This window comes from Epibacterium sp. MM17-32 (assembly GCF_022348205.1).
In the GTDB taxonomy this organism is placed as follows: Bacteria; Pseudomonadota; Alphaproteobacteria; order Rhodobacterales; family Rhodobacteraceae; genus Epibacterium.
Genome location: NZ_JAKRFC010000001.1, coordinates 449856 through 614469, shown reverse-complemented (window position 1 = coordinate 614469; position 164614 = coordinate 449856). Strand labels below are relative to the sequence as shown.

Here is a 164614-nt window from a genome sequence, read left to right as displayed (position 1 = left end):
GTCCTCGGGCTTCTCTCGTTTGCCTGCCATCTCGTCGTCCTCCTGAAAACGGGATATTCCTATCCCAAAAGGTGGACCACTTCAGTGGGGGCACCCCAGGATGATATCTGACCAGCCTTGGTACTTTCGCAGCTGGTGGTTCGATCCAACGATTCGGGCTGTATTATCAATGTTAGACCGGATGCACGAGGTCTTCCAGAAAACCTCAGGCCTTTATGCCAGATTGATCGACGAAACGGCCCCGGCAATCACATTCCAACTTCTTGATCTTGAGCAGTTTGATCTCTCGGATGACCTATACATCAAAATGAATGCGCGTGGGAAACCGCTAACTCCATTCGAGACATTCAAGGCACGTTTCGAGAGGCATCTGGAAAACCAGTTCAAGGGCGCTCCGCCTGATCTCTGCAGCGGGACGGCGATTGCAGACTTTTTCTCTCGTCGGATCGATACCCGATGGTCCGATTTTTTCTGGCCGTTCCGTGATAAGAAAACTGCCACATTCGACGACGCCATGATGAACCTACTTCGGACCGTGATCATGGTGACTCGGGATCCCGAAGCTGCTGCAACTTCGACTGATTTGGCCGACCTTCGCTCAATGACTCGAGCTAGCAGCTATACGTGGTTTCACGACAGGGGTTGGCTGGATGAGGAAATGGTCCTGTCGCTGATCACGCTTCTTGAGCGGTGGAGCGCGGGACCCGAAACGTTGCGCTGCTATCTTCCCGACACGCGGCATCTCGATGAACGGGCTCTTTTTCAGGACATACTGACTAAGCCGACCAGCCTTACCTTCCAACAGCTTGCTCAGCTTGCTGGATATGCCCAGTTCCTCGTCCATTCGACCGGAGAGATTGATCCCACTACTTTCAATGCATGGATGCGGGTAGTCTCCAACCTCGCGACCAACACCGATTACAATCGGCCCGATGACCTGCGTCGGAGCTATGCTGCTCTTAGAGACCTCAAGCCGTGGATGGACGATATCCTCAAGCACCTCGCAAGTGCAGATGGTCACGTGGGTGCTTTCGCAGTAGTTCAGGTCGCGGAAGAACGAATTAAGGCTCGTCTCATCCTCCTCGGTGACGGCTGGCCTGAACGGCTTGATCGGGCAGAGCAGCATACCTACTTTCGGGGGCAGATTGGGTTCCTGCTACGCTGCTGCGGCTTGAATCTCGGTGAGGTTGATGCCGAGCTCGAGCGTCTTGATACAGCTACCGCGAGCAAACTTGTCGAGCCATTTGAACATTATCTCGCATGTGCCTTGCAGATGTTCGACGACCTTGTGAAACACCCGAAGGGATCTGGTCGACTCTGGGAGCGCGCGCTTCTCGCGGTGGGAGATTTCTTGCCGAATGTCGGCAGAAATAGATCGTTGCTCACCACATCATACGACGAAGCATGGGGATGGAAGAGACTACTGCGGAATGCAGCTACTGTTGATCGGCCAAGCGTGATCCTAAAGGCCCTTTGGGACCGCCTCGAAGACCCGGATTCATATGCCGCTGATCTTGACGGAGTGATCGAGACTGCATCGAAAATTGAACCGTGGCGTAAGGCGATCCTCGAAACTCCGTCCGTCTACGACTACGGCACTTATAGAATGATGCGTGGCTCAGACGGTGAAGGAAACTACCTTCTTAGAAAGACGCAGATGAATGGAAGACATGCGGAACTGTTTACCTACTGCCTATACGACAGCCTCTCGTCTGACATGAAGCCAGACGGTTTTTCGACGAGTTATTATGAGTCTACGTCCACGGATGACGAGCCTGGCCTCTGCATAACAAGAGACTTCAAGGGCACGGAAATTACTTTCTACCTGACGCTGTACCAGGCACCCAAACAATACCAATTCTACTTATATGAGCCCAAGACGCCAGAAGGTGACCTACAGGAGGCTCTTGAGGAATTAGGATTTGAAGAGGATGAAGATGGCTATTGGAAGATGCTTGGGAAGCTGAAACATCTGAGGTCAAAAGTTGGCGAGTTGGCCGAAGCACTTAAAGAAAAAGACCAAAAGGCATGAACTCCTGTGAGAAGGATTTAAAAATGAGCGGCTTTCACGCGGAGTCTCTCGCGTATCGCTCGTAAAAACGGCTGGAACCCCGGTCATCCGCCGCGCCTGGTACGAAGGGCCGCTATGGGCCGCTAGTTCCTGGCGCAGGTAAGCGCGCTTATCGATATACGCGGTCTTCTGGGTCAGAAATGCTTGACGTTTGGGTCAGAATTGAAAGACGCGGCTCTGCTGTTTCCTCAGAATTTGGCCGTTGATTGGGTCAAAGGTGTTCGACGTTCCACACAAATTGTAGAACGTCGGACGAAATTGACCTAGGCGTCATAAACTGATCCAATCCACTGTTTTTACCGTGTGGCTTGTTGCGTTGATCTGACCTTCCTTTGGGAAAATCAGGGCTGTTTTGCAGGTTCAGTCTTTGAGCCCGCCTTTTACTGCTGATCTGCAGCAAGTTTCAAAAGGCGGGCGAACGCGGGAGGCGGCGAGGCAATGCTATTCGACCGGGTTGGTGCGGCCCGCAGGCGCAGCCGAGGACACGGCCCGGTCTAATAGAATTGCCCGAGGGGGAGGGCAGCACCCTCTTCTTGACGGCCAGGGGCGTTTGGCTCGTCCAAATCCCGCTGGCCCACAACACAGAAGCGCCGGGGCCATCAGCCCCGGCTCAGTGATGCGGTCATACAATATTGAAAACTCAGTTCACAGGATACGGGACTGAACCTCTAGAGCTGATACCTGCATCGATGGCCGTAGCCAGCCCGAACACGGCTTTCATGCATGGAGCCGCGATACCTTTGCTGCAAGCACGAACGGTCTCCCGAGAGCGGACCTTCGAACGGCTCCGAAGATCAGGGCGATACTGCGCTCAGGCGTTGTTGCGCAAATCCATGGGGATTCATCTTGTGAATCCAATATGCTAGCTGTGCAACATGAGCAGACCTCCGAAGACGACATACAAGACGACCAACTGGAATAGCTACAATCATGCACTTAGGCAGCGCGGATCGCTGACCGTCTGGTTCAATCCCTCGATGCAATGGGAGGCGGTACCGTCCGGGCGTCGCGGTCGCCAGCAGTCCTATAGCGACGCCGCGATCCAGGCCTGCCTGACCCTCAAGGTCCTCCTCGGGCTGACACTCCGCCAGACGACAGGGTTCGTTGCGAGCCTGCTGGAACTGTCCGGCCTTGGCTGGTCCGTGCCTGACTTCAGCACCCTGTCGCGTCGCCAAAAGGCCTTGGACGTCACCATCCCGTATCGGGGCTCCAAGGGCGCGCTTCACCTGCTCGTCGACAGTACCGGCATCAAGGTGGAAGGTGAAGGCGAGTGGCACACGCGCAAGCATCCCTCTCACACATGCAAGCATATGTTGCCGGGCAATGGGTGGCTCGCGACGCAGGGTTTGGCGCAAGATCCACCTCGGGATCGATGAGGAAACATTGGAGATCCGGGCGGTCGAGGTCACCTCCAGCAATGTCGGCGACGCGCCGATGCTGCCGGACCTGCTTGCACAGCTCCCGGCGGAGGAGGAGATCGCCACCGTCACCGCCGACGGTGCCTATGACACCCGCGCTTGCCATGATGCCATCGCGGCCCGCGGCGCGGCGGCGATCATTCCGCCGAGGAGGACTGTGAGGCCTTGGAAGCCGGACACGGCCGGAACCCGGGCGCGAAACGGGATCCTGCGAGCATCGAAGCACTTGGGTCGGGCGCTGTGGCGAAACTGGAGCGGGTATCACCGCCGCAGCAGGGTGGAGACGAAAATGAACTGCGTGAAGCGGCTCGGCCAGAGGTTAATGTCACGGGACTTCGACCGCCAGGTCGCCGAAGTTCAGATCCGTGCGGCGGTCATGAACCGCTTCACCGCCCTCGGCATCCCTGTCACCGTGGCCCTAGGATGAGTGTGTCCGGGGAAAGGGGAACTCTGGCTGTTAGTTGATTTGTACAACAGCGCCGTAGCACCCTCTCCCTGACGGCCAGGGGCGTTTGGCTTGTCCACATCCCACTGGCCCACAACACAGAAGCGCCGGGGCCTTCAGCCCTGTCTTCGTGTTGCGGTCAATCAATTTTGAAAACTGAGTTCACAGGTTGCGGGACTGAACCGCTAGTGCTGATACTTGCATCGATGGCCGTAGCCAGCCCGAAGGAGACATCAACGCAAGGCGCAGCGAGGGCGCTTCTGCAAGCGCGAAAGTCTATCCGCGAGCTGACATTCAACTCGGCCTCAGCGACGTAGGACAATCACTCGAGCGTGATTGCACCGTCGTTATTTTCCCCACAGATAGAGATTTTCCACCCTTGATCCTAAAGGCGAGGCAGATATGCTCTCGCTCAACTTCAAGGGTTGTGTTTTATGAATGTATTTACTCAGGATGCCCGGCTTGGGCGTCTGACGACTGTGCTGGGATCCGACGCGCTTGTGCTTTTGCGGATGGATGGCACGGAGGAGCTTTCGGGAGAGTTCGAGTGGCGCGTTGAAGCGCTTTCAACCCAGAACACCCTCGACCTCAGCGCTCTCCTTGGAACTCATGCCACCATTGAAATCAATCACGCTCAGGGTGCGCGCGCCTTTGACGGGATCGTCTGCGAAGCCGAGCAACGCGGGGCCTTCGAGAACGGGTTTCGCTATGACCTGACATTGCGTCCGTGGCTGCATGTGGCCAGCCTGCGGCGCAATATGCGGATCTTCCACGATAAAACCGTCATCGAGATCGTACAAGAGGTGCTCCGCTCTTACGCCGCACTGGGCAACCCTCACCTTGAGCTGCGGGTGATGGATGACTACCCGGTGCTGGAATACACCGTTCAATATGGCGAAAGCGACGCCGATTTCATCCGCCGCCAGCTGGAGCGCTTTGGCATAACATGGTCGTGGCGACATGAAGCGGGATCACACACGCTTCTGCTCACCGATGCGGCGATCAGCCTGCCCGAGGTTCCGGGATCCTCGCGCCCGTATTTTGGTGTCGCCGGCTATCACCGGCACGAGGAGGAGCATTTCCGCCATTGGTCCGCGACCGAGCGGATCACCACCGGCGCAGTGCGGCTGACGGAGTATAACTTCAAGATACCCACATCGGCGCAGGAAGTGGACCAGCTCTCCGATGCGTCTCATCCAAGCGGCGATATCGAAAGTTATGACTGGCCCGGCGATTACCTCAACCAAGGCGAAGGCCGGGGTGTGGTGTCGCGCCGTCTGGAAGCTGAGCGCGGTCAGGCCCCGCGCCACCGGGCTGAGGGCGATGTGGTCTCCCTCGGCGCGGGCTGGCGCGTCACACTGGCGGGAGATGATGTTCCCAAAGTGACGGGGCGCACATTCGTATGCCTCAAGGCCACCCATCGGTTCCGGGCGCAGGCCTATGGGTCTGGGAGTGCGGGAGCGGATGACGCGCCCTATGACGGAGCCTATGTGCTGACCCCTGATGATGCGCCATTTCGCCCGGAGCGCCGCACAGCAGGACCGCGCGTAGAGGGACCAGAAACCGCGGTTGTCGTCGGTGAAGGCGAGATCGATTGTGACGAACACGGTCGCATTTTATGCCGCTTTCACTGGGATCTCGATGGCGCGCACACCATGCGGGTTCGGGTGAGCCAGAACTGGGCCAGTCAGGGCTGGGGAGGAATCGTGATTCCTCGTATTGGCATGGAGGTCATCGTCGAGCATCTTCGTGGGGACCCCGACAAGCCCATCGTCACTGGCTGCGTCTTTAACGGTAAGAACCGACCACCTTACGAGTTGCCCAAGCACAAGACGAAATCCGTTTTCCGCAGCGACAGTCACAAGAGCTCTGGCTTCAACGAGCTGACATTCGAAGACGCCACGGACAACGAAAAGATCTACCTGCATGCAGAAAAAGATCACGAACTGCATATCGAGAACAACCGCGCCAAACGGGTGGACCGCAACCAGTCCGAGTCTGTCGGGAACAACAAATCCATCGAGGTCGGGAACAACCATCACGAGGTAATCGGCGGCAACATGACTCTGATGGTGGGGCCGAACAAGCTGCAGTCGGCGGTAACCTCTGCCTTCAAGAAATTTACCAGTGCGATCGGCGACATGACCAGCAAGCTTGGCCTGCCGGATGCGCTCAACATGGGTGAAGGTAATCTGATCATCGGCGTTGCCAAGAACAAGGCGGAAACAGTGATGGTCAGTTCGACTGAAATCGTAGGTGCCGCAAAAGCCGTCACCGTTGGGGGCGGCATGCAGGTTACTGTTGGTGGAGTGAAGAACGAGAGTGTCGCCGTCGGGTCCTGGGAGGAAGTCGGAAACAACAAGGTGACCCATGTCGGTGAGAAATACGAAATCGTTGTCGGCAAGTCCAAAATTACTCTGGACCGGGAAGGCAATATCGCGCTGGACGGTGTGAACATCACCATCAACGGACAATCCGCGGTCACGGTGACCGGCGGGCGCATTGACCTGAACTGAGTGAGCAGATGGCCCTGAAAGTCACTTCCGGCGCCTGGAGCGATGCCGCAAAAGAGAACCAGCAGCAGCGTGATGCGCTGCGGCGAGCGTTTTTTGCTCAGGCTGGCGTTCCTGTTGCGGGCTCTTTGCGGGATGTGTTCCTGTCCCCTGCTAACCGCATCACCAACGTGGCCAGCTTGGTGCAGCACGTGCTGTCCCCCCGGATCGACGACGCCAATCTGACCGCAGCCGCTAAGGCTTCTCTTCAGGCAGCTGAAGCCATCGGCCTGGCAGTACCGGCGCTGCCGCAGCACTTTGACAGCCGCCCGCACAGTATCGCTGCACATTCGCCTGAGGTCCTGCGCAGTTTCTTCGTTGACGACGAGGAAACCGGTCTCGAAATGGCGATGTTTTGAGGGGGCACCGTGGCTGAAACCGCTCAAGAGAAATTCCTTCGCGAGAAACAGGAATATGAGGACGCGCTTGCGGCCTATCGCAACGTTCTGGGCCGCGCAGCTGGCACGGTGCAGATCCCTTATGCCATGCAATCCAGCTATGCCGTAGAACACCAGGGCTACGAGCGGGCAGCCACCGACCCCTGGATAACTGAACGCTTTCCAGACCTGCAAGCTGCCGCTGAACGGGTTCAGGCCGAAGAGCAGCAATTCCTGGCTCTTGACGATCCCTTCCCATCGCATGCCAACAGCCAGTGCTCGATCGCCAACTATACCGCTCTGAAAGTCTATGAGTACTATGCGCTTTTCGAAACGATTTACCTATTGGCAACCGACGCGGCGTTTCGCGACCAAGTCGTTGCGCAAATAGAAGCGTTTCTGACTGGCAGTGGCTTGGACCACTACATGGCAGCGAACTACCTGCAAAATCAGGCTGACACTCTGATGCTGCGGAAGCCTGATCTCTTGGATTACTGGCTGTCAGACGACGCTGGCGACGAAGTATTGCGTCAGCGCGAGCAGGAGATCGACCGGCAACTGGAAGCGATCGGTCGGCAGACAGCCTTTCACAAATCCGTTGTCGAAAGCAAGATTGCTGAGTTTTTCACAGCGGTCTGGCAGGATCTGAAGCAGAAGTATTATGATTGCGGCATTCTCTATGCCGTATCCACAGTTGGTGTTGACGGCATCTTCCTTGCCGCTGAAATTTACTCAGGGCTTGCGTTTCTCCGCTTCTTGAAATTCGGTCTCCGGGCATTACCCAATACCGGACAGATTACGGTGGATATACTGGACGGGAACGGCCGGAAGATCGTCGACAGAACCCATAGTCAGGCCGCCCTAGCAGCCAAGTACGGCAAACCGCAGGAGAACGGTGTCGGCGGATTTGCACCGGACACCAACCGCAACATCCCCGACAGCCCGGCTGAAAAGGTGCTGGAACAGCCGCCGAGGGATCGGGAGCAAGGTACGGGCCGGTCAGATCAGCAGGTCGCGCCTGAGGACGTCGGTCCTGATCCCAAGGTCACCCCCCTCGACAAAGGGCAGACCCGCCACCAGCGCGGGACTAATGAGCAGATCATTAGCCATGATCCTGCGACCGGTCGGCCAACGGGGGCTTCGGGAACGATCCGACAGGATTTCGGCTCGACAAAACGCGGCGATAACGCGACGGCCATTGGCAAGCTGGGTGATGACGGCGATCAAGGCGGCCATCTGGCGGCCCACCGCTTCTTCGGCGACACGCCAGACGAAGGTATTGCTCCACAGGCGGGGAACCTCAATATGGGCGCCTGGAAAACTATGGAGAACGAGTGGGCCGACTGGACTAAAATGGGATATGAGGTTGATTTCAAAGTCGATCCGTATCCGCCAGGGGCGGTGAGGCCGGATGAATTTGATGTTCGGTACGTGGTGCGTGACCCAAAGACAGGAAAGATTATGTACGAAGTCGAAAGAGAATTCGATAACGAAGCAGGACAGAGTTTTAAGCGGGTGACTTGGCGCGACATGAATGAAAACTACGCGAGGAAATAATGAACGCAATTGAAGAAATGGTCAAAGCTACTGTCGGCTACCACGAAGCTTTTGGGCAAGATTGGGTGTCGTTTGGTCTAGTGGTCGAAGTCAAAGAGGACGGAAGGCCCCACGGAACGAACGGCTACCTTTTCAAATCCGATGGTGACTTCGAAGCTATTTCCGTGAAACCCCGCCTTCTTCGCCCATCAATCGCGGCTTATCTCCAGGAGGTATACGGCGATACCCAACCGCCGATCAAAATGCTTCTGCAATTTGATCGCGCATCTGGTCGGTTCAATGTCCAGTTCGAGGATAAGGACGAAAGCCGCTGGCAGGTTCGCCCGGCAGACATTCACGGATATATCGAAGAACTTCGCCCCAAGTTTGACCAATGACACCTGCCGAAGAGGTCCAGGCCAGAAAGCTGGCCAATCTGATCCTGCCCTCCATTCCCGGTGACTACGCTGAGGATGCGGTGGCGGTTTCGGCTTGGTTGTGGCTGTCACCAAACGGAAAGGGCGCGGGCGGTGGCGCGCGAGCCTACGATCCGCTCGGTCATTCCAGCGGCTTCAGTTTCCCGATTAAGCCTTTGTTACCAGTGCTGAACACGCTCCGCGCGGTTCATCCGGACTATGAAACGCGGCACTGGAAGACCGCGCTGCTGCAATTCGGGCGCAAACCGCATGAACTTCATCTGAGTTATGAATACGAAGATCCCTATCGATGGATGATCACTGAGGAGAACTTCAAAGCCGTTCTCCCGACGCTTCGGCCAGGTTTTCTGCCGCCAGCCTGATCGCAATGCCCATCGCCATAATCCGCAGGTCGGACGCTGGGGCGAAGTCGAAGCTGACCGATATGCCGCCAGCCAGGGGTGGGAAAGATTATTTGCCCCAACACTACGATGGACAGTCCCTTTCCCGGCCCAGGTAAGATCGACGCGATACATCGCGATCCGGGCCCGCCGCCGCGCTACATTGTTTCTGACGCCAAGGCGCTGGGGTCACAGCAGGGAACCACAAAACGAGGGGTTCTGCAGATGTCTGACGAATGGATCCGAGGAAGACTTGCCAAGGCAGGCCTTTCGCGTATGCACGCCCGCGAAATGGGCGAAGTATATGATCGGGTGCTATTACGCGTAGACAAAAGTGGAACCGTAACTGAGGAATGGCTCGATAAATTCGGCAAACCTGTTGCTGGGCCGGCATGGAGAATTCAAGAATGAGAGACCGCATTGCAAACGCGTCTTTTTGGAAACAGGCACTTGCATTCCAGGAAGAAGATATCGTCTTTTTTGAAGAAAGCTATCGCAAACAAGATCCTGCTAAAGCTGGCGGTCGAGGAAATTCAGGTGAAGCACTCAGAGACAGTCTTTTCGAGATGTCGCTTCTCCTCTATTCAGCCGGTGCGCCTATGGAAGAAGTTGTGGCCCCAGGCTTCAGGGCGGTGGCGCAGCACTTTCCGGAGATCGTCTCACGTTTCGGAACCAAGATGCCCAATGGCATTGCGCGAGTCGGATATGATAACTACCTGCGGGACATGTCATTCCTGGTTTTGGCCCGGGCAGAATCTACTGAGGCAGAAGCCTTCTTCAGAACACTTGATCAATTCGATCTGCAAATGGACGGCTATGGCGGCTACGATCGGATCTGGGCGGCCTACCGACAGCATTTCGGCCTGCCGGAGGTTCCCGTCACGAGTGATGTGCATTGGCCCGAGGCCTATCAGAACCTGTGGTTGGCCATCGATCCCGCAGAGCCGGAATTTGCCCGCCCCCATCATTTGAAAAAATTTGTGGATGGCTGGTATGATGAAATGGCCTCTGAGTTGGCAGCCCAGACGACCCGCGGTGAGAACCTGGGAGAAAACAGTACCTACGTTGGCTACTGGTGCTTGGAGGCAGCTGCGGCCTCCGTCGCGTTTGGGATTGATGATAGGGAATTACGCGACCATCCCCATTACCCCGCTGAATGGGCCGATTGGGCGCGGTCGTAGCTTCGAGGCCGCACCGTTGTGATGAGTAGGCCGTTTTTGCAATCAACTTAATCTTGGGAGTGAGTGTCACGCCTGCTGCGGGACGAAAAGAGGATATCGGGTCGGGCAACGATGGCTTCCCACCCACACCAGCGAGTTCAGGAAGCGGTGATGTCGGTATCAATGGGAAGCCGGCGTTGCGTGAGGGGGATGCTTTTGCGCCGCACGCAAAGCCTAAACACCCGCCGCACGCGCGAGCTCTGTGGGCTGGATCGAGTAGCGTTTTTATCAACGGAAAGCCCGCTGGCCGTGTTGGGGATTCTATCGATTGCGGCGGGGCTGTCGAAAGCGGCTCTGACGATGTGTTTTGGCGGATGATCATTCAACGAGACTATTTCCGCCGGATAACTTGAACACTGATCGCCCCTCTGCGGCTGCGGCACGGTTCCGGCCCAGCCAAAGCAGTCACTGGTATGTGTACGATGAATTGGCGCTTTATCCTGCGACCCGTGAGTTCGATGAAAATAGGCGATTGCACTTGCGGCGAAGGTCAGCTCTTCCTAGTGCGCCTGCGGCATGGATCGCTCACCATGCCTCTAAATCCCACTACTTTGCAAATAGCGCTCTCTGCGCTTTCCTGTCATTCGACTAGGACGCAGCATTTGGTACAGTGGGACTCTGCATCCCCGTCTTTTAGATCCGCATGAATGGCAGCTGTCGTATTGAGTCAGAAATGCTTGACGTTTGGGTCAGAATTGGATGAGGCGGCCGTTCCGTTCCCTCGGGTTTTGGCCGTGGATTGGGTCAAAGGTGTTAAACGTTCCACACAAGTTGTTGAAAGCCAGACGAAATTGACCACCTAGGCGTCATAAACTGACCCAATCCACATGATGTGATTGCAGCGGTCGCTCTCCGGAGGCGAACGAGGTCCGGTGTGTCGACCTCATGGAAAATTGCCGTGAGGAGAACGACCTATGAAACATTATGCCGGTTTGGGCGTGTCGCTGAACGAGATTTCGATCTGCGTCGTGGATGAGGATGGCAGGACGGTCGCGCGGGGAATATGCCCTGCTGACCCTGAAGGCGTTGCGGGCTGTTTTCGCAACCGCGATCTCAAGCCCCGCCGGATCGTGCACCAGAGCGGGATGCTATGGATCTGGCTGCAACGCGGGATGGCCCGGCTGGGATTGCCCGCAACCTGCATTGATGCCCGCAAGGCGCACAAGAGCCTCTCGGCGCGGCCGAACAAGTCAGACGCCGCCGATGCTGAGGGGCTGGCGTAGCTCGCGCGAACCGGTTGGTTCACTGCGGTGCACATCCGAAGCGAAGAGGAGTATCAGCTGCGCAATCTGGTTGGAGCCCGCGAGCGTTTGATCCGCCTGCGCAAAGATCTTGAAGGTCACATCAGGGGCGTGCTGAAGACCTTCGGCATCCGCATGACGGGCATTGGCCAGGGACAGCAAAGGCAAGCGTTCCGGGACCAGCTGGCCGCGGCCGGCGAGACCGATCCGGTCTCCGAGTTATTGCGGATGGCTTCATCGCCGCCCATACCACGTTGTGCCAGGCGGTGGAGGATCTCGACAAAGCGGTGAGGAGAAAAGCCAAATCCCATCCTGTGGCACTTCGTCTGATGTCGATCCCAGGGGGCGGGCCGGTTAACGCGCTCAGCTTCATCGCGCTGGTCGATGATCCGGGCCGGTTCAACCGGGCCTCCGACGTCGGTGCGTTTCTCGGGTTCACGCCGAAGCGGCATCAATCCGGCGAGGTGGATTGGTCAGGGCGCGTGTCGAAATGCGGTGACGGCGCTATGCGCGGCTCGCTGCTTGAGGCGGCATCTTGCCTGATCCGCCAGGTCAAACGGTTCTCGCCACTCAAGAGCTGGGCCGTGCGACTGGCCGGACGGCGCGGGTTCCGCAAGGCGGCGGTCTCGACCGCCCGCAAGCTCGCCGTTCTGATGCTGACGCTTTGGAAAAACGAAACCGACTATCTATTGACGAAGGAGGCCACCACCTGATCTGAGTTACCGCCCCCGCGGCGGGGAGCGAAGTCCCAACGGGACGGAGGTAGATCGATCTCGTAAAAACGGTTGGGATGCAGGCTCACCTGCTCACCCTGCAATCCACATTGGAGACGATCCACCACCGAACACCATCGTGAGGCGCGTGAGCCGCTACCTCGAAGAGAACCATGACTCCGGACGGACAGATCGCTCGCCGTTTGACAATGTCGCAATCAGAGAGTTGTTTTTGCCGTGTGGCTTGTTGCGTTGGTCTGACCTTCCATTCGGAAAATCAGGGCTGATTTGCAGGTTCAGACTTTGATTTCGCCTGTTCCTGCTGATCTGCCCCAGGTTTCAAAAGGCGGGCGAACGCGGGAGGGGGCGAGGCCATGCTATTCGACTGGGTTGGCGCAGCCGGGGACGGCCCGGTCTAATAGAATTGCCCGAGGAGGAGGGTAGCACCCTCTCCCTGACGGCCAGGGGCGTTTGGCTCGTCCAAATCCCGCTGGCCCAAAAACAGAAGCAGCGGGGTCATCAGCTCCGCCTCCGTGTTGCGGTCATTCAATTTTGAAAACTGAGTTCACAGGTTGCAGAACCTTCCTGCCGTTGACTGCGACATCCTGACTATCTTCTTTCCTGCCCAACTCGGGAATAACTCGGGGTCGCCGAACGTTTCGGCTACAACGCGGGTCTGCGGCTGACCTAACATCGGAAGCACGACCGTTTTACCAAAATAGAAATCCTCATCAATCAAGCGAATGCCTAGCAGTATGCTGAAGAAGTCGGTTCTCGACGCAGCTTTGGGAACATGATTCTCCCTCTGCACGACTGTGGCGGGGGGGGGGGGGGCGCGGGACGAAGCGAGCGGGTCGTTATTCAGCTATGCCGATCTTGAAGAGCGCATCCCAGCACGGCACCCGTTGCGAAAGATCAGGCAGGTGGTCAACGACGCGCTGGCCAGTCTGGATGCCGATTTCGAGGCGGGCTACACTGATTTCGGTCGCCCCTCGATCCCGCCGGAACGGTTGATCCGGGCCAGCCTGATCCAAATCCTGTTCTCAATTCGCTCCGAGTGGCCGTTGATGGAAAAGATGCAGTATAATCTGCTGTTTCGCTGGTTCGTGGGCCTCGGGATCGACGATCCGGTATGGGTGCCGACGGTGGTCACCAAGAACCGCGACCGGCTGCTGACAGCCGATATATCGCGCAAGGTGATGGCGGCCATCCTGGCGCATCGAGAGGTCGCGCCACTCCTGTCGGACGACCACTTCTCGGTCGATGGCACGCTCGTAAAGGCTTGGGCGACGATAAAGAGTTTCCAGCCAAAGTCAGCGGGCACGCCGCCCAGCGATGATAGGCCGGATGACCCGCCCGCTACATCCATTGGCCCTGTCGCACACCCCGCCCAGACCGAACCCGAAACCGCTCCAATGCCTCGCTACAGCCGCCGTACCCGAAATCCCGAGGTCAACTCCAAGGGCGAGAAGCGTTCGAATGCGACCCATGCTTCGGCCACCGACCCGGACGCACGGCTCTATAAGAAATCCCCTGGCACAGGTGCGGTCACGCTTTATCCTGACGCTCGCAGCCGGAAATCTTGCCCGGCTGCCCCGGTTGCTGGCGGATGGAGGCTCGTGGGGGGAACCAGGCCTGCTTCCAGCCACCCAATCCGGAAGACCGATGAGAGAACTCATTCCACCACGGAGAACAGCTGCCTCTGGCCTGACTAATTCAGCGAACTGTTAAAGACTTGCCGCACCTCTAACGCCCTGCGCGGCCATTCGTTCCTTCGCAAGTCCCGCAGCGCGGCTCAGATCGGCGGCCAGTTCGGCGCGCATCTCCGCGCCACGTGATCGCGCGCGCAGGATTGCTGCGGGATGCCAGGTGATGAGGACGTCACCGCCTCGGATTGCAGGTTCCAGCGTGCCACGTCGCGATGTTAGCGCCGCGCGACGCCCGGTCAGCGCAAATGCGGCGCTCGCGCCGAGTGCGACGGTAAGCCGGGGCCGGATCAGCCGTCGTTCCTGGTCCAGCCACCAGCGGCAATGGTCTATCTCGCCGCGCGTCGGGCTTTGGTGCAGTCGCTGCTTGCCCCGCTGCGTAAACTTGAAGTGTTTCACGGCGTTGGTCAGATAAGAGGGCGGGCATCCGGCCGCTGCCATCGCGGCGCGCAATAGCTGGCCAGCCGGGCCGACAAAAGGCCGGGCTTGCTGGTCCTCGTGATCGCCGGGTGCTTCGCCGACGATCATCAGGGGCGCGTCGGCGGGCCCTTCACCCCAGACCATACGTCGCGGAGCGCAGAGGTCACAGCGCGTACACGTCTCGGCCCCCGCGCGCGCCTGATCTAGCGTGGCAGGCATTGCTGCGATCCGCGCGGCGCGTTTGGGGGGCTCTGTCGGCAGCGCGTCGCGCATCCGCTGCACGCGCGCTTCGGCGTCTTGCAGCATGGCCGGGATCGCGCGGGTTTCGGGGAGGTTTTTCCAGTACTTCACCGGCATTTCGGATTTCATTGCCCCGACCTTTACCCGCGCCGGATTGAATATATGGGTGAAATAGGTGGTCCAAAGCGCCTCTGATGCATCCTCCGGCAGGTCTGGGCGCGGCCCCGGCAGATCAAAATCAAGTTGGCCGTCCGAAAACCGCGCGGTGCCGAACGGCGTCGCAATCAGCCAGTCCATATCGGCGAAGCGGCGGGCGAAGAAGGGCGCGGCGGCCTCCACAATGCGGTGGTCCGGCTCAAACCACGCGGCAAAGCGGCGGCGCGCGCCGTCCGTGGGCAATTCGCGAAACCGGACGAAGGCATGCATCTTGTGAATATCGCGCCCCACGGCCTTTGCCAGCCGGTCGAGCCGGCGGGTCAGAGGATCGGCGGGATTTCCGAGCGAACGCCGGTCATTCTGATGCCGCCAAAGCGCCTGATACAGCAGAGCAGGCACCTCCGGGTCGGTATGGCAGATGACGCTGCCCGACAGCTGAACAAAGCTCTTGGGCACACGAAGATCGCGCGGGCCGTCCGCAGCGGGCATGGGGTCACCGCCAAAGAGCGTGCCGCCCTGCCAGTCGACCTCCTCCGGCGCAATCCCGTGGCTGGCGAGACGCCGCGCGGCCTCACGCCACGCCTTTGCGCGCCCCAGAATGGGCAGGTCGACCTGGATCATGCGAACAGGCTGAGTTGCTCGGGCGGTGGGGCGTAGCGTGCGCGCAGTCCGGCGCTGTCGATCAAAGCGCCAGGCGACCAGTCGGGCAGCGTGATGAACGGTTCGGCCTGTTTCACCCGCGCGCCGATGCGGATCAGATCCGCGTAGCGCAGCGGCCCGGAACGCCGCGCGGCAAGGATACGTTGCACGGTGCGCGTTCCAAACCCCGGAACGCGCAGTAGCAATTCGCGCGGCGCGCGGGCCACATCCACGGGAAACTGTGCGCGATGCGCCAGCGCCCAGGCGAGCTTTGGGTCGATCTCCAGATCCAGATTACCGCCCTTGGCGGAGGATGTGATCTCCGCCGCATCAAAGCCGTAAAACCGCATCAGCCAATCGGCCTGATACAGCCGGTGTTCCCGGATCAGCGGCGGCCGGATCAGCGGCAGCATCGCGGAGCTGTCGGGGATCGGCGAAAAGGCCGAATAATAGACCCGCTTCAGCTTGTAACCCTGATAAAGCCGTGTGGACGTGCCCAGAATATCGCGGTCCGACGTGCCATCGGCCCCAACGATCATCTGGGTCGACTGCCCGGCAGGGGCAAAGCGCGCCGGGCGCTTGCCGCGATGGCTGGCCACTTTGCTGGCGGAGCGTGTTTCACGCACGTGGCTCATGGCGGCGCGGATGCCTTTGGGCTGTTTCTGTGGCGCAAGCCTGGCGACACTGTCGTCTTTGGGAAGTTCCACGTTGATCGACAAACGATCAGCATAGCGTCCGGCCTCGGTGATCAACTCGGGCGACGCCTCGGGGATCGTCTTGAGGTGGATATAGCCCTTAAAGCCATGCGCCTCGCGCAGCATTCGCGCGATGCGGACCATATCCGCCATTGTGTCGTCCGGGCTGCGAATGATGCCCGACGACAGAAACAGCCCCTCGATGTAATTGCGCCGGTAGAATTCCAACGTCAGCGTCACGACCTCTTCGGGGGTGAAGCGCGCCCGTTCCACCCTGCTCGAGACGCGGTTGACGCAATAGACGCAGTCGTAGATGCAGAAGTTGGTCATCAGGATCTTCAGCAGGCTGATGCAGCGCCCATCGGGCGTGTAGGCGTGGCAAATTCCGCTGCCCCCGGCACTGCCAATCCCGCCCCCGCGGGAATCGCGCCGCGTGGTCCCGGAACTCGCGCAGGAGGCATCGTATTTGGCAGCATCCGACAGGATTGCGAGCTTATCTTGGAGTGTGCGCTTCATGAGAACATATGTAGAACACAAGTGCGCGCCGTGCAAGGTTTGTAGCTGTCAGCTCAGCAGATCGGTCTTGTTTGAGTCTTTGATCGACACCTGCACTGGCTTGTCAGGATCGTCCTCGGCGCTGAGGTCGTCGTCGATCTTTGACCAGCCCTCCCTGGGCGCTGGTCCGGATCAGGCTCGGTTTGCCGTGCTTTGATGTTCTGTGGCTGCTTATCTTGAGCCATGGAGGTTCAAACCCCGTCTGAGCCACCGAAAGACTGTCTGGCCCATCCCGCCGTCACATCGCCAAAACAGTCGAGGAGCGAATCCGTTGCCCACCTCTGACCTTCGGTCGTTCGGCCGAGCACGCAGAGCCCATCCGTCACCGGTTTCAATCCGCAGTCGACTTTTAGGTGTCCCGCGCGGATCAGGCCGCGCACCAGGGGATCGGTGAGAGCGTCGGGCGAGGGGCCGGGAAGAACGCAATCGATCATCGCATCGGCAAGGATCTTGTCATCCAGCCGCCACCCACCACGCTCCAGTAAGATCGCCGGGTCCTCTGCAACGGTCAGACGGACCAGACCCGTGTTGATCAGGGCCCGAAGCAGGCGGGCGCTGCGCACGGGCGGGCCGTAGGAGTAGCGCTTCAGACCGTTTTCAAACGCGACCAGCGCGGAGCGGGTCTCGCAACTGCCGTCACAGGCCGCAAAAGGTCCCCGCACATCCTGTTGCAGTTTTCGCCAAACCTGCCCGACAGCATAGCCAACTGAGGGCGCGCGCTGCACGTCCGCCATCGCGAGCCCGTTGTCGAGCGCAGACACCGGGTCATCGCCTTCTTGCGTACCGGGCGCGTCGCGCTCCGCGGCGAGCCAGGGCTCGGGGTCGGTATTGGTGATGCGCGCGATGATCGGCGCAAGGGCGTCGGTCAGGCACCGGACCGCGGCATCCGGCGAAAGCGTCAGTGCCCGCGTCACCGCGCTGATCACCGCGCGTCGCTCGGTTGGGAGCGGATCAAAGAGGGCGTCGATACCGGCATTGGCCGGCTTCGGCATCGGAGGCATCCCGTCAAGCGAGAACGGCACGATCAAATCCGGTTCCCGCCCCGAGGCGCGATAGCTGTCGCCATCCATCCTGCCGCCTTGCCCAAGCGTGAGCAGGGCGATCACATCCAGCGCCGAGAGTGCAAGCCCACGCAGCGCCGCGACCCGCCCACGCCAATCCACGGAGCGGATCGCCGTTGTCGGGTAGGCGTCGATAAAGGTCAGCTTTTGCGCACCGGCATGTGCGCTCCAGCGGGCGGCCTGCGCATCTTGCGTCACCGGGGGCTGGCCTTGCGTCAGAAGCAGGTTGTCAAACGGCCCGCGGCCATCGACGATCCAGCCGCGATCATAATGCGCCGACACGGCGGTGGCGGGGACATGTTCGACGTGGGGTTGCAGTCTCTGCCAGCGCTCTGTCAGGTAGCGGCCTACTTCAGCCCTTGGCGGGTAGGCCTCGGGCGCGCCTCCCAGCCAGTCGGCAAAGCGCGGCGCACCAAGATCAAGCTCGCGAACCGGCAGGTTCAACAGGCACTCGGGCGCTTCATCCGGACGAAAGTTTGGTCCGACGCCCGGGTAAGGGCCTGGTTCAAAGATGCAGATGTGCAGGTCTGGTGCAACCGCCAGCGCCGCCTCGGCGGCGGCCAGCCCCCTGGGGCCGAACCCGATGATTGCTAGCTTTTTCACTGACACGAGAGGCGGCGTAGCTCAGCCGTAGTGGAAAGTAAAGCGCGCGGCGCGCTGGACTTGCGTCGAAAAATCGCCGGGGTGGGCAGAGCGTAGATTTCGAGCCTGTGAAGGCCCGCCATGGTGGTGGCGGGCCGTTGCCAATCGATGACAGGCTCAGGTCGGGACGATGATCCCGGGCAGGTCGTTGACCAGCATGGTGTCGGACGGCTGGAAATGGATCACGGACCGGATCGACTTGCCCGCGTGCAACAGGTCAAAGGCCGTGTTGATCTGGTCGTGCGTCATGTTGTGCGTGATGTAGGGATCGACGTCAAAATCCCCTCGCAGCCATTCATCCACCATGCCCGGCAGCTGGCTGCGCCCCAGAACACCACCAAAGGCCGATCCGCGCCAGACCCGTCCGGTCACCAGTTGGAAGGGGCGCGTGGCGATCTCTTCACCGGCACCCGCAACACCGATGACCGTGCATTCGCCCCAGCCCTTGTGGCAGCACTCCAGGGCCGCGCGCATGACATTGACGTTGCCGATGCACTCAAAGGAGTAATCGACGCCGCCGCCCGTCATCTCGACGATCACGTCCTGAATGGGCTGTGAGAAATCCGCCGGGTTGATGCAGTCATGCGCACCGAGGCTGCGGGCCAGCTCGAACTTGTTCGGGTTGGTGTCGATGCCGATGATACGAGAGGCACCTTGCATTTTAGCGCCCTGGATGACGGCCATCCCGACCGCCCCGAGACCAAAGACCGCAACCGTTGCACCGGCTTCGACTTTGGCCGTGTTGCGCACCGCGCCCATGCCGGTGGGAATGGCGCAGCCCATAACGGAGGCTTTGGCCAGCGGGGCCTCCTTTGAGATCTTGGCCACCGCGATTTCCGGCAGGACCGTGTATTCGCTGAAGGTGGATGTGCCCATGTAGTGATGGATCATCTTGCCCTTGTAGCTGAACCGCGAGGTGCCGTCGGGCATCACGCCCTGGCCTTGGGTCTTGCGGATGGTCTGGCAGAGGTTGGTCTTGCCCGACTTGATATAGGGGCAGTTCGGATCCTCGGGCGTATAAAGCGGGATGACATGGTCGCCGGGCTTGAGCGAGGTCACGCCCTTGCCCAGTTCCTCGACGATGCCGACGGCCTCATGGCCCAGAACGGCCGGGAACAGGCCTTCGGGATCCGCGCCGGAGAGGGTGAACATATCGGTATGGCACAGGCTGGTTGTGACGATGCGGATAAGGACCTCGCCCTCCTTTGGCCCCTCGAGATCGATCTCTTCGATTTCAAGCGGACGGTTGGGCTCCCAGGCGATGGCGGCACGGGTCTTCATGGCATTTCCCTCTGTTGTGGAGTGATTGCCTGATGTTACATTATCACATCGTGAGGGCGAGGCGTTCGACCCCTCGGATCTGGCCAATCAACGGGCCGTATCGGCCACAACAGGGATCAGGCATGTCAGAAAATCAGCACCTAGCCCGCGGGATGGACCAGCGGCGGCACGTCGCCTTGGTGATCTATCCGGGCTTCAAGACATTGGAGGCGACGGGGCCGCTCAGTGTTCTGGGCTATGCCACGCGGCATCTGGCCGAGGCAGGGCACGCCGGGGGCTATGACGTCACCATCGCAGCGCCCGAGGTGGGTCACATCCCCTCGGATACGGCAGTGTCGCTGGAGGCAACGGTCGCGCTGAAGGAGCTCGGCGCGCCGGATACGGTCCTGATCGCCGGCGCCGCCCGGATCGAAGAGGTGCTCTCTGGACAGCACGCGCTGGTGGACTGGTGTCGCGAGAACGGACCGCGGGTTCGGCGTTGCGCCGCGCTTTGTACCGGGTCGTTCTTTCTGGCGGAGGCCGGTCTGCTGGCGGGGCAGCGCGCGGCGACACATTGGAATTACGCCGAACGGCTGCGCCAGCGCTATCCGGAGATTGATGTGGATGCCGATGCGATCTTTGTACAGGCGGGCCGTTTCTGGACCTCTGCGGGCGTTACGGCGGCGATCGACCTGACGCTGGCCTTTGTCGAACAGGATTACGGTCGTGACATTGCGCTCGGGGTGGCGCGCGACATGGTGATGTACCTCAAACGCCCAGGCGGGCAATCACAATTCAGCACCTTGCTGACGGGGCAGATGGCGGGCGCAACCAGCATGACCAAGGTGCTGACCTGGATGAGCGACCGGCTGGATCAACCGCTGAGCCTGAGTGACATCGCCGCCGCGCATGGGATGAGCGTGCGCAGCCTCACCCGCGCCTTCACGGCCGAGTTTGCGGTCGCCCCGATGACCATGCTCGAAGCGCTGCGATGTGACCGGGCCAAGGCATTGCTGCTCGATACGGACCTGCCACTAAAGACCCTGGCCTATCGCGCCGGGTTTCAGTCGGACGAGCAAATGCGCAAGGCCTTTCGCCGCCGCTTTTCCCTGTCGCCGCGCGACTACCGGGCGCGGTTTGCGACCTCCGGCACACCGCCTGGCTAGCGCCCCCGCAGTGCAAACCCCCGGGGCGCGTTGAGCTCAGTGCTTGTAGGCCGCCGCAGCTTCTTCCGCCGGATCGTCGATCGGGTCGAGCACCAGCAGCAGCCGTGTTTCACCGGTGCCCGCGATGGGCGGCGAGCGGTGCAGCACCCCCGAGACCGGCGTTTCCGGCCACCGCGTGCCGCGCAGGATGATCGGCGCGCCCGTGGGGACGGTCAGGATCTGCGCGGGGTCGTGGCCATTTTCGGACAGGCCATACTGCGTGCCGGTGCCGCGATAGGTGCAGACCAGACGGGCCTTTACGGCATCGATATGAAACTTGCGACACGCATTGGTGTCGACGACATCAAAGCGCAGCCGGACGTAGGCACTGTCCATGATATCGGCAAAAATCGACGCCAGCGCCGAGGCGTCTTCGATCAGCATGTTGCGCTCCTCACATGTCGGCGTACCGCATTGATCGGCAATATTGATCAGCGCGTCACAGACCGCATCCGGCCGCAGGATCAGCCGCGCCTTTGGCAATTGTTCGGGCGGCAGCGCATCGATCCAGCGCTGGAACCGCGGCAGCGGATCGCGCTGCCAGATCGTCGCCGCGCAGGCGGGCTGGTGAATGGCCGTCAGTCCACTTGGTGCGGTGACCGATGTCGTGCAGTCGTCGAGCGCGGGGGGCGTGTCGAGGATCATCTGGCGAACTCCTGTTTCTGGCAGAGATGTCAGGGTTGGTAGGGCAGGGAGGAATGGTGCAGGACAATGCGCAGGGTGCCTGTTTCGTCCTTCTTGTAGCCAAAGCTCTTGTCCACCGTGGTGACGGAACCGTCCTTGTTGGTCAGCTTGACCCAGCCCATCCACATGGCGACATCGCCCTGGATGAAGCGCGCCGAGGGGATGCTCTCCATGGCGCGCCAGCCCATGATCGCAAACCCATTGTCGAGGGGGTAGTCATCGGAATGGCCGCAGAAATAGGCCAAGGCCCCGGCTTTGGTCGGGCGAAAGGTCTGCGCGCCGCTGGCCATGGTCGGTTTGAACAACACGGGCCCTAGGTCATAGCCGTAGTAGGCGTCGATATTGGCCGAGGCGACCGCGCGGGCCGCCTCGATGCCGCCGTCCTCAAAGGCCTTTGAGATGGCGATTTTCCCATTGCCCCAGATGGTCAGGGCGTTCTGGATGTCGTCTTCGGTGATCTGCAAGGAACAGTCCTTTGTTTGATGGGGTCACAAGGGGGCCGGTAGCCCCTTCTGGCAGCGGCGGCAGGGCCTTAGGCGCCGCGGGGCGGACGCGCCTCTGTCACCAGCAGGCGGACCGCCTCTGCCAGTGTCAGGGTCTCGGTCTTGTCAGCTCCGTGGCGCCGGATGGTCACGCTGCGCGCGTCGGCTTCTCGTCCGCCGAGTGCGATCTGGACGGGGATCTTTTGCAGCGCGTGTTCGCGCACCTTATAGCCGATCTTCTCATTGCGCAGGTCGGTCTCGGCCCGCAGCCCCGCCGCCTTCAGCGCCTGTGCAACCTCGGTGGCCCAGTCATCGGCGGCCCCGGTCACCGTGGCGACAACCACCTGCATCGGCGCCAGCCACAGCGGCAAATGCCCGGCGTGGTGTTCGATCAGAATGCCGGTGAACCGCTCCAGCGAGCCAAACAGCGCGCGGTGCAGCATCACCGGTGCCAGCTTGTCGCCCGACGGGGCCACATAGGTGGTGCCAAACCGTTCCGGCAGGTTGAAATCCACCTGAAGCGTGCCGCATTGCCAGTCCCGGCCGATGGCGTCGCGCAGGACATACTCCAGCTTTGGCCCGTAGAACGCGCCTTCGCCTTCAAAGATCGTATAGGGATGACCGGCCTGATTCAGCGCCTGACGCAGCGCATCCTCGGAGCGGTCCCAGCTGTCATCGCTGCCGATGCGGTTTTCCGGGCGGGTCGAGAGCTTGATGCGCACATCGTCAAAACCAAAGTCGCGATAGATCGACATCACCAGATCATTGACCTTCAGGCATTCCTCGGTCAGCTGCTCGGGCGTGCAATAGATATGGGCGTCATCCTGGGTGAAGCTGCGCACGCGCAAAAGCCCGTGCAAGGCACCTGACGGCTCGTAGCGATGCACCTTGCCAAATTCGGCGATCTTCAGCGGCAGGTCGCGATAGCTCTTGGTGCCTTGCCCGTAGATCAGCATATGGCCGGGGCAGTTCATCGGTTTCAGCGCATAGTCGCGATCGTCCTCGGTCTTGGCAAGAAACATGTTCTGGCGGTAGTTCTGCCAGTGGCCCGAGGTCTCCCACAGGGCGCGGTCCATGATGTCGGGAGAGTTGACCTCGATATAGCCCGCCTCTTCCTGGCGTTCGCGCATGTAGCCGATCAGCGTCTGGAACAGGCGCCAGCCCTTTGCATGCCAGAAGACAGACCCGGGCGCGACCTCCTCAAAGTGGAACAGGTTCATCTCGCGTCCCAGTCGGCGGTGATCGCGTTTCTCGGCCTCGGCCATCATCGTCATATGCGCATCGAGTGCGGCTTTGTCGGCAAAGGCGACCCCATAGATGCGGCTGAGCATCGGGTTGTTGCTGTCCCCACGCCAATAAGCGCCCGCCACGCGGGTCAGTTTGAACGCGCTGCCGGCATCCGCGGTACTGCGCATATGCGGCCCCCGGCAGAGGTCGAGCCAGTTCCCCTGGCGATAGATCGTGACGGTCTCGCCCTCGGGGATCGCATCAAGCAATGCGAGCTTGTATCCTTCGCCGGCGGTCTCAAAATGCTGTCGGGCCTCTTCGCGGGTCCATTCCTCGCGGGTGAAGGGGGTCCTGGCGGCGATGATCTGGCGCATCTTTTTCTCGATCACCGGCAGATCCTCGGGGGTGAACGGCGTGTCCCGCTCGAAATCATAGTAGAACCCGTGTTCGATGGCCGGTCCGATGGCGGTTCTGGTGCCGGGCCACAGCGTCTGAACCGCTTCGGCCAACACATGCGCGAGGTCGTGGCGGATCAGTTCCAGCGCCCGCGGGTCATCCCGGGTCACCAGTTCCACGGCGGCGCCGTCGGGCAGGGGGCGGGACAGATCCGTGACCTCTCCGTCAACAACCGCAGCGACCGTACGCTTGGCAAGGCTCGGGCTGATGGCGGCGGCAAGATCGGCGGCGGTGCTGGCAGGCTCAAGCGCGCGGCTGGCGCCATCGGGCAGGCGGATATGGATCATTTCGGGGTCTTTCTGTCAGGGAGGGGAGGCACCGGGCAGCAAGCCAGTGGCATCGCGGCGGTTTCTCTGGTGTGGGGGCAACAGGCCGGCATGGCTCAGAACGGCAATTCCAGGGTGTCGACCATCATCCCGCCGGGCAGGTCCGGCGGTGCGGCCTCGGCCTTGGGTTTCATCAGGAGCATGTCGAGGCTGGCCTTGAGGTCGGCCTCGTCCATGTCGCGCGCGATGACAACGACGCGGCTGGTGGTCTCCGCGCCCGACCAGCTTTTGAGCGGCACAGGGGCGTCAAAAATATGCTGCACCCCGTGAAAGACAAACGGGTATTGCAGGCCCTCGACGTGCAGGATGCCTTTCATGCGCAGGATGTTCTGTCCCTTAAGTGCAATCAGCGAGTCGAGCCAGAAATCAAAGACATTTGCGGCAATGGGATCTGTCACTGCGATCGAGGCGGAGATGATCCGATGGTCATGAGTGGCGGGCGCCGATGGGCTGAAGGCCAGCGGGGCCGGGGGCGTCGCCGCGGCGGCAAAGCCGGAGACCCCAGCCAGCGGATCGGGCTGTGCGATCTCTTGCGACAGTCCCAGCCAGCGGTCCACCTCCGGCGCGGCTACGCCGTCGCGCAGGGCGGAGAGGCCAAACAATGTGCCCACCGGCACGCGCCCATGGTCAGCCCGGACACGCGGGGCGGTGGCGTTCAGACCCTCCAGGCGTTTTTCGAGCCGGGACAGGTCAAACCCGTCGATCAGATCCGCCTTCGACAGGATCAGCGTATCGGCCATGGCGACCTGCTGCACCGCCTCGAACTGCCGGTCGAGCGTGCCCATGCCCGTCGCCGCATCCACCAGGGTCACCACCCCATCCAGCCGGAAGGCCTGCGCAATCTGGTAATCGGTCGTCAGCGTGTGCACGATCGGTGCCGGATCGGCGATGCCGCTGGTTTCAATCACCACCCGGTCAAAATGCACCTGACCCGCGTCCTGCTTTGCGATCAGGTCCTCGAACGTCTTGGCCAGATCGCCCAGGATCGCACAGCACAGGCAGCCCGACGGCAACAGGACGGTCTCCTCGGTGGCTTCTTCGATCAGGTCATGGTCCAGGCCGATATCGCCGAACTCATTCATGATGACGGCAATCCGCCCCGCGTCGGGGTCGCGGATCAGGTGGTTCAACAGCGTGGTTTTCCCGGCCCCCAGAAACCCGGTCAGCAAGGTCACGGGAATGCGTTTGTCCTGCTCGGTCATCACCATGCTGGCCTCTTTACAGTGTGTTGCCTTTCGTTCAGGACTGTTACGTTATAACACTACGTTTTACAAGAAGCCGGAGAAGGCGATATGACACAACTGCACTTCCAGCCCCGCACCACCGTGGAACAGGTCGAGGAAAGCACCGACCTTGCGCCCAAATTCGGCGAGGATGGTCTGATGCCCTGCATCACCACGGACGCAACCACGGGCGAGGTGCTGATGCTGGGTTGGATGAATGCCGAGGCTTTTCGCCTGACGATCCAAACCGGCGAGGCGCATTATTTCAGCCGCGCCCGGCAGGTGCTGTGGCACAAGGGGGCGACCTCCGGCCTGGTTCAGACCGTGGTCGAGGCGCGCATCGACGACGATCAGGACGCCCTGTGGCTGCGTGTCGATGTGACCGGCTCCGGCGCATCCTGCCACGTGGGCTATCGGTCCTGTTTCTACCGCGCCGTGCCACATGGCGCAGAGGCCGGGACGCCGCTGACCTTTGTTGAGGCGCGCAAGACCTTCGACCCGGTGGCGGTCTATGGCGATGCGCCGAACCCGACCCAACTCTGACCCTGCGGCGTCGGGGCAGGGCATTTGTACGCCGCTGCCGGGGCAACACCGTCGCCGCACCGGGCTTTGGCGCTTGACAGGATCACGTCACTTTGCCTAAGTCCCGGCCATTCTGGTCCGGCTGGGAGACCACCCGGTTAAAAGGGAACACGGTGAGGTGTAGCCAACAGGCGCCGAATCCGTGACTGCCCCCGCAACTGTGAGCGGAGAGCAATGCTACGATATGCCACTGCCCGGAAAGGGTGGGAAGGTGCGGCAAAGCTTCGACCCGCGAGTCAGGAGACCTGCCAGGAGGATCACCCTGTCCGGGTGCGGGGCGCGCCAAGGACAACGGACTTCCGTAGTGGTGGCAGTTCTCACCGTCTGCGGGGGCAAAGCCTTCCAAAGACCCGAAATTTGGACCCGCTGCCCGGTATGGGCAGTGTGCCTGGCGTGTGTATTGCGCGCGGGCTGGGAGGAATGGAATATGGACAAGGCAAGCCTGTCACTGGCCGCCGCACTGGTGGTCGCCCCCGCAATCGCAACCGCTCAGGAGGGCGGTGTCATCGATCTCGGCGAGATCATCGTCTCCGGCGGCCTGACCCCGATCGAGGCGGACAACTATGGTCGCTCGGTCTCGGTCATTACCGCGCAAGAGCTTGAAACACGCGGAGTTACCACCCTGCAAGATGCCCTGCGCGGCGTCCCCAGCGTGGCGGTGAACTCGACCGGCAGCGGCTTTACCCAAGTGCGGATCCGCGGCGGCGAAGGCAACCACGTGCTGGTGCTGATCGACGGGGTCGAAGCCAATACCGGGTCGGGCGGCGAGTACATCCTCAGCGGCCTGACCGTCAGCGATATCGAACGCATCGAAGTGCTGCGCGGCCCGCAATCGGCGCTGTATGGCGCCAATGCCGTCTCTGGCGTGATCTCGATCACCACCAAGCGGGCGGAAAAGCCGGGTACTTCTTATGGCGGCGGGGTTGAATTCGGCTCCAACAGCACCCGTGCTGCCAATGCCTATGTGCGGCAGCGGTTCGAGCGCGGCGAGCTGAACTTCTCCGTCGACACGCGCCAGACCGATGGCGAGGACGGTTCGCGGCTGGATGGCGGCGACACCGAGTTCAACGACCGGGAAACAGTGAACCTGACCGGTCGGTATGAGATTACGGATCAGATCACCACCGGTTTCACCCTGCGGCGCACGTGGCAGCACTATGGCAGCGAGGACACGCTCCCCTTTGGCTCCACGTCTCCGACCTCTGAAGGCTATCTGGTGGAAAGCCCGGCAAACACCGACCGCGACGAAGTGTTCGGCTCGTTGTGGCTGGAGGCCGACAGCGCCTCCGGGCGCAGCAGGCACCGGTTTTCCATCAGCGGCACCGACCAGGAGAACCAGTCCCGGGATGGCGCCTTTGGCCCGTCCTCCAGCGAGTCGACGCACCGCGCGTTCAAATACCTGGGCAACTTTGCACTGGATGGGGCGGGGCTGGATCAGTCCGCACACCGCCTGAACCTGCTGCTGGAGGCCGAAGAACAGACCTACACGGCGTCCTTCACCGGCAGCACCGCGTTCGAGCGCAACAGCGAGGCCGTCGCACTGGAGTATCAGGGGGAACTGGCCAATGGTCTCGACCTTCAGGCCGGGCTGCGCCACGACTTTAACGACACCTTCGAGAATGCAACCACCTGGAACCTGTCGGTGTCCTATCAACTGCCCGGCCGCGACATCCGCGTGCGCGGTGCCGCCGGGCGGGCCTTTGTGAACCCGACGATGTTCGAGCAATTCGGCTTTGTTCCCGGTTCCTTTGCCGGCAATCCGAACCTGAAGCCGGAGGAAAGCACCAGCTACGAACTGGGCGCGGACTTCGGTCTTGGCGATCGCGGTGAGCTGGCGGTGACACTCTATCGGAATGACGTCGACAATCTGATCCAGGGCTCGGGCATGACAGCTGTCAACATCCCGGGCACCAGCAAGTCGCGTGGGTTTGAGCTGGAAACCTCCTTTGCCGTGCTGGACTGGCTGGATCTGAGCGGCGCCTATTCCTACACGGATGCCGAAACCGCGACCGGTGCGGTGCAGGTGCGCCGGCCAGAACACGAGCTACGCCTGTCGGTGGCGGCGCAGGCCTATGCCGGGCGCGGCACGGTCAACCTGGATGTGCGTCACGTCTCCGGCAATCACGGCCGCCAGTTCTTCGCGACCGGCACCCCGACGGCAGAGCTTCCGTCCTTCACTGTCGTGGATCTGGCCACCACCTATGACCTGACGGCCAATGCACAGCTGACCGCGCGGGTGACGAACCTGCTGGATGAAGACTATCAGGAATCCTGGGGGTATTTTGCAAATGGCCGCGAGGTCTTTGTCGGCGTCCGGGCATCGTTCTGATCCATGCGCAGGCTGCCCGGCATAGCCCTGGCCCTTCTGTGGGCCGCCACCGGTGCCTTTGCCGGGCCGTCGCGCGTGGTGTCGATGAACCTGTGTACGGACCAGCTGGCGATGCTGCTTGCGGCGCCGGGCCAGCTGGCGTCGGTCTCCTACATCGCGCGGGACACCCGCGCCTCGGCCATGGCTGACGTGGCCATGGCGTATCCCGTCAATCACGGTCTGGCCGAAGAGATCTATCTCCTGCAGCCCGATCTGGTGATTGCCGGTGCCTATTCGACCCGGGCCACCACCGATATGCTGCGGCGCCTCGGGGTGCCGGTGGTGGTGTTCCAACCTGCCAACGCGCTTGAGGATGTGCGCGACCGCATCCTGCGGATGGGAGAGGTTCTGGACCGCGAAGAGGCCGCCCGGGCCCTGCTGGCCGACTACGACAGACGCCTGGAAAGACTGGAGCACGCCGCGCCGGATGCGCCGCGCGCCGCGCTCTATGCCGCCAATGGGTTTACCTCCGGCAGCCGCACCCTCGCAGGCCAGATCCTGCGGGCAGCGGGGCTGCGCAATATCGCGGATGAGCAGGGCTTTGGTGGCTCCGGCCACATGCCGCTGGAAGTGCTGGCCCTGTCGGCGCCGGACCTGCTGGTGGCAACATCCCCCTATCCGCGCGCCTCGCGCAGCGAGGAAAACCTCGCGCATCCGGTGGTGCGCCATCTGGCCGCCCGCAGCGGTGCCGGTCAGATCCGCGACGCGGATTGGGTCTGCGGCACCCCGTATGTCTTGCGCGCGGTCGAGGCCCTGGCCGCAGAGCGCCGCCTGTTTGTGGCGCAGGAGGACCGCAAATGACCCGTCTGATGATCGCCCTCAGCGCCATGGTGGTGGTGCTGTTCCTGCTGTCGCTTACGGTGGGACCGGCCGATGTGCGCCCGACCGAGAGCCTGGCGGCGCTGTTTGACGACGGCTATGGCCCGCTGACCCTGGTGATGCGGGAAATCCGGCTGCCGCGCGCTTTGCTGGCGGTGATCATCGGCGGCGGGCTTGGGCTGGCGGGGGCGGCCATGCAGGGCTATCTGCGCAACCCGCTGGCAGAGCCGGGACTGATCGGCGTGTCCTCCTCGGCAGCGCTCGGGGCGGTGCTGGCGATCAATACCGGGCTGGCGGCCAGCCTCACCCTGGGGCTGCCGCTGGCGGCGCTTGCCGGGGCTTTGGCGGGGGTGTTTCTGGTGATGGCGCTGGCCGGACCGCAGGGCGGATCGCTGACGCTGATCCTGGCGGGGATCGCGATCTCGGCGATGGCGGCGGCGCTCACGTCGCTGGTGCTGAACCTGTCGCCCAATCCCTTTGCCGCCAATGAGATCGTGTTCTGGATGATGGGCTCGCTGGCGGATCGTTCGATGCTGCATGTCTGGCTGGTGCTGCCCTTTGCGCTGACGGGGGCGGCAATCCTGCTGACGCTTGGGCGGGGCCTTGATGCGCTGACCCTGGGCGAGGACGCGGCGCAGACCATGGGGATGAACCTGAACCGGATGCGCCTGCTGCTGGTGATCGGCACCGCCGGTATCGTCGGCGGTGCCACCGCCGTGGCGGGGGCGATCGGCTTCATCGGCCTGGTGGTGCCGCATATTCTGCGCCCGCTGGTGGGCGGCCAACCGTCGCGGCTGTTGTGGGCCTCGGCGCTTGGCGGTGCCATCATGCTGCAACTGGCCGATATTGCCGTGCGGGTCATCCTGCCGTCGCGCGACCTGAAACTGGGCGTGGTCACCGCCCTGGTGGGCGCGCCGCTGTTCCTGCATCTGATCTACAAGACCCGAAAGGGGCTGGCATGAGCGTGCTTTCGGTCCGGACCCTCTCCGTCACCTTGCGCAACCGCCCGGTGCTGCGCGATGTGTCCTTCACCATCCGTGAAGGGGAGTTCGTCGGCCTGCTGGGGCCGAACGGCGCGGGCAAAAGCAGCCTGATGCGCGCGGCGCTGGGGCTGATCCCGGCGCAGGGGCACAGCTCGCTGGCACAGATGAGCGCGGCAGAGCGCGCCCGCACGGTCGCCTGGATGCCGCAATCGCGCGAAATCGCCTGGCCGATCCCGGTGGAGCGGCTGGTGGCATTGGGCCGCCTGCCGCATCTGCCGCAGGGGCTGCGCCTGCCGCCCCGCGATCAGGCGCTGGTGGATCAGGCCATCGCCCGCATGGGGCTGGAGATGTTTCGCGAGCGGGCGGCCTCGCGCCTGTCGGGCGGCGAGCAGGCCCGCGCGCTGATTGCCCGCGCCCTGGCGCAGGACACGCCGCTGCTGATGGCCGATGAACCCGCCGCCGGGCTGGACCCGGCACATCAGATCTCCACCATGGAGGTCTTTGCCGCCCTCGCAGCCGAAGGCCGTACCGCGCTGGTCTCGCTGCATGACCTGGGGCTGGCCGCGCGCCACTGCACCCGGCTGATCCTGCTGGCCGAGGGGGGCGTCCTGGCCGACGGGCCGCCCGCCGAAGTCTTGACGCCCGACCTTATGGCCCGCGCCTTTGGCATCTCGGTCTGGCATGAGCACACGGTGCAAGGGCCGGTGTTCCAGCCGCTGCGGGTGCTGTGATGGGATCTGTCACCCTGGACCGCCCCTGGATCGCGTTCGACCTCGGCGCCGAGATGCAGGTGCTGAGCTGGGCTGTGAACCGCCCTGGCCTTGTCACCGCGCGCCGCATCCTGTGGCGCGAAGTCCGCAACAGCGACCTGCCGCCGGGGCTGGATGTCACCGCGTGGTTTGCGGGTGAACTGGCGCAGAGAGGCTGCGAGGACGCCGTGGCCTTCCTGACGTCCCGCGATGTGCGCGCGTATCGTGAGGCCACGGCCACGGTTGAGGGCATCAGCGCCCATGCGGTGGCCACCGTCGGCCTGTCCAACGCCGAACGGGCCGGCAGCCGAATGGACTATGCCAGCCGCAACTGGGGCACCATCAATGTGGCCCTGCACCTGTCCGAAGGGCTGACCCAGGCCGGGCTGATCGAGGCGATGAGCATCGCGGTCCAGGCCCGCACCACCGCGGTGATGGAGGCGGGCCTCACCTTGCCAAGCGGAACCGCGACCGGCACCGGCACCGACTGTGTCGCGGTGGCTGCGCCCCTCGGCGACACGCCCTATGCCGGGCTGCACACCGCCACCGGCGAGGCCATCGGCAAAGCCGTTTACCAGGCCGTCCACAGCGGCGCCCTGGACTGGAAAACAACCAACAGGAGGGCAGCAGATGCCTGAGCTTCAACAGGTGCTGAAAGACGCGCTGATGCAAGAAGACTGCGGCTGGAACATGGGCTCGTTTGGCGCCATTGCCGAGTTCCACCACGTCGAGGGCGACCCGGCCCCGCAGGAACACGCCGGGCTGATGCAGGTCACCCCGCGCGGCGGCCTGCGCATCGACACGCTCGAAGGCGTGCGCCCGGTCGCCTATGAGACCCTCAGCCCCAAGCCGCACCGCTGGACGCAGGCGGTGTCGCTGTGCCTGCCGCATGCAGATGCGGCGATGAACCAGCGCGATGTGCTGACCGCGCTCGGCCCGGACCACGACGCCCTGCGCGACGAAGATCGCGGTGCGCAGCTGTTCGACATGGGGCTGGGCCAGTATCAGGCGGATTTCTGCATCCGCACTGCCGACCCCGACCTGCTGGCGGTGCTGAATGAAAACGCCGGCCGGTCGCTGTTTGAACAGGACAACCCGGCGATGGGCGCGATCCTGAAGGCACATCCGCATCGGGTACTGCTGACCCGTCTTGGCCGGGTCGAGGTCTATCAGATGATCGGCGGTCCGGACACCGGCGGTAAATCCCCCGAAGGCCCGCACACCCATGTGCTGCCGAAACTTCTGCGTGCCGAGCGCACCCATTCTGCCAATACGCCGATCCCCGAAGGCTGGGTGCCCTGTTGCGGTGTGCATCCCGAGAACCCTGTCATTGGCCGTCTGGGCGAGGACAAGCGCTTCAACCGCGCTGCCTTTGACGCCTTTCAGGATCTCCTCGGTGCCTGGGGCGCTGACGCCTATTGCGACGGCAAACAGGCCGTCTGGCAGCACCTGAAGGACGGGACCCCAGCCCGGAAGACCCAAGAGCCCGATACCCGCGAGGGCCGCGCGGGCTGGCGCAACGGTATCCGGCAATGGCGGGTGCTGCATGGGTCCGACCCGTTGACGGAGACCTACGCAGAGCGCTTTGATCGTGGCGCCGAGCAAACCGAACCGGAAAATCCGGGCCACTGATACCTGTCCCGCAGGCAGCGGCGCGGCGCAGGCAATGGCACCGCTGTCGCTGACTGCGGCCCGGGTACTGCGGGGGCTGCGCGGCTGGCCGGAAGCGGAGCGCCCCAGGGCAATGCAGGTCAGAATCACGCTTGATCTTGCAGGCTGATGTCTTTAGCTGGTTTCCGACTAAAGTGCTCAAGAATGGAAATCTGCCGATGTCTCGCAATTCGATCCTCACCCTGGGAACCGTGGCGCTGCTGTTGTCCAGCATGTCCCTGCGGGCCGACACGCACTATCCCCTGACGATCGAGAACTGCGGTCAGTCGGTGACCTTTGACAACGCGCCGGAAAATGCCGTCGCGCTGGGACAGAACAGCGCCGAGATCATGCTGCTTCTGGGGCTTGAGGACCGTATGGCGGCCACCGCGTTCTGGCCCAACGCCGTCTTGCCCGAAGTGGCAGAGGCCAACAGCGGTGTCGAAAGGCTCACCGTTGAATTTCCGACGCTGGAATCCGTGCTTGCCACCCAGCCCGATTTTGTCGCCGCCATGCTGACCACGCTGCTGGGGCCGGACAGCAAGGTCGCCAAACGGTCCGATTTCGAAGGCCTCGGCATCCCGACCTATCTGTCGCCCAGCGCCTGTTCGACGACGCTCGACGCAGGCGACGCCTATGGCTCGCGCGGGGAGCTCTGGAACATGGACCTGCTGTACAAGGAGATCGAGGACCTGTCCCGGATCTTTGACGTGGCAGAGCGCGGGCAGGCGTTGATCGCCGATTTCAAGGCCCGTGAGGCCGCCCTGCGAGCGCAGTTTTCCGAAACCGAGGATCTGAGCTTCCTGTTCTGGTTCTCCAGCCCGTCCCCGGCGGATGACGCCTATCTGGGCGGGGGCAACGGGCCATCGGGCTATATCGCCGATGTTCTGGGCGGCACCAATGCGATCAAGACCGAAGCGGACTGGCCCGCCGTCGGCTGGGAAGGCATCATGGCAGCCGACCCGACGGTGTTTGTGGTGGCGCAGGTCGATCGGGAGCGCTGGAACCTGGACACGGCGGACAACAAGATCGCGTTTCTGACCTCCGATCCGACCGTCAGCCAGATGGAGGCGGTGCGCAACGGGCGCATTGTCGTGATGAGCGGCGCCGCCATGAACCCCAGCATCCGCACGCTCTATGGTGCGGAGCAGGTGGCCGAACAACTGAAGGCGATTGATCTTCCGTGATGGTATCGGATGCTTCTGAAGGCGAGGCGGCGCGCCTCACGCTCTTCCTCTGTCTGTCGCTGGTTGTGCTGGTCTTTGCCGTCGCGGCGGCGGCGGCGATCGGCGACTACAATATCGGTCTGGACACGGTGTTTCTGTCGGTCACCAATGAACTGGGGCTGACCGGGGCGGATATTGCACAGATCGAACAGAGCGTGGTCTGGAACCTGCGCCTGAGCCGCGCGCTGGTGGCCGCGCTGGCCGGGGCCGGGCTGGCCATCTGTGGCGCGATCCTTCAGGCGCTGCTGCGCAATGCCCTGGCCGAACCCTTTGTCCTGGGGGTGTCGGCGGGGGCCTCGACCGGCGCGGTCTGCGTGATCGTGCTGGGGCTGGGGGCCGGCAGCCTGTCCTTGTCGCTGGGGGCGTTTTCCGGGGCCTTCGCGGCGTTTGCCCTGGTGGCGCTGCTGTCCAACGGGGCCACCAGCGGGCCGAACCACACGATCCTGGCCGGGGTGGCGGCGTCGCAGCTGTTCAACGCGCTGACCTCCTATATTGTCACCACCTCCGGCAATGCGCAGCAGGCCAGGGACGTGATGTTCTGGCTTCTGGGCAGCTTTGGCGGCGTGCGCTGGCCGGATTTCCAGCTGCTGCTGGGGGTGGTGGTCATCAGCCTCGCGATCTGTATCGTGATGGCGCGCTCGCTCGATGCCTTTACCTTTGGGGACGAGGATGCCGCTGCGCTCGGGGTGCCGGTTGCGCGCATCCGACTGCTGTTGTTTGGGGTGACGGCCCTGCTCACGGCCACCATCGTCAGCATGGTGGGGGCGATCGGGTTTGTCGGTCTGGTGGTGCCCCATGCGGCGCGCTACGTGGTGGGGCCGCTGCACCTGCGGCTGTTGCCCGCCTGCGCCGTGGTCGGCGCCGTGTTCATGGTGGTGGCCGACATCGTATCCCGGGTGATCGCGCCGCAGCAGACGGTGCCCATCGGCGTTGTCACGGCGCTTGTCGGGGTGCCCTTCTTTGCCATCATCCTCTACCGGGCGAGGCCGCAGTCATGAGTGTGGTTGCCGACAGCCTGCGTTGGGGCGTCAAACGCCGGACCATTGTGTCCGACGTGTCGCTGAGGGTCGCGCCCGGCGAGACAATGGGCCTGATTGGCCCCAACGGGTCGGGGAAGTCGTCTCTGCTGCGGCTGCTGGCAGGGTTGCGCAAGCCGGCGTCCGGGCGGGTCGCGATCAACGGCGAGAACATCGCGCAGGTGCCGCGCAAGGCGCTGTCGCGGCAGGTGGCCTTTGTCCAGCAAAGTGCCGCGACCGACACCAATGTCACGGTGGCAGATGTCGTCCGCCTCGGGCGCACCCCGCATCGCTCGGCGCTTGCGGGCTGGTCGGAGGCCGACGAGGCCGCAGTCACCCATGCGCTGGAGCGGGTCGACATGGCCTCTCGCAGGCGTCAGGCATGGCAGACCCTGTCCGGCGGAGAACGCCAGCGCGTGCATATCGCGCGGGCACTGGCCCAGGCGCCGCAGGTGATGTTCCTCGACGAGCCGACCAACCACCTCGATATTCACCACCAGATCGAGATCCTGCGCATGGTGCGTGATCTGGACCTGACCAGCATCATCGCGCTGCATGACCTCAATCTCGCGGCGATGTTCTGTGACCGGATCGTGGTTCTGGACGCCGGAACCGTCCGCGCCTGCGGCACCCCTGATGCGGTGCTGACCCAGGATCTGCTGCGCGATGTGTTCCGGGTCACCGCCCAGATCAGCGGCCCCGCGGTGGGCGACAGGCCGCATATCCGCTTCAGCGCCGAGTAACCGTCCCAGCGCCCCGGGGCGCTGGCCGCGCCTGCACGGTCGCACAAAACCAGCGCAGCACACCAGGTGGGGCAGGGCGCCCGGGCGGGCAGTACGGCTGCCGGTACAGGTGTCCGGGACCCGCTTGCGCCTTGAGAAGAGTGACAAAACGCCCGCGTTACACGCTGGACGTGCACCGGTCCCGTCGTTAGTCTCTCAGGCAAAGCTGTGGGAGGCCGGGCCGTGTCATGGGCGCCATGATCGCACCCGCCCCCCGGCATCCCGCCCAGAGGGCCGCTGTGCTTGCAGGTCTGGCCGGCGACGTGATCGATCAGGTTTCAAGCGAGGCGATTTAGCAGAACATGACGGAGGACAACATTCAGCCCGAAGAGACCACCCCGCAGTCCGTCTCGGCCACAGAGATCACCGGCGGGCCCCGTCCGATGGGATCGGTTGACCAGCGGTTCTATATCATCGGCGTTGGCGCGTCGGCGGGGGGGCTGGATGCGATCAAGCAATTGCTGACCCGGGTGCCCGAGGATTTCCCGCACAGTTTTGTCATCATCCAGCACCTGTCGCCGGACTACAAATCGCTGATGACCGAGATCCTCGGCCGCGAAACCCAGCACCAGGTGGTGGAGGTCGAGGACGACATGCCGGTGGAACCGCACCACATCTATGTCATCCCCCCCGGCGCGCATATCGTCATTCAGGGCACCCGGGGTGACAGCAACAGGGGGCGAGCGCATCAGGCGAGCGATCCGGATGCCTCGGACAACGCCAATGCGCCACGGGGGGCGGGATTGCGGTTCTCGCTGGTCGCGCCGCAGCCGCGCCCGGCGCTCAACCTGCCGATCGATGTGTTCTTCCTCTCCCTTGCCGAGGCGGCGGGCGAGCGGGCGATCGGGGTGGTGCTGTCCGGCACCGGGTCCGACGGCAGCCGCGGGCTGCGGGCGATCAAGGACTGCGAGGGGCTGGTGATCGCGCAGGACCCGGAAACCTGCGGCTTTGACGGCATGCCGCGTCAGGCCATTGCCACCGGGCTGGTGGATCAGGTGCTTCAGCCCGACGACATCGTCGAGGAAATCGATCGCTTCATCGCGCTGCGCCAAAGCGGCATTGCCGATGTGGATGAGGTGTTTTCCGGCGCGCAGGATATATTCCGGCAGATCCTGGAGCGGGTCAGCACGCGGGCGGAAATCGACTTTGCGCTCTACAAGGAGCCCACCCTGAAACGCCGGATCGCGCGGCGCATGGGCTTTCTCGGCCTGACCCGGGCGGAGGAGTATCTCCGCTATCTTGAGGAGAACAGCGGCGAGGCGGAGCTGCTCTATCGCGAGTTTCTGGTCGGGGTGACCAACTTCTTTCGCGATCTGCATGTCTGGCGCACGATGGAGGCCCGGGTGCTGCGACGGCTGTTCGAAGAGGGCGACACCAGCGCGCCCCTGCGGATCTGGTCGGTCGGCTGCTCCACCGGCGAGGAAGCCTATACGCTGGCGATGCTGTTGCAGAAATTTCGCGACGACAACCAGATCGAGCGCGACTTTCGCGTCTATGCCACCGATGTGAACGAAAACGCGGTCAATACCGCCAAGCAGGGGATCTATCCGGATCACACGCTGGAGGAAATCCCGGTGGAATACCGCGAGGCGGGCTATATCACCCACCACCCCGGCACCTTTGCGATTGCGCCCAAGATCCGCGCCCAGATCGTCTTTGCGGTGCATGACATCACTCTCGATCCGCCCTACACGCGGACCGACCTGATCGTCTGCCGCAACCTGCTGATCTATCTCAGCCCGGATGTGCAGGCGCGGGTGATGGTGAACTTCTCCATGTCGCTGCGCATGGACGGGTATCTGCTTCTTGGGGCGGCGGAAACGCCGGGGCCGGATGGTGTCCGGTTCAGCTTCTTCATGGGCAAGGAGCGGATCTACAAGAACATGCGCGTGGCGCAATCCAGGCCCGGGCGCGGATCGCTGACCGCACAGCTGCCGGCCCTGGGCATGCTGCCGCGGGCGCGGCGCATGCTCTCGAGCACCCACACCGCGCAGGACGACCTGCATTCGCTGTTCCAGTTCTCGCTGGAGGCAAGCCAGACCGGCGTGTGCATCGTGGACCCCAGTGCCACCCTGCTGAAAACCTTCGGCAACATGAAGTCGATCCTGCAAATCCCGGACAGCGGCTTTTCCACCAATATCTTTGAACTCTGCGACGATCGTCTGCGCAGCGCCGTGGCGCTGGTCATGCGCGGCGCCGAGGACAATACCTCGGCCCAGGCCTCCGACATCCGGCTGATCGAGGAAGACGAGGTGCGCACGATATCGGTGTCCGGGCGCAAGATCATGTGGGAAGGGCACACCACGGCCATTGCCCTGTTCATCCGCCAGTCGACCCAGGCGCTGCCGCGCAGCCAGCCGGGCACCGCAGACGGAGAGGAGCCGGCAGCCCAGACCAGGGCCTATATCCAGCATCTGGAGGGCGAGGTGCGCTCGCTTCAGGAAATGCTCGGGGTGACGGCGCAGGACCTCGGTGCCTCCAACGAGGAGCTGCAAACCGCCAACGAGGAGCTGATTGCCGCCAACGAGGAATTGCAGGCCAACAACGAAGAGACCCAGAGCATCAACGAGGAGCTGCACACGGTCAACACCGAGAACATCGAGCGGATTTCCGAACTGGAGCAGGTGAACGCCGATGTCGACAACCTGCTGGAAACCGCGGCCCTGGGCATCCTGCTGTTGGACAACGACATGTGCATCCGCCGCTTCAGCGCCGGGGTGACCCGCTATCTGGACCTCCAGCACAGCGATGTGGGCCGCCCGCTGCAGAGCTTTGCCACGGCGCTGCTGCCGGAGGCGGTCACCCTGCTGCTGGAGGACGCCACGCTGGCGCGCGATCAGGGCGAGGAAACCGAACGCGAACTGCGCCGCCAGGACGGCGGCTTTGTGCAGACCCGCGTGCGCCAGTTCACCCGTCCGCGTGGCAGCCCCGACGGGGTGGTCATCACCCTGCTGGACATCACCGACAGCAAGCTTCTGGAGCAGGAGGCACGGCGGCAGAGCGAAATTCTGGCCAGCGTGCTGGAGAGCGAGGAAGCGGGCTATTGGGACTGGAACATCCCCAGCGATCAGCTCTATATCAGCCGTCGCTTCCTGGAGTTGCTGGGCTTTGCCACCGGCGAACTGGCCCCCACGCCGGAAACCTGGTTTGCCCTCATCCACGAGGAAGACCGCCCGCGGTTCCACCAGGCCTATGATGCCCATGTCGAGAGCCGCGGCACAAAACCCTTTGCGGTCGAGGTGCGCTATCTGCGCAAGGATGGCACGGTGATCTGGGTCAAGAGCCGCGGGCAGGTCACCGACTGGAGCGTGGATCACCGTCCGATGCGGATGATCGGCGTACATCAGAACGTCACCGACCTGCGCGAGCGGGAGGACGAGATCCAGCGCCGCGCCAATGAAATCCGCCGCTTTGCCTTCATTTCCGCCCATGACCTGAAACAGCCGCTCAATACCATCGAAAGCAGTATCGAGGCGCTGTTGGAGGAACTGCCGGACCAGCTCGACGAGGAGGCCCGGGAGGTGGTGGACTATCTGACCCGCGGCACCAACCGCCTGAAACGGCGGGTGGATGCGATCCTCGATTTTGCCCGCTTGCAGGACAAGGACGTCACCCTGGAATCGCTGGATCTGAACCGGATCGCCCGGGCTTCGGTGCAGGATCTGAAGGTGCCGATCGAACAGGCCGGGGCCGAGGTGATCGTCGAACCGCTGCCGCAGGCGCTGGGGGTGCCGGATCTGATCGCGCGGGTGTTGCAGAACCTGCTGAGCAACGCGCTCAAGTATCGCCACCCCGACCGGCCCTGCCGCATCACCATCGCACCGCTGGCAACCGTCGATGGACGGGTCGGCGTGCGCGTGGATGACACCGGCATCGGCATCGCGGAGAAGGATCGCGACAGCGTTTTTGAACTGTTTACCCGCTTGCATGTAGAATCCGAGGTCGAAGGCAGCGGCCTCGGCCTTGCCATGTGTGAAAAGATCATCTCGATGCACGGCGGCACCATCGAGGTGGTGGAGGCAGAGGGCGGCGGCTCCAGCTTCCGCTTCACGTTGGGAGAGGGATGACACCATGACAGCGCGCCCCAAGGTCCTTCTGGTCGATGACTGCGATGCGGATCGGTATTTCTTCAAACGCAGCCTGCGCAAGGTCGCGCCGGAGGCCGAAGTGGTGGAATTCACCTATGCCGAGGATGCGCTGACCTATCTCAAGACACCGGGGCGGGGGCAGGTGGATCTGGTGTTTGTCGACATCAACATGCCACGGCTGAACGGGTTTGAATTCGCCGATCACTATCATGCGCTCTATCCCGAACTGCGCGGCCATGCGCGGCTGTTTGTCTGTTCCTCCTCGATCAACCCGGCCGACCGGCAACGCAGCGAGGACCATCCGGTGATCGACGGGTTCTACGAAAAACCGGTTGGCAAGGCGCAACTGGGGGACTTGTTGTAACATGGGACCGGCGCGCGCCCTGCCTCTGCTGCATTGGCGGCGCATCGTCCGGGGGCTTGTCGCCGCGCTGGCGCTGAGCACCGGCGCAGCCGTCGCGGCGGAGGACGCACCGCGCTACGACAAGGTGGTGATGCCCTGGGGCAATGTGCCGCCACTTCTGATGCGCGGCGAAGATGGCGCGCCGACCGGGTTTGCGGTCGAACTGGCCCGGCTGGTCGCCGATGAGGTCGGGTTTGAACTGGAACTGAAATACTACGGCCCGATCCCCGAGATTGCCGCCGCGCAGGCAAGTGGCGAGACCGACATGCTGGTGGCGGTGGGGATGGGGCCGGTGTTCCAGCCCACCAATGTGGCCTCGCGCCCGATTTCCGAGGTGCAGGTCAGGCTGGCGATTCCGGTTGAACGGGCCGACAGCTTTGATCCCGACAACCTCGCCGGGCTGCGCATCGGGGCGGTGCCGCCGACCATCGCGGCAGATCCCGCCCTGTTTCCCGCCGCCACCCTGGTGGAGCAACCGGGGCCGGAGGAGGCGCTGATCTCGCTCCTCAGCGGCGATGTCGACGCGGTCTCCTATCCGGTCAACGTGCTGTTTGCGATGACCCGCGCCACCCGGCTGGACGGGCGGATCGCCTTTGTCGGTGATCCCCTGAAGACGATCCAACGCGTCATCGTGCTGCACGAAAGCCGCGCCGAGCTGCTCGACCCCGTCAACGCCGCGCTTGAAAAATTCGAAGCCGACGGCACTCTGGAGCAGCTGCGCGCCAAATATCTGATCTCCAACCCGGCGCCGGTGCCCGACGTGCTGACCGTGGGGGTGCACCACGTGCCGCCCTTTGTCGATATGGCGGCGGATGGCACCGCCACCGGGTTCGGGGTGGAGGTGCTCGAAGATCTGATGGATCTGGCCGGCCTGCGGTTTCGGTATCAGCCCATCACCGACGAGGAATTTGGTCAGGGCCCCCGCGACGGCGTTGCCGATATCGTGCCGATGATGGCCTGGAACGCAGCGCGCGAGACGCGGATGGATTTCACCTTTCCCACCCACCGGGTGCCGTTCTCGATCTTCACCCTTGCCGACGCACCACAGCGGCCGCAGTCCCTAGATGACCTAGCCGGGCTGCGAGTGGCGGTGGAAACCGGCAAGAACACGGCGCTTCTGGCCGAGAGCCACGGCGGGCTGGACCTGATCTATGTCGACGGCAAGGACGGCACCATGACCGCGCTGCTCGATGGCCGGGCAGAGGCCACCCTGTCGCCGACCAACGCTTTCTGGAGCCATGTCACGCAGCGCGGCAACCGCGACCTGTTCCGCGCCAGCGCGCAGCCCTTCTATGTCAGTGAGTCGGGGCCCGCCCTGCGTCTCGGGCTTGGCGAGGTGCGGGAACGGCTGAATGCGGTGATCCCCGGCTATCTGATCTCCGACACCTATGCCGACCGGCAGGCCAAGTGGTTCGGCACCCCGGTGTTCTGGACGCCGCTGCGGCTGCGGCTGCTGATGGGCGGCATCGCTGCGCTGCTGGTGGCCTTGCTGGGGGTGGCGATCTGGCAGCAGGTGCAGCGCAGCCGGACCCAGGAACGCCAGGCCCGCCTGCTGCAACATTCGCGCCAGCTCGAAGGGCTGGTGGAGGAGCTGGAACGCTCCAACCGCGAACTGGACAGCTTTGCCGATATTGCCTCCCATGACCTCAAGGAACCGCTGCGGGCCATCCACTGGCAGATCCGCCAGCTGCAAGAGCAGAGCGAGACGCCGCCCGCCGCCGAAATCCGCCGCATCGAGGACCTCTGCGCCCAGATGGAGGCGACGATTTCGGCGCTCCTCAGTTCCTCGCAGCATCGCGGCCGGGGCAGCGCCCGGGTCGATATCGACGTCGAGGCGCTGGTGGAGGAAATCCGCGGCGAGCTGTCGGAACTGGCGCTGGCGACGGGCGGGCGCATCGTGGTGGAAACCCCCTTGCCACGGGTGAACGCCAGCCGCGCCAAGGCCAAGGTGGTGTTCCAGAACCTGATGGCGAACGGGCTGATCTACAACCGCGCCGCCACGCCGGAGGTGCGGCTGGGCTATCTGACGCCGGACAGCCAGGACCACAGCGGGCTGGTGCATGTGTTCTATGTCCGCGACAATGGCATCGGCATCGCGCCCGAGAATCGGATGCGCTTGTTCGAACCCGGGGCGCGCGGCCAGTCGCCCCATGACCAGACGCTCCCCGGCGCAACCGGAAGTGGTCTGGGGCTTTCCTTTGCCAAGGAAATCGTGGAAAGCTATGGCCAGCTTATTACACTGGACAGCACAGTCGGCAGCGGCACCACCTTCTACTTCTCCTTGCCCAACGCGCGGGAGCAGGACGCTGGTGCTGCGGCGACGGCGACATTGGCGGACGCAGTATGACCAAGATCCTTGTTATCGACGACAGCCCGGAGGACACCCAGATCCTGTGTCAGCTCTGCGAACAGATCCCGGGCACCGTGACCACGACCGAAGCCACCGGCAGCGACGGCGTGGCGCGGTTTGCCAAATGGCGCGCGGATTGCGTGCTGCTGGACTATCACCTGGCGGATAACAATGGCCTGTCGGTGCTGGCGGCCCTGAAGGCGCGCGACCCGTTTGTGCCGGTGATCGTGCTCTCGGGACGCGGCAGCGAGGAGCTGGCCGCCGCCGCGATGAAGGCCGGGGCGACCCGCTATCTGACCAAACGCGGCCTGTCGCTGGACATGCTGCGCACGGCGGTGGAGGCGTCAATCCGCTGGATGCAGCATGCGGCGATGATGCGTCAGGGATAACGCCCGTCGCAAACGGGCGCCTGATCCCGGCGCGTCCCACTTGGGCGCAGGACAGAGTGGTTCGAAATCAACGGAGTGCGATCTTTGCGGATCAAACCCGGCCCTCTGGGACAAAAAAAACGGGGCGCAGAACGCCCCGTTTGTGTTCCAGGTCCGCATGTCATCACCGAATAGGGACGCCCACCGACCGGATCCGCGCGACCCGTGAGCGCCAGCGTGCAGCGCTGACGGACCGGGGGATCAGCTGCCGAGACCGGCTGCAGAACTCAGCTCGGCGCGGCTCTCGTCCAGAGCGCCGGAGGCCTGCATCTCGTCATAGGCCGCCTGCAACCGTTTGGCGAGCGCGGCACCGCCCTCCGCTTCGAGCGAGATCTGGAGGAAGCCGCCAACGCCCATGATGGCGCTTTCGGTGGAGGCAAGTTGCGCCCGCTCTTCGGCAGAGAATTCCTGCTCCAGCAGATACTGTCCGACATATTCATCGACGATAAAGGCATCGATGCGCCCGCCCAGCAGCTTGCGGAAGTTGGAGGCATCATCCTTGGCGGTCTGGGTCTCGATCGACCCGTTTTCCACATTGGCCCAGAACACCGGCGTGTAGGAATAGCCGTGGGTGACACCGATCACCACGTCCTCCAGTTCGGTGACATCCTCGAATTCCGGTACCGGATTGTCGGTGCGATAGTAGAGCACGTTGCGGTCCAGCGTGAAGGGGCCGACCATCGCCAGACCGGTCTGGTCGGGGCGCTCGCCCCAGTAGCTCGACGCCTGCACCTGGCCATTGCGGGCCATCTCCAGCGCGCGTTTCCAGGGCATGTATTCGAATTCGACATCGAGGCCGGCGTGCTCGGCCACGCGGGTCACCAGCCCGTTGACGACACCGTTGTTGGGCAGCGACTCCCCGGTGAAGGGCGCGTATTCACCGGTGGAGATCGTGATGGTTTCGGCATGGGCCGCCGTGGACAGCGCCACCAGCGCGCCGGTCAGGGTCGCAAGGATATGTTTCATGAGAGGTCTTTCGTTCACAGGATGGGGGATGGCGCCGCACCAGGTCAGATGCGGCGCCGGGAGGAGAGGCCGATGGCCCGTCAGCTGGACGGGATGCCAGAGGCCGCATTCAGTTCGGTTTTCACCGCGTCGAGTTCGCCGGATTCGGCCAGCGCGTCATAGGCGGCTTGCAGGCGTGCCGCGATGTCGGCGCCGCCTTCGGCTTCGGTCGAGATCTGAAGATAGCCAAGCGCCTCGGCAACCGGCGTTTCCGAGGCTGCGAACTGAGCCACTTCCTCGGGGCTGAAGTTCTGGTTCAGGAGGTCCCAGCCCACCAGCTCATTGATGATGAAGGCGTCGATGCGCCCCTTTTGCAGCTTCTTGAAGTTGGACAGGTCGTTTGACGCGGTCTGGATCTCGTAGGTGCCATCCTCGCCATGCGCCCAGAACGCCTCGGTGTAGGGGTAGCCCAGCGTGGCGCCAAAGGTGGTTCCGGCCAGATCGTCCAGCTCGGACCACTCCGGCAGCGGCGCATCGGCGCGGTGGAAAAAGACGATGCGGCCGTTGGACACCGGGCCCACTTCGATCAGGCCGCTCTGATCGGTCAGATCGTTCCAGTAGCTGGCACCGTGCATCTGACCCTGACGGGTGAGTTCAAGCCCGCGGTTCCACGGCATGTATTCAAAGCTGATCTCGACCCCGGCATCGGCTGCCAGACGTGAAACAAGGCCGTTGACCACACCGCCATTGGGCAGCGCTTCGCCGGTCATCGGGGCGTATTCGCCGGTGGCAATGCGCAGCGGCTCCGCCATCAGCGGCGCGGTCATGGTGGCGAGGGCAAGGCCGAGGGCGCTCAGGGTTGTCTTCATGTCGTCTACTCCGGAGGTGGATTGTCGCGATAACGGTTTGGCGAAAGTCTCCCCCCAGATCCCTAACCGGCGGTTACCGGGGCAGGGGGGCAGCCGGGGATTTTTGTGCGGATTTGATTCGAGTGGCGCGCCGCTTTGATGCCGGGACAGCGCCGGAGGGTTGCACGCAGCGAATGGCTGCCTATTCAATAATGCAAACTTGGGTGGTTGAAATTGATCGAGCCAAACCCCAGTGGCACGATGTGCTAGGCGGAAAAGTGCCATAATTACAGCGCTCTCCACGATGTGAACTGACCCGTTCAGTTGGGTCGACTTTCAAGTCCTGTTCCCGAAATTCTTACATGATAGCTCAGGGTCCAGTCGGATCCGGGGATGGAGGATGGCCGACTGCGAATCGACTTTAGGAGACTCAGATCATGAGCACCAAAACCCTTGCGGCGGGCTCCAGCGCGCTCGCGCTGACAGCCCTCCTCGCCGCTCCTGCCGTTGCGGGCCCCACCTACACCTCGGACAATGGTGGCACCTTCCGCTGGTACGGCCAGCTCAACCTGACCTATCAGGGCTATGACGATGGCCAGGAGGACTACAACCGCTTCCTCGACAACGGCAACTCCGGGTCCCGCGTCGGCTTCTGGCTGGAGCAGCCCTTTGGCGAGAATACCCTGAAATTCCGCTTTGAAACCTCGCTGTCGCTGCGCTCGACAGATGGGGTGGACCAGAATGGTCAGGGCGACATCACCGACTGGACCCGCAGCGACCTGCGCCATGTCGACCTGCAATGGCACACCCCGCGTTACGGCACCTTCTCCATCGGTCAGGGCTCCATGGCGGCGGATGGCGCCACCGGGATCGACCTCTCCGGCACCGGTGTGGCGGCGAATACCTCCGTGGCGGATGCCGCCGGTGGTTACTTCCTGCGCAGCAGCACCGGCGCGCTGACCGGGATCGAGATCGGCGATGTCTTTGCGACCTTTGACGGCTCCCGCCGGGGCCGGGTGCGCTATGACTCGCCCGAATTCGCCGGGTTCACCGTCTCTGCGTCCTATGGTGAGGACATCCTGACCGAGGATGCCGACACCGAGCAGTATGACATCGCCCTGAACTACGAAAACGAGGATCTTGGCGATTTCACAGTGGCCGGTGCCCTGGCCGTGAGCTGGACCGACAAGGGCGGCTCCGACACGCGGGACACCATCGCCTCCGCCGCGGTTCTGCACGAGCCGACCGGCCTGTCGCTGAGCGCGGCCACCGGCGACCGCGACACCGGCGGCAACTATGGCTACGTCAAGCTGGGCTACACCGCGAACCTGGTCTCCGTCGGCGCCACCTCCTTCTCGGTGGACTATTATGACGGCTCCGATCTGGTCTCTGTCAACGACAGCGCGGAATCCTTCGGGATCGCGGCGGTGCAGAAATTCGACCGCCAGAACATCGAAGCCTATGTCGCCTACCGCGAGTATTCCTACGATGACACCTCGGCGACCACCTATCAGGACGGGTCTGCCGTTCTGGCCGGTGCCCGCTGGAAGTTCTGAGCAGAACATGTCAAGAGCGGTGCTCTGAATACGGGTTTCCGGGCCGGGTGAGGGTTTTTACCTCGTGACCCGTGACTGGTTCGGTTGTCCGCATCACGCTGCGCCCCCCGGCTCCTCCCGGGGGGCGTTTGCATGTGGTCTGCGGCTTTCACGGCGTAAAAACGGGGGGAAAGCGCCGGTTTGGGGCGCTTCATGGGCGGATCGGGGCGGATGCCTCTTGCACCGCGCCGCGCGGGCCAATAGAAGGCCACAAATTGTCTGGGGGCGGAGCCTGCGCGCGCGCCCCGAATCTCTATGGGGAATATGATGCAGGTCACTGAAACTCTGAACGAAGGTCTGAAGCGCGGCTACGCGATCACCATTCCGGCAACCGAGCTGGAAGAAAAGGTCAACGCGAAACTGGCCGAAGCGCAACCCGAGATCGAGATGAAGGGATTCCGCAAGGGCAAGGTTCCGATGCCGCTTCTGAAAAAGCAATTCGGTCCGCGCCTGATGGGCGAAGTCATGCAGGAAGCTGTCGATGGTGCGATGAACAAGCACTTCGAAGATTCCGGCGATCGTCCGGCGCTGCAGCCCGACGTCAAGATGACCAACGAAGACTGGAAAGAGGGCGACGACGTCAACGTCGAGATGTCCTATGAGGCGCTGCCCGAGATCCCCGAGGTCGACGTGTCCGGCGTCGAGCTGGAAAAGCTGGTCGTCAAAGCCGAAGACGAAGCCGTGACCGAGGCGCTGGAAAACCTCGCGTCCTCCGCACAGGAATTCGAAGCCCGCGAAGAGGGTGCCGCATCCGAGGATGGCGATCAGGTTGTGATCGACTTTGTCGGCAAGGTTGACGGCGAAGCGTTCGAAGGCGGTTCCGCCGAGGATTACCCGCTGACGCTGGGCTCCAACTCCTTCATCCCCGGCTTCGAAGAGCAGCTGGTCGGCGTGAAGTCCGGTGAGGAAAAAGACGTCACCGTGACCTTTCCCGAAGAGTATGGCGCAGAGCACCTCGCGGGCAAGGAAGCCACCTTCTCCTGCACCATCAAAGAGGTCAAAGCCCCGAAAGCGGCCGAGATCAACGACGAGCTGGCCAAGAAATTCGGTGCCGAGGATCTGGACCAGCTGAAAGGTCAGATCTCCGAGCGTCTCGAAGCAGAATATGCCGGTGCCGCGCGTCAGGTGATGAAGCGCGCAGCCCTCGACGCGCTGGCCGATCTGGTCTCCTTCGACCTGCCGCCGAGCCTGGTTGAGGCCGAAGCCAAGCAGATCGCACACCAGCTGTGGCACGAGGAAAACCCGGACGTGCAGGGCCACGACCACCCGGAAATCGAGCCCACCGAAGAGCACAACAAGCTGGCCGAGCGCCGCGTGCGCCTGGGTCTGCTCCTCGCCGAAATGGGTCAGAAAGCCGAAGTCGAAGTGACCGACCAGGAAATGACCCAGGCGATCATGCAGCAGGCACGCCAGTACCCGGGCCAGGAACGTCAGTTCTTTGAGTTCATCCAGCAGAACGCCCAGATGCAGCAGCAGCTGCGCGCGCCGATCTTCGAAGACAAGGTTATCGACCTGGTGTTCGATCAGGCGAAGGTTTCCGAGAAGGAAGTCTCCAAGGAAGACCTGCAAAAAGCCGTCGAGGCGCTGGAAGAAGAATAATCTCTTCCTCTTTGAGTTTTTGGAAAGAGCCGTCCGGTCCGGGCGGCTCTTTTTCTTTGGGTGACGGGCGCGTTGGCGCGGATTTTAGCGCGCGCGACCTTTGCCGCGGAGGCTGCGAATCATCTGGTCGCGCAGTTCGGCGCGGCTGCGGTTTTGGGCCAGGTATCTGCAACTGAGACCTTTCATGCTTGAAAATATTCAGTTGCTTCAACCATTTGGTGCGATTTCGTCTAATTCATTCAATTTTTTAGAGAAACCGCCCCAAACGGTGGGGGGCATCAATTTGCAGGTCGTGCCATTGCGGGGAAGGCACTGTTTTTTTCCCCTCATCGCCTGTCGGATTGGGGCTTTTCCTTTGCCCGCGAAAAAATCAAAAGTCGTCGATATAAAAAAATTTCAAGGCAGCGCCTTCAAACGCATAAATCGTATCGGGACAGATCCATGCCAACGACCAGGATTCAGCGCCGCGTGAATATCCTTCTTGGGGCCAGCGTTGCCCTTATTTGTGCGGGCATGGTTGTGGTCAACCTGTCGCGCGGGACCTACCCGATGGCGGCCATTCTGGCGCTTGTGGTGCTGATCCTGGTGCTCGACCTCGTTGCGGCGCTGCGCCTGCAACGGCTGCCGGTCTCGATCAACCTTGTGCTCTGCCTGATCGGGGCGGCGATCGTGCTGGGGATCTGGCTGATCGGGCCGGAGACCGGTTTCTATGCCTTCCCGGCCGTGATCGGTGCCTTCCTGGTGTCGCGTGGCCTGTTCCCGCTGGTGTTCTCGCTGATCTTTTGCGGCGGGGTTGTTTCCATGACGCTGTTCTCTGGTGGCGATTGGCCCTTTGCCATGCGGCTCTTCTTTGCGCTCAGCCTGTGCCTTGCCTTCCTGTGGTATGCCGCAATCCGCATCGACGAAGCGCAGAATCAGCTGGTCAGCGGCTGTATCCGCGATCCGCTGACCGGATGTTTCAACCGGCGCCACCTGGAGGCGGTGACCGAAATCGAGGATCTGTCCGACGCAGCCCTGATCCTGTTTGACCTCGACGATTTCAAGAGCGTCAACGACAACCTCGGACACCCCACCGGCGACTATGTGCTGAAGGCGGTGACGATGCTGGTGCAGCAGGAACTGGGCCCCGGTGATCTCCTGTTCCGGCTGGGCGGCGAGGAGTTTCTGGTGTTGCGGCCGTGCGGGGATCTGGCATCGGCACGCGCGCTTGCCGAACAATGCCGCGCACAGCTCGAAGGCTCCGGAATTCTGAAGATGCGCAAGATCACTGCCACGTTCAGCTGCGCCGCCATCACGGGGCAGGCAGATCTGATGCCAGCGCTGTGCCGGGCGGATGTGATGCTGCTCAGAGCCAAGCGCGACGGCCGCAATCGGGTCGCCTGACGCAAAAGGGCCGCCCCGATGTGCGCCGGGGCGGCCCATTTGACCTGTCAGCCGCGGTGTCTGGCCGCGATCAGAGTTCGATCTTGAAGCGGGCAAACCCGTCCGGGCCATCGCCGGCCGGTGTGATCGACACGCCGGGAACCGCATCCGCATAGTCCGCCGCCTTGGGGCCGGTGTCGAACAGCACCGAGGTGCCGGGCAGGGGTGCAAACCGCCAGTTGCCGTCTGCCTTGGGGCTGATGGTGCCCTGTTCCACGATATAGCGCACGATCACATCGCGGTTGGTGTCTGGGCCTTCGAACACAACGGTATCGCCCATCGCCCCGGGGAAGCTGCCACCGCCGCCAGCGCGATAGTTGTTGGTGGCGATGATGAACTCCTGCGCGGGATCAATCGGCGCGCCGTTGAATTCGAGGTTCACGATCCGGTTGGTGTCCGGGTTGATGACCTCGCCCTTGGAAGTGAACATCGGCGGCTGGCTCAGGTCGATCTGATAGGTCACCCCGTCGATCACATCAAAGTTGTAGCTGGGGAACTCCGGGTTCAGCAGCACCTGATCCGCCTTGCCTTGCTCAATCTGATTGAACATCCCCGCCGAGCGCTCCAGCCAGTCCTTGACCTGCTGGCCGGTGACCTTCACCGCGCGCACGGTGTTGGGATAGAGGTAGAGATCGGCGACATTCTTGATCGCCACATCGCCCACGGGTACATCGGTGTAATACTCCGGCCCGCCCCGGCCGCCAGCCTTGAACGGCGCTGCGGCGGAGAGGATCGGCAGCCCCTCATATTCCGTGCCCTTGAGCATCTGAGAGATATACCAGGTCTGCGCGATCGAGACGATCTGCACCGACGGATCATCCGCCACCAGCGCAAAATAGCTGTGCAGCGGCGCGTCCGTCTTGCCCACCGCGCGGCGCACATAGGCCAGCGTGGCATCATGGTCTGCCTGCACCGCGTCGATCACAGATCGGTCGCTTTCCACCAGCGCGGTGACGCTGCGGTCTTCGTTGCGCTTGGAAATCGGGCGCGCCTCGGAGGCATGGCCCACCACACGCCAGCCCTTGCCATCGCGCTCCAGCATCAGGTCGATCAGCCCCATATGGCTGCCCCAATAGCCGCCCATGACGGCGGGGGTGCCGTGGATGGTGCCCTTGTCGGCGTCAACACCCGCAAAATCCGCATAGGTGGAGGAGGGGAACACCAGGTGGCTGTGTCCGGTCATGATGGCATCAATGCCCTCAACCGCCGCCAGCGGCACCGAGGCGTTCTCCATCCCGTCGCTGTGATCGGCCGCGCCGATGCCGGAGTGGGACAGCGCGATAATGATGTCTGCGCCTTTCTCCTTCATCTCGGGCACATAGGCGCGGGCGCAGTCGACGATGTCACGCGCCTGCACGTTGCCCTCCAGATGCTTGCGGTCCCAGTTCATCACCTGCGGCGGCACAAAGCCGATCAGGCCGATCTTGATCGGATGGGTGTTGCCCGCACCATCGGTCAGCGTGCGCTCCAGCATCACATAGGGCGGCAGCAGCGTCTCATCCTCGCGCGGGGAGGCGCCCATCTTCTTGGCGACATTGGCACAGACCACCGGGAATCCGGCCCCGGCCAGCGCTTTCATCAAAAAGGAAATGCCGTAGTTGAATTCGTGATTGCCCAGGGTGGAGGCATCATAGCCCACGGTGTTCATCGCCGTGATCACCGGGTGCTGGTCGCCGTCCTTCATGCCACGCTCATAGGCGATGTAATCGCCCATCGGGTTGCCTTGCAGGAAGTCACCATTGTCCAGCAGCAGCGTGTTGGTGGCCTCGGCGCGGATATCGTTGATCAGGGCCGCGGTCCGGGCGAGGCCGACCGTGTCCACGGGTTTGTCGCCGTAATAGTCATAAGGAAACACATGCACGTGCAGGTCGGTGGTCTCCATCAGGCGCAGGTGCACCTGCCCGGCGGCCGCCTGAACGGAAAACGGATGCAGGGCAATCAGCCCGGCGCCGGCGCTGCCGGCAAGAAAGGACCGGCGATCAAGTTGAAGCGGCATGTTCTACTCCTTGAAATCAAATCAACCCCCGGGGGTGGGGGCCTGTGCAATGTCGTAGCCAAGTCATGTGACGGCTATATTGCAGCAGGCCAGATTTTGACCTTGTGGTCAAAGAATTTGACATCCGGGAGCGCGTTTCGCGGGAGCGCGATGGCGGAACCGGCTCAGCGCAGGCCCGTTTCGCGCAGCATGCCACGCCGCTTCGCCTCATAGTAGTAGCCGCGCGAATAGTGTTTGACCGCCGTGTCCTGGCTGCCGTCAGAGATCAGCCAGGCGCCGCGCAGATATCGCACTGCGTATTTCAGGTTGGTATCGGCATCCAGCAGGTCCTTCGGCTGCCCCCGGAACCCCATGGAGCGCGCAGTGGCGGGCAGGATCTGCAACAGCCCGTAATAGGGCCGGTTGGTGGCCCAGGGGCGATGGGTGCTCTCGCGCACTGCCAGCCGGTGGACCAGGCTGCGCGGCACCTCATAGTGGTCGGCCCAGTAGTTGATCTTTTGCCGCAGCTCCGGGGTTTCATTCGGATAGAGGGGCGGGCTGTAGGCGCGCGTTGCCGTTTCGGTGCGTGCGCAGCCCGCCGCGGAGCTGAGGGAAAAGGCCGCCAAAGTCCAAAGCAGGTGACGACGATGCATGGGGGGCTCTTTCGGTTGTTGCTGCGGCGCCAGATTAGCCGGGATTTCAGCTGCAGCAAGACCCGCGCCGGCAGCAGGGCGGAGCTTTGCCGATCCCGGGGATGGCATGGCATCCTGCGTACTGTCGTCCGCGGTACACGGGCTCAGGGGACAGTGGTCCCGAGGCGGGACTGGGCTGAAACCGGGGGCGGAACTCTGTTTAATTTTCAGCAATAGCACGATGAAATTGCATCTCTTTTTCGTCGATTAGGAGATCATTCAGCTGTGTTAAAATTGTAGGAATGAGGGTGGGCGGCATTAATCTCTCGGTAAGATGATTTATGCCAGTGTAACGGTGCATCTGGTGACAGGTGGCGCTGACGCCGCGAGGCGTAAGGCAGGTTTAGGACGGGACCACTCGCCCCCGTGTAACGGGAAAACCTGAATAAGGGACAGATAACAAATCACTGTCCTGCCATTGAATAAGGTGCTCTATGTCCAGCATTCTGACCAACAACGGCGCAATGGTTGCGCTGCAAACCCTGAAGTCCGTCAACGACGACCTCAACGAAACCCAGACCAGCATCTCCACCGGTAAAGAGGTGGGCACTGCCAAGGATAACTCCGCAGTCTGGGCGATCTCCAAGACCATGGAATCCGACGTCGCCGGTTTCGAAGCGATCGAAGAAGGCCTCGCCGTGGGCGAAGCCACCGTTGCGGTTGCCTCTGCCGGTGCCGAGCAGATCGTGGAAAAACTGACCGAGATGAAGGAACTGATCGTCTCCGCTCAGTCCGAGAACGTGGATCACGCCACCATCCAGACTGACATCGACTCCAAGGTTGAGCAGGTCAACGCGATCATCTCTGCGGCCCAGTTCAACGGTGCAAACCTGCTGGCCTCCGATATCGACGGCAACACCACCACGCAGATGGGCGTTCTTGCATCGCTTGACCGCGTTGGCGCTGGCGGCACCGTGTCTGCCGTGGAAATCACCATCGACACCGTCGACTTTGAATCCAGCCTCGACCTGGCGTCCATGACCCAGATCACCGATTCCGCCTCCGCGGCCTCCGCTCTGGGTGAGATCGAAGCCTATCTGCAAACCGCCATCACCGGCGCTGCGGCTCTGGGTGCGGATGCGGCCCGTCTGGAAGACCAGTCCGAGTTCGTGGGCAACCTGGTCGACTCCATGACCCAGGGTGTGTCGACCATGACCGACACCAACATGGAAGAGGCGTCCGCCCGACTGTCGGCCCTGCAGACGCAGCAAGACCTGGCCACGCAATCGCTGACGATCGCGAATGAAGCGCCAAGTTCGCTCTTGCAGCTGTTCCGATAAGTCTCGCTGAGACACGGTAAAACAGCCGCCGGTCCCCCAGGGGGGCGGCGGTTTTTGCGTGTGATCGCGATGCCTCGGGCGATCATCGTAAAGATCCTGCAAACAGCAGTTTTTGGCGTTAACTCCGCAGTAAGGCTTTGAGCGTATAGTTAACGCGCATCGCGGCAGGCAGCTGCGCGGATGGCGCCGCACCCGGCAACGGGCGGCAGTGTCGGAATGGGCACGGAGCGATCCCTGAAGCGGGGTCTACACCTGCGGGACCAAAACTGTCCCATGCGATGGAACCCCATCATGTCCAGTATCCTGACGAATTCCGGGGCGATGATTGCCCTGCGCACCCTGAAAACCATCAATGGCGATCTGACCGATGTGCAGACCTCCATTTCCACCGGCAAGCGGATCGGATCGGCGAAGGACAATGCCGCCGTCTGGGCCATTGCCAAGACGATGGAATCCGATATTGCCGGTTTCCGCTCGATCGAGGAGGGGCTCGCACTGGGCGAGGCCACCGTGGCCGTTGCCTCTGCCGGAGCCGAACAAATCGTTGAAAAACTCACCGAAATCAAGGAACTGATCGTCTCTGCCCAGTCGGAGAACGTGGATCACGACACCATTCAGACCGACATCGCCTCCAAGGTGGAGCAGGTCGAAGCGATCATTTCCGCAGCCCAGTTCAATGGCGCCAACCTGCTGGCGGCGGATCTGGATGGCAGCGGTGGCACCCAGTTGGGGGTGCTGGCCTCGCTCAACCGGGTGGGGCCGGGCGGCGCGGTGACGGCTCAGGAAATCACCATCGACTCGGTGAATTTCACCTCCAACCTCGATCTCGCCAGCAGCCTGACCACGATCACCGACACCGCCTCTGCCGCCTCGGCGCTGAGCGAAATCGAAAGCTTCCTGCAGACTGCGATCAACGGCGCCGCCGCTCTTGGGTCCTCTGCCGCGCGGCTGGAAGACCAGTCCGAATTTGTCGGCCGTCTGGTGGATTCGATGGTGCAGGGCGTCTCTGCCATGACCGATACCGATATGGAGGAAGCCTCGGCCCGGCTGGCCGCGTTGCAGACCCAGCAGGAGCTGGCGATCCAGGCGCTCACCATTGCCAATCAGGCGCCGCGCCTGTTGTTGCAGCTGTTCCGGCAATAGAGGCGGATCCGCGCGGGTCTGATCCTGCCCCCCCCGTGAACCCAAACAAGAAAAGGGCCGCCCGGATTACCGGGCGGCCCTGAATTCAGGTCACAACATCTGATCGCGTGGATCAGGCGTTGGTTTCGTCCTCTGCGGCCGGAGCCGGTGCATCGCCTTCGTCGTCGTCGGAAGCGGCGCTGCCGATGTCGTCGAAAAGTTCGGAGATTTCGAACTCTGCTGCGGCTTCTTCTTCAGCGGCCAGTTCCTGGATCGACTTGCCGGAGGCCTGCAGTTCCGCTTCCTCGGGGGAGCGCGCAACGTTCAGCTCGACGGTCACCATGACCTCGGGGTGCAGGTGCACTTCTGCGATGTGCAGGCCCAGGGTCTTGATCGGCTCACGGATGATGACCTGCTTGCGGTCGACCGAGAAGCCTTCTTCGGTTGCAACATCAGCCGCGTCACGGGTGGTGACGGAGCCATAGAGGTTGCCACCATCGGAGGCCTGACGAATCACGACGAACTGCTGGCCGTCGAGTTTCTCGCCGAGGGCTTCTGCTTCTTTCTTGGTCTCCAGGTTGCGCGCTTCGAGCTGCGCTTTCTGGGCTTCAAAAGCTGCGATGTTGGTGTCAGACGCGGTCTGCGCCTTGCCCTGCGGCAGCAGGTAGTTGCGGGCAAAGCCGGGCTTTACGTCAACGACGTCGCCCATCTGGCCGAGCTTCGCAACACGTTCAAGAAGGATAACTTGCATGGATCAGGTCTCCTTACTTCACGGCGTAGGGCAGCAGGGCGAGGAAGCGGGCGCGCTTGATAGCACGGGCCAGTTCACGCTGCTTCTTTGCCGAAACGGCGGTGATACGGGAGGGCACGATCTTGCCACGCTCAGAGATGTAGCGTTGCAGCAGACGAGTGTCCTTGTAATCGATCTTGGGCGCGTTCTCACCAGAGAACGGGCACACTTTCCGGCGGCGGAAAAATGGTTTGGCTGCCATGGTTTAGCGTCCTTTTCTCAAGCGTTAGATCAGCGGCGCTCGCGACGGTTGTCGCGTTCGTCACGTTTCTGCATCTGGACCGAGGGGCCTTCGGCGTGCTCGTCGACCTTGATGGTCAGAACGCGCATCACGTCGTCATGCAGGCGCATCAGGCGTTCCATTTCCTGAACAGCCGCTGCCGGAGCATCGGAGCGCAGGAAGGCATAGTGGCCCTTGCGGTTTTTGTTGATCTTGTAGGCCATCGTCTTGACGCCCCAGTACTCGTTGTCGACCAGCTTGCCGCCGTTGTCGGACAGAACAGCACCGAAGTGTTCGATGAGGCCTTCAGCTTGCGAGTTGGACAGGTCCTGACGCGCAATCATGACATGCTCATAGAGTGGCATGCGAACTCCTGTTTGTGTCTGGGCGCATTTCATAGGCAGGGCATAATCGCCTTCCGCTGCCCCACCACGAGAGTCTGCGCGGATCCAAAGATACGGAAGGAGGCTTCCCCTTAGACGTCTTTGTTCCCAAGCGCAAGCGGCCTGTTGCAACGGCGCCGCCGCATGGGCCGGGGGCGGGCGCGAGAATTCCCAAAGCCTGCCACACTGCCGCCCCAATCCGGCGCGAGAAATTGGTTAACAGAGTGTTAACGGCGGGTCTCACACCTGCCGGAGCTGGAAAGGATAACCGCCATGACCGCGATTGACCAGAATGTGCTCGACTTCAGCCGCGTAGCGCCCTTGGACCATGTTCCCGGCGTGCAGGCGACCGCGCCGACACAGGTCAATATCCGGCCCGGCGGGTCCGTATCTGCCATGGTGCTGCGCCTGCTCGGCGGCTGCATGGTGTTGGCCTCCACCGGTCTCTGGCTGGTGCCCGAGGCCGGTGCGGACCCGCAGATGGCGCTGATCCGGGTCGGGATTTCGGTGTTCCTGCTGTTCTTCGGTCTGTGCCTCTTGCTGCTGCGGGAACAGACGCCGCAGCCGGAGTTCCAGTTCGACGCCCAGCGCGGCGAGATGCGGATCGAGGAGGTCCGCGCCGATGGCCGGGCGCGGGTGCTGGTGCGGCGCAGCTACGACAGTCTTGGCGCGGCGCGGTTCACCAGCAAGAGCGTGCAGCTGCTGGAGGCCGACGGCACTCTGTTGATCGAACTGCCGCTGGAAGGGCGCGGCACACGCAAGCTGTTGTTGACGCAGCTGCGGCCGCATCTACGGGTGATCGGTTAAGCCCGGTTCCCCGCCGCTGCTGCCATTTTGCGGCCCCACATTCTCTGACATTCGCGTGAGCCGCCCGCTTTCCCACAGGAAATTGCGGGCGATGTCATATAGATCTGCGGCGACTGCGAATAAATCCGCAGGGTCGGGTGTTCATTTTCCAACACCCGATGTTGGGTTTTGCGGACTAGCTGACGCCACCCGCATGGCCGACATTACGACCATCAAACCATGACACTGGAGCCCAGACCCATGAAAAAGATCCTGCTTGCCGCTGCATTGATCGGCACCACCGCCGCCACCTCCGCCTTTGCCGCGCCGGAAAAATACACGCTTGATGCAAGCCACAGCCAGATCCTGTTCAGCTACAACCACCTCGGCTATTCCACCACCTACGGCCTGTTTTCCGGTTTCGAAGGCGACATCATGTTCGACCAGGAAGATCCCGCGAATTCGTCGGTTTCCGTGTCGATGCCGGTGAAATCCATGCTGACCGGCTGGGAAGCCCGCTTCAACCACTTCATGTCCGATGATTTCTTCGGCGCCACCGATGACGAGATGGTGACCTTCACCTCCACCGGCATCGAAGTGACCGGCGAAGACACCGCCAAGATCACCGGCGACCTGACCCTGAACGGTGTGACCAAATCGGTGGTGCTGGATGCCAAGCTGAACCAGGCGGGCGAGCACCCGATGGCGAAAAAGCCCTGGGCCGGTTTCGACGCTACCACCACCCTGGTGCGCTCCGAATATGAGCTGGGCCAGTTCGCGCCCTTCGTCAGCGACGAGGTCGAAGTGAAGATCTCCGTCGAGGCGATGAAAGCGGAATAATCCCGCCCATCGTTGTGATGTTTTTGACCACCGGTCCTGATCTCAGGGCCGGTGGTTTTCATTGTGCCCGGGCGCTGCGGATCGCGCGGACAGTGGGGGGATCGCGCCGGTCGCCTGCCGTAGCATCGGACGGGCGCCGGGGAGCAGCAGCAACTTGATACAAATGCCCTGCGTATCGCGCATAGTTCAGGCGCGTGCGTTAAGTGATCGTTAGCCGCCGTTGGACAAGGCTCTGGGGCAGTCATTCGACCGTAGCCATCGACTCAGGAGTCTGCCCCATGTTCAATGCCCGCCCCATCCTTGCTGCCCTGACGCTTGCCGCGACCCAGATCCCGGCCTTTGCCCATGCCGAGGACCTGACCATTCTGGCCGGGGACCTGCCGCCGATGTTCAACGCGGATGGCACCGGGCGCGAGGCCGAGGTGATCACCACCGTGATGGAGCGCTGCGGTCACAGCGTCACCTTCGAGATCCAGCCCTTTACCCGGCACTGGAAAACCTATGCCAACGGCAAGGGCGACGGGGTCGCCACCGTTCCTCTTGGCATGCCGCTCGACGGGGTCCAGTCCGACGCCTACATCCAGTATCAGAACGGCGTGTCCTCGCTGTCGGCGGCGGGCGCCGGCTATGCGGATCTTTCGGCGCTGTCGGGCCAGTCGGTGATTGCCTTCATGGGCGCGTCGGAGATCATCCCGGGGCTGAAGGACGCGGTGCCGAGCTTCAAGAGCTACAAGGAAATCGCTGACCAGATCGGCCAGAGTCGGATGATCTTTGGTCATCGCGTGGATGCGGTGATCGGCGACGGCATGATCTTTGCCGAATACAACCGGCAACTGCGCGAACAGGCGGACCTGATGTTCGATCCCAATCAGGACGTGACCTTCCAGGCGATCTTTGCGCCGTCCGACTACGGCATGAACTTCCGCACCGAAGCGCTGACGGAGGATTTCAACCGCTGCTATGGCGAGGCCAAGGCCGACGGCACGCTGGATGCGATCAATCAGAAATGGGCCGAACGCTATCGCGACACCCTCGGCACCCAGTATCTGGGCTACTGAGCGCGCGCATCAAGACTGATTTCACCGCCGCACCCGATCCGGGGCGGCGGTGTTTGCGTGTTTGCGGGCCGGGTCAGTCTGCGCGCGTCGCCGTCAGATCGACCGTGATCTCCACGCCAAAGCCCAGCGTTGCCTCATCCTGCGTGCCGGTTCCGATGTTGAAATCCAGCCGGTTCACCTCCGTGCGTCCGGACATGGTGGCCGTGTCGCCCTCCAGCGTGAGGGTGAAGGGCATGGTGGTGGGCACCGACTGGTCGCGGATGGTCAGCGTGCCCTGGGCCTCATACTGATCACCCTCAATCTGGACGATCTCGGCGATAAAGGTCGCGGTGGGATAGGTGTCCGCGTCGAAGTAATCCGCCCCCATCGCCTGATCGGTCACCGACCCCAGTGTCAGCGAGGGGATCGTGATCGTGACCTCCACATCGCCGGCCGGGCCGGGGGCGGCGGGCTCTTCGAAATTGATGTTGGCGCTCCAGTCCGCAAACGTGCCGCTGACGGTGCTGCCCATCTGCACGACCTCGATCCCGAGGCTGCCGTCCTGAACCGCCCAGCCCGAGCCCTCTGCCGTCTGGCGCGCGGTCTCGGTCCCCGTGGTCCCAGTGGCCGAGACCGGGTGAGACTGCATGAACAGCGCGGTGCTGCCGCCGATCACCCCGATCCAGACCAGCAGCGCGGTCAGAAACGGCAGCGCGGAATGCGACTGCGCCGGCGGTTCCGGCAGCGCACGGGTGCCGGGTGCCATCCGCAGCAGGGTGCTGTCCTGGTCGATCACATGGTGCTTCAACGCCCCACCCACATGCGCCAGCAGCGTCGCCCCGAGCAGCAGCATGGTGTAATAATGCACGGTTGCCGAAAGCTCAGAGACCAGCTCTGATTTCGGCACCAGCGGCAGGTTCTGCCCGAAGGGCCACCAGATCGGCGCAAACCCGTCGGTGGCGGCGTGGTGGATCCAGCCCGACAGCGGCACGATCACCATGGCACCATAGAGCACCCAATGCGCGGTCTCCGCGGCCCAGGTCTCCAGTTTGCGATCCGGATGCATCAGGCCCGGCTTTTCCTGCGTCAGCGCCCAGAGAATGCGCAGCAGCGCGGTAAAGAACACCGCAACCCCGACGGTCTTGTGCAGCGAAAACAGCAATGTGGCGCGCGCGATCGTGGCCTGCGCGCCGTCGAACTCCGGGCTCTGGATCTGATGGGCCAGCTCATTGGCGAAATAGCCCAGCGGAAAGGCCGAGAGGATCAGCAGGGCGGTCAACCAGTGAAAACTCTTGGTGATCGCGCCGTAGCTGTTGGACGTATTGCTGCGGGACATGGGACTTGGGTCCTTGTTTTGGGATCAGGTGTTGGCTCAAAGGTAACAACACCGCAGGCGGGTTCAATATTCACCAACCTTCACGGATGCACATCCCCCCTGCGTGCGCGCGAATGACGGATTTCGCGGCACCGAATGCTTGTACGCAACGTCAGCCCCGTCTAAACCACCGGGAACGACAGTTTCATGAATGAGGACAGCCATGTCGATCGCATTCGTTTTCCCGGGCCAGGGCGCCCAAACCATCGGAATGGGCAAGGCGCTGGCCGAGGCCTACCCGGCGGCACAGGCCGTCTTTGAAGAGGTGGACGCAGCCCTGGGCGAAAGCCTGAGCAGCCTGATCTGGGAGGGTGACATCGAGACGCTGACCCTGACGCAGAACGCCCAGCCTGCGCTGATGGCGACCTCCATGGCCGCGATGCGCGCGCTGGAGGCCGAGGGGGTCAGCATCGACACGGCGGCTTTTGTGGCCGGTCACTCCTTGGGCGAATACTCCGCGCTGGCCGCCTCCGGCGCGCTCAGCCTAGCCGACACCGCGCGCCTGTTGCGCACCCGAGGCCAGGCGATGCAAAGCGCCGTGCCGGTCGGTGTTGGCGCGATGGCGGCGCTGCTGGGGCTGGATTTCGAGACGGTGAAAGCCGTCGCCGCCGAGGCCGCCGCCGAGGGCGAGGTGGTGCAGGCCGCCAATGACAATGATCCCACGCAGGTGGTGGTCTCCGGCCACAAGGCCGCGGTGGAGCGTGCCGCCGAGATCGCCAAGGAGAAAGGCGCCAAACGCGCGGTGATGCTGCCAGTCTCCGCCCCGTTCCACTGCGCCCTGATGCAGCCCGCTGCCGATGTCATGGCCGAGGCACTTGCAGGCGTGGAAATCAAGGCGCCTGCGGTGCCGCTGATCGCCAATGTGCGCGCTGACGCGGTCACAGACCCCGATACCATCCGCCAGCTTCTGGTGGAGCAGGTCACCGGCTCGGTACGTTGGCGCGAGAGCGTCGAGGCCATGGCCGCCAAGGGCGTCACCGAATTCTGGGAAATCGGCGCGGGCAAGGCGCTTTCGGGTATGATCCGCAAGATCGACCGCGCCCTGGTCTCCAAACAGGTCGGCACCGACGCCGACGTCAAGGCCGTGAGCGGCGCATAATCCATAAGGAAGAGACAGACATGTTTGATCTGACAGGTAAGAACGCGCTGATCACAGGCGCATCCGGTGGCATCGGTGGCGACATTGCGCGCGCTCTCCACGCAGCGGGGGCGACTGTTGCGCTGTCCGGCACCCGGCCCGACCCGCTGCACGCGCTGGCCGAGGAGCTTGGCGAACGGGCGCATGTGGTGACCTGCAACCTCTCCGATGCCGAGGCGGTCGAGGCGCTGCCCAAGCAGGCCGCCGAAGTCATGGGCTCCGTTGACATCCTGATCAACAACGCCGGCATCACCAAGGACAACCTCTTCATGCGGATGAAGGACGAGGAATGGCAGAGCGTCTTGGACGTGAACCTCACCTCCACCATGCGCCTGTGCCGGGGCGTGCTGCGCGGCATGATGAAGGCGCGCTGGGGCCGGATCGTCAATATCTCCTCCATCGTTGGCGCCACGGGTAACCCCGGTCAGGGCAACTATGCCGCCTCCAAGGCCGGTATGATCGGCATGTCCAAATCGCTGGCCTATGAGGTCGCAAACCGCGGCATCACCGTGAACGCGGTTGCGCCCGGGTTCATTGCCACTGCGATGACCGACAAGCTCAACGACAGCCAGAAAGACGCGATCCTGACCCAGATCCCGGCAGGCCGTATGGGGGATTCGAAAGAAATCGCCGCCGCCGTGCTCTATCTGGCATCTGACGAGGCCGCCTATGTGACCGGCACCACGCTGCACGTCAACGGCGGCATGGCAATGCTCTGATCTCCACGACGGGTGATCGGGAACAGGCCGCGCCGGAAACGGCGCGGTCTTTTTTCATGTTTTCAAACCCTTGGCTGACGTCGGGGCACGGGGCGCTGCATTGCGGCGACACTCGGGGGTTGTTCGCCCAGCGTGCAGGGGACAGTGTGACCGCAGGGGGCAACGGCCACGCAGGCACCGCGCTTTAACGCAACCGAAATGATTTGCGTCGGCTTGTGTCTGTGCTATAGGCCCCCCATCTTTCGTCTTGGCAGGCTGCTCGCCTCGCCAGCACGACCCGTTTCCGGACGGGACCCCACCGCCCGCTTGGGCAACAACCAACCCTCCCGAGTGGGCAAGGGCAGAACCGGGCTCTTGTGGCCCTGAAAAAAACGAGGAATAGACATGAGCGACGTCGCAGATCGCGTGAAAAAGATCGTTGTAGAGCACCTGGGTGTGGAAGAAGACAAGGTGACCGAAAGCGCCTCCTTCATCGACGACCTCGGCGCAGACAGCCTCGACACCGTTGAGCTGGTCATGGCGTTCGAAGAAGAGTTCGGCATCGAGATCCCGGACGACGCAGCCGAGACCATCCAGACCTTCGGCGACGCCGTGAAGTTCATCTCCGAAGCGTCCTGATCGGGCCTTTTCGAGAGACCTCACGATTTCGTGATTAAAGAGGCGGCGCTTTCCTGCGGAAAAGCGCCGCTTTTTGTTTGCTGGTGCAGAATTTGACGTTCGTCTCACGCAGACAAGCGATCACAAACGCGCCGCATCATGCTATGCTCATAATCATTATGAGAACAATCGGAGACGACGGAGCATGATGATTTATCCCACAATGGAACTGCTGGATGGCCGCTGCGTGACCCTGGACAAGGGGAACCTCGACGCGCCGATGATCTGGCATGTTGATCCGGTCGAAACGGCAAAGGGATTTGCCGAGGCCGGGGCCGAGTGGATGCATCTGACCGATTTCAATGCGCTGCAAGGCGACACCTCCAATGACGAGCTGGTGGCGGAAATCATCCGCACGGCGGGGGTTCCGGTCCAGCTGGGCGGCGGTATCCGCTCGCGCGAGCGGGCGGAATACTGGATCGAGAAGGGCGCCGGGCGCGTCGTCATCGGCACCATGGCCGCCTATGATCCCGCCGCGGTTGCGGAACTGGCCAAATACCACCCGGATCAGGTCGTGCTGGCGCTGGACGTCTGGCAGGGTCAGGTGATGACCGAAGGCTGGCGGAAATCCGGCGCCTGGACGCCCGAAGCCTTTGTCGATGCCTTCGAGAATGTGCCCTTCGCCGGGATCCTGGTCACCGACATCGACAGCGACATGAGCGATCTGGACGCCCAGCTGGGTCTGATCTCCAGCCTTGCCGCGAAGGCCAAATCGCCGGTCATCGCCAGCGGCGTGGTGCGCACGGCGGATGATATCGCGCGGCTCAAATATGTGCAGAACATCGCAGGCGCGCTGGTGGGCCGGGCCCTGTTCAACAAGACCGTCTCGCTCGAAGAGGCGCTGGCCACGGCACAGCCCGAAGCTGAACCGGTGGCGGAGTTCCTCTGATCCCCGGGCTGATCATGTCGATCAGGGGCTGAGAACGCCGGCGGGTCTGGCCTAACGGCGAATGTTTGGGGGCGGAGGCGCGACAGGCATCCGGCCCCTCTCAACCGGCGCGGCCCGATACACGTGTCGGGGTGGCACTTCTGGTGGCGCTCTTGTCTGTGGTAAGGCGGACGACCAAACGCCCAAAGCCCACCGACCAGACAGCCCCATCCCAAACAAAACACAGGCCGCAGGCGATTTTTCACCTACGGCCTGTTTTGATGAAAGAGCCTCATGTGGGGGAACCCTGGTTCTTTGCTTCGTCCAAGGACCACTGTCCGACATCAAGCTTACCAAAGCCTTACACCCTGTGGAAAACTCGCCGAGATTTTACGCAAATCTGCCCGAAAGGCGCGGCGGGCTTCCCGCTCTTGCACATTTTGGCCATTCCAAGGTAATTGGATGGACGAATTGCTGAAGCGCTAAGGAGAGCAAGGAATGCGTCGAGTAGTTGTTACCGGACTGGGCCTGGTGACCCCCCTGGCATCCGGGGTCGAGGAAACCTGGGCGCGGCTCCTGGACGGGCAGTCCGGCGCCGGTCCGATCACCCTCTTTGATGCAGAGGCCAGCGGTGTCACCACCACCTACGCCTGCGAGGTGCCGCGCGGTGATGGCACCGAGGGCACCTTCAACCCCGATGACTGGGTGGTGAAGAAAGACCAGAAGAAGATCGACGACTTCATCCTCTATGGCATTGCTGCCGCGGAAATGGCGGTCAAGGATGCGGGCTGGACCCCCGAGGACGAGGAAAGCCTCCTGCGCACCGGCGTGATGATCGGCTCCGGCATCGGTGGCCTGTCGTCGATCGCCGACACCGCCGTGATGATCAAGGAAAAGGGCCCGCGTCGCGTGTCTCCGTTCTTTATTCCCGGCGCGCTGATCAACCTGATCTCCGGCCAGGTCTCCATCCGCCACGGCTTTAAAGGGCCGAACCACTCGGTTGTGACCGCCTGTTCCACCGGCGCGCATGCCATTGGCGACGCCTCCCGCCTGATCAAATCCGGCGACGCAGACGTGATGATCGCAGGCGGTGCCGAGGCGGCGATCTGCGAGATCGGCATCGCGGGCTTCAACGCCTGCAAGGCACTTTCGACCAAATATGCCGATGACCCGACCAAGGCCTCGCGCCCCTATGATGCGGACCGTGACGGGTTCGTCATGGGCGAGGGCGCCGGCATCGTGGTGCTGGAGGAATACGAACACGCCAAGGCACGCGGTGCCAAGATTTACGGCGAGGTTCTGGGCTACGGTCTGTCTGGCGATGCCTACCACATCACCGCCCCCTCCGAGGACGGCGAGGGCGGCGAGCGCTCCATGCGGGCAGCCCTTGCCAACGCGGGGCTGAGCGCGGCGGACATCGACTATATCAACGCGCATGGCACCTCCACCATGGCGGATACCATCGAGCTGGGCGCGGTCGAGCGTCTGCTGGGCGATCACGCGCAGAACGCCACCATGTCCTCGACCAAATCCGCCACCGGCCACCTCCTGGGCGCGGCGGGCGCGATCGAGGCGATTTTCTCCATCCTCGCGATCCGCGATCAGGTGGCGCCGCCGACCATCAACCTCGACACACCCGCGGTGGAGACCCCGGTCGACCTGGCCCCCAATGCAAAACGCGAACGCGAGATCAATGTGGCGCTGTCGAACTCCTTCGGCTTTGGCGGCACCAATGCCTCGGTGATCTTCGGGAAAGTGAGCGACTGACATGTGGCGCAGCCTGGCCTCGAACATGCTGACGATCCTGATCGTCGGCCTGTTCCTCTTCGCGGGTGTGATCCTGTGGGGCAAGAATGAATACACCTCCGATGGACCGCTGGCGGAGGCCATCTGCCTGCGCGTGCAGCCCGGTTCGAACATGTCGCGCGTCAGCCGCAATCTGGAAGAGCAGGGTGCGGTGACCTCCGGCGCGATTTTCCGTATCGGCGTCAAATACTCCGACAAGGCGCAGGACCTGAAAGCGGGCAGCTTTCTGGTCGAACCCGGCGCCTCGATGGAGGGGATCGTCGATCAGATCACCCGCGGCGGCGCTTCTACCTGCGGCACCGAGATCGTCTATCGCGTCGGCGTGACCCGCGTGTTGGCCGAGGTGCGCGAACTGGACCCCGCCACCAACGCCTTTGTGGAGCGGGCGGAGTTTGTGCCCGGCGTCGATGAGACCCCGGCGGTTTATACCGAGAAGAAGGCCGAGGCCGACACCCGCTACCGCATTGCGCTGGCCGAAGGTGTGACCAGCTGGCAGGTGGTGGAATCGCTCAAGGCTATGGACATCCTCGAAGGCGATCCCGGTCGCCGCCCGGAGGAAGGCAGCCTGGCGCCGGACAGCTATGAAATCCGCCCCGGCACCCGGCGCGAAGCGATCCTGACGGAGATGAAAGCCCGCCAGAACCAGCGGATCGCCGACGCATGGGAGGCACGCAGCCCCGATGCGGCCGTCGAAACGCCTGAGGAGATGCTGATCCTGGCCTCGATCATCGAGAAGGAAACCGGCATCGCCGAGGAGCGCGGCGTGGTGGCCTCGGTCTTCACCAACCGCCTGAAGCGCGGGATGCGCCTGCAAACCGACCCCACGGTGATCTATGGCGTCACCAAGGGCGAGGGCGTGCTGGGCCGGGGTCTGCGCCAGAGCGAGCTGCGCGGTGTCACCCCCTGGAACACCTATGTGATCGAAGGCCTGCCGCCGACGCCGATCGCCAATCCGGGGCTTGAGAGCCTGGTGGCGGCGGTGAACCCGGAGCAGACCGACTATGTGTTCTTTGTCGCCGATGGCACCGGTGGGCACGCCTTTGCGGAAACGCTCGAAGAGCACAACCGCAACGTGGCCAAGTGGCGCGAGATCGAAGCGCAACGCAACAACAACTGAGACGACATCAAAGGGGGGCACGGCCCCCCTTTTTCTTTGCCAGCGCTTGGTTTGTGCAGGGGGCGCCTAAGCACAAGCCGTGGCCGTTGCGCCCCGGCCGCCCGCAGGTCTGACGTGATGTTCATCCGTCTGCGCTAAAACCTTCCCCGGCAGCTGGAAAACGTGGGGGCAAGGATCGGCGGACCTGGACGGGTCTCTGATCCTGGCCTCCCGTTTCTCCCAACGGATCGTTCTGAGACGAGGCCGTACCCCCCATGACATCACAGACGCCCGAAGAGCTGATGGAGATCAGCTCTGACCTCTTGCGCTCTCTGCACGACAGCCTCCGGCGTGCGCGCCGGATCAGCGAGGATTACCTCGCCCAGTTCGAGGCGGAACAGGACATCAACCCCGACACCGCGCAGCTCAAGCCGCAGATTGCCAAGCTCGATGGCCTGATCCGTGACATCCAGAAAGTGGAGAAAACCCTTGTCGACCGCAAAGACGCCCCTGGTGCCGCCCGCATGGTGGCTTTCGACCTCTGTGCCGCCCGCGATGAGATCGAGCGCCGCCTGGCTGGCCTCTGTTCCGCGCTTCATGACGCAGATCTGGCTGGAGGAGATGGATGAGCACACCCTGGCGGCGATGCCCTATGTGTTCGACCTCTGGGCGTTGCCGCATCAATGCGCGCCTGCGGGCGAGTGGCGCGCCTGGGTGATCCTGGGCGGACGCGGGGCGGGCAAGACCCGCGCCGGCGCGGAATGGGTGCGGTCCGAGGTCGAGGGGCAGAGCCTTTTGGCATCGGTCGCGCGCGTCGCGTGGCGCTGGTGGGCGAGACCTACGATCAGGTGCGCGACGTGATGATCCATGGCGACAGCGGCATCCTTGCCTGCTCGCCGCCGGACCGCCGCCCGGAGTGGCGCGCGGGCGAACGCAGGCTGGTCTGGCCCAACGGGGCCACCGCGCAGGCGTTTTCGGCCTCTGACCCCGAGGCCCTGCGCGGACCGCAGTTTGACGCCGCCTGGGTGGACGAGCTGGCGAAATGGCGCCGCGCTCAGGATGCCTGGGACATGCTGCAATTCGCCCTGCGTCTGGGCGCGGCCCCACGCGTCTGTGTGACCACCACCCCGCGCAATGTGCCGCTGCTGAAACAGCTGCTGGAGAGCCCTTCGACCGTCACCACCCATGCGCCCACCGAGGCCAACCGCGCCAACCTCGCGCCCGGTTTCCTGACGGAAGTCCGGGCGCGCTACGGCGGATCGCGACTGGCACGGCAAGAGCTGGACGGCGTGATGCTGGCGGATGTGGATGGCGCACTCTGGACCTCTGGCATGCTGGAGCAGCTCCAGCGTCGCGACAGACCGCCCCTCGACCGGATCGTGGTGGCGGTGGACCCGTCGGTAAGTGCGCATAAGGGCTCGGATGCTTGCGGCATCATTGTTGCCGGGGCACAGACACAGGGGCCGATTTCCGAGTGGCGCGCCTATGTGCTCGCCGATCACACGGTGCAGGGGCTGGGGCCAACCGGCTGGGCGCGCGCCGCCATTGCCGCGCGGGACGCCTATCGGGCTGAGCGGCTGGTGGCCGAGGTCAATCAGGGCGGCGCATTGGTGGGCACCGTGTTGCGGCAGGTTGATCCCTTGGTGCCCTTTACGCCGGTTCACGCCAGCACAGGCAAGGCTGCGCGTGCCGAACCCGTGGCGGCGCTCTATGAACAGGGGCGCGTGCATCATGCACCGGGCCTGCAAGAGCTGGAGGAGCAGATGTGCCTGATGACGGCGCAGGGCTATCGCGGCGATGGCTCCCCCGACCGTGTGGATGCGCTGGTCTGGGCGCTGCATGCACTGATTATCGGCCCGGCAGAGCAGCATCGCTGCCCCAAGATCCGCCGCCTGTAATCCGAACGCCAGCGCGATCCGTCCGGCCGTCAGGTCGGACAGCCCCCGACCCTCCCCACGGGAGGGGGCTTTACCCCCACCCAGGGTCAGGGGCAGTCCCTTGAAAACTCTAGTGAAACGCCCGCCTCGCGCGGGCGTTTTGCTTTTCTATCAGAGACTTATCGCAAGGTGTTGCGCCCCCAGCGTGCGCCCTGCTGGCGGGATGTTCAAACCCCTGTGGCAGATTGTTTTCCAACACGACGGGCATCGGCCCAAGGCGAAACCGGAACGGCAAAGGAGTGCACCATGGTCTTTGACCTGCTGCGACGCAAGACGGGGCGAGTGGATCAGACGGCGGCTGCGGCCCCGTTGCAAAAGGCCAGCGCTGCGGCGCGGGTGCTGCCCATGGGCAATGGCACGCAGGCCGCCTGGGGGCCGCGCGACACGGTCTCTCTGACCCGCGCAGGGTTTCTGGGCAACCCGGTTGGCCACCGCGCGGTGAAACTTATCGCCGAGGCCGCCGCCGCGCTGCCTTTGGTGCTCCAGAGCACGGATGCGCGGTATGACAGTCACCCGCTGCTCTCGCTGCTGTCGCGCCCCAATGCGGCGCAGGCGCGGGCAGAAATGCTGGAGGCGCTCTATGCCAATCTGCTCCTGTCGGGTAATGCCTATATCGAGGCAGTCGCCTCTGATGCGGGCTGGCCGGTGGAACTGCACATTCTGCGCCCGGATCGGATGCGGGTGGTGCCGGGGGGCGATGGTTGGCCGGTGGGCTATGATTATGCGGTGGGCGGCAAGACGCATCGCTTTGCGATAGACCCCGCGCGCCCGGCGATCTGCCACCTCAAGAGCTTTCATCCATTGGACGATCACTACGGTCTGGCGCCGCTGCAGGCTGCGGCCACCGCGGTCGAGGTGCATGGCGCTGCCGCGCGTTGGTCGAAATCGCTGCTGGACAATGCCGCGCAACCCTCCGGTGCGCTGGTCTGGACCGGCTCTGACGGGTTGGGGCAGATGGGCGATGACCAGTTCCGCCGCCTCACCGAGGAGATTGAGGCCAATTTTCAGGGTGCGCGCAATGCCGGGCGGCCCATGGTGCTGGAGGGCGGTCTGGACTGGAAGCAAATGGGCTTCAGCCCCTCCGATATGGAATTCCACCGCACCAAGGACAGCGCCGCGCGCGAAATTGCGCAGGCCTTCGGGGTGCCGCCGATGCTCCTCGGCATTCCGGGCGATGCCACCTATGCCAACTATCAAGAGGCCAACCGGGCGTTCTATCGCCTGACGGTGCTGCCCTTGGCGATGCGGGTGGCGGCGAAACTCTCTGACTGGCTGATGCGCTTTGGCACCGAGGTCCTGGAGCTGAAACCGGATCTCGATCAGGTGCAGGCCCTCAGCACCGAACGCGAGGCGCAGTGGCGGCGCGTCACACAGGCGGATTTTCTGACCGAGTCTGAGAAGCGCCAGATGCTGGGCCTGCCGCCGCGCAGCGTGGAGGGGCCGGATGACTGACGACCCGTTGCCGCCCTTTGACTGCGCTCCAAGCCAGCGACTGAGTGCCCATGAACGCGTGAGCGAAATTCGTCAGGAGGCGCTGAACCGGCGACTGGATCGGATGGAACGGATGATGGAGCGGCTGGAAAAACGGCTCTGGATCACCGTCTACGGCGTTGCTGCCGTGATCCTTGCGCAGGCCTTTCAGGGCTTCCTGTCGGTGCAGTTACCCTGAGCGATAATCAAGACATTTCAGAAAGGTAGAGCGTGATGCTGACAGATCATGAGCCCCGGCTCGAGACCAAATTCGCCCGCTTTGGCGAGGCGCTGTCCCTAAGCGCCGGAGAGGTGATCGAAGGCTATGCGAGCCTCTTTGGTACCCCCGATCAGGGCAAGGATATCGTCACCCGTGGCGCCTATGCGGCCTCACTCGCGGCGCATCACTCGCGCGGCAGCAAGGTCAAGATGCTCTGGCAGCATGACCCGAGCCACCCCATCGGCGTCTGGGACGAGATCCTTGAGGACGACACCGGCCTGCGCGTCAAAGGGCGTATCCTCACGGAAACCCAGAAAGGCGCAGAGGCCGCCGCCCTTGTGCGCGCCGGGGCCATCGAGGGGCTGTTGATCGGCTATCGCACCGTGAAGGCGACCCGCGACAAGGAAGGCCACCGGCGGCTGGAGGAACTGCAGCTCTGGGAGGTGTCGCTGGTGACATTCCCGATGCTGCCCTCGGCCCGACTGTCGCGGCTTGCCCGGCGCGAGGCGGAGGCGGCGAAATCCGACGCCTCCGATGCGGGCCTGCGCGCCCTCGCTGACGCCCTGCGCGCGGCCACCAGACCCTAACCCCTGAAAGAGGATCAGAGATGACAGATCATCCATTCACGGGCCACGCGCCCGAGGATGCGGCGACCCCGCCGCAGAATGTGGCCACGGAAGTGAAACAGGCCGTTTCGCAATTCGTGCAGCATTTCAAGGGGTTCCAAGACGACGTGACCGAGAAACTCAAACAGACGGAAGAGCGTATGACCATGTTGGATCGTAAAACCCAAACCGCGGCCCGGCCGCATCTGGCGGCGGCGGAGGTCGATGGCGCGCCGCATCAAAAGGCCATGCAAGCCTATCTGCGCCATGGCGACGAGGAGGGCTTTCGCGGCCTCGACATGGGCACCAAGGCCATGTCGACGGCGGTGAATTCCGATGGCGGTTTCCTTGTCGACCCGCAGACCTCGGATGTGGTGAAATCGGTGCTGCAATCCACCGCCTCGATCCGTGCGGTGGCCTCGGTGGTCAATGTGGAGGCGACGTCCTTTGACGTGCTGATCGACCATTCCGATGTCGGCGCGGGCTGGGCCACCGAGACCGGCTCGGTCACGGAAACCGGCACGCCGTCCATTGACCGCATCGTGATCCCGCTGCACGAGCTTTCGGCCCTGCCCAAGGCGTCGCAACGACTGCTTGATGACAGCGCCTTTGACATCGAGGGCTGGCTGGCGGGCCGGATCGCCGACAAATTCGCCCGCGCTGAAGCGCAGAGCTTTATTTCGGGGGATGGCGTGGACAAGCCCACCGGCATCCTGACTCATCCTACGGTCGACAATGACAGCTGGAGCTGGGGCAATATCGGCTATGTGGCGACCGGCAGCGACGGCGATATCGGCTCGGCGGATGCGATCATCGACCTGGTCTATGCGCTGGACGCGCGCTACCGCGCCGGAGCGAGCTTTGTCATGAACTCCAAAACCGCCGGTCTGATCCGCAAGCTGAAGGACGCTGATGGCCGCTTCCTGTGGTCCGATGGTCTTGCGGCGGGCGAGCCTGCGCGGCTGATGGGCTATCCGGTGCTGGTGGCAGAGGACATGCCGGATGTGGCCTCTGACAGCCTGTCGATCGCCTTTGGCGACTTTGGCGCAGGCTACACCATCGCCGAGCGTCCGGACCTGCGCGTCCTGCGCGACCCGTTCTCCGCCAAGCCGCATGTGCTGTTTTACGCCACCAAGCGCGTGGGCGGCGACGTCAGCGACTTTGCTGCGATCAAGCTGATGAAATTCGGGCTGAGCTGAGCGCTTAGGCCCGGATGACGGGGCCGGCAGCCCGGCTCCGTCGGCGGGTGCGTGCCTCATGGGTTTGTCGTCCAGCTGCTCCCTCCGTCCGAGCGGCAGACCCGGTGCGCACCCGTCCAATGGACGGCGCGGCAAAGACCGCGCGAGGGAGACAGATTTTCAGCGGAGAGAGCCGATGATTTTGCACGAACTGACCCCGCTGCCCGACAGCATTTTGCCGCTTGCGGCCTTCAAGGCGCATCTGCGTATGGGCACCGGCTTTGGCGAGGAGGCCTTGCAGGACGCGGTGCTTCTGGCCTTCTTGCGCGCCAGCCTTGCGGCGATCGAGGCGCGCACCAGCAAGGCGCTCTTGACGCGCGACTATGAGTGGCGGCTGAACGTCTGGCCCCGCGTGGTGGAGTTGCCAGTGGCGCCGGTCTCGACCGTCTCGCAGGTGGCGCTGGTGGATCAGACCGGCGCGGAGACGGAGGTGCCCGTGGCGGCCTATGCGCTGGCGCCCGACGCCCATGCTCCGCGCCTGACGCCGAGCGCGGCAGTCTGGCCGATGATGCCCTCGGGGGGCGGCGCGGTGATCCGCTTTACCGCCGGGATGGCCGCCACATGGGACGCGCTTCCCGCAGATCTGGCGCAGGCGGTGATGCTGCTGGCGGCGCATTATTACGAGTATCGTGATGACACCTCGCTGCATGCAGGCTGCATGCCCTTTGGCGTGGCGAGCCTCTTGGACCGTCACCGGATGCCACACCTGAGCCTAGCCCGGAGCGGGGTGCAATTATGAGCGCGCCGCGATTGAACCGCCCGTTGCGTCTGGAAGATCCGCAAGCGACCAGCGATGGCGCCGGAGGATTTGACATCACCTGGGTCGAGCTGGGCCAGCACTGGGCCGAGGTTGACGCGCTGACGGGGCGAGAGAGTGGCCGACGCGGCACCTCCGTGTCGCTGCAGCGCTATCGGATCACCCTGCGTGCCGCCCCGGTGGGGTCAAACGCGCGCCCCAAGCCGGACCAGCGGTTTCGCGAGGGCAGCCGCATCTACAAGATCGACGCCGTGGCAGAGCGCGACATGGACGGGCGTTACCTCATTTGTTTCGCAACAGAGGAGCTGGCCACATGACCTATGCGCTGTCTCACAGCCTGCAAACCGCCGTCTACCAGCACCTGATCAGCGATGCCACGCTGGCGGCAGAGGTGGGCACGGCGATCTACGACATGCTGCCTGCGGGCACACTGCCGGGGCTCTATGTGACCCTCGGCGCGGAGAGCGTGCGGGACCGATCCGATGTCACAGGCGGCGGCGCGCTGCATCGCTTTACCGTGACCGTGGTCGCCAATGCGGCCGGGTTCAGTGCCGCCAAACGCGCGGCGGCAGCGATCTCTGACGCTCTGGTGGATGCGCCGCTGACCCTCGCACGCGGGCACCTGGTGGGGCTGTGGTTCGACCGCGCCAACGCCAAACGGCTGAGCAACGGGGATCGCTCCATCGCGCTGCGGTTTTCCGCGCGCCTCGAAGACTCCTGACTGAAATTCAACGCATTAACAGAAGGACCTCACCCATGAGTGCTCAAAACGGCAAGGATCTCCTGATCAAGGTGGACATGACCGGCACCGGCAGTTTCACCACCATCGCAGGCCTGCGGGCCACCCGTATCAGCTTCAACGCCGAGAGCGTTGATGTGACCAGCCTCGACAGTGCGGGCGGCTGGCGCGAGCTTCTGGGCGGTGCGGGCGTGCGGTCGGCCAACCTCTCCGGCTCGGGCGTGTTTCGCGATGCCGACACCGACGAGCGCGCGCGGCAGCTGTTCTTTGACGGCGAGACCCCGGCGTTCCAGGTGGTAATCCCGGACTTTGGCACCGTCGAAGGGCCGTTCCAGGTCACGGCACTGGAGTACGCGGGCAGCCACAATGGCGAGGCCACCTATGAGCTGTCGCTGGCCTCCGCCGGTGCGCTGACCTTTACGGCGGCCTGAGCCATGGCGAACCCCTATGCAGGCGAAGTGACACTGGTGCTCAACGGTCAGCCGCACATGCTGAAGCTAACGCTCGGCGCGCTGGCGGAACTGGAGGCGAAGCAGGGCGAGGGCGACTTGATCTCTCTGGTGCAACGCTTTGAAACAGGACGGTTTTCCTCGCGCGATATGCTGGCGCTTCTGGCGGCGGGGCTACGGGGTGGCGGGTCTGAGATCAGCCGCGCAGATCTGGCGCAGGCCGAGATCAAGGGCGGCGTGATGCAGGCCACCAAGGTTGCGGCGCAATTGCTGGCGCTGAGTTTCGCGCTGCCCTCGGGGGATGCATGAGCCGTGCGGCGATGCTGGACTGGCCCGCTCTGATGCGGGCCGGGATGCTGGGGCTGCGGCTGACCCCGCGTGAGTTCTGGCGGCTGACCCCGGCAGAGCTGCGGCTGATGCTGAACCTTGAGGCCAGCACACCGCCCATGGACCGCGACCGCCTGAGCCATCTGATGACGCAGTTCCCGGATCAGATCAACGACGTGAACCAACCGGAGTAACCCATGGCAAACACGACAGATTCCGACTTTGAATCCCAGGCGGGGCCGCTGGAGGACAGCCTTGGCGATGCTGCCGGAATGGCGGCACAATTCACCGCCGAGATGGACCGGGTGCGCGCGGCCTTTGCGGCGACCCAAGCCGATGCGGCGGATTTTGAAACCGGCCTCAGCCGGGGTTTGCGGCGCGCGATGAAGGATCTGGTGGTGGGGGGCGACAGTCTGAGCGATGCGCTGGAAAGCCTCGCCAAGACGATGATCAACACCACCTTCAACTCCGCCATGCGCCCGGTGACGGATCACCTTGGCGGGTTGGTGAGCGACGGGATCGGCGCGCTGGTCGGTGGCATCCTGCCCTTTGCCGATGGTGCGGCCTTCAGTCAGGGCAAGGTCACGCCCTTTGCGCGCGGTGGCGTGGTGTCTTCGCCGACGCATTTCCCGATGCGCGGCGGGCTGGGGCTGATGGGCGAAGCGGGGCCGGAGGCGATCCTGCCGCTGGCGCGGGGCCAGGACGGCAGCCTTGGGGTGAAGACGCAAGGCGGCGGCAAATCTCCGACCGTGGTGATGAATGTCACCACCCCCGATGTGGCCGGGTTTCAGCGTTCGCGCGGGCAGATTGCAGCCCAGATGAGCCGCATGCTCGCACGCGGAAACCGCAATAGGTAAGGAGGGTAAGCCCATGAGTTTTCACGAAGTTCGTTTCCCGGAGACGCTCTCTTTCGGCTCTGTTGGCGGGCCGGAGCGGCGCACGGATGTGGTGACGCTGGCCAATGGTCACGAGGAACGCAACACGCCCTGGGCGCATGCGCGGCGGCGTTATGATGCGGGGCTTGGCCTGCGCGGTCTTGAGGATATTGCCGCGCTGATTGCGTTCTTTGAGGCCCGTCAGGGCCAGCTCCATGGGTTTCGCTGGAAGGACTGGACCGACTATGCGTCATCGCTGCCGGGGCAGGATGTGACGTTCGGGGATCAGCTGATCGCTTTGGGCGATGGCGACACCAACAGGTTTAAGCTGGCCAAGCGCTACCGCTCTGGCCCGCATGAATACCTCCGCCCAATCAGCAAACCCGTGGCGGGCACCGTGCGCCTTGGGATCGACAATGAGGCGCTGGTGGAGGGTGTGGATTATGACCTTGACCTGACCACGGGCGAGGTGACGCTGGCCTATGTGCCGGAAATTGGCCGTGAAATCCGCGCCGGGTTCGAGTTTGACGTGCCGGTGCGCTTTGACACCGATCGCATCCAGACCTCGGTCGCCTCGTTTCAGGCGGGCGAGGCCCCGAATGTGCCAGTGGTGGAGGTGCGGGTGTGATGGATCGCGCAGGCTTGAACACACATCTCAAATCCGGGGCCACCACAGTGTGCCGCGCCTGGGCCGTCAGTCGCGCCGATGGCGTAACGCTGGGGTTCACCGATCATGACCGGGATCTGAGCTTTGACGGCGTGACATTCCGCGCCGGAACCGGCCTCACCGCGCGCAGCCTGATGCAGAGCACCGGGCTTGCGGTCGACAACAGCGAAGCATTCGGCGCGCTCAGCTCCGATGCGGTGCGCGAGGCGGATATTGAATCCGGGCGCTATGACGGGGCCGAGGTCCGGGCGTGGTTGGTGAACTGGGCCGACACCACTCAGCGCGCCTTGCAATTTCGCGGCTCCCTGGGCGAGATCCGCCGTGCAGGCGGCGCGTTTGAGGCGGAGCTGCGTGGCCTGACCGAAGGGTTGAACCAGCCGCTGGGGCGGGTGTTTCAGACGCCCTGTAGCGCGGTTCTGGGGGACGCGGCGTGCAAATTCGACCTCAACACTGCGGGTTATGTCACTGAGGTATCAGTGGAAAACATCGACGAGGGGCAGCATTTCACATGGGGTGCGCTCGATGGGTTTGCGCCGGAGTGGTTCACCGGCGGGCGGCTCACCGTGCTGAGTGGCGCAGGCGCAGGTCTGTGGGCACCGATCCGGTCGGATAGCACGCGCGAGGGCCGTGAAATCACTCTCTGGCAGCCGATCCGCGCCGATATTCAGCCGGGCGATATGGTGCGTCTGACTGCAGGCTGTGACAAACGCATGAGCACCTGTCGGCTGAAGTTCGACAATCTGGTGAACTATCAGGGCTTTCCCGATATCCCCGGCGAGGACTGGATGGTCGCGGTGCCCAAGCGCAATGGCCAGAACACCGGCGGCAGCCGTCGATGAGCCGCGACATCAATACAGAGGCGCTATGGGTCGCGCGGCAGTGGCTGGGCACGCCCTATCGGCATCAGGGGGCCACGCGGGGCGCGGGCTGCGATTGTCTTGGGCTGATCCGGGGCATCTGGCGCAGCCTTTATGGCACCGAACCCGAACCCGTGCCGCCCTATACCCGCGACTGGGCCGAACGCGGCACCGAGGAACGCCTGTGGCGGGCGGCGCTGCGGCATCTGCAGCCCGTCCAACACGCCGCGCCGGGGCAGGTAATCCTGTTTCGCATGCATGGGGGCGCTGTGGCCAAACACCTTGGCCTGCAAAGCGACGATACGCATTTCATCCATGCCTACAGCGGTCATGGCGTGGTCGAAAGCGCGCTGACGCCCGCGTGGCAGCGGCGCATCGTGGCGCGCTTTGCGTTTCCCGCAGACTGATCCCGAGGGCGAAGGCCCGGACTTTCTCCACCCCAACGATCCCTGAGGAGGACATATCATGGCGACATTGGTACTGGCAGCGGCAGGGTCCGCCGTGGGCGGGGCAATTGGCGGCTCTGTGGCGGGGCTGTCGACGGCGATCATTGGCCGCGCGGTTGGCGCAACCCTGGGCCGGGTCATTGACGAGCGCCTCTTGGGCAGTGGCAGTGCGGCGGTGGAAACCGGCAAGGTCGACCGCTTTCGCATCACCACCGGCAGCGATGGTGAACCGATGGCGCAGGTCTTTGGCCGCATGCGGTTGGGCGGGCAGGTGATCTGGGCGACGGAGTTTGTCGAGACCGCAACCACCACCTCCTCGGGCGGCAAGGGCTCTGCGCCCAAACGCACCACCACCAGCTATTCCTACAGCCTGTCGATGGCGGTGGCGATCTGCGCGGGCGAGATCAGCCGGGTGTCGCGGGTCTGGGCCGATGGCGAGGAGGTGGCGCTGCGTGACCTCAATATGACCGTCTACCGGGGCAGCAAGGACCAGCAGCCCGACCCCCTGATGGAGGCGGTGGAGGGCGCGGGCCAGGTGCCCGCCTATCGCGGCACCGCCTATGTGGTGTTTGAAAACCTCGATCTGGAGCGGTTCGGCAACCGGGTGCCGCAATTCTCGTTTGAGGTACTGCGCGCGGAACAGCCCTCGGGCGAGACCTACGAACAGGATCTGGCGCAAATCGTGCCCGGCGTGGCGCTGATCCCCGGCACGGGCGAATACAGTCTGGCCAGCCAGCCGGTCTATATGCAGCACGGGCCGGGCGCGCAGAAAGCTGCCAATATCAATCAGATCTCGGGCGAGACCGATCTGGTGGCCTCGGTCGATGCACTCTCTGAGGAACTGCCGCAGGCCGAGGCGGTGTCCATGGTGGTGTGCTGGTTTGGCGACGATCTGCGCTGTGGTGACTGCACCCTCGCGCCCAAGGTGGAACAAAAGCTCGCCGATGGCTCGATGCCGTGGCAGGTGGCGGGGCTCAACCGGGCCAGCGCGGATGAGGTGATCAAGGACGCGGGCGCAGCCGTGTATGGTGGCACCCCGGCGGATCAGGCGGTGGTTCAGGGCATCCAGCATCTGAACGACCAAGGCAAGCGGGTCATGTTTTATCCCTTTATCCTGATGGAGCAGCAGGCGGGCAATGATCTGCCCGATCCCTACAGCAACGCTGATGGCCAGCCAGTGTTGCCATGGCGGGGGCGGATCACGCTCTCGACCGCGCCGGGTCTGGCGGGCAGCCCGGATGGAACTGCGCTCGCGGATGCGGAGGTCGCAGGTTTTCTCGGCACCGCACAGGCCAGCGATTTCACCATATCGGGCGGGCAGGTGGGCTATCACGGCCCCAATGAGTGGAGCTTTCGCCGATTTATCCTGCATTACGCAGCGCTTTGCGCGGCAGCGGGCGGCGTCGAGGCGTTCTGTATCGGCTCGGAACTGCGCGGGTTGACGCAGATCCGGGGGGCGAGCGGCTTTCCCTTTGTGCAGGGGCTGAAGGATCTGGTGTCTGAGGTGCGCGCGCTCTTGGGGGCGGAGGTCAAACTGGGCTATGCGGCGGATTGGTCGGAGTATTTCGGCTATCAGACGCCGGAGGGCGACCATATCTTTCACCTCGATCCGCTGTGGTCCGACCCGCAGATCGACTTTATCGGCATCGACAATTACATGCCGCTCAGCGACTGGCGCGAGGGGGAGGATCACCTCGATGCCCAGGAGTGGCCCGCGATCTATGATCTCGACTACCTCAAGGCCAATATCGAGGGCGGCGAGGGCTATGACTGGTATTACCATTCCCCCGAGGCCGAGGCAGCGCAGATCCGCACGCCGATCACGGATGGTGCTTATGATGAGCCGTGGATCTATCGCAACAAGGACATCCGCAACTGGTGGTCGCTGCCGCATCACGACCGGATTGGTGGCGTGCGGTCCGAGACCGCGACCGATTGGGTGCCACAATCCAAACCGATCTGGTTCACGGAACTGGGCTGTGCGGCCATCGACAAGGGCACCAATGAGCCGAACAAATTCCTTGACCCGAAAAGCTCTGAATCAAAATTACCGCGTGCCTCCAATGGCTTGCGCGACGATCTGATCCAGCAGCAATATCTGCGTGCGCAGCTGACCTATTGGCAGGAGGCGGCGCATAACCCGACCTCCAGCGCCTATGGCGGTGCGATGGTGGACCTGAGCCATGCCTATGTCTGGGCTTGGGACGCGCGGCCCTTTCCGGCCTTTCCCAACCGGGTGGAGGTCTGGGACGATGGCGAGAATTACGCGCGTGGGCACTGGCTCAATGGGCGCGCGGGGCAGCGCACGCTGGCCTCTGTGGTGACGGAGATCTGCCGGGAGGCGGGTGTGACGGAAATCGACGTCAGCCAGCTCTGGGGGATCGTGCGCGGCTATGCGGTCTATGACGTGGCGGAGGCGCGCAGTGCCTTGCAACCCCTGATGCTGCGCCACGGGTTTGACGCGATCGAGCGCGATGGCACGCTGATCTTTCGCCTGCGTGACGGGCTGAACGCATTGGATCTTGAGCCGGACACACTGGCGGTGCTGCCAGAGATGGACGGCGATCAGGAACAAAGCCGTATGCCCGAGGCGGAGCTGATGGGCCGGGTGCGCCTGCGCTTTGTCGAATGGGGCGGCAGCCATGACACCGTGGCCGAAGAAGCGGTGCTGCCGGATGAGGCCACCCATGCGGTGAGCCAGAACGACCTCCCCATGGCGCTGACACGGGCCGAAGGGCGGCAGGTGGTGCAGCGCTGGCTGGCGGAGGCGCGGATTTCGCGCGACACTGCGCGCTTTGCCCTGCCGCCCTCGCGCGCGCTGGAGGTTGCGGCGGGCGATGTGGTGCGCCTGCCGGGGCAGGACGGTGAGGGCGCGGCGCGCTACCGGGTGGACCGGGTGGAGCAGGCCGAGGCGCAGATCCTTGAGGCAGTGCGCATTGAACCCGTGGTCTATCAGCCGCTGGCCACGCCGGAGGATCTGCCGCGCGATGATGCCTTTGCCGCGCCGGTGCCGGTGTTGCCGCTGTTCCTCGATCTGCCCTTGATGCGCGGGGATGAGGTGCCGCATGCGCCGCATGTCTGTGCCACGGCGCAGGACTGGCCGGGCGCGGTTGCGCTCTATGCTGCGGATCTGGGCGGGGACTTCATGCTCGAAGAATTGCTGCCCGCCCGTGCCACGGTTGGGGTGACCACAACGGACCTGCTGGCCGGGCCGGTGGGGCGCTGGGATCGCGGCGCGGATCTGGAGGTGGAGCTGATCGCGGGCACGCTGGAGAGCCGGGAGGCTCTGTCGGTGCTGGGGGGCGCGAACAGGCTGGTGATCGGCGATGGCAGCCCGGAGAACTGGGAAGTGATCCAGTTCACCGACGCCGAGTTGATCGCACCAAACCGCTACCTGATCCGGGACCGTCTGCGGGGGCAATACGGCAGCGATGGTGTGATGCCGGACCTGTGGCCAGCGGGGTCCTTTGTGGTTCTGATGGATGCAGCGGTCGAGCAGCTGGATCTGGCGCTGACGGATCGGCGGATCGCGCGCGACTACCGCTTTGGCCCGGCGCGGCGCGCTTATGATGATCCGTCCTATGTGGCGCTCTCGGCGGCCTTTGACGGCAATGGTTTGCGTCCCTATGCGCCGGTGCATCTGCGCACCTCAGACGCGTTGGGCGCGGATATGGCGTTTCACTGGATCAGGCGCACCCGTATCGAGGGCGACAGCTGGGATCTGGAGGAGGTGCCGCTGGGCGAAGAGGACGAGGTCTATCGCGTGCAGGTGCGCGCGGGCAGCACGGTGCTGCGCGATCTGCGTGTCACCACGCCCGACTGGACCTATAGCGCGGCAGATCAGGCCAGCGATGGCGCAAGCGCTGGCGATGTGGTGCAGGTGGCGCAGGTCTCGGCGCGCTATGGGGCCGGTCCGGTGGCGGAATGGGTCCTGGCGTAATCGCGCATCGCAGAATGTGTCGCGATTATCCAAAGCCGCGGCAGCCGATCCTGTGGGAAGACCTGCGCAGCCTGGCGCGGGCCCTGCTGGCGCATCCAGCGCCGCGCCGGGCGGCCTTGTGTCGGCAGATTCTTCTGGGAGCCAGCCGGGCGCGACGTCAGGCCGCGGCCACCGGCTGCTGTCACCCGCGCTGGGGCGATGGGTCACTGGATCGGGCGGCGCGCTGTTTTCCGCTGGCGGCGGAACCCTTTCCCGGCGATCCCGATTATGCGCGCTGCCTGCACATCGCCCTGAATGCGGTGGCCGCGATGACGGGCGACAGATGAAAAACGCCCCGGCGCCAAGGGCAGCCGGGGCGTTTTCTAGGATTGATCCGTGCTGGGGAGGCCTAAGCTCTCCCACACCGCACCAGACCGGCCCGAAGGCCGGTGGTCGATCAGGCCAGGGCCAGATCGGTTGCGGATTCGCGACCGTCACGGCCGGACTGGATCTCGAAGGTCACCGCCTGGCCGTCGGCCAGACCGGTCAGACCGGAGCGTTCCACTGCGGAGATGTGCACGAACACGTCGTTGGAGCGGCCTTCAACCGCGATAAAGCCGTAACCTTTGGTGGAGTTGAACCACTTCACGGTACCGTTTGCCATTTTCAAAGTTCCTTTTGGTCTTTGTCGCCCGCAACGTGCGGCGACCCGGCAGCTTAACGTCGAAAGCGGTCGGGTAGACGAAACTTCGATGGTATAAGGTTGCAGGTCCTTTTTGCCGTGGATTCTCGTTTTTTGCAAGTAGGATAATCGGCCATTGCGCCGGCGGTCGCGGCGTAAAAGGACGCGAAATCATAGGTTTTTGCGGGGTTTTCATATTTCCGCCGGTGATCGGGGCGATCACGGGATTGCGCTTGGCATTTGAGAGGTTAGATCTCTAGTGTGGACGGGACTGGACCCGGAATAAGCCGGGGCCGCGAGTTTCACTGGAGCCAGATCCGCCGGGACCCCCGCCGGAGAGGATCAAGACACGGATGCCCCGCGCGAGAAGGACCACGCCGATGTTGGACACGCACAAGGCCGTCAGGCAGATCGACCCCGTCTGGGGCCGCATCACCGAGGAAGCCGAAACAGCCGTCGCTGAGCAGCCCCTGATGGGCGGTCTCATTCATGCCTGCATCCTGCACCACAAGACCCTCGACAAGGCGCTGAGCTACCGGATCGCGGCCAAGTTGAATTCCAACGAGATGTCGATGGTGATCCTGCGCGAGATCGTCGATGGCGCCTATGAGGCGGAACCGGCGCTGGTCGAGGCGGCCCGGGCCGACCTGATGGCGATCTATGACCGCGACCCGGCCTGCCACCGGCTGTTGCAGCCGATCCTCTACTTCAAGGGCTATCAGGCGGTGCAGGCCTATCGTGTCGGCCATTGGCTGTGGCAGCAGGGCGACTGGGATCTGGCCTATTTCTTCCAGATGCGGATTTCCGAGATCTTTGGCGTCGACATTCACCCGGCGGCCAAGATCGGCAAGGGCATCATGATCGACCACGCCCATTCCATCGTCATCGGCGAAACCGCCGTGGTGGGGGACAACGTGTCGATGCTGCATTCGGTGACGCTGGGCGGCACCGGCAAAGAAGAAGAGGACCGCCACCCCAAGATCGAGGATGGCGTGCTGATCGGTGCCGGGGCCAAGGTGCTGGGCAATATCCGCGTTGGGCATTGCTCGCGGATTGCGGCCGGGTCCGTGGTGCTGCAGGAGGTGCCGCCCTGCAAGACGGTGGCCGGGGTTCCGGCCAAGATCGTTGGCGAAGCAGGCTGCGATCAACCCTCGGTCAGCATGAATCAGGTGCTTGCCGGGAAGTGAGTTCGCGGTCCCGTTTTGTGGATGCAACTGTTATTAAACGGAAAAAGGGCACCTGCGCGGTGCCCTTTTGCAGGTTTGTTGGCTGGATCAGGCCGCAGCCCGGGGGACCTCCGGCGCGCGCGGAGCGGTGTCTGCAGCGGCTGGGGCGAGGTCGAAGGCGTTGACGAGCCTGTCCAGATGACCGGCATCGCCGCGCAGGGATTGTACATCGCTCACCTGTCCGGCCAGGATTTGCGCATTGTCACTGGTGGTGTGGCCGAGGGCGCTGAGCTGATCCGAGATCGTCCTCAGCCGCTTGGAGTCATTGCCAAATCCATCGGCAGAGGCCTGGATGCGGCTGGAGATCTGCTCCAGCGAGGCGATCACCTGTGTGAGCGCGTCGCCGGTGTTGTTGACCTCGGTCACGCCGTTCTGGATGTGACCGGTGGCGGTGTTGATCAGCCCCTTGACCTCGGTCGCGGCGGTTGACGTGCGTTGGGCGAGGGCGCGGACTTCGCTGGCGACCACGGCAAACCCGGCCCCGGCGCTGCCGGCGCGTGCCGCTTCGACACCGGCGTTCAGCGCCAGCAGGTTGGTCTGGAAGGCGATGTCGTCGATCACCTTGATGATGGTTTCGATCTGGCTGGCGCTGGCTTCGATCTCGGTCATCGCGGCGATGGCGTTTTTCACCACCGTGCCATTGCTGCGCGCCTGCTGCACCGCGGTCTGGGCGAGGCCGTTGACCGCATGCGCCCCTTCGGTGGCGGCGTTGACCGAGGCGGTGAGGTCCTGAAGCGCGCCGGAAATCTCGTCCAATGTGTCCGATTGCGCCTGGATCCGCTGCGAGAGGCTGCCCGATCCCGCCTCGATATTGGTGGTGCGGGTCAGGATGGTTCCGGAGGTGGCCAGCACCTGCGACAGGGCGGCGGCGATCGAGGAGATGGCGCTGTTGAAATCGGCGCGCAGCGGTTCATAGGCTTCGCCGAGCGGCGCGTCCATCTGCACGGTCAGATCGCGGCGGGCGAGCGCCTCCAGCCCGGCGCGCAGGCGTTCGATGGCAAACAGCTGCGCCTGCTGCTCGGCCTGGCGCAGGGTCTCGGTCTCCCGGCCCGCGGCCAGCGTGTCCTGCAGGGCAATGATGCGACGGGCAACCCGGCCCAGCTCATCGCGGCGGTTGCTCAGCGGCAGGCGGGTGTCGTAGTGGCCGGCGTCGATCCGCTCCAGAGCTGCGACGATCTGGGCCATGGGACGTCCGACCGCGCGTTTCAGGATCGCAAAACACACCAGCAGCGACGCGATCATCAGGCCGACGGCAATGGCTGTATCGCGGATCAGAGCTGCGGTGATGGCGGACTGGACCGGGGTCGGATCCCAGACCATGATGAGAACGCCACGGATCGCCCCCTTGGAGGAGGCGATGGGGTAGACGATGGAAAAGCCGTTGTCGCTGATCTGGGCTACGCCGCTCTGCAACACGGCGGTTGCGGCGGCGTCCAGGCGTTCGGCGCGTTGCGGTGCGAGCGTGCCGATATCGGCCATGACGACGCCGTCGCCCTTGATGACCTTGGTATAGGCAAAGCTCTCGCCGGCGCGTTCGATCACATAGGCCAGGCGGCGTTCGACGGTGCCGGAAAAGCCCAGCTGCACCGGTTGTGCCACCTGGGTGGCCGCCATATTGGTCAGCTCCAACTGCAGGGTGCGCAGCGCATCCATGGACTGGGTTTCCAGACGGCCCCCTGCGAGGATCCCGATGGGCAGCGCCACGATGAGCGAAAAGATCGCAACTAGGGCCGCGATACGGAGGTTCATCGAGGCGAAGATGCTGTGCGAGGTTGCTCGACGGCCGGCAGAGGGGCGCAGTTTGAACATGAGAATATCCCGCAAAAAGGAAGGTGGGGCGTACTGTTGCTGTCTGGGACGCTGATAGTGCGATCGGGTGAACCGCAACAGCGCGAAGTGTTTTGAATTGCGGGCGAACGTCATGAAATTGTGATGTTTTCCCTGTCGAGGCGTCCTCGTTCCGGCAAACAAAAAACGCCGGGCAGTGTCTGCCCGGCGTGCAATCCTGTCAGGTGTTGGCGCGGCCCTGTCAGGCCAGCATCACCATCGGGTTTTCCAGATTGTCGACGATCGCCTTCAAGAGGTCCGCACCAAGCGCGCCGTCGATGACGCGGTGATCCACCGACATGGTGACGCTCATCACGGTGGCGACGGTCAACTCGCCATCTGCGCCCACCACAGGCTTCTTGACGCCGGAGCCGACGGCCAGAATGCCCGCATGCGGCGGGTTCACGATGGCATCGAAGTTGTCGATGCCGAACATGCCGAGGTTGGAGATCGCAAAGGACCCACCCTGGTACTCATGCGGTGCAAGCTTGCGGTCGCGGGCGCGGGTGGCGAGGTCTTTCATCTCTGCCGACAGCGCCGAGAGCGACTTCATATCGGAGTCTTGCAGAACCGGCGTGAACAGACCGCCCTCAATCGCGACCGCAACGGCCACATCGGAGGCTTTCATCTTGAGCACGCGATCCCCGGCCCAGACCGCATTGGCGTCGGGCACCGATTGCAGCGCCAGCGCCACGGCCTTGATGATGAAGTCATTGACGGAGAGTTTGACGCCCCGCGGCTCCAGCTGCTTGTTGAGCTGGGAGCGGAATTTCAGCAGCGCGTCGAGCTGGATGTCGCGGCGCAGGTAGAAATGCGGGATGGTCTGTTTGGCCTCGGTGAGACGCGCGGCAATGGTCTTGCGCATGCCGTCGAGTTTGACTTCCTCGTAGTCGCGACCCTCGTACATCTTGGCGACCGCATCGGCGGAGGGGCCAGCAGGCGCGGTGGCAGCAGCCGGAGCGGCGGCGGGCGCGGCTTTGGCCTCTGCCTTCGGGGCGGCGGTGGCGTTTTCCACATCGACCTTGATGATGCGTCCGCGCGGGCCGGAGCCTTTGATCGACGCAAGGTCGAGCCCCTTGTCGGCGGCGATGCGACGCGCCAGGGGCGAGGCGAATATGCGCGAGCCATCCGCCGCAGCGGGCGCTGCCGGGGCAGGGGTTGCGCCTGCGGCGGCGGGGGCAGCGGCTGCGTCGGAGCCTCCTTCGGAGGCCGCCTCCTGAGCCGCGTCAGCGGCGGGGGCCGCTTCCGGTGTTGCCGCTGATGTGTCGATATCATCGGCGCTTTCACCATCCTCCAGCAGGACCGCGATGGGGGTGTTGACCTTCACCCCCTCGGAGCCCTCGGCGATCAGGATCTTGCCAACGACACCTTCGTCCACGGCCTCGAACTCCATCGTCGCCTTGTCGGTCTCGATCTCGGCAATCAGGTCGCCGGAGGAGACGGTGTCGCCCTCCTTGACCAGCCATTTTGCCAGCGTGCCTTCCTCCATGGTGGGAGAGAGGGCGGGCATGAGAATTTCAGTGGGCATCCTTGCTCTCCTTAGCGGTAGGTCACTTGTTTCACGGCTTCGATCACCTCTTCGGTGGTGATCAGCGCGTGTTTTTCAAGGTTGGCGGCATAGGGCATCGGCACGTCCTTGCCGGTGCAGGTGATGACGGGCGCGTCGAGATAGTCGAACGCCTGTTGCATCACCTCGGAGGCGATGTAGGAGCCGACAGAGCCCTGCGGCCAGCCTTCCTCGACGGTGACCAGACGGTTGGTCTTCATCACCGATTTGATGACGGTGGGCAGGTCCATCGGGCGCAGGGTGCGCAGGTCGATGACCTCGGCGTTGATGCCGTCTTCGGCCAGCTTATCAGCAGCTTGCAGGGCGTAGGTCATGCCGATGCCGAAGGACACGATGGTGACATCGTCGCCCTTGCGCCAGATCTTCGCCTTGCCGAAGGGCACGGTGTAATCGTCGAGCTTCGGCACATCGAACGACTTGCCGTAGAGGATCTCGTTTTCGAGGAAGATCACCGGGTTCGGGTCGCGGATCGCCGATTTCAGCAGGCCCTTGGCGTCGGCGGCAGAGTAGGGCATCGCCACCTTGAGGCCCGGGATCTGCATGTACCACGCAGCGTAGTCCTGGCTGTGCTGTGCGCCCACACGCGCCGCTGCACCGTTGGGGCCACGGAACACCATCGGTGCGCCCATCTGACCGCCGGACATATAGAGCGTCTTGGCCGCAGAGTTGATGATCTGGTCGATCGCCTGCATGGCGAAGTTGAAGGTCATGAACTCCACGATAGGGCGCAGGCCGCCAAAGGCCGCGCCGGTGGCGATCCCGGCAAAGCCATGCTCGGTGATCGGAGTGTCGATCACGCGTTTGGCGCCGAACTCATCCAGCAAGCCCTGGGTGATCTTGTAGGCGCCTTCGTATTCGGCGACTTCCTCGCCCATGACAAAGACGTCTTCGTTGCCCCGCATCTCTTCGGCCATGGCGTCGCGCAGGGCTTCGCGGACAGTCTGACTGACCACCTCGGTGCCTTCGGGATAATCGGGGCTTTCATCCACCTCGGGCGCAGCCGGGGCCGCGGCAGCAGCGACGGTCGGCGCGGGCTCCGCAGGAGCCTCGGCGGCTGGCGCTTCTCCGCCCGCCGCAGGTGCGGATGCGACAGCATCCTCCACGCTTTCGCCCTCTTCCACAAGGATCGCGATGGGGGTGTTTACCTTCACACCCTCGCTGCCTTCGTCGATGAGGATCTTGCCGACGATGCCTTCGTCGACAGCCTCGAATTCCATGGTGGCCTTGTCGGTTTCGATCTCGGCAAGAATATCGCCAGAGTTCACGGTATCGCCTTCCTTGACCAGCCATTTGGCCAGCGTGCCTTCCTCCATGGTCGGCGACAGGGCGGGCATCAGAATTTCAGTTGCCATAATCTTGGTCTCTCCCTCAGGCGCTTTTCTGCGGAATGTCGTCGGCGTAAATATCGGTCCAAAGCTCCTCAAGCGCGGGCTCGGGGCTTTCCTTGGCGAAATCGGCGGATTTATTGACGATATCCTTGATTTCCTTGTCGATCGCCTTGAGGTCTTCTTCGGTGGCATGCTTGCCGGTCAGCAGCATTTCGCGGACCTGCTCGATGGGGTCACGCTCTTCGCGCATCTTCTGCACTTCCTCGCGGGTCCGGTATTTCGCCGGGTCCGACATGGAGTGGCCGCGATAGCGGTAGGTCTTGACCTCAAGAATATAGGGGCCTTTGCCAGCGCGGCAGTGGGCGACGGCGCGCTCGCCGGCTTCCTTGACCGCCAGCACGTTCATGCCGTCGACTTCTTCGCCCGCGATGCCATAGGCCTCGCCGCGTTTCCACAGAGCCGGGGATTTGGTCGAGCGCTGCACGGAGGTGCCCATGGCGTATTGGTTGTTCTCGATCACAAAGACCACCGGCAGATCCCAGAGCTGCGCCATGTTGTAGGTCTCATAGACCTGACCCTGGTTTGCCGCGCCATCGCCGAAATAGGTGAAGGTCACACGATCGTTGCCTTTGTATTTGTCGGAAAACGCAAGGCCCGCGCCCAGCGGCACCTGCGCGCCGACGATACCATGGCCGCCATAGAAATGCTTCTCCTTGGAGAACATATGCATGGAGCCGCCCTTGCCCTTGGAATAACCGCCCTCGCGACCGGTCAACTCGGCCATCACCCCGTCGGGGTCCATGCCGCAGGCCAGCATGTGGCCGTGGTCACGGTAGGATGTGACGCGTTTGTCGCCGTCCTCGGCCGCAGCCTCCAGACCGACAACCACCGCTTCCTGACCGATGTAAAGGTGGCAGAAGCCGCCAATGAGGCCCATGCCGTAGAGCTGACCGGCCTTTTCCTCGAATCGCCGGATCAACAGCATCTCGCGGTAGTAGGTTGTCAGTTCTTCGGCGGAAACGTTTGATTTCTGAGCGCTTTTTCTTGCGGCCATAATGGCAGGCTCCCCCTAAAGCTAAGGTAGTTTAACACTAAACTATCTCATAGAGCATTTTTCCCGCTGTTGCGAGGAATAATGTGACGCCGGGTCTGATCCGGCTGTGCTCCGCCGGATGCCGCAGGCAGTGCGGACCCGAAAAGGACAGTCAGAGATATCCGGGGCAGGGTGCCGACTGCGGCACCGGAAATCAAGCCCGGCGCCAGCAATGGTCACGCTTACGGTAAGGGCGCCGCAGGGCGGATCAGTCGATGATGATTTCGTCCGAACGGGCCAGCCCCAGAACGGAGCGGGCCTGTTCGTCCAGCAGGTCGAGGTCGAGATAGTCATCCGACAACCGGCGGGTCAGGTTTTCCATTCGCGCGATGTCCTGTTGCAGCCGGGCGAGATCCTGTTCGAGCCCATCCGCCTCGGCCTGGATCTCGACACGCCGGAACAGGCCAAAATCGCCCTGAACGGCGGCAAAGGTGAAATAGGCGCTCAGCAGGAACGCCGCGGCGAAGAACAGCAAAGTGCCTAAGGAGGGCGAGGATTTTCGCGTCACGTGGATGATGCCTGTACTGCAATACTCGGGGCGCGCCGGTTTGCCCGACGTCTGACGCCCTTATGGCACAGGCACCGAGGCCTGTGAATTCCCAAAAGGGTTAACGTTCCGAGGTGTCGCAAACGCGGGACAGTCCGGGAGAGCGGATGTGTGGAATGGCCGCCTGGTCAGCGGGCTGCCGTGGTCCTACTCGGCCTCCGCGTTTTCGGCCGCCCAGGTGGTGGCGTCCTCCACCGCGACGATCGAGGTCGTCGGCACCAGGTTCACATAGGCGTCGGTTTCCGACGCCGGCGTCGCCTCGGACTGCGACATCCGGTAGAGCGCATAGACCGTGATCGCCAGAAACGTGCCGCCCAGAACGATCCAGAAGGCAAACGGGCCAAGCACATCCATGGCCAGACCCGCGGCAAGCGGCCCCAGAATGGCCCCCAGCCCAAAGGTGAACACCAGCCCCCCGGAGATCGCCGGCATGTCCGCCACCGGCACATTGTCGTTGGTGTAGGCCAGAAACAGCGCATAGAGCGGCGTCGTCATGCCCCCGGCAAGAAAGGCCGCCGCCATGATCGGCACGGCCGGATCGAGGCTGAGCCAGGCCGGCGGGCTCTGCGCGATCCAACCCAGCCCGCAGGCGGCGGCCCCCAGGAACGCGGTGCCGCAAATCACCTTGCGCCGGTCGATGCGGTCGGACAGCCAGCCGATCGGGACCTGCATCAGCATCGCCCCGCCAAACAGCATCGCCACGAACAGCGCGATCTGATTGGCGCTGAGGCCGATCTCGCTGCCAAACACAGCGCCCATGCCCGACTGGCTGGCGTAGATGCTGCCCAGGAGAAAGATACCGACCGTGCCCAGCGGCGAGGCGGTGAACAGGTCCTTGAGACCGCAGGGTTTGGCGACATCGACCATGGGCGCGGGCTGGATCGACAGCAGGATCGGCGCAAAGGAGATCGACACCAGAATCGAGGCCCCGATAAACAGCGCCGCATTGCCGGCGTCGCCCAGCGTCAACAGGCCCTGCGCGCCGATGATGCCAAGCGTCTGCGCCAGCATATAGGCCGAGAGCATCTTGCCGCGGTTCTCGTTCGAGGTGGCATTGTTGAGCCAGCTTTCCGCAACCACATAGATGCCCGACATGCAAAACCCGATGACCACGCGCAGGATCGTCCATGTCCAGGGTTCTGCCCAGAGCGTAAAGGCGATCAGCGCCGCGGAGATGAAGCTGCCCAGGGCCGCAAAGACCCGCACATGTCCCACGCGCTGGATCAGGATCGGTGAAAACCGGGCGCCGGACAGGAAACCGAGGAAATACCCGGAGGTGATGATCGACAGTTCAGCGGAGGAGAACCCCTCCATCCCGCCGCGCAGGCCCATGAGGGTAAAGTGCATCCCGTTGCCCAGCATGATCAGCACCACACCGGCAAGGAGCGCCCAGACAGAGGCCAGCATGTTGATCATCTCAGCACCCCGAGTGTTGCACGGGGGACCGCCTCAGCCGGCGGCCCCCCGGACACTTAAGACAGCAATCTGCCGCAAGATCAGCGCGCCAGCGCCGCACCTACGGGTGTTTGCGACATTGAGCCGGTGTGCCGTTCAGGACCGGTGCGCCCCGTGCGCAGGATCAGGCCGCGCGGGCCTCTTCCGTTGGCGTGTCGTCGGCTTGGCCACCGGTGAACCCCTGCAACAGATCGCTGAGGCGGCTGGCCTGGCTGCGCATCTCCTGGCTGGCGCTGTAGGTCTGCTGCACCATCGCGGCGTTTTCCTGGGTCACCGTGTCGAGCTGGGCGACACCGATGTTGATCTCCTTGATGCCTGCCGCCTGCTCCCCGGAGGAGCTGGCGATGGCGGAGACCATGCCGGAGACGTTGGTGACGCTTTCGACGATACGGTTCAGGGTCTCTGACGTGGCTTCGACCAGACGTTCGCCCTCGCTGACCTGGGTCGAGCTTTCCTGCACCAACTCCTTGATCTCGCTGGCGGATTTGGCCGCCTTCAGGGCCAGGCCGCGCACTTCGGAGGCGACCACGGCAAACCCGCGCCCGGCTTCGCCCGCGCGGGCGGCCTCGACGCCGGCGTTCAGCGCCAGCAGGCTGGTCTGAAAGGCGATGTCGTCGATCGAGGTGATGATCTGGCTGATCTGTTCGGAATAGGAGGCGATCGAGGTCATCGCCTCGCGTGCCTGGGCCATGACCTCGCCGCCCTGTTCGGCGCGACGGCGGCCTTCTTCGACCTCGCGGTCGGCGGCCTGGGCCTGTTCGGCGCTGGACTGCACCGAGGCCGACATTTCCTCCAGCGCGGCGGCGCTTTCTTCCAGTGTGGCGGCCTGGGTTTCGGCACGCTGGGACATCTGGTCGGACATCCGTTCCATTTCGCGGGCGTTCTGTTCGACGACAGAAGAGCTCTGGCTGAGTTGCGCGACCAGATCGGCCAGCGACAGGGCGAGGCCGTTGAAATCCTCGCACAGCGCGGTGTAGCTGGGGCCGAGATCGGACCAGTCTCCGGCGGGGATTTCCTGGTCCAGGTGGCCCTGTTTCAGGCCGCTCATCGCTGCGCCAAGGGTTTCGAACAAGGCGACCCGGCGGGCGTTCTCGGTCTCGCTGGCCTGTGAGGCCGCCTCTGCCGCGGCCAGTCGCGCGCGCAGGTCTTGCAGGTTGCGGGCAATCCTGCCCAGCTCATCCCCCCGGTCGGTGCCGGAAATCTCGGTCTCGTAGTCCTGGTCGCTGAGCGCCTGAATGCTGGCCGCGGCCCGGGCCACCGGCTGGCTCAGATGGCGCCCGAAGGCGAGGGCCACCGCCACCGCCACAAGGGCCGCCGTGGCGCTGCTGATGGCCTGGATAAGCTGGCTGTTGGCGATCAGCGTGCGGAGGTCCTGCTGGATCTGCACGTTGCGGGTCTGGATCGCCTCCTGCATCTGGTCGACGCTGTCGCGCAGCTCTGCCAGCAGCGGCACCACCGCATCCTGCGCCATGGTACCGCGGGTGTCGGCGGGGGCGGATTCGAGATCGGGGAGGCGGGCCGTGATCCGATCCAGCACCGCGTTGAGATCCATCATCGCGGCAAAGACCGTCGGATTGCGCATCTCGGCGGTCACGGTGTCAAAGCGACCTTCGGCCAGGTCCAGCTCGGCGCGGATTTCGTCGAGATTGCCCCGCAGCCGGGTCAACCCGTCCGGCGCGCCAAGCGCATAGGACAGAAGATCCGCCAGCCCCTGTTCGGTGTCTTCCTTGATGTCATCCAGACTCTTGAGCTGGGCGGTGCCCAGATTGGTATTCTGGATGGCATTGGTCAGACGCTGGTTGTTGATCCAGGAAATCGCCGAGAGTGCCAGCAGCATGGCGATAAAGGCACCGGCAAAGAGGAACACCTGGGTGCGGATGGAGAAATGTCTCATGAGGTGGGGACCTGTCGTATTCCGGCGGGCAGAAGGGCCCGGCCTGATCGCAGGCTACTGCCACAGACGTAAAGAAACGGTTTGTAAACTCTCGCCACTGCGTAAAAAAACCGGCACGCGGGAGGCGCGTGCCGGTCGTCAGTGTTGCGGTGGTTGCGGCGGTGTCGGCAACGGCAGCGATCAGCCCTCCAGCGCCGCAACGCCGGGCAGGACCTTGCCTTCCATCCACTCCAGAAAGGCGCCGCCAGCGGTGGAGATATAGCTGAACGCCTCTGCCGCACCGGCCTGATTGAGTGCCGCCACGGTGTCGCCGCCCCCTGCGACGGAGACCAGCGTGCCCGCCTTGGTGCAGTCGGCGGCCTTTTGTGCGGCGGTGTTGGTGGCGCTGTCGAAGGGCGCGATCTCAAAGGCGCCCAGCGGGCCGTTCCAGATCAGGGTCTTGCTGTCGGCAAATACGGCGGCGATGGCGGCAACCGATGCGGGACCGGCATCGAGGATCATCGCATCAGACGGGCAGGCATCGGCGGGAACGGTTTCATTCTCGGCACCGGCCTTGAACTCGCGCGCCACCACCACGTCGGAGGGCAAGAGAATGGTGCAGCCGGCGGCCTCGGCGCGGGCCATGATTTCCTTGGCAGTGCCGGTCATGTCATGCTCGCAGAGCGATTTGCCGACGTCGATGCCCTGTGCCGCGAGAAAGGTATTGGCCATGCCGCCGCCGATCACCAACGTGTCGACCTTGGCGACCAGATTGCCCAGCAGGTCCAGCTTGGTGGAGACCTTGGCGCCACCGACAACCGCCGTGACGGGACGTTCGGGCGTGGCAAGCGAGCCTTCGAGCGCCTTGAGTTCCGCCTCCATCAGGCGGCCCGCACAAGAGGGCAGCAGACGGGCGAGCGCCTCGGTCGAGGCATGGGCGCGGTGGGCGGCAGAGAACGCATCATTGCAGTAGATATCGCCGAGCTTTGCCATTTCCGCCGCGAGGTCGGCGTCGTTCTTTTCTTCGCCGGCGTGAAAGCGGGTGTTTTCCAGCAGCAGGATCTGGCCCGGTTGCAGGGCGGAGGCGGCAGCCTCGGCAGCGGGTCCACGGCAATCGGCGACAAAGACCACGGTTGCGCCAAAGGCGGCCTCCAGCGCGGGGACCAGCGGTTGCAGCGACATCTCCGGCACCGCCTGACCCTTGGGGCGGCCGAAATGCGCCAGCAGCACGGGTTTTGCACTCTTGGCCAGGAGGTCGGAGATCGTCGGCACCAGACGGCGGATGCGGGTGTCATCGGTGACCTTGCCGTCCTCCATCGGGACGTTGATGTCCACGCGGGTCAGAACGGTTTTGCCTTCAAGCTCCATGTCGTCGAGTGTCTTCCAGCCCATGTCCGGCTCCTCTTTGGTATCGGGCGCGCCTGCGCGGGGTGCAGGTGCAGAAAATTCAAGGGTCTCGCGCCTGTGTCCTGTGTTTCTGCGCCTCAGTCAATGGTCTGGCAAAGGTCAGTCCAAGGTCTGGCGCGCCATCGTCCTGCCGCGATCCCGCCGACCGGTGCGCTCGCGCGCATTGTTCCCTTGGCAAGCGGGGGCATGGACTTTAGGTATTCCGGCAATACGAATGTGACAGGAGGGCCTCATGGCCGAGATCAAGGATCCCGAAAACACCATCATCGTCGAGCTGAAGGACGGCAATGTCGTCATCGAGCTGCTGCCCGACGTGGCGCCGATGCATTGTGACCGGATGAAGGAACTGGCGCGCGAAGGCCAGTATGACAACGTGGCCTTTCACCGCGTGATCGACGGTTTCATGGCGCAGACCGGCGACGTGCAGCATGGCGACATGGAAGACGGCTTCAACCTGGGCCGGGCCGGCACCGGTGGGTCCGACAAGAAAGACCTGCCGGCGGAATTCTCCGGTGTGCCGCATGACCGTGGCACGCTGGGTGCGGCGCGCTCGTCGAACCCGAACTCCGCCAACTCGCAGTTCTTTATCAACTTCAAGGACAACCACTTCCTGAACCGTCAATACACCGTCTATGGCCGTGTCATCGAGGGCATGGAGCATGTGGATGCGATCACCCGTGGCGAGCCGCCTGCGAACCCGGACCGGATGATCTCCGTCAAGGTGGCCGCCGATGCTTAAGCACCTGAGCGCACTGGCCTTTCTGGCCGCGTCGCCTGCGTTTGCCACCGGTCTGGAAATCCAGGTCGAGGGGGAGGCCAATGGCACCATCGTGATCGACCTTCTGGAAGATGTGGCCCCCAAACATGTGGAGCAGATCACCGCGCTGGCCGGTGAAGGCCAGTATGACGGGGTGGTGTTTCACCGGGTGATCGACGGCTTCATGGCGCAGACCGGCGACGTGGAAAACGGCCGTCTGGGCTCTGACATGCGCTATGCGGGCACCGGCGGGTCCGACCGTCCGGATCTGGCGGCGGAATTCTCCGAGCTGCCGTTTGATCGCGGCGTAGTGGGCATGGCGCGCTCGCAAGATCCCGACAGCGGCAATTCGCAGTTCTTCATCATGTTCGACGAAGGTCACTTCCTGAACGGTCAATATACCGTTGTGGGCCGTGTCACCGAGGGCATGGATGTGGTGGATCAGATCAAACGCGGTCATCCGCGGTCCGGTGCCATCACCGGCAAGCCCGACGTGATGACCAAGGTCTCCGTTACCGAGTAAGGTGCTGGCGGCACAGGAATATCTAAGCCCCGCAGTGTGATGCTGCGGGGCTTTTTTGTTTGCTCCGGGCTGTGGCGCTGGCTGGAGTTCTGGAGTGAAGGGCGCGCTCCCGTGTCCGCCGGGTCCCCGGCTGACGCCGGGCACGGCAGCGGCCTTTGGGCCGGGCGCCGCGCTGGCGCGCGGCGGGGGCAGGTGGCAGCCGCCAGTGTTTATGCGAGTTTGAGGCCGCGTTGCAGATCCTCAAGCGCCGTGCGCTGCGCAGAGGTGAGCTCGCCACTGCCGTATTTTGCGATATCTTGCACGATCTCGACCAGGGTGTTGAAATCGCTCTGACCGCTCAGCTTGTAGAGCTTGCGTGACAGGCGTGGCACCGCTTGAGCCGCATCGCCGCATTGGGTCACGATCCAACGCCCGAGGATGACCAGTTCTTCGCCGTCCTTATGGCTGACATGACAGCCATCGCGCACCCCCCGCACCAACGCATCGCGCTGCTCGGCGGTCGGGTAGTCATCGAGTTCGAGAAAGCTCACACCGATGGCGGCAATGGCGACCTTCGGGTCTTCGATTTGCTCGACAGGATGCACATTGACCTGCCGTCGAAAACCAAAGCGACGGGCGGCAGCGCGTGCATCCGCCGCCATATCGAGTAAATCGCTGGTCATATGGGCAGCGTTGCGCGCGCGGTGAAACCAGAACCATGCTCCGGCCAGAACGGCGAGAGCGCCTAGAATAATGGGCATGTTCAAAATCCGATTTTAGAATCTCTGGCGATAGATCTAGCCGCTGCCAGATCCGTCACAAAGGGGAATCTCGCCTCCGCGGAAGTAGCGTCTTCTGATGGAGGTATCGGCCATCGGGGCTGGGATGAGTTCGGCCGCGCAGATCACCAGAGCAACTGTTGCAGGGCCTGTGCGCCGTATCGGGCTTGGGATCAGCCTGTATCTGCGATGCGACGTTCAGGCGGGCAAATCAGACCGTGTAAATCAAACCGTGCAAAACGGGTGGGACAAAACAGACGGGACAAAACAAAAAGCGCCGGCGTGGACCGGCGCTTTGTCGTTTTGCTATTGGGCCTGCGCCGCTGCGCAGGCGGAGGTCAGCCTTCGGCCTTGGCCGGCGCGGCGGCGGGCTGGGCCGGTGCCTTGGAGGCGGCTTTGCCGGGGCTGAGCGGGTCATCCTGACGCTGCACGGAGCCTTCGAAATGGGCGCCGGACTCGATCGCGATGGTCTTGTGGATGATGTCCCCCTCGACCCGCGCGGTGGAGGTCAGACGGACCTTCAGACCGCGCACGCGACCGACGATGCGGCCGTTGATGACCACGTCGTCCGCGGTGATCTCACCCTTGATGGTGGCGGTCTCGCCAATGGTCAGAAGATGGGCGCGGATGTCGCCTTCGACGGTGCCTTCGACCTGGATGTCACCGGTGGTTTTGACATTGCCGGTGATGTGCAGATCCGAGCTCAGCAGCGAGGCCGCGGGCTTTGCCTTGGGCGCGGCGGGCTTGCTGTAGTCGCTGGCGCCGGTGGATGCGCTGCTCGACGAGGAGGGCGCCGGGCTGGAGGCCGGGGTCGCCGTTGGAGTCTCGGCTTGTTTCGGGCCGGGCTCGTTGATTTTGCTCTTAGAAAACATTTCTCGCAGCCTTGATATAGATCATGGGGTTTACGGGTTTGCCATTGACCCTGACCTCGTAATGGAGGTGGGTCCCGGTGGACCGTCCGGTGTTACCCATATCAGCAATGTGATCCCCGCGCGAGACCCTTTGACCGACCTTCACACGGATGTTGGAGTTATGGGCATATCTGGTTTCGATGCCAAAGGCATGCTGGATTTTCACAAGCCGGCCATAGCCGGATTGCCAGCCCGCATGGGTGACCACACCGTCGGCGGTGGCAAAGATGTCGGTGCCGGTGCCGCCGGCGAAATCGGAGCCTTTGTGCAGCCTGCGCCCACCGGTCTTGGGGTCGCGGCGATAGCCAAACCCGGAGCTCTGACGCACCTGACCGAGGTTCACCGGCACCGAGAAGGGCGCCTGGGCGGCGGCAATCCGGTAGAGGTTCAGCTGGCTCATCTGATTGAGCAACGCATTGGCGCGCAGCTCATCGGGGCTGGGTTCCTCGCCGCGGGTGGACAGGGACAGGGGCTCCAGCGGGCCGCCTTCGCCGTTGTAGCCCCGGCGCACCTGTTCGAGAATGCGATCCGGCGGCAGACCGGCGGAGGAGAACATCTTGTTCAGCGGCTCGACCGAGATCGCCATCGCCTCTTCCAGCTGGCGGAAGATCTGGTCGTTGCGCTGCGCGGCCAGGCGCAGTTCCAGTTCCAGATCGTCGCGCTGTGCCAGGGCAGAGCGGGCGTCGGATTCGATCTGATCCCGTTCGGCGGCGGTCTCGGCCAGGGCGGTGGTGAGGAAATCCAGTTGCTCGGGCGCGGTGGCGGCCAGCACCTGTTCGGGGCTGTCGGGCGCGGTCTGTTCGCGCAGGTCCAGCACGGTGCGTTTCAGGATCTCGCGCTCGCGAATGGTCTGGCGCAGGTTGGCCTGGATGATGTCGATGCCGGTTTCCAGCTCGCGCCGGCGGGTTTCGGAGGCCAGCAGCTCCGACTGCATGGTGGAGATCTGTTCGAGCGCGGCGTTGAAGCGGTCCTGTGCAGCCAGCGCCTCTTCGGCGCGGCGGTCGCGTTCGGTCGACAGCGCGTTCAGGCGCTCCTGATAGACCTGCTGGTCGCGGCGCGCCTGATCGCGGAAGTTGCCGGAGCCGATGCTGTCCATCAGCACGATGGCGGTGGCGACGATGGCCCAGGACACAAACAGCGTCAGCCCGGCCACGGTCAGGATCTGGGTTTCCGAGCTCAGTCGTATGAACCGGGTGTCGGTGTCGGATTTGAGGAAAACCCGGCGCTCGGGGAACCGGCGCTCCAGAAATGCGTGAATCCGTAGGTGTAGTCCGCCGCGCAAGCCCGATATCCTTGTGCCATCCCTTTGCGGTTGCCCTCTCCTGCCTCCCGGAGATGTCGTGCAACCTGCCTTGGCAAGATGGAATAGCCAGACTGTGGCCATTCAGCAACCCTGTTCCGTCCGCATGGCGCTTCTGCGGCGCATTTCCTTGGCCTTGGGCAGAAAACTGCCGATATGGGCGGGTTTGACCCGGATTTTCGCGCATTGCGATATTGCTGCGGCGGTGATTCTTCTTTTGCGGGTTGTCCGGGTTGTCTGGGTTGTTCGGGGCGGTCGCAGGGCCGGGGATGGCGCGATGCCGTCGTGTCAGCGCGCGTAGGCCGGTGCTTCCCCATCCGCGAGCGGCCAGTAGAAATCCGGCGGCAGGCCCGCGTCGGCGCGTTTTTCCTCGTTGAAGGGCGGTTTGAGCGCGCCGTGGAAATATTTCTGCACCAATGCGTGGAATTCGGCCTTTGGGTCGAGGTTGTCGCGCCCGCAGAGGAAATTGAACCATTTGGCGCCATAGGCCACATGGCCGACCTCCTCGGCGTAGATGATCTCGAGCGCGTCGAGCGCCTGTTGCACACCCGCCTTGCGGAAGATCTCGATCATGCCCGGGGTCACATCGAGCCCGCGGGCTTCCAGCACCATCGGCACCACGGCCAGACGGCCCATCAGATCGTCCACGGTATCCTCGGCGGCGCGCCACATGCCGGCATGGGCGGGCAGGGCGCCGTAGTGGCTGCCAAGGCTTTCCAGGCAATCGCACATCAGGTTGAAATGCTTGGCTTCCTCATCCGCGGATTTCACCCAGTCATCGTAGAACCCAAGCGGCATCGGGATATGGGTGAAGCGGGCGATGATGTCCCAGTGCAGGTCGACGGCGTTGAGTTCGATGTGTGCGACCGCATGCAAGAGCGCGATCCGGCCCTGCGGGGTGCCGGGTTTGCGCTTTGGCACGTCGCGGGGGTGCAGCAGCTCGGGTTCCGCGGGGCGGGCCGGATGCAGGGGCGGGGTGGCGCTGCCAACGGCGATCTCGGGGGCGTCGCCGGCGCGGGCGGCGCGCCATGCGCCGGCGTATTTATGCGACAGGGCAGTCTTGGCGCGCCCGTCGGCGCAAGTGAGCACGTCGGTGGCCATCTGGGCGAGGGTGAGGGGGGTGTGGGTCATGGGTCCGTCGGTTTGGCGTCGTGGAAATGGCACGGGGCGTGGCACGTGTGGCGGTGCGGCCGTGAAAGGGATCAGGGTTCACCAGAGCGAAAGCGCTCCGGATCTGCCCCTCACCTGATCTGCCCCCTGCCACCGCCAGGTCCGCCCCGCAGGGAAATAGCCGTCTCCCCACCCATCGGGCGGGGGCCCTCTGCGATTTTTCTTGCGTCTCAGCCCTGGCCGTGGCGTGACAGAGGCAGGTGACGGGCGGCTCCGGAGCGAAACATCGGGCTTCGGGGGCTGGAGGTTTTGCGCTTTGCTGTGCAAATCGCGGGAGGGCGGGGCCGCGCCTGCGGCGCGGCCCCGCCCGGCCCAACGCTTTTGGGGGTGGCTTTGCCGCACCGCAAAAGGGGCGGGAGCCTCCCCTGCGCCCGCTGTGGGGGATTACAGGGCTTTGACCGCCTCCAGCACATCTTCGACGTGGCCGGGCACTTTGACCTTGCGCCAGATGCGGGCGATTTTTCCGTCGCCGTCGATGAGGAAGGTCGAGCGTTCGATGCCCATGCTCTTGCGGCCGTACATGTTCTTTTCCACCCAGACGCCATAGTCCTCGCACATGGTGCTGTCGGCATCGGACAGGAGCGGCACGGTCAGCCCGTGTTTGGCGACGAATTTGTCGTGTTTGGCCACCGTATCCCGGGAAATGCCGAACACCGCGGCACCGGCATCGGCAAAGGCCGGCAGATGCTCGGAGAATCCGATGGATTCCTTGGTGCATCCCGGCGTATCATCGCGGGGATAGAAAAACAGGACAACGGCCTGGCCCTTCAGGTCCGCAAGGGAGACTTCGCCGCCGCCATCACGGGGCAGGGTGAAGGCCGGGGCAAGGTCAGAGGGTTCGAGCATGTTTTGGGTCTCCATAGGGTGTCGTTCAAGCTGCAAAGCGGGTACGAGCCAAACATAGATCATGTCAGGCGAAGAGAAACCAGAGATCGTCGCACCGCCGCAGGAGGAGCTGCCGCAATTTGCAACGCCGGCTGATCAAAAGCAGGCGCGGCGCCGGCGCCTGTTGCGGCGTCTGCGGGGCGGCCTGGCCTGGCTGGTGCTGGCGTTGGCGCTGGTGGCGGTGGCGACGACCTGGCTGCTGGATCGCCGCATCGGCGCGCCGGAGTGGCTGCGGGCGGAGGCCGAGGCGCGGATCGAGGCGCAGCTGGGCGGGTTGCAGATCGAATTTGGCACCATCGAGTTGGTGGTGCGCCGGGGCTGGCGGCCGCGGCTGTCGCTCAGCGATGTCACGCTGTATTATCCCGATGGCAGCCCGGCGCTGCAGCTCGAGGACGCGCAGGCGGCGCTGGCGATGCGGCCCTTGCTGCGCGGGCAGGTGCGGCCCAAGGTGATTTCGCTCTCGGGCCTGTTTGCCACCCTGCAACGCGACAGTGGCGGCGCCGTTGCGGTCAGTTTCTCCGATGCCGCGACCCCGTTTCGCCAGGCCCGCAACCTGCCGCAGCTGATCGACGCCTGGGACCGGCAGCTGGAATTGCCGATCCTGTCCGCACTCACCCGGGTCGAGACCCAGGCGGTGACCCTCAGCTATGTGGATCGGCGGATCGACCGGGCCTGGACGCTGGATGGCGGCACCATCCTGTTGTCGCGTTCCGGTGACAGTGTCGACATCGAGGCCGGGTTCTCCATTCTGAGCGGGCGGGAATATGCCAGTACGGTAGAGGCGAACTATCGCTCCGACATTGGGGATACGGCAGCGGAATTCGCGGTTGTGGTCGATCAGGTGCCCAGCGCCGATGTGGCGAGCCAAAGCCCGGCGTTCGGCTGGCTCGATGTGCTGCGCGCGCCGATTTCCGGTGCGCTGCGGGGGGCGGTCGACAGCGAGGGCAGCCTGCTGCCGTTGCAGGCCAGCCTTGAAATCGGCACCGGGGTGATCCAGCCCAGCGAGACGCTGAAACCGGTTCCGATCCAGTCGGCGCAGAGCTTCTTCACCTTCACCCCGCAGACGCAGGAACTGCAATTCTCCCGCCTGTCGGTCGAGAGCGGCTGGGTCAGCGGGCAGATGGAGGGCCGGGCCGAGCTGGTCGGGGTCCGCGATGGCCAGCTGACGGAACTGGTGGGCCAGCTGCAATTCAGCGACATGAAGATCAACCCGCTGCGGCTGTATCCGGAGCCGCTGTCCTTTTCCGGTGTGCGGGCCGATTTCCTGATGGAGCTGGCACCCTTCCGCCTGCGGCTGGGGGAAATGCTGGTGCAGCAGGGCGAGACGGACCTGTTGCTGAACGGAGATGTGAGGGCGGGTGACAAGGGCTGGAACTATGACCTTCAGGGCACGGCGGATCGCTTTGGCGTGGAGATGGTCAAGCAGATGTGGCCGCCATCGGCCCCGCCCAAACCCCGGCAATGGTTTGTCGAAAACGTTCTGTCCGGCGACATCCATGACGCCCAGTTTGCGTTGCGCGGGCGGGATGCGGAAAAACCCTTTATCGCGGTGGATCTCGGCTTCGAGCAGGGGCGCGTGCGGTTCAACAAGTTCTACCCGGAACTGGAACAGGCGTCGGGTCAGCTCAGCATCTATGGCAACCGGCTGGTGGCCACCGCGACCGAGGGCTGGGTCACCGCGCGCCAGGGCGGGCGGATGGATCTGGCCGGATCGTCCTTCATCATTCCCGACACCGCGCAGAAGGGCGATGACAGCCTCGGGATCCTGCGCGCGCAGGCCAGGGGCAATGCGCAGGCGGTGCTGTCGCTGCTCAATCGCGAACCGCTGACCGTGCTCGACAATATCGGGCTGCCGGTGGAGCTGGGCGAGGGCCGTGTCGAGGTCAATGCCACCGCCGCGATGCCCCTGAAGAAAAACGTCGATGTGGCGCAGGTGGAGTATCACTATGCCGGGCGGCTGCGTGACGTGCGCAGCACCGTTCTGGTGCCCGGTCATGCGGTGGCGGCGGCAGAGCTGGCGATCTCCGGTGACAACACCCATGTGGAGGTGTCCGGACCCGGGCAATTTTCCGGGGTGCCGATCACCGCGCGCTGGCATCAGGGGCTGCGGCCCGGAAACCCGCCCGACGGCACCATTACCGGCGAGATGGAACTGTCCTCCGAAACGCTGGAGGCGCTGGAGATCGGCCTGCCGGAGGGGATGCTGCGCGGCCGTGGCAGTGCCGGTTTCACCGTGACACTGCCCCCCGGTGCGCCGGTGCAAGTGGCGGTGGAGAGCAACCTTCAGGGCATCGGCTTGCGCCTGCCGGAGCTGGCCTGGTCCAAACCGGACGGCGCGGCGGGGCTGTTGGCGTTCTCGACCGTGCTGGACGACACCCCGTCGGTGGAGAACCTGCGGCTGCAGGCGGCGGGACTGCGGGCCGAGGGCCGGATGACGGTGAATGCGGCGGGCGGGCTTGACCGGGCGGAGTTCTCCTCGGTCACGTTGGGAGACTGGTTGCAGGGGCCGGTGACGCTGACCGGACGCGCGGGCGCGCCGCCGGCGCTGGCGATGACCGGCGGCCGGATCGACCTGCGCCGGGCGCCGTTCAACAGCGGTTCCGGGGGCAGCGGTGGCGGATCGGGGGGTGATACGCCGATGACGCTGGCGCTGGACCGGTTGCAGGTGACGGATGAGATCTCGCTGTCCCGGTTCCAGGGCCGGTTCGACACCCGGGGTGGCTTCAACGGCGCCTTTACCGGCAATCTCAACACGCTGACCCCGGTCGAGGGCGTGGTGGTGCCGCAGGCAGGCGGCATGGCGATGCGCGTGCGTTCGGAGGATGCCGGAGGCGTGTTTCGCGCCGCGGGGGTGATGCGCCATGGCTATGGCGGCAGTTTTGAGATGACGCTGATCCCGGCGCAGCAATCCGGCGCCTACAACGGCCAGGTGCGGGTCAGTAACATCCGCATCAAACGCGCCCCGGCGATCGCCGCGCTGATCAACTCGCTCAGCCTGGTGGGGCTGTTTGACGAATTGTCGGGGCAGGGCATCCTGTTCACTTCGGTGGAGGCCGATTTCCGCCTCGGCTCGCGCTATCTGACGCTCAACAGCTCTTCTGCGGTGGGCCCCTCGATCGGCCTGTCGCTCGACGGGGTCTATGATCTCGCCACCAGCCGCATGAACATGCGCGGCGTGCTCTCGCCGATCTACATGGTCAACGCCATCGGAAGCGTGCTCACCCGCAAGGGAGAAGGGCTGTTTGGCTTTTCCTTCACGCTGAAGGGCGAGGCCGACGATCCCCGGGTGTCGGTCAACCCGCTGTCGGGGATTGCGCCGGGCTTCCTGCGCGAAGTGTTTCGCGGCGCCCAGCCCACTGCGCCGGGCGAAGCACCGCTGGAACCCGAGGTCTCGGCCGAGGAATTGCGCCAGGAACGCAAGCGCCGCAACGAGAACCGCTAGGCGCCCGTCGCACCCGCGCAAAAACCGCGCCCGGCGCGGCTGTGGAGCATGGACTTTCCCGCGGGCGCGCAGTATCGCGCCGGTCATGAAACTGAGTGATTTTGACTTTGACCTGCCCGAAGAGCTGATCGCCACGCGCCCTGCGTCGCCGCGCTCTTCGGCACGGCTGCTGGTGGCGCAACAGGACCGGATCACCGATGCACGGGTCACCGACCTGCTGCAATGGATCGCGCCCGGCGACCGGCTGGTGCTGAATGACACCAAGGTGATCCCGGCGCGGCTGAGCGGTCAGCGCCACCGCGACTCGGCACAAGGCCCGGTGTCGGCGCGGATCGAGGTCACCTTGTTGGAGCCGCAGGCGGATGGCTGCTGGGCGGCGCTGCTGAAGCCGCTGAAGAAGATCAAGCCGGGCGAGGTTGTGCGCTTTGGCGATCGGCTGTCGGCCGAGCTGGTCGAGGTGGTCGACGGCCAGGGCCGGTTGCGCTTCAATCTCGTGGGCGAGGATTTCGACGCCGCGCTGGCAGAGGCCGGGGCGATGCCGCTGCCGCCCTATATCGCCGCCAAGCGCGCTGCCGACGAGCAGGACAAGACCGATTACCAGACCGTCTGGGCGCGCAGCTCCGGTGCCGTTGCCGCTCCGACGGCGAGCCTGCATTTCGACGAGGCACTGCTGACGGCGCTGGCGGCGAGGGGCGTGGATTTCACCTATGTCACCCTGCATGTGGGCGCGGGCACCTTCCTGCCGGTCAAGGTCGAGGACGTCACCACCCACAAGATGCACGCCGAATGGGGGCAGGTGACCAAACAGGCCGCCGCCGAGATCGCCGCCACCAAGGCCGCGGGCAAGCGGGTGATCCCGGTCGGCACCACGGCGCTGCGGCTGATCGAGAGCGCGGCGCGCGACAGCGGCGCGATCGCGCCTTGGGAGGGGGAGACCGATATCTTTATCTACCCCGGCTTCACCTTCCATGTGACCGATGCGCTGATGACCAATTTCCACCTGCCGAAGTCGACGCTGCTGATGCTGGTCTCGGCGCTGATGGGGCAGGAACGGATGCGGCGGGTCTATGCCCATGCGGTGACCGAGCGCTATCGGTTCTTTTCCTACGGCGATGCCTCGCTGCTGATCCCCTAGGCTGCGCGCGAGGGCCCGCGGGCCCGTTCCGGTGATCCGCCCCACCACAGCCGGCCACAGACAGGGCAGGCGGGGGGTTGACCGGTCCGGTCACTGTGGGAAGGTCGCCACAAGACAAGTGCGAGTCGGATTTGCCGGGCCATGGCGCGTCAAAACGGATCATAACTGACCCTTTGCGGCGCCGATCGCGCCGCATTTTTCGATTGCCCCGCCTGATGGCCGCGTGCCGGGGTTGCCTAACAATCTCTCTCGTCCGGCGCTGTGCCGGCGGGCTCCTGACAAAGACCGAAGGAGACGAAACGACATGTTTCAAGTTCTGTCGAGCGCCTGGGCGCTGCTGCTGGGTATCGGATTGCTCATGCTGGGCAACGGCCTTCAGGGGACGCTCCTGGGGGTGCGGGGGGACATCGAGGGCTATAGCGAATTCATGATGTCCCTGATCGTCGCGGGCTACTTCGTGGGCCTGCTGATCGGGTCCTGGATGGCGCCGGGCATGATCCGCCGCGTCGGCCATGTGCGGGTGTTTGCCGCGCTGGCCTCGCTGATTTCGGCGGTGATGGTGATCTATCCGGCGATCCCCAACCCGATCGTCTGGATCATTGGCCGGATCGTGGTGGGGTTCTGCTTCTCGGGCGTGTATGTGACCGCCGAAAGCTGGCTCAACAATGCCGCCGACAACCAGAACCGGGGCAAGGCGCTCTCGCTCTATATGGTGGTGATGACGCTGGGGCTGGTGGCGGCGCAGGGCTTCATCCTGATCGGCGATCCGGCGGGCTATCTGCCCTTTGTCATCGCCTCGATCGCGGTTTCGATCTCCTTTGCCCCGATTCTGCTGTCGATCTCGCCGACCCCGGCCTTTGACACCGCCAAGCGGATGACCCTGCGCGAGTTGATGGAGGCCTCGCCGCTGGGCTGTGTCGGCATGTTCCTGCTGGGCGGCGTGTTCTCGGCCCAGTTCGGCATGGCGGCGGTTTACGCCACCTCGGTGGGGCTGGAGACCTATCAGATCTCCATGTTCACGGCGAGCTTCTTTGTCGGCGCGCTGTTCCTGCAATTCCCGCTGGGCTGGATCTCGGACCGGATGGAACGCCGGGTGCTGATCATCTTTGTCGCCGGCACCGCCAGCGCGGCCTCGATCATGGCGATGATCCTCGGCGGCTCGTTTATGTTGCTGCTGACATCGGCCTTTGTCATCGGCGGGCTGGTCAATCCGCTCTACTCGCTGCTGCTGGCGCATACCAACGACTACCTGGAGCATGACGACATGGCGGCGGCCTCCGGCGGGCTGGTGTTCATCAACGGTCTGGGCGCATCCTCCGGCCCGCTCATCATCGGTTGGCTGATGTCGGATTCGGTGATCGGCCCCAACGGCTTCTTCCTGTTCATGGCGGTGCTGCTGGGCGCGCTGGTGTTCTATGCCGCCTACCGCTCGACGCAGCGGGCAACCGTCCCGGTCGAAGAGACCGGCGTGATGCCGGTGATGAGCCCGACGGCGACCTCGGTCGCGGTCGAGTTCGCCCAGGAGTACGCCATCGAAACCGAGCTGGAAGAGCAAGAAAACGCCGCTTCCACAGGCTGATAGCGCCACCATGCCCAAAATGCGGCCTTCAGATCACAAAAGTGACTCTGAAGGTCGTATTTGTAACCTAACGTCACTTGTGCTCGACCGGTGAATCAGGCTCATCATGGGGTGTTACGTTATTTTTACAGCCGGTGGAGAAAGACCAATGGCACGCCCTGAAGAGATACTGGAATTCTGGCTCGACGATGTCGGCGAGCAGGGCTGGTATCGCCAAGACGACGCGCTGGATGCACAGATCCGCGAGCGGTTCGAGGACAGCTGGACCAAGGCCTGCGAGGGCAGCTACTCGTTCTGGCTGACCTATCCCAGCGGCGCGCTGGCCTATATCATCCTGATGGACCAGTTCCCGCGCAACATGTTCCGGGGCGAGGGCAAGGCGTTCTCCTCCGATCAGGCGGCGCTGGCTGCGGCCAAGGCGGCTGTGGACCGCAAGTGGGATCTCAAGATCGACGAACCGGCGCGCCAGTTCTTCTACCTGCCGATGATGCATTCCGAGAGCCTGTGCGATCAGGAGCGCTGCGTGCGGCTGATCCACGAGCGACTGGAGAAGACCGGCGCCGAAAACCTGCTGCATGCCCGCGCGCATCGCGAAGTGATCCGCCTGTTTGGCCGCTTTCCCTATCGCAACGAGGCGCTGCATCGCCCCAGCACCGCGCCGGAACTGGATTACGTCAGCGCCGGGGGCTATGGCTCCACCGTGCGCGACATGCAGGCCATGGCCTGACACGTACCGCGACCGCAGAGTGCCGCGCGACGTCCCAGGGCCCTGCCAGATTGGCGGGGCCTTTTTTGTGCGGCGCCTGCCGTCATGGCCGGGGGCCGGGCCACAGTGCCTCTTGGCGGCGGGTCACTCCGACAGGGGGCGCACCCCATAGGTGCGATGGGCATCCGCGCGCAGCTCGGCTTCGCTGCGGTCGGGATGGAACAGGTAACTCGGCGCCAGGATCGGCGTGCGGCGGGTGACACTGACCGAGATCACATGACGGATCGGAAATGCGTCGCCGGTCATCGCCAGCAAGGGCGCCGCCAGTTCGGCAAAGCCAGGCGCCTCGGGGGCGAGGACCTCTGCCGTGCCCCCGATCTTGTGCCCGCGTTGAAGGAACACGTCGATCAGGCTGACGCAGACCGCCGGATTGGCGCGGATGTTGCGCACGTTGCCACCCGAGGCGATGTCAGCGATGACCAGCCGGTCCGGGTCCAGATCGGCGTAGATTTCCTTGGGCGAGACATTGGGGCGATTGTCAGCCCCCACCGTGGCCAGCCAGCACAGGACGGCGTGTTCTGCTTCCTTGAAATCTCGGGTCATGGCGGTCACCTGTGTTTGAACCTATCTGATCCCCTCAGCCTAGGCGCCAGGATCGCGCGCACCAAGCACCGCCCGCGACCGGCTGGGTCCGTCTTGCGACGCCCCGGCACCGGGGAAGAGCCCCGCCTGGCCAAGCGACGGAGCAGATGCGCCGGTCGGGGATTTTTCTGTTGCCCACCTGTCAGCGCTTGTTAGGGTCGGGGCGGTTTTGCGCGATCCTCCGCGCCGCGTCCGGACGGGGCGGCTTCGGTTGTTGCAGCGCGCGGAAAATTAGTTTAACGGTAAACTAGTTTTGGATCTTTGTTCATGAGGGAACACAATGGCCGCAGCATCCTATGACGTGATCGTAATCGGCGCAGGCCCCGGTGGCTATGTCGCCGCAATCCGGGCCGCGCAGCTCGGTCTGAAGACCTGCGTGGTCGAGCGCGAACACCTGGGCGGCATCTGCCTGAACTGGGGCTGCATCCCCACCAAGGCGCTGTTGCGGTCGTCAGAGGTGTTCCACCTGATGGAGCGCGCGAAGGATTTTGGCCTCAAGGCCGAGAACATCGGCTACGATCTGAACGCGGTGGTGAAACGCTCGCGCGGTGTGGCCAAGCAACTCTCGGCGGGCGTCAAAGGTCTGCTGAAAAAGCACAAGATCGATGTGGTCATGGGCGCGGCGACAATCCCCGCCAAGGGCAAGGTCTCGGTCAAAACCGACAAGGGCACCGAGGAGCTGACCGGCAAGAACATCATCGTCGCCACCGGCGCACGGGCGCGGGAACTGCCGGGGCTGGAGGCCGATGGCGATCTGGTCTGGACCTATAAGCACGCGCTCGACCCCAAGCGGATGCCGAAAAAGCTGCTGGTCATCGGTTCCGGCGCCATCGGCATCGAATTTGCCAGCTTCTACAACACCTTGGGGTCGGACACGACCGTGGTCGAGGTGATGGATCGCGTCTTGCCGGTGGAGGACGAGGAAATCTCGAAATTCGCCAAGAAGGCGTTCGAGAAACAAGGCATGAAGATCATGCAAAAGGCGATGGTCAAACAGCTTGATCGTGCCTCCGGCAAGGTCACCGCCCATATCGAGGTGGGCGGCAAGGTCGAGAAACACGAGTTTGACACGGTGATTTCTGCGGTCGGCATCGTCGGCAATACCGAGGGCCTCGGGCTGGAGGAACTGGGCGTCAAGATCGACCGTACCCATGTCATCACCGATGAATACTGCCGCACCGGTATCGACGGCGTCTATGCCATTGGCGATATCGCCGGCGCGCCGTGGCTGGCGCATAAGGCCTCTCATGAAGGCGTGATGGTGGCCGAGCTGATCGCTGGCAAGCACGCCCATCCGGTGAAACCCGAGAGCATCGCGGGCTGTACCTATTGTCACCCGCAGGTGGCCTCGGTCGGCTATACCGAAGCCAAGGCCAAGGAGCTGGGCTACAAGGTCAAAGTGGGTCGTTTCCCCTTTATCGGCAACGGCAAGGCGATTGCCTTGGGCGAGGCCGAGGGCATGGTGAAGACCGTGTTCGACGAGAAAACCGGAGAGCTGTTGGGCGCGCATATGGTGGGTGCCGAAGTCACCGAGCTGATCCAGGGCTATGTGGTCGGGCGTCAGTTGGAAACCACCGAAGAAGACCTGATGAACACCGTCTTCCCGCATCCGACCCTGTCGGAGATGATGCATGAAAGCGTGCTGGATGCCTTTGACCGGGTGATCCACATCTGATCTGCGCATCGCAACTAAGTGATGAGAGGCCGGGTCTCATGCCCGGCCTTTTTCATGCGCTTTGTGTGGGTACAAAATAGCTGTCCTGTTGTCTGGCGTCCCGGCGGGCGCAGGCATAGGGTGGCGGCTGATTTTCAGCGGGCGAGGGCGACGGGATGCAGCAGCAGGGGCGTGGGGCAAATTGGGTCATGGTGCTGCTGATCTGGGCTGCGGGCCTCGGTGCCGCGGCGCAATACGGCAAGATCGCCGTGACCTTTGACCGACTGCCCGCGCTTTATCCCGATGTGGGTGCGGTGATGGGCTGGACGGTATCGCTGGTCGGTGTGCTGGGGATCGTCTTTGGCGTGGTGGCAGGGCTGTTTGTCTCGGCCTTTGGGTATCGGCGCACGCTGGTCTGTTCGCTCCTGCTTGGATCGCTGATGTCGGCGCTTCAAGCGCTGCATCTGCCCTTTGGCGCGTTCCTGCTGACGCGGGTGGTCGAGGGGATCTCGCATCTGGGTGTGGTCGTCGCTGCGCCGACCTTGATGGCAATCCTGGCACATGGCCCGGCGCGCGGATTGGCGCTGACGATCTGGAGCACCTTTTTTGGTGTGGCCTTTGCGATCCTCAGCTGGGCCGGGCTGCCGCTGGTCGATGCCTATGGCGTGCTGACGCTGTTTGGCGTGCATGCGGCGATCATGGCGGTGCTGGCGGTGATCCTGCATCTGGCGTTGCGCGATGTGCCAGTGCCTGCGCGCACGCGCTATCCGGACCTTAGCGCCTTGCCCGCGCTGCACCTCAACATCTATCGCTCGCCTTACAAAACCGCACCTGCGGCGGGGTGGCTGTTTTACACCTGCTGTTTTGTGGCGGTGCTGACGGTGCTGCCGCCCTTCGTCGACGAGAGCATCCGCCTGCATGTGATGGGCGCGATGCCGCTGGTCTCTATTGCGGTGTCGATGACAATCGGCGCACTGCTGCTGCGGCAGATACCCGGCGTGGCCGTGGTGCAGATGGGATTTCTGATCGGCGCGGCGGCGATGCTGTGGCTTTGGGCCATGCCGGGGCATTGGCTGGCCTGTATGGCGCTGGCGGTGGGGTTCGGGCTGGTGCAGGGCGCAAGCTTTGCCGCCGTGCCGCAGCTCAATGACATCGCCGCCGCGCAATCAGAGGCCAATGGCGCCATGGCGCAGGCGGGCAATCTGGGCAATGCCATCGGCACGCCGCTGTTTGTCGCGGTGATCGCATTTGGGGGCTACGGCGCATTGATGCTGACGGTGGCGCTGCTGCTTTTCTGTGGCGCGGTGGTGCATCAAAGCCTCGCTTCTCAGCGCCGCCGCTGGGCCGCTGACAGTTTCTGACAGCACAGCGCACACCGTTCCCTGTCTGTTCCGCTTTTTCTCTTGGAGACTCGGGGCGGCTCACCTATGTGTATTGCAAAGTTTGGGGGCGATATGGCTGAGTTGAAGAATATCGAGGTGCGCGGCGCGCGCGAGCACAATCTCAAGAACATCGACGTGGACATTCCGCGCGATGAACTGGTGGTGATTACCGGCCTGTCTGGCTCGGGCAAATCGAGCCTTGCGTTTGACACCATCTATGCCGAGGGGCAGCGCCGCTACGTTGAATCCCTCAGCGCCTACGCGCGCCAGTTCCTCGATATGATGGAAAAGCCGGATGTGGATCATATCTCGGGCCTTTCGCCCGCGATCTCCATCGAGCAGAAGACCACGTCGAAAAACCCGCGCTCCACCGTCGGCACCGTCACCGAGATTTACGACTATCTGCGACTGTTGTTTGCCCGCGCGGGCACGCCCTACAGCCCCGCCACCGGTCAGCCCATTGAGGCGCAGCAGGTGCAGGATATGGTCGACCGGATCATGACGCTGGAGGAGGGCACGCGCGGCTATCTGCTGGCGCCCATCGTGCGGGATCGCAAGGGCGAGTATAAGAAAGAGATGCTGGAACTGAGGAAGCAGGGGTTCCAGCGCGTCAAGGTGGATGGGGAGTTCCACGACCTTGATACGCCGCCGACGCTCGACAAGAAGTTCCGCCATGACATCGACGTGGTGGTGGACCGGCTGGTGGTGAAGGAAGGCATCGAGACGCGGCTGGCGGACAGCTTGCGCACCGCGCTGGATCTGGCCGATGGGATTGCCATTCTTGAGACCGCTCCGCGTGAGGGCGACCCGGAGCGGATCACGTTTTCCGAGAATTTTGCCTGTCCTGTCAGTGGCTTCACCATCCCCGAGATCGAGCCACGGCTGTTTTCCTTTAACGCGCCCTTTGGGGCCTGTCCCCATTGTGACGGTCTGGGCGTGGAGCTGTTCTTTGACGAACGCCTCGTGGTGCCGGATCAGAGCCTCATGGTCTATGACGGGGCGCTGGCGCCCTGGCGCAAGGGCAAATCGCCTTATTTCCTGCAGACCATCGAGGCGATCGCCAACCACTATGAGTTCGACAAGAACACGCCGTGGAAGGATCTGCCCGCGCATGTGAAACAGGTGTTCCTGCATGGCTCCGGCGATGAGGAAATCGCCTTTCGCTACGACGAGGGGGGGCGCGTCTACAATGTGACCCGCGTCTTTGAGGGCGTGATCCCCAATATGGAGCGCCGCTACCGCGAGACGGATTCCAACTGGGTGCGCGAGGAGTTCGAGCGCTACCAGAACAACCGTGATTGCGGCCATTGCGGCGGGTATCGTCTGCGCGAAGAGGCGCTGGCGGTCAAAATCGGCCCGGCTGGAGGCCCCGCCGAGCATCGTCTGCACATCGGTCAGGTGGTGGAGAAATCCATCCGCGAGGCGCTGGCGTGGATCGAAGAGGTGCCGAGCCACCTCACCGCGCAAAAACAAGAGATCGCCCGCGCCATCGTCAAAGAAATCCGCGAGCGTCTCGGCTTCCTCAACAATGTCGGGCTGGAGTATCTGACCCTCTCGCGCAACGCGGGCACGCTCTCGGGCGGGGAAAGCCAGCGCATTCGTCTCGCGAGCCAGATCGGCTCTGGCCTCACGGGGGTGCTTTATGTGCTGGATGAGCCGTCCATCGGTCTGCACCAGCGCGACAACGACCGGCTGATCACCACGCTCAAGAACCTGCGCGATCAGGGCAATACGGTGATCGTGGTCGAACATGACGAGGATATGATCCGTCAGGCCGATTACGTCTTTGACATCGGTCCCGGTGCCGGGGTGCATGGCGGGCAGGTCGTCAGCCACGGCACGCCCGCCGCGGTCGAGGGCGATGCGGGTTCGGTCACCGGTCAGTATTTGGCCGGAACGCGCGAAATCGCGGTGCCCACCACCCGGCGCAAGGGCAACAAGAAGAAGATCAAGGTGGTCAAGGCCACCGGCAACAACCTGAAAAACGTCACCGCCGAATTCCCGCTTGGGAAATTTGTCTGCGTCACCGGCGTGTCCGGCGGCGGCAAATCCACCCTGACCATTGAAACGCTGTTCAAGACCGCCTCCATGCGCCTTAACGGGGCGCGCCAGACGCCTGCGCCTTGCGAGACGATCAAGGGGCTGGAGCATCTGGACAAGGTGATCGACATCGACCAGCGCCCTATCGGGCGCACGCCACGCTCGAACCCTGCGACCTATACCGGGGCCTTCACCCCGATCCGCGACTGGTTTGCCGGTCTGCCCGAAGCCAAGGCGCGCGGGTATAAACCGGGGCGGTTTTCCTTTAATGTGAAGGGCGGGCGCTGCGAGGCCTGTCAGGGTGACGGGGTGCTGAAGGTCGAGATGCATTTCCTGCCCGACGTCTATGTCACCTGCGAGACCTGTCAGGGTGCGCGCTACAACCGTGAAACGCTGGAGATCAAGTTCAAGGGCAAGAGCATTGCCGACGTGCTGGATATGACGGTGGAAGACGCGCAGGAGTTCTTTGCCGCCGTGCCGACGATCCGCGACAAGATGGACGCGCTGATGCGGGTGGGTCTTGGCTATATCAAGGTGGGCCAGCAGGCCACGACGCTCTCGGGCGGTGAGGCGCAGCGGGTGAAGCTGTCCAAGGAATTGGCGAAGCGCTCAACCGGTCGGACGCTCTATATTCTTGATGAGCCGACCACGGGTCTGCATTTCGAGGATGTGCGCAAGCTGTTGGAAGTGCTGCATGAACTGGTGGAGCAGGGAAATTCTGTGGTGGTGATCGAACATAACCTCGACGTCATCAAGACCGCCGACTGGATCATCGACATCGGCCCCGAGGGCGGCGATGGCGGTGGTGAAATCGTGGCCGCCGGGACGCCGGAAAAGGTCGCCGAAGAGCCGCGCAGCTACACCGGCCATTATCTGAAACCGATGTTGGCGGCGAAGCCGAAGAAAAAGGTCGCCGCGGAGTAAGCGGCGCCCATCGGCCCCGGTGCAGCGCAGGCGGGGCGCACGACCTTTGGTTGGGTGGGCAGAAAATCCCACTCGCGCCTCTTGAATGTTATCCCTCTTAACATCACGTGTCAGTGAACGGGACAAACATGTGAGGGTGCCACCATGTCATCGAGGGTCATTGCCGCGTTGGGGTCCATCGCCATCGCGGGGGGCGCCTATATCGGGGCCAGCGCCATGGTCCAGGCGGAGCAAAGCGCGTTCGGGTTCGAGGCGTTCCACACCATCCAGCTGTCCGAGGGGATCGAGCTGTCCGTGGTGTCCGGGGCGGAGCGCTATCTGGTCACGGCGGAGGCCTCGGGCCTGACCGGCACCGATCGCTTGCATATCACGCAGGACGGCCAGGTGCTGGCGATTGATCGCACCGATCGCTGGTCGCCGATGGGCGGGCTGCTGGACGGGCCACTGCGGGTGACGGTGCATCTGCCGGAACTGCGCAGCCTGTCGGTGCACGAAGGCGCCATCGCCGAGGTGACCGGAGCGGTGGCGCAAGAGGTCGAATTCGACGTCAACAGCGGCAGCCGGTTGCAGATCTCGGATCTGGATGCGGCGCAGGTCTATCTGGAGGCCAGTTCCGGCGGCGATCTGGAGGTGTCGGGGCGCTGCGTGAATCTGGATGTCACCGCCTCAAGCGGCGGCGATATCGACGCGGAGGACTTGCACTGCAAGACGGTCCGCGCCTCTGCCTCCAGCGGGGCGGATGTGGATCTGACCGCGACCGGCCAATTGCGCGCCAAGGCGTCGAGCGGCGGCGATATTTCGGTCGAGGGCAAGCCGGCGACGCAGGACGTTAGCCATTCGGTTGGCGGCTCGGTGCGGATCAAGGGCTGACCTGCGGGCGCGCGGCGGGGCGGGCCAGCAGCAGCGGCACAAGGAACAGCGCAAGAAAGGCGCTGTTCATCACCAGGTTGAACACCGCCCCCGACAGGGCGGAGCCAAAGCAATCGGTCACATACCAGCCCAGCAGGGCCGGGATCAGAAGCCGCCGCGCCAGCACCGGATCGCGGGGATGGATCAGCGCGGTGACCTGCCAGATCAGCACCGCAAGCCCGACCATCAGCCCGCCCGAAATCGCAAACATCAGATGCGCAACCGGCGGCCCCAGGTCGGGCGCCTGATCCGATGTCAGGAACGCCAGATCGACAAACAGGCGTCCGATCGGACGCAGCAGCGCGACATGCGGCGCCAGGATGAGGGTAAGGCCAAACAGCAGCGTCAGCACCGCGGCGGTTTTCAGGACTCGGGCAGCGTGATCGGGGGACATGGCGGATCTCCGGTGGCGGGACAGTTCGCCACCACATGCGCAGGCGCAGCGCTGCATTTCAATTACCTATGAGGTAAGTGTGTGCGCGATCAAAACCTGCCACAACGGCAGTCGACCGCAAAAGGGGCATATCGGATGGGCACGTTCGGCGCAGCGTTGAAAGACTGGCGCCAGATCCGGCGTCGCAGCCAGCTGGATCTGGCCATGGCGGCTGGCGTGTCCGCCCGGCACCTGTCGTTTCTGGAAACCGGGCGCGCCCGCCCCAGCCGCGCCATGGTGCTGCGATTGGCGGCAGAGCTGGCGGTGCCCCAGGCGGGCGTCAACACGCTGTTGCAGGCGGCGGGGCTGGCGCCGGCCTATGGCACACGCCGCCTGACGGATGCGGAGATGGCGCCACTGCGGGATGCGGTGGACTGGATGCTGACCCGGCATGCGCCCTATCCGGCGATGGCCCTGGATCGCCATTGGCGGATCTGTGCGCTCAACACCCCGGCCCGGAGCCTGCTGGCGCCGGTGGGCCTGGGCGAGGGGGCCGATATGCTGTCGGAGCTGATGCAGAACCAGCGGCTGCGGGACAGCCTGATCAACCTGGCGGAAATCGAGCGCCTGACCCTGCATCGTCTGCGCAGCGAGCTTGCTCATTTTGGCCGCGAACCGGTGCTCGAAGACGCGATCCGCACGCTGGAGGCACATGTGGCGGCGGCCCCGGATACGGGAGCGGCAGAGGGGCTGCCGCCGGTCATCCCCGCCCGCTATCGGCTGGGCGGTCAGGAGTTGTCGTTCTTCTCGGCCATTTCGCAATTTGGCACGGTGGAGGACATCGCCCTGTCGGAGTTGAAAATCGAATGCCTGTTCCCGGCGGATGAGCCCACGCGCGCGGCGCTGATTGCACTGACGGATGCGCAAAATTGACGTTAGCGCTGATCTGTCGCCGCATGTCACACAGGTGGCGATCCCGCCCGGCCATATCCTGATCCAGGCGGGGCGCTGCACGCCGTCGTTCAGGGACATGCTGGTGCAGCGGGCGACAGGCCCGCAGGTCGCGGATCTGTCGGATCTGTCGGGGGGCGACCCCTTCCGGTGGCCTCGGTCAGCTGCGGTTGCGGCCTTCAAAGCGCGGCAGCATGGCGGAGAAATCCTTGCCGGTGCCATCCTCCTGCTCGACAAAGGCGGTGTAGAGCGCCTCGGCCAGTTTGCCCATCGGGGTATCGGCGTCGGCGCTGTGGGCGGCCTGTTGGCTGAGGCGCAGGTCCTTCAGCATCAGATCGGCGGCAAAACCGGGCTGGTAGCCATTGTCCGCAGGCGATTGCGGGCCGACGCCCGGCGCCGGGCAATAGGCATTCATCGACCAGCTGTAGCCCGAGGAGGTGGAGACCACATCGAACATCTTCTGCCGGTCGAGGCCAAGTTTGTCGGCCAGGGCAAAGGCCTCGCAGGTGGCGATCATGGTGACGCCGAGGATCATGTTGTTGCAGATCTTGGCGGCCTGACCGGCGCCGGCCTCGCCGCAATGCACCGCCTTCTGGCCCATGATGTCAAACAGCGGTTCCGCCTTGGCAAAGGCCTCGGCGGATCCGCCGGCCATGAAGGTCAGCGTGCCCCCCGCGGCGCCACCGATGCCGCCGGACACCGGCGCGTCCACCGCCAGAAGCCCGGCGTCATGGGCCTGTTCCGCCACGGCGCGGGCGCTGTCCACATCGACGGTGGAGCAGTCGACAAAGGCTGCGCCCGCCGCCATCGCGGGGATGATCTCTGCCGCCACATGGCGCAGGATGTCGCCGTTGGGCAGCATGGTGATGACCACATCCGCGCCCGTCGCGGCGGCGGCGGCGCTGTCGGCCAGGGTGACACCGTCGACGCTGACCTCCGCCATGTCGAAGCCGGTGACCTCATGCCCGGCCTTGGCCAGGTTTGCCGCCATCGGGCCGCCCATGTTGCCCAGTCCGATAAATCCGATCTTCATCTGTTCACTCCTCCTCCTCAAAGGTCAGCGCATCCGGGCCCAGCGGCATCAGCATCTGGCTGACGGCCACCGCGGGCACCGGGGCCTCTGCATATTGCCACTTGGGCGATTTGTCCTTGTCGATGATGAGGGCGCGCACCCCTTCCAGCAAGTCGCCCTGTTCCATCGCGCGATGGGTGAACCGGTATTCCAGGTCCAGGGCGCGGCGCATGGTGGTATTGGTGGCGCGCAGGCGGTGAACCATCTCCACCGTGCAGGCCAGCGACAGCGGTGCATGGCGCGACAGAGTCTTGAGCGTGCTGCGGGCAAACGCGTCGTCCCGCGCCGTCAGAACGGTGAGGATGTCGGCGAGCGTTTCGCCCGCAAAACAGGCGTCGATCTCTGCGCGCATGGCCTCGAGCTGCCCCTCGGGGGGTGTTTCAGCCATTTGTGCCAGCAGGTTCAGATCGCCGGTGCGTTGCAGGTCGGCGATCAGGCCGGGCCATTGCGCCTGCGGGATGAAATGGTCGGCAAAGCCGGCAAGGATCGCATCCGCAGCGCCCATCCGGTGCCCGGTGGTGCCGAGGTATTCGCCGAGCCGCCCCGGCGCCAGCGCCAGCAGCAGGGAGCCGCCCACGTCGGGCACCAGCCCGATGCCGCATTCCGGCATCGAGATCTTGGAGCTTTCGCAGACGATGCGATGGGTGCCGTGACAGCCGATGCCGACACCGCCTCCCATGGTAAAGCCCTGCAGGAAGCTGACCACCGGTTTGGGATACTCGAAAATACGCGCGTTCATGCGGTATTCGTCGCGCCAGAAATTGCGGCCATAGGCAAAATCGCCCTTGGTGCCGGTCTCGTAGAGTTCGGCAATGTCGCCGCCGGCACAGAACGCCTTGTCGCCCGCAGCATCAAGGATCACCAGCGCGACGCTGTCGTCGGTGGCCCAGTCCCTGAGTGCCGCATCGATCGCAAGGCACATGTCATAGGACAGCGCATTCAGCGCCTTTTCGCGGGTCAGGGTGATCCGGCCCGCGCGGCCTTCGATGCGGATATGGATGTCGCTCATGGCGGCTGTTTCCCCTCCCGGAGCTTAGTGGTTTTCCGCCAGCAGGTGGCGGGCGACGATCACGCGCATGATTTCATTGGTGCCTTCGAGGATCTGGTGCACGCGCAGGTCGCGGACCAGTTTCTCGATACCGTAGTCGGCGAGATAGCCATAGCCACCGTGCAATTGCAGGCATTGGTCCACAACCTTCGATCCGGTCTCGGTGACAAATTTCTTGGCCATGGCACAGAACTTGGAGGCATCGGGTTCGCCCTGATCGAGCTTCCACGCCGCCTGACGCAGGAAGGTGCGTGCGGCCTGCAATTCGATCTCCATGTCGGCAAGGCGGAATTGCAGCCCCTGGAACTGGTCGATGGATTTCCCAAACGCCTTGCGCTCGGACATATATTGCAGCGTGGCGCTGAGGCCGGTCTGTGCCGCGCCGAGCGAGCAGGCGGCGATGTTCAGGCGGCCGCCATCGAGACCTTTCATCGCGTATTTGAACCCGTGGCCCTCTTCGCCGACCAGGTTGCCGGCAGGCACGCGGCAGTCGTCGAATTGCACCTGCGCGGTCGGCTGGCTCTTCCAGCCCATCTTGTCCTCAAGCCCGCCAAAGGACAGACCCGGGGTGCCATCCTCGACATAGAGGGTGGAGATCCCCTTGGGGCCGTCCTCGCCGGTGCGCACCATGCAGACATAGGCATCGGAATAGCCACCGCCGGAGATGAACGCCTTGGTGCCATTGAGCACATAGCCCTCATCATCGCGCGTGGCGCGGGTTTTCAGCGCCGCCGCATCGGAGCCGGAGCCGGGCTCGGTTAGGCAGTAGCTCAGCACCGTGTTGAGGCTCAGGACGTCGGGCATGACGCGCGCCTTCAACTCGTCGCTGGCGAACATGTCCAGCATCTTGGCGCACATGTTGTGGATCGACAGAAACGCCGCCACCGAAGGGCAGGCCATCGACAGGGCCTCAAACACCAAGGTTGCATCAAGCCGCGACAGGCCGGAGCCGCCAGACTCCTCGCTGACATAAAGCGCCCCGAATCCCAGCTCGCCCACCTTGGGCCACAGATCCTTGGGGATGGTGCCCTCCGATTCCCATTGACGGGCAAAGGACGCGATATGCTCCTGTGCAAATCCATGGGCCATATCAAAGATGGCGGTCTGCTCTTCTGTCATTGCGAAGTCCATGGGCTCTCCTCCCCCTTGCTGCCGGCGCCCGCGCTGGGGCTGGCAGGAATTGAACAACTGTTTATTTAATACGCGTGACCGGGCGCGACTGCAACCTGCGGATCTGCAAGCCGGTCTTGCATTGCTGCGGCAGACGCGTCGCTGCGGCGGGCGCGGCGGGATGATTTGCAAGAATTCTCAGCGGATTTGAGGGATTTTTTAACATCTCATTGGCACAACTTTCGGCAAAGCGTGCCTATGTTCCAGAAGGAGAGGGCACCAAACGCAGTTTCAGAAGGAGTGTGATCACCGTGTCGCAGCCCAGTCAAACCAGCAAACTCGCCGTGACCCTGAACGGGAAGCCGGAGTTCCCGGAATTCGAGAAGTTCGCCACCTCCATCAAGTCGCAGGAACGGGCGAAATTCGCCTATGAGATGAAGAACGGGCTGCGCAACGGTATCGCGCCGGGGGACAAACCCCAGGACAGCGCGAAGAAACTGCTGAAACGGGCGCGGGCCGAAATCCTGAAACACCACAACCAGCGCGCGGAAACGCTGCTGCGCCAGGCGATCTCGCTGGACGAGAACAACGCCACCCTGCACGCGCAACTGGGCGAAGTGCTGATGAAGGACATGCAGCGCCTGGTCGATGCGCTGGCGTGCTTCATGAGGGCGGTGAAGCTGGAGCCGACCAATGGCGGCCACTACGGTCTGATCGGCACGCTCCTGATGCGGATGCAGCGCTATGACGAGGCGATCGACTATTTCCAGATCGCGGTCAAATTCGACCCCAAGAACTATATCGCGCTGTCCCGGATGATGCACATGAAGGCGCACCGGCTGCGTTGGGACGAGTTCGAGAAGTTGCCGAACTACCTGAAGGCGTTCAACGACAAACGGGTGGTCTCCGATCCCTTTGCCTTCCTGTCGCTCTGCGATGACGGGTCGTTCCAGCGGCTGCGCTCCGAGGCGCATGTGCGTGCCAAGCACCGCAACCCGGTGAAAGCCTGGAAGCCGGTGGCTGCACGGCCCAGAGAGCAGAAGATCCGGATCGGGTATTTCTCCAACGACTTCTACAACCACGCGACCATGCACCTGATGGCGGGCTTGCTGGAGCGGCATGACCGCGAGCGTTTCGAGATCTTCATCTACGACTATGGCTCCAAGCGGCACGACCACGAACACCAGCGGGCGCGCAGGAACGCCGATCAGTTCTATGACGTGCGGGCCATGGATACCACGGAGCTGGTGGATCTGGCGCGTGCGGATGGGATCGACATCGGCGTCGACCTGAAGGGCTATACCGAGGGCGGCCGGCTCGATATTTTCAACGACCGCGTGGCGCCGGTCCAGGTCGCCTATCTGGGCTATCCGGGCACCACCGGCCTGAAATCCATGGATTATATGGTGGCCGACCGCATCACCATCCCGTCGCATCTGCGCAAGCACTACAGCGAGCATATCCTGTACATGCCGCATTGCTACCAGCCCAACGACGAGAACCGCTATATCGCCACCAGCTATGCCAGCCGCGCCACCTATGGGTTGCCGGCCGAGGGGTTTGTGTTCTCCTCCTTCAACAACCCCTACAAGGTCACGCCGCGCGAATTCGACATCTGGATGAACCTGCTGAAGGAGGTGCCCGACAGCGTGCTGTGGTTCTATACCTCCAAGAACGAGGCCAGCGACGTGATCCGCAAGGAGGCAGAGAGCCGCGGCGTCGATGGCGCCCGCATCATCACCGCCGGCCGGTTGCAGCCGGAAGAGCACCTGGCGCGCCTGCGGTTTGCGGATCTGTTCCTGGATACGTTCAACGTCAACGCCCACACCACCGCCAGTGACGCGCTCTGGGCCGGGCTGCCGGTTGTGACCAAGACCGGCGAACAGTTCGCCGCACGGGTGGCCGGCAGTGTCCTGACCGCCGCCGGGCTGTCGGATCTGGTGACCAGCACCGAGAAGAAATACCACGATGTGGCGCTGCGCGTGGCGCAGGACCCGGACTATCACGCCGACATCAAGGCGCGGATCGCGGAGAGTCACTCCGGCGCGCCGCTGTTTGATACCAGCGGGTACACAAGGGACTTCGAGCAGCTGCTGGAAAAGGCGTTCCAGAACTACCTCGACGGCAACGGCCCGCGCCATATGGGCCTGTCGGCCTGATCCGGGCCGGGGCCGCGGTTCTTCCTCAAACGTAAAACAGCCGCGTCCCTCTGGGGGCGCGGCTGTAGTGTTTCAAACGGCTCTAGGTTGGCGCAGAGCGTCCTGTCAAAGCAGGGCGCCGGCGGGGGCACCAAGCACCCCGCGCCGATGGGTCAGAGCAGGCGCACCTGGGTGCCGACCTTGACCAGCGGATAGAGTTTTTCCACGTGCTGGTTATAGAGCCCGATGCAGCCGGAGGAGCTTTGACGTCCGATCTTGCGGGTGTCATGGGTCCCATGCACGAGATAGGCCGGCCAGTCGAGATACATGGCCCGGGTGCCCAGCGGGTTGCCCGGAACGCCGCCCTCGATCCGCTGCGGCAGCGACGGGTCGCGCTCGCGCATGTTGGCGGTCGGGGTCCAGCTGGGGTTTTCGCGCTTGCGCACGATTTTTGAATAACCGCGCCGGGTCAGTTCCTCGCTCATCGGCACGGAGGAGGGAAACAGCAGATAGGTTTCGCCGTCGCCGCCCCAGTAGTGCAGGGCGCGGCTTTCGATGTCGGCCAGCAGGCAGCCTACGCCCAGGGTGTCAAAATGGTCCTGCCAATGCTGCTGCTGGAAGGACGACACGTTGCGCTGGACCGGGATTTCCTCGCGGATCGCGGGTTCGTCCTGCGGGAAGGCATCGGTGGATTGCGCGCGCAGCAGGCTCGGCGCGGCAAGGGTCGCAGCGGCGCCGGACAACAGCGCGCGGCGGGACAGAAAACGGTTGGTTTTTGTGACGTCGGACATGGGCCCTTCCTCATGCGTTGAAATGCTCGATTGTTTGGGCACACATTACGGGCGCCCTACAGACAAGGCCAGAGGGGGGCGGGGTGACATTTGCGTGAACCCGCGCGCCGGGCAAAACCCCGCGCAGCGGGGGCCCATGCAAAAAGGCCGCCCACGATGTGGACGGCCCGGGCTCAAGACACGTCGGGGATCAATCCATGGCCTTGAAGTTGAACTCGCCGCCTTCCTTGATGCCGGAGAACCAGCGCGCGGTGACGGTCTTGGTGCGGGTGTAGAACCGGAAGGCGTCGGGGCCGTATTGGTTCAGGTCGCCAAAGGCCGATTTCTTCCAGCCGCCGAAGGTGTGGTAGCTGAGCGGCACCGGGATCGGGAAGTTGATGCCGACCATGCCCACGTTGACGCGGTTGGCAAAGTCACGCGCGGTGTCACCATCGGCGGTGTAGATCGCGGTGCCGTTGCCGTAGGCGTTGTCACGCACCAAGTTCAGCGCGTCCTCGTAATTGTCCATGCGGACGGTGGACAGGACCGGGCCAAAGACCTCTTCCTTGTAGATGTCCATCTCGGCGGTGACATTGTCGAACAGGGTCGGGCCAACGAAGTAACCGTTCTCATAGCCTTGCAGCGTCAGGCCACGGCCATCGGTCACCAGCTTTGCGCCTTGCTCGACGCCGCTGTCGATCAGACCTTCGATGCGGGCCTTGGCCTGCGGAGTGATGACGGGACCGTAGTCGATGTCCTCACCGGCGGTGTAGGGGCCGACCTTGAGCTTCTCGATGCGGGGCACCAGACGTTCGATCAGCCCATCGGCGGTTTCTTTGCCGACCGGCACCGCAACGGAGATCGCCATGCAGCGTTCGCCAGCAGCGCCAAACCCGGCACCGACCAGCGCATCCGCCGCCTTGTCGAGATCCGCATCGGGCATGATCAGCATGTGGTTCTTGGCACCGCCAAAGCACTGCGCGCGCTTGCCGTTGGTCGCGGCGCGGCCATAGATATACTGTGCGATCGGGGTAGAACCCACAAAGCCGACGGCCTGAATGGTCTCATTGTCGAGGATCGCGTCGACCGCTTCTTTGTCGCCGTTCACAACCTGCAGCACGCCATCGGGCAGACCGGCTTCTTTCAGAAGCTCCGCCAGATAGAGCGAGGTGGAGGGCACGCGCTCGGAGGGTTTCAGGATCATGGCGTTGCCGCAAGACAGGGCAGGGGCCATTTTCCACAGCGGGATCATCGCCGGGAAGTTGAAGGGCGTGATGCCCGCAACCACACCCAGAGGCTGACGCATGGAATAGAGGTCGATGCCCGGTCCGCCGCTGTCGGTGAACTCGCCCTTCAGCATGTGGGGCGCGCCCATGCAGACCTCGACAACCTCAAGGCCACGCTGCACGTCGCCGCGTGCGTCGGGCAGGGTCTTGCCGTGTTCACGGGCAACCAGTTCCGCGAGCGTGTCCATATGCTCGTTGATGAGCTGGCCGAACTTCATCATCACGCGGGCGCGTTTCTGCGGGTTTGTGGCGGCCCAGCCGACCTGTGCCTCGGCGGCTTTGGCGATCACCGCATCCATTTCGGCTTTGGTTGCGAGCGGCACCTTGGCCTGCACTTCACCGGTGGCGGGGTTCAGAACATCGGCGAAACGGCCGGAGGTTCCGGCAACTTTCTCGCCATTCACATAGTGGGTCAGTTCCTGCATGTGCAGTCCTCCTGTGATCTTGTGTCCCGCATATCCTAGGATTGCAAAAAACACGGGGAAAGAGGAAAGGTTTCAAAAAGGCTTTGCAGGAACGCAAATGGGTGCTCTAACCTGCATGTGTCGGATTTTAGTAAAAGACTGGAGGATTCCAAGAAATGGAACCCCAATGGGACGATATGAAGGTGTTCCTGGCCGTGGCACGGGAGAGCAGCCTCTCCGGTGCGGGGCGGGTCCTGAAAATGGATCCGGCCACGGTAGGCCGCCGGGTGGCGCGGTTCGAGGCGGCACTGAAGACATCGCTGTTTGTAAAATCGCCACAGGGCTACGCGCTGAGTGCGGCTGGAGACCGGCTCCTCGGCCATGCCGAGGCGGCAGAGCTGGCCATGCGCGCCGGCGAAGAGGCGCTCACGGGTCCCAGCGATACATTATCAGGACAGATCCGCATTGGCGCGCCGGATGGCTGTGCCAACTACATCCTGCCCCAGGTCTGCGCGGCGATCTCCAAGGACAACCCGGATCTGGACATTCAGGTGGTGGCCCTGCCACGGGTCATCAACCTGTCACGGCGCGAGGCCGATATGGCGGTGACCGTGAGCGCGCCGACCGCGGGCAAGCTGCTGGTACAGAAGATCACCGACTATCACCTGCATCTGGCCGCGTCGCGCTATTACCTGCGCGACCATCACCCGATCGAGAAACTGGAACATCTGCGGGATCACCGGATGATCGGCTACATCCCCGACATGATCTTTGACCGCGAGTTGGATTACCTCAATGACCTTGGCGTGGAGCGGGTCTCGCTTGCGTCCAATTCCGTTTCGGTGCAGATCAAGATGCTGGCGGAGGGGAGCGCGGTTGGCGTCGTGCATGATTTCTCGCTGCCCAGCCACCGGGCCCTGCGCAAGGTACTGAAGGATGAATTCAGCCTGACCCGCAGTTTCTACCTGGTGCGCCATCAGGGCGATCAGCGCAGCGACCGGCTCAACCGCTTTGCCGAGGCGCTGTCAAAGGGAATTCGCGAAGAGGTGGAGCGGCTGGAAGGCTTGACTTGATCCAATCTTGCGGCAAACTCTTGAGAGAGTGAAAGAAAATTTCAAGGGTGCGCAAAATGCTCGTAAAGTCGATTCTGAAGTCCAAGGACATTACCGATGTGGTCACGATCGGTCCCGAGGCGACGATCGAGGCGGCGGCACAGCTGCTGTCGGATCGCGGGATCGGCACCGTTGTGGTCTCTGCGGATCAGGCCACGCCGCTGGGCATCCTGTCAGAGCGTGACATCGTGCGCCAGCTGGCAAAGACCGGATCGGTCTGTCTGGGGCACAAGGTCGAGGATTACATGACCCGGGAACTGGTGACCTGTGTGCAGGACACCAATGTCGAAGAGGCGCTGACCAAGATGACCGAGGGCCGTTTCCGCCACATGCCGGTGGTCGAGGACGGCGTGCTGATCGGCATTATCTCGCTCGGCGATGTGGTGAAGGCCCAGCTGACCGAAGTGGCGATGGAAAAATCCGCGCTCGAAGGCATGATCATGGGCCATTAAGCCGGTCCCTGGCGTAGCGGCAGATCCGGGGCAGGAAGATTCAGTATTCTCACGGACTTGCATTGCGGGGCGCAACATGATTGCGTGCCCGCAGAATGTGACGCAGGCAGGAGGGGCCCATGCGCATTGGCTTGTATCCCGGAACCTTTGACCCGATAACGCTCGGGCATATCGACATCATTCGCCGGGCGGCCATGCTGGTGGATCGGCTGGTGATCGGCGTGGCGATCAACCGCGACAAGGGGCCGTTGTTCGACCTCGAGGAGCGTGTCGCCATGATCGAGGCGGAATGTGCCAAGCTGACCGAACAGACCGGCACCGAGATTATCGCCCATCCGTTCGAGAATCTGCTGATCGACTGTGCCCGCGATGTGGGCGCGCAGGTGATCGTGCGCGGGCTGCGCGCGGTGGCGGATTTCGAGTATGAGTTCCAGATGGTTGGCATGAACCGTGCGCTGGATGACAGTATCGAGACGGTGTTCCTGATGGCCGAGGCACGGCATCAGGCGATCGCCAGCAAACTTGTCAAAGAGATTGCGCGGTTGGAGGGCGACGTCAGCAAATTTGTCACCCCCCTGGTGCGTGAAAAGCTGATGCAGCGCCTGGGCTGAGCCCGACGGGCCGCCCTCCCACGGTGACCCAGAAGACCCGGCGCGCAGCAGACAGTGCCGGGTTTTTGCTTCTGTGGAGACGGATCAGCGCCAGAAAGCCAGCCATTCGATCAGATCGAACAGCTTCTTGCCGAGAAACAGCAGATGTTCGGTGCCAAAAAACACTGTATCCACCGCCAGCGCGGTGAGCAGAAACAGGCCAAGGGTGATGGCGACGGTATTGGACATAGGGGCTGCTCGTTCAGAAAACGCCCGGCCAGCTATGCCTGACCGGGCGTGAAATCTCAACCCTCATGCGAGAGGGGGCCTCAGTTCAGACGGCCCATGGCGGTGGCAACATCGGCCATCCGCACCGAGAAGCCCCACTCGTTGTCATACCACGCCAGCACGCGCACCATGCGACCGTCGACCACACGGGTCTGATCCGGCGCAAAGATGGAGCTTTCTTCGGTGTGGTTGAAATCGGTCGACACCAGCGGCGCAGGCTCATAGCCCAGAACGCGCGACATGTGCCCCTTGGAAGCCTCTTCCACCGCCGCGTTCACCTCTTCGGCGCTCACCTCGCGACCGGCGCGGAAGGTCAGATCCACCGCAGAGACATTCGGTGTCGGCACGCGGATCGCGGAGCCATCCAGACGGCCCTTGAGGTTGGGCAGCACTTCGCCCAGAGCCTTGGCGGCGCCGGTGGAGGTCGGGATCATCGACATCGCGGCGGCGCGGGCCCGGTAGAGATCGTCGTGACGCCGATCGAGCGTCGGCTGATCGCCGGTATAGGCGTGGATCGTGGTCATGATGCCGTGCTCGATGCCAAAGGCCTCGTCCAGCACTTTGGCCAGCGGTGCGAGGCAGTTGGTGGTGCAGGACCCGTTGGAGACCATCTTGTCGGTGGCCAGAAGATCCTCGTCATTGACGCCGTAAACCACGGTGCGGTCGACGTTCTTGCCCGGTGCGGACAGCAGCACCTTGCCAGCGCCGCGCTCCAGGTGCTTTTTCGCCTTCAGACCGTCGTTGAACTTGCCGGTGCATTCCAGCACCACGTCGCAACCTTCCCAGTCCAGCGTGTCCATGTCGTAGGTGGAATAGACCTGCATGTCGCCACGACCGAGGTTCAGGCGGCCTTCGCTGAAATCGACCTGGCCGGGAAAGCGGCCATGGATGCTGTCGTATTTGATGAGATGCGCGGCGGTCTCGATCGGGCCGGTCGCGTTGACCTTGATCACCTCGATGTCATTGCGAAAGCTGCCCGCGATATGGGCGAGGGTGCAGCGGCCAATGCGTCCGAAGCCGTTGATTCCAACTTTGATGGTCATCTCTGTCGTCTCCACGAGAAGGCTGTCTTAGGGGCAGCCTATAGCGGGCATTAACCTCGGGAAAAAGAAGAAATTAGAGTAAACACAGACTGTTAGCGCAAAACCTTGGTGGTTGCGTTAACAGCTGCAACACCGTTTGCGGTAACTGTACGTGCCGGGCTTTCTGCTCATGCCGCAACGCGGCACGCTTGAATGCCGACCCGGCCGCGGGCTACACATGACGCAATGAATGCCACTGCGCAAAGAGGTGAGTTATGAGCGGTCTTCTGGCCTTGTTGGATGATGTCGCGGGGATTGCCAAGGTCGCCGCCGCCTCGGTGGATGATGTGGCGACCCAGTCGATGAAGGCGGGGTCCAAGGCGGCGGGGATCGTGATCGACGATGCCGCCGTGACGCCGAAATACGTGACCGGCTTTCAGCCCGCACGTGAGCTGCCGATGATCTGGCGCATCGCGCGCGGCTCCTTCATCAACAAACTGGTGTTCCTGCTGCCCGTCGCGCTGTTGATGTCGCAGTTTGCCCCCTGGCTGATCCCGCCCTTGCTGATCCTCGGCGGTTGTTACCTGTGCTTTGAGGGCGCGGAAAAGATCGTGCATGTGCTGATGCCCCATGACGATCAGTCCGGCGGACCAGATGGCAGCCACGCCGTGGGGGATCCCACCCATCTGGAGGAACAAAAGGTCAAGGGCGCGATCAAGACCGATTTCATCCTCTCGGCCGAGATCATGACAATTTCCCTGTCGACGATCGAGAGCGACGTGCTGTGGATTCAGGCGGCGACACTGGCCGTGGTGGGCATCATGATCACCATCGTGGTCTATGGCGTGGTTGCCATCATCGTGAAGATGGATGATGTGGGCCTCTGGCTCACGGAGGTGGGCCGTACCAGCGGCACCCGCGCGCTTGGTCGTGGCATTGTCGCCTTTATGCCGTGGTTCCTGAAAATGCTGACCGTGGTTGGCACTGCCGCCATGCTCTGGGTCGGCGGGTCGATCATCGTGCATTCCGCGCATCAGATGGGCTGGCACTGGCCCGAAGACACGATCTACAGCTTTGCCAAATCCATCGCCCAAGGCGACGGGCTGGTGGAATGGCTGGTGAAGGCTGTGGTCGATGGTCTCCTCGGCTTTGTGGTGGGGCTCCTCTTGATCCCCCTCGCCACCAAGGTGATCGCGCCGCTGTTTGGGGCCAAAGCCGCCCACTGAACACGCGCACACCGCAAGATCAAAAAAGGGAAGATCAAAAAAGGGCGCCGCGAAATCCGGGCGCCCTTCATCTTTTCCAAAATACCTCGGGGGAGACCCGAAAGGGTCGGGGGCAGCGCCCCCAAACCCCGCGCGCCTCTTAGCCCAACAGCTCTTTGACCTTGGCAACGGTGCCCTCGGCGGTGATGCCGAATTTCTCGAACAGCTCGCCCGCCGGCGCGGAGGCGCCAAAGCCCTGCATGCCGACAAAGCCCGCTTTCTTCTCCTGACCGCGCTCACCCAGCAGCAGACGATCCCAGCCGCCATCGCGCACCGCGGCCTCGATGGCCACACGCACCGGACCTGCGGGCAGAACCTTGCGGCGGTAGCTCTCGTCCTGCGCGTGGAACAGCTCCATGCAGGGCACAGAGACAACACGGGTGCCGATGCCCTGACCTTCGAGGATGTCTTTTGCGGCCATCGCGGTGGAGACCTCGGAACCCGACGCCATCAGGATCACCTGACGCTTGCTCTCGGCCTCGGCCAGCACATAGGCGCCTTTCTCGGTGAGGTTCGACAGCTTGTGCTCGGTGCGCACGGTGGGCAGGCCCTGACGGGTCAGGGCGATCACCGACGGGGTCTCTTTCGAGGTCAGCGCGATTTCCCAGGCTTCGGCGGTTTCCACCGCATCCGCCGGGCGGAACGTATAGGTGTTCGGCGTCGCGCGGCAGATTGCCAGATGCTCCACCGGCTGGTGGGTCGGACCATCTTCGCCCACACCGATCGAGTCATGGGTCATGACAAACACGGTGGGGATCTTCGACAGCGCGGCCAGACGCATCGCGGGGCGGGCATAATCGGTAAAGCAGAAGAAGGTGCCGCCATAGGGGCGGATACCGCCATGCAGCGCCATGCCGTTCATCGCCGCCGCCATACCGTGCTCGCGGATGCCCCAGTAGATATACCGACCCTTGCGATTATCCGTGTCGAACATCCCCAGATCGCCGGTCTTGGTGTTGTTGGACCCGGTGAGGTCCGCAGAGCCCCCCATGGTTTCCGGCATGATCGGGTTGATGACTTCCAGCGCCATTTCCGACGCCTTGCGGGTGGCGACCTTGGGGTGGGCCTCAGACACCTGCTTTTTCAGCGCCTTGATGGTGGCGGAGAGCTTTTTCGGGGCTTCCAGCGCAAAGACGCGGTTGAACCGGTCCTGTTTCTGCTGCGACAGCTCCGCAAAGCGGCCTTCCCATTCTGCACGCGCCGCAGCGCCGCGTTTGCCGATCTCTTCCCACTGGGATTTGATCTCGGCAGGCACCTGATAGGCGCCACCGGTCCAGCCATAGGCGTCCTTGGCAGCTTTCAGCTGATCGGCGTCAGTCAGCGCGCCGTGACCCTTGGAGGTATCCTGTGCGGCGTGACCCAGCGCGATATGGGTCTTGCAGGCGATCATCGAGGGTTTCTTGGTCTTTTTCGCGGCGGTGATGGCAGCGTCGATCTCGGCCGGGTTGTGGCCGTCGATTTCCTGCACATGCCAGCCGGAGGCCTTGAACCGCTGTACCTGGTTGGTGCGGTCCGAGAGGTCGACCTGACCGTCGATGGTGATGTTGTTGTTGTCCCAGAACACCACCAGCTTGCCCAGTTGGTGACGCCCGGCAAGGCCGATGGCCTCCTGGCTGACACCCTCCATCAGGCAGCCGTCACCGGCGATGACATAGGTGTGGTGATCGACGACCTTCTTGCCGTAATGGGCGCGCAGGCTTTCTTCGGCCATGGCAAACCCCACGGCGTTGGAAATCCCCTGACCGAGCGGGCCGGTGGTGACCTCGACCGCATCGAGCAGGAAGTTCTCCGGGTGGCCCGCGGTCAGCGCGCCGGACTGGCGGAAGTTCTTGATCTGATCCAGCGTCACCTGCGCGTCGCCCATGAGATACAGAAGCGAATAGATCAGCATGGAGCCATGGCCCGCCGACAGGATGAAGCGATCCCGGTCGGCCCATTTGGGGGCGCTAACATCGAACTTCATGTGCTTTTCAAACAGCACGGTTGCAACATCAGCCATGCCGATCGGCATGCCGGAGTGACCGGAGTTTGCACCGGCGACCGCGTCCAGCGTCAGGGCGCGGATGGCGGCGGCTTTGTTCCAATGATCGGGGTTTTCAGAGCGCAGGGCTGTCAGATCCACTGAACTGTTCCTCTTTGGGTTCAAGGGGTTTGTCGCTGGATAGCAGCTAAGGTGCAAAGATCAAGCGCTGAGGGCCTATTTTACTGGGTTTCGCGCGAAGGTCCGCGCGCAAGTGGTTGAAAGCAAAGGGGGGGTGTTTTACCCCATCATGCGATAAGCTGACCGGAGCCGATGGCTCTCACGTTGATTCGTCCCCGCGCCAGCCCGGCCGGGCGCATCGGGTGGCGGGATGCATGGCGACAAACGGCAAAAGACCGGCCCGCGGTCGGATGGCAGAAGCAGGCTCTGCCCGTATCGCGGCACCGGAGGAGGCGAAGAGGAACGCATGGAGCAGTTAGAAGAATTGCAGGGCCGCATCCAGACTGCGCTGCACCGTATTTATGGCGGCGTCGCGGCGCTGGAACAGAAGCATGCCAACCGGCCGGTGCCGACGCTGGAAGAGCTGGACATGCAAAAGCATGCAGAGCTGTTGGCCGATCTCGAAGACGAGCGGATGGCAAATGCGCAGCTCGAAGAGCGGCTGAAGCTGCTGCACGGCCGTCTTGAGGACATGGAAAAGAAGGTGGCCGCCGTCGACGGCGCCGAGGACATGATCGCGCTGCATGCGGAGCTGGAGCTGCTGCGCAATGCGAGCGGCAACCCGGTCGAGGTCGACGCGCTCAAGGCCGAAGTTGCGCGGTTGAAGCAGGACCTGGAAGTGGCCCGCAACCAGGCCGCCAGCGAACACGAAAAGCTTGAGGACGACCTGACGGAGGCCACCGCCCAGAACGAGGCCTTGCAGGCACAGATCGACGCGCTGTCCGCCGGAGCAGGCGCAGAGCTGGCGCCGGCGGTCGATACCGCAGCATTGGACGCCGAACTGGACACGCTGCGCATCGAACTGGAGGCCATGCGGGCCCGCGCCGAAGCGGCGGAGGCGGCTTCTGGCGCCGATGCGCCGGTCGACGAAGGGGTCAGCGCCGAACTGGACCAGCGCCTGGGAGAGCTGGACGGAGAATTGCAGAACCTTCGGGCCAGCAACGATCAGCTGCGCCAGTCCAATGCCGCCCTGCGCGCGGCCAATGCCGAAGGGGTCGGTGATCCGACATTGATAAATGCAGGATTGGAAGCCGAGGTCGAAGGGCTGAAAGCGGCCCGCGCCACTGACCAGGCCGAGGTCAACGCGGTGCTGGCCCGATTGGAGCCCCTGCTGGCGACCGCGCCCAACCTGCCGGAAGGAGAAGAAGCCTGATGCCGGAAGTGACCATTCACATCGGAGGCCGCGATTTTGTGGTGTCCTGTCAGGAAGGCGAGCAGAGTTTTCTGGAGATGGCGGCCGGGATGCTCGACGATGAGGCCCAGGTGCTGTCGGATCAGATCGGGCGCATGCCCGAGGCGCGGATGCTGTTGATGGCGGGCCTGATGCTGGCGGACAAGACAGCAGCAGTCGAGGACCGGATCAAGGAAGTCGAAGCGGTGCTGGCGGAAAAGGATGCCGAGATCGCCCAGAAGGTTGCCGAGCTGGAAGAGCTGCGCAATGCACCGCCGCCGGAGCCGGAACAGGTCGAGGTGCCCGTCGTGCCGCCACAGGTGGCCGATGCCTTGGCAGACCTTGCGGCGCGCGCCGAGGCGCTGGCCGGCGAAATCGAGCAAAAGGCCGCGCCTGACGATGACGACGAAGACACGGAAGAGGCGGAAGGCTCCGATGCCTCCGCCGACGCCGCCGTTGAAAGCGTTGCCGAGGGCGAAGAGACCGCACAGGCCTGACCGGACTTCTGCCGCTTTAACAGATAAAAAGCCCGCCGAACCATCAGGTTGGCGGGCTTTCTTGTGAGGATCGGATCCCGGATCAGGCCCGGATCAGGCCTAGGTCAGGCGTTGGCTTCGCGGATCTTGTCGGCTGCATCCTTGTTAAAGCTGATGCCGTTTTGCTCAAACATGCCGTCGAGTTCGCCGGAGAGGGTCATCTCGGTGATGATGTCGCAGCCGCCGACAAACTCGCCCTTGATGTAGAGTTGCGGGATGGTCGGCCAGTCGGAATAGTCCTTGATGCCCTGACGGATGTCCTCATCTGCCAGCACGTTCACGTCGGTGTAGTCGACGCCGATGTAGTTGAGCACCCCCGCCACGCGGGAGGAAAAGCCACATTGCGGCATTTCCTTGGTGCCTTTCATGTAAAGCACAACATCATTGGCTTTGACGGTTTCATCGATTCGGGTCTTTGCGTCGGTCATGGTATTGGTCCTTTGTCGTGGCGCCGGGATGCGCGCTTAACGCGATAGTTTCCGGCTGATCGAACGGTTGTAATCTTGCGCCTGTGCGTTGGCAGTTTGAGCCTGTTCTACGATCTCCAGATCAGTGGCTTCCATACCCAGTGGTACATCAGAAGGCTTGGTCGTGATCTTGTCTGGCTGAGCATCAACCAGTCGTCGGCGCGGGCGTGATCGCCGTATTGTGTTCGTGAAGATGGCGACACCCGCAATGGACAGACCGATAAGGAGCCAGACGTTCCAAATCATTCCGGTGCTTTGGTGGTCAGGGCGAGGGCGTGCAGATCGCCGTCGGGACCATCCATCTTGCCTTTGAGCGCGGCATAGACGGCGCGTTGCTGCTGCACGCGGTTCTTGCCGCGAAAGCTCTCGTCGATGACCATGGCGGACATGTGAACGCCATCGCTGCCGCCCACCTGAATTTGCGCATCCGGGAAGGTTTCGCGCAGGAGGGCTTCGATTTCATGGGCCTGCATTGGCATGGGGCGCATCCTTGCTGTGGTGTTCTTTTGCCAAAATGTAGGGCTGCAATGCGGGGGACGCAAGCAACTCTACCGTGATTGTAAGGTCTGTTTCATCGCGACCGATGTGAAACAGGACGGGGGCGCTCCCGCCTGCTTATGGACCGGCCCCAAAGGGGCCCGCCCAACACAGTTGGGCCCGGCACCGCGCAGGCGCGGTGCCGGGCCCAAGGCCGCCAAGGGGGCTTAGCATCTGCTAAGGCACCTGCGGGCGCGGGAGTTTCCCCGCCTTTTTTGCTCAGGCGACCGCTTCGGCAAAGCTTGCGCGGAAGATCTGGCTCAGTTCTTCCAGTGTCGCCTCGGAGCCGCCGATCTTGACGGTATCGCCGGTAAAGCGGCCAACGGTCAGGAGCGGTACACCAGACTGGCCGGAGGCAATCATCAACGCCTCTGCCTGGTCAAAGTTGCAGGCGACGAGGTAGCGGGCCTGATCCTCGCCAAAGAGGGTCGGCGTATCGCTGATATCGATCTGCACGCCGACACCGGCGGCCTCGGCCATTTCAAACGCTGCCAGCACCAGACCACCATCGCTGATGTCGGTGCAGGCCTTGATGAAATCGCGGTTGTCGCGGATGAATTCGCCGTTGCGCTTTTCGGCCTCCAGATCCACCGCAGGCGCATCGCCATCTTCGCGGTTGAAGACCTCGTGCAGGAGCGCCGACTGGCCGAGGTGACCGGTGGTTTCGCCCACCAGCAGCAGCACGTGACCGTCGCGGGCCTCGCCCAGGATCGGCTCTTCATCCGCCGCAACCAGACCCACCGCACCGATGGTGGGGGTGGGCAGGATCGCCTGGCCGTCGGTCTCATTATAAAGAGAGACGTTGCCGGAGACGATCGGCATATCCAGCGCCGACACCGCCTCGCCGATGCCTTTGAGCGCGCCGACAAACTGACCCATGATCTCGGGCTTTTCGGGGTTGCCGAAGTTCAGGTTGTCGGTGGTCGCCAGCGGTTTTGCCCCCACGGCGCAGAGGTTGCGATAGGCCTCGGCCACGGCCTGCTTGCCGCCCTCAATCGGGTTCGCCTTGACGTAGCGCGGGGTCACATCAGAGGTGAACGCCAGCTTCTTGTCGGTGCCATGCACGCGCACCACGCCGCCACCTAGGCCCGGACGGCGGGCGGTGTCGCCCATCACGGTGGTGTCATATTGCTCATAGACCCACTGTTTGCCGGCATAGTTGGGGCTGGAGATCAGCGCCTTCAGCCCGTCGATCGGGTCAATGGTCGGCACATCCGCATCCGTCAGCGCCTCTGGGGCTTCGACCTCGATCCACGGGCGGTCGTATTCCGGCGCGGAGGAGGAGAGTTTCGACAGCGGCAGGTCGGCCTTGACCTCGCCGTTGTGCATGATGAGAAAGCGGTCTTCGGCAATGGTCTCACCCACGATGGCAAAATCGAGGTCCCATTTCTCGAACACCGCTTTCGCCTCGGCTTCCAGCTCGGGCTTCAGCACCATCAGCATGCGCTCTTGCGATTCCGAGAGCATCATCTCGTAGGCGGTCATCTGCTCTTCGCGCTGCGGAACCTTTTCCAGATCCAGACGCACGCCAAGGCCGCCCTTGTCGCCCATCTCCACGGCGGAGCAGGTCAGACCCGCCGCGCCCATGTCCTGAATGGAGATCACGGCACCGGTCTGCATCAGCTCCAGCGTCGCTTCCATCAGGCGTTTTTCGGTGAAAGGGTCGCCAACCTGCACGGTGGGGCGCTTTTCCTCGATGGTGTCATCGAATTCTGCCGACGCCATGGTCGCACCACCAACCCCGTCGCGGCCGGTCTTGGCGCCGAGGTACACAACGGGCATGCCCACACCGGAGGCGGCGGAGTAGAAGATCATGTCGGTCTTCACGAGGCCCGCCGCAAAGGCGTTCACCAGACAGTTGCCGTTGTAGGCGGGGTGAAAGCGCACTTCGCCGCCGACACAGGGCACACCAAAACAGTTGCCGTAGCCGCCGACGCCCTCAACCACGCCGTTTACCAGCTGGCGGGTCTTGTGATGCGCAGGCTCGCCAAAGGACAGCGAGTTCATCGAGGCGATCGGCCGCGCGCCCATGGTGAAGACATCACGCAAAATGCCGCCAACACCAGTGGCGGCACCTTGATAGGGCTCGATATAGGAGGGGTGGTTGTGGCTTTCCATCTTGAAGACGACCGCGTCGCCATCGCCGATGTCCACGATACCGGCGTTTTCGCCGGGACCACAGATCACCTGCGGGCCGGAGGTCGGCAGGGTGCGCAGCCATTTCTTGGAGGATTTGTAGGAACAATGCTCGTTCCACATGGCGGAGAAAATGCCGAGCTCGGTGAAGGTCGGCTCCCGGCCGATGATCTCCAGGATCAGATCGTACTCATCGGGTTTCAGTCCGTGGTTTTCGATCACTTCAGTCGTAATGGCTGGTTCCTGCATGGCGCTTAGATGGCCCCCCGGGTCGCTTCATGTTGTCGGCCTTTTAGAGCAAGGCCAACGGCGGGGAAAGGGGGCATGATACAGCATCGTGCCGATGCAAGCTGTGCCCGGAAATTGGGCAGGCGGGCCGTTGCCTGCCTGTCGACACATCACATGGGGCGCGCGTCGCCTTATTGCGTCGGAAAAGCGATGTTTTGTCTGGCCCCATCGGCGTGCCGCGGCCTAGATCATGTCCAACACCACGCGACACGCGATAGCGGCACATGCGGCGCGCGGGAAAAAACTGGGCAAGATCCTCTGCGGCCAAAAAAAAGGCCGAGCACTAAGCTCGGCCGTAGTCCAACAGGGAGGTATGAAGTGCGGCGTGTGCCGCGTCTTCATGAGGGTCATTTAGGGTGCCTGCCGCGATGCCGCAAGGGTTTTGAAACACTTGTTAAATCAAGCCTGCCATGCGCTATGTGCATAGCTGGGCGGCTGCATGCATGCCGCTACGGCGGATATCAGATTTTTCCAAGTTCTTTCATGTGCTTACGGTGTGCGATGATCTCATTCTGCACGAAGTCCCGAAAGGCGGAAACACGCTGCGAATGGCGCAACTCTTCCGGGTAGGCGAGGTAGACGGGCACACCATTGGTGTCCTCATTTGGCAACACCTGCACCAGATCGGGGAAATCCTCGGTCACATAGTCCGGCAGCACCCCGATGCCGAGATCCTGCAACACCCCCTGCAACACGCCGAAATAGTTGTTCACGGTCAAAAGCGACTTGGGGTTATGGGTCATCAGCTTCTGCACCATGACGGTGGCAGAACCCACCTGCGCCGAGCGCAGGCTCTGGCAGATCAGGCGGTGGTCGCAGATTTCCTCGATCGTTTCCGGCCAGCCGAACTTGTCGATATAGCCCCGCGATGCATAAAGCCGCATCTGCACCGTCATCAGCCGTTTGCGGATCAGGTCGGCCTGGCTGGGTTCCTTCATGCGGATGGCCACATCGGCCTCGCGCATCGGCAGGTCGAGCACGCGCTCCTCCAGCATCAGGTCGATCTTGAGGTTGGGATATTGTTCGTAGAGCTTCGCCAGGCGCGGCGCCAGCCAGAGCGTGCCGAACCCGGTGGTGGTGGTCACCCGCAATTCGCCGAACACGCCTTCTTCGCTGTCGCGGATTCGCGCCGAGGCGGTTTCCAGACGTTTGGCCATGGTGCGGGTGGCATCAAACAGCAATTCGCCCTGTTCGGTGAGAATCAGCCCCCGCGCGTGGCGGTGAAACAATGTTGCGTTCAGGCTCTCTTCGAGCCCCCGGATCTGCCGCGACACAGCAGATTGGGACAGATTGAGGCGATCCCCCGCATGGGTCAGGCTGCCCGCGTCCGCAACTGCATGAAAGATCCTGAGTTTGTCCCAATCCATTGATTTTACTCTTTCTGCCTCTTTTAGACAAACTACCTTAGGAACAGCCTAAGTTTCAAACCTTACCGGAGTTTGACACGGATTCTTTCGAATACGGCTATACAGGTCAGCATCTATGACCTATTATTGGATCCAAAATGCAAGCAAGTCATGGTTGAGGAGGACCGGATGAGCACGCAAAAGATCTCGCTCAATGACCGTTACGATCTTGAAAAATCGCCGATTCTGCTGAACGGCACTCAGGCGCTGGTGCGTCTGATGCTGATGCAGAAAGCGCGCGACGTGGCCGCCGGCCTGAACACCGCCGGTCTGGTGACCGGCTATCGCGGCTCGCCGCTTGGCGCTGTCGACATGCAGATGAAGCGCGCGGAAAAGCTGCTGACGCAATCTGACGTGACGTTCCAATATGGTCTCAACGAGGATCTTGCCGTCACCGCGCTTTGGGGCGCGCAACAGGCGGAGATCCGCGGCGAGGGCAAATACGACGGGGTCTTTGGCCTGTGGTACGGCAAGGGGCCGGGGGTCGACCGCTCCGGCGATGCGCTGCGCCATGCCAATATGGCGGGGTCTTCGAAACATGGCGGCGTGCTGGTGGCCATGGGCGATGACCACACCGGCGAAAGCTCCACCGTGCTGCACCAGTCGGAATGGTCCTTGCTGGATTGCTACCTGCCGATCGTCAGCCCCGCCGGGGTGCAGGAAATTCTCGACTACGGCATCTATGGCTATGCGTTGTCACGGTTTTCCGGCCTCTGGGTGGGTCTCAAGACGATGAAGGACACCATCGAGGTGACCTCGGTTGTTGACGGCGATCCCGACCGGATGCAACTGGCCGTGCCGCAGTTCGATATGCCGCCGGATGGTCTGAACATCCGGCTGGATGATGACCGCTTCCGTCAGGAAGACCGTATCATCGACTACAAACGCTTTGCCGCCGAGGCTTTCAGCCATGCCAACAAGATGGACAAGCGCATGTGGGGCAAGCCCGGCGCCAAGATCGGTTTTGTCGCTGCGGGCAAGAACTGGCTGGATCTGGTTCACGCGCTAAGCCTTTTGAATATCGACGAAAACATGGCCGAACGCCTCGGGATCACCACCTATAAGGTGGGGCAGACCTGGCCGATGGACATGAAAGGGTTCCACGACTGGGCCGAAGGGCTCGATCTGATCGTGGTGGTCGAGGAAAAGCGCAAGCTGATCGAGATCCAGATCAAGGAAGCGATCTTTGACGACCGGCGCGGGCGTCGTGTCTACGGCTGGTACAAGGGCGGTGCGGGCACCATGCACCGCGAGGAGCTGTTCCCGACCAAATATGCCCTCGACCCGATCATGATTGCCGAGAAACTGGGCAATATCCTGATCGAAGAAGGCCGCGACACCGAGGCGATCCGCGCCGGTCTGGCCCAGCTCGATGATGCGAAACGGGCCGACAATGCCGAGGAAATCGCCGCGCGCCTGCCGTATTTCTGTTCCGGTTGCCCGCATAACTCCTCAACCAAACTGCCGGATGGCTCCCGCGCCTATGCGGGGATCGGCTGTCACTTCATGGTGCAGTGGATGGATCGCGAAACCGTTGGCTTTACCCATATGGGCGGTGAAGGTGCGAACTGGATTGGCGAGGCACCGTTTTCCAAGAGAAACCATGTATTTCAGAACCTTGGCGACGGAACCTACAACCACTCCGGGGTGATGGCGATCCGCGCGGCACTCGCCGAGGGCACCAATATCACCTACAAGATCCTCTATAATGACGCGGTGGCGATGACCGGCGGCCAGCAGGCCGAGGGTGGCCTCACTGCGCCCCAGATCGCGCATGAGCTGACCGCCATGGGGGTCAAGACCATCGCCGTGGTCTATGACGAAAAAGAGGACGTGGTCGCCAGCCAGTTCCCCTCCGGCATGCGGATGCATGAACGGGGCGAACTGATGAAGGTCCAACGCGAGTTCGAGGAGGTGGGCGGCGTCTCGGCCATCATCTACATCCAGACCTGCGCGGCCGAAAAACGCCGTCGCCGCAAGAAGGGCCTGTTCCCGGATCCGGATCAACGGGTGTTCATCAACTCGGACGTCTGCGAGGGCTGCGGCGATTGCGGCGTGCAGTCGAACTGCGTCTCGATCGTGCCGAAAGAGACCGAACTGGGCCGCAAACGCGCCATCGACCAGTCCAGCTGCAACAAGGATTTCTCTTGCCTCAACGGGTTTTGCCCGTCGTTCCTCACTGTCGAGGGCGCCAAGATCAAGAAGAGCGCAACCGCCAGCCTGGAGCTGCCGGAACTGCCAGACCCGCAACTGCCCGCGATCGACGGCACCCATAACGTGGTGATCACCGGCGTCGGCGGCACCGGCGTGGTGACCATCGGTGCGGTGCTGGCGCAGGCCGCACAGATCGACGGCAAGGGCGCGGGCATGATGGAAATGGCCGGCCTCGCGCAGAAGGGCGGCGCGGTGCATATCCATTGCCGCATCGCCGAGCAGCCCTCGGACATCAGCGCCATCCGCGTGGCCACCGGCGAGGCGCACGCGTTGATCGGCGGCGATCTGGTGGTGAGCGCGGGGGCCAAGACCCTAGGCCTGACCTCGACCGGGCGCACGGGCGCAGTTGTGAACAGCCACGAGATCATCACCGGGGAATTCACCCGCAACACCGATTTTGCGTTGCCAAGCAACAGGTTGCAGGTCGCGCTTCAGGCGCGTTTGCGGGACCGGGTGGATCTGTTTGATGCCTCCGAACTGGCGCGCATCAGCATGGGGGATTCGATCTTTTCCAACATGATGGTCTTTGGTGCCGCCTGGCAGCGGGGCCTGATCCCGGTGTCCTATGAGGCGCTGAAACAGGCGATCGAGCTGAATGGCGCTGCGGTAGAGAAAAACCTCCGCGCCTTTGATATCGGACGCTGGGCGGTGCTCTATCCCGAGGACGCTGCCAAACTGCTGGCGCCGAGCGTTGTTGAGCTGCCCAAGACGCTTGATGAGAAGATCGCCTATCGCCGGGCGCAGCTGGTGGACTACCAGGGCGAGCGACTGGCGAAACGCTACGAGAAACTGGTGGCGGGTGTCTCCGATCCGCGGCTCAAGGAAGCGGTGGCAAAAGGCTATCACAAGCTCTTGTCCTACAAGGATGAATACGAGGTTGCCCGCCTGCTGCTGAGCAGCCGCGACAAGGCGGCGGCGGAGTTTGATGGCGATCTGAAGATCTCTTACAACCTCGCACCGCCGATTCTGGGCGGCAAGGATGCCAATGGTCGCCCGAAAAAGCGCAAGTTCGGCCCCGGTACGGAACGGTTGTTGCGGATCCTGGCCAAGCTGAAGGGGCTGCGCGGCACGCCGCTGGATGTCTTTGGCTATACCGCCGAGCGCAAGATGGAGCGGGCGCTGATCAAGCAATATGAAGCCGATATGAAGGAATGGCTCGCCAAATCCGACGCGGTGGACATGGATGCGCTGGTGGCGCTGGCGGAGCTGCCGTTGCAGATCCGTGGCTTTGGCCCTGTCAAAATGAAGAGCGAACAGCAGGCTGCCAAGCGGCGCGAGGAACTGCTGGTGGCGCTGAAGCAGGGGCCTGCGCCGCTGAAGGCTGCCGCCGAATAGTGGCCCCCACGCCACTGTGTCTTGGGGATGGCGTCATGAATGTGTTACCAAGGCTGGGCAATATGCGCGCCCGGCCTTAGGTAGCCGGGCACCTGCACCGCAGGCAGCGCATCCCCTGTCTTTACGGAGACCTCAAAGACATGCTTGAGCGTCGTCATATCGCTCGCGATATTTCCTATTCGCACTCGGCCGAGACGCGGCCGGGTCGGATCATGATCCGCCTGATGGAAAACACCACCGGTCGTTTGCGGCTGATAAAGCGCGCCAAGGGCTATGATTCCGAGGTCGCCTCGGGGCGCAGTTTCTGGGACGTGATTGTCGAACGCTACGGTCTCAGCCTTGATGTGGTGGGCGGCAGTCTCGACAATATCCCGCGCGACAAGCCGGTGATCCTGATTGCAAATCATCCCTACGGTATCCTGGACGGGCTGATGATGGGGCATATCCTGTCGCGCACGCGGGGGGATTTCCGCATTCTGGCGCATCAGGTGTTTCGCAAGGCCGAGGATCTGAACAAGGTCATCCTGCCGATCGATTTTGCCGAGACCAAGGAAGCGATGAAGGCCAACCTCGAGACCCGGCGCGAGGCGCTGTCGTATCTGGGGCAGGGCGGTGCCATCGGGATCTTCCCCGGCGGGACGGTGTCCACCGCGGCGAAACCCTTTGCCCATCCGATGGACCCGGGCTGGCGCGGCTTTACCGCGCGGATGGTGGCCAAATCCGATGCGGTTGTGGTGCCCTTGTACTTTGACGGGCACACTTCGCGGCTGTTCCAGATTGCCTCGCATCTGCATTACACCCTGCGCATGGGGCTCCTGATCAAGGAGTTCAAGAAACGCGTCGGCACCCCGGTCCGGGTGGTGGTTGGCGACCCGATCGGCCGCGATGTGCTGGACCCGCTGGCCAAGGACTCCAAAGCAATGATGGATTTCCTGCGCAAAGCCACGTATGAGCTGTCTCCAACACCGCTCAAATCCTATGACTACGGGTTCGAGTTCGAAGAAAAACACCGGGCCTGAACGGGCCCGCACACCCAAAGGCAGTGTGACATGGCAGTTGGTATTTTTGATTCCGGTCTTGGTGGTCTGACGGTTCTGGATGCGGCGCAAAAGCGCCTGCCGGATGTGGATTTCCTCTACTATGGCGACAACAGCCACGCGCCTTATGGGGTGCGCGATGCCGAAGATATCTATCAGCTGACCCACAAGGCCGTGCACGACATGTGGGATCGCGGCTGCAATCTCGTGATCCTGGCCTGCAACACCGCCTCGGCGGCGGCCCTGCGGCGGATGCAGGAGGCTGGCGTGCCCGAGGGTAAGCGGGTGCTTGGCGTGTTTGTGCCCTTGATCGAGGCGCTGACCGAACGCCAGTGGGGCGACAATTCGCCCCCGCGTGAGGTGGCCGTGAAACATGTGGCGCTGTTTGCAACCCCCGCCACCGTGGCAAGCCGCGCGTTCCAGCGCGAGCTGGCGTTCCGCGCCATTGGCGTCGATGTAGAGGCGCAGGCCTGCGGTGGCGTTGTCGACGCCATCGAAGAAGGCGACATGATCCTTGCTGAGGCGCTGGTCAAAAGCCACGTCGACGCGCTGTTGCGCAAGATGCCCCGTCCCGAGGCGGCGATTCTGGGCTGTACCCATTATCCGCTGATGGAGGACATCTTTCAAAAGGCGCTGGGGCCGGATGTGCAGGTGTTCAGCCAGGGCCGTCTGGTGGCCGACAGCCTCGCGCATTATCTGGAGCGTCGCCCCGAGATGATCGGCGGCGGTGCCGCAGGCTATGTGACCACGGGCGATGCCGGACGTGTCAGCAGCCGCGCGACGCAGTTCTTGCGACGAGAAATCACTTTTGACGCGGCCTGAGGTCTCGTACCTTCACGTCCAACCTGATTTCCTGTCTGCGATTGATGCAGGCCCTACTGACACATGAACAATTCGAGGTCTCGACATGACCCATAACGTGGCAATCCTTGGTGCGTCCGGCTACACTGGCGCAGAGCTGATCCGGCTGATTTCTCAGCACCCAAACATCACCATCAAAGCCCTCGCCGCCGAGCGCAAGGCAGGCATGGAGATGGCGGATGTGTTCCCACATTTGCGTCATCTTTCGCTGCCAACCCTGTGCAAGATCGAGGAAATCGACTTCTCGCAGATCGACCTGTGTTTTTGCGCGCTGCCGCATAAGACCAGCCAGGAGGTGATCGCCAAACTGCCCGGTGATCTGAAAATCGTCGATCTTTCGGCGGATTTCCGGCTGCGCGACCCGGAGGCCTATCAGAAATGGTACGGCAACCCGCATGCGGCGCTGGAGCAGCAAAAAGAGGCGGTCTATGGCCTCACCGAATTCTACCGTGACGAGATCAAATCGGCGCGGCTGGTGGCGGGCACCGGCTGCAACGCCGCAACTGGGCAGTTCGCCCTGCGGCCGTTGATCGCGGCGGGCGTCATTGATCTGGATGAGATCATTCTGGATATGAAATGCGCGGTCTCCGGCGCCGGGCGGGCGCTCAAGGAAAACCTGCTGCACGCGGAACTGAGCGAGGGCTACAACGCCTATGCCATCGGCGGCACCCACCGGCATCAGGGCGAGTTCGATCAGGAATTCTCTCTGCTGGCGGGGCGTCCCGTGCAGGTTCAGTTCACACCGCATCTGCTGCCCGTGAACCGGGGGATCTTGGCGACCACATACGTCAAAGGCGATGCGCAAAAGATCCACGAGACCTTTGCGAAGGCCTATGCTGATGAGCCCTTTGTCGAGCTGCTGCCCTTTGGCGAGGCCCCCTCGACCCATCACGTGCGCGGCTCGAACTTCGTTCATATTGGGGTGACAGGGGATCGCATCGACGGGCGGGCGATTGTCATCGTGGCGCTTGATAACCTGACAAAAGGTAGCAGCGGTCAGGCCTTGCAGAATGCGAACCTGATGTTAGGTGAAGAGGAAACAGCCGGGCTGATGATGGCACCGCTGTTCCCTTGAACAAGAGGTCCAGATGAAGTCCCTGAAGAAGCAGCGGCGAATCCAGATCATAGCGCTTGCGACCGTGGCCCTGATCGGGTCCACGGCGCTTATTGGATATGCGATGCGCGATGGCATCAACTACTTCCGCTCGCCCAGTCAGGTGATGGAGACGCCGCCCGAACCGACCGAGACCTTCCGCATTGGCGGTTTGGTCGAAGAAGGCAGCCTGCAACGCGGTCAAGGCGAGGCGGTGCTGTTTTCCGTGACCGATGGCGGGGCTAGCGTGCCGGTGACATTCACCGGGGTGTTGCCGGATCTGTTTGAGGAAAATCAGGGCATGGTGGGCACCGGGCGTTATATCAACGGCGCCTTCGAAGCCTCTGAAATCCTTGCAAAACATGATGAGACCTACATGCCCAAAGAAGTGGTGGATGCCCTGAAGGAACAGGGTGTCTATCGCGAGGACGAGAGCTGATTTTCTCGACGCATGCCTCTGGTTTTACAACGCGCCCGGCGGTCTTCGCACGGGCGCGTTGCGTATCTGGCGCACGCCGTGCGCACCTGATTTCAAGGCCCGAACGCTAGTCTTCCTGCCAGTTCCCGATTGGAGGATCTGGCATGGATGTCGCAAAAATCGCCCGAGAGATTGTCGCCCGTGAAGGCGGCTATGTGAATGACCCCGACGATCCCGGCGGGGCGACCAAACATGGCGTGACCATTCACACGCTGCGACAGCTTGGCCTTGATCTGACCGGTGACGGCGGGGTGGATCGGCGCGACGTCAAGGCGCTGGATCGCGCGCAGGCCGAAGAGATTTTCCTGCGCGAATACTTCCGCCGCCCGCGTCTGCATCTGCTGCCAGAGCCCCTTCAGGCCAGCGTCTTTGACATGCATGTCAACGCAGGCGCCAACGCGGTGCGTATCCTGCAAGAGCTGTTGTGCGAGATGGGCTATGACCTGCGGGTTGATGGCGCCATGGGGCCGCAGACGGCCAAGGCGGCACAGGCCGCGGGGCAGGTCAATATGGAGGCACTGGTCAATGCCTATGGGATCGCGCGCCGGAACTACTACTTCGACCTTGCGGATCGCCGCCCGCGCAGCCGCAAATATGCTCGCACCCGGGCGGGTGGCAAGGGCGGCTGGATTCGTCGCGCCGAAGAGTTCATCGCGCCGCGCTATCACATGACCCCGGCAGAGTTTCAGTCCCGTACAGCGCATTGGTCGTGAAGGAGGTTCCATGTTTTCAACGCTTTGGGAGATGCTCTTTGGCAATCGGCGCAATGTGATCCGCGAGACGGCAGAGGTCTTTCGCGAAAACAGCGAACAGGCGGCGGTGCGGGCGCATGACCTGCAAGGCGCAGCGCTGGCGCAGTTCGCAGCCGAATTTGCAGGGCAGAAAAGCGGCTTTGATCGCTTCATGGATGGGGTCAACCGTCTGCCGCGCCCGATGCTGGCGCTGGGGACGCTGGGGCTGATGGTGGCGGCGATGGTCGACCCGCTGTGGTTTGCGGCCCGCATGCAGGGTGTTGCGCTGGTGCCCGAACCCCTTTGGTGGCTCCTGGGGATCGTGGTGTCGTTTTACTTTGGCGCGCGCAGTCAGGCCAAGACACAGGCCTTTCAGGAGGGCATCGCACGCAGCCTTGCACGGGTGCCGCAGGCGGTTGAGAATATCGAGCAGCTGAACACAGCCGCGCAATCTTCTGATAAAAAACGAGAAAACGATAGCGCGGATAATCCGGCGCTTGCGGACTGGCACCGCGCGCGGTGATTGAAGACCCCCTGCGGCGCGGGGACGCGGGCGAATGTGATTGGCGCTGATCTGCGAGACCGATATAGAAGCAGGTATGATTACAGAGCTCGGTCACTTCGCCCTTATCCTAGCCTTCATGATCGCCATTGTTCAGATGGTCGTGCCCCTGATTGGTGCGCACAAACGCTGGCCCGGATGGATGGCGGTCGCGGAACCCGCCGCGCAGGCGCAGTTCCTGTTTACCGCCTTTGCCTTTGGCGCGTTGACCTGGGCCTTTGTGACCTCGGACTTCTCGGTGCGGCTGGTGACGCTCAACAGCCATTCCGCAAAGCCGATGATCTACAAGATTTCCGGCACCTGGGGCAATCACGAGGGCTCCATGCTGCTGTGGGTGCTGATCGTGAGCCTCTTTGGCGCCACGGCGTCGGTGTTTGGCGGTGGCTTGCCGCCGACGTTGAAGGCCCGTGTGCTGAGCGTGCAGGCAGCGATCGGGGTGGCGTTCTTCGCCTTTATCCTCTTTACCTCCAACCCGTTCCTGCGGCTGACAAATCCGCCGTTTGACGGGCAGGATCTGAACCCGCTGTTGCAGGATCCGGGCCTCGCCTTCCATCCGCCGTTTCTGTACCTGGGCTATGTGGGCCTCTCGATGGCGTTTTCCTTCGCGGTTGCGGCCTTGATCGAGGGGCGCGTTGATGCGGCCTGGGGACGCTGGGTGCGACCCTGGACCCTGGCGGCGTGGATCTTCCTGACCATCGGCATCGCGCTGGGGTCGTGGTGGGCCTATTACGAGCTCGGTTGGGGTGGGTTCTGGTTCTGGGATCCGGTCGAAAACGCTTCCTTCATGCCATGGCTCCTCTCGGCAGCGTTGCTGCATTCGGCGATCGTGGTGGAAAAGCGCGAGAGCCTGAAAAGCTGGACCATTCTGCTGGCGATCCTCGCCTTTGGGTTCTCGCTCATCGGGACATTTATCGTCCGCTCCGGTCTGCTGACCTCGGTGCATGCCTTTGCCAATGATCCGGAGCGTGGCGTGGTGATCCTGGCGATCCTTGCTGTTTTCACCGGCGGCGCGCTCTTGCTCTTTGCACTGCGGGCGCAGGCGATGGAGGCCAAGGGCGTGTTTTCCATGGTCAGCCGCGAAAGCGCGCTGGTGGCCAACAACCTGCTGCTGGCGGTGAGCTGCTTTGTGGTCTTTGTCGGCACGCTCTGGCCGGTGGTGGCCGAGATGGCGTTTGACCGCAAACTCTCGGTCGGGGCGCCGTTCTTTGACGCGGCCTTTCCACCCTTCATGGTGGCGCTGGGTCTGTTGCTGCCGATCGGGTCGGTGCTGCCGTGGAAACGGGGCAAGGGCGCAAAGACCCTCTGGGCGCTGCGGTATGCCATGGTGCTTGCGCTGGCGATCGCGGGTCTCACCTGGGCCGTTCAGTCCGGCGACAGCCTGCTGGGTCCGGTCGGGGCCATGCTCGGGGCCTGGGTGGTCAGCGGTGCGGCGCTGGATCTGTGGAACCGCGCCGGGCGCAAGGACAAGCTGGCCCGCCTGATGCGCCTGCCGCGCGCCGATTGGGGCAAGTCGGTGGCGCATGCCGGGCTTGGGGTCACGATCTTTGCGATTGCGGGCCTTACCGCCTGGCAGGTCGAGGACATCCGCGTCGCCAATATCGACGAGCCCTTCCGCGTCGGCCCCTATGACATGGTCCTCAGGGCGGTCGAAGAGGGGCGCGGCCCGAACTATTTCACCACCATGGGGGTGGTCGAGGTGACCCGCAACGGGCGCGAGATCGCCACCCTGCGGCCTGAAAAGCGCGTCTACCCGGTGGCGCAGATGCCCACCACCGAAGCGGCGATCGACTACCGGTTCACCCGGGATCTTTATGTGGTGATCGGTGATGCGCAGGCGGGCGGCGGCTTTACCATGCGGACCTATATCAAACCCTTTGCCAACTGGATCTGGGGCGGGTGCCTGTTGATGGCCCTTGGCGGGCTGCTGAGCCTGTCGGACCGCCGGTTCCGCGTTGCCGCCGGGGCGCGCAAAACCGCCGCAGAAGGGGTGCCGGCAGAATGATACGTCTGATCAAAGCCCTGGCGGCGGTTCTGCTCCTGTCGGTCACGCCGGCCTTTGCCGTGCAGCCGGACGAGGTTCTGGACGATCCGAAACTGGAACAACGCGCCCGCGACCTGTCCAAGGGGCTGCGCTGCCTGGTGTGTCGCAACGAGAGCATTGACGAGTCCAACGCCGATCTGGCCCGCGACCTGCGCCTGCTGGTGCGCGAGCGTCTGGTGGCGGGAGACAGCGACGAAGAGGCGATCGACTTTATCGTGGATCGCTACGGCGAATATGTGCTGCTGAAGCCGACGGTGCGCGGGGCCAACTGGATCCTCTGGGCGGCGGGACCGATGATGCTGGTGCTGGCGTTGCTGGTTGCGCTGATGTATCTGCGCAAACGCGCCACGGCGGCGGGCGGGGCCGAGACTGACGACCTGTCAGCGGATGAACAGGCGCGCCTCAAGGAAATCCTCAAGGACTGACGCGTGATACCGGGACGCGGGCGGATTGCCTCGATCGGCATAAATTGCTAAAGAGAACTTGGTCCGCAGTTCACCAAGGCTCCGCCACGCGCTAAACCTGCTTTATACATCATGTCATTGGACTCCTGATCGGGGTGCCTCTGGACAAGGGCGGACATCCGTATGGCCCGAGCCATGCCCGGCATCCTGAGAGATATGGAGGACATGATGTCCAAGGATGTGATCCGTCTGACCATTCCCGATGTGTCAGATTTTGCCAAACAGCTGCGCAACGCCCTCACCGACGCACCAGGCCATGTGGAGATGCTGAACCATGTGGCCCGCGCCGCAGGGTATCGCAATTTCCAGCACCTGCGCAGCCAGAACCCGCCCACGCCAGAGATTGACCACAAGCGCATCGCGCGGGCGGCGCGCTATTTCGACGGTCGTGGACGTTGGGAAAGCTGGCCGACAAAACGCGGGGTGCGCGAGCTGTGCCTCTGGGTGATCTGGGCGCGACTGCCGGCCCGGGAACGCTGGAGCGAGCGGCAAATCTCGGCGCTGATTGACGAGCAGTGCAGCTTTCACGATGCGGCCCAGATCCGGCGCAGCCTGATCGAGATGCAGCTTTTGACCCGCAATCGCGATGGGTCGGACTACGCGCGGTTTGAAACACCGATGGATGCACATGGCGCGGCGCTGCTGTCCTTGCTCGCAGAGCGGCAGAAAACGCAAGAAAAGCCAAAGATTGGCTGACGCGGCGTTTGTCTTTTCGCAGGCGGATGCTTAGGTCAACATGCGCATAACTCGAACAGGGATATTTCACGCATGGACTACCGCGACATTCAGTATTCGCTTGCAGACGGGCTTGCGACCGTGACCTTGAACCGCCCGCAGAGCATGAATGCGCTCACCAGCCAGATGCGGGCGGAGATCACCCATGCGATGAAAGCGGCCGCATCCGAGGCGCGTGCGGTGGTGCTGACCGGGGCGGGCAATGCGTTTTGCACCGGTCAGGATCTCAAGGACGCCTCCTCCGGTGGCAACCAGATCGATCTGGAGCGCACGCTGCGCGACGAATATGTGCCGATGCTGGAGGCGATCTACAACTGCCCGGTGCCGACGCTCTCTGCCGTAAACGGTCCGGCTGCCGGGGCAGGGGCCAATCTGGCGCTGGCCGCCGATGTGGTGATCGCCACCGAGAGCGCCTATTTCCTCCAGGCCTTTGCCAAGATCGGGCTGATGCCGGATGCGGGCGGCACGTGGTTCCTACCGCGCCAGATGGGGCTGGCCAAGGCGATGGGCGCGGCGCTGTTTGCCGACAGGATCTCGGCGCGTCAGGCCAGTGACTGGGGCATGATCTGGGAAGCGGTGCCGGACGCGGAGTTCGAGACCCATTGGAACGCGCGTGCGGCCTATCTGGCCAGCGGCCCGTCCAAGGCCTTTGGCGCTATCAAACAGGCGCTGCGTGACTCCACCACCAACAGCCTGTCCGACCAGCTGTCGCTGGAGGCGCATTTGCAAGGGGAACTGGGCCGCAGCCGTGATTTCATGGAGGGCGTCACCGCATTTATGGAAAAGCGCAAACCGGGGTTTGAAGGGCGCTGACCGCGCGCAAGCCACTCTGTTACCACAAAAAAGCCGCCCGTTCCGGGGCGGCTTTTTCATAGGTTGGTCCGTCTGGCGCAGCGTTAGGCGTTTGCCTGAAGCAGCTGCACATGGGTGGCGGGATCAAAGCCATCGCCCGCGTTTTCCAGATAGGCGATGACCTCACCTCCGACCAGAATCTCCACATCGGCGCTGCCATCGGAGTTGGTGACGGTTTCATAGCTCAGATCTGGCGGGGTCAGACCGTCGTAGCGATAGACAATGCTGTCATCCCCGACGTTGAAGTCGCGAATAACCGCAGCCTCTCCGGCGTCCATCCAGTCGCCGATCCCAAAGACATCGAGCCCCTCACCGCCGGTCAGATCATCTCCGGCCCCGGCAAGCAGGACGTCATTGCCATCGCCCCCCATCAGCACATCGGCGGTGCCATCATCGACGACATCCAGACCAAAGGTGCTGGGAGTGGATTCGTTTTCAAGAAAGACCTGCCGCAGCGTGATCGGCGAGGACAGCGACGGATCGGTGACCAGCGTGCCCCCATTCAGCGCATCATCCCCGGCGCCACCGTCGAGCGTATCGGCGCCGGTCCCCCCATGCAGCCCGTCACTGCCATAGCCGCCAGAGAGGCTGTCGTCGCCGGAATCGCCCGACATGTAGTCCTGACCGAGGCTGCCACTCATGGTGTCGTCGCCCTCACCGCCGACCATCACATCAAGGCCACCGCCCCCGGTCATGCGGTCATCACCGGCGCCGCCTTCGAGGATGTCGGCATCAGCGCCACCGGAGATGAAATCATCGCCTTCGCCACCATAAAGATCGTCGGTGCCAGCATCGCCGTAGAGCGCATCATCACCGTTTTCGCCACGCAGATCGTCCGCGCCTGCGTCGCCATTGATGGTGTCGTCGCCTTCGCCGCCTTCGCTGCGATCATCGCCGTCGCCCAGGGAAATCAGATCGTGCCCGTCGGTCCCGATCAGCAGGTCGCTTAGCGACGAGCCTTCCAGCGTGCTGTCCGGCACCCGTTCGTTGGCGGCGGTGTCTTCGGTGCTGTCATCACTGTCGTCACCGTCACCATCCAGGGCCACAAAGGCGCCAACGGCTGCCAGGGTTCCCATCATCGCAAGTAGAAACATTCCATGCCCTCGTTCGGTAATCACAGGTCACCGCATTGCTCGCCATCCTTGAATGCGGCAAACACATGGCAACCTGCGGGTATATGGTCCGTTTTAAGGCCGGAATTTGAAAAGTAACGTATTTAATTGAAGATTGGTTAAAACTGTCTGTTTCGCGATCCGCGACAATAGTCCCGAATGCGATCTCTGTTCTCTGAGCGATTTGCATACCACTGAAAACAATAAAAAAACCGCCCGGCAACTGTGGGCGGTTTTTAAGGTCTCTTTTGCTACGGCTCAGCGGTTTTCGATATCGACGTAATCGCGCTGTGTCTCACCCAGATACAATTGGCGCGGACGGCCGATTTTGTTCTGCGGATCGCCGATCATTTCCTTCCACTGCGAGATCCAGCCAACGGTGCGCGACAGCGCAAAGATCGGCGTGAACATCGAGGTCGGGAAGCCCATCGCCTCGAGGATGATGCCCGAGTAGAAGTCGACGTTCGGGAACAGCTTCTTCTCGATGAAGTAAGGATCGTTGAGCGCGGTCTGCTCCAGCTCCTTGGCCACCTGCAGCAGCGGGTTGTTCTCGACGCCCAGCAGCTCCAGCACCTCGTCGGCGGATTGCTTCAGCACCTTGGCGCGCGGGTCGGTGTTCTTGTAGACGCGGTGGCCAAAGCCCATCAGGCGGAACGGATCGTTCTTGTCCTTGGCGCGTTCGATGAACTCCGGGATACGGTCGACGGAGCCGATTTCCTTGAGCATCTCGAGGCAGGCCTGGTTGGCGCCGCCATGTGCGGGACCCCAGAGGCAGGCGATGCCGGCCGCGATACAGGCAAACGGGTTGGCCCCGGAGGACGACGCCAGACGCACGGTCGAGGTCGAGGCGTTCTGCTCGTGATCCGCATGCAGGGTAAAGATGCGGTCCATCGCCCGGCTCAGGATCGGGTCGACCTCGTAGTTCTCTGCCGGAACGGAGAAACACATGTGCAGGAAGTTGGCCGCGTAATCCAGATCGTTGCGCGGATACACAAACGGCTGGCCGATGGAATATTTATAGGCCATCGCCGCAATGGTCGGCAGTTTTGCGATCAGGCGGATGGCCGCCACTTCGCGCTGCCACGGATCGGAGATGTCGGTGGAATCGTGGTAGAAGGCCGACATTGCGCCCACAACACCCACAAGGGTCGCCATCGGGTGCGCATCGCGACGGAAGCCACGGAAGAAGTTGTGCATCTGCTCGTGGACCATGGTGTGACGGGTCACACGGGTCTCGAAATCCTCAAGCTGGGTCGCGGTCGGCAGCTCACCATAGAGCAGCAGATAGCAGACCTCCAGATAGTGGGATTTCCCCGCCAGCTGGTCGATCGGATAGCCACGGTGCAGCAACACGCCTTCGTTGCCGTCGATATAGGTGATGGTGCTGTCACAGCTCGCGGTGGAGGTGAAGCCCGGGTCATAGGTGAAGACGCCCGCCTGAGCGTAGAGTTTGCGGATGTCCAGAACATCCGGCCCGGCGGTGGGCTTGAAAATGGGCAGATCGTAGGTCTCACCATTCAGGCTCAGCTGGGCCGTTTTTTGTGAATCTGTCATAGATGTCCCTTCCTGTTACAGGCGCAGAGAGGGCGGGTGGCCCGTTCCGCGCAGCGGGGCGCCGACGTCGACTGGCGACGCAGGCGGAATCCTATCCGAACGGGCTTACCCGGATCTGACCATTAGATCCCATCGGGCAATCAGCCTGTTACGTCCTTGAGCCGGGCCAGCGTTTCATCCCGGCCCAGGCAGATCATCATGTCGAAGACCGAAGGCGTTACCGCGCGGCCTGCAAGCACAGCCCGCAGCGGGCCGGCCAATTTGCCAAACTTCGTGTCCTTGGCCGCGGCAAATTCATTCAGGGCGGCCTCAAGTTCGTCTCGCGACCAGCTAGCATTTTGCAGATGCGGCGTCAATTCTCCCAGTATACCAAGGGATACTGAATCAAGCGCTTTTTCCGCCTTCGCATCCCGGTCCAGCGGACGTGAAGCCAGCACAAAATGGGCTTTTTCAAGGAGTTCCGGAAAGGTCTTTGCCCGGTCCTTGAGGCAATGCATCGCCGCTTCAAGCCCGCGTGACTGTGCGTCACTTAGGGCGGGTTTACCGGCGGCCTCCAGATAGGCTTCGATTTCCTGCCGCAGCGCAGCATCCTCAGCGATTGCAATATGTTGGCCGCAGAGGTTCTCCAGCTTCTTGGTGTCAAACCGGGCCGGGCTCTTGCCGATTCCGCTCAGGTCGAACCACTCCTTGGCCTGCGCATCGGTGAAGAATTCGTCATCGCCATGCGCCCAGCCAAGCCGCGCCAGGTAGTTGCGCATGCCCGCCGCCGGATAGCCCATCGCCTGGTATTCCTGTGCCCCGAGCGCCCCGTGGCGTTTCGACAATTTTTTACCATCCGGTCCATGAATGAGCGGGATATGCGCCCAGACCGGCACCTGCCAGCCCATGGCCTCGTAGATCATCATCTGACGCGCGGCATTCATCAGGTGGTCATCGCCGCGGATCACATGGGTCACGCCCATGTCGTGATCGTCGACGACAACCGCCAGCATATAGACCGGCGTGCCGTCGGAGCGCAGCAGGATCATGTCATCCAGTTGCGCATTTTGGAGGGTCACATCGCCCTGAACCTCGTCGCGAATGACGGTCTCGCCATCCTTGGGTGCCTTGATGCGGATCGCAAAAGGGGCGTCCGGATGTTCGGATTCGGCGGCGTCACGCCAGGGCGAGCGGAACAGGGTGGATTTGCCCTCGGCCTTGGCGGCCTCGCGGAAGGCGGCGATTTCGTCCTGCGTGGAGAAACACTTATACGCCTTGCCCTCGGCCAGAAGCTGATGCGCGACCTCTGCGTGACGCGCCGCGCCCGCGGCCTGGCTCACCACCTCGCCGTCGTGATCAAGCCCGAGCCAGCGCATCCCTTGCAGAATGGCGGCGGTGGCCTCCGGGGTGGAACGCTCCCGGTCGGTGTCCTCGATCCGCAACAGGAACTTGCCGCCACGCCCGCGTGCATAGAGCCAGTTGAACAGCGCGGTGCGCGCGCCGCCGATGTGCAAAAAGCCGGTGGGCGAGGGGGCGAAACGGGTGACGACCGGTTGGGACATGTGGGGTATTTACCTTTTGGAAACCTTGAGGGTTCAACGTTTGACGCCTGTGTACCGAGCCAGAAGGCAGGGAGCAAGCGTGCGCATTCTCGGCGCCCTTGATACAATGCTACAGCTCCAGCGGGGACATCTGTTTCCCTGGGTGCCGGTGTGTTTTGGCCTTGGCATCGGGCTCTATTTCCGCCTCGCACAGGAACCCTCCGCGTCGATCTATGCGGGCGTGCTTGGCGTCTCGCTGGGGCTGGGTCTCTGCGCGCGGCGCGGTGATGGGCTGGGGCTGCTGGCGGCGGCGCTGGTTCTGGTCGGCCTCGGCTTTTGCTACATGGGCGCGCGCGCGCATCAGGTCGGCGCGCCGGTGTTGTCGTTTCGCTATTACGGCGCCGTGGAGGGGCAGGTGCTCAAGGTCGACAGATCCGCCTCCGACGCCATGCGGATCACGCTGGGACATGTGCGGCTGGATGATGTGTCGCCTGCGCGCACGCCGGGACGGGTGCGGATTTCGCTGTTTGATGGTGCTGCGCCTGAGCCCGGGTCCTGGGTGATGACCACCGCGCATCTGTCACCGCCGTAAGGCCCGGCCGAGCCCGGCGGCTTTGATTTTCGGCGTCACGCCTGGTTTCTGGGGCTTGGGGCGGTGGGCTACAGCCGCGTGCCCGTGTTGCGCAGCGCCCCGCCGGAGATGCTCCCGATCGCTAGTCTGCGCGTCCGGGTGTCAGACTGGGTGCGCGCCGCACTGCCAGAGCGCACCGGCGGCGTTGCAGCCGCCCTTGTTACCGGCGATCGCGCCCATGTGCCGCGACAGGTGACCGAAGACTTGCGCGCCAGCAATCTGGCGCATCTGCTGGCCATATCCGGTTTGCACATGGGGCTGTTTGCCGGCGTGATCTTTGCCAGCCTGCGGCGGGCGTTTGCGCTGTGGCCCTCTGTTGCGCTGCGGTGGCCCGTCAAGAAGATCTCCGCTGCCGTCGCCTTGGTCGCAAGCTTTGGCTATCTGCTCTTGTCGGGGGCCAGTGTCGCCACCGAACGGGCCTTCCTGATGGTGGCGGTGATGCTGGTGGCGGTGCTTCTGGACCGGCGGGCCATTTCCGTGCGCGCGGTCGCCTTTGCAGCGGTGCTGGTGTTGCTGCGCCGCCCCGAAAGCCTGCTGAGCGCCGGGTTCCAGATGAGCTTTGCCGCCACATTGGCCCTGGTGGTGGTGTTTCAGGCGGTGCAGCCATTGTTTCGTCCCGGGCGCGGGGGCGCGTTGGGCAGTGCCGCACGCTGGATTGCCGCGCTGGTTGTCTCCTCGCTGGTGGCGGGGCTGGCGACGGCCCCCTTTGGGGCGGCGCATTTCAACATGATCTCGCATTACGGGGTGATTGCGAATCTCGCGGCCGTACCTGTGATGGGCGCGGTGGTGGTGCCGGGCGCGGTGCTGGCGATCTGTCTGGCGCCGTTTGGAGCCGGCGCAGTTGGATTCTGGATCATGTCGCAGGGGATCAGCTGGATTCTGACCGTCGCTGACACCGTCGCCGGCTGGCCCGGTGCCCGCGGTCAGGTGGTGGCGCCAGAGCCGTGGATACTGCCGGTGCTGGTCATGGGCGCATTGCTGGTGCTCTTGTGGCAGGGGCGGTTGCGCTGGCTTGGCCTCGCGCCCATCGGCGTGGCGCTGTTCTTCTGGCCCTCTTCGCCGCGCCCCGAGGTTCTGATCTCGGCCGATGGCGGTCTGGTCGGCGTGATGACATCCGAGGGACGCGCCCTGTCGCGCCCGCGTGGTAAGAGTTTCGTGGCCGGGATCTGGCTGGAAAACGACGGCGATGGTGCGGATCAGGCGCAGGCCTTTGCCCGAATGGCGCCCGGGCAGACGGACAAAGTACTAGAGTTTCAAGCGGTTGGGCGCCGGTTTGTGCATGTCCTGGGCAAAACCGGCCTTGGCCAATGGCAAAAAAGTTGCGCGCCGGAGGAGGTGATCGTGCTCTCGGTCGAGGCAGAGCCCCCGGAGGGGGAATGCCTCTGGCTCACGCCCCGGGCCCTGCGCGACACCGGCAGCATCGCCTATACGCAAGACGGCGAGAGGGTTACGACCAATGCAGGCGTGCATCGGTTATGGTCCGCGCGGTAACAAAAAAACGCCCGGCAGCAGGACATGCAACCGGGCGTTTTCAAGACTGTTTGAGCGGGCGCGCCCCGATCAATAGGTGCGGATCAGACCCACAAGGCGCCCCTGGACCTTCACCTGATCCTCCGCATAGCTGCGGGTCGGATAGGCCGGGTTGGCGGCGTGCAGTTCGATCATGCCGCCCTTGCGCTCATAACGTTTGAGCGTCGCCTCATGCCCTTCGACAAGGGCCACGATAATATCGCCATTATCGGCCGCATCGGTTTCGCGGATCACAACCACATCGCCATCGTTGATGCCCGCATCAATCATGGAATCGCCGCGCACCTCCAATGCGTAATGTTGACCGGCGCTGGACAGCATCGCATTGGGCACCGCGACATGGGCCGCGGCCTGGCTGATCGCCTCGATCGGCACACCGGCGGCGATGCGCCCCATCACGGCGAGTTCCGTGGCGCCGGAGTCCGCCACCGGTTTCAGCTCCGCTTGTGGCGCGTCCTGATCCTTGCCCCCCTCGATCACCGTGGGTTGGAACCCGTCTGCGCTGCCACCGAGGCTGTCGGGCAGGCGGATCACCTCGATCGCGCGGGCGCGGTGGGCGAGGCGACGGATAAAGCCGCGTTCCTCAAGCGCCGTGATCAGGCGGTGAATGCCGGATTTGGAGCGCAGATCCAGCGCGGTTTTCATCTCGTCAAAACTGGGCGGGACGCCGTCCTTTTGCAGACGGTTGTGAATAAACTCCAAAAGCTGAAGCTGCTTTTTCGTCAGCATAGCTGTCCCCTCTGCACGATGCCTTTTGTTTATGTTCTATTCATGTTCCCGTTTTGTGTCAACCGCTCGGGTCATAACGGGAACATAAAAAGCTCAGGTAAGCCGCGATACAGACAGGGATTTCGCCTGAATGCCCTGAGCTGCGCGTCAGAGGGAGAGGAAATCGACGGGCTCACCGATCTCGCGGGCCGGGTCATGCGGCGGGCGCACGATCAGGGCTTCGGCCTGAGCCAGAACCGAGAGCAGAGAGCTGTCCTGACTGTCAAAGGCTTGCAGGCCCGTGTCGTGCCATGTGGCGCGCATATAGTGCTGGCGGGGGCCATTGGCGGGCAGGGCCGCTGCCAGCGGCGCGGTGGAGAGCTTCTCTGCCTCTGTTGGCAGGCCCAGCATGGCCTGCAGCATCGGCACCACAAAGACCCGACCGCAGATCATGGCGGAGACCGGATTGCCCGGCAGCCCGACCATCGCGCCCGCACCCATGCGCCCCGCCATCAGTGGTTTGCCGGGGCGCATCGCAACCTTGTAGAACGCACGCTCCATCCCGAGGCTTTCGGCCACCCCCGCAACCAGATCATGATCACCGACCGAGGCACCGCCGATGGTCACGATCAGATCTGCATCTTGCGCCAACCCAAAGGCGGTGCGCAGCGAGGCATCGGTGTCGCGCGCGATCGGCAGCATGCGCACCTCGGCGCCGTGCTCCTCGAGCATCGCCTTGAGGCCAAAGGTGTTGGAAACGATGATTTGATCCGGGCCAGGCACCTCGCCGGGCATCACCAGCTCATCCCCGGTGGACATCAGCGCCACCACGGGGCGGCGGCGTACCGGCACCTCGGCAATGTTCATCGCCGCCAGGAGCGCGATATCAGCAGGGCGCAGAAGGCGCGGGGCGTCGACGGTCTGGCCGGTGCGAAAATCACGGCCCCGGTCGCGGATATTGGCATTGCCCCCCGGATCATCGGTGATGGTGATGAGATCGCCCTTGCGGTCCACATCTTCCTGAATGACCACAAAACTCGCGCCTTCCGGCACCGGCGCACCGGTAAAGATCCGCACCGCCTGACCCGCACCGACCCGGCCCTGAAACCCATGTCCGGCAGCGGCTTCGCCGATCACCTTGAACATCGCATGCAGCTCCACCTCGGCGGCGTTCACCGCATAGCCATCCATGGCGGAGGCATCAAAGGGCGGCTGATCGCGCCCTGCGGTGACGGGCTGTGCCAACACACGGCCCGCCGCTTGCGCCAGAGGGACGGTCTCGACATCCACGGCAGAGACAAGATCAAGCAGCGCGGCGCGGGCCTCGGAGACGGAGATCATCGGTTACGCCTCGTAACGGCCGGATTTGCCGCCGTCTTTCAGGAGCACGCGGATGCCGCCGATTTCCATTGCCTTATCCACCGCCTTGGCCATGTCGTAGACCGTAAGGCAGGCGGTCGAGACTGCCGTCAGGGCCTCCATCTCGACGCCGGTCTGGCCGGTGGTTTTGACTGTACCCTCGACACGCACGCCCGGAAGGTCGGGGTCCAAGGTCAGCTCTACTGCGACCTTTGTGATGGGCAGCGGGTGACAGAGCGGGATCAGCTCGGCTGTTTTCTTGGCCCCCATGATCCCGGCAAGACGCGCAACCGACAGCACATTGCCCTTCTTGGCGCGGCCTTCGGCGATAATGTCGTAAGTCTCTTGCGCCATGCGAATATGGCCCTCGGCGACCGCGATGCGGGCGGTCACATCCTTGTCGGAGACATCCACCATATGGGCGTCGCCCTTCTGGTCAAAATGAGTCAGGGACATGGGCAGAGCTCCTCAGACGCCGGGCACAAGTGGGTTGGCGAGCAGTTCTCGGGTGGCGGCGGCCACGTCCTGCTGCCGCATCAGGCTCTCACCAATCAGGAAGCTGCGCGCGCCGTAGCGGGCCATATCCGAGAGATCCTCGGGCGTGGACAGGCCGCTTTCGCAGACGATGGACCGTTCCGGCGGCACCAGACGCGACAGGTGGCGGGTGGTGTCGAGCGTGGTCTCAAAGGTCTTGAGGTTGCGGTTGTTGATGCCCATTAGACGCGATTTCAGATGGCAGGCGCGTTCCAGCTCCTCTTCGTTGTGGACCTCCAGCAGCACATCCATGCCCCAGTCAAAGGCGCAGGCTTCCAGCTCTGCCGCTTGTGCATCGCTCACCGACGCAAGGATGATCAGGATGCAGTCGGCCCCCAGCGCGCGGGCCTCGGCGACCTGATAGGTGTCATACATGAAATCCTTGCGCAGGCAAGGCAGGTCGCAGGCGGCGCGGGCCTCCACCAGATAGTCCTTGGCACCCTGAAAGCTCGGCGTGTCGGTCAGCACCGAAAGACAGGCGGCACCGCCATCGGCATAGGCCCGGGCAAGCGTGGCAGGGTCGAAGTCTTCACGGATCAACCCTTTGGAGGGGCTGGCTTTCTTGATCTCGGCAATCAGCCCGTAGCCCTCGTGGGTGGCCTGGATCAGACGGTCCGCAAAGCCGCGCACCGGATCGGCACTGCGGGCCTCGGCCTCCACATCGGCAAGCGGTTTGGCGGCCTTGTCGGCGGCCACTTCTTCGAGTTTGTAGGCTTTGATTTTATCGAGGATGGTCTCAGACATCGAAGAGGCTCCCTTGAGAACTGCGTGGGGCGGCCCACGAAATAGGCTGCTCGCCGCGGGCGGAGAGCCAGTCATTGATCCGTGTAAACGGACGCGATCCAAAAAAGCCGCGCCGCGCCGACAGGGGCGAAGGATGGGCCGTCTTCAGGATCAGGTGATCGCCGGGGCGAATGTGGCTATCGAGCTTCTGCGCTTGATTGCCCCAGAGGACATAGGCCGTTGGGCGGTGAGAGCTATGATCCAATACCTGATGCGCAAGTTCCTGCCAGCCGAGTTTTTTGTGGCCATTGGCGTCGCCCGCAGGCACCGAGAGCACTGTATTGAGCAAAAGCACGCCCTGCGCGGCCCAGGGGCGCAGATCGCCGGCGTCTGGGCAGCAGCCGATGTCGTCGCGCATTTCCTGATAGATATTGCGCAACGATCGGGGCAGGGGTGTCACATCGGGCTCGACCGAAAAGGACAGCCCATGGGCGTGACCCGGCGTGGGATAGGGGTCCTGACCGAGGATCACCACGCGGGTGGCCTCTGGCGGAGTCAGTTCAAGGGCGGCAAACCGCTGATGCGCAGGCGGCAGGATCTGACGCGTATCGTCCGCCAGTTTTGCCTCGATCAACGGCCAATGCGTCTGAAAGAACGGCAGGTCCGCCCAGCCCCCGACCGCAGGTCGCAGGGCTGAGGCGTGGTCTTGCGGGGCCATCAGGCGGCCTCCGAAGTGATCCGTGCAACCGCCGTGACCTTGCCAAGGGCGGCACCGCTGTCGATGCTTTCGGCGGCACGTTCGGCGCCTTCCTTGAGCGAGGACACCGTGCCCGCCACTACCTGCGCGGCGGCAGAGTTCAACAACACCGCGTCACGATAGGCGGAGGGTTCACCGTTCAAAAGCGCGCGAAACGCCTCGGCATTTTCGGCGGGGGTGCCGCCCACGATCGCCTCAAAGGGATGTTCGGGCAGGCCAGCTTCTTCGGGATGGATCTCGAATTCGGAAATGCTGCCGTCTTCCCCAAGCCCCGCAACCCAGCTGACGCCGGTGATGGTCAGCTCGTCGGTGCCGTCAGACCCATGCACCAGCCATGCCTTTTCCGAGCCGAGCTGTTGCAGGGTTTCTGCCATCGGGCGGATCAGGTCGCGGCTAAAGGCCCCGGTGAGCTGGCGTTTGACATCCGCCGGATTGGTCAGCGGGCCGAGGATGTTGAAAATCGTCCGCGTGCCAAGTTCCTGACGGGTGGGCATCACATGGGCAATTGCCGGGTGGTGCATCGGCGCCATCATGAAACAGATGCCCGCCTCTTTCAGTGATTTTTCAACCACTTTCGGGCCGACCATCACCTGAATGCCCATCTCGGTCAGCGCATCTGCAGCGCCGGATTTGGACGACAGGTTGCGATTGCCGTGTTTGGCCACAGGCACGCCGGTGCCCGCCACCACAAAGGCCGTCGCGGTGGAGATATTAAGCGTGCCCTTGCCATCACCGCCGGTGCCGACGATGTCCATCGCCCCCTGAGGCGCGGTGACCTTGTTGCATTTGGCGCGCATCACGGCGGCCGCGGCGGCATATTCATCCACCGTCTCGCCCCGGGTGCGCAGGGCCATCAGAAGGCCGCCGATCTGGCTTGGGGTGGCCTCGCCATTGAACAGCGCGGCAAAGGCGGTTTCGGCTTCGGTACGGGTCAGGGCGCGATCTGCGGCCAGACCGATCAGAGGTTTCAGCGCATCACTCATGCCGGGACCTTCATCTCTTTCAGGAAATTCTGCAGGAGCGCATGCCCATGCTCGGAGGCGATGGATTCCGGGTGGAACTGAACGCCGTGGATGGGAAGCTCTTTGTGCTGCAGGCCCATGATGGTGCCGTCTTCCAGCTCTGCGGTGATCTCCAGACAGTCCGGAAAGCTCTCGCGCTCCACCACCAGCGAGTGATAGCGGGTGGCGTCAAACGGCGAGGGCAGCCCCTTGAAAAGACCCTTGTCGGTGTGATGCATCTTGCCCATCTTGCCGTGCACGATCTCATGACAGCGCACCACCTTGCCGCCAAAGGACTGACCGATGGTCTGATGGCCAAGACAGACGCCCAACAGCGGCGTGCGGGTTTCGGCAGCGGCTTCGGTCAACGCGAGGCAAATGCCCGCCTGATCGGGGTCGCAGGGGCCGGGGCTCAGCAGGATGCCGGCGGGCTTCATCGCCATGGCGTGCTGCACATCCAACGCATCGTTTCGCCAGACCTCGATCTCGGCGCCCAGCTCGCCAAGATAATGCACGAGATTGTAGGTGAAGGAGTCGTAGTTGTCGATAAGCAGCAACATCTTGGGACGCTCTTTTAAGGGTGGCGGGCGGGGGCCGCGCCGAGATATAGTGAACGGAACCATACATGTTCAGGGATGCGCGGCAGCGTCAAGAGCACATCCGAAATGCCGACGGGCATGCGGAGCAGGTGCCAACTGCCGAGGCCCCGGCATAAGGGCAAAAGAACGGGCACAGGCGAGAGGGCGAAACAGGCATGCGAGGATTTCTGGGAGGCGTGAGCGTTGGGGCGCTGGTCGCAACGGCAGGAGCAGCCGTGTGGTCGCTGTCGACCCCCTTGCCCCCGGGCGTGGACGTCTCCGGCGACACGCCAGCACCCATTCTGGCCCCGCGGGACAGCGGCACCTTGCCCCAGGAGACGCCCGGGTCCGATGCGGATCTGGTGGAGACCGCCCCCGCCGCCCCCGATCAGGGCCAGGCGACCGAATCCGAAACGGCGGTCGAAATCGATACCGAATCTGCCGATCAGCCGGATGTGTCGACCGAGGTCACCGGACCCGACGCCACTGATCCCGCGCCGCAGGACGCAGAACCGCCCGCCGTGCAACCGGAACAGGATGCGCCGGTGACCGGCAGCGAGGGGGCCGTGGCCCTGGCCCCGCCCGTCGCCGATACCGATCCGCAGCCCGACACCGGTACCGCCGCCGCGCCGCCGTCATCGGATGAGGTGGGCGCTCCGTCTCTGGATACGCCGGACGCGGAGACCGGCCTGCCGGGTCTCGATGCGGGGACGGCGGATGTGGCGCCGCAGATCGAAACGGCGACGCCCTCGGTACAGACCCCGGACATCGGCACCAGCCCCGGCCTGACCCCGCCTGACAGTTTTTCCGGGACAGCGCCGGTGCCGCCCGTTCCGGCGCCGGACACATCCGCTGATGCGGACGAGGCTGCGGATGAGGCGCAGCGTATCGCCGATCTGCCGCAAGCCTCTGACGAGGCCGATCCTGCGGATGATGAGACCTCTGCCGCAAACAGCAGGCCCCGGATCGGCACGCCGGTGGTGCCGCTGACAGAACGGGATGCAGCGACCGCAGCAGAGGCCGACACCGCCGCGCCGGAGGCAGATGCGCCGCCGTTTGTCCGCAACGGCGAACCCGCAACCCCGGCGCCGGGGCTGCCATTGATGTCGATCATCCTGGTTGAGGAAGAAGGCGCGGTCGGGGCCGAAGCACTGGCCGAGTTCCCCTATCCGCTGACCTTTGCGATCGATCCGGCCGACCCGGAAGCCGCCGCCCGCATGCAGGCGCGCCGGGCTGCCGGTTTCGAGGTGATGGTGCTGGCGGATCTGCCGCGCGATGCCGGGCCACAGGATGCGGAAACCGCGCTGCCGATCTGGTTCGACCGACTGCCAGAGTCGGTTGGGCTGCTCGAAGGGGTGGACAGCGGGGTTCAGGGCAACCGGCCGCTGGCGGATCAGGTCTCGGCGATTGCGGCGGATCTTGGCTATGGGCTGGTGTTGCAGGACAATGGCCTGAACACGGTGCAGAAAATGGCGTTGCGGGACGGGGTGCCCGCGGGTGTGGTGTTCCGCGACTTTGACGGCGCCGGGCAGGATCCGCGCGCGATGCGGCGGTTCCTGGATCAGGCCGCCTTTCGCGCCGGGCAGGAGGGCGCGGTCATCATGCTGGGCCGCCTGAAGCCGGACACGATCTCGGCCCTGCTGATCTGGGGCCTGCAAGATCGGGCCAGCCGGGTCGAACTGGTGCCGGTCTCTGCCAGCCTCAAACGCCTGCTGGAGCCGGTTTCGCAATAAGCCACCCCTCCGATGGTGCAAAACAAAACGCGCTCCTCGATGGTCTCGGGAGCGCGTTTTTCATTTTGCAGCCCTGGTTTTTTCAGCGGTTGCCATCGCCGGTGAAACGTGCAGCATCTGCCGCCGCGCGGCGGATCGCGTTGGATTTATGCACGGTCTCCATATATTCCGCCTCCGGATCGCTGTCGTAGACAACACCGCCCCCGGCCTGAATATAGAGCTTTTGGTCCTGCACGATCGCGGTGCGTAGGGCGATACACATATCCATGTCGCCCCCGGCGCTGAAATAGCCGACACCGCCGCCATAGATGCCGCGTTTTTCCGGTTCCAGCTCGTCGATGATCTCCATCGCGCGCACCTTGGGCGCACCGGACACCGTGCCCGCAGGCATGCCCGCAAAAAACGCATCCAGCGCGTCCTTGTCCTCGTGCAGCTCGCCGACCACATTGGAGACGATATGCATCACGTGGCTGTAACGCTCGATGATGAACTCTTCGGTGGGACGCACGGTGCCGATCTTGGCGACGCGGCCCACATCGTTGCGGCCCAGATCCAAGAGCATCAGATGCTCGGCCAACTCTTTCTTGTCGGCCAGCAGATCCTGTTCCAGCGCCTTGTCCTCTTCGGGGCTGGCACCGCGTGGACGGGTGCCAGCGATGGGGCGAATGGTCACTTCGTTGCCAAAGACCCGCACGAGGATCTCGGGGCTGGCACCGATCACCTGAAAGCCGCCGAAGTTGAAGTAGAACATGAACGGAGAGGGATTGGTGCGCCGGAGCGAGCGATAAAGCGAAAAAGGCGGCTGCGGGAAGTCCTGCGTCCAGCGCTGCGCGGGCACCACCTGAAAGATGTCCCCGGCGCGGATGTAGTCCTTGGCCTTTTCCACGGCGGCCATGTAGCCGTCCTTGGTAAAGTTCGAGACCGGTGGGGCCACCTCGCGTGCCTCTCCCAGATCGCGGGTCTCTGCGGGCATGGCGCGTTCGAGATCCCGCACCGCATCCATCACGCGTTCGGCAGCCTGAGCATAGGCTGCACGCGCCGATTGCCCGTCGCTGACCCACGCGGGAGAGACCACCGTGACCTCGCCCTTGACCCCGTCCAGAACTGCCACCGCAGAGGGGCGGATCATCACCGCATCGGGCAGGCCCAGCGGGTCCGGGTTCACATGGGGCAGATGCTCCACATGGCGGATCATGTCATAGCCCAAGTAGCCAAACAGCCCTGCCGCCGCCTGTGGCAGATCATCGGGCAGGTCGATGCGGCTTTCGGCCAGCAGTGCGCGTAATGTGTCGAGCGGATTGCCCTCGACAGGGGCAAACCCGTCGGGGTCAAAGCGGGCGGCGCGGTTGATCTCGGCCTGTTCGCCCCGGGAGCGCCAGATCAGGTCCGGCTTCATGCCGATGATGGAATAGCGCCCGCGCACCTCGCCGCCGGTCACCGATTCCAGCATGAAGGCATCCTTCTGCGCGCCGGTGAGTTTCAGCATCAAGGAGACGGGCGTATCCAGATCGGCGGCAAGCCGCGTGTAGACCACCTGGTTTTCGCCGGCCTCATAGGCTTTGGCGAAGGTCTCGAAATCGGGGATCAGGGCCATCAGAGCGCGCGCCTCTCGAAGTT

147 protein-coding genes, 4 pseudogenes and 1 riboswitch (1 of these 152 running past the window's edge) are annotated in these 164614 nt (G+C 63.3%); of the genes and pseudogenes, 94 read left to right on the top strand and 57 right to left on the bottom strand.

Features of this window, described 5'->3' with window-relative positions:
* Positions 1-181 precede the first annotated feature (181 nt).
* The 11 genes and pseudogenes from MHM88_RS02925 to MHM88_RS02875 all read left to right on the top strand — a co-directional run bounded on the left by MHM88_RS02925 (position 182) and on the right by MHM88_RS02875 (position 11659).
* Positions 182-2032, top strand: a complete 1851-nt coding sequence (locus tag MHM88_RS02925) for a DUF262 domain-containing protein (RefSeq protein ID WP_239359761.1) — start codon at positions 182-184, stop codon at positions 2030-2032.
* A gap of 914 nt (positions 2033-2946) precedes the next feature.
* Positions 2947-3916, top strand: a pseudogene (locus tag MHM88_RS02920) (IS5 family transposase).
* A 452-nt stretch (positions 3917-4368) separates the two neighbouring features.
* Positions 4369-6450 carry a type VI secretion system Vgr family protein gene (locus MHM88_RS02915; RefSeq protein WP_239359759.1) on the top strand — a complete coding sequence of 694 codons (2082 nt, stop codon included), beginning with the start codon at positions 4369-4371 and terminating at the stop codon, positions 6448-6450.
* Between the two features lie 8 nt (positions 6451-6458).
* On the top strand, positions 6459-6845 hold the full coding sequence (locus MHM88_RS02910; RefSeq protein ID WP_239359755.1) for a hypothetical protein: 387 nt from the start codon (positions 6459-6461) through the stop codon (positions 6843-6845).
* A 9-nt stretch (positions 6846-6854) separates the two neighbouring features.
* Positions 6855-8420, top strand: a complete 1566-nt coding sequence (locus MHM88_RS02905) for a DNA/RNA non-specific endonuclease (protein ID WP_239359753.1) — start codon at positions 6855-6857, stop codon at positions 8418-8420.
* The gene (locus tag MHM88_RS02900) at positions 8420-8797 is read left to right on the top strand and encodes a hypothetical protein (protein WP_005607309.1); all 378 of its coding nucleotides are present in this window, start codon (positions 8420-8422) and stop codon (positions 8795-8797) included. The genes MHM88_RS02905 and MHM88_RS02900 overlap by 1 nt, the downstream gene beginning before the upstream one ends.
* Positions 8794-9198, top strand: a complete 405-nt coding sequence (locus tag MHM88_RS02895; RefSeq protein ID WP_239359750.1) for a hypothetical protein — start codon at positions 8794-8796, stop codon at positions 9196-9198. Before MHM88_RS02900 ends, MHM88_RS02895 begins: the two co-directional genes overlap by 4 nt.
* A 243-nt stretch (positions 9199-9441) precedes the next feature.
* Positions 9442-9627 (top strand): hypothetical protein, encoded by a 186-nt coding sequence (locus MHM88_RS02890; RefSeq protein ID WP_239359748.1) that lies wholly within the window; start codon positions 9442-9444, stop codon positions 9625-9627.
* A complete protein-coding gene (locus tag MHM88_RS02885; protein ID WP_239359746.1) occupies positions 9624-10397 on the top strand; it encodes a PoNe immunity protein domain-containing protein in 774 nt (257 codons plus the stop codon). Before MHM88_RS02890 ends, MHM88_RS02885 begins: the two co-directional genes overlap by 4 nt.
* Positions 10398-10456: 59 nt before the next feature.
* Entirely contained in the window at positions 10457-10789 is a 333-nt protein-coding gene (locus tag MHM88_RS02880; protein WP_239359801.1) for a PAAR domain-containing protein, read from the top strand.
* Between the two features lie 561 nt (positions 10790-11350).
* On the top strand, positions 11351-11659 hold the full coding sequence (locus tag MHM88_RS02875) for a hypothetical protein (RefSeq protein ID WP_239359744.1): 309 nt from the start codon (positions 11351-11353) through the stop codon (positions 11657-11659).
* Here the strand turns inward: MHM88_RS02875 and MHM88_RS02870 are convergent.
* The gene (locus tag MHM88_RS02870) at positions 11627-11845 is read right to left on the bottom strand and encodes a hypothetical protein (RefSeq protein ID WP_239359742.1); all 219 of its coding nucleotides are present in this window, start codon (positions 11843-11845) and stop codon (positions 11627-11629) included. The genes MHM88_RS02875 and MHM88_RS02870 overlap by 33 nt on opposite strands.
* Before the next feature lie 161 nt (positions 11846-12006).
* On the opposite strand from MHM88_RS02870, the gene MHM88_RS02865 reads away from it, so the two are divergent.
* Together MHM88_RS02865 and MHM88_RS02860 are read left to right on the top strand one after the other, a co-directional pair.
* A complete protein-coding gene (locus MHM88_RS02865) occupies positions 12007-12390 on the top strand; it encodes a transposase (protein ID WP_239359740.1) in 384 nt (127 codons plus the stop codon).
* An 815-nt stretch (positions 12391-13205) separates the two neighbouring features.
* A pseudogene (locus MHM88_RS02860) lies at positions 13206-13949 on the top strand (transposase); the annotation flags it as partial.
* Positions 13950-14117: 168 nt separating this feature from the next.
* Here MHM88_RS02860 and MHM88_RS02855 read toward each other — a convergent pair.
* From MHM88_RS02855 to MHM88_RS02840, 4 genes are all read right to left on the bottom strand, one after another.
* On the bottom strand, positions 14118-15533 hold the full coding sequence (locus MHM88_RS02855) for a UdgX family uracil-DNA binding protein (RefSeq protein WP_239359738.1): 1416 nt from the start codon (positions 15531-15533) through the stop codon (positions 14118-14120).
* Positions 15530-16762 (bottom strand): putative DNA modification/repair radical SAM protein, encoded by a 1233-nt coding sequence (locus tag MHM88_RS02850; protein WP_239359727.1) that lies wholly within the window; start codon positions 16760-16762, stop codon positions 15530-15532. Before MHM88_RS02850 ends, MHM88_RS02855 begins: the two co-directional genes overlap by 4 nt.
* A gap of 230 nt (positions 16763-16992) precedes the next feature.
* Complete coding sequence (locus tag MHM88_RS02845; RefSeq protein ID WP_239359725.1) at positions 16993-18465, bottom strand: FAD/NAD(P)-binding protein; 1473 nt, start codon at positions 18463-18465, stop codon at positions 16993-16995.
* Between the two features lie 156 nt (positions 18466-18621).
* Positions 18622-19785, bottom strand: coding sequence for an S-(hydroxymethyl)glutathione dehydrogenase/class III alcohol dehydrogenase (locus MHM88_RS02840; RefSeq protein ID WP_239359723.1), 1164 nt, complete (start codon positions 19783-19785; stop codon positions 18622-18624).
* A gap of 122 nt (positions 19786-19907) precedes the next feature.
* Between MHM88_RS02840 and MHM88_RS02835 the strand changes: the two genes are divergently transcribed.
* Positions 19908-20930, top strand: a complete 1023-nt coding sequence (locus MHM88_RS02835; RefSeq protein WP_239359721.1) for a GlxA family transcriptional regulator — start codon at positions 19908-19910, stop codon at positions 20928-20930.
* A 36-nt stretch (positions 20931-20966) separates the two neighbouring features.
* Here the strand turns inward: MHM88_RS02835 and MHM88_RS02830 are convergent, their stop codons facing one another.
* The 4 genes from MHM88_RS02830 to MHM88_RS02815 all read right to left on the bottom strand — a co-directional run bounded on the left by MHM88_RS02830 (position 20967) and on the right by MHM88_RS02815 (position 25352).
* Positions 20967-21614, bottom strand: coding sequence for a DUF1826 domain-containing protein (locus tag MHM88_RS02830; protein ID WP_239359720.1), 648 nt, complete (start codon positions 21612-21614; stop codon positions 20967-20969).
* A 29-nt stretch (positions 21615-21643) separates the two neighbouring features.
* Positions 21644-22117 carry a phosphoribosyl-AMP cyclohydrolase gene (locus tag MHM88_RS02825; RefSeq protein WP_239359719.1) on the bottom strand — a complete coding sequence of 158 codons (474 nt, stop codon included), beginning with the start codon at positions 22115-22117 and terminating at the stop codon, positions 21644-21646.
* 68 nt (positions 22118-22185) lie between these two features.
* Positions 22186-24105: a threonine--tRNA ligase gene (gene thrS, locus MHM88_RS02820; RefSeq protein ID WP_239359718.1), complete on the bottom strand. Its 1920-nt coding sequence runs from the start codon at positions 24103-24105 to the stop codon at positions 22186-22188.
* A 95-nt stretch (positions 24106-24200) separates the two neighbouring features.
* Positions 24201-25352, bottom strand: a complete 1152-nt coding sequence (locus MHM88_RS02815; RefSeq protein WP_239359711.1) for a GTP-binding protein — start codon at positions 25350-25352, stop codon at positions 24201-24203.
* Between the two features lie 84 nt (positions 25353-25436).
* Between MHM88_RS02815 and hisI the strand changes: the two genes are divergently transcribed.
* The 14 genes from hisI to MHM88_RS02745 all read left to right on the top strand — a co-directional run bounded on the left by hisI (position 25437) and on the right by MHM88_RS02745 (position 42772).
* Entirely contained in the window at positions 25437-25910 is a 474-nt protein-coding gene (gene hisI / locus MHM88_RS02810) for a phosphoribosyl-AMP cyclohydrolase (protein WP_255734212.1), read from the top strand.
* 96 nt (positions 25911-26006) lie between these two features.
* A riboswitch (cobalamin riboswitch) is annotated at positions 26007-26217 on the top strand.
* A gap of 159 nt (positions 26218-26376) precedes the next feature.
* Positions 26377-28278, top strand: coding sequence for a TonB-dependent siderophore receptor (locus MHM88_RS02805; protein ID WP_239359709.1), 1902 nt, complete (start codon positions 26377-26379; stop codon positions 28276-28278).
* 3 nt (positions 28279-28281) lie between these two features.
* Positions 28282-29118 carry an ABC transporter substrate-binding protein gene (locus tag MHM88_RS02800; protein WP_239359708.1) on the top strand — a complete coding sequence of 279 codons (837 nt, stop codon included), beginning with the start codon at positions 28282-28284 and terminating at the stop codon, positions 29116-29118.
* Positions 29115-30098, top strand: coding sequence for an iron ABC transporter permease (locus MHM88_RS02795; protein ID WP_239359707.1), 984 nt, complete (start codon positions 29115-29117; stop codon positions 30096-30098). Before MHM88_RS02800 ends, MHM88_RS02795 begins: the two co-directional genes overlap by 4 nt.
* A complete protein-coding gene (locus MHM88_RS02790) occupies positions 30095-30850 on the top strand; it encodes an ABC transporter ATP-binding protein (protein ID WP_239359706.1) in 756 nt (251 codons plus the stop codon). Before MHM88_RS02795 ends, MHM88_RS02790 begins: the two co-directional genes overlap by 4 nt.
* Positions 30850-31506 carry an adenosylcobinamide amidohydrolase gene (locus tag MHM88_RS02785; RefSeq protein ID WP_239359705.1) on the top strand — a complete coding sequence of 219 codons (657 nt, stop codon included), beginning with the start codon at positions 30850-30852 and terminating at the stop codon, positions 31504-31506. Before MHM88_RS02790 ends, MHM88_RS02785 begins: the two co-directional genes overlap by 1 nt.
* Positions 31499-32500 carry a hypothetical protein gene (locus MHM88_RS02780; protein ID WP_239359704.1) on the top strand — a complete coding sequence of 334 codons (1002 nt, stop codon included), beginning with the start codon at positions 31499-31501 and terminating at the stop codon, positions 32498-32500. The genes MHM88_RS02785 and MHM88_RS02780 overlap by 8 nt, the downstream gene beginning before the upstream one ends.
* Positions 32501-32697: 197 nt before the next feature.
* Positions 32698-33705 (top strand): ABC transporter substrate-binding protein, encoded by a 1008-nt coding sequence (locus tag MHM88_RS02775; protein WP_239359703.1) that lies wholly within the window; start codon positions 32698-32700, stop codon positions 33703-33705.
* A complete protein-coding gene (locus MHM88_RS02770) occupies positions 33705-34742 on the top strand; it encodes an iron ABC transporter permease (protein ID WP_239359702.1) in 1038 nt (345 codons plus the stop codon). Before MHM88_RS02775 ends, MHM88_RS02770 begins: the two co-directional genes overlap by 1 nt.
* Positions 34739-35503, top strand: coding sequence for an ABC transporter ATP-binding protein (locus MHM88_RS02765; RefSeq protein WP_239359701.1), 765 nt, complete (start codon positions 34739-34741; stop codon positions 35501-35503). Before MHM88_RS02770 ends, MHM88_RS02765 begins: the two co-directional genes overlap by 4 nt.
* 341 nt (positions 35504-35844) lie before the next feature.
* Complete coding sequence (locus tag MHM88_RS02760) at positions 35845-39609, top strand: chemotaxis protein CheB (protein WP_239359699.1); 3765 nt, start codon at positions 35845-35847, stop codon at positions 39607-39609.
* 4 nt (positions 39610-39613) lie between these two features.
* Positions 39614-39994, top strand: a complete 381-nt coding sequence (locus MHM88_RS02755) for a response regulator (protein WP_239359690.1) — start codon at positions 39614-39616, stop codon at positions 39992-39994.
* A 1-nt stretch (position 39995) separates the two neighbouring features.
* Positions 39996-42380, top strand: a complete 2385-nt coding sequence (locus MHM88_RS02750) for a transporter substrate-binding domain-containing protein (protein ID WP_239359688.1) — start codon at positions 39996-39998, stop codon at positions 42378-42380.
* Positions 42377-42772 carry a response regulator gene (locus MHM88_RS02745; RefSeq protein WP_239319721.1) on the top strand — a complete coding sequence of 132 codons (396 nt, stop codon included), beginning with the start codon at positions 42377-42379 and terminating at the stop codon, positions 42770-42772. Before MHM88_RS02750 ends, MHM88_RS02745 begins: the two co-directional genes overlap by 4 nt.
* Positions 42773-43012: 240 nt before the next feature.
* On the opposite strand, the gene MHM88_RS02740 is transcribed toward MHM88_RS02745, so the two are convergent.
* A complete protein-coding gene (locus tag MHM88_RS02740; protein WP_239359686.1) occupies positions 43013-43777 on the bottom strand; it encodes an ABC transporter substrate-binding protein in 765 nt (254 codons plus the stop codon).
* An 80-nt stretch (positions 43778-43857) separates the two neighbouring features.
* On the bottom strand, positions 43858-44625 hold the full coding sequence (locus MHM88_RS02735) for an ABC transporter substrate-binding protein (protein WP_239359684.1): 768 nt from the start codon (positions 44623-44625) through the stop codon (positions 43858-43860).
* A 416-nt stretch (positions 44626-45041) separates the two neighbouring features.
* Between MHM88_RS02735 and MHM88_RS02730 the strand changes: the two genes are divergently transcribed.
* The 4 genes from MHM88_RS02730 to MHM88_RS02715 all read left to right on the top strand — a co-directional run bounded on the left by MHM88_RS02730 (position 45042) and on the right by MHM88_RS02715 (position 49181).
* Positions 45042-46160 (top strand): porin, encoded by a 1119-nt coding sequence (locus MHM88_RS02730; protein ID WP_239319725.1) that lies wholly within the window; start codon positions 45042-45044, stop codon positions 46158-46160.
* A gap of 306 nt (positions 46161-46466) precedes the next feature.
* Complete coding sequence (gene tig / locus MHM88_RS02725; protein ID WP_239359682.1) at positions 46467-47798, top strand: trigger factor; 1332 nt, start codon at positions 46467-46469, stop codon at positions 47796-47798.
* A gap of 184 nt (positions 47799-47982) precedes the next feature.
* Entirely contained in the window at positions 47983-48270 is a 288-nt protein-coding gene (locus tag MHM88_RS02720; RefSeq protein ID WP_239359679.1) for a hypothetical protein, read from the top strand.
* Positions 48267-49181 carry a GGDEF domain-containing protein gene (locus MHM88_RS02715; RefSeq protein ID WP_239359678.1) on the top strand — a complete coding sequence of 305 codons (915 nt, stop codon included), beginning with the start codon at positions 48267-48269 and terminating at the stop codon, positions 49179-49181. The genes MHM88_RS02720 and MHM88_RS02715 overlap by 4 nt, the downstream gene beginning before the upstream one ends.
* 70 nt (positions 49182-49251) lie before the next feature.
* Here the strand turns inward: MHM88_RS02715 and MHM88_RS02710 are convergent, their stop codons facing one another.
* Together MHM88_RS02710 and MHM88_RS02705 are read right to left on the bottom strand one after the other, a co-directional pair.
* The gene (locus tag MHM88_RS02710) at positions 49252-51216 is read right to left on the bottom strand and encodes a bifunctional 2',3'-cyclic-nucleotide 2'-phosphodiesterase/3'-nucleotidase (RefSeq protein ID WP_239359677.1); all 1965 of its coding nucleotides are present in this window, start codon (positions 51214-51216) and stop codon (positions 49252-49254) included.
* 164 nt (positions 51217-51380) lie between these two features.
* Positions 51381-51848 carry a lytic transglycosylase domain-containing protein gene (locus tag MHM88_RS02705; RefSeq protein ID WP_239319730.1) on the bottom strand — a complete coding sequence of 156 codons (468 nt, stop codon included), beginning with the start codon at positions 51846-51848 and terminating at the stop codon, positions 51381-51383.
* A gap of 473 nt (positions 51849-52321) precedes the next feature.
* On the opposite strand from MHM88_RS02705, the gene MHM88_RS02700 reads away from it, so the two are divergent.
* Positions 52322-53167: a flagellin gene (locus MHM88_RS02700; protein ID WP_239359676.1), complete on the top strand. Its 846-nt coding sequence runs from the start codon at positions 52322-52324 to the stop codon at positions 53165-53167.
* A gap of 291 nt (positions 53168-53458) precedes the next feature.
* Positions 53459-54310 carry a flagellin gene (locus MHM88_RS02695; RefSeq protein ID WP_239359675.1) on the top strand — a complete coding sequence of 284 codons (852 nt, stop codon included), beginning with the start codon at positions 53459-53461 and terminating at the stop codon, positions 54308-54310.
* A 112-nt stretch (positions 54311-54422) separates the two neighbouring features.
* Here MHM88_RS02695 and rplI read toward each other — a convergent pair whose 3' ends face one another.
* The 3 genes from rplI to rpsF are packed head-to-tail and all read right to left on the bottom strand — an operon-like array spanning position 54423 to position 55664.
* Positions 54423-55040, bottom strand: coding sequence for a 50S ribosomal protein L9 (gene rplI, locus MHM88_RS02690; protein ID WP_239359674.1), 618 nt, complete (start codon positions 55038-55040; stop codon positions 54423-54425).
* Positions 55041-55053: 13 nt separating this feature from the next.
* Positions 55054-55281, bottom strand: a complete 228-nt coding sequence (rpsR, locus tag MHM88_RS02685; protein ID WP_005608650.1) for a 30S ribosomal protein S18 — start codon at positions 55279-55281, stop codon at positions 55054-55056.
* 29 nt (positions 55282-55310) lie between these two features.
* Positions 55311-55664, bottom strand: a complete 354-nt coding sequence (rpsF, locus tag MHM88_RS02680; protein ID WP_239319737.1) for a 30S ribosomal protein S6 — start codon at positions 55662-55664, stop codon at positions 55311-55313.
* 291 nt (positions 55665-55955) lie between these two features.
* On the opposite strand from rpsF, the gene MHM88_RS02675 reads away from it, so the two are divergent.
* The 3 genes from MHM88_RS02675 to MHM88_RS02665 all read left to right on the top strand — a co-directional run bounded on the left by MHM88_RS02675 (position 55956) and on the right by MHM88_RS02665 (position 58366).
* The gene (locus tag MHM88_RS02675; RefSeq protein ID WP_239359672.1) at positions 55956-56489 is read left to right on the top strand and encodes a hypothetical protein; all 534 of its coding nucleotides are present in this window, start codon (positions 55956-55958) and stop codon (positions 56487-56489) included.
* Positions 56490-56729: 240 nt separating this feature from the next.
* Entirely contained in the window at positions 56730-57308 is a 579-nt protein-coding gene (locus MHM88_RS02670) for a YceI family protein (RefSeq protein ID WP_239319741.1), read from the top strand.
* Positions 57309-57586: 278 nt separating this feature from the next.
* Positions 57587-58366 carry a transporter substrate-binding domain-containing protein gene (locus tag MHM88_RS02665; RefSeq protein ID WP_239359670.1) on the top strand — a complete coding sequence of 260 codons (780 nt, stop codon included), beginning with the start codon at positions 57587-57589 and terminating at the stop codon, positions 58364-58366.
* A 73-nt stretch (positions 58367-58439) separates the two neighbouring features.
* Here MHM88_RS02665 and MHM88_RS02660 read toward each other — a convergent pair whose 3' ends face one another.
* Complete coding sequence (locus MHM88_RS02660; RefSeq protein WP_239359668.1) at positions 58440-59681, bottom strand: cytochrome b/b6 domain-containing protein; 1242 nt, start codon at positions 59679-59681, stop codon at positions 58440-58442.
* Positions 59682-59883: 202 nt separating this feature from the next.
* Here MHM88_RS02660 and fabD point away from each other — a divergent pair, with 202 nt between their 5' ends.
* The 24 genes and pseudogenes from fabD (at position 59884) to MHM88_RS02540 (ending at position 80857) form a co-directional block, all read left to right on the top strand.
* Positions 59884-60819 (top strand): ACP S-malonyltransferase, encoded by a 936-nt coding sequence (fabD, locus tag MHM88_RS02655; RefSeq protein ID WP_239359666.1) that lies wholly within the window; start codon positions 59884-59886, stop codon positions 60817-60819.
* 20 nt (positions 60820-60839) lie between these two features.
* Positions 60840-61577: a 3-oxoacyl-[acyl-carrier-protein] reductase gene (gene fabG / locus MHM88_RS02650; RefSeq protein WP_239359664.1), complete on the top strand. Its 738-nt coding sequence runs from the start codon at positions 60840-60842 to the stop codon at positions 61575-61577.
* A 384-nt stretch (positions 61578-61961) separates the two neighbouring features.
* A complete protein-coding gene (locus MHM88_RS02645) occupies positions 61962-62195 on the top strand; it encodes an acyl carrier protein (RefSeq protein ID WP_005645147.1) in 234 nt (77 codons plus the stop codon).
* A 184-nt stretch (positions 62196-62379) separates the two neighbouring features.
* Positions 62380-63123: a HisA/HisF-related TIM barrel protein gene (locus MHM88_RS02640; RefSeq protein ID WP_239319751.1), complete on the top strand. Its 744-nt coding sequence runs from the start codon at positions 62380-62382 to the stop codon at positions 63121-63123.
* Between the two features lie 477 nt (positions 63124-63600).
* Positions 63601-64869 (top strand): beta-ketoacyl-ACP synthase II, encoded by a 1269-nt coding sequence (gene fabF, locus MHM88_RS02635; protein WP_239319754.1) that lies wholly within the window; start codon positions 63601-63603, stop codon positions 64867-64869.
* A gap of 1 nt (position 64870) precedes the next feature.
* Positions 64871-66025 (top strand): endolytic transglycosylase MltG, encoded by a 1155-nt coding sequence (mltG, locus tag MHM88_RS02630; RefSeq protein WP_239359662.1) that lies wholly within the window; start codon positions 64871-64873, stop codon positions 66023-66025.
* 254 nt (positions 66026-66279) lie between these two features.
* Entirely contained in the window at positions 66280-66633 is a 354-nt protein-coding gene (locus MHM88_RS02625) for a hypothetical protein (RefSeq protein ID WP_239359660.1), read from the top strand.
* Positions 66626-67902 (top strand): annotated as a pseudogene (locus MHM88_RS02620) (DNA-packaging protein). The gene MHM88_RS02625 and the pseudogene MHM88_RS02620 overlap by 8 nt, the downstream one beginning before the upstream one ends.
* 285 nt (positions 67903-68187) lie before the next feature.
* Positions 68188-69393: a phage portal protein gene (locus MHM88_RS02615; protein ID WP_239359658.1), complete on the top strand. Its 1206-nt coding sequence runs from the start codon at positions 68188-68190 to the stop codon at positions 69391-69393.
* On the top strand, positions 69386-69610 hold the full coding sequence (locus tag MHM88_RS02610; RefSeq protein WP_239319763.1) for a hypothetical protein: 225 nt from the start codon (positions 69386-69388) through the stop codon (positions 69608-69610). The genes MHM88_RS02615 and MHM88_RS02610 overlap by 8 nt, the downstream gene beginning before the upstream one ends.
* A gap of 35 nt (positions 69611-69645) precedes the next feature.
* Entirely contained in the window at positions 69646-70218 is a 573-nt protein-coding gene (locus MHM88_RS02605; RefSeq protein ID WP_239359656.1) for an HK97 family phage prohead protease, read from the top strand.
* 20 nt (positions 70219-70238) lie between these two features.
* Positions 70239-71435: a phage major capsid protein gene (locus tag MHM88_RS02600; RefSeq protein ID WP_065323682.1), complete on the top strand. Its 1197-nt coding sequence runs from the start codon at positions 70239-70241 to the stop codon at positions 71433-71435.
* Between the two features lie 175 nt (positions 71436-71610).
* Entirely contained in the window at positions 71611-72213 is a 603-nt protein-coding gene (locus MHM88_RS02595; protein WP_239359652.1) for a head-tail connector protein, read from the top strand.
* Positions 72210-72548, top strand: a complete 339-nt coding sequence (locus MHM88_RS02590) for a head-tail adaptor protein (RefSeq protein ID WP_219175037.1) — start codon at positions 72210-72212, stop codon at positions 72546-72548. Before MHM88_RS02595 ends, MHM88_RS02590 begins: the two co-directional genes overlap by 4 nt.
* On the top strand, positions 72545-72952 hold the full coding sequence (locus MHM88_RS02585; protein ID WP_239359644.1) for a DUF3168 domain-containing protein: 408 nt from the start codon (positions 72545-72547) through the stop codon (positions 72950-72952). Before MHM88_RS02590 ends, MHM88_RS02585 begins: the two co-directional genes overlap by 4 nt.
* A gap of 35 nt (positions 72953-72987) precedes the next feature.
* Complete coding sequence (locus MHM88_RS02580; RefSeq protein WP_011538405.1) at positions 72988-73401, top strand: phage major tail protein, TP901-1 family; 414 nt, start codon at positions 72988-72990, stop codon at positions 73399-73401.
* Positions 73402-73404: 3 nt separating this feature from the next.
* On the top strand, positions 73405-73728 hold the full coding sequence (locus MHM88_RS02575; RefSeq protein WP_239359643.1) for a gene transfer agent family protein: 324 nt from the start codon (positions 73405-73407) through the stop codon (positions 73726-73728).
* On the top strand, positions 73725-73940 hold the full coding sequence (locus MHM88_RS02570) for a rcc01693 family protein (RefSeq protein ID WP_239359642.1): 216 nt from the start codon (positions 73725-73727) through the stop codon (positions 73938-73940). Before MHM88_RS02575 ends, MHM88_RS02570 begins: the two co-directional genes overlap by 4 nt.
* 3 nt (positions 73941-73943) lie before the next feature.
* Positions 73944-74603, top strand: a complete 660-nt coding sequence (locus MHM88_RS02565) for a phage tail tape measure protein (RefSeq protein ID WP_239359641.1) — start codon at positions 73944-73946, stop codon at positions 74601-74603.
* A gap of 13 nt (positions 74604-74616) precedes the next feature.
* Positions 74617-75249, top strand: coding sequence for a DUF2460 domain-containing protein (locus MHM88_RS02560; RefSeq protein WP_239359639.1), 633 nt, complete (start codon positions 74617-74619; stop codon positions 75247-75249).
* Positions 75249-76127 carry a DUF2163 domain-containing protein gene (locus MHM88_RS02555; RefSeq protein WP_239359637.1) on the top strand — a complete coding sequence of 293 codons (879 nt, stop codon included), beginning with the start codon at positions 75249-75251 and terminating at the stop codon, positions 76125-76127. The genes MHM88_RS02560 and MHM88_RS02555 overlap by 1 nt, the downstream gene beginning before the upstream one ends.
* On the top strand, positions 76124-76552 hold the full coding sequence (locus MHM88_RS02550) for an NlpC/P60 family protein (protein ID WP_239359636.1): 429 nt from the start codon (positions 76124-76126) through the stop codon (positions 76550-76552). Before MHM88_RS02555 ends, MHM88_RS02550 begins: the two co-directional genes overlap by 4 nt.
* A gap of 58 nt (positions 76553-76610) precedes the next feature.
* Positions 76611-80531: a glycoside hydrolase/phage tail family protein gene (locus MHM88_RS02545; protein WP_239359633.1), complete on the top strand. Its 3921-nt coding sequence runs from the start codon at positions 76611-76613 to the stop codon at positions 80529-80531.
* Positions 80532-80545: 14 nt separating this feature from the next.
* Positions 80546-80857: a hypothetical protein gene (locus tag MHM88_RS02540; protein ID WP_239359632.1), complete on the top strand. Its 312-nt coding sequence runs from the start codon at positions 80546-80548 to the stop codon at positions 80855-80857.
* A gap of 110 nt (positions 80858-80967) precedes the next feature.
* On the opposite strand, the gene MHM88_RS02535 is transcribed toward MHM88_RS02540, so the two are convergent.
* Positions 80968-81174, bottom strand: a complete 207-nt coding sequence (locus MHM88_RS02535) for a cold-shock protein (protein WP_011538414.1) — start codon at positions 81172-81174, stop codon at positions 80968-80970.
* 398 nt (positions 81175-81572) lie between these two features.
* On the opposite strand from MHM88_RS02535, the gene cysE reads away from it, so the two are divergent.
* Positions 81573-82379 carry a serine O-acetyltransferase gene (gene cysE / locus MHM88_RS02530; protein ID WP_239319782.1) on the top strand — a complete coding sequence of 269 codons (807 nt, stop codon included), beginning with the start codon at positions 81573-81575 and terminating at the stop codon, positions 82377-82379.
* Between the two features lie 87 nt (positions 82380-82466).
* Here cysE and MHM88_RS02525 read toward each other — a convergent pair whose 3' ends face one another.
* From MHM88_RS02525 to pgk, 8 genes are all read right to left on the bottom strand, one after another.
* A complete protein-coding gene (locus MHM88_RS02525; RefSeq protein WP_239359631.1) occupies positions 82467-84227 on the bottom strand; it encodes a methyl-accepting chemotaxis protein in 1761 nt (586 codons plus the stop codon).
* Positions 84228-84447: 220 nt separating this feature from the next.
* Positions 84448-85773 (bottom strand): pyruvate dehydrogenase complex dihydrolipoamide acetyltransferase, encoded by a 1326-nt coding sequence (locus tag MHM88_RS02520; RefSeq protein ID WP_239359630.1) that lies wholly within the window; start codon positions 85771-85773, stop codon positions 84448-84450.
* Between the two features lie 11 nt (positions 85774-85784).
* Positions 85785-87164: a pyruvate dehydrogenase complex E1 component subunit beta gene (locus tag MHM88_RS02515; protein WP_239359629.1), complete on the bottom strand. Its 1380-nt coding sequence runs from the start codon at positions 87162-87164 to the stop codon at positions 85785-85787.
* Positions 87165-87180: 16 nt separating this feature from the next.
* Positions 87181-88194 carry a pyruvate dehydrogenase (acetyl-transferring) E1 component subunit alpha gene (pdhA, locus tag MHM88_RS02510; RefSeq protein WP_239319798.1) on the bottom strand — a complete coding sequence of 338 codons (1014 nt, stop codon included), beginning with the start codon at positions 88192-88194 and terminating at the stop codon, positions 87181-87183.
* A 247-nt stretch (positions 88195-88441) separates the two neighbouring features.
* The gene (locus MHM88_RS02505; protein ID WP_239319800.1) at positions 88442-88741 is read right to left on the bottom strand and encodes a septum formation initiator family protein; all 300 of its coding nucleotides are present in this window, start codon (positions 88739-88741) and stop codon (positions 88442-88444) included.
* Between the two features lie 186 nt (positions 88742-88927).
* Complete coding sequence (locus MHM88_RS02500) at positions 88928-90196, bottom strand: MFS transporter (RefSeq protein ID WP_239359628.1); 1269 nt, start codon at positions 90194-90196, stop codon at positions 88928-88930.
* Between the two features lie 163 nt (positions 90197-90359).
* Positions 90360-92129, bottom strand: a complete 1770-nt coding sequence (locus tag MHM88_RS02495; protein WP_239359627.1) for a methyl-accepting chemotaxis protein — start codon at positions 92127-92129, stop codon at positions 90360-90362.
* Between the two features lie 180 nt (positions 92130-92309).
* Positions 92310-93500 carry a phosphoglycerate kinase gene (gene pgk / locus MHM88_RS02490; protein WP_239359626.1) on the bottom strand — a complete coding sequence of 397 codons (1191 nt, stop codon included), beginning with the start codon at positions 93498-93500 and terminating at the stop codon, positions 92310-92312.
* Between the two features lie 247 nt (positions 93501-93747).
* Between pgk and MHM88_RS02485 the strand changes: the two genes are divergently transcribed.
* Positions 93748-94254 (top strand): peptidylprolyl isomerase, encoded by a 507-nt coding sequence (locus tag MHM88_RS02485; RefSeq protein WP_239319811.1) that lies wholly within the window; start codon positions 93748-93750, stop codon positions 94252-94254.
* Positions 94247-94795 carry a peptidylprolyl isomerase gene (locus MHM88_RS02480; protein WP_239359625.1) on the top strand — a complete coding sequence of 183 codons (549 nt, stop codon included), beginning with the start codon at positions 94247-94249 and terminating at the stop codon, positions 94793-94795. The genes MHM88_RS02485 and MHM88_RS02480 overlap by 8 nt, the downstream gene beginning before the upstream one ends.
* Before the next feature lie 209 nt (positions 94796-95004).
* Here MHM88_RS02480 and MHM88_RS02475 read toward each other — a convergent pair whose 3' ends face one another.
* The 5 genes from MHM88_RS02475 to MHM88_RS02455 all read right to left on the bottom strand — a co-directional run bounded on the left by MHM88_RS02475 (position 95005) and on the right by MHM88_RS02455 (position 99780).
* Positions 95005-95535, bottom strand: a complete 531-nt coding sequence (locus tag MHM88_RS02475; RefSeq protein ID WP_239359623.1) for a hypothetical protein — start codon at positions 95533-95535, stop codon at positions 95005-95007.
* Between the two features lie 356 nt (positions 95536-95891).
* Complete coding sequence (locus tag MHM88_RS02470; protein WP_239319820.1) at positions 95892-96425, bottom strand: polymer-forming cytoskeletal protein; 534 nt, start codon at positions 96423-96425, stop codon at positions 95892-95894.
* A complete protein-coding gene (locus tag MHM88_RS02465) occupies positions 96415-97746 on the bottom strand; it encodes a M23 family metallopeptidase (protein ID WP_239319823.1) in 1332 nt (443 codons plus the stop codon). The genes MHM88_RS02470 and MHM88_RS02465 overlap by 11 nt, the downstream gene beginning before the upstream one ends.
* 306 nt (positions 97747-98052) lie before the next feature.
* Positions 98053-98895 (bottom strand): ferritin-like domain-containing protein, encoded by an 843-nt coding sequence (locus MHM88_RS02460; protein WP_239359621.1) that lies wholly within the window; start codon positions 98893-98895, stop codon positions 98053-98055.
* A gap of 423 nt (positions 98896-99318) precedes the next feature.
* A complete protein-coding gene (locus tag MHM88_RS02455) occupies positions 99319-99780 on the bottom strand; it encodes a peroxiredoxin (protein ID WP_239359619.1) in 462 nt (153 codons plus the stop codon).
* A gap of 61 nt (positions 99781-99841) precedes the next feature.
* Here MHM88_RS02455 and MHM88_RS02445 point away from each other — a divergent pair, with 61 nt between their 5' ends.
* The 4 genes from MHM88_RS02445 (at position 99842) to MHM88_RS02430 (ending at position 106702) form a co-directional block, all read left to right on the top strand.
* Positions 99842-103261: an AsmA-like C-terminal region-containing protein gene (locus MHM88_RS02445; RefSeq protein WP_305037625.1), complete on the top strand. Its 3420-nt coding sequence runs from the start codon at positions 99842-99844 to the stop codon at positions 103259-103261.
* A gap of 85 nt (positions 103262-103346) precedes the next feature.
* Complete coding sequence (gene queA / locus MHM88_RS02440; protein ID WP_239359617.1) at positions 103347-104396, top strand: tRNA preQ1(34) S-adenosylmethionine ribosyltransferase-isomerase QueA; 1050 nt, start codon at positions 103347-103349, stop codon at positions 104394-104396.
* Positions 104397-104700: 304 nt separating this feature from the next.
* The gene (locus tag MHM88_RS02435; protein ID WP_239359615.1) at positions 104701-105975 is read left to right on the top strand and encodes an MFS transporter; all 1275 of its coding nucleotides are present in this window, start codon (positions 104701-104703) and stop codon (positions 105973-105975) included.
* A gap of 148 nt (positions 105976-106123) precedes the next feature.
* Positions 106124-106702 (top strand): DUF924 family protein, encoded by a 579-nt coding sequence (locus MHM88_RS02430; RefSeq protein ID WP_239319840.1) that lies wholly within the window; start codon positions 106124-106126, stop codon positions 106700-106702.
* Positions 106703-106825: 123 nt separating this feature from the next.
* Here the strand turns inward: MHM88_RS02430 and MHM88_RS02425 are convergent, their stop codons facing one another.
* A complete protein-coding gene (locus MHM88_RS02425) occupies positions 106826-107284 on the bottom strand; it encodes a pyridoxamine 5'-phosphate oxidase family protein (protein WP_239359613.1) in 459 nt (152 codons plus the stop codon).
* A gap of 319 nt (positions 107285-107603) precedes the next feature.
* Here MHM88_RS02425 and lpdA point away from each other — a divergent pair, with 319 nt between their 5' ends.
* The 4 genes from lpdA to MHM88_RS02405 all read left to right on the top strand — a co-directional run bounded on the left by lpdA (position 107604) and on the right by MHM88_RS02405 (position 114193).
* Complete coding sequence (gene lpdA / locus MHM88_RS02420; protein ID WP_065321686.1) at positions 107604-108998, top strand: dihydrolipoyl dehydrogenase; 1395 nt, start codon at positions 107604-107606, stop codon at positions 108996-108998.
* Positions 108999-109153: 155 nt separating this feature from the next.
* On the top strand, positions 109154-110338 hold the full coding sequence (locus MHM88_RS02415; RefSeq protein ID WP_239359603.1) for an MFS transporter: 1185 nt from the start codon (positions 109154-109156) through the stop codon (positions 110336-110338).
* 93 nt (positions 110339-110431) lie between these two features.
* A complete protein-coding gene (uvrA, locus tag MHM88_RS02410) occupies positions 110432-113323 on the top strand; it encodes an excinuclease ABC subunit UvrA (RefSeq protein WP_239359601.1) in 2892 nt (963 codons plus the stop codon).
* Between the two features lie 144 nt (positions 113324-113467).
* Positions 113468-114193, top strand: a complete 726-nt coding sequence (locus tag MHM88_RS02405; RefSeq protein WP_239359597.1) for a head GIN domain-containing protein — start codon at positions 113468-113470, stop codon at positions 114191-114193.
* Here the strand turns inward: MHM88_RS02405 and MHM88_RS02400 are convergent.
* Positions 114183-114626, bottom strand: coding sequence for an excinuclease ABC subunit A (locus MHM88_RS02400; protein WP_239359595.1), 444 nt, complete (start codon positions 114624-114626; stop codon positions 114183-114185). The two genes, MHM88_RS02405 and MHM88_RS02400, sit on opposite strands and share 11 nt — an antisense overlap.
* Positions 114627-114761: 135 nt before the next feature.
* Here MHM88_RS02400 and MHM88_RS02395 point away from each other — a divergent pair, with 135 nt between their 5' ends.
* Positions 114762-115538: a helix-turn-helix domain-containing protein gene (locus MHM88_RS02395; protein WP_239359593.1), complete on the top strand. Its 777-nt coding sequence runs from the start codon at positions 114762-114764 to the stop codon at positions 115536-115538.
* A gap of 178 nt (positions 115539-115716) precedes the next feature.
* Here MHM88_RS02395 and mmsB read toward each other — a convergent pair whose 3' ends face one another.
* Genes mmsB through MHM88_RS02380 form a run of 3 tightly spaced genes read right to left on the bottom strand, consistent with a single transcriptional unit; the run spans position 115717 to position 118807 of the window.
* Positions 115717-116589, bottom strand: coding sequence for a 3-hydroxyisobutyrate dehydrogenase (gene mmsB, locus MHM88_RS02390; RefSeq protein ID WP_239359591.1), 873 nt, complete (start codon positions 116587-116589; stop codon positions 115717-115719).
* A gap of 4 nt (positions 116590-116593) precedes the next feature.
* Entirely contained in the window at positions 116594-117637 is a 1044-nt protein-coding gene (locus MHM88_RS02385; protein WP_239359587.1) for an enoyl-CoA hydratase/isomerase family protein, read from the bottom strand.
* Between the two features lie 24 nt (positions 117638-117661).
* Positions 117662-118807: an acyl-CoA dehydrogenase family protein gene (locus MHM88_RS02380; RefSeq protein WP_239359579.1), complete on the bottom strand. Its 1146-nt coding sequence runs from the start codon at positions 118805-118807 to the stop codon at positions 117662-117664.
* A gap of 290 nt (positions 118808-119097) precedes the next feature.
* On the opposite strand from MHM88_RS02380, the gene MHM88_RS02375 reads away from it, so the two are divergent.
* Positions 119098-120945, top strand: coding sequence for a glycosyltransferase (locus tag MHM88_RS02375; protein ID WP_239359574.1), 1848 nt, complete (start codon positions 119098-119100; stop codon positions 120943-120945).
* A gap of 152 nt (positions 120946-121097) precedes the next feature.
* Here MHM88_RS02375 and MHM88_RS02370 read toward each other — a convergent pair whose 3' ends face one another.
* Positions 121098-121715, bottom strand: coding sequence for a L,D-transpeptidase (locus MHM88_RS02370; protein WP_239319881.1), 618 nt, complete (start codon positions 121713-121715; stop codon positions 121098-121100).
* A 190-nt stretch (positions 121716-121905) separates the two neighbouring features.
* Complete coding sequence (locus MHM88_RS02365) at positions 121906-123405, bottom strand: CoA-acylating methylmalonate-semialdehyde dehydrogenase (RefSeq protein ID WP_239319883.1); 1500 nt, start codon at positions 123403-123405, stop codon at positions 121906-121908.
* Between the two features lie 155 nt (positions 123406-123560).
* Between MHM88_RS02365 and MHM88_RS02360 the strand changes: the two genes are divergently transcribed.
* From MHM88_RS02360 to coaD, 3 genes are all read left to right on the top strand, one after another.
* Positions 123561-124457 carry a LysR family transcriptional regulator gene (locus MHM88_RS02360; protein WP_239319885.1) on the top strand — a complete coding sequence of 299 codons (897 nt, stop codon included), beginning with the start codon at positions 123561-123563 and terminating at the stop codon, positions 124455-124457.
* A 56-nt stretch (positions 124458-124513) separates the two neighbouring features.
* On the top strand, positions 124514-124948 hold the full coding sequence (locus MHM88_RS02355) for a CBS domain-containing protein (RefSeq protein ID WP_239359572.1): 435 nt from the start codon (positions 124514-124516) through the stop codon (positions 124946-124948).
* Positions 124949-125067: 119 nt separating this feature from the next.
* On the top strand, positions 125068-125559 hold the full coding sequence (gene coaD, locus MHM88_RS02350; protein ID WP_239319894.1) for a pantetheine-phosphate adenylyltransferase: 492 nt from the start codon (positions 125068-125070) through the stop codon (positions 125557-125559).
* Positions 125560-125643: 84 nt separating this feature from the next.
* On the opposite strand, the gene MHM88_RS02345 is transcribed toward coaD, so the two are convergent.
* The gene (locus MHM88_RS02345; RefSeq protein WP_239319896.1) at positions 125644-125787 is read right to left on the bottom strand and encodes a hypothetical protein; all 144 of its coding nucleotides are present in this window, start codon (positions 125785-125787) and stop codon (positions 125644-125646) included.
* Between the two features lie 80 nt (positions 125788-125867).
* Positions 125868-126869, bottom strand: coding sequence for a type I glyceraldehyde-3-phosphate dehydrogenase (gene gap / locus MHM88_RS02340; RefSeq protein ID WP_239359570.1), 1002 nt, complete (start codon positions 126867-126869; stop codon positions 125868-125870).
* Positions 126870-127123: 254 nt separating this feature from the next.
* Here gap and MHM88_RS02335 point away from each other — a divergent pair, with 254 nt between their 5' ends.
* On the top strand, positions 127124-128074 hold the full coding sequence (locus MHM88_RS02335) for a DUF808 domain-containing protein (protein ID WP_239359567.1): 951 nt from the start codon (positions 127124-127126) through the stop codon (positions 128072-128074).
* A gap of 139 nt (positions 128075-128213) precedes the next feature.
* Here MHM88_RS02335 and tkt read toward each other — a convergent pair whose 3' ends face one another.
* Entirely contained in the window at positions 128214-130235 is a 2022-nt protein-coding gene (gene tkt, locus MHM88_RS02330) for a transketolase (protein ID WP_239359565.1), read from the bottom strand.
* Between the two features lie 325 nt (positions 130236-130560).
* On the opposite strand from tkt, the gene MHM88_RS02325 reads away from it, so the two are divergent.
* Together MHM88_RS02325 and MHM88_RS02320 are read left to right on the top strand one after the other, a co-directional pair.
* Positions 130561-131466 (top strand): hypothetical protein, encoded by a 906-nt coding sequence (locus tag MHM88_RS02325; protein WP_239359563.1) that lies wholly within the window; start codon positions 130561-130563, stop codon positions 131464-131466.
* A pseudogene (locus MHM88_RS02320) lies at positions 131466-131876 on the top strand (cell division protein ZapA); the annotation flags it as partial. The gene MHM88_RS02325 and the pseudogene MHM88_RS02320, both read left to right, overlap by 1 nt.
* A 209-nt stretch (positions 131877-132085) precedes the next feature.
* On the opposite strand, the gene grxD reads toward MHM88_RS02320, so the two are convergent.
* From grxD to MHM88_RS02300, 4 genes are all read right to left on the bottom strand, one after another.
* Positions 132086-132448, bottom strand: a complete 363-nt coding sequence (grxD, locus tag MHM88_RS02315; protein ID WP_239319907.1) for a Grx4 family monothiol glutaredoxin — start codon at positions 132446-132448, stop codon at positions 132086-132088.
* A 281-nt stretch (positions 132449-132729) separates the two neighbouring features.
* Positions 132730-132966: a BolA/IbaG family iron-sulfur metabolism protein gene (locus tag MHM88_RS02310; RefSeq protein WP_239359559.1), complete on the bottom strand. Its 237-nt coding sequence runs from the start codon at positions 132964-132966 to the stop codon at positions 132730-132732.
* A 277-nt stretch (positions 132967-133243) separates the two neighbouring features.
* A complete protein-coding gene (purL, locus tag MHM88_RS02305; protein ID WP_239359545.1) occupies positions 133244-135409 on the bottom strand; it encodes a phosphoribosylformylglycinamidine synthase subunit PurL in 2166 nt (721 codons plus the stop codon).
* 500 nt (positions 135410-135909) lie between these two features.
* Positions 135910-136815 (bottom strand): LysR family transcriptional regulator, encoded by a 906-nt coding sequence (locus MHM88_RS02300; protein WP_239319912.1) that lies wholly within the window; start codon positions 136813-136815, stop codon positions 135910-135912.
* A gap of 150 nt (positions 136816-136965) precedes the next feature.
* Here MHM88_RS02300 and MHM88_RS02295 point away from each other — a divergent pair, with 150 nt between their 5' ends.
* The 11 genes from MHM88_RS02295 to MHM88_RS02245 all read left to right on the top strand — a co-directional run bounded on the left by MHM88_RS02295 (position 136966) and on the right by MHM88_RS02245 (position 149218).
* Positions 136966-140403 (top strand): indolepyruvate ferredoxin oxidoreductase family protein, encoded by a 3438-nt coding sequence (locus tag MHM88_RS02295; protein ID WP_255734132.1) that lies wholly within the window; start codon positions 136966-136968, stop codon positions 140401-140403.
* 140 nt (positions 140404-140543) lie between these two features.
* Complete coding sequence (locus tag MHM88_RS02290; protein ID WP_239359541.1) at positions 140544-141422, top strand: lysophospholipid acyltransferase family protein; 879 nt, start codon at positions 140544-140546, stop codon at positions 141420-141422.
* Positions 141423-141452: 30 nt separating this feature from the next.
* Complete coding sequence (locus MHM88_RS02285; protein ID WP_239359539.1) at positions 141453-142262, top strand: glutamate racemase; 810 nt, start codon at positions 141453-141455, stop codon at positions 142260-142262.
* An 85-nt stretch (positions 142263-142347) separates the two neighbouring features.
* Complete coding sequence (argC, locus tag MHM88_RS02280; RefSeq protein WP_239359527.1) at positions 142348-143376, top strand: N-acetyl-gamma-glutamyl-phosphate reductase; 1029 nt, start codon at positions 142348-142350, stop codon at positions 143374-143376.
* Positions 143377-143389: 13 nt separating this feature from the next.
* Positions 143390-143833 (top strand): cytochrome c maturation protein CcmE, encoded by a 444-nt coding sequence (gene ccmE / locus MHM88_RS02275; RefSeq protein ID WP_239359525.1) that lies wholly within the window; start codon positions 143390-143392, stop codon positions 143831-143833.
* Positions 143834-143976: 143 nt separating this feature from the next.
* Positions 143977-144585, top strand: coding sequence for a holin-associated N-acetylmuramidase (locus MHM88_RS02270; RefSeq protein ID WP_239359523.1), 609 nt, complete (start codon positions 143977-143979; stop codon positions 144583-144585).
* A gap of 10 nt (positions 144586-144595) precedes the next feature.
* Complete coding sequence (locus tag MHM88_RS02265; protein WP_239359521.1) at positions 144596-145126, top strand: holin family protein; 531 nt, start codon at positions 144596-144598, stop codon at positions 145124-145126.
* Positions 145127-145202: 76 nt separating this feature from the next.
* Positions 145203-147167 (top strand): heme lyase CcmF/NrfE family subunit, encoded by a 1965-nt coding sequence (locus MHM88_RS02260; protein WP_239359519.1) that lies wholly within the window; start codon positions 145203-145205, stop codon positions 147165-147167.
* The gene (locus MHM88_RS02255; RefSeq protein ID WP_239359517.1) at positions 147164-147631 is read left to right on the top strand and encodes a cytochrome c-type biogenesis protein; all 468 of its coding nucleotides are present in this window, start codon (positions 147164-147166) and stop codon (positions 147629-147631) included. The genes MHM88_RS02260 and MHM88_RS02255 overlap by 4 nt, the downstream gene beginning before the upstream one ends.
* Before the next feature lie 162 nt (positions 147632-147793).
* Positions 147794-148366 carry a DUF2087 domain-containing protein gene (locus tag MHM88_RS02250; RefSeq protein WP_239359515.1) on the top strand — a complete coding sequence of 191 codons (573 nt, stop codon included), beginning with the start codon at positions 147794-147796 and terminating at the stop codon, positions 148364-148366.
* A 72-nt stretch (positions 148367-148438) separates the two neighbouring features.
* Positions 148439-149218: an enoyl-CoA hydratase-related protein gene (locus MHM88_RS02245; protein ID WP_239359513.1), complete on the top strand. Its 780-nt coding sequence runs from the start codon at positions 148439-148441 to the stop codon at positions 149216-149218.
* Between the two features lie 83 nt (positions 149219-149301).
* Here the strand turns inward: MHM88_RS02245 and MHM88_RS02240 are convergent, their stop codons facing one another.
* The 3 genes from MHM88_RS02240 to gltX form a co-directional block, all read right to left on the bottom strand.
* Entirely contained in the window at positions 149302-150351 is a 1050-nt protein-coding gene (locus MHM88_RS02240) for a calcium-binding protein (protein ID WP_239359511.1), read from the bottom strand.
* A gap of 276 nt (positions 150352-150627) precedes the next feature.
* Positions 150628-151923: a citrate synthase gene (gene gltA / locus MHM88_RS02235; RefSeq protein ID WP_239319967.1), complete on the bottom strand. Its 1296-nt coding sequence runs from the start codon at positions 151921-151923 to the stop codon at positions 150628-150630.
* Positions 151924-152063: 140 nt separating this feature from the next.
* Positions 152064-153464, bottom strand: coding sequence for a glutamate--tRNA ligase (gene gltX / locus MHM88_RS02230; RefSeq protein WP_239359509.1), 1401 nt, complete (start codon positions 153462-153464; stop codon positions 152064-152066).
* Positions 153465-153543: 79 nt separating this feature from the next.
* Here gltX and MHM88_RS02225 point away from each other — a divergent pair, with 79 nt between their 5' ends.
* Positions 153544-154035, top strand: coding sequence for a hypothetical protein (locus tag MHM88_RS02225; protein ID WP_239359507.1), 492 nt, complete (start codon positions 153544-153546; stop codon positions 154033-154035).
* A 108-nt stretch (positions 154036-154143) separates the two neighbouring features.
* On the top strand, positions 154144-155565 hold the full coding sequence (locus tag MHM88_RS02220) for a ComEC/Rec2 family competence protein (RefSeq protein WP_239359505.1): 1422 nt from the start codon (positions 154144-154146) through the stop codon (positions 155563-155565).
* Between the two features lie 69 nt (positions 155566-155634).
* Here the strand turns inward: MHM88_RS02220 and lexA are convergent, their stop codons facing one another.
* The 7 genes from lexA to MHM88_RS02185 form a co-directional block, all read right to left on the bottom strand.
* Entirely contained in the window at positions 155635-156333 is a 699-nt protein-coding gene (gene lexA / locus MHM88_RS02215; protein ID WP_239319973.1) for a transcriptional repressor LexA, read from the bottom strand.
* Between the two features lie 147 nt (positions 156334-156480).
* Positions 156481-157653: a gephyrin-like molybdotransferase Glp gene (gene glp, locus MHM88_RS02210; RefSeq protein WP_239359503.1), complete on the bottom strand. Its 1173-nt coding sequence runs from the start codon at positions 157651-157653 to the stop codon at positions 156481-156483.
* 3 nt (positions 157654-157656) lie between these two features.
* Complete coding sequence (moaC, locus tag MHM88_RS02205; protein WP_239359501.1) at positions 157657-158127, bottom strand: cyclic pyranopterin monophosphate synthase MoaC; 471 nt, start codon at positions 158125-158127, stop codon at positions 157657-157659.
* A gap of 12 nt (positions 158128-158139) precedes the next feature.
* A complete protein-coding gene (trpC, locus tag MHM88_RS02200) occupies positions 158140-158949 on the bottom strand; it encodes an indole-3-glycerol phosphate synthase TrpC (protein ID WP_239359499.1) in 810 nt (269 codons plus the stop codon).
* On the bottom strand, positions 158942-159646 hold the full coding sequence (locus MHM88_RS02195) for a uracil-DNA glycosylase (protein ID WP_239359497.1): 705 nt from the start codon (positions 159644-159646) through the stop codon (positions 158942-158944). Before MHM88_RS02195 ends, trpC begins: the two co-directional genes overlap by 8 nt.
* Positions 159646-160668, bottom strand: coding sequence for an anthranilate phosphoribosyltransferase (gene trpD, locus MHM88_RS02190; RefSeq protein ID WP_225263077.1), 1023 nt, complete (start codon positions 160666-160668; stop codon positions 159646-159648). The genes MHM88_RS02195 and trpD overlap by 1 nt, the downstream gene beginning before the upstream one ends.
* On the bottom strand, positions 160665-161246 hold the full coding sequence (locus MHM88_RS02185; protein WP_239359496.1) for an aminodeoxychorismate/anthranilate synthase component II: 582 nt from the start codon (positions 161244-161246) through the stop codon (positions 160665-160667). Before MHM88_RS02185 ends, trpD begins: the two co-directional genes overlap by 4 nt.
* 194 nt (positions 161247-161440) lie before the next feature.
* Here MHM88_RS02185 and MHM88_RS02180 point away from each other — a divergent pair, with 194 nt between their 5' ends.
* A complete protein-coding gene (locus MHM88_RS02180; protein WP_239359495.1) occupies positions 161441-162997 on the top strand; it encodes a divergent polysaccharide deacetylase family protein in 1557 nt (518 codons plus the stop codon).
* Positions 162998-163079: 82 nt separating this feature from the next.
* Here MHM88_RS02180 and trpE read toward each other — a convergent pair whose 3' ends face one another.
* Complete coding sequence (gene trpE / locus MHM88_RS02175) at positions 163080-164591, bottom strand: anthranilate synthase component I (protein ID WP_239359494.1); 1512 nt, start codon at positions 164589-164591, stop codon at positions 163080-163082.
* 21 nt (positions 164592-164612) lie between these two features.
* A protein-coding gene (locus MHM88_RS02170; RefSeq protein WP_239359493.1) for a peptidylprolyl isomerase crosses the window boundary here: on the bottom strand, positions 164613-164614 show a 2-nt sliver of it. It continues 1834 nt past the right edge of the window; only 2 of the gene's 1836 nt are visible here; its start codon lies beyond the right edge, outside the window — the gene reads right to left on this strand; only part of the stop codon is in view: it crosses the right edge, with 2 bases visible at positions 164613-164614.

Bases quoted from the DNA above. Each gene is read 5' to 3' on its own strand.
- MHM88_RS02925 (WP_239359761.1), top strand. From the start codon at position 182: ATGCACGAGGTCTTCCAGAAAACCTCAGGCCTTTATGCCAGATTGATC.
- MHM88_RS02915 (WP_239359759.1), top strand. From the start codon at position 4,369: ATGAATGTATTTACTCAGGATGCCCGGCTTGGGCGTCTGACGACTGTG.
- MHM88_RS02910 (WP_239359755.1), top strand. From the start codon at position 6,459: ATGGCCCTGAAAGTCACTTCCGGCGCCTGGAGCGATGCCGCAAAAGAG.
- MHM88_RS02900 (WP_005607309.1), top strand. From the start codon at position 8,420: ATGAACGCAATTGAAGAAATGGTCAAAGCTACTGTCGGCTACCACGAA.
- MHM88_RS02895 (WP_239359750.1), top strand. From the start codon at position 8,794: ATGACACCTGCCGAAGAGGTCCAGGCCAGAAAGCTGGCCAATCTGATC.
- MHM88_RS02890 (WP_239359748.1), top strand. From the start codon at position 9,442: ATGTCTGACGAATGGATCCGAGGAAGACTTGCCAAGGCAGGCCTTTCG.
- MHM88_RS02885 (WP_239359746.1), top strand. From the start codon at position 9,624: ATGAGAGACCGCATTGCAAACGCGTCTTTTTGGAAACAGGCACTTGCA.
- MHM88_RS02875 (WP_239359744.1), top strand. From the start codon at position 11,351: ATGAAACATTATGCCGGTTTGGGCGTGTCGCTGAACGAGATTTCGATC.
- MHM88_RS02865 (WP_239359740.1), top strand. From the start codon at position 12,007: ATGTCGATCCCAGGGGGCGGGCCGGTTAACGCGCTCAGCTTCATCGCG.
- MHM88_RS02855 (WP_239359738.1), bottom strand. From the start codon at position 15,533: ATGATCCAGGTCGACCTGCCCATTCTGGGGCGCGCAAAGGCGTGGCGT.
- MHM88_RS02850 (WP_239359727.1), bottom strand. From the start codon at position 16,762: ATGAAGCGCACACTCCAAGATAAGCTCGCAATCCTGTCGGATGCTGCC.
- MHM88_RS02840 (WP_239359723.1), bottom strand. From the start codon at position 19,785: ATGAAGACCCGTGCCGCCATCGCCTGGGAGCCCAACCGTCCGCTTGAA.
- MHM88_RS02835 (WP_239359721.1), top strand. From the start codon at position 19,908: ATGTCAGAAAATCAGCACCTAGCCCGCGGGATGGACCAGCGGCGGCAC.
- MHM88_RS02830 (WP_239359720.1), bottom strand. From the start codon at position 21,614: ATGATCCTCGACACGCCCCCCGCGCTCGACGACTGCACGACATCGGTC.
- thrS (WP_239359718.1), bottom strand. From the start codon at position 24,105: ATGATCCATATCCGCCTGCCCGATGGCGCCAGCCGCGCGCTTGAGCCT.
- MHM88_RS02815 (WP_239359711.1), bottom strand. From the start codon at position 25,352: ATGGTGATGACCGAGCAGGACAAACGCATTCCCGTGACCTTGCTGACC.
- hisI (WP_255734212.1), top strand. From the start codon at position 25,437: ATGACACAACTGCACTTCCAGCCCCGCACCACCGTGGAACAGGTCGAG.
- MHM88_RS02805 (WP_239359709.1), top strand. From the start codon at position 26,377: ATGGACAAGGCAAGCCTGTCACTGGCCGCCGCACTGGTGGTCGCCCCC.
- MHM88_RS02800 (WP_239359708.1), top strand. From the start codon at position 28,282: ATGCGCAGGCTGCCCGGCATAGCCCTGGCCCTTCTGTGGGCCGCCACC.
- MHM88_RS02795 (WP_239359707.1), top strand. From the start codon at position 29,115: ATGACCCGTCTGATGATCGCCCTCAGCGCCATGGTGGTGGTGCTGTTC.
- MHM88_RS02790 (WP_239359706.1), top strand. From the start codon at position 30,095: ATGAGCGTGCTTTCGGTCCGGACCCTCTCCGTCACCTTGCGCAACCGC.
- MHM88_RS02785 (WP_239359705.1), top strand. From the start codon at position 30,850: ATGGGATCTGTCACCCTGGACCGCCCCTGGATCGCGTTCGACCTCGGC.
- MHM88_RS02780 (WP_239359704.1), top strand. From the start codon at position 31,499: ATGCCTGAGCTTCAACAGGTGCTGAAAGACGCGCTGATGCAAGAAGAC.
- MHM88_RS02775 (WP_239359703.1), top strand. From the start codon at position 32,698: ATGTCTCGCAATTCGATCCTCACCCTGGGAACCGTGGCGCTGCTGTTG.
- MHM88_RS02770 (WP_239359702.1), top strand. From the start codon at position 33,705: ATGGTATCGGATGCTTCTGAAGGCGAGGCGGCGCGCCTCACGCTCTTC.
- MHM88_RS02765 (WP_239359701.1), top strand. From the start codon at position 34,739: ATGAGTGTGGTTGCCGACAGCCTGCGTTGGGGCGTCAAACGCCGGACC.
- MHM88_RS02760 (WP_239359699.1), top strand. From the start codon at position 35,845: ATGACGGAGGACAACATTCAGCCCGAAGAGACCACCCCGCAGTCCGTC.
- MHM88_RS02755 (WP_239359690.1), top strand. From the start codon at position 39,614: ATGACAGCGCGCCCCAAGGTCCTTCTGGTCGATGACTGCGATGCGGAT.
- MHM88_RS02750 (WP_239359688.1), top strand. From the start codon at position 39,996: ATGGGACCGGCGCGCGCCCTGCCTCTGCTGCATTGGCGGCGCATCGTC.
- MHM88_RS02745 (WP_239319721.1), top strand. From the start codon at position 42,377: ATGACCAAGATCCTTGTTATCGACGACAGCCCGGAGGACACCCAGATC.
- MHM88_RS02740 (WP_239359686.1), bottom strand. From the start codon at position 43,777: ATGAAACATATCCTTGCGACCCTGACCGGCGCGCTGGTGGCGCTGTCC.
- MHM88_RS02735 (WP_239359684.1), bottom strand. From the start codon at position 44,625: ATGAAGACAACCCTGAGCGCCCTCGGCCTTGCCCTCGCCACCATGACC.
- MHM88_RS02730 (WP_239319725.1), top strand. From the start codon at position 45,042: ATGAGCACCAAAACCCTTGCGGCGGGCTCCAGCGCGCTCGCGCTGACA.
- tig (WP_239359682.1), top strand. From the start codon at position 46,467: ATGCAGGTCACTGAAACTCTGAACGAAGGTCTGAAGCGCGGCTACGCG.
- MHM88_RS02720 (WP_239359679.1), top strand. From the start codon at position 47,983: ATGCTTGAAAATATTCAGTTGCTTCAACCATTTGGTGCGATTTCGTCT.
- MHM88_RS02710 (WP_239359677.1), bottom strand. From the start codon at position 51,216: ATGCCGCTTCAACTTGATCGCCGGTCCTTTCTTGCCGGCAGCGCCGGC.
- MHM88_RS02705 (WP_239319730.1), bottom strand. From the start codon at position 51,848: ATGCATCGTCGTCACCTGCTTTGGACTTTGGCGGCCTTTTCCCTCAGC.
- MHM88_RS02700 (WP_239359676.1), top strand. From the start codon at position 52,322: ATGTCCAGCATTCTGACCAACAACGGCGCAATGGTTGCGCTGCAAACC.
- MHM88_RS02695 (WP_239359675.1), top strand. From the start codon at position 53,459: ATGTCCAGTATCCTGACGAATTCCGGGGCGATGATTGCCCTGCGCACC.
- rplI (WP_239359674.1), bottom strand. From the start codon at position 55,040: ATGCAAGTTATCCTTCTTGAACGTGTTGCGAAGCTCGGCCAGATGGGC.
- rpsR (WP_005608650.1), bottom strand. From the start codon at position 55,281: ATGGCAGCCAAACCATTTTTCCGCCGCCGGAAAGTGTGCCCGTTCTCT.
- rpsF (WP_239319737.1), bottom strand. From the start codon at position 55,664: ATGCCACTCTATGAGCATGTCATGATTGCGCGTCAGGACCTGTCCAAC.
- MHM88_RS02675 (WP_239359672.1), top strand. From the start codon at position 55,956: ATGACCGCGATTGACCAGAATGTGCTCGACTTCAGCCGCGTAGCGCCC.
- MHM88_RS02670 (WP_239319741.1), top strand. From the start codon at position 56,730: ATGAAAAAGATCCTGCTTGCCGCTGCATTGATCGGCACCACCGCCGCC.
- MHM88_RS02665 (WP_239359670.1), top strand. From the start codon at position 57,587: ATGTTCAATGCCCGCCCCATCCTTGCTGCCCTGACGCTTGCCGCGACC.
- MHM88_RS02660 (WP_239359668.1), bottom strand. From the start codon at position 59,681: ATGTCCCGCAGCAATACGTCCAACAGCTACGGCGCGATCACCAAGAGT.
- fabD (WP_239359666.1), top strand. From the start codon at position 59,884: ATGTCGATCGCATTCGTTTTCCCGGGCCAGGGCGCCCAAACCATCGGA.
- fabG (WP_239359664.1), top strand. From the start codon at position 60,840: ATGTTTGATCTGACAGGTAAGAACGCGCTGATCACAGGCGCATCCGGT.
- MHM88_RS02645 (WP_005645147.1), top strand. From the start codon at position 61,962: ATGAGCGACGTCGCAGATCGCGTGAAAAAGATCGTTGTAGAGCACCTG.
- MHM88_RS02640 (WP_239319751.1), top strand. From the start codon at position 62,380: ATGATGATTTATCCCACAATGGAACTGCTGGATGGCCGCTGCGTGACC.
- fabF (WP_239319754.1), top strand. From the start codon at position 63,601: ATGCGTCGAGTAGTTGTTACCGGACTGGGCCTGGTGACCCCCCTGGCA.
- mltG (WP_239359662.1), top strand. From the start codon at position 64,871: ATGTGGCGCAGCCTGGCCTCGAACATGCTGACGATCCTGATCGTCGGC.
- MHM88_RS02625 (WP_239359660.1), top strand. From the start codon at position 66,280: ATGACATCACAGACGCCCGAAGAGCTGATGGAGATCAGCTCTGACCTC.
- MHM88_RS02615 (WP_239359658.1), top strand. From the start codon at position 68,188: ATGGTCTTTGACCTGCTGCGACGCAAGACGGGGCGAGTGGATCAGACG.
- MHM88_RS02610 (WP_239319763.1), top strand. From the start codon at position 69,386: ATGACTGACGACCCGTTGCCGCCCTTTGACTGCGCTCCAAGCCAGCGA.
- MHM88_RS02605 (WP_239359656.1), top strand. From the start codon at position 69,646: ATGCTGACAGATCATGAGCCCCGGCTCGAGACCAAATTCGCCCGCTTT.
- MHM88_RS02600 (WP_065323682.1), top strand. From the start codon at position 70,239: ATGACAGATCATCCATTCACGGGCCACGCGCCCGAGGATGCGGCGACC.
- MHM88_RS02595 (WP_239359652.1), top strand. From the start codon at position 71,611: ATGATTTTGCACGAACTGACCCCGCTGCCCGACAGCATTTTGCCGCTT.
- MHM88_RS02590 (WP_219175037.1), top strand. From the start codon at position 72,210: ATGAGCGCGCCGCGATTGAACCGCCCGTTGCGTCTGGAAGATCCGCAA.
- MHM88_RS02585 (WP_239359644.1), top strand. From the start codon at position 72,545: ATGACCTATGCGCTGTCTCACAGCCTGCAAACCGCCGTCTACCAGCAC.
- MHM88_RS02580 (WP_011538405.1), top strand. From the start codon at position 72,988: ATGAGTGCTCAAAACGGCAAGGATCTCCTGATCAAGGTGGACATGACC.
- MHM88_RS02575 (WP_239359643.1), top strand. From the start codon at position 73,405: ATGGCGAACCCCTATGCAGGCGAAGTGACACTGGTGCTCAACGGTCAG.
- MHM88_RS02570 (WP_239359642.1), top strand. From the start codon at position 73,725: ATGAGCCGTGCGGCGATGCTGGACTGGCCCGCTCTGATGCGGGCCGGG.
- MHM88_RS02565 (WP_239359641.1), top strand. From the start codon at position 73,944: ATGGCAAACACGACAGATTCCGACTTTGAATCCCAGGCGGGGCCGCTG.
- MHM88_RS02560 (WP_239359639.1), top strand. From the start codon at position 74,617: ATGAGTTTTCACGAAGTTCGTTTCCCGGAGACGCTCTCTTTCGGCTCT.
- MHM88_RS02555 (WP_239359637.1), top strand. From the start codon at position 75,249: ATGGATCGCGCAGGCTTGAACACACATCTCAAATCCGGGGCCACCACA.
- MHM88_RS02550 (WP_239359636.1), top strand. From the start codon at position 76,124: ATGAGCCGCGACATCAATACAGAGGCGCTATGGGTCGCGCGGCAGTGG.
- MHM88_RS02545 (WP_239359633.1), top strand. From the start codon at position 76,611: ATGGCGACATTGGTACTGGCAGCGGCAGGGTCCGCCGTGGGCGGGGCA.
- MHM88_RS02540 (WP_239359632.1), top strand. From the start codon at position 80,546: ATGTGTCGCGATTATCCAAAGCCGCGGCAGCCGATCCTGTGGGAAGAC.
- MHM88_RS02535 (WP_011538414.1), bottom strand. From the start codon at position 81,174: ATGGCAAACGGTACCGTGAAGTGGTTCAACTCCACCAAAGGTTACGGC.
- cysE (WP_239319782.1), top strand. From the start codon at position 81,573: ATGTTGGACACGCACAAGGCCGTCAGGCAGATCGACCCCGTCTGGGGC.
- MHM88_RS02525 (WP_239359631.1), bottom strand. From the start codon at position 84,227: ATGTTCAAACTGCGCCCCTCTGCCGGCCGTCGAGCAACCTCGCACAGC.
- MHM88_RS02520 (WP_239359630.1), bottom strand. From the start codon at position 85,773: ATGCCCACTGAAATTCTCATGCCCGCCCTCTCTCCCACCATGGAGGAA.
- MHM88_RS02515 (WP_239359629.1), bottom strand. From the start codon at position 87,164: ATGGCAACTGAAATTCTGATGCCCGCCCTGTCGCCGACCATGGAGGAA.
- pdhA (WP_239319798.1), bottom strand. From the start codon at position 88,194: ATGGCCGCAAGAAAAAGCGCTCAGAAATCAAACGTTTCCGCCGAAGAA.
- MHM88_RS02500 (WP_239359628.1), bottom strand. From the start codon at position 90,196: ATGATCAACATGCTGGCCTCTGTCTGGGCGCTCCTTGCCGGTGTGGTG.
- MHM88_RS02495 (WP_239359627.1), bottom strand. From the start codon at position 92,129: ATGAGACATTTCTCCATCCGCACCCAGGTGTTCCTCTTTGCCGGTGCC.
- pgk (WP_239359626.1), bottom strand. From the start codon at position 93,500: ATGGGCTGGAAGACACTCGACGACATGGAGCTTGAAGGCAAAACCGTT.
- MHM88_RS02485 (WP_239319811.1), top strand. From the start codon at position 93,748: ATGGCCGAGATCAAGGATCCCGAAAACACCATCATCGTCGAGCTGAAG.
- MHM88_RS02480 (WP_239359625.1), top strand. From the start codon at position 94,247: ATGCTTAAGCACCTGAGCGCACTGGCCTTTCTGGCCGCGTCGCCTGCG.
- MHM88_RS02475 (WP_239359623.1), bottom strand. From the start codon at position 95,535: ATGCCCATTATTCTAGGCGCTCTCGCCGTTCTGGCCGGAGCATGGTTC.
- MHM88_RS02470 (WP_239319820.1), bottom strand. From the start codon at position 96,425: ATGTTTTCTAAGAGCAAAATCAACGAGCCCGGCCCGAAACAAGCCGAG.
- MHM88_RS02460 (WP_239359621.1), bottom strand. From the start codon at position 98,895: ATGACCCACACCCCCCTCACCCTCGCCCAGATGGCCACCGACGTGCTC.
- MHM88_RS02455 (WP_239359619.1), bottom strand. From the start codon at position 99,780: ATGCTCGAACCCTCTGACCTTGCCCCGGCCTTCACCCTGCCCCGTGAT.
- MHM88_RS02445 (WP_305037625.1), top strand. From the start codon at position 99,842: ATGTCAGGCGAAGAGAAACCAGAGATCGTCGCACCGCCGCAGGAGGAG.
- queA (WP_239359617.1), top strand. From the start codon at position 103,347: ATGAAACTGAGTGATTTTGACTTTGACCTGCCCGAAGAGCTGATCGCC.
- MHM88_RS02435 (WP_239359615.1), top strand. From the start codon at position 104,701: ATGTTTCAAGTTCTGTCGAGCGCCTGGGCGCTGCTGCTGGGTATCGGA.
- MHM88_RS02430 (WP_239319840.1), top strand. From the start codon at position 106,124: ATGGCACGCCCTGAAGAGATACTGGAATTCTGGCTCGACGATGTCGGC.
- MHM88_RS02425 (WP_239359613.1), bottom strand. From the start codon at position 107,284: ATGACCCGAGATTTCAAGGAAGCAGAACACGCCGTCCTGTGCTGGCTG.
- lpdA (WP_065321686.1), top strand. From the start codon at position 107,604: ATGGCCGCAGCATCCTATGACGTGATCGTAATCGGCGCAGGCCCCGGT.
- MHM88_RS02415 (WP_239359603.1), top strand. From the start codon at position 109,154: ATGCAGCAGCAGGGGCGTGGGGCAAATTGGGTCATGGTGCTGCTGATC.
- uvrA (WP_239359601.1), top strand. From the start codon at position 110,432: ATGGCTGAGTTGAAGAATATCGAGGTGCGCGGCGCGCGCGAGCACAAT.
- MHM88_RS02405 (WP_239359597.1), top strand. From the start codon at position 113,468: ATGTCATCGAGGGTCATTGCCGCGTTGGGGTCCATCGCCATCGCGGGG.
- MHM88_RS02400 (WP_239359595.1), bottom strand. From the start codon at position 114,626: ATGTCCCCCGATCACGCTGCCCGAGTCCTGAAAACCGCCGCGGTGCTG.
- MHM88_RS02395 (WP_239359593.1), top strand. From the start codon at position 114,762: ATGGGCACGTTCGGCGCAGCGTTGAAAGACTGGCGCCAGATCCGGCGT.
- mmsB (WP_239359591.1), bottom strand. From the start codon at position 116,589: ATGAAGATCGGATTTATCGGACTGGGCAACATGGGCGGCCCGATGGCG.
- MHM88_RS02385 (WP_239359587.1), bottom strand. From the start codon at position 117,637: ATGAGCGACATCCATATCCGCATCGAAGGCCGCGCGGGCCGGATCACC.
- MHM88_RS02380 (WP_239359579.1), bottom strand. From the start codon at position 118,807: ATGGACTTCGCAATGACAGAAGAGCAGACCGCCATCTTTGATATGGCC.
- MHM88_RS02370 (WP_239319881.1), bottom strand. From the start codon at position 121,715: ATGTCCGACGTCACAAAAACCAACCGTTTTCTGTCCCGCCGCGCGCTG.
- MHM88_RS02365 (WP_239319883.1), bottom strand. From the start codon at position 123,405: ATGCAGGAACTGACCCACTATGTGAATGGCGAGAAAGTTGCCGGAACC.
- MHM88_RS02360 (WP_239319885.1), top strand. From the start codon at position 123,561: ATGGAACCCCAATGGGACGATATGAAGGTGTTCCTGGCCGTGGCACGG.
- MHM88_RS02355 (WP_239359572.1), top strand. From the start codon at position 124,514: ATGCTCGTAAAGTCGATTCTGAAGTCCAAGGACATTACCGATGTGGTC.
- coaD (WP_239319894.1), top strand. From the start codon at position 125,068: ATGCGCATTGGCTTGTATCCCGGAACCTTTGACCCGATAACGCTCGGG.
- MHM88_RS02345 (WP_239319896.1), bottom strand. From the start codon at position 125,787: ATGTCCAATACCGTCGCCATCACCCTTGGCCTGTTTCTGCTCACCGCG.
- gap (WP_239359570.1), bottom strand. From the start codon at position 126,869: ATGACCATCAAAGTTGGAATCAACGGCTTCGGACGCATTGGCCGCTGC.
- MHM88_RS02335 (WP_239359567.1), top strand. From the start codon at position 127,124: ATGAGCGGTCTTCTGGCCTTGTTGGATGATGTCGCGGGGATTGCCAAG.
- MHM88_RS02325 (WP_239359563.1), top strand. From the start codon at position 130,561: ATGGAGCAGTTAGAAGAATTGCAGGGCCGCATCCAGACTGCGCTGCAC.
- grxD (WP_239319907.1), bottom strand. From the start codon at position 132,448: ATGACCGACGCAAAGACCCGAATCGATGAAACCGTCAAAGCCAATGAT.
- MHM88_RS02310 (WP_239359559.1), bottom strand. From the start codon at position 132,966: ATGCCAATGCAGGCCCATGAAATCGAAGCCCTCCTGCGCGAAACCTTC.
- purL (WP_239359545.1), bottom strand. From the start codon at position 135,409: ATGCAGGAACCAGCCATTACGACTGAAGTGATCGAAAACCACGGACTG.
- MHM88_RS02300 (WP_239319912.1), bottom strand. From the start codon at position 136,815: ATGGATTGGGACAAACTCAGGATCTTTCATGCAGTTGCGGACGCGGGC.
- MHM88_RS02295 (WP_255734132.1), top strand. From the start codon at position 136,966: ATGGTTGAGGAGGACCGGATGAGCACGCAAAAGATCTCGCTCAATGAC.
- MHM88_RS02290 (WP_239359541.1), top strand. From the start codon at position 140,544: ATGCTTGAGCGTCGTCATATCGCTCGCGATATTTCCTATTCGCACTCG.
- MHM88_RS02285 (WP_239359539.1), top strand. From the start codon at position 141,453: ATGGCAGTTGGTATTTTTGATTCCGGTCTTGGTGGTCTGACGGTTCTG.
- argC (WP_239359527.1), top strand. From the start codon at position 142,348: ATGACCCATAACGTGGCAATCCTTGGTGCGTCCGGCTACACTGGCGCA.
- ccmE (WP_239359525.1), top strand. From the start codon at position 143,390: ATGAAGTCCCTGAAGAAGCAGCGGCGAATCCAGATCATAGCGCTTGCG.
- MHM88_RS02270 (WP_239359523.1), top strand. From the start codon at position 143,977: ATGGATGTCGCAAAAATCGCCCGAGAGATTGTCGCCCGTGAAGGCGGC.
- MHM88_RS02265 (WP_239359521.1), top strand. From the start codon at position 144,596: ATGTTTTCAACGCTTTGGGAGATGCTCTTTGGCAATCGGCGCAATGTG.
- MHM88_RS02260 (WP_239359519.1), top strand. From the start codon at position 145,203: ATGATTACAGAGCTCGGTCACTTCGCCCTTATCCTAGCCTTCATGATC.
- MHM88_RS02255 (WP_239359517.1), top strand. From the start codon at position 147,164: ATGATACGTCTGATCAAAGCCCTGGCGGCGGTTCTGCTCCTGTCGGTC.
- MHM88_RS02250 (WP_239359515.1), top strand. From the start codon at position 147,794: ATGGCCCGAGCCATGCCCGGCATCCTGAGAGATATGGAGGACATGATG.
- MHM88_RS02245 (WP_239359513.1), top strand. From the start codon at position 148,439: ATGGACTACCGCGACATTCAGTATTCGCTTGCAGACGGGCTTGCGACC.
- MHM88_RS02240 (WP_239359511.1), bottom strand. From the start codon at position 150,351: ATGTTTCTACTTGCGATGATGGGAACCCTGGCAGCCGTTGGCGCCTTT.
- gltA (WP_239319967.1), bottom strand. From the start codon at position 151,923: ATGACAGATTCACAAAAAACGGCCCAGCTGAGCCTGAATGGTGAGACC.
- gltX (WP_239359509.1), bottom strand. From the start codon at position 153,464: ATGTCCCAACCGGTCGTCACCCGTTTCGCCCCCTCGCCCACCGGCTTT.
- MHM88_RS02220 (WP_239359505.1), top strand. From the start codon at position 154,144: ATGCTCCCGATCGCTAGTCTGCGCGTCCGGGTGTCAGACTGGGTGCGC.
- lexA (WP_239319973.1), bottom strand. From the start codon at position 156,333: ATGCTGACGAAAAAGCAGCTTCAGCTTTTGGAGTTTATTCACAACCGT.
- glp (WP_239359503.1), bottom strand. From the start codon at position 157,653: ATGATCTCCGTCTCCGAGGCCCGCGCCGCGCTGCTTGATCTTGTCTCT.
- moaC (WP_239359501.1), bottom strand. From the start codon at position 158,127: ATGTCCCTGACTCATTTTGACCAGAAGGGCGACGCCCATATGGTGGAT.
- trpC (WP_239359499.1), bottom strand. From the start codon at position 158,949: ATGTCTGAGACCATCCTCGATAAAATCAAAGCCTACAAACTCGAAGAA.
- MHM88_RS02195 (WP_239359497.1), bottom strand. From the start codon at position 159,646: ATGGCCCCGCAAGACCACGCCTCAGCCCTGCGACCTGCGGTCGGGGGC.
- trpD (WP_225263077.1), bottom strand. From the start codon at position 160,668: ATGAGTGATGCGCTGAAACCTCTGATCGGTCTGGCCGCAGATCGCGCC.
- MHM88_RS02185 (WP_239359496.1), bottom strand. From the start codon at position 161,246: ATGTTGCTGCTTATCGACAACTACGACTCCTTCACCTACAATCTCGTG.
- MHM88_RS02180 (WP_239359495.1), top strand. From the start codon at position 161,441: ATGCGAGGATTTCTGGGAGGCGTGAGCGTTGGGGCGCTGGTCGCAACG.
- trpE (WP_239359494.1), bottom strand. From the start codon at position 164,591: ATGGCCCTGATCCCCGATTTCGAGACCTTCGCCAAAGCCTATGAGGCC.